This is a genomic window from Klebsiella sp. M041 (assembly GCF_059759695.1).
Genome location: NZ_JCAXWU010000001.1, coordinates 56348 through 286482, shown reverse-complemented (window position 1 = coordinate 286482; position 230135 = coordinate 56348). Strand labels below are relative to the sequence as shown.

206 protein-coding genes, 7 tRNA genes and 5 pseudogenes (2 of these 218 running past the window's edge) are annotated in these 230135 nt (G+C 58.6%); 83 read left to right on the top strand and 135 right to left on the bottom strand.

All coding sequences use genetic code 11. The features are described from left to right. Positions 1–1625 carry the 3' portion of a phosphotransferase RcsD gene (rcsD, locus tag AC6CWS_RS01370; protein WP_023290483.1) on the top strand. It extends 1033 nt beyond the left edge of the window, so 1625 of the gene's 2658 nt are visible here — the last part of the coding sequence; the start codon falls outside the window, past its left edge; the stop codon is at positions 1623–1625. A 15-nt stretch (positions 1626–1640) separates the two neighbouring features. Beyond that, positions 1641–2291 (top strand): response regulator transcription factor RcsB, encoded by a 651-nt coding sequence (gene rcsB / locus AC6CWS_RS01365; RefSeq protein ID WP_498256377.1) that lies wholly within the window; start codon positions 1641–1643, stop codon positions 2289–2291. A 44-nt stretch (positions 2292–2335) separates the two neighbouring features. Here rcsB and rcsC read toward each other — a convergent pair whose 3' ends face one another. Both rcsC and gyrA read right to left on the bottom strand, forming a co-directional pair. Then, positions 2336–5176: a two-component system sensor histidine kinase RcsC gene (gene rcsC, locus AC6CWS_RS01360; protein WP_048336227.1), complete on the bottom strand. Its 2841-nt coding sequence runs from the start codon at positions 5174–5176 to the stop codon at positions 2336–2338. A gap of 131 nt (positions 5177–5307) precedes the next feature. After that, positions 5308–7941: a DNA topoisomerase (ATP-hydrolyzing) subunit A gene (gyrA, locus tag AC6CWS_RS01355; protein WP_004201688.1), complete on the bottom strand. Its 2634-nt coding sequence runs from the start codon at positions 7939–7941 to the stop codon at positions 5308–5310. Between the two features lie 146 nt (positions 7942–8087). On the opposite strand from gyrA, the gene ubiG reads away from it, so the two are divergent. From ubiG to yfaE, 4 genes are all read left to right on the top strand, one after another. Further along, complete coding sequence (ubiG, locus tag AC6CWS_RS01350; protein ID WP_023290485.1) at positions 8088–8816, top strand: bifunctional 2-polyprenyl-6-hydroxyphenol methylase/3-demethylubiquinol 3-O-methyltransferase UbiG; 729 nt, start codon at positions 8088–8090, stop codon at positions 8814–8816. A gap of 344 nt (positions 8817–9160) precedes the next feature. Beyond that, a complete protein-coding gene (nrdA, locus tag AC6CWS_RS01345) occupies positions 9161–11446 on the top strand; it encodes a class 1a ribonucleoside-diphosphate reductase subunit alpha (RefSeq protein WP_048297918.1) in 2286 nt (761 codons plus the stop codon). A 101-nt stretch (positions 11447–11547) separates the two neighbouring features. Beyond that, positions 11548–12678, top strand: a complete 1131-nt coding sequence (gene nrdB / locus AC6CWS_RS01340) for a class Ia ribonucleoside-diphosphate reductase subunit beta (RefSeq protein ID WP_004140835.1) — start codon at positions 11548–11550, stop codon at positions 12676–12678. Then, positions 12678–12932, top strand: coding sequence for a class I ribonucleotide reductase maintenance protein YfaE (gene yfaE / locus AC6CWS_RS01335; protein ID WP_004201692.1), 255 nt, complete (start codon positions 12678–12680; stop codon positions 12930–12932). The genes nrdB and yfaE overlap by 1 nt, the downstream gene beginning before the upstream one ends. A 210-nt stretch (positions 12933–13142) precedes the next feature. Here yfaE and glpQ read toward each other — a convergent pair whose 3' ends face one another. After that, positions 13143–14213 (bottom strand): glycerophosphodiester phosphodiesterase, encoded by a 1071-nt coding sequence (gene glpQ / locus AC6CWS_RS01330; RefSeq protein ID WP_080901571.1) that lies wholly within the window; start codon positions 14211–14213, stop codon positions 13143–13145. A gap of 9 nt (positions 14214–14222) precedes the next feature. Continuing rightward, on the bottom strand, positions 14223–15569 hold the full coding sequence (gene glpT, locus AC6CWS_RS01325) for a glycerol-3-phosphate transporter (protein WP_023290488.1): 1347 nt from the start codon (positions 15567–15569) through the stop codon (positions 14223–14225). Positions 15570–15841: 272 nt separating this feature from the next. On the opposite strand from glpT, the gene glpA reads away from it, so the two are divergent. Genes glpA through glpC form a run of 3 tightly spaced genes read left to right on the top strand, consistent with a single transcriptional unit; the run spans position 15842 to position 19888 of the window. Beyond that, a complete protein-coding gene (glpA, locus tag AC6CWS_RS01320; RefSeq protein WP_080901570.1) occupies positions 15842–17464 on the top strand; it encodes an anaerobic glycerol-3-phosphate dehydrogenase subunit A in 1623 nt (540 codons plus the stop codon). Next, entirely contained in the window at positions 17454–18713 is a 1260-nt protein-coding gene (gene glpB, locus AC6CWS_RS01315; protein WP_064155531.1) for a glycerol-3-phosphate dehydrogenase subunit GlpB, read from the top strand. Before glpA ends, glpB begins: the two co-directional genes overlap by 11 nt. Then, complete coding sequence (gene glpC, locus AC6CWS_RS01310; RefSeq protein WP_080901569.1) at positions 18710–19888, top strand: anaerobic glycerol-3-phosphate dehydrogenase subunit GlpC; 1179 nt, start codon at positions 18710–18712, stop codon at positions 19886–19888. Before glpB ends, glpC begins: the two co-directional genes overlap by 4 nt. 21 nt (positions 19889–19909) lie before the next feature. On the opposite strand, the gene yfaU is transcribed toward glpC, so the two are convergent. The 7 genes and pseudogenes from yfaU to AC6CWS_RS01275 form a co-directional block, all read right to left on the bottom strand. Continuing rightward, positions 19910–20713, bottom strand: a complete 804-nt coding sequence (gene yfaU, locus AC6CWS_RS01305; RefSeq protein WP_023290492.1) for a 2-keto-3-deoxy-L-rhamnonate aldolase — start codon at positions 20711–20713, stop codon at positions 19910–19912. Between the two features lie 14 nt (positions 20714–20727). Further along, positions 20728–22017 (bottom strand): MFS transporter, encoded by a 1290-nt coding sequence (locus tag AC6CWS_RS01300; RefSeq protein ID WP_032428943.1) that lies wholly within the window; start codon positions 22015–22017, stop codon positions 20728–20730. Between the two features lie 41 nt (positions 22018–22058). Then, the gene (rhmD, locus tag AC6CWS_RS01295) at positions 22059–23264 is read right to left on the bottom strand and encodes an L-rhamnonate dehydratase (RefSeq protein ID WP_017899291.1); all 1206 of its coding nucleotides are present in this window, start codon (positions 23262–23264) and stop codon (positions 22059–22061) included. A 10-nt stretch (positions 23265–23274) separates the two neighbouring features. Further along, on the bottom strand, positions 23275–24060 hold the full coding sequence (locus tag AC6CWS_RS01290; protein WP_023290494.1) for an IclR family transcriptional regulator: 786 nt from the start codon (positions 24058–24060) through the stop codon (positions 23275–23277). A 203-nt stretch (positions 24061–24263) separates the two neighbouring features. Then, a complete protein-coding gene (locus AC6CWS_RS01285) occupies positions 24264–25460 on the bottom strand; it encodes a nicotinamide mononucleotide deamidase-related protein YfaY (protein WP_049013195.1) in 1197 nt (398 codons plus the stop codon). A gap of 102 nt (positions 25461–25562) precedes the next feature. Next, positions 25563–26105: a YfaZ family outer membrane protein gene (locus AC6CWS_RS01280; protein WP_004201712.1), complete on the bottom strand. Its 543-nt coding sequence runs from the start codon at positions 26103–26105 to the stop codon at positions 25563–25565. A 283-nt stretch (positions 26106–26388) separates the two neighbouring features. After that, positions 26389–27102 (bottom strand): annotated as a pseudogene (locus AC6CWS_RS01275) (Rpn family recombination-promoting nuclease/putative transposase); the annotation flags it as partial. Here AC6CWS_RS01275 and AC6CWS_RS01270 point away from each other — a divergent pair. Beyond that, a pseudogene (locus AC6CWS_RS01270) lies at positions 27095–27178 on the top strand (nucleoside triphosphatase NudI); the annotation flags it as partial. The pseudogenes AC6CWS_RS01275 and AC6CWS_RS01270 overlap by 8 nt on opposite strands. Here the strand turns inward: AC6CWS_RS01270 and AC6CWS_RS01265 are convergent. Beyond that, a complete protein-coding gene (locus AC6CWS_RS01265; protein WP_072413752.1) occupies positions 27170–28576 on the bottom strand; it encodes a sensor histidine kinase in 1407 nt (468 codons plus the stop codon). The pseudogene AC6CWS_RS01270 and the gene AC6CWS_RS01265 sit on opposite strands and share 9 nt — an antisense overlap. Further along, positions 28563–29240, bottom strand: a complete 678-nt coding sequence (tctD, locus tag AC6CWS_RS01260) for a transcriptional regulator TctD (RefSeq protein ID WP_032453566.1) — start codon at positions 29238–29240, stop codon at positions 28563–28565. The genes AC6CWS_RS01265 and tctD overlap by 14 nt, the downstream gene beginning before the upstream one ends. A gap of 133 nt (positions 29241–29373) precedes the next feature. Here tctD and AC6CWS_RS01255 point away from each other — a divergent pair, with 133 nt between their 5' ends. The 3 genes from AC6CWS_RS01255 to AC6CWS_RS01245 are packed head-to-tail and all read left to right on the top strand — an operon-like array spanning position 29374 to position 32330. Beyond that, on the top strand, positions 29374–30354 hold the full coding sequence (locus tag AC6CWS_RS01255) for a Bug family tripartite tricarboxylate transporter substrate binding protein (protein ID WP_048297924.1): 981 nt from the start codon (positions 29374–29376) through the stop codon (positions 30352–30354). A gap of 15 nt (positions 30355–30369) precedes the next feature. Further along, positions 30370–30801 carry a tripartite tricarboxylate transporter TctB family protein gene (locus AC6CWS_RS01250; protein ID WP_023290501.1) on the top strand — a complete coding sequence of 144 codons (432 nt, stop codon included), beginning with the start codon at positions 30370–30372 and terminating at the stop codon, positions 30799–30801. An 11-nt stretch (positions 30802–30812) separates the two neighbouring features. Further along, positions 30813–32330: a tripartite tricarboxylate transporter permease gene (locus tag AC6CWS_RS01245; protein WP_023290502.1), complete on the top strand. Its 1518-nt coding sequence runs from the start codon at positions 30813–30815 to the stop codon at positions 32328–32330. Here the strand turns inward: AC6CWS_RS01245 and menE are convergent. The 7 genes from menE to AC6CWS_RS01210 all read right to left on the bottom strand — a co-directional run bounded on the left by menE (position 32327) and on the right by AC6CWS_RS01210 (position 39916). After that, entirely contained in the window at positions 32327–33688 is a 1362-nt protein-coding gene (menE, locus tag AC6CWS_RS01240) for an o-succinylbenzoate--CoA ligase (RefSeq protein ID WP_080901568.1), read from the bottom strand. The genes AC6CWS_RS01245 and menE overlap by 4 nt on opposite strands. Next, positions 33685–34650, bottom strand: a complete 966-nt coding sequence (gene menC / locus AC6CWS_RS01235) for an o-succinylbenzoate synthase (protein ID WP_080901567.1) — start codon at positions 34648–34650, stop codon at positions 33685–33687. Before menC ends, menE begins: the two co-directional genes overlap by 4 nt. Beyond that, positions 34650–35507, bottom strand: coding sequence for a 1,4-dihydroxy-2-naphthoyl-CoA synthase (gene menB, locus AC6CWS_RS01230; RefSeq protein WP_004201730.1), 858 nt, complete (start codon positions 35505–35507; stop codon positions 34650–34652). Before menB ends, menC begins: the two co-directional genes overlap by 1 nt. A 14-nt stretch (positions 35508–35521) precedes the next feature. Next, positions 35522–36280 (bottom strand): 2-succinyl-6-hydroxy-2,4-cyclohexadiene-1-carboxylate synthase, encoded by a 759-nt coding sequence (gene menH, locus AC6CWS_RS01225; RefSeq protein WP_044524260.1) that lies wholly within the window; start codon positions 36278–36280, stop codon positions 35522–35524. Further along, the gene (gene menD, locus AC6CWS_RS01220; RefSeq protein WP_048297927.1) at positions 36277–37947 is read right to left on the bottom strand and encodes a 2-succinyl-5-enolpyruvyl-6-hydroxy-3-cyclohexene-1-carboxylic-acid synthase; all 1671 of its coding nucleotides are present in this window, start codon (positions 37945–37947) and stop codon (positions 36277–36279) included. Before menD ends, menH begins: the two co-directional genes overlap by 4 nt. A gap of 82 nt (positions 37948–38029) precedes the next feature. Next, entirely contained in the window at positions 38030–39319 is a 1290-nt protein-coding gene (gene menF, locus AC6CWS_RS01215) for an isochorismate synthase MenF (protein WP_080901566.1), read from the bottom strand. Positions 39320–39454: 135 nt separating this feature from the next. Next, positions 39455–39916 carry a GNAT family N-acetyltransferase gene (locus tag AC6CWS_RS01210; protein ID WP_080901565.1) on the bottom strand — a complete coding sequence of 154 codons (462 nt, stop codon included), beginning with the start codon at positions 39914–39916 and terminating at the stop codon, positions 39455–39457. Between the two features lie 57 nt (positions 39917–39973). On the opposite strand from AC6CWS_RS01210, the gene rnz reads away from it, so the two are divergent. Beyond that, positions 39974–40894, top strand: a complete 921-nt coding sequence (rnz, locus tag AC6CWS_RS01205) for a ribonuclease Z (RefSeq protein WP_080901564.1) — start codon at positions 39974–39976, stop codon at positions 40892–40894. Positions 40895–40950: 56 nt separating this feature from the next. Here the strand turns inward: rnz and nuoN are convergent, their stop codons facing one another. The 14 genes from nuoN to AC6CWS_RS01135 form a co-directional block, all read right to left on the bottom strand. Continuing rightward, the gene (gene nuoN / locus AC6CWS_RS01200; RefSeq protein WP_004201737.1) at positions 40951–42408 is read right to left on the bottom strand and encodes an NADH-quinone oxidoreductase subunit NuoN; all 1458 of its coding nucleotides are present in this window, start codon (positions 42406–42408) and stop codon (positions 40951–40953) included. 6 nt (positions 42409–42414) lie between these two features. After that, positions 42415–43944 (bottom strand): NADH-quinone oxidoreductase subunit M, encoded by a 1530-nt coding sequence (gene nuoM, locus AC6CWS_RS01195; protein ID WP_048297929.1) that lies wholly within the window; start codon positions 43942–43944, stop codon positions 42415–42417. 298 nt (positions 43945–44242) lie between these two features. Next, complete coding sequence (gene nuoL, locus AC6CWS_RS01190; RefSeq protein ID WP_032453592.1) at positions 44243–46084, bottom strand: NADH-quinone oxidoreductase subunit L; 1842 nt, start codon at positions 46082–46084, stop codon at positions 44243–44245. Further along, complete coding sequence (gene nuoK / locus AC6CWS_RS01185) at positions 46081–46383, bottom strand: NADH-quinone oxidoreductase subunit NuoK (protein WP_004865088.1); 303 nt, start codon at positions 46381–46383, stop codon at positions 46081–46083. The genes nuoL and nuoK overlap by 4 nt, the downstream gene beginning before the upstream one ends. Next, positions 46380–46934: an NADH-quinone oxidoreductase subunit J gene (nuoJ, locus tag AC6CWS_RS01180; RefSeq protein WP_004201743.1), complete on the bottom strand. Its 555-nt coding sequence runs from the start codon at positions 46932–46934 to the stop codon at positions 46380–46382. The genes nuoK and nuoJ overlap by 4 nt, the downstream gene beginning before the upstream one ends. A gap of 10 nt (positions 46935–46944) precedes the next feature. Beyond that, a complete protein-coding gene (gene nuoI / locus AC6CWS_RS01175; RefSeq protein WP_002913152.1) occupies positions 46945–47487 on the bottom strand; it encodes an NADH-quinone oxidoreductase subunit NuoI in 543 nt (180 codons plus the stop codon). A gap of 14 nt (positions 47488–47501) precedes the next feature. Next, positions 47502–48479, bottom strand: coding sequence for an NADH-quinone oxidoreductase subunit NuoH (gene nuoH / locus AC6CWS_RS01170; protein WP_023290510.1), 978 nt, complete (start codon positions 48477–48479; stop codon positions 47502–47504). Further along, positions 48476–51202, bottom strand: a complete 2727-nt coding sequence (nuoG, locus tag AC6CWS_RS01165; RefSeq protein ID WP_044524268.1) for an NADH-quinone oxidoreductase subunit NuoG — start codon at positions 51200–51202, stop codon at positions 48476–48478. Before nuoG ends, nuoH begins: the two co-directional genes overlap by 4 nt. A 33-nt stretch (positions 51203–51235) precedes the next feature. Next, entirely contained in the window at positions 51236–52573 is a 1338-nt protein-coding gene (nuoF, locus tag AC6CWS_RS01160; protein ID WP_002913158.1) for an NADH-quinone oxidoreductase subunit NuoF, read from the bottom strand. Further along, positions 52570–53070 carry an NADH-quinone oxidoreductase subunit NuoE gene (nuoE, locus tag AC6CWS_RS01155; RefSeq protein ID WP_002913160.1) on the bottom strand — a complete coding sequence of 167 codons (501 nt, stop codon included), beginning with the start codon at positions 53068–53070 and terminating at the stop codon, positions 52570–52572. The genes nuoF and nuoE overlap by 4 nt, the downstream gene beginning before the upstream one ends. A 2-nt stretch (positions 53071–53072) precedes the next feature. Continuing rightward, a complete protein-coding gene (gene nuoC / locus AC6CWS_RS01150; protein WP_004201746.1) occupies positions 53073–54881 on the bottom strand; it encodes an NADH-quinone oxidoreductase subunit C/D in 1809 nt (602 codons plus the stop codon). Between the two features lie 87 nt (positions 54882–54968). Then, positions 54969–55643, bottom strand: coding sequence for an NADH-quinone oxidoreductase subunit NuoB (gene nuoB / locus AC6CWS_RS01145; RefSeq protein WP_002913178.1), 675 nt, complete (start codon positions 55641–55643; stop codon positions 54969–54971). 15 nt (positions 55644–55658) lie between these two features. Next, positions 55659–56105, bottom strand: a complete 447-nt coding sequence (gene nuoA, locus AC6CWS_RS01140) for an NADH-quinone oxidoreductase subunit NuoA (protein ID WP_002913181.1) — start codon at positions 56103–56105, stop codon at positions 55659–55661. 650 nt (positions 56106–56755) lie between these two features. Further along, positions 56756–57682, bottom strand: coding sequence for a LysR family transcriptional regulator (locus AC6CWS_RS01135; protein WP_032453594.1), 927 nt, complete (start codon positions 57680–57682; stop codon positions 56756–56758). Between the two features lie 875 nt (positions 57683–58557). Between AC6CWS_RS01135 and alaA the strand changes: the two genes are divergently transcribed. Together alaA and yfbR are read left to right on the top strand one after the other, a co-directional pair. Then, positions 58558–59775 carry an alanine transaminase AlaA gene (gene alaA, locus AC6CWS_RS01130; protein WP_004201748.1) on the top strand — a complete coding sequence of 406 codons (1218 nt, stop codon included), beginning with the start codon at positions 58558–58560 and terminating at the stop codon, positions 59773–59775. Positions 59776–59856: 81 nt separating this feature from the next. Beyond that, the gene (gene yfbR, locus AC6CWS_RS01125; RefSeq protein WP_080901562.1) at positions 59857–60456 is read left to right on the top strand and encodes a 5'-deoxynucleotidase; all 600 of its coding nucleotides are present in this window, start codon (positions 59857–59859) and stop codon (positions 60454–60456) included. Positions 60457–60501: 45 nt separating this feature from the next. Here yfbR and AC6CWS_RS01120 read toward each other — a convergent pair whose 3' ends face one another. From AC6CWS_RS01120 to yfbV, 4 genes are all read right to left on the bottom strand, one after another. Next, complete coding sequence (locus tag AC6CWS_RS01120) at positions 60502–62334, bottom strand: SLC13 family permease (RefSeq protein WP_044524269.1); 1833 nt, start codon at positions 62332–62334, stop codon at positions 60502–60504. Positions 62335–62410: 76 nt separating this feature from the next. Further along, positions 62411–63070, bottom strand: a complete 660-nt coding sequence (locus AC6CWS_RS01115) for a sugar phosphatase (RefSeq protein ID WP_023290514.1) — start codon at positions 63068–63070, stop codon at positions 62411–62413. An 11-nt stretch (positions 63071–63081) separates the two neighbouring features. Then, positions 63082–63576, bottom strand: coding sequence for a YfbU family protein (locus AC6CWS_RS01110; RefSeq protein ID WP_023290515.1), 495 nt, complete (start codon positions 63574–63576; stop codon positions 63082–63084). Between the two features lie 87 nt (positions 63577–63663). Beyond that, entirely contained in the window at positions 63664–64119 is a 456-nt protein-coding gene (gene yfbV / locus AC6CWS_RS01105) for a terminus macrodomain insulation protein YfbV (protein ID WP_002913194.1), read from the bottom strand. Between the two features lie 338 nt (positions 64120–64457). Between yfbV and ackA the strand changes: the two genes are divergently transcribed. Both ackA and pta read left to right on the top strand, forming a co-directional pair. Next, complete coding sequence (ackA, locus tag AC6CWS_RS01100) at positions 64458–65660, top strand: acetate kinase (RefSeq protein ID WP_008803940.1); 1203 nt, start codon at positions 64458–64460, stop codon at positions 65658–65660. 199 nt (positions 65661–65859) lie between these two features. Continuing rightward, positions 65860–68007: a phosphate acetyltransferase gene (pta, locus tag AC6CWS_RS01095; RefSeq protein WP_032453599.1), complete on the top strand. Its 2148-nt coding sequence runs from the start codon at positions 65860–65862 to the stop codon at positions 68005–68007. A gap of 90 nt (positions 68008–68097) precedes the next feature. On the opposite strand, the gene yfcD is transcribed toward pta, so the two are convergent. The 3 genes from yfcD to yfcF are packed head-to-tail and all read right to left on the bottom strand — an operon-like array spanning position 68098 to position 69959. Continuing rightward, entirely contained in the window at positions 68098–68649 is a 552-nt protein-coding gene (gene yfcD, locus AC6CWS_RS01090) for an NUDIX hydrolase YfcD (RefSeq protein WP_002913197.1), read from the bottom strand. A gap of 57 nt (positions 68650–68706) precedes the next feature. Beyond that, positions 68707–69258 (bottom strand): phosphodiesterase, encoded by a 552-nt coding sequence (gene yfcE / locus AC6CWS_RS01085; RefSeq protein ID WP_023290517.1) that lies wholly within the window; start codon positions 69256–69258, stop codon positions 68707–68709. A gap of 56 nt (positions 69259–69314) precedes the next feature. Continuing rightward, positions 69315–69959 (bottom strand): glutathione transferase, encoded by a 645-nt coding sequence (yfcF, locus tag AC6CWS_RS01080; protein WP_032453600.1) that lies wholly within the window; start codon positions 69957–69959, stop codon positions 69315–69317. Positions 69960–70139: 180 nt separating this feature from the next. Here yfcF and yfcG point away from each other — a divergent pair, with 180 nt between their 5' ends. The 3 genes from yfcG (at position 70140) to AC6CWS_RS01065 (ending at position 72109) form a co-directional block, all read left to right on the top strand. After that, on the top strand, positions 70140–70769 hold the full coding sequence (gene yfcG / locus AC6CWS_RS01075) for a GSH-dependent disulfide bond oxidoreductase (protein ID WP_023290519.1): 630 nt from the start codon (positions 70140–70142) through the stop codon (positions 70767–70769). 65 nt (positions 70770–70834) lie between these two features. Further along, positions 70835–71197, top strand: a complete 363-nt coding sequence (gene folX, locus AC6CWS_RS01070) for a dihydroneopterin triphosphate 2'-epimerase (RefSeq protein WP_002913200.1) — start codon at positions 70835–70837, stop codon at positions 71195–71197. A gap of 18 nt (positions 71198–71215) precedes the next feature. Beyond that, positions 71216–72109: a TIGR01777 family oxidoreductase gene (locus tag AC6CWS_RS01065; protein WP_109547085.1), complete on the top strand. Its 894-nt coding sequence runs from the start codon at positions 71216–71218 to the stop codon at positions 72107–72109. Here the strand turns inward: AC6CWS_RS01065 and AC6CWS_RS01060 are convergent. Beyond that, positions 72089–72196 carry a hypothetical protein gene (locus AC6CWS_RS01060; RefSeq protein WP_167878903.1) on the bottom strand — a complete coding sequence of 36 codons (108 nt, stop codon included), beginning with the start codon at positions 72194–72196 and terminating at the stop codon, positions 72089–72091. The two genes, AC6CWS_RS01065 and AC6CWS_RS01060, sit on opposite strands and share 21 nt — an antisense overlap. A gap of 128 nt (positions 72197–72324) precedes the next feature. On the opposite strand from AC6CWS_RS01060, the gene AC6CWS_RS01055 reads away from it, so the two are divergent. Further along, complete coding sequence (locus AC6CWS_RS01055; RefSeq protein WP_080901561.1) at positions 72325–72852, top strand: GNAT family N-acetyltransferase; 528 nt, start codon at positions 72325–72327, stop codon at positions 72850–72852. 5 nt (positions 72853–72857) lie between these two features. Here AC6CWS_RS01055 and hisP read toward each other — a convergent pair whose 3' ends face one another. From hisP to argT, 5 genes are all read right to left on the bottom strand, one after another. Next, the gene (hisP, locus tag AC6CWS_RS01050) at positions 72858–73631 is read right to left on the bottom strand and encodes a histidine ABC transporter ATP-binding protein HisP (protein ID WP_002913206.1); all 774 of its coding nucleotides are present in this window, start codon (positions 73629–73631) and stop codon (positions 72858–72860) included. 7 nt (positions 73632–73638) lie between these two features. Continuing rightward, entirely contained in the window at positions 73639–74355 is a 717-nt protein-coding gene (gene hisM / locus AC6CWS_RS01045) for a histidine ABC transporter permease HisM (RefSeq protein WP_002913207.1), read from the bottom strand. Beyond that, positions 74352–75038, bottom strand: a complete 687-nt coding sequence (locus AC6CWS_RS01040) for a histidine ABC transporter permease HisQ (RefSeq protein ID WP_023290521.1) — start codon at positions 75036–75038, stop codon at positions 74352–74354. The genes hisM and AC6CWS_RS01040 overlap by 4 nt, the downstream gene beginning before the upstream one ends. A gap of 66 nt (positions 75039–75104) precedes the next feature. Next, positions 75105–75887 carry a histidine ABC transporter substrate-binding protein HisJ gene (gene hisJ / locus AC6CWS_RS01035; RefSeq protein WP_002913209.1) on the bottom strand — a complete coding sequence of 261 codons (783 nt, stop codon included), beginning with the start codon at positions 75885–75887 and terminating at the stop codon, positions 75105–75107. 267 nt (positions 75888–76154) lie between these two features. Continuing rightward, complete coding sequence (gene argT / locus AC6CWS_RS01030) at positions 76155–76937, bottom strand: lysine/arginine/ornithine ABC transporter substrate-binding protein ArgT (RefSeq protein ID WP_004180753.1); 783 nt, start codon at positions 76935–76937, stop codon at positions 76155–76157. A gap of 40 nt (positions 76938–76977) precedes the next feature. Here argT and AC6CWS_RS01025 point away from each other — a divergent pair, with 40 nt between their 5' ends. Then, positions 76978–77139 carry a hypothetical protein gene (locus AC6CWS_RS01025; protein ID WP_032424512.1) on the top strand — a complete coding sequence of 54 codons (162 nt, stop codon included), beginning with the start codon at positions 76978–76980 and terminating at the stop codon, positions 77137–77139. A 65-nt stretch (positions 77140–77204) separates the two neighbouring features. Here AC6CWS_RS01025 and AC6CWS_RS01020 read toward each other — a convergent pair whose 3' ends face one another. The 10 genes from AC6CWS_RS01020 to pdxB form a co-directional block, all read right to left on the bottom strand. Further along, positions 77205–77789: a UbiX family flavin prenyltransferase gene (locus AC6CWS_RS01020; RefSeq protein WP_080901560.1), complete on the bottom strand. Its 585-nt coding sequence runs from the start codon at positions 77787–77789 to the stop codon at positions 77205–77207. A gap of 137 nt (positions 77790–77926) precedes the next feature. Then, positions 77927–79444, bottom strand: a complete 1518-nt coding sequence (purF, locus tag AC6CWS_RS01015; protein WP_004180758.1) for an amidophosphoribosyltransferase — start codon at positions 79442–79444, stop codon at positions 77927–77929. Positions 79445–79477: 33 nt separating this feature from the next. Further along, the gene (gene cvpA, locus AC6CWS_RS01010; protein ID WP_023290523.1) at positions 79478–79966 is read right to left on the bottom strand and encodes a colicin V production protein; all 489 of its coding nucleotides are present in this window, start codon (positions 79964–79966) and stop codon (positions 79478–79480) included. 218 nt (positions 79967–80184) lie between these two features. Further along, positions 80185–80865 carry a cell division protein DedD gene (dedD, locus tag AC6CWS_RS01005; protein WP_080901558.1) on the bottom strand — a complete coding sequence of 227 codons (681 nt, stop codon included), beginning with the start codon at positions 80863–80865 and terminating at the stop codon, positions 80185–80187. Beyond that, positions 80855–82123 carry a bifunctional tetrahydrofolate synthase/dihydrofolate synthase gene (gene folC, locus AC6CWS_RS01000; protein WP_080901557.1) on the bottom strand — a complete coding sequence of 423 codons (1269 nt, stop codon included), beginning with the start codon at positions 82121–82123 and terminating at the stop codon, positions 80855–80857. The genes dedD and folC overlap by 11 nt, the downstream gene beginning before the upstream one ends. Before the next feature lie 75 nt (positions 82124–82198). Further along, a complete protein-coding gene (gene accD / locus AC6CWS_RS00995; RefSeq protein ID WP_004201773.1) occupies positions 82199–83119 on the bottom strand; it encodes an acetyl-CoA carboxylase, carboxyltransferase subunit beta in 921 nt (306 codons plus the stop codon). Positions 83120–83305: 186 nt separating this feature from the next. Continuing rightward, on the bottom strand, positions 83306–83965 hold the full coding sequence (locus AC6CWS_RS00990) for a DedA family protein (RefSeq protein ID WP_080901556.1): 660 nt from the start codon (positions 83963–83965) through the stop codon (positions 83306–83308). A gap of 26 nt (positions 83966–83991) precedes the next feature. Further along, positions 83992–84804: a tRNA pseudouridine(38-40) synthase TruA gene (gene truA, locus AC6CWS_RS00985; RefSeq protein ID WP_032453605.1), complete on the bottom strand. Its 813-nt coding sequence runs from the start codon at positions 84802–84804 to the stop codon at positions 83992–83994. Continuing rightward, the gene (locus tag AC6CWS_RS00980; protein WP_023290529.1) at positions 84804–85817 is read right to left on the bottom strand and encodes an aspartate-semialdehyde dehydrogenase; all 1014 of its coding nucleotides are present in this window, start codon (positions 85815–85817) and stop codon (positions 84804–84806) included. Before AC6CWS_RS00980 ends, truA begins: the two co-directional genes overlap by 1 nt. Positions 85818–85880: 63 nt before the next feature. Then, positions 85881–87017 carry a 4-phosphoerythronate dehydrogenase PdxB gene (pdxB, locus tag AC6CWS_RS00975; protein ID WP_080901555.1) on the bottom strand — a complete coding sequence of 379 codons (1137 nt, stop codon included), beginning with the start codon at positions 87015–87017 and terminating at the stop codon, positions 85881–85883. Between the two features lie 110 nt (positions 87018–87127). Here pdxB and flk point away from each other — a divergent pair, with 110 nt between their 5' ends. Further along, on the top strand, positions 87128–88105 hold the full coding sequence (gene flk, locus AC6CWS_RS00970) for a flagella biosynthesis regulator Flk (protein WP_080901554.1): 978 nt from the start codon (positions 87128–87130) through the stop codon (positions 88103–88105). Between the two features lie 86 nt (positions 88106–88191). Here flk and AC6CWS_RS00965 read toward each other — a convergent pair whose 3' ends face one another. Together AC6CWS_RS00965 and fabB are read right to left on the bottom strand one after the other, a co-directional pair. Then, complete coding sequence (locus AC6CWS_RS00965) at positions 88192–89367, bottom strand: MFS transporter (RefSeq protein ID WP_080901553.1); 1176 nt, start codon at positions 89365–89367, stop codon at positions 88192–88194. A 209-nt stretch (positions 89368–89576) separates the two neighbouring features. Next, the gene (gene fabB / locus AC6CWS_RS00960; RefSeq protein WP_002913291.1) at positions 89577–90797 is read right to left on the bottom strand and encodes a beta-ketoacyl-ACP synthase I; all 1221 of its coding nucleotides are present in this window, start codon (positions 90795–90797) and stop codon (positions 89577–89579) included. 158 nt (positions 90798–90955) lie between these two features. Between fabB and mnmC the strand changes: the two genes are divergently transcribed. After that, positions 90956–92944 carry a bifunctional tRNA (5-methylaminomethyl-2-thiouridine)(34)-methyltransferase MnmC2/FAD-dependent 5-carboxymethylaminomethyl-2-thiouridine(34) oxidoreductase MnmC1 gene (mnmC, locus tag AC6CWS_RS00955; RefSeq protein ID WP_080901575.1) on the top strand — a complete coding sequence of 663 codons (1989 nt, stop codon included), beginning with the start codon at positions 90956–90958 and terminating at the stop codon, positions 92942–92944. Positions 92945–93103: 159 nt separating this feature from the next. Here mnmC and AC6CWS_RS00950 read toward each other — a convergent pair whose 3' ends face one another. The 6 genes from AC6CWS_RS00950 to prmB are packed head-to-tail and all read right to left on the bottom strand — an operon-like array spanning position 93104 to position 97661. Beyond that, entirely contained in the window at positions 93104–93385 is a 282-nt protein-coding gene (locus AC6CWS_RS00950) for a YfcL family protein (RefSeq protein WP_023290534.1), read from the bottom strand. A gap of 31 nt (positions 93386–93416) precedes the next feature. Beyond that, positions 93417–93965 carry an elongation factor P hydroxylase gene (locus AC6CWS_RS00945; RefSeq protein WP_032453614.1) on the bottom strand — a complete coding sequence of 183 codons (549 nt, stop codon included), beginning with the start codon at positions 93963–93965 and terminating at the stop codon, positions 93417–93419. Continuing rightward, the gene (locus AC6CWS_RS00940) at positions 93965–94774 is read right to left on the bottom strand and encodes a sulfite exporter TauE/SafE family protein (RefSeq protein ID WP_004201787.1); all 810 of its coding nucleotides are present in this window, start codon (positions 94772–94774) and stop codon (positions 93965–93967) included. The genes AC6CWS_RS00945 and AC6CWS_RS00940 overlap by 1 nt, the downstream gene beginning before the upstream one ends. After that, on the bottom strand, positions 94774–95598 hold the full coding sequence (gene mepA, locus AC6CWS_RS00935; protein WP_023290536.1) for a penicillin-insensitive murein endopeptidase: 825 nt from the start codon (positions 95596–95598) through the stop codon (positions 94774–94776). Before mepA ends, AC6CWS_RS00940 begins: the two co-directional genes overlap by 1 nt. Positions 95599–95600: 2 nt before the next feature. Further along, a complete protein-coding gene (gene aroC / locus AC6CWS_RS00930; RefSeq protein ID WP_044524280.1) occupies positions 95601–96686 on the bottom strand; it encodes a chorismate synthase in 1086 nt (361 codons plus the stop codon). 42 nt (positions 96687–96728) lie between these two features. Beyond that, complete coding sequence (prmB, locus tag AC6CWS_RS00925; RefSeq protein WP_023290538.1) at positions 96729–97661, bottom strand: 50S ribosomal protein L3 N(5)-glutamine methyltransferase; 933 nt, start codon at positions 97659–97661, stop codon at positions 96729–96731. Between the two features lie 167 nt (positions 97662–97828). Here prmB and smrB point away from each other — a divergent pair, with 167 nt between their 5' ends. Next, positions 97829–98380 (top strand): endonuclease SmrB, encoded by a 552-nt coding sequence (gene smrB / locus AC6CWS_RS00920; protein ID WP_004201792.1) that lies wholly within the window; start codon positions 97829–97831, stop codon positions 98378–98380. 18 nt (positions 98381–98398) lie between these two features. Here smrB and sixA read toward each other — a convergent pair whose 3' ends face one another. The 4 genes from sixA to AC6CWS_RS00900 form a co-directional block, all read right to left on the bottom strand. Further along, on the bottom strand, positions 98399–98884 hold the full coding sequence (sixA, locus tag AC6CWS_RS00915; protein WP_498256376.1) for a phosphohistidine phosphatase SixA: 486 nt from the start codon (positions 98882–98884) through the stop codon (positions 98399–98401). 209 nt (positions 98885–99093) lie between these two features. Beyond that, on the bottom strand, positions 99094–101238 hold the full coding sequence (gene fadJ / locus AC6CWS_RS00910; protein ID WP_498256375.1) for a fatty acid oxidation complex subunit alpha FadJ: 2145 nt from the start codon (positions 101236–101238) through the stop codon (positions 99094–99096). After that, entirely contained in the window at positions 101238–102548 is a 1311-nt protein-coding gene (fadI, locus tag AC6CWS_RS00905) for an acetyl-CoA C-acyltransferase FadI (protein ID WP_044524283.1), read from the bottom strand. Before fadI ends, fadJ begins: the two co-directional genes overlap by 1 nt. 158 nt (positions 102549–102706) lie before the next feature. Then, complete coding sequence (locus AC6CWS_RS00900) at positions 102707–102991, bottom strand: YfcZ/YiiS family protein (RefSeq protein WP_023290542.1); 285 nt, start codon at positions 102989–102991, stop codon at positions 102707–102709. Positions 102992–103358: 367 nt separating this feature from the next. On the opposite strand from AC6CWS_RS00900, the gene fadL reads away from it, so the two are divergent. Continuing rightward, positions 103359–104687, top strand: a complete 1329-nt coding sequence (gene fadL, locus AC6CWS_RS00895) for a long-chain fatty acid transporter FadL (protein WP_085551268.1) — start codon at positions 103359–103361, stop codon at positions 104685–104687. Positions 104688–104745: 58 nt separating this feature from the next. Here fadL and mlaA read toward each other — a convergent pair whose 3' ends face one another. Continuing rightward, complete coding sequence (gene mlaA / locus AC6CWS_RS00890) at positions 104746–105507, bottom strand: phospholipid-binding lipoprotein MlaA (RefSeq protein WP_032453618.1); 762 nt, start codon at positions 105505–105507, stop codon at positions 104746–104748. 289 nt (positions 105508–105796) lie between these two features. Between mlaA and AC6CWS_RS00885 the strand changes: the two genes are divergently transcribed. The 6 genes and pseudogenes from AC6CWS_RS00885 (at position 105797) to AC6CWS_RS00860 (ending at position 110087) form a co-directional block, all read left to right on the top strand. Continuing rightward, a complete protein-coding gene (locus tag AC6CWS_RS00885) occupies positions 105797–106726 on the top strand; it encodes a formate/nitrite transporter family protein (protein WP_023290545.1) in 930 nt (309 codons plus the stop codon). Positions 106727–106814: 88 nt separating this feature from the next. Further along, positions 106815–106889, top strand: a tRNA-Arg gene (locus AC6CWS_RS00880). Between the two features lie 602 nt (positions 106890–107491). Further along, positions 107492–107698, top strand: a pseudogene (locus AC6CWS_RS00875) (MASE4 domain-containing protein); the annotation flags it as partial. A 143-nt stretch (positions 107699–107841) separates the two neighbouring features. Then, positions 107842–108162 (top strand): GGDEF domain-containing protein, encoded by a 321-nt coding sequence (locus tag AC6CWS_RS00870; RefSeq protein WP_498256374.1) that lies wholly within the window; start codon positions 107842–107844, stop codon positions 108160–108162. A gap of 217 nt (positions 108163–108379) precedes the next feature. Further along, positions 108380–108862, top strand: a complete 483-nt coding sequence (locus AC6CWS_RS00865) for a WbuC family cupin fold metalloprotein (protein WP_023290574.1) — start codon at positions 108380–108382, stop codon at positions 108860–108862. Between the two features lie 364 nt (positions 108863–109226). Further along, complete coding sequence (locus tag AC6CWS_RS00860; protein WP_080901551.1) at positions 109227–110087, top strand: hypothetical protein; 861 nt, start codon at positions 109227–109229, stop codon at positions 110085–110087. Between the two features lie 30 nt (positions 110088–110117). Here the strand turns inward: AC6CWS_RS00860 and cynR are convergent, their stop codons facing one another. Then, on the bottom strand, positions 110118–111026 hold the full coding sequence (gene cynR / locus AC6CWS_RS00855) for a transcriptional regulator CynR (protein WP_080901550.1): 909 nt from the start codon (positions 111024–111026) through the stop codon (positions 110118–110120). A 132-nt stretch (positions 111027–111158) separates the two neighbouring features. On the opposite strand from cynR, the gene AC6CWS_RS00850 reads away from it, so the two are divergent. The 3 genes from AC6CWS_RS00850 to ypdK all read left to right on the top strand — a co-directional run bounded on the left by AC6CWS_RS00850 (position 111159) and on the right by ypdK (position 113219). Further along, the gene (locus tag AC6CWS_RS00850) at positions 111159–111617 is read left to right on the top strand and encodes a nucleoside deaminase (RefSeq protein ID WP_065812252.1); all 459 of its coding nucleotides are present in this window, start codon (positions 111159–111161) and stop codon (positions 111615–111617) included. Next, positions 111614–112810 carry a CynX/NimT family MFS transporter gene (locus tag AC6CWS_RS00845; RefSeq protein WP_323109500.1) on the top strand — a complete coding sequence of 399 codons (1197 nt, stop codon included), beginning with the start codon at positions 111614–111616 and terminating at the stop codon, positions 112808–112810. The genes AC6CWS_RS00850 and AC6CWS_RS00845 overlap by 4 nt, the downstream gene beginning before the upstream one ends. A gap of 337 nt (positions 112811–113147) precedes the next feature. Next, entirely contained in the window at positions 113148–113219 is a 72-nt protein-coding gene (gene ypdK / locus AC6CWS_RS00840) for a membrane protein YpdK (RefSeq protein ID WP_099119320.1), read from the top strand. Between the two features lie 70 nt (positions 113220–113289). Here the strand turns inward: ypdK and alaC are convergent, their stop codons facing one another. After that, a complete protein-coding gene (gene alaC / locus AC6CWS_RS00835) occupies positions 113290–114504 on the bottom strand; it encodes an alanine transaminase (RefSeq protein ID WP_004202031.1) in 1215 nt (404 codons plus the stop codon). A gap of 286 nt (positions 114505–114790) precedes the next feature. Beyond that, positions 114791–114889 (bottom strand): hypothetical protein, encoded by a 99-nt coding sequence (locus AC6CWS_RS00830; RefSeq protein WP_032428955.1) that lies wholly within the window; start codon positions 114887–114889, stop codon positions 114791–114793. Between AC6CWS_RS00830 and AC6CWS_RS00825 the strand changes: the two genes are divergently transcribed. Both AC6CWS_RS00825 and AC6CWS_RS00820 read left to right on the top strand, forming a co-directional pair. After that, positions 114888–116585: a sensor histidine kinase gene (locus tag AC6CWS_RS00825; protein WP_080901548.1), complete on the top strand. Its 1698-nt coding sequence runs from the start codon at positions 114888–114890 to the stop codon at positions 116583–116585. The genes AC6CWS_RS00830 and AC6CWS_RS00825 overlap by 2 nt on opposite strands. An 11-nt stretch (positions 116586–116596) precedes the next feature. Beyond that, positions 116597–117334 (top strand): LytR/AlgR family response regulator transcription factor, encoded by a 738-nt coding sequence (locus AC6CWS_RS00820; protein ID WP_023290580.1) that lies wholly within the window; start codon positions 116597–116599, stop codon positions 117332–117334. A 54-nt stretch (positions 117335–117388) separates the two neighbouring features. On the opposite strand, the gene glk is transcribed toward AC6CWS_RS00820, so the two are convergent. Further along, on the bottom strand, positions 117389–118354 hold the full coding sequence (gene glk / locus AC6CWS_RS00815; protein ID WP_080901547.1) for a glucokinase: 966 nt from the start codon (positions 118352–118354) through the stop codon (positions 117389–117391). 263 nt (positions 118355–118617) lie between these two features. On the opposite strand from glk, the gene AC6CWS_RS00810 reads away from it, so the two are divergent. After that, the gene (locus AC6CWS_RS00810) at positions 118618–119853 is read left to right on the top strand and encodes an ion channel protein (RefSeq protein WP_049013229.1); all 1236 of its coding nucleotides are present in this window, start codon (positions 118618–118620) and stop codon (positions 119851–119853) included. Here AC6CWS_RS00810 and AC6CWS_RS00805 read toward each other — a convergent pair. Continuing rightward, positions 119850–121511 carry an alpha-keto acid decarboxylase family protein gene (locus tag AC6CWS_RS00805; RefSeq protein WP_032453679.1) on the bottom strand — a complete coding sequence of 554 codons (1662 nt, stop codon included), beginning with the start codon at positions 121509–121511 and terminating at the stop codon, positions 119850–119852. The two genes, AC6CWS_RS00810 and AC6CWS_RS00805, sit on opposite strands and share 4 nt — an antisense overlap. 180 nt (positions 121512–121691) lie before the next feature. Here AC6CWS_RS00805 and mgrA point away from each other — a divergent pair, with 180 nt between their 5' ends. Both mgrA and AC6CWS_RS00795 read left to right on the top strand, forming a co-directional pair. Next, positions 121692–122684, top strand: a complete 993-nt coding sequence (gene mgrA, locus AC6CWS_RS00800) for an L-glyceraldehyde 3-phosphate reductase (protein ID WP_023290583.1) — start codon at positions 121692–121694, stop codon at positions 122682–122684. A gap of 130 nt (positions 122685–122814) precedes the next feature. Beyond that, on the top strand, positions 122815–123174 hold the full coding sequence (locus AC6CWS_RS00795; RefSeq protein ID WP_023290584.1) for a DUF2502 domain-containing protein: 360 nt from the start codon (positions 122815–122817) through the stop codon (positions 123172–123174). Between the two features lie 57 nt (positions 123175–123231). On the opposite strand, the gene AC6CWS_RS00790 is transcribed toward AC6CWS_RS00795, so the two are convergent. After that, entirely contained in the window at positions 123232–124473 is a 1242-nt protein-coding gene (locus AC6CWS_RS00790) for an Nramp family divalent metal transporter (RefSeq protein ID WP_080901545.1), read from the bottom strand. A 346-nt stretch (positions 124474–124819) separates the two neighbouring features. Here AC6CWS_RS00790 and nupC point away from each other — a divergent pair, with 346 nt between their 5' ends. Continuing rightward, entirely contained in the window at positions 124820–126022 is a 1203-nt protein-coding gene (gene nupC, locus AC6CWS_RS00785) for a nucleoside permease NupC (RefSeq protein WP_012540950.1), read from the top strand. Between the two features lie 48 nt (positions 126023–126070). Here the strand turns inward: nupC and AC6CWS_RS00780 are convergent, their stop codons facing one another. The 3 genes from AC6CWS_RS00780 to AC6CWS_RS00770 form a co-directional block, all read right to left on the bottom strand. After that, the gene (locus tag AC6CWS_RS00780) at positions 126071–128242 is read right to left on the bottom strand and encodes an EAL domain-containing protein (protein ID WP_080901544.1); all 2172 of its coding nucleotides are present in this window, start codon (positions 128240–128242) and stop codon (positions 126071–126073) included. A gap of 206 nt (positions 128243–128448) precedes the next feature. Continuing rightward, positions 128449–128524, bottom strand: a tRNA-Ala gene (locus tag AC6CWS_RS00775). 41 nt (positions 128525–128565) lie between these two features. Continuing rightward, a tRNA-Ala gene (locus AC6CWS_RS00770) sits at positions 128566–128641 on the bottom strand. Between the two features lie 219 nt (positions 128642–128860). Here AC6CWS_RS00770 and AC6CWS_RS00765 point away from each other — a divergent pair. Continuing rightward, entirely contained in the window at positions 128861–129214 is a 354-nt protein-coding gene (locus AC6CWS_RS00765; protein ID WP_004202017.1) for a YfeC-like transcriptional regulator, read from the top strand. Positions 129215–129217: 3 nt separating this feature from the next. Beyond that, the gene (locus tag AC6CWS_RS00760; RefSeq protein WP_023290586.1) at positions 129218–129610 is read left to right on the top strand and encodes a MerR family transcriptional regulator; all 393 of its coding nucleotides are present in this window, start codon (positions 129218–129220) and stop codon (positions 129608–129610) included. Between the two features lie 52 nt (positions 129611–129662). On the opposite strand, the gene gltX is transcribed toward AC6CWS_RS00760, so the two are convergent. After that, on the bottom strand, positions 129663–131081 hold the full coding sequence (gene gltX / locus AC6CWS_RS00755; protein WP_004202014.1) for a glutamate--tRNA ligase: 1419 nt from the start codon (positions 131079–131081) through the stop codon (positions 129663–129665). A gap of 259 nt (positions 131082–131340) precedes the next feature. Here gltX and AC6CWS_RS00750 point away from each other — a divergent pair. From AC6CWS_RS00750 to AC6CWS_RS00735, 4 genes are all read left to right on the top strand, one after another. Then, positions 131341–131416 (top strand) — tRNA-Val (locus AC6CWS_RS00750). A gap of 45 nt (positions 131417–131461) precedes the next feature. After that, positions 131462–131537 (top strand) — tRNA-Val (locus AC6CWS_RS00745). A gap of 46 nt (positions 131538–131583) precedes the next feature. Next, positions 131584–131659: transfer RNA gene (locus AC6CWS_RS00740), tRNA-Val, on the top strand. A gap of 4 nt (positions 131660–131663) precedes the next feature. Further along, positions 131664–131739: transfer RNA gene (locus AC6CWS_RS00735), tRNA-Lys, on the top strand. 87 nt (positions 131740–131826) lie between these two features. Here AC6CWS_RS00735 and AC6CWS_RS00730 read toward each other — a convergent pair. Further along, complete coding sequence (locus AC6CWS_RS00730; protein WP_032453682.1) at positions 131827–132753, bottom strand: LysR family transcriptional regulator; 927 nt, start codon at positions 132751–132753, stop codon at positions 131827–131829. A gap of 88 nt (positions 132754–132841) precedes the next feature. On the opposite strand from AC6CWS_RS00730, the gene AC6CWS_RS00725 reads away from it, so the two are divergent. Next, positions 132842–133840: a bile acid:sodium symporter family protein gene (locus AC6CWS_RS00725; RefSeq protein ID WP_023290588.1), complete on the top strand. Its 999-nt coding sequence runs from the start codon at positions 132842–132844 to the stop codon at positions 133838–133840. Here AC6CWS_RS00725 and AC6CWS_RS00720 read toward each other — a convergent pair. From AC6CWS_RS00720 to zipA, 3 genes are all read right to left on the bottom strand, one after another. After that, positions 133837–134055: a DUF3820 family protein gene (locus AC6CWS_RS00720; RefSeq protein ID WP_004202007.1), complete on the bottom strand. Its 219-nt coding sequence runs from the start codon at positions 134053–134055 to the stop codon at positions 133837–133839. The two genes, AC6CWS_RS00725 and AC6CWS_RS00720, sit on opposite strands and share 4 nt — an antisense overlap. A 1-nt stretch (position 134056) precedes the next feature. After that, a complete protein-coding gene (ligA, locus tag AC6CWS_RS00715; RefSeq protein ID WP_032453683.1) occupies positions 134057–136072 on the bottom strand; it encodes an NAD-dependent DNA ligase LigA in 2016 nt (671 codons plus the stop codon). A gap of 69 nt (positions 136073–136141) precedes the next feature. Continuing rightward, positions 136142–137188, bottom strand: a complete 1047-nt coding sequence (gene zipA / locus AC6CWS_RS00710; RefSeq protein ID WP_165476273.1) for a cell division protein ZipA — start codon at positions 137186–137188, stop codon at positions 136142–136144. A 230-nt stretch (positions 137189–137418) separates the two neighbouring features. Between zipA and cysZ the strand changes: the two genes are divergently transcribed. The 5 genes from cysZ to crr all read left to right on the top strand — a co-directional run bounded on the left by cysZ (position 137419) and on the right by crr (position 142287). After that, positions 137419–138180: a sulfate transporter CysZ gene (gene cysZ / locus AC6CWS_RS00705; RefSeq protein ID WP_023290591.1), complete on the top strand. Its 762-nt coding sequence runs from the start codon at positions 137419–137421 to the stop codon at positions 138178–138180. 173 nt (positions 138181–138353) lie between these two features. Continuing rightward, positions 138354–139325, top strand: coding sequence for a cysteine synthase A (gene cysK / locus AC6CWS_RS00700; protein ID WP_023290592.1), 972 nt, complete (start codon positions 138354–138356; stop codon positions 139323–139325). A gap of 380 nt (positions 139326–139705) precedes the next feature. Beyond that, positions 139706–139963, top strand: a complete 258-nt coding sequence (gene ptsH / locus AC6CWS_RS00695; RefSeq protein ID WP_002913505.1) for a phosphocarrier protein Hpr — start codon at positions 139706–139708, stop codon at positions 139961–139963. Between the two features lie 44 nt (positions 139964–140007). Continuing rightward, complete coding sequence (gene ptsI, locus AC6CWS_RS00690) at positions 140008–141735, top strand: phosphoenolpyruvate-protein phosphotransferase PtsI (RefSeq protein WP_080901541.1); 1728 nt, start codon at positions 140008–140010, stop codon at positions 141733–141735. A 42-nt stretch (positions 141736–141777) separates the two neighbouring features. After that, on the top strand, positions 141778–142287 hold the full coding sequence (gene crr, locus AC6CWS_RS00685) for a PTS glucose transporter subunit IIA (protein WP_000522253.1): 510 nt from the start codon (positions 141778–141780) through the stop codon (positions 142285–142287). A gap of 40 nt (positions 142288–142327) precedes the next feature. Here the strand turns inward: crr and AC6CWS_RS00680 are convergent, their stop codons facing one another. Next, the gene (locus AC6CWS_RS00680; protein WP_080901540.1) at positions 142328–142567 is read right to left on the bottom strand and encodes a cytoplasmic protein; all 240 of its coding nucleotides are present in this window, start codon (positions 142565–142567) and stop codon (positions 142328–142330) included. Next, positions 142564–143430, bottom strand: coding sequence for a pyridoxine/pyridoxal/pyridoxamine kinase (gene pdxK / locus AC6CWS_RS00675; protein ID WP_080820347.1), 867 nt, complete (start codon positions 143428–143430; stop codon positions 142564–142566). Before pdxK ends, AC6CWS_RS00680 begins: the two co-directional genes overlap by 4 nt. An 82-nt stretch (positions 143431–143512) precedes the next feature. Between pdxK and ptsJ the strand changes: the two genes are divergently transcribed. Beyond that, positions 143513–144811 (top strand): MocR-like B6 salvage transcription factor PtsJ, encoded by a 1299-nt coding sequence (gene ptsJ, locus AC6CWS_RS00670; RefSeq protein ID WP_080901539.1) that lies wholly within the window; start codon positions 143513–143515, stop codon positions 144809–144811. A 163-nt stretch (positions 144812–144974) separates the two neighbouring features. After that, a complete protein-coding gene (locus AC6CWS_RS00665; protein WP_023290596.1) occupies positions 144975–145370 on the top strand; it encodes a YybH family protein in 396 nt (131 codons plus the stop codon). Here the strand turns inward: AC6CWS_RS00665 and cysM are convergent. From cysM to cysP, 5 genes are all read right to left on the bottom strand, one after another. Further along, positions 145367–146278 carry a cysteine synthase CysM gene (gene cysM / locus AC6CWS_RS00660; protein WP_044524311.1) on the bottom strand — a complete coding sequence of 304 codons (912 nt, stop codon included), beginning with the start codon at positions 146276–146278 and terminating at the stop codon, positions 145367–145369. The two genes, AC6CWS_RS00665 and cysM, sit on opposite strands and share 4 nt — an antisense overlap. A gap of 118 nt (positions 146279–146396) precedes the next feature. Further along, positions 146397–147491, bottom strand: coding sequence for a sulfate/thiosulfate ABC transporter ATP-binding protein CysA (gene cysA, locus AC6CWS_RS00655; RefSeq protein ID WP_004201991.1), 1095 nt, complete (start codon positions 147489–147491; stop codon positions 146397–146399). After that, entirely contained in the window at positions 147481–148356 is an 876-nt protein-coding gene (gene cysW / locus AC6CWS_RS00650) for a sulfate/thiosulfate ABC transporter permease CysW (protein ID WP_004201990.1), read from the bottom strand. The genes cysA and cysW overlap by 11 nt, the downstream gene beginning before the upstream one ends. After that, entirely contained in the window at positions 148356–149189 is an 834-nt protein-coding gene (gene cysT / locus AC6CWS_RS00645) for a sulfate/thiosulfate ABC transporter permease CysT (RefSeq protein ID WP_002913626.1), read from the bottom strand. Before cysT ends, cysW begins: the two co-directional genes overlap by 1 nt. Beyond that, positions 149189–150205, bottom strand: a complete 1017-nt coding sequence (gene cysP / locus AC6CWS_RS00640; protein WP_032444750.1) for a thiosulfate/sulfate ABC transporter substrate-binding protein CysP — start codon at positions 150203–150205, stop codon at positions 149189–149191. Before cysP ends, cysT begins: the two co-directional genes overlap by 1 nt. A gap of 200 nt (positions 150206–150405) precedes the next feature. Here cysP and AC6CWS_RS00635 point away from each other — a divergent pair. Further along, positions 150406–150770 (top strand): annotated as a pseudogene (locus AC6CWS_RS00635) (DUF559 domain-containing protein). A 10-nt stretch (positions 150771–150780) separates the two neighbouring features. Here the strand turns inward: AC6CWS_RS00635 and AC6CWS_RS00630 are convergent. From AC6CWS_RS00630 to AC6CWS_RS00615, 4 genes are all read right to left on the bottom strand, one after another. Beyond that, a complete protein-coding gene (locus AC6CWS_RS00630; RefSeq protein ID WP_080901538.1) occupies positions 150781–151680 on the bottom strand; it encodes a Dyp-type peroxidase in 900 nt (299 codons plus the stop codon). Between the two features lie 94 nt (positions 151681–151774). Next, the gene (locus AC6CWS_RS00625) at positions 151775–152350 is read right to left on the bottom strand and encodes an RpoE-regulated lipoprotein (protein WP_023290601.1); all 576 of its coding nucleotides are present in this window, start codon (positions 152348–152350) and stop codon (positions 151775–151777) included. A 61-nt stretch (positions 152351–152411) separates the two neighbouring features. Next, entirely contained in the window at positions 152412–152861 is a 450-nt protein-coding gene (locus AC6CWS_RS00620) for a DUF2919 domain-containing protein (protein WP_032453690.1), read from the bottom strand. Continuing rightward, entirely contained in the window at positions 152848–153273 is a 426-nt protein-coding gene (locus AC6CWS_RS00615) for a GNAT family acetyltransferase (protein WP_002913637.1), read from the bottom strand. Before AC6CWS_RS00615 ends, AC6CWS_RS00620 begins: the two co-directional genes overlap by 14 nt. A 211-nt stretch (positions 153274–153484) precedes the next feature. On the opposite strand from AC6CWS_RS00615, the gene amiA reads away from it, so the two are divergent. Beyond that, positions 153485–154357 (top strand): N-acetylmuramoyl-L-alanine amidase AmiA, encoded by an 873-nt coding sequence (gene amiA / locus AC6CWS_RS00610; RefSeq protein ID WP_004201984.1) that lies wholly within the window; start codon positions 153485–153487, stop codon positions 154355–154357. After that, positions 154357–155256 carry an oxygen-dependent coproporphyrinogen oxidase gene (hemF, locus tag AC6CWS_RS00605; RefSeq protein ID WP_032453691.1) on the top strand — a complete coding sequence of 300 codons (900 nt, stop codon included), beginning with the start codon at positions 154357–154359 and terminating at the stop codon, positions 155254–155256. Before amiA ends, hemF begins: the two co-directional genes overlap by 1 nt. 54 nt (positions 155257–155310) lie before the next feature. On the opposite strand, the gene maeB is transcribed toward hemF, so the two are convergent. Next, positions 155311–157590, bottom strand: a complete 2280-nt coding sequence (gene maeB / locus AC6CWS_RS00600) for an NADP-dependent oxaloacetate-decarboxylating malate dehydrogenase (RefSeq protein WP_023290604.1) — start codon at positions 157588–157590, stop codon at positions 155311–155313. 294 nt (positions 157591–157884) lie between these two features. Between maeB and tal the strand changes: the two genes are divergently transcribed. Continuing rightward, positions 157885–158841 carry a transaldolase gene (gene tal / locus AC6CWS_RS00595; protein ID WP_023290605.1) on the top strand — a complete coding sequence of 319 codons (957 nt, stop codon included), beginning with the start codon at positions 157885–157887 and terminating at the stop codon, positions 158839–158841. Positions 158842–158857: 16 nt separating this feature from the next. Further along, a complete protein-coding gene (tkt, locus tag AC6CWS_RS00590) occupies positions 158858–160852 on the top strand; it encodes a transketolase (RefSeq protein ID WP_080901537.1) in 1995 nt (664 codons plus the stop codon). On the opposite strand, the gene AC6CWS_RS00585 is transcribed toward tkt, so the two are convergent. From AC6CWS_RS00585 to aegA, 3 genes are all read right to left on the bottom strand, one after another. Beyond that, the gene (locus AC6CWS_RS00585; RefSeq protein WP_023290607.1) at positions 160842–161888 is read right to left on the bottom strand and encodes a DUF1176 domain-containing protein; all 1047 of its coding nucleotides are present in this window, start codon (positions 161886–161888) and stop codon (positions 160842–160844) included. The two genes, tkt and AC6CWS_RS00585, sit on opposite strands and share 11 nt — an antisense overlap. A gap of 63 nt (positions 161889–161951) precedes the next feature. After that, complete coding sequence (gene nudK, locus AC6CWS_RS00580) at positions 161952–162548, bottom strand: GDP-mannose pyrophosphatase NudK (protein ID WP_002913754.1); 597 nt, start codon at positions 162546–162548, stop codon at positions 161952–161954. Positions 162549–162606: 58 nt separating this feature from the next. Next, positions 162607–164589: a formate-dependent uric acid utilization protein AegA gene (aegA, locus tag AC6CWS_RS00575; RefSeq protein ID WP_080901535.1), complete on the bottom strand. Its 1983-nt coding sequence runs from the start codon at positions 164587–164589 to the stop codon at positions 162607–162609. Positions 164590–164965: 376 nt separating this feature from the next. On the opposite strand from aegA, the gene acrD reads away from it, so the two are divergent. Continuing rightward, positions 164966–168079: a multidrug efflux RND transporter permease AcrD gene (acrD, locus tag AC6CWS_RS00570; protein ID WP_032453700.1), complete on the top strand. Its 3114-nt coding sequence runs from the start codon at positions 164966–164968 to the stop codon at positions 168077–168079. A gap of 127 nt (positions 168080–168206) precedes the next feature. Here the strand turns inward: acrD and ypfM are convergent, their stop codons facing one another. Beyond that, positions 168207–168266, bottom strand: a complete 60-nt coding sequence (gene ypfM / locus AC6CWS_RS00565) for a protein YpfM (RefSeq protein WP_100181659.1) — start codon at positions 168264–168266, stop codon at positions 168207–168209. A gap of 366 nt (positions 168267–168632) precedes the next feature. Between ypfM and AC6CWS_RS00560 the strand changes: the two genes are divergently transcribed. From AC6CWS_RS00560 to AC6CWS_RS00550, 3 genes are read left to right on the top strand one after another with little or no spacing between them, the layout of a single operon-like run. Beyond that, entirely contained in the window at positions 168633–168986 is a 354-nt protein-coding gene (locus tag AC6CWS_RS00560) for an ArsC family reductase (RefSeq protein WP_023290610.1), read from the top strand. A gap of 3 nt (positions 168987–168989) precedes the next feature. After that, a complete protein-coding gene (dapE, locus tag AC6CWS_RS00555; RefSeq protein ID WP_023290611.1) occupies positions 168990–170117 on the top strand; it encodes a succinyl-diaminopimelate desuccinylase in 1128 nt (375 codons plus the stop codon). A gap of 26 nt (positions 170118–170143) precedes the next feature. Beyond that, positions 170144–170347 carry a YpfN family protein gene (locus AC6CWS_RS00550; RefSeq protein ID WP_002913768.1) on the top strand — a complete coding sequence of 68 codons (204 nt, stop codon included), beginning with the start codon at positions 170144–170146 and terminating at the stop codon, positions 170345–170347. 48 nt (positions 170348–170395) lie between these two features. Here the strand turns inward: AC6CWS_RS00550 and ypfH are convergent, their stop codons facing one another. From ypfH to dapA, 6 genes are all read right to left on the bottom strand, one after another. Further along, positions 170396–171091 (bottom strand): esterase, encoded by a 696-nt coding sequence (gene ypfH, locus AC6CWS_RS00545; protein WP_023290612.1) that lies wholly within the window; start codon positions 171089–171091, stop codon positions 170396–170398. 76 nt (positions 171092–171167) lie between these two features. Continuing rightward, positions 171168–173171 (bottom strand): tRNA(Met) cytidine acetyltransferase TmcA, encoded by a 2004-nt coding sequence (locus AC6CWS_RS00540; protein ID WP_080901534.1) that lies wholly within the window; start codon positions 173169–173171, stop codon positions 171168–171170. Between the two features lie 9 nt (positions 173172–173180). Continuing rightward, positions 173181–174053, bottom strand: a complete 873-nt coding sequence (ypfJ, locus tag AC6CWS_RS00535; protein WP_023290614.1) for a KPN_02809 family neutral zinc metallopeptidase — start codon at positions 174051–174053, stop codon at positions 173181–173183. A gap of 119 nt (positions 174054–174172) precedes the next feature. Beyond that, positions 174173–174886 carry a phosphoribosylaminoimidazolesuccinocarboxamide synthase gene (gene purC / locus AC6CWS_RS00530; protein WP_002913801.1) on the bottom strand — a complete coding sequence of 238 codons (714 nt, stop codon included), beginning with the start codon at positions 174884–174886 and terminating at the stop codon, positions 174173–174175. A gap of 228 nt (positions 174887–175114) precedes the next feature. Next, complete coding sequence (gene bamC, locus AC6CWS_RS00525) at positions 175115–176149, bottom strand: outer membrane protein assembly factor BamC (RefSeq protein WP_023290615.1); 1035 nt, start codon at positions 176147–176149, stop codon at positions 175115–175117. A 16-nt stretch (positions 176150–176165) separates the two neighbouring features. Next, positions 176166–177044 (bottom strand): 4-hydroxy-tetrahydrodipicolinate synthase, encoded by an 879-nt coding sequence (dapA, locus tag AC6CWS_RS00520; protein WP_023290616.1) that lies wholly within the window; start codon positions 177042–177044, stop codon positions 176166–176168. Between the two features lie 153 nt (positions 177045–177197). Here dapA and AC6CWS_RS00515 point away from each other — a divergent pair, with 153 nt between their 5' ends. Together AC6CWS_RS00515 and bcp are read left to right on the top strand one after the other, a co-directional pair. Then, positions 177198–177764, top strand: coding sequence for a glycine cleavage system transcriptional repressor (locus tag AC6CWS_RS00515; RefSeq protein WP_002913804.1), 567 nt, complete (start codon positions 177198–177200; stop codon positions 177762–177764). 3 nt (positions 177765–177767) lie between these two features. After that, entirely contained in the window at positions 177768–178238 is a 471-nt protein-coding gene (gene bcp / locus AC6CWS_RS00510; RefSeq protein WP_004201935.1) for a thioredoxin-dependent thiol peroxidase, read from the top strand. A 60-nt stretch (positions 178239–178298) separates the two neighbouring features. Here bcp and AC6CWS_RS00505 read toward each other — a convergent pair whose 3' ends face one another. Continuing rightward, positions 178299–179363: an AI-2E family transporter gene (locus AC6CWS_RS00505; RefSeq protein WP_004201933.1), complete on the bottom strand. Its 1065-nt coding sequence runs from the start codon at positions 179361–179363 to the stop codon at positions 178299–178301. Between the two features lie 54 nt (positions 179364–179417). Then, positions 179418–179534 carry a hypothetical protein gene (locus AC6CWS_RS00500; protein WP_032429201.1) on the bottom strand — a complete coding sequence of 39 codons (117 nt, stop codon included), beginning with the start codon at positions 179532–179534 and terminating at the stop codon, positions 179418–179420. Positions 179535–179585: 51 nt separating this feature from the next. Here AC6CWS_RS00500 and bepA point away from each other — a divergent pair, with 51 nt between their 5' ends. The 3 genes from bepA (at position 179586) to AC6CWS_RS00485 (ending at position 182469) form a co-directional block, all read left to right on the top strand. Then, entirely contained in the window at positions 179586–181049 is a 1464-nt protein-coding gene (gene bepA / locus AC6CWS_RS00495; protein ID WP_065883051.1) for a beta-barrel assembly-enhancing protease, read from the top strand. A gap of 9 nt (positions 181050–181058) precedes the next feature. Further along, on the top strand, positions 181059–181418 hold the full coding sequence (arsC, locus tag AC6CWS_RS00490; RefSeq protein WP_048297992.1) for an arsenate reductase (glutaredoxin): 360 nt from the start codon (positions 181059–181061) through the stop codon (positions 181416–181418). Positions 181419–181545: 127 nt separating this feature from the next. Then, the gene (locus AC6CWS_RS00485) at positions 181546–182469 is read left to right on the top strand and encodes an Rpn family recombination-promoting nuclease/putative transposase (RefSeq protein ID WP_023290620.1); all 924 of its coding nucleotides are present in this window, start codon (positions 181546–181548) and stop codon (positions 182467–182469) included. Here the strand turns inward: AC6CWS_RS00485 and AC6CWS_RS00480 are convergent. The 5 genes from AC6CWS_RS00480 to bglK form a co-directional block, all read right to left on the bottom strand. After that, entirely contained in the window at positions 182466–183167 is a 702-nt protein-coding gene (locus tag AC6CWS_RS00480) for a DnaA inactivator Hda (protein ID WP_020947395.1), read from the bottom strand. The genes AC6CWS_RS00485 and AC6CWS_RS00480 overlap by 4 nt on opposite strands. Positions 183168–183265: 98 nt before the next feature. Further along, positions 183266–184552 (bottom strand): uracil permease, encoded by a 1287-nt coding sequence (gene uraA, locus AC6CWS_RS00475; protein ID WP_023290621.1) that lies wholly within the window; start codon positions 184550–184552, stop codon positions 183266–183268. 86 nt (positions 184553–184638) lie between these two features. Continuing rightward, on the bottom strand, positions 184639–185265 hold the full coding sequence (upp, locus tag AC6CWS_RS00470) for a uracil phosphoribosyltransferase (RefSeq protein ID WP_004201927.1): 627 nt from the start codon (positions 185263–185265) through the stop codon (positions 184639–184641). 226 nt (positions 185266–185491) lie between these two features. Next, positions 185492–186922: a 6-phospho-beta-glucosidase gene (locus AC6CWS_RS00465; RefSeq protein WP_080901533.1), complete on the bottom strand. Its 1431-nt coding sequence runs from the start codon at positions 186920–186922 to the stop codon at positions 185492–185494. A 9-nt stretch (positions 186923–186931) separates the two neighbouring features. Continuing rightward, complete coding sequence (bglK, locus tag AC6CWS_RS00460; RefSeq protein ID WP_080901532.1) at positions 186932–187825, bottom strand: beta-glucoside kinase BglK; 894 nt, start codon at positions 187823–187825, stop codon at positions 186932–186934. Between the two features lie 263 nt (positions 187826–188088). Here bglK and purM point away from each other — a divergent pair, with 263 nt between their 5' ends. The 4 genes from purM (at position 188089) to ppx (ending at position 193540) form a co-directional block, all read left to right on the top strand. Then, positions 188089–189126: a phosphoribosylformylglycinamidine cyclo-ligase gene (gene purM / locus AC6CWS_RS00455; protein WP_004201922.1), complete on the top strand. Its 1038-nt coding sequence runs from the start codon at positions 188089–188091 to the stop codon at positions 189124–189126. After that, on the top strand, positions 189123–189764 hold the full coding sequence (gene purN / locus AC6CWS_RS00450) for a phosphoribosylglycinamide formyltransferase (RefSeq protein WP_023290625.1): 642 nt from the start codon (positions 189123–189125) through the stop codon (positions 189762–189764). Before purM ends, purN begins: the two co-directional genes overlap by 4 nt. A gap of 179 nt (positions 189765–189943) precedes the next feature. After that, positions 189944–192004 carry a polyphosphate kinase 1 gene (gene ppk1 / locus AC6CWS_RS00445; protein ID WP_002913838.1) on the top strand — a complete coding sequence of 687 codons (2061 nt, stop codon included), beginning with the start codon at positions 189944–189946 and terminating at the stop codon, positions 192002–192004. A 3-nt stretch (positions 192005–192007) separates the two neighbouring features. Then, complete coding sequence (gene ppx, locus AC6CWS_RS00440; protein ID WP_004201914.1) at positions 192008–193540, top strand: exopolyphosphatase; 1533 nt, start codon at positions 192008–192010, stop codon at positions 193538–193540. Between the two features lie 54 nt (positions 193541–193594). On the opposite strand, the gene AC6CWS_RS00435 is transcribed toward ppx, so the two are convergent. After that, on the bottom strand, positions 193595–195823 hold the full coding sequence (locus AC6CWS_RS00435) for a sensor domain-containing phosphodiesterase (protein ID WP_080901531.1): 2229 nt from the start codon (positions 195821–195823) through the stop codon (positions 193595–193597). 370 nt (positions 195824–196193) lie between these two features. Here AC6CWS_RS00435 and AC6CWS_RS00430 point away from each other — a divergent pair, with 370 nt between their 5' ends. Next, positions 196194–196367 (top strand): YfgG family protein, encoded by a 174-nt coding sequence (locus AC6CWS_RS00430; protein WP_017900441.1) that lies wholly within the window; start codon positions 196194–196196, stop codon positions 196365–196367. Between the two features lie 96 nt (positions 196368–196463). Here the strand turns inward: AC6CWS_RS00430 and AC6CWS_RS00425 are convergent. Continuing rightward, a pseudogene (locus AC6CWS_RS00425) lies at positions 196464–197376 on the bottom strand (LysR family transcriptional regulator). 73 nt (positions 197377–197449) lie between these two features. Here AC6CWS_RS00425 and AC6CWS_RS00420 point away from each other — a divergent pair. Next, complete coding sequence (locus tag AC6CWS_RS00420; protein ID WP_044524332.1) at positions 197450–198631, top strand: MFS transporter; 1182 nt, start codon at positions 197450–197452, stop codon at positions 198629–198631. Here the strand turns inward: AC6CWS_RS00420 and AC6CWS_RS00415 are convergent. Then, positions 198628–199353: an SDR family oxidoreductase gene (locus AC6CWS_RS00415; RefSeq protein WP_080901573.1), complete on the bottom strand. Its 726-nt coding sequence runs from the start codon at positions 199351–199353 to the stop codon at positions 198628–198630. The genes AC6CWS_RS00420 and AC6CWS_RS00415 overlap by 4 nt on opposite strands. Positions 199354–199573: 220 nt before the next feature. On the opposite strand from AC6CWS_RS00415, the gene AC6CWS_RS00410 reads away from it, so the two are divergent. The 3 genes from AC6CWS_RS00410 to AC6CWS_RS00400 are packed head-to-tail and all read left to right on the top strand — an operon-like array spanning position 199574 to position 201084. Next, a complete protein-coding gene (locus AC6CWS_RS00410; RefSeq protein ID WP_032453709.1) occupies positions 199574–200035 on the top strand; it encodes a DUF6130 family protein in 462 nt (153 codons plus the stop codon). A 35-nt stretch (positions 200036–200070) separates the two neighbouring features. Beyond that, positions 200071–200325, top strand: a complete 255-nt coding sequence (locus tag AC6CWS_RS00405; protein ID WP_044524334.1) for a YdgH/BhsA/McbA-like domain containing protein — start codon at positions 200071–200073, stop codon at positions 200323–200325. 9 nt (positions 200326–200334) lie between these two features. Further along, positions 200335–201084: an alpha/beta fold hydrolase gene (locus AC6CWS_RS00400; RefSeq protein ID WP_032453711.1), complete on the top strand. Its 750-nt coding sequence runs from the start codon at positions 200335–200337 to the stop codon at positions 201082–201084. A gap of 61 nt (positions 201085–201145) precedes the next feature. Here the strand turns inward: AC6CWS_RS00400 and guaA are convergent, their stop codons facing one another. Then, a complete protein-coding gene (guaA, locus tag AC6CWS_RS00395) occupies positions 201146–202723 on the bottom strand; it encodes a glutamine-hydrolyzing GMP synthase (RefSeq protein WP_023290629.1) in 1578 nt (525 codons plus the stop codon). Between the two features lie 67 nt (positions 202724–202790). Further along, on the bottom strand, positions 202791–204257 hold the full coding sequence (guaB, locus tag AC6CWS_RS00390; protein ID WP_004151980.1) for an IMP dehydrogenase: 1467 nt from the start codon (positions 204255–204257) through the stop codon (positions 202791–202793). Positions 204258–204415: 158 nt separating this feature from the next. Here guaB and xseA point away from each other — a divergent pair, with 158 nt between their 5' ends. Continuing rightward, entirely contained in the window at positions 204416–205807 is a 1392-nt protein-coding gene (gene xseA, locus AC6CWS_RS00385) for an exodeoxyribonuclease VII large subunit (protein ID WP_080901529.1), read from the top strand. Here xseA and AC6CWS_RS00380 read toward each other — a convergent pair. The 12 genes from AC6CWS_RS00380 to AC6CWS_RS00325 all read right to left on the bottom strand — a co-directional run bounded on the left by AC6CWS_RS00380 (position 205791) and on the right by AC6CWS_RS00325 (position 223939). Beyond that, positions 205791–206009 (bottom strand): zinc ribbon domain-containing protein, encoded by a 219-nt coding sequence (locus AC6CWS_RS00380; RefSeq protein ID WP_004201901.1) that lies wholly within the window; start codon positions 206007–206009, stop codon positions 205791–205793. The genes xseA and AC6CWS_RS00380 overlap by 17 nt on opposite strands. Positions 206010–206058: 49 nt before the next feature. Further along, positions 206059–207138: a Gfo/Idh/MocA family oxidoreductase gene (locus AC6CWS_RS00375; RefSeq protein WP_080901528.1), complete on the bottom strand. Its 1080-nt coding sequence runs from the start codon at positions 207136–207138 to the stop codon at positions 206059–206061. A gap of 118 nt (positions 207139–207256) precedes the next feature. Continuing rightward, a complete protein-coding gene (der, locus tag AC6CWS_RS00370; RefSeq protein ID WP_004144309.1) occupies positions 207257–208735 on the bottom strand; it encodes a ribosome biogenesis GTPase Der in 1479 nt (492 codons plus the stop codon). 113 nt (positions 208736–208848) lie between these two features. Beyond that, positions 208849–210027 carry an outer membrane protein assembly factor BamB gene (gene bamB / locus AC6CWS_RS00365; protein WP_023290632.1) on the bottom strand — a complete coding sequence of 393 codons (1179 nt, stop codon included), beginning with the start codon at positions 210025–210027 and terminating at the stop codon, positions 208849–208851. Positions 210028–210037: 10 nt separating this feature from the next. Further along, on the bottom strand, positions 210038–210658 hold the full coding sequence (locus AC6CWS_RS00360) for a YfgM family protein (protein ID WP_023290633.1): 621 nt from the start codon (positions 210656–210658) through the stop codon (positions 210038–210040). A 34-nt stretch (positions 210659–210692) separates the two neighbouring features. Then, positions 210693–211967, bottom strand: a complete 1275-nt coding sequence (gene hisS / locus AC6CWS_RS00355) for a histidine--tRNA ligase (RefSeq protein WP_012540880.1) — start codon at positions 211965–211967, stop codon at positions 210693–210695. Between the two features lie 91 nt (positions 211968–212058). Then, on the bottom strand, positions 212059–213180 hold the full coding sequence (ispG, locus tag AC6CWS_RS00350) for a flavodoxin-dependent (E)-4-hydroxy-3-methylbut-2-enyl-diphosphate synthase (protein ID WP_004201890.1): 1122 nt from the start codon (positions 213178–213180) through the stop codon (positions 212059–212061). 26 nt (positions 213181–213206) lie between these two features. Then, positions 213207–214214 (bottom strand): cytoskeleton protein RodZ, encoded by a 1008-nt coding sequence (gene rodZ, locus AC6CWS_RS00345; protein ID WP_080901527.1) that lies wholly within the window; start codon positions 214212–214214, stop codon positions 213207–213209. 276 nt (positions 214215–214490) lie between these two features. Beyond that, positions 214491–215657 (bottom strand): dual-specificity RNA methyltransferase RlmN, encoded by a 1167-nt coding sequence (gene rlmN / locus AC6CWS_RS00340; protein ID WP_002913894.1) that lies wholly within the window; start codon positions 215655–215657, stop codon positions 214491–214493. A gap of 415 nt (positions 215658–216072) precedes the next feature. Further along, on the bottom strand, positions 216073–216504 hold the full coding sequence (ndk, locus tag AC6CWS_RS00335) for a nucleoside-diphosphate kinase (RefSeq protein ID WP_004144312.1): 432 nt from the start codon (positions 216502–216504) through the stop codon (positions 216073–216075). A gap of 160 nt (positions 216505–216664) precedes the next feature. After that, on the bottom strand, positions 216665–218989 hold the full coding sequence (pbpC, locus tag AC6CWS_RS00330; protein WP_080901526.1) for a peptidoglycan glycosyltransferase PbpC: 2325 nt from the start codon (positions 218987–218989) through the stop codon (positions 216665–216667). Continuing rightward, positions 218990–223939 carry an alpha-2-macroglobulin family protein gene (locus AC6CWS_RS00325; RefSeq protein ID WP_131096259.1) on the bottom strand — a complete coding sequence of 1650 codons (4950 nt, stop codon included), beginning with the start codon at positions 223937–223939 and terminating at the stop codon, positions 218990–218992. Positions 223940–224145: 206 nt separating this feature from the next. Here AC6CWS_RS00325 and sseA point away from each other — a divergent pair, with 206 nt between their 5' ends. The 3 genes from sseA to AC6CWS_RS00310 all read left to right on the top strand — a co-directional run bounded on the left by sseA (position 224146) and on the right by AC6CWS_RS00310 (position 226327). After that, on the top strand, positions 224146–225003 hold the full coding sequence (gene sseA / locus AC6CWS_RS00320) for a 3-mercaptopyruvate sulfurtransferase (protein ID WP_023290638.1): 858 nt from the start codon (positions 224146–224148) through the stop codon (positions 225001–225003). Positions 225004–225167: 164 nt separating this feature from the next. Next, complete coding sequence (locus AC6CWS_RS00315) at positions 225168–225818, top strand: DUF5066 family protein (protein ID WP_080901572.1); 651 nt, start codon at positions 225168–225170, stop codon at positions 225816–225818. A gap of 101 nt (positions 225819–225919) precedes the next feature. After that, positions 225920–226327, top strand: a complete 408-nt coding sequence (locus tag AC6CWS_RS00310) for a hypothetical protein (RefSeq protein ID WP_080901524.1) — start codon at positions 225920–225922, stop codon at positions 226325–226327. Positions 226328–226393: 66 nt separating this feature from the next. Here the strand turns inward: AC6CWS_RS00310 and sseB are convergent, their stop codons facing one another. From sseB to hscA, 5 genes are all read right to left on the bottom strand, one after another. Further along, positions 226394–227170, bottom strand: a complete 777-nt coding sequence (gene sseB, locus AC6CWS_RS00305) for an enhanced serine sensitivity protein SseB (protein ID WP_023290641.1) — start codon at positions 227168–227170, stop codon at positions 226394–226396. A gap of 96 nt (positions 227171–227266) precedes the next feature. Beyond that, entirely contained in the window at positions 227267–228553 is a 1287-nt protein-coding gene (gene pepB / locus AC6CWS_RS00300) for an aminopeptidase PepB (RefSeq protein WP_023290642.1), read from the bottom strand. Positions 228554–228660: 107 nt separating this feature from the next. Then, positions 228661–228861, bottom strand: a complete 201-nt coding sequence (iscX, locus tag AC6CWS_RS00295) for a Fe-S cluster assembly protein IscX (protein WP_002913954.1) — start codon at positions 228859–228861, stop codon at positions 228661–228663. A gap of 1 nt (position 228862) precedes the next feature. Next, on the bottom strand, positions 228863–229198 hold the full coding sequence (fdx, locus tag AC6CWS_RS00290; RefSeq protein ID WP_004201872.1) for an ISC system 2Fe-2S type ferredoxin: 336 nt from the start codon (positions 229196–229198) through the stop codon (positions 228863–228865). Between the two features lies 1 nt (position 229199). After that, positions 229200–230135 carry the 3' portion of a Fe-S protein assembly chaperone HscA gene (hscA, locus tag AC6CWS_RS00285; protein ID WP_023290643.1) on the bottom strand. 915 nt of this gene lie beyond the right edge of the window, so 936 of the gene's 1851 nt are visible here — the last part of the coding sequence; its start codon lies off the right edge, out of view; it ends in the stop codon at positions 229200–229202.

Below are 230135 nucleotides of genomic sequence, written 5' to 3'. Positions count from 1 at the left end.
AACTGCGTTTACTGCGCGCCATTAATGAAGAAATTGTGTCTTTGCTGCCGCTGGGGCTGCTCGTCCACGATCAGGAAGCCAACCGAACGGTGATCAGTAACCCGATTGCCGACCATCTGCTTCCGCACCTGAACCTGCAGAACATCACCAACATGGCGGACCAGCATCAGGGGGTGATCCAGGCCACCGTCAACAACGAACAGTATGAGATCCGCCAGTATCGCAGCCAGGTAGCGCCGCGCACGCAGATCCTGATTATCCGAGACCAGGACCGCGAAGTGCTGGTCAATAAAAAGCTTAAACAGGCCCAGCGCTTGTATGAGAAAAACCAGCAGGGCCGGGCGGCCTTTATGCAGCATATCGGCAGCGCCCTGAAGCAGCCCGCCCTGAACCTGGCGGCCGAGGCAGCGGCGCTCGACGGCGCGGAGAACCGCACGCTGGCGCAGCATGCCGATGAGCTGGTCACACTGATCGATGACATTCAGCTGGCTAACCTGCTGGAAAGCGATGCCTGGAAAACCAGCCAGTCGCTGTTCTCGGTGCAGGAGCTGATCGACGACGTCGTACCGGAGGTGCTGCCGGCGATGAAGCGCAAGGGGCTGCAGTTGCTTATCAATAACGCGCTGCCTGCCGGCGAGCAACGCTATGGCGACCGTGAAGCGCTGCGGCGCACGCTGGTGCTGCTGATCCAGTATTCCGTCACCACCACGCCGATCGGCAAGATCACCCTCGACGTCTGCCAGGAAGAGTCGGCCAGCGATCGCCTGACCTTCCGCATTCTCGATACCGGCAACGGGGTCTCGGCTAACGAGATCGACAATATGCACTTCCCGTATCTCAATGAGACCCAGAGCGATCTGTACGGCAAAGCGAACGCCCTCACCTTCTGGTTATGTGACCGCATGACGCGCAAGCTGGGCGGGCAGTTGACCATCAAAGCGCGGGAGTCGCTGGGGACTCGCTATAGCCTGCATCTGAAAATGCCGGCCAGCGAAGAGGCGCCAGAGGCGGGAGAACATCTGCTGGATGACGTTATCGTCCTGCTGGATGTGACCTCCAGCGAAGTGCGGCGGATTGTCACCCGCCAGCTGGAGAGCTGGGGGGCGTCCTGCATCACGCCGGACGATCGGGCGACAAGTCAAGCGTTCGATCTGTATTTAACGGATAATCCGTCTAATCTTACTGCTTCGGGCTTGCTTTTAAGCGATGATGAGGTTGGGATACGCAAAATCGGCCCGGGCCAACTGCGGGTCAACTTTAATATTAGCACGGCGATGCAGGAGGCTATCCTGCAGCTTATTGAGCAGCAGCTGGCGGAGGAGGCGGTTCAGCCCGCCACCTCAGGAAACGAGAGTAACGCCGAACTCCATGCCAGCGGCTATTACGCACTGTTTGCCGATACGGTACCGGATGATGTTCAGAGATTGTATACTGAAATCGAAGCGGGCGATTTTGCTGCTCTGGCACAAACCGCCCACCGCCTCAAAGGGGCATTTGCTATGCTTAATCTGATACCCGGCAAACAGTTATGTGAAACGCTTGAGCATCTGATTCGCGAAAAGGATGCGCAAGGCATAGAAAAATATATCAGCGACATTGACGCTTACGTCAAGAGCTTGCTGTAGAAGGTAGCCTTATACATGAACACTATGAACGTAATTATTGCCGATGACCATCCGATCGTACTGTTCGGTATTCGTAAGTCACTTGAGCAAATTGAGTGGGTGAACGTCGTTGGCGAGTTTGAAGACTCCACGGCCCTTATCAACAATCTTCCGAAGCTGGACGCCCATGTGCTGATCACCGATCTGTCCATGCCCGGTGATAAATACGGCGACGGGATCACGCTGATTAAATACATCAAGCGCCACTTCCCGGATCTGTCGATCATTGTTCTGACCATGAACAACAACCCGGCGATCCTCAGCGCGGTGCTGGATCTGGATATCGAAGGGATCGTCCTCAAGCAGGGGGCGCCGACCGATCTGCCAAAAGCGCTGGCCGCTCTGCAGAAAGGGAAGAAATTCACCCCGGAAAGCGTCTCTCGTCTGCTGGAAAAAATCAGCGCCAGCGGCTATGGCGATAAACGCCTGTCGCCGAAAGAGAGCGAAGTGCTGCGTCTGTTCGCCGAAGGCTTCCTGGCGACCGAGATCGCCAAAAAGCTTAACCGCAGCATCAAAACCATCAGTAGCCAGAAAAAGTCGGCGATGATGAAGCTGGGCGTCGAAAACGACATCGCCCTGCTGAACTACCTCTCCTCCGTCTCGCTGAGCGCGACGGACAAAGAGTAATCTTATGCTCTCTCCGTCTCGCCCCGGCGAGACGGAGTTCCCCGTTATTCCCGCCCTTTACGTACCCGCGCCGCATATACCGTCAGCGTTTGCTTCAGCACGTCAAGCGTCACCGGCTTGGACAGACAGCTGTCCATCCCCGATTCCAGACAGCGCTGCTTCTCTTCCGCCAGGGCATTGGCCGTGACGCCAATCACCGGTAGCGTCAGGCCAAGCTGACGAATGCGCTGCGTCAGGCGATAACCATCCATATTAGGCATGTTGACGTCGCTGAGCACGATATCGATGTGCTGCTTGCTGAGGACGTTGAGCGCGTCGACCCCGTCGTTCGCGGTCACGCACTGGTAGCCGAGCGATCCCAGCTGATCCGCCAGCAGGCGCCGGTTGATCGGATGATCGTCGACCACGAGGATCATCATGTCGTCGTTATTGCCGGCCTGCGCCTCCGGCGCCATCAGCGCCCGGCTATTGTCCGCACTGGCCAGCGCGACGTGGAAAATACGCCCCAACAGCGGCAGCAGTTCATGCGGCGTCGTCACGCTATGCAACCACTCGCCGGCGGCCCGTTCCTGCGGAATACCGATATGACGACGGCAGAAGATGACCATCGCCCTTCCCTGCCAGCCGCTCAGCGCTTCATCGTCAGTGAGTAAGACATCCTCGGCCTCCGGGGTTTCTCCGGCATGACGACGTACCGTGAGGCCGTGATAGCTGAGCAGCGAGGTAACGAACATCGCCAGCGAGGTGTTGTGGATGGCCAGCCAGCAGGTCTTGCCAGCGAAACCGTTCGCCGTCATCTGCGGCGTGTTCTGCACGCCATACAGCGGGATGCGGATGGTAAAGCGGCTGCCCATTCCCGGCTCCGTTTCCACGGCGATATCGCCATCCATCATGCTGATCAGTTTTTCACAGATCGCCAGGCCAAGGCCGGTGCCCTGGAAGTTGCGCTGCACGCCGGTCCCCACCTGGAAGAAAGGGTCGAAGAGGCGCAATACCTCTTTCGCCGGGATCCCCTCCCCGGTGTCGCGGACGCTAATCTGCAGATAATCCCCCGCGCACTGGACGTGCAGGATAATGCAGCCGGTGTCGGTGAACTTGATCGCATTGCTCAGCAGGTTGGAGATCACCTGCTGCAGGCGCATCGGGTCGCCGGACATCTGTTCCGGAACGTCCGGTTCGATAAAGCAGTACAGACCCAGCTGCTTGCGCACCACCAGCGGCAGATAGTTGGCGGAGATATGGTTCATGACCTCGCGCGGGGAAAATTCCCGCGGCTCGATCTTCAACTGCTCGGACTCGATTTTGGAGAAATCGAGAATATCGCTGATGATTTTCAACAGCAGGCTTGAGGAGTTGTTCATCGCCGTCACCAGGCGATCGACGCCCTTCGGCAACGCTTTGGTCTGCAGCAGATCGAGGTTGCCGATGATGCCATACAGCGGAGTACGCAGCTCATGGCTGACGGTGGCAAGGAACATCGATTTCGACTGGCTGGCCTGCTCCGCCGCCTGGGCCATCTCCTGCAGCGACTCTTCCATCTTCACGCGGGCGGAAACATCCACCAGCACGCAAATCGCCACGTTTTCGTTGCGATAGCGCGAGTGGACAAAGCTAATCTGCAGATTGGTATGGTTGCTGGTCAGCACATCGACAAAGTTGACCTGCTGGCCGCAGATGATCTGCGTCAGCCGCTGGCGGTCCTCATGGGTCAGCATGTTCAGATAGTTGTGCGCCAGCTCGTTACTGAGAATGTTGGTCCCGTCGAGGGTGCGCAGAATACAGATCCCCACCGGGGCGGAGGCCACGATTTTGCGGTTGAACTGCTCATGCTCTTCCAGCCGCTGAGCGTCATTTTCCGCAGGGATAAAAATGCGCCGCTCATACATCCGCGCCAGCGCAAACAGCATCGCGCCGCTGAGGATATTGAGAACGATGGCGTTGATGATCAGCATACGGATCCGCTCCAGCACCTGGTCTACCGAGACGGAATAGACGATGCTCAGGGAGGACGGCGCGAGGCTTTTCTTCAGCACCAGCTCGCGGAAACCCGCGCTGTAGCCAAACCACATCCGCTCCTGCATCCATTTCGCTTCGCTCTGGATTTTGCTTTCCGCGCCGGCCAGGGAGATCAGCGGCTGGCCGTTATCGTCGAAGATAGTCACGCTCATCGGCAGGCTGCCCGGCGTAAAGAAGCTTTCCATGCGGATGGTCTGCTCAACGCCGAGCATCGCCTGCAGGCGATTGGCCATATAGATCGGCGTCAGGGCGTAAAAATAGCCCACCCCGGGGCGCATGCCCTGGCTTATCCAGAACAGGTTGTTGCCGCGCTCGTTTTGCGGCGCATTGCGGTATTGCTCAATGCGTTGATGCAGGACTTTCAGCGCCTGATCGCGCTCAATCGGCACGTCACGCAGGCCAAAGTTGGCCATACAGAGATTATCGCTGCCGATGAGAAAGATGCGGTTAAGGTCGTAGGCGGCGGTGAAATTATCCCGCCAGTAGCGCATAAACCACGCCAGCGATTGGAGCGAATTACGCCAGGCGCTACTCATCGCGCTGCAGTCGGAGTCAGGATACAGGGGTTCAAAGCTGGGGATCGCAATATCGCCGCTTTGCCCTTGCGCTACCGCATCCCCTGCCGACAGCCGGTTACCGGCGACGTACTTCAGCTCTTTAATCACATCCGCCGTACGCTGAATGTAGCGCTGGGCCTGATCGGCGTTGAGATTGAGCTCCTGATGGATCTCGGCTTCCCGCTCGTGCAGCGCGTTGACGATATAAAACACAGAGACAAACGCAATCAGCAGCCACAGCAATACCGCCAGCGCTCTGAACAGATAACGTGAAACCTTCAGGGTTGTGTGAAAAGAGGCAAGATATTTCAATGTGGCGATGCTCGGCCGTCAGGGACTCAACAGAATGGGGTTAAAGTAGCGGTAAACCGGCTTTGCCGCAATGTTAATGCAAAAAGGGCCGGGAGAATACCCGGCCCTTTCAGAACATTTACCTGGGACGATTACTCTTCGTCTTCGGCGATGTCGTCATCGGTATCCGCTTCCGGGGCGATATCGTCATCGCCTTCCGCCGCGCTACCGTCGATGGCGTCCAGTTCTTCGTCGTCTACCGGCTCAGCGACGCGCTGCAGCCCCACCACGTTTTCATCTTCCGCGGTGCGGATGAGGATCACGCCCTGGGTGTTACGGCCCACGATGCTCACTTCGGAAACGCGGGTACGCACCAGCGTCCCGGCGTCGGTGATCATCATGATCTGATCGCAATCATCCACCTGTACGGCGCCGACCACGGAACCGTTACGCTCGGTGACTTTGATCGAGATAACGCCCTGGGTGGCACGCGACTTGGTCGGATACTCAGCCGCGGCGGTACGTTTACCGTAACCGTTTTGCGTCACCGTCAGGATCGCGCCTTCACCGCGCGGAATAATCAGCGAGACGACGCTGTCGTTTTCCGCCAGCTTAATGCCGCGTACGCCGGTGGCGGTACGGCCCATGGCGCGAACGGCATCTTCTTTGAAGCGCACGACCTTGCCGGCCGCGGAGAACAGCATCACTTCGTCCTGACCAGAGGTCAGATCGACGCCGATCAGCTCATCGCCTTCGTTCAGGTTCACCGCGATAATACCGGCGGAACGCGGACGACTGAACTCGGTCAGCGCGGTTTTCTTCACGGTACCGCTGGCGGTGGCCATAAAGACGTTGACGCCCTCTTCATACTCGCGGACCGGCAGGATAGCGGTGATACGCTCATCGGCTTCCAGCGGCAGCAGGTTGACGATCGGACGACCGCGCGCGCCGCGGCTGGCCTCCGGCAGCTGATAGACCTTCATCCAGTACAGACGACCGCGGCTTGAGAAGCAGAGGATGGTGTCATGGGTGTTGGCCACCAGCAGGCGGTCAATAAAGTCTTCTTCTTTAATGCGCGCTGCCGATTTGCCTTTACCGCCACGACGCTGTGCTTCGTAGTCGGTCAGCGGCTGATACTTCACATAGCCCTGATGCGACAGGGTGACCACCACGTCTTCCTGGTTGATCAGATCTTCGATGTTGATATCAGCGCTGTTGGCGGTGATTTCGGTACGACGTTCGTCGCCGAACTGGTCGCGGATCAGCTCCAGCTCTTCGCGAATCACTTCCATCAGACGGTCGGCGCTGCCGAGGATGTGCAGCAGTTCCGCGATCTGCTCCAGCAGCTCTTTATATTCGTCGAGCAGTTTTTCATGCTCAAGGCCGGTCAGTTTCTGCAGACGCAGATCCAGAATCGCCTGGGCCTGCTGCTCGGTCAGGTAGTATTTACCCTCGCGCACGCCGAACTCTGGCTCCAGCCATTCCGGACGCGCGGCGTCATCACCGGCACGCTCCAGCATCGCCGCGACGTTACCGAGATCCCACGCCTGGGCAACCAGCGCTGCTTTCGCTTCAGCCGGGGTCGGCGCGCGACGGATCAGTTCGATAATCGGGTCGATATTGGCCAGCGCCACGGCCAGCGCTTCGAGGATATGCGCGCGGTCACGGGCTTTACGCAGCTCGAAAATGGTGCGACGGGTCACCACTTCGCGGCGGTGGCGCACGAAGGCGGCGATGATGTCTTTCAGGTTCATGATCTTCGGCTGGCCATGGTGCAGCGCAACCATGTTGATGCCGAAGGAGACCTGCAGCTGGGTCTGGGAATAGAGGTTGTTGAGCACCACTTCCCCTACCGCGTCGCGCTTCACTTCAATCACGATGCGCATCCCGTCTTTATCAGACTCGTCACGCAGCGCGCTGATGCCTTCCACGCGTTTTTCTTTTACCAGCTCGGCGATTTTCTCAATCAGGCGCGCTTTGTTCACCTGATAGGGAATTTCATGCACGATGATGGTTTCGCGGCCGGATTTCGCGTCCACTTCCACTTCCGCGCGCGCGCGGATGTAGACTTTACCGCGACCGGTGCGGTAGGCCTCTTCAATACCGCGACGGCCGTTAATAATGGCGGCGGTCGGGAAATCAGGGCCAGGAATATGCGCCATCAGCCCTTCAATGCTGATGTCTTCATCGTCGACATAGGCCAGACAGCCGTTGATCACTTCCGTCAGGTTATGCGGCGGTATGTTGGTAGCCATCCCGACGGCGATCCCGGAGGCGCCGTTTACCAGCAGGTTAGGAATTTTGGTCGGCATGACGTCCGGAATACGCTCCGTGCCGTCATAGTTGTCAACGAAATCGACCGTCTCTTTTTCAAGATCGGCCATCAGCTCATGAGCGATTTTCGCCAGACGAATTTCGGTATAACGCATCGCCGCGGCGGAGTCGCCGTCGATGGAACCAAAGTTACCCTGGCCGTCCACCAGCATGTAACGCAGCGAGAACGGCTGCGCCATACGCACGATGGTGTCGTATACCGCGGAGTCGCCGTGCGGGTGGTATTTACCGATTACGTCACCAACGACACGGGCTGATTTTTTATAGGCTTTGTTCCAGTCATTGCCCAATACGTTCATGGCGTAAAGTACGCGACGGTGTACCGGCTTCAGGCCATCTCGGACATCCGGCAGCGCACGGCCAACAATGACCGACATCGCATAATCCAGATAAGAGTTCTTAAGCTCTTCCTCAATGTTGACCGGTGTAATTTCTCTCGCAAGGTCGCTCATCTAACCGCTATCCCTCTACTGTATCCCGGATTCAAAGGTCGCAAATTATAACACAGCCGCGCTAAGAGAGGTAAAGCAATACGGTTTATTCATGGCGCGCTGCTGATATACTCGCAGGTCTGAACAGAAAAGGAGTAAAAGCGCCCATGAATGCCGAAAAAACGTCGGTAGCCCCTAACGTCGATCATGCTGAAATCGCCAAATTCGAAGCCGTCGCCTCGCGCTGGTGGGATCTGGAGGGCGAGTTCAAACCGCTCCACCGCATTAACCCCCTGCGGCTGGGCTATATCGCCGAACGCTCAGGCGGCCTGTTCGGTAAAAAAGTCCTCGATGTCGGCTGCGGCGGCGGCATCCTCGCCGAGAGCATGGCGCGCGAAGGCGCGACGGTCACCGGGCTGGACATGGGCGCCGAGCCGCTGCAGGTGGCGAAACTGCACGCCCTGGAGAGCGGAATTCAGGTGGAGTATGTTCAGGAAACGGTTGAAGAACATGCCGCGAAGCATCCGCAGCAGTATGACGTCGTCACCTGCATGGAGATGCTGGAGCACGTCCCTGACCCACAGTCGGTCGTCCACGCCTGCGCGCGGCTGGTGAAGCCTGGCGGCCAGGTCTTCTTCTCCACCATCAACCGTAACGGTAAAGCGTGGCTGATGGCGGTGGTCGGCGCGGAATATGTCATGAAGATGGTGCCCAAAGGCACTCATGATGTGAAAAAGTTTATCAAGCCGGCCGAACTGCTGGGCTGGGTAGATCAGACTTCTCTGAAAGAGCAGCATATCATCGGCCTGCATTACAATCCGTTGACCAACACCTTCAAGTTGGCGCCGGGGGTTGATGTTAACTATATGTTGCATACCAGCGCCAAAAAAGCGTGACGTCAGCACCTGCGCTTATGATGATTGCGCGGCATCAAGCCGCGTGATTATTTCTTCCGATGAAGAAATCAGCACTCGATCAAATTTTCATTTTTTTTTCTGTTTTATTGACTTCTTCTCCAGGCCTTATGCGACGTGGACTTGCGGATTATTACCCTTCCGCAACCTCAATTTAACGTCAAAATCAACCCTTGTACTCAAAAGATTCCTTACTAAAATACTCACCATATAGCGTTCCTTTTATCGACAACCCCCTACATATAGTATTTATCCACAGAGTTAGTCACAACGGCCTTCTGTGGATAAACGGGGGATATTTTCTTTCACGGACAGGTAAAATCCACATGAATCAGAGTCTGCTGGTGACAAAGCGCGACGGAACCACCGAGCGCATCAATCTCGACAAAATCCATCGCGTACTGGATTGGGCGGCAGAAGGACTGAATAACGTTTCGATTTCCCAGGTAGAGCTGCGCTCGCATATCCAGTTCTATGACGGCATTAAAACCGCGGACATCCACGAAACCATTATCAAAGCCGCTGCGGATCTGATCTCCCGCGAGGCGCCGGATTACCAGTACCTCGCCGCGCGTCTGGCGATTTTCCATTTGCGTAAAAAAGCCTTCGGCCAGTTTGAGCCGCCGGCGCTTTACGATCACGTGGTGAAGATGGTCGAGAAGGGTAAATACGATCATCATCTGCTGGAAGACTACACGGAAGAAGAGTTCCAGCAGATGGACGGTTTCCTCGACCACTGGCGCGACATGAACTTCTCCTACGCTGCCGTTAAGCAGCTGGAAGGCAAGTATCTGGTACAAAACCGCGTCACCGGCGAAATTTATGAGAGCGCGCAGTTCCTCTATATTCTGGTGGCTGCCTGCCTGTTCTCTAACTACCCGCGCGAAACGCGTCTGGACTACATCAAGCGTTTCTACGACGCGGTGTCGACCTTTAAAATCTCGCTGCCGACGCCGATCATGTCCGGCGTGCGTACCCCAACCCGTCAGTTCAGCTCCTGCGTGCTGATCGAGTGCGGCGACAGCCTGGACTCCATCAACGCTACCTCCAGCGCGATTGTGAAATACGTTTCCCAGCGCGCCGGCATCGGCATCAACGCCGGCCGCATTCGCGCGCTGGGCAGCCCGATCCGCGGCGGCGAAGCCTTCCACACCGGCTGCATTCCGTTCTACAAACATTTCCAGACCGCGGTGAAGTCCTGCTCGCAGGGCGGCGTACGCGGCGGCGCGGCGACCCTCTTCTACCCAATGTGGCATCTGGAAGTGGAAAGCCTGCTGGTGCTGAAAAACAACCGCGGGACCGACGCCAACCGCGTTCGTCACATGGACTACGGGGTGCAGATCAACAAGCTGATGTACACCCGTCTGCTGAAGGGCGGCGACATTACCCTGTTCAGCCCTTCCGACGTCCCGGGCCTGTATGACGCTTTCTTCGCCGATCAGGACGAATTTGAGCGCCTGTACACCCAGTACGAGCAGGACGACAGCATTCGCAAGCAGCGCATTAAAGCGGTTGAGCTGTTCTCGCTGATGATGCAGGAGCGCGCCTCCACCGGCCGCATCTACATCCAGAACGTCGACCACTGCAACACCCACAGCCCGTTCGATCCGGTGGTCGCCCCGGTGCGCCAGTCTAACCTGTGCCTGGAGATCGCCCTGCCGACTAAACCGCTGGAAGACGTCAACGACGAAAACGGCGAAATCGCGCTGTGCACCCTGTCGGCCTTCAACCTCGGGGCTATCGACAGCCTCGACGAGCTGGAAGAGCTGGCGGTGCTGGCGGTGCGTGCCCTGGACGCGCTGCTCGACTATCAGGATTACCCCATCCCGGCCGCCAAACGCGGCGCAATGGGCCGCCGTACGCTGGGCATCGGCGTGATCAACTTCGCTTACTATCTGGCGAAGCATGGCAAACGCTACTCCGACGGCAGCGCCAACAACCTGACCCACAAAACGTTCGAAGCGATTCAGTACTACCTGCTGAAGGCCTCCAACGAACTGGCTATCGAACAGGGCGCTTGCCCGTGGTTCAACGAAACCACTTATGCGCAGGGTATCCTGCCGATCGATACCTATAAAAAAGACCTGGACGGCATCGTCAGCGAAGCCCTGCACTACGACTGGGAAGCGCTTCGCGCGTCCATCAAAACCCACGGCCTGCGTAACTCCACGCTCTCCGCGCTGATGCCGTCCGAGACCTCGTCGCAGATCTCCAACGCCACCAACGGCATCGAGCCGCCGCGCGGCCACGTGAGTATCAAAGCGTCGAAGGATGGGATCCTGCGCCAGGTGGTGCCGGACTACGAAAACTTGCAGAACGCCTACGAACTGCTGTGGGAAATGCCGAACAACGACGGCTACCTGCAGCTGGTGGGTATCATGCAGAAGTTTATCGACCAGTCGATCTCTGCGAATACCAACTACGATCCGACGCGCTTCCCTTCCGGAAAAGTGCCGATGCAGCAGTTGCTGAAAGACCTGCTCAACGCCTATAAATTCGGCGTCAAAACGCTGTACTATCACAACACCCGTGATGGCGCTGAAGACGCTCAGGATGACCTGGCCCCGTCCATCCAGGACGACGGCTGCGAAAGCGGCGCTTGTAAGATCTAAGGTATTTTTGCCGGGTGGCGCTACGCTTACCCGGCCTACGATTTTGTAGGCCCGGCCAACGCATCGCCGCCGGGCAATACAGTTCAACAGGACTCACTTCAATGGCATACACCACTTTTTCACAGACGAAAAACGATCAGCTGCTTGAGCCAATGTTTTTTGGCCAGCCGGTTAACGTGGCCCGCTACGATCAGCAAAAATACGATATCTTTGAAAAGCTGATTGAAAAACAGCTCTCCTTCTTCTGGCGCCCGGAAGAGGTTGACGTCTCCCGCGATCGCATTGACTACCAGGCGCTGCCGGAACATGAAAAACACATTTTCATCAGCAACCTGAAGTACCAGACGCTGCTCGACTCCATCCAGGGCCGTAGCCCGAACGTGGCACTGCTGCCGCTGATCTCCATCCCGGAGCTGGAGACCTGGGTGGAAACCTGGGCCTTCTCCGAGACCATTCACTCGCGCTCGTACACCCATATCATCCGCAACATCGTCAACGACCCGGCGACCGTGTTCGACGATATCGTCACCAACGAGCAGATCCAGAAGCGTGCCGAGGGGATCTCCCACTATTACGATTCGCTGATCGAGATGACCAGCTACTGGCACCTGCTGGGCGAAGGCACCCACACCGTCAACGGCAAGACCGTGACCGTCAATCTGCGCGAGCTGAAAAAGAAACTCTATCTGTGCCTGATGAGCGTCAACGCCCTGGAAGCGATCCGCTTCTACGTCAGCTTCGCCTGCTCCTTCGCCTTTGCCGAGCGCAAACTGATGGAAGGCAACGCCAAAATTATCCGCCTGATCGCCCGCGATGAAGCGCTGCACCTGACCGGCACTCAGCATATGCTGAACCTGCTGCGCTCCGGCAGCGACGATCCGGAAATGGCGGAAATCGCCGAAGAGTGCAAGCAGGAGTGCTATGACCTGTTCGTGCTGGCGGCGCAGCAGGAGAAAGAGTGGGCGGACTACCTGTTCCGCGACGGCTCGATGATTGGCCTGAACAAAGATATTCTCTGCCAGTACGTCGAGTACATCACCAATATCCGCATGCAGGCGGTGGGCCTCGATCTGCCGTTCCAGACCCGCTCCAACCCGATCCCGTGGATCAACACCTGGCTGGTCTCCGACAACGTCCAGGTGGCGCCGCAGGAAGTAGAGGTCAGCTCTTACCTGGTCGGCCAGATCGACTCTGAAGTCGATGCCGACGACCTGAGCAACTTCCAGCTGTAATGAAGCGGATCTTCTTGAAAATCTCTGACACTCGCCTTGAGTGTCAGGATGAACACCCTTCCCTGTTGGCTGCTCTTGAATCGCATAATATCGACGTCGAGTATCAGTGCCGCGCAGGCTATTGCGGCTCCTGCCGCACTCGTCTGGTCTCCGGCCAGGTTGACTGGCTGACCGAGCCGCTGGCCTTTATCCAGCCGGGAGAAATTTTGCCCTGCTGCTGCCGGGCGAAGGGCGATATTGAGATCGAGATGTAGTCTTGTCAGGTGGCGCTACGCTTACCTGACCTACTGTTCCAGGACCGGCCGTTTACGCACTGCCGCCCTGGGCTGCTGAAACTGCCGGTGTTGCGGCCTCAAAATCGCTGAGACGTTCCCGGAAGGCCAGGGCAGCCCGCATGGATGCGGGCTGAGGGCCGTGTTTTGCACGGACGCTGCCTCGGCCCGACCCGAAGCCTGCAGGGATATTTAGCGTTTAGCGTCCAGGAATTGCACCGCTTTATCCGGAAAATCGGTAAACAAGCCATCGACGTCCGCCTGGCGATACAGCAGGTCATAGAGCTGATTGACGTTGCTGGCGTACTCCGGCAGTTGATCCGCGCGCACGGTATACGGATGCACCTGCAGATGGCTGGCGTGCGCCTCCTTCACCATCGCCGTCAGCTTCACCGCCCCCGGCTTTGAGCCTTCCGCCACCAGCATATGATAATCCGGACCAATGCCGTCGGCGTACTGCGCAATCTGCGCCATGGCCCCCGGCTTGAACATCCAGTCATAGCTGTAGTTCACCCACTTGCCGTCAGCCTGCCGCTGCTGGGTTTCATTCCAGTCGGTATAGGCGATAAGCTGCACCAGCTTGAGATCCATGCCCATCTTCGGCTCCAGCTCATGCTTAATACGCTTGAGCTCGTTGGCGTCAAAGCACTGCAGATAGACCTTATCCTGCTTGCTGGTGTAGCCATATTCTTTCAGCACTTTCAGCGTGCTGGCGGCAATATCTTTGCCTTCCTGATGGTGGAACCACGGCGCTTTGATTTCCGGGTAAATACCGATGTTTTTGCCGGTGGAATGATTCAGCCCCTGGACAAACTCAATCTCTTCTTCAAAGGTATGAATGCGGAAATCGGATTTGCCCATCGGGAAACGCCCGGGATAGGTTTGCACATTCTTGCCATCTTTCGGCTCAAAGCCTTCGGTAAACGTCAGCGACTTGATCTCGGCCAGGGTAAAGTCGATGGCGTAAAAACGGCCATCTTGACGCGCCCGCTGCGGGAAGCGCTGAGCGACGTCGGTCACCCGATCCAGATAGTGGTCGTGCAACACCACCAGTCGGTCGTCTTTGGTCATCACCAGGTCTTGCTCAAGGTAATCCGCCCCCTGCGAGTAGGCCATCGCTTTCGCCGGCAGGGTATGTTCCGGCAGATAGCCGCTGGCGCCGCGGTGGGCGATAACCATTTTATCCGCCGCTGCCGCGCTGAAGCACAGCGCAGAACTGGCCAACATCATGCCGCTCATTAGCGCGGTGAGTTTCATGTTCATCGCCGCTCCTTAGGCTTGCTTCAGCTGTTGATGATGGCGGCGTTCACCGAGCATCACGATAACCAGCAGGACAACCGCCAGCACGCTGCCGCCGATCATCACCATAAAGCCGCCGTCCCAACCGAAGAAATCGACGGTGTAGCCGACGATGGCGCTCGCGGCCACGGAACCGCCGAGGTAACCGAACAGGCCGGTGAAGCCTGCGGCGGTGCCGGCGGCTTTCTTCGGCGCCAGCTCCAGCGCATGCAGACCAATCAGCATCACCGGGCCGTAGATCAGGAAGCCGATAATAATCATACAGGCCATATCGACGCCCGGGTTACCCGGCGGGTTCAGCCAGTACACGACGGTGGCGATGGTCACCAGGGTCATAAAGAACACGCCGGTGGCGCCGCGGTTGCCTTTAAACACTTTATCCGACATCCAGCCGCACAGCAGGGTGCCCGGGATCCCCGCGTACTCGTACAGGAAGTAGGCCCAGGAGGATTTATCCAGCGCGAAGTGCTTCACCTCTTTCAGGTAGGTCGGCGACCAGTCGAGAATGCCGTAGCGCAGCAGATAAACGAAGACGTTGGCGACCGCGATGTACCACAGCAGCTTGTTCGGCAGAATGTACTGCATAAAGATCTGCTTCGCCGTCAGCTCTTGTTCATGCTCTTCGCTGTAATCGTCCGGGTAGTCGTTTTTATACTCTTCGATCGGCGGCAGGCCGCAGGATTGCGGCGTATCGCGCATCATCGCGAAGGCGAAAATCGCCAGCAGAATAGCGCCGAAAGCCGGCATATAGAGCGCCGCATGCCAGTCGTTAAACCAGGCCATACCCAACAGGAACAGCAGCGGCGGAATCCCCCCGCCGACGTTATGCGCGCAGTTCCACACTGAAACAATTCCGCCGCGCTCTTTCTGCGACCACCAGTGGACCATGGTACGGCCGCACGGCGGCCAGCCCATCCCCTGGAACCAGCCGCAGAGGAACAGCAGCACGAACATGATCATGATGCTCGAGGTGGCCCACGGTACGAAGCCCATCACCAGCATCACCAGCGCGGCGAGGATCAGCCCCGCCGGCAGGAAAATGCGCGGATTCGAACGGTCAGAGACCGATCCCATGATGAATTTCGAAAATCCGTAGGCAATGGAGATGCCGGAAAGGGCGAAACCGAGATCGCCGCGGGAGAAACCTTGCTCGATAAGATAGGGCATCGCCAGGGCAAAGTTCTTACGAACCAGATAGTAAGCGGCATAACCAAAGAAGATGCCGATAAAAATCTGCCAGCGTAACCGACGATAGAGCGGGTCGATCTCCGCGGCTGGCAAACGCGCTTTATGCGCGGCGGGTTTAAAAATACTTAACATATCAGCCTCCGTGGCCCTTGCTGTTTTTTACTGACGTCACGACAACAATCCCAGATTAATCACCAACTTCGAATCTGGCCGCGATGGTAGGCAATACGTAGAGCTGATACTGTGAAACATCGCACAATTTGTTACAGAAATATGACAAAAGGTTCCAATGTGAGCACAAAATCACATAATGCGCTCAAATAACGCGCGAATATGCTCGAAATCAAACAATAACCTTATTGATTGTGGCTAAATGGCGGTAAACGAAAGCAGAGGAGCTGAAGATGACGGGACGTCTTGATAGCGAGGTCATCATCATCGGCGGCGGAGCAACCGGCGCCGGCATCGCCCGCGACTGCGCCCGACGCGGATTACGCACAGTGCTCATTGAGCGCCATGATATCGCCACCGGGGCCACCGGCCGTAATCATGGGCTGTTGCACAGCGGCGCCCGCTATGCGGTGACCGACAACGAATCCGCCCGCGAATGCATCAATGAGAACCGCATCCTGCGCCGCATCGCCCGTCACTGTATCGAACCGGCCGGCGGTCTGTTCATTACCCTGCCTGAAGACGATCTGGCCTGGCAGCAGACCTTTATCGCCGCCTGCCAGCAGGCTGGCATAGAGGCCACGCCGCTTTCTGCGCAGGAGGCGCTGCGCCGCGAGCCCGCCGTCAACCCGACGCTGCTGGGGGCGGTGCAGGTCCCGGATGGCACCATTGACCCGTTTCGCCTCACCGCGGCCAATATGCTCGACGCCCGCGAACACGGCGCGCAGATCCTCACCGGCTGCGAAGTGACAGGCCTGCTGCGCCAGGGCGACCGCGTCTGTGGCGTCCAGGTATACGATCGTCAGCTTCACCAGACCCGCGCTCTGTACGCCGGGGTAGTGGTCAATGCCGCCGGGATCTGGGGGCAGCGCATTGCGGAATATGCCGACCTGCGCATCACCATGTTCCCGGCGAAGGGATCGCTGTTGATCCTTGACCACCGGATTAACAACCTGGTGATCAACCGCTGCCGTAAGCCGGCCGATGCCGATATTCTGGTGCCCGGGGATACCATCTCGCTGATCGGCACCACCTCGATGCATATTCCTTATGACGAAATTGACGACAACCGGGTAACGACCACGGAAGTCGAAACCCTGCTGCGCGAAGGTGAAAAGCTGGCGCCGGTCATGGGCCGCACCCGGATCCTCCGCGCCTACTCCGGCGTGCGCCCGCTGGTGGCCAGCGACAACGATCCCAGCGGACGCAGCGTCAGCCGCGGCATCGTCCTGCTCGACCATGCTCAGCGCGACGGCATGGAAGGCTTCATTACCATCACCGGCGGCAAGCTGATGACCTATCGCCTGATGGCCGAGTGGGCCACCGACGCCGTCTGTCGTAAGCTGGGCAACACCACCCCCTGTTCCACGGCCGAGAGCCCGCTCCCCGGGTCGCAGGAGCCGACGGAAAGCACCCTGCGAAAAATTATCTCCCTGCCGGGCCCGCTGCGCGGCTCTGCTGTCTACCGCCATGGCGATCGCACGCCGGCCTGGCTTGGCGACAGCCGCCAGCACCGTAGTCTGGTCTGCGAATGCGAAGCCGTCACCGCTGGTGAAGTGAAATACGCGGTGGAAAATCTGGCGGTCCACACCCTGCTCGACCTGCGCCGCCGTACCCGGATTGGCATGGGGACCTGCCAGGGGGAACTCTGCGCCTGCCGCGCCGCCGGTCTGCTGCAGCGCTTTAACGTCACAACCCCCGCGCAGTCGTTGACCCAGCTGTCGGCGTTTCTCAATGAGCGCTGGAAGGGCGTGCAGCCCATCGCCTGGGGCGACGCGCTGCGCGAAAGCGAATTCACCCGCTGGGTCTACCTCGGCCTGTGCGGACTACCACAGGAGCATCAGGATGAAATTTGACTGCGCGATTATCGGCGGCGGACTGGCCGGCCTGCTGTGCGGCCTGACGCTGAATCAGTCCGGCCTGCGCAGCGTTATCATCAGCCGCGGGCAAAGCGCGTTGCATTTTTCCTCCGCGTCGTTAGATCTGCTCTCGGCGCTGCCGAACGGCGATAACGTCACTGACCTCGCGCAAGGTCTGCAGCAGCTCGCTGAACTGCTTCCTGAGCACCCTTATTCCCGGCTCGGCGCCGGGGCGGTGCTCGAATACGCAAAACAAACTGAAGCCCTGCTGGCCGCCTGCGGCGCGGTGATGCAGGGCGACGCGCACCGCCCGCACCGGCGGGTAACGCCGCTGGGGACGCTGCGCGCGGCGTGGCTATCGCCGCAGGAGGTTCCTGTCGCGCCACTCCCCCGACAGGGGGTCTGTCTGGTGGGGATCAGCGGCTTTGCCGATTTTCAGCCGCATCTCGCCGCCGCCGCGCTCGGGCAAACCGGCGTCACCGCCGTAGCGGCGGAAATCGAGTTACCGCTGCTGGATGTTTTACGTGACAACCCCACCGAGTTTCGCGCCGCCAATATCGCCCGCCTCCTCGACGATGAAAACCACTGGCCTGCCCTGCATGCGGCGCTGCTGCCGCTGGCGCAGCAGCATGAGCTGCTAATCATGCCCGCCTGCTTTGGCCTCGCCGACGATCGCCTGTACCACTGGCTGCAGGCGCGCCTGCCCTGCCCGCTGCGTCTGCTGCCGACGCTGCCGCCTTCGGTTCCCGGGATGCGCCTGCACAGTTTGCTGCAGCGGCAGTTTATTCGCGGCGGCGGCACCTGGCTTGCCGGCGATGAAGTGGTGAACATCAGCCATCGACAGGGCGCCGTCGAGGCCGTCTGGACGCGAAATCACGGCGATATTGCGCTGCGTCCGCGTTTTACCGTGCTGGCCAGCGGCAGCTTTTTCAGTAACGGTCTTGTCGCCACGCGGGATAGCGTGCGCGAACCCATTCTCGGTCTCGATCTACAGCAGACCCTGCCGCGCGACGACTGGTACCAGCGCGACTTCTTTGCCTCCCAGCCGTGGCAGCGCTTCGGGGTGAAAACCGATGCCCTGCTGCGCCCCATGCTGGGCGGGCAGCCGTTCAGCAATCTTTTCGCCATCGGTTCACTGCTCGGCGGGTTCGATGCCATTCAGCTCGGCTGCGGCGGCGGGGTCTGCGCCGTCACCGCACTGCACGCCGCCAGACAGATCCACGCCCTCGCCGGAGGCCGACCATGAACGATACCCGTTTTGAAAGCTGCATTAAGTGCACGGTCTGTACCACCACCTGTCCGGTCAGCCGGGTCAATCCGCGCTATCCCGGGCCGAAACAGGCGGGGCCGGACGGCGAACGCCTGCGCCTGAAGGATGGCGCGCTGTACGATGAGGCGCTCAAGTACTGCATTAACTGCAAGCGCTGTGAGGTCGCCTGCCCGTCGGATGTGAAAATTGGCGATATCATTCAGCGCGCCCGGGCACAGTATGGCCAGCAAAAACCGACCCTGCGCGACGCTATTCTCAGCCATACCGATCTGATGGGCACCCTTTCCACCCCCTTTGCCCCACTGGTAAACGCCACCACCGGCTTAAAACCGGTACGCCGCCTGCTCGACGCGGCGCTCAATATCGATCATCGCCGCACGCTGCCAAAATATGGCTTCGGCACCTTCCGCCGCGCTTACCGCCAGCTCGCGGCCAGACAGGCGCAGTACCCTGAGCAGGTGGCCTTCTTTCATGGTTGCTACGTCAACTATAACCACCCGCAGCTGGGCAAGGATCTGATTCGCGTCGTCAATGCGCTGGGCACCGGCGTGCAGTTGTTATCACGGGAAAAATGCTGCGGCGTGCCGCTGATCGCCAACGGCTTTTTTGACAAAGCGCGTAAGCAGGCGCAGAGCAACGTCGCCGCGATGCGGGAAAACGCGCTGCCGATCATCGCCACCTCCTCGACCTGCACCTTTACGCTGCGCGATGAATACCCGCACCTCCTTGATGTCGACAACAGCGATCTCCGCGACCGGGTGGAGCTGGCCACTCGCTGGATCTGGAAACAACTGGATAGTGGCAAAACGCTGCCGCTGCGCCCGCTGCCGCTGAAGGTGGTCTATCACACGCCGTGCCATATGGAGAAAATGGGCTGGTCGCAGTATACCCTCGAACTGCTGCGGCTGATCCCTGGCCTGCAGCTGGAAGTGCTGGATTCGCAGTGCTGCGGCATCGCCGGCACCTACGGGTTTAAGACTGAGAATTACGCGCTATCCCAGGCTATCGGCGCCCCGCTGTTCCGTCAGATTGAGGAGAGCGGCGCCGACATCGTCGTCACCGACTGCGAGACCTGTAAATGGCAGATAGAAATGTCCACCAGCAAACGCTGCGAACATCCGCTGACGGTGCTGGCGCAGGCGCTCGCCTGAGTCCGGCGCCAGCCTGCGCCGTCAATAGCTCGCTTTCTCCTGCGGCTGAGCGCTGGCGGATTTAAACATTGCCAGCCGGCGGTCCAGCGCCTGGGTGTACAGCATGGTATCGACCCCGACGGCGACGAAATTGGCCCCCCAGGCGAGACATTTTTCCGCCATCGCCGGGTCGACCGCCAGAAATCCGGCCGCTTTTCCCGCCGCGCGAATGCGCCGGATGCTCTGCTCAATCACCCGCTGCACGTCAGGATGGCCAGCATCGTCCGGGTGTCCCAGCGAAGCGGAGAGATCCGCCGGTCCGATAAACACCCCGTCAATGCCCTCCACCTCGAGGATAGCGTCCAGATTTTCCAGCGCGGTTCGGCTCTCCACCTGAATCAGCAGACAGAGTTCGTCATTCGCCTCCGCCATATAATTCTCCACTCTGCCCCAGCGCGCCGCCCGGGCCACGCCGGCGCCAACGCCGCGGCTACCGACGGGAGGATAACGGGTTGCCGAGACGACTTCCCGCGCCTGCTCGGCGGTATCGACCATCGGCACCAGCAACGTTCTGGCGCCAATATCCAGCACCTGTTTTATCAGGCTGCGGCTGCCCTCCACCGGACGGATCACCGGCTGACTGGCATAAGGGGCGATGGCCTGGAGCTGATGATAAAGGTCCTGAATAGTGTTCGGGGCATGCTCGCCGTCGATCAGCAGCCAGTCATATCCTGAAGTGGCGGCAATCTCCGCCAGATAGGAGGAGGTCGAGCTCAACCACAGGCCTATTTGCGTCTCACCGCGTAATAATCCACGTTTGAAGGGGTTAGATAACAGTGCGTTCATAGCGATTCCTTTAATCAATGCTGTACGCCGCCGCGCTGAGGAACCGCGCGGGTGAGGCTTAATGAGAAGATGGTGATCACCCCGATGATGGCCACGCCGGCCAGGGTTAACAGTCCAGCGGCGCTGCTGGCGAACAGCGTTTCGGCCTGCACGCGAACGATCGGCGCCAGAAAGCCGCCGATGGCGCCAAACAGGTTAACGAAGCCAATCCCGGCGGCCAGCGCCGTGCCGGAGAGCAGCTGCGTCGGCATCGTCCAGAAGACCGGCTGCACGGCAATCACGCCAACCGCCGCCACGCACAGCGCAATGATAGCCAGCACCGGCGCCACCAACCCGGAAACCGCAATCCCGACCGCTGCCGCCAGCAGCGTCAGCGCGGCAATATTGCGCCGCTCGCCGGTGCGATCGGAGTAGCGAGGGATAAGCCAGGTACCGAACAGCGCCGCCACCCACGGAATAGCCGTCACCACCGAGGCAATGAAGCCGACTTTGGTGCCCAACAGCGCGGCGACCTGAGTGGGCAGGAAGAAAATCAGGCCATAGACCGCCACCTGAATGGTCATGTAGATCAGCGCCAGCTGCCAGACCCGCCCGTTACGCAGCGCATCGGACAGACGCGAGGTGACCTTTTTCTCCTCCTCTCGCGCCAGCTCGCTTATCAGCGCCTGTTTCTCCGCCGCGCTCAGGAAGCGGGCATGCTGCGGCGAATCGTCCAGCCAGAAGAAGGTGAACGCTCCCGCGGCGACGGCGAGCAGGCCTTCAATCACAAACATCCAGAACCAGCCGGGATGGCCCATAAACCCATGCATCTCCAGCAGCGCGCCGGATAAAGGCGAACCGAGGGTCAGCGCCAGCGGCGCCCCCATATAAAAAAGCCCCATAATGCTGGCGCGGTTTTGCTGGGGAAACCACTGAGACGTGAGGTAGATCATGCCGGGGAAGAAGCCCGCCTCCGCCGCGCCCAGCAGGGTACGTACCAGCAGGAATTTCGCTTCCGTATCCGCCCACGCCATCGCCGCCGACAGCACGCCCCACAGCAGCGTGGTGCAGCCGATCCATTTTCTGGCGCCAAATTTGCGCATCAGCAGGTTGGCCGGCACCCCAAGAAAGGCATAGACCACAAAGAAAATCCCCGCCCCCAGCGCATAGGCTTCGTTGCTGAGGCCAGTGTCCAGCTGGTAGGTCTCTTTGGCGAAACCGATATTCGAACGGTCAAGAAACGCCAGCACGTACAGCGCCAGCATAAAGGGGATTAAGCGGGCGCGGTTTTTCTTCACCACGCTCTCCAGCAGAGTGTTGCTCATCATAATATCCTCAGGCGTGGGCCGCCAGGCGGCCCGGGGGATCAGTGTTGATAAGGACGTTTCAGGTTGCAGTCGCGATTGAGCTCGACGCCAAAGCCGGGTTTATCCAGTACCGATTTATGAATCCGCCCCCTCTCCGGTACCGGCTCGCCGAGCAGGATCGGGTCGAACTGCGGACGCAGCGTGGCGCAGTCAGGACTGGTCATCAGAAACTCGCTGAACGGCGTGTTGGTGAAAGTGATCACCGCATGATGTGAGTAAACCGACGAGCCGTGCGGCACCACCAGCTGCCCGCGCGCTTTAGCAATAGCCGCTATCTCCACCAGCGTGGTTAAGCCGCCGCACCAGCCGACGTCGGGCTGCATAATATCGATTCCGGTCTCCGACAGGGTGCGGAAGGACTGCAGGGTGCCGTGGTGCTCGCCGCTGGTCACCATCATCCCGGCCGGCGCCTGGCGCTTCAGCTCGCGATAACCTTCATACTGCTGCGGCGGCAGGCACTCCTCGATCCACTTGAGGTTGTAAGGGGCGCAGGCATGGGCAAGTTTGGTGGCATAGTTAACGTCCTGGCTCATCCAGCAGTCCAGCATTAACCAGAAATCCGGGCCGCATTTTTCGCGCATGTCCGCCACCATGGCGACGTCTTTGCGGATCCCGGCGTCGCCATCGTGCGGCCCCCAGTGGGTGGGCATTTTGCCACCGATAAAGCCCATCTCCTGCGCCAGATCCGGACGGGCGCCGGTGGCATAGAACTGGATTTCGTCACGCACCGCTCCGCCCAGCAGTTTGTAGACCGGCAGGCCAACCACTTTCCCGAACAGATCCCACAGCGCAAGGTCGACACAGGAGATGGTGTTCATCACCAGACCGCCGGATCCTGCGTAGTAAAGGGTGGCGTTGAGCATCTGGTCGTGGATCAGTTTGATATCGCTGACGCATTTGCCTTCGATAAAGCGGTTGAGATGTTTTTCCACGATAAAGCAACCCATCTCTCCGGCCGTCGACACGGCAAAGCCGGTCTGCCCGTTGTCGGCTTCCACTTCCACAATCAGCGTGCCCAGCACGTTGATGCCAAACGACTGGCGGGACTGCTCATACTGTTTGTATTTGCTCATCGGCGTGGCGATATGGTCGTCAATCCAGTGGTTAGCCCCCTGATCGTGGTAATCGCCGCCGCCGGCGCCCTGCTCTGCGGTGGCGCCGCCGGTAAACCAGGCGCGGACGTGTTTAATTTTCGGTAGGGTCATGGTGTTCTCCTTATGATGAGGCGAGTTGTTCAAAGGGGCTTTTCCACCCCAGCAGTCGTGAAATATCTTTCGCGCAGGCAATCGCCTTACCGGCAAGGTAATCGCGATTGTCTTCATTGATTTGCAGACGGGTACCCACCACCGAGATGGCGGCGGTCAGGTCGTTATTGGCGTTAAAAACCGGGGCGGCCACGCAGCGCACGTCCGGATAGTCCTCGCCATTATCAAAGCTCCAGCCCCGGGCGCGGATCCGCCCCAGCTCCTCCCGCAGCTGTTGAGCATTGCTGATGGTCGTTGGCGTAGCCCGCTCCCACTGCAGTTCATCGATAATCGATGCCTGAACCCCGGCGGGCTGCCAGGCCAGCAGACATTTGCCGATCCCGGAGCGGTAAAGCGACAGGCTCTTTCCTTCGTGCGAACGCACGCTAATGGTGGCGGGTGATTCAATTTTCAGAATGTAGTAGGCGTTACCGTGATCGATAATGCCCAGATGGCAGAGCAGGCCGCACTCATCCATCAGCCGGGTCAGGCGCGGCCGCGCCAGCTCGCGCAGGTCCATTTTGCTTAGCGCCTGCCCGGCCAGCTCCACCAGTTTGGTCCACAGGCAGTAGTTATCCTGATTATCCATACTGATGAAGCGCTGCTTTTTCAGCTCGCCCAGCAGCAGATAAACCGTGCTTTTCGGGATCCCCAGCTCCGCTATTATCGTCGCCGCGCTGCAGGGTCCGATGCGGCCAATTAAATTGAGGATCTCAATCGCGCGGGTCAGCGCCGGGACTTTCGTTGATTCCAACATACTGGACTCCAATCCTGAATACTGGAATCAGTGTTGCGGTTGTCCGGGCGGTAAAGTGTGAGCGACATCGCGGGGCAATCGCTTTCCCGTATGCTGGACCGTTCGCAGCGGAAAATTGCGACTTAACGCACAGAATTTTTTCAGGAGAGTACAACAGGCTGGACAACCGGCGCCCGGGAGAAGCCCGCGCGCCGGGAAACGACTTACAGCGAGAGGGAATCCACCACGTTAATCCAGCCATGTTCACTGGCCAGCGGTTGGCCATTCAGCCAGCGACGCAGCAGGTTTAATGCCATCATGGCGCAGACTTCCTGGCGTACCGCCAGGCTGTGGCGAGTGACGCTAAACTTCACCCGCAGCGCGAAGGTGCCGTCGGGGGTGGCCAGGGCCACGTTAAGATGATCGTTTTCCTGGCCGCTCACCGCCAGGGCCAGGCCGGCAAAATGGTTAATGCGCCGCTCGGCCGCCCAGCGGGCCGCCTGCGCCAGCGTCTCCTCCTGCGCCGGGACCACTTCGCTGGCCAGCAGCGGCGCGCCGGCGCGGGACAGCTGGAGCGCCAGCAGACCGCCGGTAAACTGCTCGCTGAGCGTCAGGCTCAGCTGCCGCTCCTGCAGACAGCGTGCAATCTGCGCCGGTAACCCTTCAGTGCCTTCGAAAATCAGGCTGTCGCCAGCCACTTTACGCACTTCCGGCCACAGGGCCAGCATGGCGTCACGCTGCTCAGCCGGTCCGGTCAGCTTCAGCTCAATGATCGGCATCGACGAGCGGTAGCCCATCACCACGCCAGGCGGTAACGTCAGCGGATTGAGGTTTTGCGCCAGCTCGCTTTCCGAGCGGCCAAAAGTGGTCAGCCGCAGGCATACCGGCGGTTCCGGCAGCGTAAAGCGCTGGCGCAGGCGCGGTAAAATCTCCTGCTCGACCATCACTTTGAATTCAGAGGGAACGCCGGGGGTGAAAAACATCAGGCAGCGATTGAGCTGGATGGCAAAGCCGCAGGCCGTGCCCACCGGGTTATTGATCATCTCGGCGCTGGCGGGGATTTCCGCCTGCTTACGGTTGCTTTCCGCCATCGGCCGCCCGCGTTCAGCAAAGAAGCGGGTCATGGTTTCCAGCCACTCCGGATGCAAAATAAGTCCTTCGCCTTTCGCGGTGGCCGCGGCCAGCGCGCTCAGGTCGTCGCTGGTTGGGCCGAGGCCGCCATTGACGATCAGCACATCCGCCTGTTCGCTGCGTTCGCGAAGAATCGCCACCAGCGCATCGAGATCGTCGCCGACGGTATTACGGCGCGTTAATGGTAAACCCTGATTAAAAAAGAAATCCGCCAGCCATGCTGCATTGGTGTCAACGATTTGACCATGCAACACTTCATCGCCAGTGGACAGCATTTCCACATTCAACATTGCTCACTCCTTGCCTGCCAGGTGGCAAATACTATAACGCAAAGCGGGAGGCTGACGAGGAGGAAAATCTGGCGCGGCAAGAAGAGACCGCGCCGGAGGAGATTAGAAGCTGGCGCTGGCGCCGATGTACGGGCCGTCGGCGATGGTGTTATCGCGGTTGCCATCTTTGCCCGCCAGGTTCAGATAGCGATAGCCTGCCTGGATGCTGAGCGGACGCATAATGGTCCAGCTGGCGCCGACGTTGGCTTCCTGATAGCTGTCAATGCCGCTGGAGAGGGAATCTGGAGAGTAGTAGTAGTCGCCATACAGACGGAAGCTGTCGCCGATTTTCCACTGCAGGCCGCCGCCGACCGCGGCCGCATAACCTTCATCACCCTGTTTCGGGTTGGTGTATACCCCTTTACCGCCCACGGTCGCCAGGAACGGCCCCAGTGGAATATTCAGGCCCAGGCCTAAACCCGCGGCGTCGCCGTCGTTATCGCTGTGCAGCCAGTTACCCGAAACAGCCAGACCGGTGGACTCGGTGCCGAAGCCGACCCCAAGGTTGGTGTAATGCTCGCCTGCTTCGCCGGTAACGCTGATCGCATGGGCCGCCGAAGAGACCAGCATGACGCCAGCCAGCGCCATAAAAATGCTTTTTTTCATTATTTACTCTATCCAGAAAATTAAAATCAAAGAAGTCCCGAAAAAACCTGAAAATTCTACTGCGCACTCGTCAGGAATCAATGACCTGGCGAAATGATTTTTCACAAGAGTGTAACCAGTTGCGTCTTTTTACAGCAATACCGCCGCGCATTTGCGAAAGAATGTAAATTTCACCGCATTCATATTCAGTAGAATTATATTTAATTAGGTTGTATTGATTGAATAAATCTATATTTACCTGCGCAATCGCCATTGCGCAGGCTGTTTGAAGGAAGCAGAAAAATTAATGGGCGAGCAGGGCCAGGCGCTCCGGCGCAAGCCCCGTCAGCTTCGCCACCAGCGCCAGATCAAGCCTGTTTTCCAGCATCGCCTTGGCAATACGTTGCGCAGCCAATTGTTCTCCCTGTTCAAGACCTTGCTGCAGGCCCTGCTGATGGCCGCGTTGTTCCAGAAACTGGGCAATGTTCATTAGCGTCTCCTTATGCAGCCGTCTGGGGACATTTTGCGCAAGATTACGTAAAAAGGCGACCGGATCGGCGGCATTTCCTGCCTGTAATAAATAGTGAAGCAGCGTCCTGAGCTGTCTGCGGCTAGTGTATCCCAGCGCCAACAGGCTGGCTAGTTGCTCCTGCAGTTCCATCATATCGCGTTGCCGGATATGCTTTTGCAGCAACTCAAGCATCGCGACCCGTCGGTGCTGCATTATTATATCGTCAGGAAGCACCGTGATATCGATTAAGTGAAAATCCTGATTGTATACTTGCCGCGCGGTTTGCGGATGAGCAAATCCTTCCAGCCAGCACATGGGATACGGCCAGGGCGAGACTTGCCCATGATAAAAAAGCTGCGGGATCACCAATGGCAGTTGCGTATGTCCTTTATCCAGATGGCGCTGCATCGCTGCTATCGCATAACGCATCAGGCGAAATGCCATATGACGGTCCGCAGAGCTTTGATGTTCGATAAGCAGATAGATATATCCGTCCCCCGCCTGGGTGAAAGCGGATGAGCTTAAAAACTACGATCTCAATGCCGCCACCCGCCTCACCCTGAGCATGAAGGGGCTACTCTGACGCCACGGTCAGCAGGCGCAGCGTCGCCTTCAGTCCGCCCAGGCTTTCGCTGCGCGAAAGCTGCAGGTGGCTACGATGCAAACGTGCAATATCGTTAACCAGCGCCAGGCCCAGCCCGGCGCCGGGAATCGCGCCCGCGTTATCGAGGCGGCGAAACGGCATCAGCGCCTGGTGTACCTGGTGGTCGTCAATTCCCGGACCGCTGTCTTCCACGCTGAGCAACACTGCGTCGCCATCGCGATGCAGGCTAAGCGTGACCGTTCCATATTCCGGGGTATAGCGAATGGCATTGTCGAGCAGGTTAGCGCACAGCTCCCCCAGCAGAACGCTATCGCCTGCCACATATACCGCCGACTGCTCGCCCTCGTAGCCAAGATCGATATGTTTGCTCCGCGCTTGCGCGATACGTGAAAAGCAGCTGTTGCGCACAATCTCCGGCAAGTTAATCACCGCAAACGCCTGCTCCCGCTGTTTTACCGTCGCCAGCTGCAGCAACCGCTCCGTTAACAAGACCGTATCGTCCAGCGTGGCGCGCATCGCCTGCAGACTTTCGCGCCACAGTTGCGGATCGTCGCTGGCCAGGGCTACCGAAGCCTGCGTTTTCAGCACCGCCAGCGGTGTTTTCAGCTGATGGGACGCATCGGCGCTGAAGCGCTCCTGGCGGGAGATCATCACCCGCAGGCGGTCGATGTAGCGGTTGAACGCGACAATCAGCAGCCGCGTTTCCGACCAGGGCAGCAGCTCCGGCAGCGGCGTCAGCAGACCGGGTTCACGGCGCACCATCAGCGCGGAGAGCTGACGCATGGGCCGCAGCACGCGGCGCAGCAGCCAGGCTGCCAGCACCAGCGTCAACAGGACCAGTAACCCCTGCGACACCCAGGATGAGAAGAGTAATTGTCCGGCCAGCCAGCGGCGGGACTGCAGCGTTTCGGCAATATATATCTCCGCCATGCCAACGATGCCGCCTTCGTTGATGGGCTGCAGCAGGCGCGCCACGCGGATTGCCTGACCGCGATATTCGGTATGATAAAACCACGCCAGCGCCGGATAGAGCTGAGTTCGCGAGGTGGAGGGCGGCATCGCGGGCAGATCGTCATAGCCGGAAATGACCTTCCCCTGCGGGTCGAGCACCTTGTAATAGAGACGATCGTTCATATTGAGCTCGAAGCTGTCCAGCACCACCCAGGGCACATTCACCTCCAGTTGCCCTCCGCGAACCACCAGCTGCTCGGCCACCGTCCGCGCCGACGACAGCAGGGTACGATCGTAGGCTTGCGTCGCCGCCTGCAGCGCGCTGACGTAGCTGTTAAACGCGGAGAGTCCCCACAGCAGGACCAGCGGCAGGCCGAGAAACAGCAACAGTTGGGCATAGAGCGATTGCGGCTTACTCCATCTCATGGCGCTCGCACTCAAGCAGATAGCCTAAACCGCGCAGGGTGGTTATACGCACATTGCTCGCCTGAAGTTTCTTGCGCAGACGGTGAATGTAGAGTTCGATGCTTTCCGGACTGACGTCATCGCTGAGGCTGAACACCTGTTCGAACAGCTGCTGACGGGAAACCGGGCGAGTGCGGCGAAACATCAGCACCTTCAATAGCGCCAGCTCGCGCGGCGTCAGAGACAACATCTGGCCGCGGAGTAAAAAATAGCCTTCGTCACAATACGCCAGCTCGCCAAGCTGCTGCACCTCATGCACCTGCCCTTCGCTGCGCCGGAGCAGCGCCCGCAGGCGGGCGTCGAGCTCTTCCAGCTCAAAGGGCTTAGGTAAATAGTCATCCGCGCCGGCATTTAAGCCCTTCACCCGGTCCGCTACCGCGCTGCGGGCGGTCAGCAACAGCACCGGCAGGGTCTGCCCGCGCTTGCGCAGCCGCTGCACCACTTCAAGGCCATCGAACCCCGGCATACCGATATCCAGCACCGCCAGCGCATATTGCTCGCTTTGCAGCAGATGGTCGGCCGCACGCCCGTCAGCGACGCAATCTACGGCAAAACCGCCCTGCACCAGCGCTTTTTCCAGCCAGTGAGCCAGCTCACGATTATCCTCGGCTAATAAGAGACGCATATCACATCCTGTAACGTTGCTGCTGCATTGAAAGGGAAATGAAAGGTAACTGTTTTAACAATCATGCAACCGAATCGCCATATGTCGGTTCACATAATCAAAAAAACCTGCCCTGTACCTGCTGAGGAAGCCTATGAAAACGCCATTTTTCCGCCATCTGAGCGCCATCGCGCTGTGCCTTTGCACCACATCCGCCTTCGCCGCGGAGGCCCCGTCCCGCACCGAATGTATCGCGCCCGCTAAACCCGGCGGCGGCTTTGACCTGACCTGTAAGCTGATTCAGGTGAGCCTGATGGAAACCGGCGCTATCGAGAAACCGATGCGCGTCACCTATATGCCCGGCGGCGTGGGCGCGGTAGCCTACAACGCCATTGTCGCCCAGCGCCCGGCAGAGCCGGGGACCGTCGTCGCCTTCTCCGGCGGCTCGCTGCTGAACCTGTCGCAGGGTAAATTCGGCCGTTACAGCGTCGATGACGTGCGCTGGCTGGCGAGCGTCGGCACCGACTACGGCATGATCGCCGTGCGCGCCGATTCGCCATGGAAAGATCTGAAGTCGTTTATGACCGCGATGGAGAAAAATCCCTCCAGTATCGTGATTGGCGCCGGGGCCTCCATCGGCAGCCAGGACTGGATGAAAGCGGCGCTGCTGGCGCAAAAAGCCAACGTCGACCCGCATAAAATGCGCTATGTCGCCTTTGAAGGCGGCGGCGAGCCGGTGACCGCGCTGCTCGGTAACCATGTGCAAGCGGTCTCCGGCGATCTCAGCGAGATGGTGCCCTATCTGCAGGGCAATAAAATCCGCGTGCTGGCGGTCTTCTCCAGTGAACGATTGCCGGGCGCGCTCGCCGATGTCCCTACCGCTAAAGAGCAGGGCTACGACCTGGTCTGGCCGATTATTCGCGGCTTCTTTATGGGCCCGAAAGTCAGCGACGCCGAGTACCAGTGGTGGGTCGATGAATTCACTAAACTGCAGCAAACCGAAGCGTTCAAAAAGCAACGTGAACTGCGCGGCCTGTTTGAATTCAACATGAACGGCAAGGAGCTCGATACCTACGTTAAGCAGCAGGTCAGCGACTATCGCGAACAGGCGAAAGCCTTTGGCCTGGCAAAATAATCCGCGGAGGCGCTAATGAGCGATCGTATTTTTGCCGGAGTGTGGCTGTTGTTATGTATTGGCGGTCTGTTTATCGCCTGGCAGATCCACAGCGAATACGCCTATGAACCCGTCGGCCCGCGTCCCTTCCCGCTCGGGATCATCGGCCTGATGCTGCTGTGCTCGGCGTTAATGTTGCTGCGTCGCCCGGACGCCGTCGAGTGGCCGGGACGGCATGTGCTGCAGCGTCTGCTGACCATGGTCGTGGTGCTGGTGGTCTACGCCTGGGGGTTTGAATGGCTCGGTTTTCCGCTGGCCACCGCGCTGCTGACGGCGATCATTGGTCTGCTGTTCGGCGCGACGCTGCCGGCGGCGGGCATTGCCGGCGTCGCGATGGGCGTGTCGTTATGGTACGCCTTCGACACCCTGCTCGATGTCACCCTGCCCCTTGGCATCTGGTTTAATTAACGGAGGCGTTTATGGATACCTGGATCTATCTCTCGCAGGGCTTCGCCGTCGCCATGACGCCGGAGAACCTGCTCATCGCCCTGATCGGCTGCTTTGTCGGGACTATCGTCGGCCTCCTGCCGGGGCTGGGGCCTATCAACGGCGTGGCGATTCTGCTGCCGCTGGCTTTCGCCCTGCATTTACCCGCGGAGTCGGCGCTGATCCTGCTGGCGACGGTTTATATCGGTTGCGAATACGGCGGGCGTATTTCATCAATTCTGTTGAACGTGCCCGGCGATGCCGCCGCCATTATGACCGCCCTCGACGGCTATCCGATGGCCCAGCAGGGTCGCGGCGGCGTTGCGCTGTCGATTTCCGCCGTCAGTTCCTTCTTTGGCTCAATGATCGCCATCGGCGGTATTATTTTGTTCGCGCCGCTGCTCGCCCAGTGGTCGCTGGCGTTCGGTCCGGCGGAGTACTTCGCGCTGATGGTCTTCGCCATCGCCTGTCTTGGCAGCATGATGGCGCAGAACCCGCTGAAGTCGTTCCTCGCGGCGTTAATCGGCCTGGGTCTGGCGACGGTAGGGGTGGACGCCAATACCGGGGTTTACCGCTTCACCTTCGACAGCGTCCATCTCTCCGACGGCGTACAGTTTATTGTGGTGGTGATCGGCCTGTTCTCGGTTTCAGAGATCCTGCTGATGCTGGAGAGCACCAGCGGCGGGCAAACGCTGGTGCGGAAAACCGGACGGATGCTGTTTAACACCAAAGAGGCCGCGCAGTGCGTCGGCGCGACCCTGCGCTCTTCGGTGGTGGGTTTCTTCGTCGGCATTCTGCCCGGCGCCGGGGCGACCATCGCCAGCGCCATTACCTACATGACGGAGAAAAAACTCAGCGGTAACAGCGATAACTTCGGCAAGGGCGATATTCGCGGCGTGGCGGCGCCGGAAGCGGCCAATAACGCCTCCGCCTGCGGTTCCTTTATTCCCATGCTGACGCTCGGCGTGCCGGGGTCCGGCACCACCGCGGTGATGATGGGCGCGCTGACGCTGTATAACATCACCCCCGGCCCGGCAATGTTCACCGAGCAGCCGGATATCGTCTGGGGGCTGATTGCCGCCCTGCTGATCGCCAACGTGATGCTGCTTATCATGAACATTCCGCTGATCGGCCTGTTCACCCGTATGCTGACCATTCCACTGTGGTTTCTGGTCCCGGCCATCGCCGCGGTCTCCGCCGTCGGCGTCTACGCGGTACACAGCACTACTTTTGACCTGCTGCTGATGGTGGGGCTTGGGGTGCTCGGCTACATCATGCGCAAAATGCACTTCCCGATGTCGCCGCTGATCCTTGGCTTCGTGCTGGGGGAGATGCTGGAGCAGAACCTGCGTCGCGCGCTGTCGATCAGCAACGGCAATCTGGCGATCCTGTGGCAAAGCGGGGTGACCAAAACGCTGCTGGTGCTGGCTATCGCCGTGCTGGTGGTGCCGCCGCTGCTGCGTCTGCGGCGTAAACAGCGCCAGCGTCGCGCCGAAGCCAATATCGGCTAAGCCGGCGAATTGACCCATTCGCGCAGCGCCCGGCGCGAGATCTTAATCCCACCGTTCTTTAACGTTTCCGGCAGCCGCAGCCAACGCACCGGCTGCTGGAAACGCGCCAGCCGTTCCGCGCTCCATGCCGCCAGCACGCTCATTTCGCAGCCGTCATCGCATTCCACCACCGCTACCGGGCGCTGGCCATATTCCGCATCGTCCAGCGGCACGACAAACGCCTGCTGTATCTGCGGATGCGCCCCGATGATCCGTTCCACCTCCTCCGGCTGGATCCCTTCCCCACCGCTGAAAAAGAGATTATCCAGGCGCCCAAGGAGAGTAAGCCGTCCATCGATGATCTCGCCGCGATCGCGGGTGGCAAACCACCCTTCGTCGTTGGTCAATGGCAACAATTGACCGTCGCGCCAGTAGCCCGCGGCCATGCTCGCCGCTCGCAGCCAGACCTCGCCGGCAACGATTTTCATCTCCCGCCCCGGCAACGCCGCGCCCACATCCGCCGCGCCGTCGGCCTCTTTAGCGCAGACGGTGGAAGCGAATTCGGTCAGGCCATAGCCGCAGTAGGTGCGTACCCCCTGCCCCCGCGCCCGCTCGGTCAATTCGACCGGGATCGCCGCGCCGCCGAGCAGCACCGCCTTGAGGGAAAGCGCAGCATCGTCATTCAGCAGGCGCCACAGCTGAGTCGGCACCAGCGAAGCATGGGTACAGCCCTGCAGCATCTGCGCCAGCGGCTGTTTATCGCGCACCGTCAGCCGCGCGCCGGCCAGCAGCCAGCGCCACATAATCCCCTGGCCGGAGACATGAAACAGCGGCAGCGACAGCAGCCAGTCATCTTCTGCGGCAAACGGCATCAGCGCCAGCACGCCGGCGGCGCTGGCCAGATGGGCGCTGGCATGATGCACCGCCGCCTTCGGCAAACCGGTCGACCCCGAGGTCAGCGTCATTGAGGCGAAACGATCCTCACGCCACGGCACAGCATGGGTTCCCGCTGTCGCCTGCAGGGTTAACGCCGGTAAATCCCCCGGCAGCGCATCGCCGTTAAGCACCAGCTGATGCTGGACGGTCAACGCTGGCAGCAGTTCCTGCAGCAACGCCGTCGGCAGCTGCGGATTGAGCGGCAGCACCCGCGCGCCGCACTGCAGCAGCGCCAGCCAGGCCAGCAGCGTCGACGGCTGGTTAAAAGCCTGCAGCGCCACCCCGTGACCTTCGGTTACGCCCTGCGCGGCAAACCCGGCCGCCAGCGCGTCAACGCGGGCGCACAGGTCGCGCCAGGTCAGCGGCTGGTCATTCAGGCGCAGCGCCTGCGCCTCTCCGCGCCGCTGGCGCCAGTGCCGCCAGGGCCAGTCGCGAAAGGTCACAGCAGCGGCTCCAGCGTATCGATGCTGAGCATCGGCAGGGTGCTTTCCGGCCACGCCCGCACCAGCTGGGCGCCCATCAGCGACAGGGTGTCCAGTCCGGGGATGGTCTGCGGCGTCAGCCAGGCGGCAACCCGCGCCAGCTGGGTTAACCCGAGGCTGGACTCGATCGACGAGCTGATCACCGCGCTCAGCCCCAGCGCATGGGCCGCGGCGACCTGCTGCTGAACCCGGTGTAAACTGCCGGTTAGCGTCGGCTTGATCACCACCGCGCGCACGCCCGGCTCGGCGACGAAGCGAAAATCCGCCTCGCGCAGGCTTTCATCCCAGGCGATAGCGATCCCGGTTTCGCGACTAAAGGCCCGCGAGTCCTCCCGCGTTTTACAAGGTTCCTCAAGAAAGGCAATGCGCTGGCGATACGCCGGATCGACATATTTCGCAAACTGCTGCGCTTTCAGCGGCGTCCAGGCCCGGTTGGCATCCAGACGCAGCTGCAGGTCGGGGATGGCTTCCAGCAGCAGATTAACCACCATGCCGTCGCGGACCGCCTCCCAGAGCCCCACTTTCACCTTAGCGACTTTCTCGCCGGGCATCGCCGCCAGTCTGGCGAACAGCTCATCCGGATCGCCGGAGCAGAGCGGCGCCGCGCGATAATCCGCGGCCTGCGGCAGCTCGCCGCTGAGCTCCGCCTGCGCGCAGCTGATGCCAAACGCGACAGAGGGCAGCGCAGGAAGCGCCGGCTCCGCGCCGTCGCGCCAGGCCTGAGCCCAGGGCAGCAGCGCCGCCTCCGCCTCCGCCAGAGTCTCTGCGCTGAATCCCGGCAGGGGAGAAATTTCCCCCCAGCCCTCCCGCTCACCCTCCCGCAGGTGGATGAACAGCCCGTCGCGGGTTTTTAACCGCCGTTCTCGCAGCACCACGCCCGCGTCCATCGGTATCTGCCAGCGGTAAACCTGCGAAACGCGCATTAGGGATTCCGTTTAAATTTGCTGAAGTCCGGCTGACGTTTCTGGTTGAAGGCATTGCGGCCTTCCTGTCCCTCTTCCGTCATGTAGAACAGCATGGTGGCGTTGCCCGCCAGCTCCTGCAGACCGGCCTGGCCGTCGCAGTCGGCGTTCAGCGCCGCTTTCAGGCAGCGCAGCGCCATTGGGCTGTTCTGCAGCATTTCACGACACCAGCGCACCGTCTCTTTTTCCAGATCCGCCAGCGGCACCACGGTGTTCACCAGCCCCATGTCCAGCGCCTGCTGCGCGTCATACTGACGGCAGAGGAACCAGATTTCGCGCGCTTTTTTCTGCCCGACGATGCGCGCCATATAGGAGGCGCCCCAGCCGCCGTCGAAGGAGCCGACTTTCGGCCCGGTCTGACCGAAGATGGCGTTTTCCGCCGCGATGGTCAGATCGCACATCATGTGCAGCACGTGGCCGCCGCCGATAGAGTAGCCGGCCACCATCGCTACCACCGGTTTCGGGCAAGTGCGGATCTGGCGCTGAAAGTCGAGTACGTTGAGATGATGCACGCCGGAGTCGTCCTGATAGCCGCCGTAATCGCCGCGGACTTTCTGATCGCCGCCGGCGCAAAAGGCTTTCTCACCTTCGCCGGTCAGGACAATCACCCCGATATTGTCGTCATAACGGGCATCCGCCAGCGCCTGGATCATCTCTTTGACGGTCAGCGGGCGGAAGGCGTTGCGCACCTGCGGGCGATTGATTGTGATTTTGGCAATGCCGTCGGCCGATTTGTGATAGCGAATATCGGTATAGCCTTCGGAACAATCGTGCCATTCAACAGGGGCATAGAGCATTGCTTCATCAAGAGAGATCATAGAATGTCCTTCAGTTAACTTGCCAGAATCTGCGCCAGACAGGCAATCACCGCCGCCGGGTTGTCCCGGTGCGCGTTGTGTCCGGCATGGTGAATAAGATGGAGATCCGCCGCGAGCGCCTGCGCGATGGCGCGAAACTTCGCGTCGCGCTCGCCGCACAGGTAATGAAAGGGGAAATCGCGCGCCTGCAGGGACGCGCGCAGATCGGCCTGCCCGGCAAGGGAGGTCGCCTGCAGCATCTCGGCCAGCGTCGCGCCGTTGTTCCGGCTGCGTAAGGCGACCAGCGCCGCGCGCTGCCCGGCATCCAGTGAAGCGAAGACCGGCTGCTGATACCAGTCGGCAAAGACCTGCGCCAACGGCTCATGGCGAAAACGTTCCGCCCAGGCGCTGTCGTTGCTGCGCCGCGCCTGCCGCGCTTCGGCATCCTGCAGCCCCGGATGGCCGCCCTCAACGACGAGGCCGCGCAGGCCCGCGCGCGGCTGGCAGGCGAAGTTCATCGCCACCCGGCCCCCCAGCGAGTAACCGATCAGCCAGTAGTTAAGTATGTTGTAACTATTAAGCGTAGCCTGCAGCAAAATATTGACCCCGGCAAAGTCCTGCACCGCGATATCCGCCGAGCCGCCGTGGCCCGGCAGATCGAGATACAGCCGCGGCCAGGCGCGAAACGCGTCGCCTACTTCCCGCCACTCATGGCGGTCGCCGGAAAAACCGTGCAGAAAGACCAGCCAGGGATAACCCGGCTGGCCATGTTCGACTGCAGCGCTGAGGGTCACAGGCGACTTACCTGCGCCAGCAGCTGCTGGAGGGTCTGCGTGCCGTCGGTCTCATTGACCGCCAGCTCAATCACCGTCGCCCCTGCCCTGCGCCAGGCACCGGCCAGCGCCTCATCCAGCGCCTGCCAGTCAGCCGGGCGATGATAGACCAGGCCGAACATCGCCGCCGCGTGGCTGAAATCAACGTCCTGCGGCATTAAGTAGAACTGGCGCCGCTCGTCCTGCGGCGTCGGCAGCATGGAGAAAATCTGCCCGCCGTTGTTGTTCACCACGATCAGCACCAACGGCGCCGACGCCTGGCGCAGCAGGGCCAGCGAGTTGAGATCGTACAGCGCCGAAAGATCGCCGACGATAGCCAGGGTTGGCCGGGCGCTGGCGCGCTGGACGCCGGCGGCGGTGGCGATCAAGCCATCAATGCCGCTGGCGCCGCGGTTGCTATAAACCGGGTAGCCAGCCGGCAGCTGCGCCAGGGCGTCGATCAGGCGCACCACCAGGCTGTTGCCGACAAACAGTTGCCCCTGTTCCGGCAGGTAGCGCCGAATTCGCTGCGCCAGCTGCGCTTCGCCAAAGGGTTCGTTGCTGGCGACCGCCGCCTCCCACGCCTGTCGGGCCAGTTCAGGAATAGCCGTCGCCCACGGCTGGCGTTTCTCCGCCGGGTGAAGCTCAAGCCAGCGGTCAATGCTGGCGAGCAGACGACGGCCGCGGTGCTGCGCCGGATCGAGACGGCCGGGCAGATTATCCACCAGCCAGTATTCATCAGGCTCGCAGGTGGCCTGCCACTGCAGGACCCGCTTGCCGGTCAGGCTGCTGCCGAGCTGAACCACGATCTGCGCCTGCGCCAGCTCGCTCACCGCTTTGCCGTTGCCCAGCCACAGGTCAGCGCACGGCAGCGGCTGCCCGGTCTGCGACAGGACATCGCCGATCAGCGGCCAGCCGAGGGTTTGCGCCCACTCGGCCACTTTTTTCCCTTCGGCGGCGCTCATTCTGCCCGCCACGACCACGCCGCGCTTTTGCCGCCAGAAGAACCAGTCGCGCTGTTTCTCACTTTCCATCTGCAGCGCCTGACGTAACCAGGGTTTATCGCTCTGCCACCAGTTGCCGAGCTGCTGCTGCCACTCCACGCCGGTATCATCCATATCGCCATACAGCGGTTCGGCGAACGGGCAGTTGATATGCACCCCGCCGGCGTGCAGCTCGCCCAAGGCCTGGTCGAGGGTCGAGACCAGCCAGCGGGCGGAAATATCCTGCGAGGGACGCGGCAGAGAAATCGTCTGCGACGGATGGGAGGCGAACATCCCCGGCTGACGAATCGCCTGATTGGCGCCGCAGTCGATCAGCTCCGGCGGACGGTCAGCGGTCAGGAGAATCAGCTTTTCCCCGGTAAGCCCCGCCTCAATCAGCGCCGGATATAGGTTCGCGGTGGCAGTCCCGGAGGTCACAATAACCGCCACCGGCTGACGACTGGCTTTCGCCAGACCGAGCGCCAGGTGGCCAAGGCCGCGTTCGTCAAAATGGGTATGATGGATAAAGGCGCGGTTTTCCGCCGCCGCCAGGGTTAAGGGTGTCGAGCGCGAGCCCGGCGCAATGCAGATATGCTGCACGCCGTGGCGCGTTAAAGCTTCCAGGATCACCGCCGCCCAGCGTCGGTTAAATGCGCTTACTGACATGAAATTGTCCGGTATCAAATATTGATGCTAAGTATAGATAAGGCAAAGTGACGGCGTTTTGATATGCATCGTCATTCCCGTCTTATGGACACAGCAGCGAGCGCAGCCCGGCCGCTTTGTTGTCAATCTCCTGCCACTCCTGCTGCGCATCGGAGCCGCTGACGATCCCCGCCCCGGCATACAGTCGCAGAGTGTCGTTGTCCACTTTCGCCGAACGCAGCGCCACGCAAAACTCGCTTTGCGCCAGCGACAGATACCCGGCGGAACCGGCGTACCATTCACGGGAAAAAGGTTCATGGCGCTGAATGAATGCCAGCGCCGCCCGCCGCGGCAGGCCGGCCACCGCGGCGGTGGGCTGGAGCTGCAGCAGGCAGCGGCTGTCGTCAGGCTCCGCCAGCTCGGTCCAGATGCAGCGTCGGAGATGCTGCACCTTGCGCAGCCTCACCACCTGCGGCGGCAGAACGTCCAGCGTCGAGGCCTCACTCTGCAGGCGCTGGCAGATATCCTCCACCACCAGCATGTTTTCCCGCTGATTTTTGTCGTCTTTCATCAACCAGTCGGCCAGCTGCTGCGCCTTCGCGTCATCCTGATGATTAGCGACGGTGCCCGCCAGCGCTTCGGTGCGCAGCAGCGCGCCGCGCCGGCGCCACAGCCGCTCCGGCGTGGAGCCGAAAAACGCCTGCCGGGCATTGAACGCCATCAGGAAATGAAAACAGTTAAGATTGCGGCTGCGGCTGGCGGCCATGATGCTCACGGCATCCAGCGGGGCGGCAAACTGCAGGTCGGTTGCCCGCGCCAGCACCACTTTATCCATGTCGCCGGCGGCGATGGCCTGCGTCGCCTGGTCTATCATTGCCTGCCACTGGGGATAATCGGAGGAGTGGCGCTCGCTCAGCAGCGGCGGCACGCCGCCAGGGGTCGCCTGGGCGGTGGTCAGACTGGCGAGAAAATCACCCGCCGTCACGGCATCGTCGCGCAGGGAGAGGTCGCTGTGCAGCACCAGCCGCATCACGGCCCTGCCGCCGCACCGACGCCACTCCAGACGCGGCAGCACCAGCCGGCCCTGCTGCGGGGCAAACGCATTCAGGCCGCAGATGCGCAGATCCTGCCGCCCGGCCTGGTGTAAAAAGCGGTTTGCGGCGTCGAGCGAGGGAAAGCTTTTTACCGCCCCCAGCGCCGCCAGCTCCTCGTCGCCATTGCGCTGCTGCCAGTAGAACTGCGGCCACTGCGGCTGCTGGCCGCACCATAGCAGCGGATCGAAGGCATCATTCAGCGGAAAGGCAATATCGATAATTCGCGTGCCGGGTGAGTCAGGAAAGGGCTCACTCAGGCCGTCACATAAACGGGCCAGCGCAGTGGAAACAGACAGCACGCAAACCTCCACGGTAGTAAAACCCCACATTATAAGGGGTTCAACGGCGGAATAGCAGTACCCATGACGAGGGAGCGGGTTTTAACTCACCCGCTCGCCGGCCCGGAACAAGGTTGGAACGCGAATGTTCAGGGGTCAGCCAGCGCGGCTTTCCCGCGCCATGCCGATGTGCGGAATGCCATCCTCATCATAGACCTCAGTCACCGGCGTAAAACCGAAGTGGGCGTAAAAGGCTTGCAGATGCGCCTGCGCCCCGAGGTAAATCGCCTTTTGCGGCCAGTGCCGCTGACAGCTGGCCAGCGCCTGCGCCATCAGTTGATGGCCGAGCTTTTCGCCGCGCGCGGCGGGGCTGACGATAACCCGGCCAATCACCACCGGATCGTACATCTCTTCGCTTTTAAGGATCCGCGCATAGGCCACCAGTTCGCCATCGCGCCAGCCGAGCAGATGGCGATTTTCCCCGGCCAAATCATCGCCGTCGACATCCTGATAGGCGCACTGCTGCTCCACGACAAAGACTTCGCTGCGCAGCTTCAGCAGCGCATACAGCTGGGGAACGGTAAGTTCACTATGATGGAGATCCTGCCAGGTCATCATCTGCTGCTCCTTATTGATATACTGATACTTTGCGACTCGCCCTGAGGACACTGGACGATGGAATTAACTTTTTTGGGGACATCCGCCGGGGTGCCGACCCGCACGCGTAATATGACGTCGATAATACTCAATTTGCAACAGCCAACCCGCGCCGAAATGTGGTTGTTTGACTGCGGCGAAGGGACCCAGCATCAATTTCTGCATACGCCCCATCATCCAGGCAAACTGAATAAGATCTTTATTACCCATCTGCACGGCGACCATCTGTTCGGCCTGCCCGGCCTGCTGTGCAGCCGCTCGATGCAGGGGAATTCGCTGCCGCTGACGGTCTACGGACCAAAAGGAATAAAGGAATTCATTGACACCGCGCTGCGCCTCAGCGGTTCGTGGACCGATTATCCCCTGACCATCATCGAAGTCGACCCCGGTCTGGTGTTCGACGAAGAGGGCTATCGGGTCACCGCGTTCCCGCTCAGCCATCCGGTGGAGTGCTACGGGTATCGCATTGAGCAGCATGACAAGCCCGGCGCCCTCGACGCCGCCCAGCTGATTGCCGACGGCGTGCCCCCCGGACCGCTGTTTCACCGGCTTAAGCGCGGTGAACAGGTCACGCTGGCGGATGGCCGGACGATCGACGGCAGCCGCTACCTGGGGCCCGCTACGCCGGGTAAAACGCTGGCCATCTTCGGCGATACCGCCCCCTGCCCGCAGGCGCTGGAAATGGCGCGCGGGGCGGATGTGATGGTGCACGAAACCACGCTGGAGCAGGCGATGGCGGAGAAAGCCAATAGCCGCGGCCACTCTTCCAGTCAGCAGACCGCAGCGCTTGCCAAAGAAGCGGGGGTCGGCACGCTAATCGCCACCCACTTTAGCTCACGCTACGATGCCGAAGGCTGCCTGCGGATGCTGGCGGAATGCCGGGAGATTTTCCCGGACACCCTGCTGGCGGAAGACTTTATGGTCTACAGGGTGGCGTAACATTCCGGGCATAAAAAAACCGCCATTCCGGCGGTTTTTTTATTGAGGCAATCAACTTACATCAGCGGCGTCGCCAGCTGCACGATGCTAATCAACGGCTGCGGCCAGATACCGAGCACCAGCACCAGCAGGGCAGAGATCAGCACCACGATACCGCCCGCGCTGTACTGCCAGTTCGACGGCGCATCACGGTTCAGCTGCTCCGGCGCGCTCAGGTACAAACTCACCGCCACGCGCAGGTAGTAGTAGAGACCGATCGCCGAGCCGACAACCACCGCGGCAACCAGCCACCACAGATGGGCGTGAACACCGACGGCCAGCACGTAGAACTTACCGATAAAGCCGAGCGTCATTGGGATACCGGCCAGGGAGAGCATCATCACCGTCATCACCGCCGACAGGATCGGACGGTGCCAGAACAGACCGCGGTAGGAGAACAGCGAGTCCGCGTCCGGGCCACGGTATGGGCTGGACATCAGGCTGACCACGCCGAACGCGCCGAGGCTGCTGAACAGGTAGCCGGCCAGGTAGACGCCAACGGCTTCCATCGACATTTCGCCGCTTTGCAGGGCGATCAGCGCCACCAGCAGATAGCCGAGGTGGGAGATAGAAGAGTAACCGAGCAGACGTTTGATATTGGTCTGGCTCAGCGCCATCAGGTTACCGAAGATGATAGAGGCGAAGGCGATCAGCCCCAACACCACGCGCACCGCTTCGCTGTTGCCCACCGGCATGTACAGGAACAGACGCATCACCACGCCGAAGATAGCAATCTTGCTGGCGGTCGCCAGGAAGGTGGAGACCGGCGCAGGCGCCCCCTGGTAAACGTCCGGCGTCCACAGGTGGAACGGCACCAGCGACAGCTTAAAGCCAAGACCGACGATCATCAGGCCGAGCCCCGCCAGCAGCAGCGGCTCGTGCAGGGTGTTGTCCGCCAGGCTCTTGCCCAGCGCAAGGAAGGACAGGTTGCCGGAGTTCGCATACACCAGCGCCATACCGAACAGCAGGAAAGAGGAGGCTGCCGCGGAGAGGATGGTGTATTTGATGCTCGCTTCCAGCGAACGCTTCTGGCGGAAGGCGTAGCCGACCAGGCCGAACAGCGGCAAGGAGATTAACTCGATGCCGAGGAACAGCGCCGCCAGATGATTCGCACCGGCCAGCAGAATGCCGCCCAGGGCGGCAATCAACACCAGCAGGTAGAACTCTTCTTTGTTGTCCTTGTAACCCTCAAGCCACGGGTAGGCGAAAGTACAGGTCGCGAGGCTCGCCAGCAGCACCAGCCCGGTATAGAGCATGGCGTAGCCGTCAACGCGGATCAGCGGCGTGACGTCCATCGCCCCGTTCTGGCCGACGAACCAGAGCGAGACCAGCGCGGCGTTAAGTCCGAGAACCGACAGCGTGGCATTGAGAAAATGATTGCGTCGCCACGCAATGGAGAGCATCACAACCACCACCGTCAAGCCGACGATCAGCAGCGGTAGCAGTGCGATCAGTTGTTGTGGAGTTATTGTCATGGCGAATTACGGCCTTGTAGTAGAAACAGAATTAACAAACCACTGCTGAATGTTGCTCATCGCAGCATGCGAGGTGTCGAGGATCGGCTGCGGGAAGAAGCCCAACAGCACCAGCAGCACCACCAGCAGCAGGATGATAGACAGTTCACGCAGGGACATCCCCGGCAGCGCTTTCGCCGCGATTTCGCTTTTCGCTTTACCGAAATAAGCGCGATGCAGCATCGACAGCGAGTAAACGGACGCGAATACCAGACCAAAGGTCGAGATCACGGTGATCACCGGCACCACTTTATAGCTGCCGAACAGGATCATAAATTCGCCGACGAAGTTACCCGTGCCCGGCATCCCCAGGGTGGCGACGGCGAAGAACATCGACATCGCCGGCAGCCATTTGATTTTGCTCCACAGACCGCCCATCTGACGCATGTCACGGGTATGCAGACGTTCGTACAGCTGGCCGCAGAGAATAAACAGACCCGCCGCGGAGAGACCGTGAGCAATCATCTGGATCACCGCCCCCTGATACGCCAGCTGGCTGCCGGTGTAGATAGCAATCAGCACGAAGCCCATGTGGGACACGGAGGTGTAGGCGATAAGACGTTTGATATCCGTCTGCGCAAAGGCCATCCACGCGCCGTAGAAGATCCCGATCACGCCCAACCACATCGCGATGGGCGCAAACTCGGCGGAGGCGTTCGGGAACAGCGGCAGCGCAAAGCGCAGCAGACCGTAGGCCGCGGTTTTCAGCAGGATCCCCGCGAGGTCGACGGAACCGGCGGTCGGCGCCTGGGAGTGGGCGTCCGGCAGCCAGCCGTGCAGCGGCACCACCGGCATTTTCACCGCGAAGGCGATGAAGAAGCCGAGCATCAGCAGGTATTCCACGCCGTGGGACATCGGGGTTTTCAACAGCTCTTCATAGTTGAAAGTCCACACACCGGTGGCGTTGAAGTGGACGAATGCCAGCGCCAGAATGGCGATCAGCATCACCAGGCCGCTCGCCTGGGTGTAGATGAAGAACTTGGTGGCCGCCGTGATACGCGTTTTACCGTCAGAGGCTTTGTGGCCCCACAGCGCGATCAGGAAGTACATCGGCACCAACATCATTTCCCAGAAGAAGAAGAACAGGAACATGTCGATGGCGAGGAACACGCCGATGACGCCGCCCAGGATCCACATCAGGTTGAGGTGGAAGAATCCCTGGTATTTTTCGATTTCGCGCCAGGAACAGAGCACCGCCAGCACGCCGAGCAGGCCGGTCAGCACCACCATCAGCAGCGACAGGCCGTCGATCGCCAGATGAATGCTAATGCCGAAGCGTGGGATCCACGGCAGCACGAACTCAGACTGCCACTGCGGAATACCCGCGGATTGCGTCAGAGAATAGCCGCCCTGCATCCACAGCTGCAGGCCAAGCGCCAGCGTCAGTCCCATAGTAATCAGCGCGATCCAGCGCGGCACTTTCACGCCAAAGCGTTCGGTCTGCCAGCACAGGAAGCCGCCGATAAAGGGGATTAATATCAACCAAGGCAATAACATGGTGATTTTTATTCCTTATTTAAGTCCGGTTCAGGCTATCTTACTCGTCATAGCGAACTCCGGCTGTGCTCACAATCCTCACGTACTTTAATACGCTCCGGTTGCTCCGCGCAGGCGGCGTCCACGTTGACTTCGCCGATAATGCCTGTCCTTTACGACCTGATTTTCAACGAATTCTCACAGAAAATTCACTTCGGTTTGAGGCTTGTTTTGTCGGGTGGCGCTAACGCTTACCCGACCTACGGTCCCGTAGGCCCGGCAAGCAGCGCGCCGCCGGGCAACACAATGGTTCTCAAACTCAACGCAATACCATCAGCAGCGCCAGCACCACCACCGCGCCGATGCTCATTGACGCCACATACCAGCGCAGATAGCCGTTCTCGCTCACCAGCAGGCCTTTACCTGCGAAGCGGGAGAGGATCGCCGGGATGTTCATCAATGCGTTCAGCGGATCGCTCTTCAGCAGCCAGGCAATGCCGAGGAATGGCTTAACGAAGACTTTGTCGTATAACCAGTCGAAGCCCCAGGCATGGAACCACCAGGTACCGAAGAAGCGGCCAGGCGCGCTGTTGGCGATAGAGGTCACCAGGGTGCGTTTGCCCAGCCACAGCCATGCGGCGATCAGGATGCCGGCAATGGCGATGATCCCGGAGGCAATCTCCAGCGTCATCACGTTGCCGTGCGCCAGTTCAGTGGTCTGCGGCAGGACGCCTTCCAGCGGCGGCACGATCAGCGCGCCAACGAAGGTGGACAGCACCAGCAGCACAATCAGCGGCAGATGATGGGTGATCCCCTTCCCTGCGTGCGCGTGAATTTGCTCTTTACCGTGGAACACGATGAAAATCATGCGGAAGGTGTACAGCGAGGTCATAAAGGCGCCGACCAGGCCCGCCACCATTAGGTTGATATGGCCGTTGGCCATCGCCCCCGCCAGAATCTCATCCTTACTGAAGAAGCCTGCGGTAATGAGCGGCAGAGCGGACAGCGCCGCGCCCCCCACCAGGAAGCAGACGTACACCAGCGGAATAGATTTGCGCAGGCCGCCCATCTTAAAGATGTTCTGTTCGTGATGGCAGGCGAGGATCACCGAACCCGACGACAGGAACAGCAGCGCTTTAAAGAACGCGTGAGTCATCAGATGGAAAATCGCCGCATCCCATGCCTGCACGCCCAGCGCGAGGAACATGTAGCCAATCTGGCTCATGGTGGAGTAAGCGAGAACGCGTTTGATGTCGGTCTGCACCAGCGCGGCGAAGCCCGCCAGCACCAGCGTTACCGCCCCGACGATCCCGACCAGATGCAGCACTTCCGGCGTCATCAGGAACAGACCGTGGGTACGGGCGATCAGGTAGACGCCCGCGGTAACCATGGTGGCGGCGTGGATCAGCGCGGAGACTGGCGTCGGACCCGCCATCGCATCGGCAAGCCACGTTTGCAGCGGCAGCTGGGCGGATTTACCGACCGCGCCGCCGAGCAGCATCAGCGTCGCCCACTGCAGCGTGGTGCTGCCGTTAGCGAAGTGCTGCGGCGCCAGCTCAACCATTTCGCGGAAGTTGAGGGTACCCAGTTCGTTATAAAGAATGAACAGCGCGAAGGCGAGGAACACGTCGCCGACGCGGGTCACCACAAACGCTTTCATCGCTGCGGCGCCGTTCTTCGGATCGGTGTAGTAGAAACCGATCAGCAGGTAAGAGCAGAGACCCACCCCTTCCCAACCCAGGTACATCAGCAGCAGGTTATCGGCCAGTACCAGAACCACCATGCTGGCGATAAACAGGTTGGTGTAGGCGAAGAAGCGGGAATAGCCCTCTTCACCGCGCATATACCAGGAGGCGAACATATGGATCAGGAAGCCGACGCCGGTCACCACGGAGAGCATGGTCAGCGACAGGCCATCCAGCACCAGGTTGAAGCCGATGTTGAAATCCCCAACCGACATCCAGGTCCACAGCGGCACGCTGACCGCCTGTTTGCCGTTAGCGAAAAAGTCAACGCCGACGTAGGCGGTGACCAGCGCCGCCAGGCCTACCGAGCCCATGCCAACGGTGGCGGAAAGGTTTTCCGACCAGCGCCCGCGGGAAAAGGCCAGCAGCACAAAGCCAATCAATGGCAAAAGAATGGTTAAGGCAAGCATGTTCATCCACGCAACTCACTTACTGAATCGATGTTCAGGTTCTGGCGGCGACGATGGAGCTGCAGCAGCAGCGCCAGACCGATACTCGCTTCCGCAGCCGCGAGGCTGATAGCGAGGATATACATAATCTGACCATCAGTCTGGCCCCAGTAGCTGCCCGCCACCACAAAGGCCAGCGCGGCGGCGTTAATCATGATTTCCAGGCTGATCAACATAAACAGCAGATTGCGGCGGATCACCAGCCCCGTCAGACCAAGCACAAACAGGATGGCCGCGAGGATCAGTCCATGTGTTAAGGGGATCATGCGTGTTCCTCCGTTTTTCTTTTGTCGCTGTCGTTCACGCGGTTGCTCAGCACCTCGCCGGCGCGCTCTTCGCGGCCGATATGGAAGGCGACCACCAGGCCCGCCAGCAGCAGCATGGAGGCCAGCTCCACCGCCAGGACGTACGGCCCAAACAGCGCAATACCCACTTCTTTGGCGTTGATCGCCGCGCCGTCGATACCCTGGTCGTTAATCCCCAGGATGGCGTAAACGATAACCACCAGCAGCACTGCGGAAAGGATGGCCGGGCCAATCCAGATCCCCGGCTGCAGCCATTTGCGTTCCTGTTCGATTTCGCTGCCGCCCAGGTTGAGCATCATCACCACGAAGACGAACAGCACCATAATGGCCCCGGCGTAGACGATAATCTCCAGCGCCCCGGCGAAGTAAGCGCCCAGCGAGAAGAACACCCCGGCAATCGCTAACAGCGAAATGATCAGGTACAGCAGCGCATGCACCGGATTGGTGTGGGTGACGACCCGCAAGGTTGCGAGGATGGCGATCAGGCCACAGATATAAAAAGCGAATTCCATTGCCCTCTCCTTACGGTAACAGGCTCTTGACGTCGATCGGCTTAGCTTCGTTTTCCGCTTCGCCCTTATCTTTGCCGTCGATTGCCATACCCGCCATCCGGTAGAAGTTATATTCCGGGTATTTGCCCGGACCGGAAATCAGCAGATCCTCTTTTTCGTACACCAGATCCTGACGCTTGTATTCACCCAGCTCAAAGTCCGGGGTCAACTGGATCGCCGTGGTCGGGCACGCTTCTTCACACAGACCGCAGAAGATGCAGCGTGAGAAGTTGATGCGGAAGAACTCAGGGTACCAGCGGCCGTCTACCGTCTCTGCTTTCTGCAGCGAAATACAGCCCACCGGGCAGGCTACCGCACACAGGTTACAGGCGACGCAGCGCTCTGCACCGTCCGGATCGCGCGTCAGCACGATCCGGCCGCGATAGCGCGGCGGCAGATAGACCGGTTCTTCCGGGTACATCCGGGTTTCACGTTTGGCGAAGGCATGCAGGCCGATCATCCAGATACTCCGGACCTGGGTGCCGAACCCCACCAATAATTCTTTTAAGGTCATGTTCAATTCACCCCTTATTGCGCCTGCCAGAGAATGACAGCCGCCGTTACCAACAAGTTGACCAGCGTTAACGGCAGGCATACCTTCCAGCCAAAGGACATTACCTGGTCATAGCGCGGACGCGGTAATGATGCGCGGATCAAAATGAACATCATCATGAAGAACGCGGTTTTCAGCGCGAACCAGATGAAAGGAGGTAACCACGGGCCATTCCAGCCGCCGAAGAACAGCGTGACGATCAGCGCTGAAACGGTGACGATACCGATGTATTCACCGACGAAGAACAGACCGAACTTCATGCCGGAATATTCAATGTGGTAACCATCGGCCAGCTCCTGCTCCGCTTCCGGCTGGTCGAACGGGTGACGGTGACACACCGCCACGCCGGCGATGGCGAACGTCACGAAGCCGAAGAACTGCGGAATAACGTTCCACAGATGCGCCTGGTTGTTGACGATATCGGTCATGTTGAATGACCCCGCCTGCGCCACCACGCCCATCAGGGAGAGGCCGAGGAACACTTCGTAGCTCAGGGTCTGCGCGGAAGCACGCATCGCCCCCAGCAGGGAGTATTTGTTGTTGCTCGACCAACCGGCGAACAGTACCGCGTACACCGCCAGGCCTGCCATCATCAGGAAGAACAGGATCCCGATGTTCAGATCGGCCACCACCCACGTCGGGCTGACCGGCACAATGGCGAAGGCCAGCAGCAGCGAAGTAAAGGCGATCACCGGCGCCAGAGTAAAGATCACGCGATCCGAGAAGCGCGGAACCCAGTCCTCTTTAAAGAACATTTTGATCATGTCGGCGACCAGCTGCAGCGAACCGCCCCAGCCCACCCGGTTTGGCCCGTAGCGGTTCTGGAACAGACCGAGCAGACGACGCTCGCCGAAGCTCATGAACGCGCCGCAGGTGACCACCACCAGCAGAATGACCACGGCCTTCAGGATGCTTAACAGAATGTCGATAAGATCCGGCGTTAACCAGCTCATGCTTTCGCCTCCTGCAGTGAATCAATACGCGATCCGGTCAGTACCGGCGCAATGCCCGGCATGCCCATCGGTAAGCCAACCTGTCCTGCGGTCAGACCTTCAGAGATAACCAGCGGCAGACGCAGGGTCTGGCCTTCCACGCTAAAGGAGAGCATCGCCCCGGCGTTGACGCCAAGCTTCGCGGCATCCGCCGGGTTCAGCTTGATGTACGGCTCAGGCATCCGGCTCTGGAACACCGGCGCGCGCTGTGACAGCTCATCGCTGCCAAACAGGTGGTAGTACGGCGCGATACGCCATTTCCCGTCTTCCGCCTGGAAGCTGGCCGGCACCGCCGTGAAGTATTCCAGCCCGCTGGCGGACGCTTCAAACAGACGGACGCCCGGATCGCCGTGGCGCAGTTTCCCGCCCACTTCATCCTGGAACTTGTTCCATGCCTGCGGGGAGTTCCAGCCCGGCGCCCAGGCGAACGGGATCTGCGAACGCGGGGCGGACGGCTGGTTGTTCCCTTCCATGGAGAAGGCGAACATGGTGTCTTTATCCTGCGGCTGACGCGGTTCGTGGACGCTGATGTTGGCGCGCATCGCTGTGCGGCCGCTGTAGCGGTGCGGTTCACGCGCCAGCTTCTGACCGCGAATGCGGAAGGTCGCATCCGGCGCGGCGTCTTTAATGCCCGCCAGCTGCGGCAGTGCGGCAATCGCGGCATCGATGACGTGGTCCAGCTGCGTCCAGTCAACCTGACGGTTGTTAACGGTGCTGTGCAGGGAATGCAGCCAGCGCCAGCTTTCCAGCATGACGGTTTTCGCGTCGTAGTAGGCCGGGTCGTAGACCTGGAAGAAGCGCTGAGCGCGGCCTTCGTTGTTGACCACGGTACCGTCGCTTTCCGCAAAGCTTGCCGCGGAGAGCACCAGGTGCGCTTTGTCCATAATCGCCGTGCGCTGATGGTCAACCACCATCACCAGCGGCGCTTTGGAGAGCGCTGCGTCGACGCGGGCGGCGGAAGCATGACGGTGAAGGTCGTTTTCCAGCACGATAACCGCGTCTGCGGCGCCGCTTTCCAGTTCGTCCAGCGCCTCTTCAAGCGAGCCGCCGCCGATCATACCCAGACCGACGCTGTTCACCGCGCGGGCAACCATCGTCACGCCGACGTCGGCGCCGCGGCCTTTCAGGGCTTTCGCCACGTTAGCGGCGGCCTGGATGATCTCCATGCTGCCGGCGTTGGTTCCGGAAATAATCAGTGGTTTTTTCGCCCCGGCCAGCGCCTGGACGATGACATCGACTTTCCCCTGCAGTTCGCGGCTCAGGCCGTCAACCGCCGGCGCGCTGTCGTCCAGCGCATGGGCGATGGCGAAGCCGAGACGCGCCTGATCTTCCACCGGCGCGCGGTAGGTCCACGCGGCGATGTCATCCAGGCGGGTGTCATCGATGTTGGTGACGAATAGCGGGTGTTTGGCGCGCTGGCCGATGTTGAGGATCGCGGCGATCTGCCAGTCGGCCACTTTCTGCGCCGCCGCCATTTCGCGTGCTTTCCCTTTCACCGCCTGACGCACCGCCAGCGCGACGCGCGCGCCGGTCTGGGTAATGTCTTCCCCCAGCACCAGTACCGCGTCGTAGGATTCGATATCGCGCAGGCTTGGGGTGTGGATCCCACCTTCGCGCAGCACTTTCAGCATCATCTGCAGGCGCGCTTGTTCGCCTTTGGCGATGCCGGTATAGAAGTTGTCGGCGCCCACCAGCTCGCGCAGCGCGAAGTTGCTTTCAATGCTGGCGCGCGGGGAGCCGATGCCGATCACTTTCTTCGACTGGCGCAGAATATCCGCCGCGCCCTGCATCGCCTGCTCGGCGTTGAGGGTAATCAGATCGTCGCCGCGGCGCTGAACCGGCTGACGCGGACGGTCTTTCAGGTTCACGTAGCCATAGCCGAAACGACCGCGGTCGCAGAGGAAGTAGCGGTTAACGGTCCCGTTATAACGGTTTTCGATACGACGCAGTTCGCCATAGCGTTCGCCCGGACTGATGTTACAGCCGATGGAACACTGCTGGCAGATGCTCGGCGCAAACTGCATGTCCCATTTACGGTTATAGCGCTCGGAGTGGGTTTTATCGGTGAAGACGCCGGTCGGGCAGACTTCCACCAGGTTGCCGGAGAATTCACTCTCCAGGGTGCCATCTTCCGGGCGGCCGAAGTAGACGTTGTCGTGGGCGCCATAGACGCCCAGATCGGTGCCGTCGGCATAATCTTTGTAGTAGCGCACGCAGCGGTAGCAGGCGATGCAGCGGTTCATTTCGTGAGAAATAAACGGCCCCAGATCCTGATTGCGGTGGGTACGCTTGGTAAAACGATAGCGGCGGAAGCTATGGCCGGTCATCACCGTCATATCCTGCAGGTGGCAGTTGCCGCCCTCTTCGCAGACCGGGCAGTCGTGCGGGTGGTTGGTCATCAGCCACTCCACCACGCTTTCGCGGAACTGCTTCGCTTCGCCATCGTCGATAGAAATAAAGGTGCCGTCGGATGCCGGAGTCATACAGGACATCACCAGGCGACCACGCGTGTCTTCCGCGTTCTGATATTGCTTCACCGCACACTGGCGGCAAGCACCGACGCTCCCTAGCGCCGGGTGCCAGCAAAAGTAGGGAATATCAAGCCCAAGAGAGAGACAAGCCTCCAGCAGGTTGTCCGCTCCGTTGACCTCGTATTCTTTGCCGTCTACATGAATCGTAGCCATTAGCGTGCTTCCAAAAATAAAAAAACCTTTAGATTACCAGCGCGTCTTAAGCAGGTTCGGCTGAATCCCGTTGATTGCATGGGTATTGCTGAACTGCTGCTTAATGCCAGCCTCGAATTCTTCGCGGAAATATTTAATCGCGCTCTGCAGCGGCTCAACCGCGCCCGGCGCGTGCGCGCAGAAGGTTTTACCCGGGCCCAGGAATCGACACAGTTGCTCAAGGGTTTCGATATCGCCAGGCTGGCCTTCGCCGCGCTCCAGGGCGCGCAGGATCTTCACGCTCCACGGCAGCCCATCGCGGCACGGCGTACACCAGCCGCAGGACTCGCGGGCGAAGAACTCTTCGAGGTTGCGCACCAGCGAGACCATGTTGATCTCGTGGTCAACGGCCATCGCCAGCGAGGTGCCCAGACGGCTGCCCGCTTTACCAATGCTTTCGAACTCCATCGGCAGATCGAGGTGCGCTTCGGTGAGGAAGTCGGTCCCTGCCCCACCCGGCTGCCAGGCTTTAAACTTCAGGCCATCGCGCATGCCGCCGGCGTAATCTTCCAGGATCTCGCGGGCAGTGGTGCCGAACGGCAGCTCCCAGACGCCCGGGTTCTTCACGCGGCCGGAGAAGCCCATCAGCTTGGTGCCGGCATCTTTACTGGTGGAGATGTTCTGGTACCACTCAACGCCGTTGGCCAAAATCGCCGGCACGTTGCACAGGGTTTCCACGTTGTTGACGCAGGTCGGCTTACCCCACACGCCGGAGCTCGCCGGGAACGGCGGCTTGGAGCGCGGGTTAGCGCGGCGACCTTCCAGGGAGTTAATCAGCGCCGTCTCTTCGCCGCAGATATAGCGCCCTGCCCCGGTGTGGACAAACAGCTCGAAGTCAAAACCGGTGCCGAGGATGTTTTTCCCCAGCAGGCCCGCCTCGGTGGCTTCGGCAATCGCGCGGCGCAGATGCTGGGCCGCTTCGATATACTCTCCGCGCAGGAAGATGTAGCCGCGGTAGGCCTTCAGCGCAAACGCGGAGATCAGCATGCCTTCCACCAGCAGGTGCGGCAGTTGCTCCATCAGCAGGCGGTCTTTATAGGTGCCCGGCTCCATTTCATCGGCGTTACACAGCAGGTAACGGATGTTCATGGACTCGTCTTTCGGCATCAGGCTCCACTTCAGACCGGTGGAGAAGCCCGCGCCGCCGCGCCCTTTCAGGCCAGCGTCTTTTACCGCCGTGACGATCTCGTCCGGCGCCATGCCGGTCAGCGCTTTTCGCGCCCCTTCATAGCCATTTTTGCTGCGATACTCGTCCAGCCAGACCGGCTGCTTGTCGTCGCGCAGGCGCCAGGTAAGCGGATGCGTTTCCGCAGTACGAATTACGGTTTTCATTTGTACTGCTCCAGCAGGTCAGGAATTGCCTCCGGCGTCAGATGGCTGTGAGTGTCCTCATCAATCATCATGGTCGGTCCCTTGTCGCAGTTGCCCAGGCAGCAGGTCGGCAGCAGGGTAAAGCGGCCATCAAAGGTGGTCTGCCCTGGCTTGATGTTCAGCTTCTTCTCGATGGCGGCCTGAATTCCCTGATAGCCGGTAATGTGGCACACCACGCTGTCGCAGTAGCGGATCACGTGACGGCCAACCGGCTGGCGGAAAATCTGGCTGTAGAACGTCGCCACGCCTTCGACGTCGCTGGCCGGGATGCCCAGCACATCGGCAATGGCGTAGATCGCGCCATCCGGCACCCAGCCGCGCTGTTTCTGAACGATTTTCAGCGCTTCGATGGACGCCGCACGCGGGTCTTCGTAGTGGTGCTTCTCGTGCTCAATAGCCTCACGCTCTGCCGCACTCAGCTCAAAAGCCTCGGTTTGTGGTTGTTGATTCTCGTGCATAATTAGCGGTCCACGTCTGACATAACAAAATCGATACTACCCAGATAGACGATCAGGTCGGATACCAGGCTGCCGCGGATCGCCGACGGGATCTGCTGCAGGTGCGCAAAGCTCGGCGTGCGGACGCGGGTACGGTAGCTCATGGTGCTGCCGTCGCTGGTCAGGTAGTAACTGTTAATCCCCTTGGTCGCCTCAATCATCTGGAAGGATTCGTTGGCCGGCATGACCGGGCCCCACGATACCTGCAGGAAGTGGGTGATCAGGGTTTCGATATGCTGCAGCGTGCGCTCTTTCGGCGGCGGCGTTGTCAGCGGGTGATCCGCTTTGAACGGCCCTTCCGGCATATTGTCGAGGCACTGCTGAAGAATGCGCAGGCTCTGGCGCAGCTCTTCGACTTTCAGCATCACGCGGGTGTAGCAGTCAGAGACGCCGCCCCCGGTCGGGACTTCGAAGTCGAAGTTTTCATAGCCAGAATAAGGACGCCATTTACGCACGTCGAAGCCGATACCGGTGGCGCGCAGGCCTGCGCCGGTGGTGCCCCACTCCAGCGCCTCTTTAGCGGTATAGGCTGCCACGCCGACGGAACGGCCCTTCAGAATGGTGTTGCGCAGGGCGGCTTTTTCATAGGAGTCCAGACGCTTCGGCATCCACTCGAGGAACTCACGCAGCAGACGATCCCAGCCGCGCGGCAGATCGTGCGCGACGCCGCCGATGCGGAACCACGCCGGGTGCATACGGAAACCGGTGATCGCTTCCACCAGATCGTAGATTTTCTGCCGATCGGTAAAGGCGAAGAAGACCGGGGTCATCGCGCCGACGTCCTGAATAAAGGTAGAGATATACAGCAGGTGGCTGTTGATGCGGAACAGTTCGGAGAGCATTACGCGGATCACGTTGACGCGATCCGGCACGGTGATCCCGGCCAGTTTTTCCACGGCCAGCACGTACGGCATCTCGTTGACGCAGCCGCCAAGGTATTCGATACGGTCGGTGTACGGGATGTAGCTGTGCCAGGACTGGCGCTCGCCCATCTTCTCGGCGCCGCGGTGGTGGTAACCGATGTCCGGCACGCAGTCGACGATCTCTTCGCCATCCAGCTGCAGAATAATGCGGAACGCACCGTGCGCGGAGGGGTGGTTCGGACCGAGGTTGAGGAACATGAAGTCCTCGTTGTCGGTGCCGCGCTTCATGCCCCACTCTTCCGGTTTGAAAGTCAGCGCTTCCATCTCCAGATCCTGCTTGGCTTTGGTCAGCTCAAACGGATCGAATTCGGTGGCGCGCGCCGGGTAGTCTTTACGCAGCGGGTGACCTTCCCAGGTCGGCGGCATCATGATGCGACGCAGATTCGGGTGGCCATCGAAGGTAATACCAAACATTTCCCAGGTTTCACGCTCATACCAGTTGGCGTTGGGGAACAGTTTGGTGAAGGTCGGCAGATGCAGATCGTTTTCAGACAGCGCCACCTTGAGCATGATGTCGCGGTTGCGGTCGATGGAAATCAGGTGATAGAAAACGGAAAAATCCGCGGCGGGCAGGCCATCGCGGTGCGTGCGCAGACGTTCGTCCATGCCGTGCAGGTCAAACAGCATCACGTAAGGCTTCGGCAATTTCTTCAGGAAATCACCCACCTCAAGCAGCTGCTCGCGCTTGACCCATACCACCGGTACGCCGGTACGGGTTGGCTGAACGGTAAAGGCATCCGGCCCAAAGCGGTTGCGCAGTTCGCCGATCACCGGGTCGTCAAGGTGATCGCGGGTTTGCCAGGCTGGTGCGGCGTCATGCGCGGTTAAATCGGTCATATTGTTCACCATTGCAAAAGGTCCGTGGTGACTGCCGGGCGAGACTTCGCGCTGTTGTAGATTGATTTGCGAAGTGGTTCTCCCGCCCGCAGGCGCAAATTAAATCTCGTCCGGCGTCCGCAGATTGGTCACTGCAATACGTTCGCCGCGTTTACGCTCGCGTTCCGACTGCATATTGGCGCGATAGACGCCCTGATCGCCAACCACCCATGAGAGCGGACGACGTTCTTTACCAATGGACTCCTGCAGCAGCATCAGCGCCTGCATATAGGCCTCCGGACGCGGCGGGCAGCCCGGGATGTACACATCGACCGGAATAAACTTATCCACGCCCTGGACGACGGAATAGATGTCGTACATGCCGCCGGAGTTCGCGCAGGCGCCCATGGAGATCACCCACTTCGGCTCCAGCATCTGATCATAGAGACGCTGAATAACCGGCGCCATTTTGGTGAAGCAGGTTCCGGCGACCACCATCAGGTCCGCCTGACGCGGAGAGGCGCGCAGAACTTCGGCCCCAAAGCGCGCAACGTCATGCACCGCAGTGAATGACGTCACCATTTCCACATAACAGCAAGAAAGGCCGAAGTTATACGGCCAAATTGAGTTCTTACGGCCCCAGTTCACCATGTCATGCAGCGCGTGTTCGAGTTTCCCCATATACACGCTTTTGTTGACTTCCTGCTCCAGGGGGTCGGTAACGATCTCCTGTTTCTGCAGGGGGTAACGGTCGTTCTCACCGTTAGGATCTATGCGGGTGAGCGTATAATCCATCTTATTGCCTCGCTTTTACTGCATATGACGGTTAGTGGGACTGTCTGTTTCCGGGTTAACCAGCGTGCGACGGGAACGCGCAGGCGTCCAGTCCAGTGCGCCGATGCGAACGAGATAAACCAGACCAGCCAGTAGCACTAAAATGAAAATTGCGGCTTCCACAAAGCCGACCCAGCCGCTCTCGCGGATGGAGGTCGACCATGCGTAGAGATACAGGGCTTCCACGTCGAAGATCACGAAGAACATGGCAACCAGATAAAACTTCGCAGAAAGACGTAAGCGGGCCGAACCAACGGAGTCGATCCCCGATTCAAACGGCGTGTTTTTGCTACGCGCGCGCGCGCGACCGCCAAGGTACCAGCCGCCGACGAGCATCAGGCAGCACAGACCGATAGCGATGATGAGAAATATAGCGAATGCCCAGTGATGAGCGATGACTTCAGTGGATGTTGACATACGCATTGCTTAACCAAAAAAGTGTAGCGCCAAAACCCTCTGCTCTTACTGGCAGATGAACGCCACAGCGTTTCACGGGAGGAATAAAAAATAACCGTGCAAAAAAGCGTCCCTGGAAGATGTGAGAAGCCCAGATGCCGTGGCTTTTTACCCCTTTCTTTAACCTTTTGTCAACTTTAACAAAAGTTTTCATAACATTAATTTACATTGGAATCTTTTCATTAACATTAAATGCCCTTTTATGCGAAATAACCTTGCATACTGTTCGGTTTTAGTGTTGTTGAATCGTGTCCGTTTCCGTCGTAAATCAAAAATCCCTGCTATTTTGACAGGATTTAGCCTCGATTCCTCCCCCCAAAGAGGGGTATTTTCTTGATCTGCGACACGGTTTTGTTAATTACCCCAGGAAATCGGCAACAATCCATCCGGTTTTTTAACATTAGCAGGAAGTGTTGAAAGTGCAGGAAAAAGTCGACAAGGTGAGCGCCCGGTCACGCCAATATGCTGATTTTTCTGCAAAGAAATAAAAAAAAGATTCAAAACATCAATAAGAGTGCAAAAAAAAGAGCCACCAGACGAGAAACCCACCCCTGAGGCTCTTTTTGGACACTTACATTCTGTTACCAGTTTTTGTGATCTTTGTTAGCAAAATAACCTCACAAAATGAAGGTGCTTCCTCCCTCTTCCGGAGTAAGGGCCGGCCCCGCGCGCCAGGGATCGCTCTCCTGGCTCAGGGACTGAAAAATCGCCTGCGGTAGTTCGCTCACCGTCTGCGGATTGCAGCTGACGACGTACCGGGTATCCGGCAGGACCGGCAGGCCATCGCTAATGCCGGCCACGCGCAAATCCGGGCTCATCATTTCGACCGGACGCGCGGTGACCCCCAGCCCGGCTTTCACTGCCGCTTTCACCCCGGAGAGCGACGAGGCGCCGTGGGCCAGATGCCAGGAGACGCGGGCAGCCTCCAGCGCGGCGATGATGTCCTCACGGAACGGGCCAGGCTCTTCGAGCAGGATCAGGGGGATCGATTCCCCTTTCGCCAGCACGTAGTCCGCCGCACAGTACCAGAGGGTAGGCGACGTTCTCAGCGTGAAAGCGGTAAAACCGGGAAGCTGATGGGTGGTTAATGCCAGATCGACCTCTCCCCCGCTCAGCATCGCCATGATGACGGCGTGGGGATGGACTTTAATCTCCAGCGTCATTCTGGGATAGAAGCAGCCGATGCGGTTTAACAGAAACGGCAGGATAGTATCAGCGGTTTCTTCCGACGCGCCGATGGTCAGTCCCCCCTGCAGACTGCCATACATCAGCGACATGCAGGCTTCATCGTTAAAGCGCAGGATTTTGCGGGCATAGCCCAGCAGCTGGATGCCCTGCTCGGTCAGCAGTTTATTGCGTCCGTGACGAGCGAAAAGCTCCTTGCCAACCAGCTGCTCCAGGCGTTGCATTTGCTGGCTGACCGCGGACTGGGTACGGCACACTGCGGCGGCGGCGGCGGCGAAGGTGTTCAAATCAGCGACGGCTACAAAGGTGCGCAGCAGATCGAGATCGAGGTTGAGTATCGGACGTGTTGTATTAATCATCTTTCTTCACTTACAGGTGGCTAACGCTGACCTGCCTTGTTGATGCTTTACGCCAGGTTTCCGGCTATTCCCTGAGCCTTGTGCTCACCGTCAGATGGCGGATAAACAACTGGACGAACGTTATTACATGCCAAAGTACTCATCTGAGCAAATGCGCAGAACACCGGAGTAATATATTGTTCGTATTCCTCATTATTATTAATTACCACGGCCAGCAAGGCGTCATACGTCGCCCCGGGAAATCGCACAGTGGTGGTGAGAAAGCCTCTCTTTCGCCGGACTTCTTTTTGGCGAAAAACGAACAATAAAATTCTGTAATAACAATATATTAGATACCAATTCAGCCGTAAATCATACCGACTACCACTGATATTAACGGCGATATTCTAACCGATTCCCATCCTTTTTATAAGCCTTAATAAGGATTAACTGAGTTAATTTTAAATTTTTTTCAACATTTTATATAAATTAACAAACCTCAGATTATTACCTGTCAAAAATAATAATAATGCGCTTGCGCACAGTTTTTTATTAAAATTACTTAACATCAAGATTACAAATCAACCGCTATTACATTAAGGATAGCGTTTTTTTGCGGCCATCCATTCTTCAGCCCCCCGTTTACCCGACAAACAAACCAGATAAATGATGGTAAAAAAGGCACTACCTCAACATAGACGACCGAAAAAATGCCATGAAAAGGCATAAACCACAGGAAAAATCAGCAAGCAGCAGATAAATCAATTACGCTTAAAATCCTGCGTTAGCAAAATCTTCTCCTGCAAAGCCTTCAAAACAGCGGGGAGGCGGAGTACATTGTTCCGTGCTGACTTCCACGGCAGGGAGTGGCGATAACAGCTAAAAGGTCAAGATTCATGTCCCCCATCGAAAAATCCAGCAAGTTAGAGAACGTCTGTTATGACATCCGCGGCCCGGTTCTGAAAGAAGCGAAACGTCTTGAAGAAGAAGGCAATAAGGTTCTGAAACTGAACATCGGCAACCCGGCGCCCTTCGGCTTCGAAGCCCCTGACGAGATCCTCGTCGACGTCATCCGCAATCTGCCTACCGCCCAGGGTTACTGCGATTCGAAAGGATTGTACTCGGCGCGTAAAGCCATCATGCAGCATTACCAGGCGCGGGGAATGCGCGATGTCACCGTGGAAGATATTTACATCGGCAACGGCGTGTCCGAACTGATTGTCCAGGCGATGCAGGCGCTGTTAAACAGCGGCGATGAGATGCTGGTACCCGCCCCGGACTACCCGCTGTGGACGGCGGCGGTGTCCCTTTCCAGCGGTAAAGCGGTGCACTATCTGTGTGACGAATCCTCTGACTGGTTCCCGGATCTTGACGATATCCGCGCTAAAATTACGCCTCGCACCCGCGGGATCGTGATCATCAACCCCAACAACCCCACCGGCGCGGTCTATTCCAAAGAGCTGCTGCAGGAGATCGTGGAGATCGCCCGCCAGCACAACCTGATTATTTTCGCCGATGAGATCTACGACAAGATCCTCTACGACGAAGCCCAGCATCACTCGATCGCCGCTCTGGCGCCCGATCTGCTGACGGTGACCTTCAACGGACTGTCGAAAACTTACCGCGTCGCCGGCTTCCGTCAGGGCTGGATGGTGCTGAATGGCCCGAAAAAACATGCGAAAGGCTATATCGAAGGACTGGAAATGCTGGCGTCGATGCGTCTGTGCGCCAACGTGCCGGCCCAGCATGCTATCCAGACGGCGCTGGGCGGCTACCAGAGTATCAGCGAATTCATCATTCCCGGCGGGCGTCTGTATGAACAACGCAACCGCGCCTGGGAGTTGATCAACGATATTCCGGGCGTCTCCTGCATGAAGCCAAAAGGCGCGCTGTACATGTTCCCGAAAATCGACGCCAAACGCTTCAATATTCACGATGACCAGAAAATGGTGCTCGATTTCCTGCTGCAGGAGAAAGTGCTGCTGGTGCAGGGTACTGCCTTTAACTGGCCGTGGCCGGATCACGTACGCATTGTGACCCTGCCTCGCGAAGACGACCTGGAGATGGCGATCTCCCGCTTTGGCCGCTTCCTCTCCGGCTACCATCAGCTGTAATCGTGCCGCCGCCGGCATTTGCATCCGGCGGCGATCCCTGCGCACAATGGAACCCGATGTTGTCACTGATTAAGGGTTCCTATGAGTCAGAGTCATTTCTTTGCCCACCTCTCCCGTCTGAAACTGATTAACCGCTGGCCGCTAATGCGCAACGTGCGCACTGAAAATGTCTCCGAGCACAGCCTGCAGGTGGCGATGGTCGCCCACGCGCTGGCGGCGATCAAAAACCGCAAATTCGGCGGCCAGGTCAACGCCGAGCGTATCGCCTTGTTAGCGATGTACCATGACGCCTCGGAGGTCTTAACTGGCGATCTCCCTACTCCGGTGAAATATTTCAATTCGCAGATTGCCCAGGAATATAAGGCGATTGAGAAAATCGCCCAGCAGAAGCTGGTGGATATGGTGCCTGACGAGCTGCGCGATATTTTCGAACCGCTGATTGACGAGCATCGCTACAGTGAGGAAGAGCAGTCGATCGTCAAACAGGCTGACGCCCTCTGCGCCTACCTGAAATGCCTCGAAGAGCTGTCGGCGGGCAACAACGAATTTCTGCTGGCCAAAGGCCGTCTGGAAAAAACGCTGGCGTCGCGGCGCAGCGCGGAGATGGATTACTTTATGCAGGTGTTTGTCCCGAGCTTCCAGCTGTCGCTGGATGAAATCAGCCAGGATTCGCCGCTGTAATTTTTCAGGCCGGGCAGCGGTCGCCCCCTACCCGGCCTGCATACCTTAAAACGGGAAGAGCACCGGGATCAGCAGGACGCAGACCACCATTACCAGCACGGTAAAGGGCACGCCAATCTTTACAAAGTCGCTGAAGGAATACTTACCCGGGCCAAGCACCAGGGTGTTGACCGGCGAGGAGACCGGGGTCATAAACGCCGCCGAAGCCGCCATCGCCACCACCATGGCAAAGGGATAGGGCGACACGCCCATCGACTTCGCCGCCGCTAAGGCAATAGGCGCCATCAGCACTGCGGTGGCCGTGTTAGAGATAAACAGGCCTATCGCCGCGCACATCACAAACAGGCAGCCGAGCATCAGATAAGGCCCCTCGCCTCCGGCAACGTCCATCAGTCCCTTGACCACCAGATCCACCCCACCGGTTTTCTGCAAGGCCAGGGCAAACGGCATCATCCCGACAATCAGAATAATGCTCGGCCAGTGGATCGCCTTGTAGGCGCTTTCGGCGTTGATGCAGCGGAATTTGCCCATCAGCAGACAGGCGATGATCGCGGCGATGGGGTTGGGGATTTCATCCGTCAGCATCAGGGCCACCATCAGCACCAGACAGAAAATCGCGTGCGGAGCCTGGCTGTGGGCCGGCGAAGCGTCATCGACCTCAACCGGCATATTGAGCACCACGAAATCCCGACCGCGCTTCGCCAGCAGGGCAATTTGCCGCCAGTTGCCGACCACCAGCAGGATATCGCCGAGCTGCAGCGGCTCATCGACCACGGAACCATCCATCGCTTTGCCATCGCGCTTCATGCCGACGATATTGAGACCAAACCGGGTGCGGAAGGCTATCTCACGCACCGTTTTGCCTATCATCTCTGAATCCGGGATCAGCGCCACCTCCGCCATCCCCACATCCAGCGCCTGATCGGCAAAATACTCGCCGCGCAGCACCATCGGCTCGAGCATTTGCTCGCCGCAGAACTGGCGCAGGTCGACATCGGAGGCGGACATATCGATCAGCAGGACGTCGCGGGCGCGAAATTCAGATACCCCGTTGACGTTAACAATCACCCGACGGAACCGCCGCCAGCGCTCAACGCCGATAACGTTGGCACAGTAGCGCTCACGCAGCTTTAAATCATCCAGCCGCTGACCGATCATCGGCGAACCGGGTCGGATCGCCAGTCGGCGGGCGCGGCCGGTGAGGTGATATTCGCGAATCAAATCGCGGAAGGTGCTTCTTTTTCGTCCATCGCGCGCGGATTCGCCATTATCCGTCTTCAGCATAAAGCGCACCGCCAGCATATAGACGATGCCCAGGATCAGCACCACCAGGCCAATCGGCGTGACGCTGAAAAAACTGAAGCCGTGCAGCCCTTCGCGCAGCAGTTCGCTGTTGACCACCAGGTTGGGCGGCGTCGCCACCAGGGTCATCATCCCGCTGATAAGCCCGGCGAAGCTCAGCGGCATCATCAGCCGCGAGGGGGAGGTATTCATCCGCGCCGAGACGCTAAGGACCACCGGAATGAAAATGGCGACCACGCCGGTGGAGCTCATAAACGCGCCCAGCCCGGCGACAGTGAGCATCAGGTAGATCAGCATTTTGGTTTCGCTGTTGCCTGCTACGCTCACCAGCCAGGCGCCCATCTTGGTGGCTACCCCGGTACGCACGAGGCCGTCGCCGATAATAAACAGGGCGGCAATCAGGATCACGTTAGGATCGCTGAACCCGGAAAAAGCTTCGGTCAGCGTCAGCGTGCCGCTGAGGACAAAGGCGACAATGACCATCAGGGCGATAGCATCCATGCGCACCTTGCCGGTAGCAAACAGCACAACCGCGATGGCCAGGAGGGATAAAACCCAAATCAATTCACCGTTCACAACGTTTCCTTGTCACAAGTGGGAGTCGACATAGTGGCATAAAAAAGCCCCGACGACGCGGGGCGAAATCATGGGTTTACGCTTTAAGACGCACATTCACCACGCCGTCGGCCTGGCGTTCAACCAGCAGATCTTCCAGGCTGCTCAGCACAAGGTCGGCTTCATCCAGACGGGGGGCATCGGCAGGCACCTTGACCGCGATGGTGCGACAGCCTGCCGTCAGCCCGGAGAGCAGCCCCGCCGGCGCATCTTCCACCACCGCGCACTCCCCGGCAGGCAGCCCCAACCGCTCGGCGCCCAGCAGATAGGCGTCCGGCGCCGGCTTGCCGTGCTTCACTTGCTCTGCGGTGACAAACACCTCCGGCATCGGCAGGCCCGCCGCGCGGTGACGCGCGTGCGCAACCGGAATCGAGCCGGAGGTGACAATCGCCCACGGGATCCCAGCCTCATTGAGCGAATTCAGCAGGGCTAACGCCCCCGGCAGGGCGACGATGCCTTCGATATCAGTGGCTTCCATCTGCTCGAGATAACGGAATTCGGCCTGGATATCCTCCTCGCTGCGACCCGGCATAAAATGGCGAATGGAGGTAATGGCCTGCTTGCCGTGAATAAAACTGAGAATTTCATCATGGTCGATGGCGAAACGATCCCCCCACTTGCACCATGAACGCTCCACCACCGGCAAGGAATCCACCAGCGTCCCGTCTAAATCGAACAGGAAACCTTTACACTGCACGGGCACCTCCCTCAGGCATTGATGATTTGGTTAATTTCGTTACTGCTCAGATGATACTGGCGCGGGCAGGCGTGCCAGACGCTCAGCATCCGCTGATATTTCTCCCACATCGGGGTCTGCGAGTTAAAGCCATGGGTGCCGGCGTCAAAGTGGCTGTAACGGCCTTCAACATTGACCATAAAGCGCACGTAGCCGAGAAAACGCGCTTCGGTGGCGGCATCAAAGCCGAGGAAGGTGACCCGACGCTCGTCGATACCCTCCGCGTCTTTCAGGTTGGTCCAGGAGACGTGTAGCGCGTGGTACATCTCCATGATGTCGATAACGGTACGGCAGGTTTCTTCCGTCAACTGGCCGAACTCGCGGTCCAGTTCACGCATCTGCAGCCCATACCCACGCTCAATGATGGTTTGCAGACGACGGTAGCGCTCCGCATTGTCCGGGTCTAGCATCGTCATCATTTTGTACTGATTGGATAAAATCAGACGCTGCGCATTGGTCATTTCCATGTTGTGACTCCTGTAGCACGGTAGGGCGTGAAATAAAGAAGGCGCATAAATCATGCGCCTTCTTTTATATGCGTTTTCCGTAGTGAATTACAAATCATCAAGGAAAGTTTTATCGAGTTGTTTGAAGGCGCGCTTAAGCGTGTCAGCCAGCGCCTGATAATCGGGCTTGCCTTCGACAGGCGCCAGCGCCTGCCCCGCCTCCTGCAGTTTGCCGCGTACTTCGTAGAACCAGTTAAGAATGGAAGGCGGCAGCGGCGTCACTGAACGTTTACCCAACCACCATAACCCCTGCATCGGCAGGCTCAATGCAAACAGCGCGGTGGCCACGGCGGGACCCAGCTGGCCGCCCAGCGCTATCTGCCAGCAAAGGGTGAAAATGGCGATCGGCGGCATGATGCGGATGGCGTAGCGGGTGGCACGAATGATGCGGTTTTCAATAAATACCGGCGCGAGGCGCTTGTCGAGAGGCCAGGTCTTGGCGTAGTGCTGCCCGCGGTTGAACAAGCTAAAGAAGCTAACGGGGCGTTTCTCAGGGGTCGACATGGCTTTACCTCAACTTTACATATAAAACTTAAAAAATTCGTGCAAAACACCAACTATGCATGACATCGTTCAAAAGATTTTGGCAAAGGATGCCGCAATCAGGTATCCTGTGCCCGCCTGAAAGGGCGGATAGACTCTTTTGCCAGGCTAGTCAAATTATCGCATATTCTGCCATTGGCTGAAAATTATGCAAAATGGCATAAAATCAAATGTACTTATCTCATCGTGCCTGAAAACAGAACAAGGCATGATGTTAATCATAAATGTCGAGGTCATCCTGCGCTACGCTAATGACACACTGACGTTTTTTTAGCCACGTATCATAAAAAGGTACTTCCATGTCGAGTAAGTTAGTACTGGTTCTGAACTGCGGTAGCTCCTCTCTGAAATTTGCTATCCTTGACGCCGTGAACGGCGACGAATACCTGTCCGGTTTAGCGGAATGCTTCCACCTGCCGGAAGCCCGTATCAAATGGAAAATTGACGGCGGCAAACAAGAAGCCGAATTAGGCGCGGGCGCCGCGCACAGCGAAGCACTGAACTTTATCGTTAACACTATTCTGGCACAAAAACCAGAACTGTCTGCTCAGCTGACCGCAATCGGCCACCGTATCGTCCACGGCGGCGAAAAATACACCAGCTCCGTAGTCATCGACGAGTCCGTGATTCAGGGCATTAAAGACGCCGCGTCCTTCGCCCCGCTGCACAACCCGGCACACCTGATCGGCATCGCTGAAGCGCTGAAATCCTTCCCGCACCTGAAAGACAAAAACGTGGCAGTATTCGATACGGCGTTCCACCAGACCATGCCGGAAGAATCCTATCTCTACGCCCTGCCGTACAGCCTGTACAAAGAGCACGGCGTTCGTCGTTACGGCGCGCACGGCACCAGCCACTTCTACGTGACTCAGGAAGCCGCTAAGATCCTGAACAAGCCGGTTGAAGAGCTGAACATCATCACCTGCCACCTCGGCAACGGTGGTTCGGTTTCCGCTATTCGTAACGGCAAATGCGTTGACACCTCCATGGGTCTGACCCCGCTGGAAGGCCTGGTGATGGGTACCCGCTCCGGCGATATCGATCCGGCCATCATCTTCCATCTGCACGACACCCTGGGCATGAGCGTTGACGCCATCAACAAAATGCTGACCAAAGAGTCCGGCCTGCTGGGCCTGACCGAAGTCACCAGCGACTGCCGCTACGTGGAAGACAACTACCAGGAAAAAGCCGACGCTAAACGCGCGATGGACGTCTACTGCCACCGCCTGGCGAAATACATCGGCTCCTACACTGCGCTGATGGACGGCCGTCTCGACGCCGTGATCTTCACCGGTGGCATCGGTGAAAACGCCGCGATGGTGCGTGAGCTGTCGCTGGGCAAACTGGGCGTACTGGGCTTTGAAGTTGACCATGAGCGTAACCTGGCTGCCCGCTTCGGCAAGTCTGGCTTCATCAACAAAGAAGGCACCCGTCCTGCAGTGGTTATCCCGACCAACGAAGAGCTGGTCATCGCGCAAGACGCCAGCCGTCTGACCGCATAATTCCACACCGCCAGCCCTGACCCGCAATACTTCGAGCTGCAGGAAGGCGGCGACACAGCAGATCCCCGGCGCGTACAGCGCGTACGCGACCGGGGTGAGCAAGTAGAGCCAACGCACGTGCAACGTGGAGTATGACGGGTCGCTGGTGGTGCTGTTTTGTATCCCGCCTGATACTGGCGGTAACGAAAGAGGATATACCGTGTCCCGTACTATCATGTTAATTCCTACCGGTACCAGCGTAGGCCTGACCAGCGTCAGCCTCGGTGTGATCCGCGCTATGGAACGCAAAGGCGTTCGTCTGAGCGTCTTTAAACCTATCGCCCAGCCGCGCTCCGGCGGCGATGCCCCGGACCAGACCACCACCATCGTTCGCGCCAGCTCCTCCACCACCACCGCTGCTGAACCGCTGAAGATGAACCACGTTGAGTCTCTGCTCTCCAGCAATCAGAAAGATGTGCTGATGGAAGAGATCATCGCCAACTACCACGCGAACACTCAGGACGCGGAAGTGGTACTGGTGGAAGGCCTGGTGCCGACCCGTAAGCATCAGTTCGCCCAGGCGCTGAACTTTGAAATCGCCAAAACCCTGAACGCGGAAATCGTCTTCGTGATGTCGCAGGGCACCGATACGCCAGAACAGCTGAACGAGCGTATTGAACTGACCCGCAACAGCTTTGGCGGCGCGAAAAATACCAGCATCACCGGCGTTATCATCAACAAACTGAATGCGCCGGTCGACGAGCAGGGCCGTACCCGTCCTGACCTGTCAGAAATCTTCGACGACTCATCCAAAGCGAAAGTCGTGAAGATCGACCCGGCTCAGCTGCAAAACGGCAGCGCGCTGCCGGTGCTGGGCGCCGTACCGTGGAGCTTCGATCTGATCGCCACCCGCGCGATCGACATGGCCCATCACCTGAATGCGACCATCATCAACGAAGGCGACATCAACACCCGCCGCGTCAAATCCGTGACCTTCTGCGCGCGCAGCATCCCGCACATGCTGGAGCACTTCCGCGCGGGCTCGCTGCTGGTTACCTCTGCAGATCGTCCTGACGTGCTGGTTGCCGCCTGCCTGGCAGCGATGAACGGCGTGGAAATCGGCGCCATCCTGCTGACCGGCGGCTATGAAATGGACGCGCGCATCAGCAAGCTGTGCGAACGCGCCTTCGCCACCGGCCTGCCGGTATTCATGGTCAACACCAACACCTGGCAGACCTCCCTGAGCCTGCAGAGCTTCAACCTCGAAGTACCGGTTGACGATCACGAGCGCATTGAGAAAGTTCAGGAATACGTCGCCAACTACATCAACGCCGACTGGATCGAATCGCTGACCGCGACCTCTGAGCGCAGCCGTCGTCTCTCCCCGCCAGCCTTCCGCTACCAGCTGACCGAGCTGGCGCGCAAAGCCGGCAAACGCGTGGTTCTGCCGGAAGGCGACGAGCCGCGTACCGTGAAAGCCGCCGCTATCTGCGCCGAACGCGGGATCGCCACCTGTGTGCTGCTGGGTAACCCGGATGAGATCAACCGCGTTGCGGCAGCGCAGGGCGTTGAGCTGGGCGCCGGTATCGAAATCGTCGACCCGGAAGTGGTACGCGAAAGCTACGTGGCTCGCCTGGTCGAACTGCGTAAGAGCAAGGGCATGACCGAAGCGGTCGCCCGCGAGCAGCTGGAAGATAACGTGGTTCTCGGCACCCTGATGCTGGAACAAGACGAAGTCGACGGCCTGGTGTCCGGCGCGGTACACACCACCGCCAACACCATTCGTCCGCCGCTGCAGCTGATCAAAACCGCACCGGGCAGCTCGCTGGTCTCTTCGGTGTTCTTCATGCTGCTGCCGGAACAGGTTTACGTTTACGGCGACTGCGCGATCAACCCGGATCCGACCGCAGAGCAGCTGGCGGAAATCGCGATTCAGTCCGCTGACTCCGCGATTGCCTTCGGCATCGAACCGCGCGTGGCGATGCTCTCCTACTCCACCGGTACTTCCGGCGCGGGTAGCGATGTAGAAAAAGTCCGCGAAGCGACCCGCCTGGCGCAGGAAAAACGTCCTGACCTGATGATCGACGGTCCGCTGCAGTATGACGCCGCGGTGATGGCTGACGTCGCGAAATCCAAAGCGCCGAACTCGCCGGTAGCTGGCCGCGCGACCGTGTTCATCTTCCCGGATCTGAACACCGGTAACACCACTTACAAAGCGGTACAGCGCTCTGCCGACCTGATCTCCATCGGGCCGATGCTGCAGGGTATGCGCAAGCCGGTCAACGATCTGTCTCGTGGCGCGCTGGTAGACGATATCGTCTACACCATCGCACTGACCGCGATCCAGTCAGCACAGCAGCAGAAGTAATCGCTCGCTGAGAGAAAAACAAAAGGCAGCCAGATGGCTGCCTTTTTTTGTCAGGAGGCGAACAGCGTTTGCTGCCACGCGTTCGCGCGATTATTCGCGCTCGCTCTCTTCCGCGTCATCATACTCGTTACCGGCGTTGCGGGTCATCCACAGCGCCAGCGCTTTCAGGGAGTCGGGCGTGAACTCATCGCAGCGGGCGGTGATCTCTTCCGGCGTTAACCAGCACACCTCGCTTACCTCTTCTTCCTGCAGGGCAAACGGCCCGTGGGAAACGCAGCTGAACAGGCTTCCCCAGACGCGGCAGAATTTATCTTCGTAGTAGAACTGGCCGTGATCGGCAAACGGCACCCCGGCGATGCCTAACTCCTCTTCCGCCTCGCGGCGGGCCGACTCCAGCAATTGCTCATCAGCCTGCACGACGCCGCCGGCGGTGGCATCCAGCATGCCCGGATGAAAGTCTTTTGTCTCGGTGCGTCGCTGCACCAGAATTTTCCCCATTCCGTCGTGAACGACGATATAGGTCGCCCGGTGGCGCAGGCACTGCGCGCGCATCTGCTCGCGGCTGGACTGTGCTATCACCTCATTGTTTTCATTAACAATATCGACCCATTCTGTGCTTGCCAAATGATTCTGTTCCGCCATCAGGAAACCTTACTTTAAAAGCGCTCTTGCGGCGCGTCTTTATGATTGAGGGCTAAATTACGGGTAAATTGCGACCTCTGCAATAACCTGATTATCATTGAGTGCTAAAACCTGCAGACGCCCCTCATCCAGTAGCCCATAGCTGGCGGAATATCCCCCTTTCGGGATACTCACTGAGCCAGGATTAAACAGAGAGATCGCCCCGCGTTTTTCAGCAACCGGAATATGAGTATGGCCATACGCCAGGACATCGCCAGCGGCAAGTGGCGGCAAATTGTCCGGGCTATACAGATGACCGTGGGTCAGAAACAGGCGATAGCCTTCGCCAAGCACCTGCTGCCAGGGTGCGGTCATGGGAAAACGAAGCAGCATTTGATCCACTTCGCTGTCGCAGTTACCGCGGACGGCAATGATGCGCTCCGCCACGCTGTTCAGCCGCTCGGCCACCTCCGCCGGCGCATAGCCCTCCGGCAACGCGTTGCGCGGTCCGTGATTAAGCACATCGCCGAGGATGATCAGCCACCTGGCGCCACTTTGCGCGAACCGTTCAAGCACGCGTTCCGTGGCGGGCAGCGAACCATGAATATCGGAGGCAAACATCAGCTTCATAGGTTCCATCTCCACTGGTTACGATGCCTCTATGATAGCGGAAGCGCAGCGGGTTATCAGCCTCCGCGTTTGGCGGAAAGCGCCACGTAACGCTGGATTGAGGCCCGCTGCCACTGGAACGCCGCATAATCCGCCAGCGCCTCCGGCACCTCATCGCCATTGAGAACCAGACGATTGAGCATCAGCGCCAGGTCGGCGTCGGCTATAGACCATTCGCCGAATAAATTTTGCCCGCCGTGGGCCAGCAGCGTGGTCGCGGTGGCAAACAGTTTTTCCGCCGACCGCTTGCCTGCCTCGCTGAGCGCCGGCATTTTCACTCCGCCAAACACCACGGCGGTGGATCGCTCTTCACGAATGGGCACCAGATCGCTGCGCAGCCAGGCCTGGATCTGCCGGGCGCGGGCCCGCTTTTGCAGATCGTGTGGATAAAGGCGCTCCCACTCAGGCGGCGCGAAACGTTCATCCAGATATTCGGTAATCGCCGAAGACTCGCTCAGCGCGAAATCGTCAACCTCAAGCAGCGGTACGCGACGGGTGGCGGCATAGCCCGTCCAGCCGGCCTGCAGATGTTCGCCGCGGTTCAGGTCGATGGTTTTAAGGCTAAAAGGCAGGCTCTTTTCCTGCAGCGCGACATAGACAGACATCACGTACGGTGAGAAAAAATCGGCATCGGACCACAGGGTAATCACAGGCTGGCTCATAGCTTCCTCAGGGTTGGTAGACAGGGCAATAAACCAACATAGCCTGTCTTACAGGCGATGTCACTGCTCGCCCGCTGCGTGGCTGGCGACAGACCGACGCGCCGCTCGCGGATTTTCTCCCGGGTCGCGCAGCTTCACCTATACTCGATCAGTTTGCGACCCACGACGGCGGGAAATATTATGATCGATCTCTACTATGCGCCCACCCCAAACGGCCACAAAATCACCCTCTTTCTCGAAGAGGCGCAGCTGGCCTATCGGCTAATCCGGGTCGATATCGGTAAAGGGGAGCAGTTTCATCCGCAGTTTCTGGCGATTTCGCCGAATAACAAAATTCCGGCTATCGTCGACCACATGCCTGCCGACGGCGGCGCGCCGTTGAGCGTCTTTGAGTCTGGCGCCATTCTGCTCTATCTGGCGGAAAAAAGCGGCAAGCTGCTGAGCGGGGAGCTGCGGGCGCGCTATACCACCCTACAGTGGCTGTTCTGGCAGGTCGGCGGCCTGGGACCGATGCTGGGGCAAAATCAGCATTTTTCCCACTCAGCGCCGCAAACCGTGCCCTACGCGATTGAGCGTTTTCAGGTGGAAACCCAGCGACTCTACGGGGTACTGAATCACCGCCTGGGATCCAGCCCGTGGCTGGGCGGGGACCACTACAGCATCGCCGACATCGCCGCCTGGCCCTGGGTGAACTGCCATGTTCGCCAGCGGATCGATCTGGCGAACTATCCGGCGGTGCATAACTGGTATGAGCGCATTAAGCAGCGGCCGGCGACAGTGGAAGCGATGCTAAAAATTCAGTCTTATTAACCCCCTGCTCGCCCGTCGCGCTTTGTTGTATGATTGCAGGACTTACACCACGGAGGAAGCCTGCAATGTCTCAACCAGACGCCATTATTCGTATTAAGAACCTGCGCCTGCGTACTTTTATTGGTATTAAAGAGGAAGAGATCGCCAACCGCCAGGACGTGGTGGTGAATGTGGCCATTCACTACCCTGCCGATAAAGCGCGCGACAGCGAAGACATTAATGATGCGTTGAACTACCGCACCATTACCAAACGCATCATCAGCCATCTTGAGAATGGTCGTTTTTCACTGCTGGAAAAATTAACTCAGGATGTGCTGAATATCGCATGCGAACATCACTGGGTCACATATGCTGAAGTGGAGATCGATAAACTTCACGCGCTGCGCTATGCCGACTCGGTATCCATGACCATGAGCTGGCGGCGCTAACCATGTCAGGGAGGTGGTATGAAGATCCTGCTTACTGGTGGTACCGGCCTGATTGGCCGACATCTGATACCCAGATTGCTGGAGCTCGGGCATAGCGTCACGGTCTCCACCCGACATCCGGATACCGCCCGCGCCCGTCTCGATCCGCGCGTCACGCTGTGGCGCGATTTCGAGGGCCATCACCACCTCAATGACATCGATGCCGTCATCAATCTGGCGGGCGAGCCCATCGCCGATAAACGCTGGACCGCCGAACAGAAACAGCGCTTATGCCATAGTCGCTGGGATCTCACTCAGCGGTTGGTGGGCCTGATCCACGCCAGCGACCCCCCTCCCTCCGTGCTGATCAGCGGGTCAGCTACCGGCTATTACGGCGACCTCGGCGAAGTGGTGGTGACCGAAGAAGAGCCGCCGCACAATGAGTTTACCCATAAGCTCTGCGCCCGCTGGGAGCAAATTGCCTGCGAAGCGCAAAGCGAGCGCACTCGCGTCTGTCTGCTGCGCACCGGCGTGGTACTGGCGCCGCGGGGCGGTATTCTCGGCAAAATGACCCCAGCCTTTAAGCTCGGCCTCGGCGGGCCTATCGGCAGCGGCAGACAGTACCTGGCCTGGATCCATATCGACGATATGGTTAACGGCATTCTGTGGCTGCTGGATAACGATCTGCGCGGCCCGTTCAATATGGTTTCGCCCTATCCCGTGCATAACGAGCAGTTCGCCCACGCGCTGGGTCATGCGCTCAATCGACCGGCGATTTTCCGCGTCCCCGCCGCCGCCATCCGCCTGCTGATGGGCGAATCCGCCGTCCTGGTGCTCGGCGGTCAGCGCGCGCTGCCTAAGCGGCTGGAAGCCGCCGGCTTCGCCTTCCGCTGGTACGATCTCGACGAAGCGCTAAAGGATGTGCTGAGTTAATGGCTGACACGGGGGGGCATTGGCTCCCCTGATTCCATTCTGCTGGCTAATGCCCCACGCCTGGATGTTCTCAGCCTGGCGCTGCAGTGTCGCCCTATCCCGGACAACCCGCGCCCTGAAGCGCCTGAGTTCATCGCCAGCGGGCCGGTTCGCCGGTGTTAACAGGCGGAGTAAAGTGCTAAGGTAGGCCTTTGCTTCTTTGTATTGACTGCTTTATGACGACCATCACCACGCCTCGCCTTTCGCTTACCCGCTTTGTTACCGATGACTGGCCCTTTTTTCTGCGCCTGCGCCAGGATCCGCAGGTGATGCGTTTTATGGGCGAAATGTTAAGCGAGGAGGCGTTGCGCAGCGTGTTCGCCAGTCGCTGCGCCGATCCCGGCGTGTATGTTCTGCGTAATCAGCGCGGCGATGCGCTGGGCGATATTGGGCTTCGCATCAGCCCTAAAAATCCGCACGAGGCCGACGTCGGCTATGCGCTGCTGCCCGAGGCTCAGGGAAAAGGGTATGCCAGCGAAGCGCTGCGGGCGATCTGCGATTATGGTTTCAGCACGCTGGGGGTGCTGGCTATCAATGCCTGGGTTTTGGCAGAGAATCGTGGCTCATCGCGCCTGCTGGAGAAGCAGGGCTTTGTACGCACGCAGGTGCTGGAGAAAGCCTATCATCTGAACGGCGTCGATTACGATGACTGGATCTACCGGCTGGAGCGTGGATCCCACCCGGCGCCCGCGGACGCCGGGTGAGCCGTTTATTTCAGCGAACCTTTCAGAAACTGCTGCAGGCGCGGGCTTTTCGGCGCGCCGAACAGCGCGTCCGGATGCCCTTCTTCTTCAATTTTTCCCTGATGCAGGAAAATGACATGCGAAGAGACGTGGCGGGCAAAGCCCATTTCGTGGGTCACCACCACCATGGTTTTCCCCTCTTCCGCCAGCTGCTGCATAATGCGTAACACTTCGCCCACCAGCTCCGGATCCAGCGCGGAGGTCGGCTCATCAAACAGCAGCACCTCCGGCTCCATCGCCAGCGCGCGGGCAATAGAGACACGCTGCTGCTGGCCGCCGGAAAGATGCACCGGGTATTTCGCCTGCTGACGTTCGTCTATCCCGACCTTGGCCAGGTATTTTACCGCCCGTTCGCGCGCTTCCTGTTTGCTTAAGCCCAGCACCTGAATCGGCGCCTCCATGACGTTCTCCAGCACCGTCATATGGCTCCACAGATTGAAATGCTGAAACACCATGGTCAACCGGGTGCGCAGCAGGCGCAGCTGGTTCTTGTCGGCTACCTTCAGCTGGCCGTCTTTATCCCGTACCAGGCCAATATTCTGGCCGCTGACGACGATCGTGCCTTCGCTCGGTTTTTCAAGGAAGTTAATACAACGCAAAAAGGTACTTTTCCCGGAGCCCGATGAACCGATGATACTGATAACGTCCCCGGCTTTCGCCTGCAGCGAGACGCCCTTCAGCACCTCGTGTTCCCCATAGCGTTTATGCAGATCGATAACGTTTAATTTATTGTCGGACATGGCGTTCTCAATGCGTTGAAGAAGGTTTGATATGCTGCAACCAGCGCTTTTCCGCTTTGCGGAACAAGCTAATCAGCACATACGAGATAATTAAATAGAGCACCGCGGCGATGCCGAAGGCGGTGAACGGTTGATAGGTGGCCGAGTTGATATCGCGGGCGATTTTCAGCAGATCCGGCACCGTGGCGGTAAACGCCAGCGCCGTTGAGTGCAGCATCAGGATCACTTCGTTACTGTAGGCCGGCAGCGCAATCCGCAGCGCGGAAGGCAGGATGATGCAGCGGTACAGTTTGACCGAAGAGAAGCCGTAGGCCCGCGCCGCTTCAATTTCGCCCGCCGGTACCGAGCGGATCGCGCCGGCGAAAATTTCGGTGGTATAGGCGCAGGTGTTCAGGGTCAGCGCCAGCACCGTACAGTTTAACCCGCTGCGGAAAAAGGCGTTCAGCAGTTCAGTGCCTTTGACGATTTCCAGGGTGTACATGCCGGAGTAAAAGACCAATAGCTGCACGTACAGCGGCGTGCCGCGAAATATGTAAGTAAACAGCCAGATGGGAAACTGGATGAACTTATTGCTCGAAACGCGGCCGATTGCCAGAAAGACCGCCAGGATGCCCCCCATGACCACCGAAGAGATCAGCAACCATAAGGTAATCGCCACGCCGGTAAAGCGATACCCGTCGGTCCACAGCAGTGATTTCCAGTACTCCTGAATAATTTCAATCACAGGTCAGCCCTCTTCACGCCAACGGTATAGCGGCGTTCGAGCAGCAGCAGTACGCCATTAGACAGGGTGGTAAACACCAGATAAATCAGACCGCAGACGATGGCGAAGTAGAACGGCTGCCAGGTGCTTTTGCCCGCCAGCTGCGTGGCTTTGACCACATCCTCCAGCCCCAGCAGCGAGACCAGCGCCGTCGCCTTGAGGATAACCTGCCAGTTGTTGCCGATCCCCGGCAGCGCGTAGCGCATCATCGCCGGGAACAGGATGCGCCGGAACGTCTGCCCGCCGCTGAAGCCAAAGGCGGTGGCCGCTTCGATATGCCCCTTCGGCACCGCCAGGTAGGCGCCGCGGAAGGTTTCCGTAAAATAGGCGCCATAGATAAAGCCAAGGGTAATTATCCCGGCGATCATCGGGTCAATATCAAACTGCGACATGCCCAACGCGTCGGTGACGCTGTTGAGCGCAATTTGCAGGCCGTAGAAAATCAACAGCATCAGCACCAGGTCGGGGACGCCGCGGATCAGTGTGGTATAGCCTTCAAACACCAGCGCCAGAGGACGGTTGCTCGATAGCTTTGCGCCCGCGCCCGCCAGCCCGATCAGGACGGCGAGAACGACCGAGCTGAGCGCAAGCTCCAGGGTGACGAGCGCACCCTGCAAAATAACCTGTGAAAACCCATACAGCATGCTGCCTACCCTGTCTGTCATCCACCACTGCGCGTGAATCGGACGCGCAGTGGTGAGGCGTGAGAATTATTCGCCGTATACGTTAAAATCGAAATATTTTTTCGCCAGCTTGTCGTAGGTGCCGTCCTTACGCATCTCTGCAAACGCCTTATTCAGCGCTTCACGCAGTTCGTTGTCTTCCTTACGCAGCCCCATACCGGTGCCGACGCCGAACAGCTTTTCGTCTTTAATCGACGGACCGCCAAACTGGTAATCTTTACCGATAGGCTGTTTCAGGAACCCTTCGCTGGCCGCGACCTCATCCTGGAAAGCGGCATCAATACGGCCGGCGGTCAGGTCGGAATAGATATTGTCCTGTCCCTGATAAGAGACAATCTCGATACCTTTCGGCGCCCAGTGCTCATTACCATAAGTTTCCTGCGTCGTGCCCTGCAGCACGCCCACGCGCTTCCCCTTCAGGGTGGCGAGGTCCGGCGTCACGGGGCTGCCCTTTTTCACCACCAGACGCGAATCAGCCGCATACAGTTTGTCGGTGAAAGCGATTTCCTGTTGACGCTTTTCGGTAATCGACAGCGAAGACATAATCGCGTCGATTTTCTTCGCTTTTAAAGAGGGGATCAGCGCATCCAGCGGGTTTTCCACAAAGGTACATTGGGTATTAATACGCTTACACAGCTCTTTTGCCAGATCGATATCAAAACCCACCAATTCCCCCTGCGCATTCTTCGATTCGAAGGGAGCATAAGTCGGATCGGTACCGATACGAATTTTTTGCGGAATAGCGGCAAAGACCGTGGAAACGCTGGAAAGGGCCAGCGCTAAAGAGAGAGACAACGCCAGTTTTTTCATAACTATCCTCGACAGACTGTCATTCTAACGGGTTTATTAGAACTATTAACACCAGTTATCGTGCCATTATTCGCCCCTTGAGGGCAAAGATTTATGCACCAGAAAGGCCATTTTTTTGCATCACAAACGCTTAACTATGCATTTTTTAGCCACAAAAGCGGCCGCCTTTGCACTAAAATGATCCACAGCGTCTGGCGATGCACCTTTTCGGGGCTTTTACACGAGCATGGCGGCAGGCCCACCCGATAGCGCGGGCCTGCGGCAGTCTTAGTCGCCGTAGACGTTAAAATCGAAGTATTTCTTCGCCATTTTGTCGTAGGTGCCGTCTTTGCGCATCTCGCCCAGCGCTTTATCAAACGCGGCTTTCAGCTCGGCGTCGTCCTTACGCAGGCCGATACCGGTGCCGTCGCCAAAGTACTTTTTGTCTTTAACCGACGGGCCGGCGAAGGCGAAATCTTTCCCGGCGGGCTGTTTGAGAAAGCCTTCGCTGGCGGCGACTTCATCCTGCAGCGCCGCATCCAGACGACCTGCGGAGAGGTCGGAATAGATCAGGTCCTGATTTTGATAGGCCACCACGTCAACGCCCTGGCTGCGCCAGCGATCGTTAGCATAGGCTTCCTGCGTGGAGCCCTGCAGCACGCCGACGTGTTTACCTTTCAGCGCCTCCAGCGTCGGCTGGATCGGCGAGCCTTTGGCCGCGATCAGACGGGAGTCGGCGGCATAAAGCTTGTCAGAGAAGGCGATCTCTTGCTGGCGCTTCTCGGTGATGGAGAGCGAGGAGATGATGGCGTCAATTTTCTTCGCCTTGAGGGAGGGGATCAGGGAGTCAAAATCACTGCCGACCCAGGTACATTTCACCTTAATACGGGAGCACAGTTCATTGCCTAAATCGATATCAAAGCCAACAAAGTCCCCTTTCGCGTCTTTCGACGAAAACGGCGCATAGGTCGCGTCAGTGCCAATGCGAATGCTCTGCGGCAGAGCAGCGAACACGCTGGCCGTGCTGCTCATTCCCACGAGTAAAGAGAGAGCCAGAATCGTCTTCTTCATACAGTACCCTTAAGTGTCGTGATGTGGTGCGTTGCTTGTTATGGTGATTGCCGAGCAATCCTGCAGTTTTTGTGCCATCTTCCCGGTGCGTGCCGGGAACAGGGTTAAATTTGTTAAAATAAAGTTGCAAGATTGTCTTAAAAGGGAAGATACCAGCATTACTGGCGAAACCGCAGCGCCTGAGCGCAAAAAGACGAAATAAATGTCGAGGATTTGATCGGGGCGACAAATTTGCACCACCGCAGCGCAAGCGTACATTTCACGCACCTATTTGGTGCAATCCTGTGCCCCTTGCCAGCGAGTAAACAACTCTTGTTCCAGGCTAATGTCGAACTGATCGAGCACCCGGTTGACGGTCTGGTTGATAACATCATCCAGGCTTTGCGGCCGATGGTAGAAGGCCGGCACCGGCGGCATAATCACCGCCCCCAGCTCCGCGGCCTGCACCAGCAGGCGCAGATGGCCAAGATGGAACGGGGTCTCCCGCACGCAGAGCACAAGCGGACGACGCTCCTTCAGCACCACATCCGCCGCCCGCGTCAGCAGACCATCCGTGTAGCTATGGACAATACCCGAGAGCGTTTTCATTGAGCAGGGTAAAATTACCATCCCGGCGGTTTTAAACGAGCCGGAGGAGATGCTGGCGGCGATGTCGCGGGCATCATGCACCACATCAGCCAGCGCCTGCACTTCACGCACGGTAAAGTCGGTCTCCATCGCCAGCGTCTGGCGCGCCGCCTGGCTGAGGATCAAATGGGTTTCTATATCCGGCACATCCCGAAGCACCTGCAGCATCCGCACGCCATAGATGGCGCCGCTGGCGCCGGAAATGCCAATAATCAGTCGTTTCACGTTCAGTTACCCCTTGCGCGTCGTGCCGCAGACTTTGCCGGATTATAGCCGTTGGCGCAACCATTGACGCACGGTTGCCGGGCGAAAAAAAGGCCCGCCGTCCATCAGGAACGGCGGGCCCGCGACGCGCGAACGGCTTAACCCTCGTTGTGCATCTCGAGGTTTTCGACTTCGTTCTGCAGCTGGACCGCTTTGGCATCATCGTTACGCAGGGAATCGAGGTAGTCGAGGTACTGCTGGTCGACATCCCGGGTGACGTATACGCCGTTGAACACTGAGCATTCAAACTGCTGAATATCCGGATTTTCCGCGCGCACCGCTTCGATCAGATCGTTGAGATCCTGGAAAATCAGGCCATCGGCGCCGATGATCTGGCGGATCTCATCCACTTCGCGGCCATGGGCGATGAGTTCGTTGGCGGTCGGCATATCGATACCGTACACGTTCGGGAAACGAATTTCCGGCGCGGCTGAGGCCAGATACACTTTTTTCGCCCCTGCTTCGCGCGCCATCTCGATGATCTGCTCCGAGGTGGTGCCGCGGACGATGGAATCGTCCACCAGCAGCACGTTCTTATCGCGGAACTCCGCACGGTTGGCGTTGAGCTTGCGGCGCACAGACTTACGACGCAGCTGCTGACCCGGCATGATAAATGTGCGGCCGACATAGCGGTTCTTCACGAAGCCCTGACGATAAGGCTTGTCAAGGATGCGGGCGATCTCCAGCGCGATGTCGCAGGAGGTCTCCGGGATCGGGATAACGACGTCAATATCCAGATCTTCCCACTCGCGGGCAATCTTTTCGCCAAGCTTAGTCCCCATATTGACGCGGGCGCTGTAGACGGAAATTTTGTCGATGAACGAGTCCGGACGGGCAAAATAGACATACTCGAACAGGCACGGGTTGCTGACCGGGTTATCGGCGCACTGACGGGTAAACAGCTGGCCCTTCTCGGTAATATAAACCGCTTCGCCCGGCGCCACATCGCGCAGGAATTCAAAGCCAAGTGTGTCAAGCGCCACGCTTTCCGAGGCCACCATATACTCGGTGCGGCCATCGCCTACGTCACGTTTGCCCAGCACCAGCGGACGAATGCCGTTCGGGTCGCGGAAGGCCACCATGCCATGACCGATGATCATCGCCACGCAAGCGTACGCGCCGCGGATCAGGCGGTTGGTCGCCGCAATCGCGGCAAAGATGTTGTCCGCTTCCAGTGGGTAGTGACGGAAGTTATCCAGCTCACTGGCGAAAATATTGAGGAGGATTTCGGAATCTGAGGTGGTATTGATATGGCGGCGTTTTTCTTCAAACAGCTTTTTACGCAGCTCATGGGCGTTGGTCAGGTTGCCGTTATGCGCCAACGTGATGCCATACGGCGAGTTGACGTAAAACGGCTGCGCTTCGGAGGCGCTGGAGCTGCCCGCCGTGGGGTAACGCACGTGGCCAATCCCCATATTGCCCTGCATACGCTGCATATGGCGGGCTTCGAATACGTCGCTTACCAGCCCGTTAGCCTTACGCAACCGGAAGCAGTTGTTGGCATCAATGGTGATGATGCCAGCGGCATCCTGTCCACGGTGCTGGAGCACCGTTAGCGCATCATAAATCGACTGGTTAACCGGCATAACACCGGCGATACCGACAATACCGCACATACGTCTTTTCCTCGTTCAGCAACGACCCAAAGTCTATACTTTAGGCAAGAAACTTGACGAGCTTTGCAGGTATTCAAAAAACCATCTGATGACGGGGGTAAAATAGGGAATAAACTGCGACTGCTGCCAGTCATCGCTCTTCGCCATCCCGGTAAAGGTGTCAAGGAAGAACAGGATAGCGGCGATGATCAGCACCCCACGTAGCGCGCCGAAGCAGATCCCCAATACCCTGTCGGTACCTGACAAACCGGTCTTCTCCACCAGCTGGCCTATCACATAGTTCACGATAGCGCCAACGATGAGCGTCACGATAAACAGCGCCGCAATAGCAATCCCATTTCGAACCCGTTCATCCTCAAAGCCCGTAAACCAGACAGACAGGTCAGCGTAGTAGTGGCTGGCGACATAAAACGCGCAACCCCACGTGACTAACGATAAAGCTTCGCGAACGAAGCCGCGGATCAGGCTGACCAGGCAAGAAAGACCCAGCACCGCCATAATGGCGTAATCAATCCAGACCATATACGTCCCACGATTTTACGCCCTGTCGTCCAGTTCGGGGCGCATTCTAACAGAAAAAGAAAACGTTTGCGTAGGGATTTCCTTGCCCTACAGAAATAAAAATGGCGCTGAAAAAACATTCAACGCCAGACTGCCTTTCGCCTCTTCAGGGCGGCTGAGACAGGGTTTGCGGGGCGTTTAGCCCCGCCGCGTTCTCTCCGCATGGCGGAAAAAAACCATCAGTTCGGGGTGAAGCCCATCACCACCCCGCTGAGCCCGGAGATCTGTTGCAGATCGCCCAGCTGGCCCTTGAGCTTGTCTTTTGACGCATCCGGGCCGACGAGGATACGGGTAATTTTACCCTGTACCGGCGTCGAAGGCGATGTATAGACTTTGAAGCCCGATGCCCGTAGCTTACCGACGATCTCGTTCACCTTATCGGCGTTCTTCAACGCGCCCAGCTGGACCACATAGGCCTTGCCGGTCGGCGCCGGCAGGGCCGCCTGCTGCTGCGGTGGTTGCTGCTGAGGCTTAGCCGGCGGAGGGGTAGGCGTCGCAGCCTGCTGTTGCGGCTTCGGCTGGGGTTTAGGCTGCGGTTTCGCGGCAACCACCGGCTCCTGAACGTCATCGAAGCTGTTGCTGTTCACCGGGATACGCGACGGATCTAACGATGGCGCAGCGGCATCGCCAGCCCGCACCTCCTCCGCCGCCCCTTCCGGCGGCTGCGAAGGCAGCGCCTGAGTCGCCGCCGGCAGCATATCCGGTTCATCGCGATCGCCGGGTTTCGGCACCAGCGGGATCGCGGCAAACTCATCCTGATAATGCTTTTTCTGCCCGTCCAGCAGCCCTGGCAGGATAATCACCCCCAGCGCCACCAGCACGATTGTCCCGACTAAACGGTTCTGAAACTTACTCGCCACCGATTCTCCCCGCGTCAATCTCTTCCATTACCTGCGCTACCGTATGAAATGAACCACACACCAGCACTGTATCTTCCGCTTTAGCGTCAGCCATGGCCGCGCGCCATGCCTGCGCCACGCTGCTATAGACTGTGCCGCCACGCAAATGTTCCACCAGCTGCTCCGCCGTCGCCCCACGCGGACCCTCCAGCGGCGCGCAGTACCAGACGTCAACTTCCGGCGTCAGATTGGCCAGGGTACCGGCGATGTCCTTATCATGCAGCATACCAATAACCGCCAGCACGCGTCCCGTTTTCGCTAACGTTTTGAGACGCCCGGCGAGATAAGCCGCCGCGTGCGGGTTATGCGCCACATCGAGGATCACCCGCGGGGCGTCGCAGATTATCTGAAAGCGTCCCGGCAGCATCGCGTCGCGGATCCCCGCGCGCAGGATAGCGTCATCGACGGCAAGGCCGCTGGCGCGCAGCGCCGCCACGGCCGTGGCGGCATTCGGCAACGGCACCTGAGGCAGCGGCAGGCGGCTTAACGCTCCGCCCGCGTCGCGGAAGGACCATGTCTCGCCTTCCACCTCATAGCGCCAGTCGACGCCGCGGTGCTGGAGCAGCGCGCCCTTCTCGCGCGCCACTTCAGCAATGGTATGCGGCATATCCGGCTCCCCTACCACCGCCGGTTTACCGGCACGGAAGATACCGGCTTTCTCCCGGCCGATACTGTCGCGATCCGGTCCCAGCCAGTCGGTATGATCGAGGGCGATGCTGGTGACCACGGCGACGTCGGCATCCACGATATTGGTGGCGTCGAGACGGCCGCCGAGGCCCACCTCCAGGATCACCACGTCCAGCTGCGCCTGCTTAAACAACCATAGCGCAGAGAGCGTGCCGTACTCAAAATAGGTCAGCGAGATGTCGCCCCGCGCAGCTTCAATCTCCGCAAACGAGGCCGTATGCGCTGCCTCCGGCAGTTCCGCTCCCTGAATGCGCACGCGTTCGGTGTAGCGCACCAGATGCGGAGAGCTGTAGACCCCCACTTTATAGCCGGCCGCCATCAGGACCGTTTCCAGCGTGCGGCAGGTGGTGCCTTTGCCATTGGTGCCCGCGACCGTAAAGACGAACGGCGCCGGTTTGACGATATCCATCTGCCGCGCGACCTCGCTGACGCGCGCCAGCCCCAGGTCGATGGTTTTACTGTGCAGATGTTCCAGATAAGAAAGCCACGTAGCCAGGGGCGACGTGGCCTGAGGAATAGGATCTTTTTCCATGATGCCCGCAAGAATTGACGGTTAACGCGTTTGAATAAAAAAGGGCAGCGCCGCCAGGCCCTGCCCTCTGCTTTATCAGGCCTCGGGTTCCTGATCCGGTGCCGGCGGCACCACCACGCCTTCATGAGGCGTTTCCGAAGCGGCAACCGGCGCCGGCAGGTTCATCAGCTTCGCCAGAATGCTGGCCAGCTTGAGACGCATTTCCGGACGGCGAACGATCATATCGATCGCCCCTTTTTCAATCAGGAACTCACTGCGCTGGAATCCCGGCGGCAGCTTCTCACGTACGGTCTGCTCAATGACGCGAGGACCGGCAAAGCCGATCAGCGCTTTCGGCTCGGCAATGTTCAGGTCGCCCAGCATCGCAAAGCTCGCCGATACGCCGCCCATGGTCGGGTCGGTCAGCACAGAGATGTACGGTAATCCGCGCTCCTGCATTTTTGCCAGCGCCGCGGAGGTTTTCGCCATCTGCATCAGCGACATCAGCGCTTCCTGCATACGGGCGCCACCGGAGGCGGAGAAGCAGATCAGCGGGCAGTTATCTTCCAGCGCCTGCTCCACCGCGCGCACAAAGCGTGCGCCAACGACGGAACCCATCGATCCCCCCATAAAGGAGAATTCAAAGGCCGCGGCCACCACCGGCATCGCGTAGAGCGTACCTTTCATCACCACCAGCGCGTCTTTTTCGCCCGTCTCTTTTTGAGCGGACGCCAGGCGGTCTTTGTATTTTTTTGAATCGCGGAACTTCAGCACATCTTTTGGCTCAAGTTCGCTACCCAGTTCCACCAGAGAACCTTCATCCAACAGGCTATGCAGGCGATTACGCGCCGACATGCGCATATGGTGATCGCACTTAGGACAAACCTCCAGGTTGCGCTCCAGCTCGGCGCGGTAGAGTACCTGACCGCAGCTGTCGCACTTGGTCCATACACCCTCAGGAATGCTCGCCTTGCGGGTGGGAGTGATGTTGCTTTTAATTCGTTCAATCCAGCTCATTGATAACCTTTCTGCCTGAACCTGGTCGATGCCAGTTTTGTCGTAAGGGGCGCATAATGCCATTTTTGCCTCTTACAGACCATGAATGTTGCACATTAAATCATATCATCCCGGAACATGGGATAAAAAAGTGGTCAAACCGCTGCGCGTGACGCTCGTGCACCGTCACGCGCAACGCAGGCTAAACTACTTCGCCTGCTTCGCCGCCGCCCGCTTATGGCGAATAATCTCAATCACGCCCGGCAGGACGGAAAGCACGATGATCGCCACGATCAGCAGCTTCAGGTTCTCCTGCACCACCGGCAGATCGCCAAACAGATAGCCGGCGTAGGTGAACAGCAGCACCCACAGCAGCGCCCCGACGACGTTATAGGCCGCAAAATGACGATAGGACATATGCCCCATTCCCGCCACAAACGGCGCGAAGGTTCGGACTATCGGCACAAAGCGCGCCAGGATAATGGTTTTTCCGCCGTGACGTTCGTAGAAGCTATGGGTTTTATCCAGATAGCTGCGACGGAAAACCTTCGAGTTCGGGTTGCTGAACAGCTTTTCGCCGAACAGCCGGCCAATGGTGTAGTTGACCGCATCGCCGACGATAGCCGCGATGACCATCAGCAATACCATCAGGTGGACATTCAGATCGTTGGTGGGCAGGGCCGAGAGCGCGCCCGCGACGAACAGCAGGGAATCCCCCGGCAGGAACGGCGTTACCACCAGCCCGGTTTCGCAGAACAGAATCAAAAACAGAATGGCATAAACCCAGACGCCATACTGGGCGACCAGTTCGGCCAGGTGCACATCAATATGCAGGATGAAATCAATTAAAAAGTGAATCAAGTCCATGTTTGTCTTTACCCTTAATGACCCTATTAGTCCGCCAGAAACAGCGGGCCCATTGGCAGCACCGGTAAATCATAATGGGCCGGGTAATCCACCGACACCAGATACAACCCTTCCGCTTTTGCCGTTGCCGCAGCGAGCGTCCTGTCTTTTGCTGCCAGCAGTTCTGCCATCCAGCTCTCCGGCTGGTTTCCGGCCCCGATTTCCATCAGGCTGCCCACAATATTCCTGACCATATGATGTACAAAGGCATTCGCTTTGATATCCACCACCACATAAGCGCCGTAGCGGGTAACGTTAATGTGCATCACGTTGCGCCACGGGGTACGCGACTGGCACTGCACCGCGCGAAACGAGGTAAAGTCATTCTCCCCCAGCAGACACTGTGCGGCACGCTGCATGCGCGCGGCGTCGAGCGGCTGGTGAAAATGCGTGACGCCCTGACTTAATACCGCCGGACGCAGGCGATGATTATAGATGACGTAACGATAGCGGCGCGCCGTGGCGCTGAACCGGGCGTGAAAATCCGCCGGGACATGTTTGACCCAACGCACCGCGATGTCACCAGGTAAATTCGCATTTACCCCCAGCGTCCAGGCGGCATCTTTACGCTGCGCCCGGGTTTCGAAATGCACCACCTGGCCGGTGCCATGGACACCGGCGTCGGTGCGGCCGGCGCAAAAGACGGTAATGGGTTCGTTCGCCACCTGCGAGAGCGCCTTTTCCAGCTTCTCCTGCACGCTGCGTACTTCGTTTTGCCGCTGCCAGCCGTAATATTTGCTACCGTCGTACTCGATGCCCAGCGCGATTTTACAGACCGGCTGTTGCTCCATCTCAGACATCAGTACAGGTACTCCTCAATCAGCTTCTCGGCGATCTTCACCGCCATCAGCGCGCCGCCGAAGCGGACGTTATCCGCCACCGACCAGAACTGGACTTGCTCCGGCATACCGTAATCATTATGCACGCAGCCGATGGAGAGACGGGCGTTGCCGGAGGCGTCGCCAACCTGAGTGGGGAATTCGCCCTCTTCAGAAAGTTCGATCTCCTCGCCGCGGGTAAAGGCGTCACGCGCCTCTTCCGCCGCCAGCGGACGCATCGCTTCAAAGTTCACCATCTGCGCATGGCCGTAGAAGACCGGCGACTGGACGACGCTGGCGGAGATCATCAGCCCGTCATCCTGAAGAATTTTGCGCGCTTCATCGACGATACGGCGCTCTTCGCGCACGCTACCTTCACGATCCGGCAGCAGCGGCAGCATGTTGAAGGCCAGCTGGCGGCCAAAGAAATCGTCTTCATCGATGGGGATGCCGTTCAGCAGCTTGGCGCTCTGCCCTGCCAGCGCATCCACCGCTTTTTTCCCCTGCCCTGAGGCGGAGAGCAGGTTAGTGACGCTAATGCGCGACAGTCCACCCTGATCGATAAGCGGCTTCAGCGCCGTCAGCAGCTGGCTGGTCAGACTATTGGGCACCGCAATCAGATTGCGGTTGCGGTAATCGCCTAACACGAACGGGTTCACGTCCGGCACCACCAGCGGTACGTCCGGCTCCAGCGCAAACAGGCCGCTGAGATCGATAACCAGACATCCGGCGTTTGTCGCATCTTCGACATACGCTGCGCTGGCTTCGACGCCTGCGGCAAAGAAAGCCAGCTGGGCCTGGGTCCAGTCAAACTCGGCGGCGTCCTTGACGATCACCGACTTGCCACCAAAACGCAGATGTTCGCCCGCGCTTTCATTGCGCGCCAGAGCAAAAATCTCCCCCACCGGGAACTGGCGTTCAGCGAGAGTTTCGAGCAGGGCTTCGCCTACGGCGCCCGTTGCGCCCAGTACGGCAATATTCCAGCCTTCAGACATGGTGGTTTACTCCAGAAATAAAGCGGCCCTGCCGGAGTATCCGGCAGGGGCATTAAGAAGACATTAACGAACAGGATGATGCACGGCGTTAAAACCGAGCTGGCGCAACAGCGTCGCCGCCTGCTCATCGCTGCACTGCACGTACAGCGAAGACCATTCGCGACGTTCCTGATAATTTTTACGCAGCTTGTCGAATTCACCGGCGACGCCCGCCACCTTCCGCAGCGGCGCATCATCGCGGCGCACATCATACACCAAATGAACCAGTCTTTTCAGCGTCGGCTGATCGAGCGGGCCATGCAGGGTGATGCGGCCAAACTCCGGGGCCGGCAGCAGGGTATCCAGCGCCACCTGCTGCGGATGACCGATAAAGGCGCTATAGGCTTCGAATACCTGCGTCGTCCCGCGCGCCTTCCCTTCAAGGGTGTAGCCGGCGATATGCGCCGTGCCGATATCCACCCGCTTGAGAAGCGCTATGTTGAGATCCGGCTCCGGCTCCCAAACGTCCAGCACCACGCTCAGGGACTGACCGGCTTCCAGGCGTTTCAGCAACGCGGCGTTATCCACCACCGGCCCGCGGCAAGCGTTGATCAAAATCGTTCCGGGCTTCAGGCGGCTAATCAGCGCCTCATCCGCCAGATGCAACGTTTTATATTGTCCTTCTTTATACAGCGGGGTATGGAAGGTGAGGACATCGGCCTGCTGGACCAGATCGTCAAGGGAGCGGAAGTCGCCTTCGTCGCCGCGGTCAGCGCGCGGCGGATCGCAGAGCAGAGTTTTGATGCCCAGCGCCTCCAGACGCTTTTGCAGCCGCCCGCCGACGTTACCGACGCCGACAATCCCGACGGTGCGATCGCGCAGTGCGAAGCCGTCACGTTCGGCCAGCATCAGCAGCGATGAAAAGACATACTCCACCACCGCAATGGCGTTGCAGCCTGGCGCCGCGGAGAAACCAATCCCCGCCTGCTGCAGCCACGCCTGATCGACATGATCGGTGCCTGCGGTCGCGGTGCCGACGAACCTGATGGCCTTGCCGGCAAGCAATGCTTCATTGACCCGGGTGACCGAGCGCACCATTAAGGCATCCGCATCGGTCAGGGCATCGGCCGGGACCGGGCGGCCCTGGATCGCCTGCACGTCGCCTAAACGGCTAAAAAGCTCACGGGCATAGGGCATATTTTCATCAACGAGGATTTTCACAGTTCAGTACCTGTCTGAGAACGAGAGTTAACCGGGGAAGTGTGCCATAATCTGGCCGCCAGGCATACTCATCACCTGGTTCCAGCACCGCGATATCGAAAGGATGAATCATGACGCACCCCCTTGCAGATATGCCAGACCGTCCTCCAGGGCGAGGCCCATCAGGCACTGCCGCCACCGGCGAACCTTCGCTTTCCATGCAGCAACGCACCGTCCTGGAGCGACTGATCACGCGCCTGGTGGCGCTGACCTCGCAGCAGAATGCGGAAGTGTGGGCCTGCGTCAAACATGACCTCGGACTGAAAGGCGACACGCCCCTGCTGGCCCGCCATTTCAGCGCCGCCGAGGCCAGTCTCAACCAGCGCCTGGCCGCCGCGCAGGACAATCATCATCATCGCCAGACCCTGGCGCAGCTCAGCGATCTGCTCGGCCAGGGCAATAACCGCCAGGCGGTGAGCGATTATATTCGTCAGCATTATGGGCAAACGGCGCTGCATGCCCTCAGCCAGTCGCAACTGGAGAACATTCTGCATCTGCTGCAGCGCGGTCAGCTGTCGATCCCGCAGCCGCAGCAGCGCCCGCCGACCCTTCGTCCACTGCTGCCGGCCGAGCACAACACGCTCAATCAGCTGGTGACTAAGCTGGCGGCCGCCACCGGCGAACCAAGCAAACTGATTTGGCAGTCCATGCTGGAACTTTGCGGCGTCAAGTCCGGGGAGCTGATCCCGGCGACGCACTTCACGCCGCTTTCGTACTGGCTGCAGGCGCGGCAGACGCTCAGCGCGCAAAGCGCGCCCACGCTTACCTCGCTGCAGGGGGCGCTCAAGCAGCCGCTGGAGGCCGCGGAGTGGCAGAAGATTGTCGACTTTGCCCGTCGCAACTGGCAGGTCACGCCGCAGACCACGCTGAGCCCGGCGCAGATCCTGGCGCTGCTGAATAAGGTGTTTGTGCTGCGGGTGGCCCGCGCCCAGGAGACGCTGGCGATCCCGCAGGAGGAGCCCGCGACCCGGCAGACATGGGCCGCTAAGCCTTGGCAGCTGGCGCTGGGCGCGGTTGTCCTGCTCCTGGTGCTGTGGCTCCTGCTGTAGCCCAGCAGGCACAGGCGGCGTTCACGGCACCCTTTGATGCCAAACGCCGCAGTGTTTACTACGGCGGTTTCTGGTCTGACAACAACCTAGTGGCGAAATGAGATGAGGGTGACGAGGATCCCCAGCGCCGCGCAGAGGGCGCCGGCAAGGAAAACCGACGAGTAGCCCAGCGAAGTGGCCAGCAGACCGGTCAGCGGCCCGGTCAGGCCATAAGAGATATCCTGAAAGGCCGCATAGCCGCCGAGCGCAGTGCCGCGCACCTGCGCCGGGACGCGCTTCACCACCTCCACGCCAAGCGACGGGAAAATAAGCGAACAGCCGCATCCGGTCAGCGCCGCGCCGGCCAGCGCCACCCAGACGCCGGGCGCCAGCCCCAGCAGCGTCAGACCGACCGCCTCTATCAGCAGCGAGACCATCGCCACTTTAACGCCGCCAAATCGATCCGGCATCCAGCCAAACAGCACCCGCATCAGCACAAAGGCGCCGCCAAACGCCGTCAGGGTAAATCCGGCCATCGGCCAGTTCTGACTGGCAAAATAGAGAGAAACGAAGGTGCCGATCGCCGCAAAGCCGACGCCCTGCAGGCCCAGGCCAATACCCGGCCGCCAGATCATGCCGATGACGCTCCAAAGTGAAGGCCGCTCGCCGCCGTGCGCCGCCACTTTGCGCACCGTGCCGTTGATGAGCAAGGCGACAAGCGGTAGTCCCATGGTGACGCAGGCCAGGACCGCCACGCCAAAGTGGCTGTAAATTAACAATCCCAGCGGGGCGCCCACCGCCAGCGAGCCGTACATCGCCATGCCGTTCCATGACATCACTTTGCCTGAGCGGGCCGGCCCCACCAGCCCCATCCCCCAGCTCAGGTTGCCGGTCAGCAGCTGGCTTTCGCCAAACCCGAGGATCAGACGGCCCAGCAGCAACAGGCCCAGCTTCGCGAACACCGGCAGCGGCAGCAGCGCAGCGGCCAGCCAGGCCGCGCCGGCCAGGGCGCAGGCCAGCATCCCTTGCAGGACGGAGCGTTTGGCGCCGTACTGGTCTGCCAGGCGCCCGGCGTAGCCGCGGGTAAGAACGGTGGCGAGGAACTGGATCCCCACCGCTACGCCGACCATGGTGTTACCCAATCCCAGCTCCTGATGGACAAACAGCGGGATCACCGGCAGCGGCAAACCGACGGTCATATAGGTCAAAAAGACGGCGAGCGTAATGCGAAAAAGCGAAAAATTCGCGGAAGAATGAGATGTTGTTTCAGTGACTGCGGACATGCATTACTCCAGATTCGCAGAGTAAGGCGAGCAAAGCGACACGCCCCCTCCACCTGACTATCAGGGTTAAGGCGCGTTGGTTGACGTTAAACGCTTACGCATTAGTGGAGAGACTAATGGATCCGCCAGCAGTTTGCCTGCGGGCTCTTACCCTGTCAAGATGACAAAAAAGGGGAGCCGGTGGCTCCCCTCAGTGCATCGCGTGCCGATTAGGCGTTGTATTTACGCATCACCAGCGTGGCGTTGGTGCCGCCAAAGCCGAAGCTGTTGGACATCACGGTGGTCAGCTTAGCGTCAGTCGGTTTGGTGACGATGTTCAGGCCGGCAGCCTGCTCGTCCAGCTCTTCGACGTTGATGCTCGGCGCGATAAAGCCGTGCTCCAGCATCAGCAGGGAGTAGATAGCTTCCTGCACGCCAGCAGCGCCCAGCGAGTGACCGGTCATTGCTTTGGTCGCCGAGATAGCCGGGCTGTTGTCGCCGAACACTTCGCGGATCGCGCCCAGCTCTTTCACGTCGCCGACCGGCGTGGAAGTACCGTGGGAGTTCAGGTAGTCGATCGGGGTATCAACGCCGTGCATCGCCATCTGCATGCAGCGCACTGCGCCTTCACCGGATGGGGCTACCATGTCTGCGCCATCGGAGGTTGCGCCGTAGCCGACGATTTCCGCATAGATGTGCGCGCCGCGCGCCAGGGCGTGTTCCAGCTCTTCCACCACGACCATACCGCCGCCGCCGGCGATAACGAAGCCGTCACGGTTGGCGTCATAGGTGCGGGAGGCTTTTTCCGGCGTGTCGTTGTATTTGGTGGACAGCGCGCCCATGGCGTCGAACTCGCAGGCCATTTCCCAGCACAGCTCTTCGCCGCCGCCGGCAAAGACGATATCCTGTTTGCCCAGCTGGATCTGCTCTACCGCGTTACCGATGCAGTGTGCGGAAGTGGCGCAGGCGGAGCTGATGGAGTAGTTAACGCCGTGGATTTTAAACGGCGTGGCGAGGCAGGCGGAAACGCCGGAAGCCATCGCTTTGGTGACCACATACGGACCCACGGCTTTCAGACCACGCGGGCTGCGCATGGCATCGGCGCCGAAGACCTGGAATTTCGGGGAGCCGCCGCCGGAGCCTGCGATCAGGCCGACACGCGGGTTATTCTGGTATGCTTCCGGCGCCAGACCTGCGTCGGCAACGGCCTGTTCCATGGACAGGTAAGCATAGATGGAGGCGTCGCTCATGAAGCGCACTACTTTGCGGTCAATGAGGCCAGTGGTATCCAGTTTGACGTTGCCCCATACGTGGCTGCGCATCCCTGAATCTTTCAGCTCCTGAGAGAAAGTGATCCCTGAACGTCCTTCACGCAGAGATGCCAGGACTTCCTGCTGGTTATTACCGATGCTGGAAACGATGCCCAAGCCAGTAATCACTGCACGTTTCATTAAATACCTCTGTAAGTCGCACTATTTTAAGTTTCGTGTCGCACGATAGCGTACACTTGTACGCCGAACAAGTCCGATCAGACATTTTGTGTATAAATTTGCGCCCTCAGGCACACATCGCTAAGATCGCGCTACGCCTTGTGATTCGAGTAACTTACGTGAAACAAAACGCTATACAACCCGCCAACCTGGAATTCAATGCTGAGGGTACACCTGTTTCCCGAGATTTTGACGATGTTTACTTTTCCAATGACAACGGTCTGGAAGAGACACGCTACGTCTTTCTCGGCGGAAATCGCCTGCCGGAGCGCTTCTCCAGCCACCCTCGCCCGCTGTTGATCGTCGCGGAGAGCGGCTTCGGCACCGGGCTCAATTTCCTCACCCTCTGGCAGGCGTTTGACGTTTTTGTTCGCGATAACCCGGACGTTACCCTGCAAAGGTTACATTTCATCAGTTTTGAGAAATATCCGCTGAAGGCGGAAGATCTCCGCCTGGCGCACCAGCGCTGGCCAGAGTTGGCGCCATGGGCGGAACAGCTGCAGGCGCAATGGCCTTCGGCCTTCGCCGGATGCCATCGTCTGCTGCTCGACGGCGGACGGGTCACGCTCGATCTGTGGTTTGGCGATATCAACGAGCTGACCAGAGAGCTGGATGATTCGCTGAATCAGCAGGTGGACGCCTGGTTTCTCGACGGCTTTGCCCCGGCGAAAAATCCCGACATGTGGACCCAGGATCTGTTCAATGCCATGGCGCGCCTGGCGCGTCCCGGCGGGACGCTGGCCACTTTTACCTCCGCCGGTTTTGTCCGCCGCGGCCTGCAGGAAGCCGGGTTCACCCTGCGTAAAACCAAAGGCTTCGGCCGCAAACGTGAGATGCTGACCGGCGAGATGGCGCAAACGCTGACCTTTCCGGCGCGCGCGCCCTGGTTCGCCCGCCCCGGGAGCGAGGCCCGCGAGGCGGCCATCGTCGGCGGCGGTATCGCCAGCGCCCTGCTCTCCCTCGCGCTGCTACGTCGCGGCTGGCAGGTGACCCTTTACTGTGCGGACGACGCCCCGGCGCAGGGCGCCTCCGGTAATCGCCAGGGTGCGCTCTATCCGCTGTTAAGCCAGCACGATCCGGCGCTGGCGCGCTTTTTCCCGGCCGCCTTTACCTTCGCCCGCCGCACCTACGACGCGCTGCCGGTTCTGTTCGATCATCAATGGTGCGGGGTCACCCAGCTTGGCTGGGATGAAAAAAGCGCACACAAAATCAATCAGATGCTGGCCCTGGAGCTGCCCCCTGATATCGCCTGCGCGGTGACGGCGGAGCAGGCCGCGGAGCTGACCGGCGTCGAGACCGGCTGCGGCGGCATAACCTATCCGGCCGGCGGTTGGCTGTGCCCGCAGCAGCTCACCGCCGAGCTACTGGCGCTGGCGGCGACTCGCGGACTGCACGTGCATTATGGTTATCAGGTCGAGACGTTGAGCGCGGAGGGCGATGGCTGGCTGCTCAACCGGCAGCGCTATCATCAGGCGGTCGTGCTGGCCAACGGCCACCGCATATCGGATTTTGCGCAAACCGCGCCGTTGCCGGTCTACCCCGTTGGCGGCCAGGTCAGCCATATACCCACTACCCCGCGGCTTTCCGCCCTGCGCCAGGTGCTGTGCTACGACGGCTACCTGACGCCGCAGAATCCGCAAAATCAGCAGCACTGCATTGGCGCCAGCTACCATCGCGGCAAAACCGACACCACCTTCAGCGAAGAAGATCAGCAGCACAACCGGCAACGGCTGATCGACTGCTTCCCGGGCGCGGAGTGGCCGCAGGACGTGGATATCAGCGCCAGTGACGCCCGCTGCGGCGTGCGCTGCGCCACCCGCGATCATCTGCCGATGGTCGGCAACGTGCCGGACTATGCGGCGACATTGACGCAATACGCCAGCCTCCACGAACGGCAGGATAACGCCGGTAGCGCGCCGGTCTTTCATAACCTGTTTATGCTTGGCGCCCTCGGATCGCGAGGCATTTGCACCGCGCCGTTAAGCGCTGAGCTGCTGGCGGCGCAGATGAGCGCAGAACCGCTGCCGCTGGATAGCGGCACCCTGGCGGCGCTGAATCCGAATCGGCTATGGGTGAGAAAACTGCTGAAGGGAAAAGCGGTGAAGTAACAGCGCAAGGGGAGAAAAATCCCTGGGAAGCGCGACATTCCCGGCCTCATCCGGGCGACCAACGCGGTAGCCCGGCGAAGCACAGCGCAAACAGGGTAAGTCCTGGTTGCGCCGTTAGCGTGACGGATGGCGCTACGCTTATCCGACCTACATTATGGATCAGGCCTGATTTTTCGCCTGCTGATACAGGTTTTCCCACATGCCCTGCACCAGAATTTGGTCCGGCGGCGACAGTTCGCCAGCGCCGATGGCTTTCTCCAGGCTATGGCTGACTTTGCTGTGTACCGCTTCCGCTGAATGTTCGCCCTCACCTTCCAGCTCAGCCACCGCCAGCGTCAGGTGGCCGCGCAGATAACCGCCGGCAAACAGTTCATCATCACTGGCGTGGTCTACCATGTTGTCAATCAGCGCCAGAATGCGTGATTCAAACTCCGCGATCATCATCTTACCTCTTGTCATGTAATGTGTGGCCTTAGTGCAGGTCTTCCGGCCACGGAAAGTGTTCTGCCGTCAATGGCGGCGTTTGATAATAGTGTTGTAATGCGCGAATAAGACGCGCCGGACGTTCGGGGATCCCTTGTTCAAGCAGAGTCATCACCCGGGCATGTACCCGGCGCTGAAAGGCGATGCGATCGGGTTCAACGTCACCTTCCAGATTGTCGCAGCTGACGTTAAACGGAAATCCCGCCGCCACGCAGAACAGCCACTCCAGGGCCTGCGGTTTCACCTCCACGTCCTCAAACTGGCTTTGGGTCATCGCATCGCGGCCGTCCGGACAGTACCAGTAGCCAAAATCCACCAGCTCGCGGCGGGCTTTGCCGGCGATGCACCAGTGGGAGATCTCATGCAGAGCGCTGGCAAAAAAACCGTGCGCGAAGACGATACGGTGATATGGCGTGTCATCGTCCGCCGGGAGGTAGATCGGCTCATCGTCGCCTTTCACCAGGCGAGTATTAAAATCTGCGGCAAAGCAGCTGTCGAAGAGGTCAATAAGCTGTTGATAATGGTGTTGCTGTTGCATTAATGAATTCCCAACCACTGCAAAATCTCAGCCCCGTGGCTGTCGTAGAGAAGTTTCGCGCTCATCACCGCCGAAACGATAACGATCATCGGTCGGATCAGCGATTGCCCTTTGCTCAGCACCAGCCGGGAGCCGGCGCGGGCGCCAATAAACTGGCCGGCCATCATCACAAAGCCGGTGGCCCAGATAACCTTTCCGCCGATAATAAACAGCAGCAGGCCGCCGACGTTCGAGGTGGCGTTGAGCAGTTTGGCGTGGGCCGTCGACTTCGCCAGGTTAAACCCGGCCAGGGTGACAAACGCCAGCGCATAAAACGAACCGGCGCCGGGGCCGAAAAAGCCATCGTAAAACCCGACGCTGCCGCCGGCGACCAGCGCAAACGGCAGGCCGTAGAGCCGACGCTGTCGGTCCGCTTCGCCCAGTTTCGGCATCAGCAGAAAATAGAGACCGATGCCGATCACCAGCAACGGCAGGATCTGCTTAAGAATATCGGACTGCACGTGCTGGACCAGCAGCGCGCCGGCGGTTGAACCGATGAAGGTCATCAGAATATTCAGCTTCTGATCGGCGAGATTGACCACCTTGCGGCGGACAAAATAGAGGGTCGCCGACAGCGATCCGCCGCAGGCCTGCAGCTTATTGGTCGCCAGCGCCTGGGCCGGCGGCATACCGGCGGCCATTAGCGCCGGCACGGTCAGTAAGCCCCCGCCCCCGGCCAGTGAGTCAATAAAACCGGCCAGGATGGCGACAAAGAAAAGCACCACCAGCACCAGCGGCGATACGGAAAACAACTCGATAAAACTATCCATTACAGCACATGCTCATCCAGTAGCGCCTGGCAGGAAGGCGGCAACGGCGGCGGCGTCTTCTTAACAGGTGGGGTAGACCCGGGTTTAGGTGGCTCGAACCAGCTCTGCAGCTCCGCACCGCAGCCATCGCCGGCCGGCGGCGGCGCCTGATCTTCGCACTCCAGGCTGCCCGCCGGGCAGCGCAGACGGACGTGCATATGGGCGCGATGCTGGAACCAGGGACGAACTTTGCGCAGCCACTGGCGGTCGTTTCCCGCATCCAGACACAGCTGCTGTTTAATCGCCGGGTTGACGAAGATGCGGGTCACTTCGCTATCTTCCGCCGCCAGCTTGATCAGCTGGCTGATTTGCGGACTCCACAGCGACGGCACCACGCGTTTGCCATCGCTGGCGACCAGATCCAGGGCCTGCGGCTTCAGCAACTGGGACGAAGTCCAGCGCGTCTGCGGCAGCTGGAGGAAGATATCGACATCGAGGCCCGTCTGATGGCTGGCGTGGCCGCCGTTAAAGCGGCCGCCTGCCGGCATCCCCATGTCGCCAATCAGCACGGTCCCCATGCCTTTATTGTGCACCTGATTGCTCAGGCGCTGAATAAACTGAACCAGATCCGGATGACCGAAGTAGCGACGCTGATCGGTACGCATTACCTGATAGCCGGCGGCGTTCAGCGGCAGCGCCTCAGCGCCAACGATACAGCCATTGGAGAACGCGCCAATCGACTGCGCGCTGCCGCCGATTGGCTGAGATATCTTCTGCCATGGCGTGGCGGCCAGGCTGCCGGCGCTGGCCAGCAGCGCCAGCAGGGCGATAACGGTGTTTTTCATGGTTACCAGCGTGGAATTGTCGTCGTCACGTCGCCATTCTGCGCGCGCTGACGCATAAAGTGATCCATTAAGACAATCGCCAGCATCGCCTCAGCGATCGGTACGGCGCGTATGCCGACGCACGGATCGTGACGCCCTTTGGTGATCATCTCCACCTCTTCGCCAAAGCGGTTAATGGTATGACCGGGAACGGTAATACTGGAGGTCGGCTTCAGCGCGATGTTGGCAACGATCTGCTGACCGCTGCTGATGCCGCCAAGAATGCCGCCGGCGTGGTTGCTCTGGAATCCGGCTTTGGTGATCTCATCGCGGTTTTCGCTGCCGCGCAGCTTCACCACGTCGAAACCGTCGCCAATCTCCACGCCTTTCACGGCGTTGATGCTCATCAGCGCGTGGGCGATATCGGCATCAAGGCGGTCAAAGACCGGCTCGCCAAGGCCCGGCGGTACGCCGTCGGCGACGACGGTCACTTTGGCGCCAATGGAGTCGCCCTCTTTTTTCAGACCGCGCATCAGTTCATCGAGAGCGTCGATTTTCTCCGGGTCCGGGCAGAAGAAAGGATTCTGTTCAACCTGATCCCAGTCTTTAATAGCCAGCGGAATGTCGCCCATCTGCGTCAGGCAGCCGCGAATGACGATGCCGAACTTCGCGGCGAGGAATTTTTTGGCAATCGCCCCGGCCGCCACGCGCATCGCGGTTTCGCGGGCGGAGGAGCGACCGCCGCCGCGATAGTCGCGCAGACCATATTTTTGCTCGTACGTGTAATCCGCATGGCCAGGACGGAACAGATCTTTGATCGCGCCGTAATCCTGCGAGCGCTGATCGGTGTTCTCAATCAGCAGCCCGATACTGGTCCCGGTGGTGACACCTTCGAAGACGCCGGAGAGGATTTTGACCTGATCCGGCTCGCGACGCTGCGTGGTGTAACGCGAGGTACCCGGGCGACGACGATCGAGGTCGTGCTGCAGATCGGCTTCGGTCAGCGGAATGCCCGGCGGCACGCCGTCAACGATGCAGCCCAGCGCCAGGCCGTGCGACTCGCCGAAGGTGGTGACGCGAAAGAGTTGTCCAATTGTATTTCCTGCCATCACGGCTCCATTCTTTGTCGTTATGTTGGCGTGTTGTTTTTTTTAGTCTTTATAAATACCGAAGTGCGCGCGAGCGTCAATCAGCTGCTGTTTGGTCAGCATAAAGACGCCGTCGCCGCCGTTATCAAACTCAAGCCAGGTAAACGGCACGTCCGGATACTGCTCCATCAGATGTACCATGCTGTTACCGACTTCACAAATCAGAATCCCGTCGTCGCTGAGATAATCCGGCGCATTGCCGAGGATGCGGCGCGTCAGCTTCAGGCCATCGCTTCCGGAGGCCAGACCCAGAACCGGCTCATGCTCATACTCTTCCGGCAGATCGGCCATGTCCTCTTCATCGACATACGGCGGATTAGTGACGATCAGATCGTACTGTAGCTTCGGCAGGTCGCGGAACAGGTCAGAACGGATCGGCGTCACGTGATGGATCAGGCCATGGGATTCCACATTGTGCTCGGCGACGGCCAGCGCGTCCGGGGAGATATCCACGGCGTCGACTTCGGCTTCCGGGAAGGCATAGGCGCAGGCAATGGCGATGCAGCCGCTGCCGGTGCACATATCAAGGATATGCTGCGGCTTATGGGTAATCAGCCCGGCAAACTGGTTATTGATCAGTTCGCCGATCGGGGAGCGCGGCACCAGCACTCGCTCATCGACGTAAAACTCATGGCCGCAGAACCACGCTTTGTTGGTCAGATAGGCGACGGGAATACGCTCGTTCACGCGGCGAATCACCCGCTCTACAATGCGGTGTTTCTCGCTGGAGGTCAGGCGCGCAGTGCGCATATCTTCCGGAATATCCAGCGGCAGATACAGCGAAGGCAGCACCAGCTGTACCGCCTCGTCCCATGGGTTGTCAGTCCCGTGACCGTACCAGATATTAGCAGCGCTGAAACGGCTTACCGCCCAGCGCAGCATGTCCTGAATGGTATGCAGCTCATTGACTGCCTCATCAACAAAAATTTTATCCACGACATCCTCCAGGGCACACTCTGCTATAAATTCGGCGGCTAGTGTGCCATGAAGACGGCGATAAATCAGCATTCTTGCGTGGGGTGGCGGGGGAAAAAACAGGTTTTCCTTTCCCGAAGGGATATTGAGTCGGGTAAACTAGCGCAAAGTATTAATGAGAGCGGACAATGAAAAAGAAGACATCGCTTAGCGAGGAGGATCAGGCGCTGTTCCGTCAGCTGATGACCGGCACGCGGAAGATCAAACAGGACACCATCGTTCACCGCCCGCAGCGCAAGAAAATCACCGAGGTTGCCCCTAAGCGTCTGCTGCAGGAACAGGCCGACAACAGCCACTATTTTTCCGATGAGTTTCAGCCGTTACTGAATACCGAAGGCTCGACAAAATATGTCCGCGCCGACGTCAGCCATTTTGAGCTGAAAAAGCTGCGCCGTGGGGATTATTCGCCGGAACTGTTTCTCGATCTGCATGGGCTCACCCAGCAGCAGGCCAAACAGGAACTGGGCGCGCTGATTGCCGCCTGCCGCCGCGAGCATGTGTTTTGCGCCTGCGTGATGCACGGGCACGGGAAGCACATTCTCAAACAGCAAACCCCGCTGTGGCTGGCGCAGCATCCGCACATCATGGCTTTTCATCAGGCGCCAAAAGAGTACGGCGGTGACGCCGCACTGCTGATTCTGATTGAGGTCGAGGAGTGGCAACCGCCGGAGCTGCCTTGACGGCGAGCTCCGGGGTCGTCAGATGGCGTTGGCCATCTTGAGATTGCAGGGGCTTTTCTGCCAGAGGTATTCACCCTTGCCGTCGGCGTCCAGATTAACGCAGGCGATAGCCGAGGTGGTGAACATCGGGGGCGTTTCCCCCGGGCACAGCTCTGAGACCAGGTACCCCACCAGCGGCAGGTGGGAGACGACCAGCGCCGTCGCCATGCCTTCATTTGCCAGCGCCTGCAGATAGGCGCTCACCATTCCCACATCGCCGCACGGCGTGAGTTCCGGCATCACGTCGACATGTTTCGGCAGGTTCATGCACTCCCCAACAATATCCAGCGTCTGTTCCGCACGCAGATAGGGACTGACAAGAACGCGCTCAATATCCACTTTTTGACCTTTCAGCCAGGTTGCCATCTGACGAGACTCATCACAACCGCATACGGTTAATGGACGAACCGAGTCGCTGGCTGCATCGAGGGCAGCGTCGCCGTGACGCATAATAAAAACTTGCATATTGCACCGCTTTTGTTAACCAGAAGCACCGTAGTTTGGCCTGCGAAGACAATACGCAGGTGACCCGGTGGCCGGGCATTGTGCCTGATCCATTCAACGAATGAAACGCTGTTTTTTACCTCAATGGCGTAAGTATAGTCAATGATTGTTTACAAAACAGCCAATCAACAGCGTCATCCGCAGCCGGATTTACCTTCTTTGACCATAACTTAGGTCATCCGTTCATCCGCTGGCCAAAAGGTGGTCCCCTGTTCGGCCATGCGTAATAAAGTGTCACAGGGTGTAAAACGTGGGCCGTACTGGGCGGCCAGGCGCTGCAGGATCGCGGCAACTTCACCCGCGCCGATAGTATCCATATACCGGAACGGGCCGCCAAGAAATGGCGGAAACCCTATACCAAATACGGCGCCGATATCACCATCGCGCGCGCTACGGATAATCTGCTCATCAAAGCAGCGCGCCGCCTCGTTAAGCATCATCATCACACAGCGCTCCGCCACCTGCTGCGCGGACAACCGCGACTGGGGGCGGTCGATGCCCAGCAGCGGATAGACTGCCGGGTCGGGCCGTTTTTTGCTTTTACGCCCTTTTGTCTCATAAAGATAGAAACCACGATTATTTTTTCTACCTTTGCGATCGTCCTTCAAAATCGCGTCAATGATGTTTGCAGGTAGGCTGAAACGCTCTCCAAAGGCCTTCTCCAGCACGGGAATAATTTTGGTGCCGGTATCAATACCTACTTCATCCAGCAGTTGAACCGGTCCCACCGGGAAACCGAATTTCACCAGCGCCTTATCAATCACCTCAACCGGTTCTCCCTCCACCAGCAGGCGCATCGCTTCATTTATATACGGCGCGAGGATGCGGTTTACATAGAAGCCCGCTTTGTCCGCCACCACGATCGGCGTTTTCCCCTGACGTTTAGCCAGTTGCACCACCGTGGCGATGGTCTGCGGATCGGTTCCTTTATGCGGGATCACCTCAACCAGCGGCATTTTCTCCACCGGGCTGAAAAAGTGCAGGCCGATCACCCGCTCAGGGTGGCTGGCATGGGCGGCTATATCGCCTATCGGTAACGACGAGGTATTCGAGGCAAAGATAGTCTGCGGACCGCCGTTTTGCTCCACTTCACTGACCATCCGCTGTTTCAGCGCCAGGTCCTCGAATACCGCCTCAATCACCACGTCGCGATGGGTAAAGCCCTGATAGTCGGTAGTGCCTGTGATCAGCGCCAGTTGACGATCGCGCTCGCTGGGGCGCAGTCGACGCTGGCGAACCTGTTTGTTCAGCAGATCCCAGCTGTACTTTAAGGCGTGGTTGATCCCGCCGGGTTGAATATCTTTGATTCGCACCGGCAGTCCGCCTTTACAGGCAGTCACATAGGCGATCCCCCCGCCCATCAGGCCGCCGCCCAGGACGGCAACGCTTCTCAGCGGAGCGGGTTCCGCCTCGGCGCCACGGTCTTTTTTCAGATCGGTACTGGCAAAGAAGCTCGATCGCAGCGCCTGCGACTGCGGGGTCATCACCAGTTCGCCAAACGCGCGGGCCTCTTCGGCGTAACCGCTGCTGCAGCCATGGGCCAGACCATTCTCGACGACTTGCAAAATTCGCTTCACCGCCGGGTAGTTGCCCTGGGTCTTGCGCTGCGTTTGCTTGCCGACGTACTGGAATAACAGATGGCGACCCAGGGGGCCCGCCAGCACGCGTTCGCGAACAGGCACCTCGCGGCTGGCCGGGCGCCCCTTCAGCGCCAGCTCCACCGCCGCCTGCAGTAAAATTGTCTGCGGCACCACCTCGTCCACCAGACCGGCCTTCAGCGCCTGGCGCGGCCGTAACTGCCTGCCGGTGAGCATCATATCCAGCGCCGTGCTGACGCCGATCAGCCGCGGTAAACGCTGCGTCCCGCCGGAACCCGGCAGCAGGCCAAGCTGTACCTCCGGCAACCCGAGTCGGGTTTTTTCGTCATCGCTACAAATGCGGCCATGGCAGGCCAGCGCCAGCTCCAGTCCGCCGCCCAGACAAGCGCCATGGATGGCGGCAATGACCGGAATCGACAAGCCATGGATCTCGGCCATAATCTGCTGCCCCTGGCGGGCCAGCGCTTCCGCCTCCTGCGCGCTGCGGCAGCGGGCAATCATGTTGATATCTGCGCCGGCGATAAAGTTATCGGCTTTGGCGGAGATAAATACCACCCCGCGCACCGACTTATCGTCGCGTATCTGGCGTATCAGTCCCCGCACCTGATTGCCGAACTCGGCCTTCAGGGTATTCATTTTTTCACCCGGGGCATCGATGGTAATCACCGCGATGTTGTCCGCACGGACCTCAAGCTTAAAAGCGGAAACCGTATCCATTATTCAGCCTCCACAATCATCGCCGCGCCCAGACCGCCTGCCGCGCAGGCCGTCACCAGACCAAATCCCCCTCCCCGTCGCCGCAGCTCATGCAGCGTCTGGGTGATCATCCGCGCGCCGGTGGCGGCAAAGGGATGACCGTAGGCGATAGAGCCGCCGAGGACGTTAAATTTACTCTCATCCACCTCACCGGTGGCTTGCGCACGCCCCAGCACCTCGCGGGCAAAGCGGTCGCTTGCCAGACACTGAAGATTGGCCAGCGTCTGCGCGGCGAAAGCTTCATGCATATCGATAAGCGTGAGATCCGCCAGCGTCAGGCCAGCGCGCTCCAGCGCCAGCGGCGTGGACCATGCGGGCCCCAGCAGCATATCCTGCCAGACGTCGATGGCGGTAAAGGCATAGCTGCGCAGATAACCCAGCGGCGTCAGACCCAGCTCTTTGGCCCGCGACTCGGTCATCAGGATCACCGCCGCCGCGCCATCCGTCAGCGGCGTGCTGTTGGCGGCGGTAACGGTGCCATGTTTACGGTCGAAGGCCGGGCGTAACTTTTGGTAATCTGCGAGGGTTGAATTTTTACGGATGTTGTTGTCCTGCTCCAGCGGCTCGCGGAAGGGGGGCGCATAGGCGGTCATCACCTCCGCGGACAACTTTCCCTCTTCCCAGGCTTTAGCCGCCAGCTGGTGTGATCGATGCGCCAGCGCATCCTGTTGTTCCCGGCTGATCCCCCAGCTTTTCGCCATCTGTTCGGCGGTATCGCCCATCCGTAAGCCGGTTGAATATTCCGCCACCGCCGGGGGGACCGGTAGCAGGTCGCGCGGCCGCAGGCGGGAAAACAGTTTCAGTTTCTGGCTCAGCGTGCGGGCTTTGTTCGCATCGACCAGCGCGCGGGCCAGCGTTTTGCTGACGCCGACAGGCAGCACAGAGGAGGAATCGGCACCGCCGGCGATACCGGCGCGGATGGTGCCGGCCATCAGGCTTTCAGCGACATTCGCCACGGCCTGGAAGCTGGTGGCGCAGGCGCGACTGACGCTGTAGGCGTCGGTGTGCACGCTCATTCCGGTACCGAGCACAATTTCCCGGGCGATATTCGGCGCCTCCGGCATCTGCACGACCTGACCGAAGACCAGCTGTTCAATGGCTTCCACAGGAATGTCGCTGCGCGCCAGCATTTCGCCAACCACCATTTTTCCTAAATCAACGGCAGGAACGCCATGAAATGCCGTCGCCTGACGCGCAAACGGCGTGCGTAACCCTGTGACAATGGCAATGCGATCGCCCTGACGGGTGATAAGCGGTAATGCCTGACTCATAACTCTCCCCTGTTAACCAAGACAACCAAGTGGTCTGACCTGATAGCATTGTTAACTAATTTTTTACATTAAGCCAATCGGGGAAGCGAAAAATTGCGAGCCAAAACACATTGAACAGAAAAGATAACGCCCCGTTCACGGGGCGCTAAGCGGAGGGATTAACGCAGACCCAGCTGGAAGATGAGGGATTCGGCTTCACAGCTAAACACAAAATCGATATCCAGCTTTACGCCGCCGTCAACGTCGGCGAAGACGGGATTAATTTTGCACGGTTCAGATTCCACACTGCGGGCTTTTTCGCTCAGCGCGGCGAGCATTTGCTCTGCTTCCGCGCGGTTGGCGAATACGCGGCTGTATGAGGCGGTGCAGTCGGTGTTGTCGACAATGGTCCCAACATCCATACAGCAGCAAACCGGGGTTTCATCAGCGCTACATTTACTCATCGTAGATTTCCTCTGGATATGCACCTGCGGTGCCAGACAATTAATGTGCCTATTTTACGCCCGCCCTCCGGTTTGCCTCCAGCCGAGAATCGCTATCACGGCGTTAAGTGACAGAAATCACACTTAAAAATGATCTAAAACAAAAATCACCTTTTCTCCGTCGCCTTCCCCCCGACAATTTTGCCAGCTGGATCGCGTTTCTGTTATCACAATTGAAAAACTTCATAAACAAACTTGCAACAACTCATCTGGTCAGACCTATACTCAGCGCACTGGTCTGATTTCTCTGTTGTACCGCAGACCCTACACTTCCGCGCTTCTGTTACGGCATGTAACATAGTTTAAAAAAAAATAACTCAATGAGGTTATGGGCATGAGCCAGAAAACCCGCTTTACCCAATCTGCCCTTGCAGTGGCTGTCGCACTTGTTTCCACCCAGGCCTGGTCAGCAGGCTTCCAGCTCAACGAATTCTCTTCATCAGGGCTGGGTCGGGCCTATTCCGGTGAAGGGGCTATCGCAGACGATGCAGGCAATGCCAGTCGTAACCCGGCATTAATTATGATGTTTGACCGTCCGACTATGTCGGCGGGCGCCGTTTTTGTCGACCCGGGCGTCAATGTCTCCGGGACTTCCCCCACCGGCAAAAGCCTGAATGCGGACAATATCGCCCCGACGGCGTGGGTACCCAACTTCCACTTTGTCGCGCCGATTAACGATCAGTTCGGTTGGGGGGCGTCCATCACCTCCAACTACGGCCTGGCAACAGAGTATAACGATGATTATGCGGCCGGCAGCATGGGCGGTAAAACCGACCTGACTACGGCTAACTTCAACCTGAGCGGCGCCTATCGCCTCGACAGCAACTGGAGCTTTGGCTTAGGTTTCGATGCGGTCTACGCTAAGGCGAAGATCGAGCGCTATGCAGGCGATCTGGGCCAAATTGTCGCTGGCTCTGGCGCGTTGCCGCCGGCGCTGGCAGGCCAGGTGGCGAAGATCCCAGCCGACACGCAGATCGCCCATCTTAACGGCAATGCGTGGGGCTTTGGCTGGAACGCCGGTATCCTCTATGAGCTGGATAAGAACAACCGCTACGGTTTAACCTACCGTTCCGAGGTCAAGATCGATTTCGACGGTAACTATCGCAGCAGTCTGCCAGCGGCCTATAACCAGATCCTTGGCAACTTCGGTCTGCCGGCGGGTACTAACGGCCAGACCACCGGCGGTTCACTGACCCTTAACCTGCCGGAAATGTGGGAACTGTCGGGCTATAACCGCGTGGCGCCGCAGTGGGCGGTCCACTATAGTCTGACCTACACCAGCTGGAGCCAGTTCCAGGAGCTGAAAGCCACCGGCAGCAACGGCCAGACGCTGTTCTATAAAGAGGAAGGCTTTAAGGACGCCTACCGCGTAGCGCTGGGGACGACCTATTATTACGACGATAACTGGACCTTCCGCACCGGTATCGCCTTCGACGACAGCCCGGTACCGGCCAACAATCGCTCCATTTCCATTCCGGACCAGGATCGCCTGTGGCTGAGCGCGGGTACCACCTACGCGTTCAACAAGGATGCGTCGGTTGACGTCGGGATTTCCTATATGCACGGGCAGCATGTGGAAATCAAGGAAGGCCCGTATACCTTCCGCTCCGAAGGGACCGCCTGGCTGTACGGCGCCAACTTCAACTACCGCTTCTGATAAGCAGCGCGCAACAAAAAAGGGTGAACATCATGTTCACCCTTTTTTTATTCGCAGATTACTGTGAATCGATATCTTTCAGTTCATCCTGAATGGCCTGGGCGTTCGGATTGTCCGCCGGGGTCAGCTTACCGCCGTTGGCGATAAAGTCATGACGCTGGAAGTAAGCCTCACGCACCAGAATGTAAGGATCGGAAGACTGACGCAGCAGGCCGTCGGAATCCAGCAGCTGAGCGCGTGTCTCAATCCCTTCTACCGCCCATTTGCCGATCGACATCGGCCAGGTCAGCCAGGAGAGCACCGGATAGAGGCCATCGGCCATATCGCCACCTTCGTCACGCAGGGTAAAGCTGCCGTAGAATGGCAGTTGCACATACGGGCCATAGCCGACGCCATAGTGGCCGAGCGTGCTGCCGAAACGATGCGGTTCAACGCGCTGCAGCTGCGGATTAGCCATCCCGGCGACATCGATCAGACCACCCATCCCGAGGATGGTGTTCAGGAAGAAGCGGGTAAAGTGGACCATCCCTTTATACGGGTCGCCCTGCAGGAAGGAGTTCACCATCACCGCCGGCTCTTCCAGGTTGCTGGTGAAGTTGCTTAAGCCATTGCGCGCCGGCTGCGGAACATAGTCACGCCATGCCACCGCGACGGGACGAAGCACGTAAGGATCAACCACGTTAAAGTTGAAGTCAAACATCGTGCGGTTAAACCCTTCTAACGGGTCTGAGCGCCCCTGCGGCCGATCGCCAGAGCTGGAACTGGCACATCCCACCAGCAATGTGGCGCCAAGCGCAAGCGCCGACAGGCGATAATTCATAGATGTCTCCCTGGTTTTTATGGCTATCGCGAGTTGCCATCCATGACGGAAAGACAACGTTTCCGCCCGTACAGATGTGAGCGATTGTAACAGCACGTTGAACGATGTCTATATCACCCAAGTTGTTGATTTGATCATAGCCTGGGAATAACGAGATCGCGGGGCTCCTATTCTAGCGGAGCGACAAAAATCTGACGTTACCATTTTTGCGATTTCAGAGTATGCCCAGCCAGACGCCAGGTAAAGCCGCTACGCTATTACTATACAGAGTGATAGCGAGGGCCACGAAATGGATGAACTTGATGATAACAAATTAAAGCCAGCGGACGACGAACGTGAGGTCGAAAGTGAAGAAAAGCAGCGCGGGGAGGAGATAGAAGTGGATGAAGACCGTCTTCCCTCGCGGGCGATGGCGATCCATGAACATATTCGTCAGGAAGGGGAAAAAGAGATGGAGCGCGATGCGCTGGCCCTGCTGTGGTCTGCGATTGCGGCCGGTCTGTCGATGGGCGCCTCGTTGCTGGCGAAAGGGATTTTTCACGTCAAGCTGGAGGGGATCCCGGGAGGGTTTTTACTCGAGAACCTCGGGTATACCTTCGGCTTTATTATCGTGATTATGGCCCGCCAGCAGCTGTTCACGGAAAATACGGTCACCGCCGTACTGCCGGTGATGCACAATCCCACCCCCGGAAACGTCGGTTTACTCATGCGGCTATGGTCGGTGGTGCTGGCGGGCAATCTCATCGGCACCGCGGTGGCCGCATGGGCCTTCAATTATATGCCTGTTTTTGATGAGCCGACCCGCCAGGCCTTCGTCAGCATCGCCGAAGATGTGATGAAAAACAGCCCGACGGAGATGTTCGCCAATGCGATTATTTCCGGCTGGCTGGTCGCCACCATGGTCTGGATGTTTCCCCTCGCCGGCGCCGCCAAGATCGTGGTGATCATTCTGATGACCTGGCTTATCGCCCTGGCGGATACCACCCATATCGTGGTGGGCTCGGTGGAGATCCTCTATCTGGTGTTTAATGGAAGCCTGCCCTGGAGCGACTTCATCTGGCCTTTCGCCCTGCCGACGCTGGCGGGTAATATCTGCGGCGGGACCTTCATCTTCGCACTGCTTAGCCATGCGCAGATCCGTAACGACATGAGCAACAAGCGAAAAGCGGAAGCCCGCGCGCAGGCCGCTGCAAAAGCCAAAAATGCCGACCGGGCATAAAAAAGCGCTCAGAATGGCGAGGGTTTAAGCAGTCAGACGGTATAGCTCTTACTCAGGCGGGCGAAAAACGCTATACTCGTGCCGCCTTGTCCCCTTAGTTAAATGGATATAACGAGCCCCTCCTAAGGGCTAGTTGCAGGTTCGATTCCTGCAGGGGACACCATAACCCTCCTGCTTTATGTCGGATCCACGCCGACTTTTGATGGTTTTTCTGCAGCTCCTGTAGACAGTCTACTCAAGGTGGTACCGACCTGATCATCAATGCCCCCTTCCTGTTAACGCACAAAGTGATTTATTTATAGATATAAAACCCGTGGCGCCATTCCTCTTTTTAAAAAGAGGAAAACACCAGTTATAATTTTGCGACTAAAATGAACAACCCACAGGAAAAGACGAGTTGTAAAACGTAATGACATCGTCCGCAGCGACCGCACGAAAAGCATACTGCTCACTCCCGACAGACATTCAAAATATTGATATTCACGATCATAAAAACATAGTTTTCTTGCCCTGACAGGTATGACCTAATGAACAGGCCATCAGACTCATCTATTTTTACCGCAACGCGTTAACACTCACCTAAATCATCACCGCGGCATTAGTATTCAAGTTTCGTTCGCATCGCCTGCTGGCCTCCCATAATCACATTATTATTACCTTTGCCTGTGTAAGCCTGACCTTAGCTATCGTCCTGATTGTTGGATTTTCCTCAATCCACCTGTATGAACCAACGATTCGCTTAGCCAGTAATATAATGGTTTACATATGGACGTTCTTTTTTTAACGACGATGGCATTAACCCGCTTCAGAAATATATTCTGGACAGGAATCTATTTTTACTACTTCGTTTATATCTTAACCTTCTCTTTCTTAACAACCGCAGATGTCGCTAGCGAGAACACAGGGTATAAAACGAGGCTTTTCGAAACGCTGGGCACTCTGAACTTTATTATCATTATTTTCCTTAATGCGTTTAATCTTTATCAATTATCCAACAATAAATATGAGAATGCCTATCAGAACTCGATTCGTGATTATCTGACGCAGCTGTATAACCGCCGTTATTTTTACCTTGTGCTGATAAAAAAAATGCAACGGGTCTCTGTGCAAAACCATTGTCTAAATTGTTATGCGACATCGATCATTCCAAGCGCATCAATGACAAATATGGTCACTTTCAGGGAGATCTTGTTATTCAGTATGTGGCCGGGGTACTTCAGGATCAGGTTCGCAGAGATGATATTGTGGCCAGAACAGGCGGCGAGGAATTTGCGCTATTACTGTCTGACGTGGGCCAACAGCAGGCGCAACTCATCGCCGAGCGGACCCGCCAGACCATTATCAATCCAGGCGACGTCAGCAGCAGGGTTAAACTGCCCGAAAGCGTCACGATCAGTATCGGTCTTGCCACAACGGAGGATCCTAAAACGGTATAGAATGAATGACTTAACTGTGCCGACGGCGCCCTGTACCAGACAAAAAAAGCAGGTAGGAATTGCGTGGTTGCCTGGCAGAAGCCCTCCTGCACTCTATAGCCTCGACAATTAACCGACAGCAACACGCTTTATGCGTACAATATCGCGTGGCCTGGTCGTCAACCTGCCGCCCAGCCGATGCAACACTCTCTGGACAACAAAGGAGCCAGGCGTTGATATGAAACAGATCACCCTTAGCGATATGCAGCAGCAGAGCGAAGCGGCGGCCAGTTCACCGCGCTTACGTGCCCATCGCAATTTTCACCCTGAGCTGAGCGACCCGGTGCAGCGTCTGGCTATCGCTATGGAACCCGGCACCTATATCCGCCCGCACCGGCACCGACATACCTTTGAACTTTTGCTGCCGCTGAAAGGTCGCTTTGTGGTGCTAAATTTTGATGATCATGGCGCGATCACTAACCGGGTGGTGCTGGGTGAAACCTGCACGGCGCTGGAAATGGAGCCTGGCACCTGGCATACGGTGCTCTCACTCGACGCTGGTGGGATGGTATTTGAAGTCAAACAAGGCGCTTATCAACCGCTTGCTGAAATCGACACTATGGACTGGGCGCCAGCAGAAGGTCAGCCGGGTACCGCGGAGATGATGGCCTGGTATGCCATCGCGCAGCCAGGAGATCGCTATCCCTCTGTAACCCGGTAAGCTTGGCCGCCGCAAACGGATGCCGCGAGTATCCGTTTGCGTTATCCCTGTCGTCCAGGCATTGATCTCAAGATCCACATTCTCTTCATGATGCGTTCCCTCTCGTCGAGGTCGTTAATAAAAAAACAAAAAAGTGTTGTATTCAGGCGCTAAGCAAACTATTTTTCTCGAGCGAAATAAATGATAGGATTACACCATCAAGTGAATGGCTGACGTAACAATAAGAATAATCATCTTATTGATATAATATTCTCAACATGAATGAATTTCATCAATCAGACCAGCGACGTTAACAAAAAAAGCACATGACCATCAGATTTTCATTGCTAATACTGACCGCTATTTTCTGCAATAAACAATCCTTATGAATATAACAGAACGGAATATCTGGAAATTAAATAATTTACCGCCAATGGAGTATTGTTCCCTTTCCCGGGCGCAAAAATTATTAAACTGTGAAATTGAAGACATTCTTCACTGGCATGATATCGGTGCGATCAATCTATGCCTGAAGCTTAACCCGACGCGGGGAACACTAAAACTCGCCGTCCTTTCTCATCAGGAAAAAGAGGTAACCGACACATTTAATCCACTCAATTCATCTGAGACGCTGGAAACCTACTGGTCGCCACACTCCCATATCCATAGCATTTTGCGGATTGATGGCGATATTCCCGTCATGGAAACCCAGAGCGGGAATACCGTCACGCAGTTCAACGTCAAGGTCACAGCTTCAGGACTCTGGCATCCGCACGGCCGGAATTTAATGGCGTTGCTGGAGGCGCCTAACGATATTCATCGTGAAAACAGGTTCAGCATGATGCTGCCTGAGAAACCGTTTGTTTATTGTCACTTCATTCCGCAGGAAGCCGAAAACCCCATCCTGTCATTGAATCGGCTCTATATTACCAGTCAGGCAATTGAGAAAATATTTGCCCATAGCATTAGCGCCCGACCGATGGATGTCACAAAAAATCCGCTACGGCAACAAACCGGTTATATCCATCAGGAATTAACCTCACTTCCGCAAAGTGAGGTACTGCTGGAATTTATCCACGATCTTATTCTGTCCCATACTTTATTTAATGTGAAATTGCAGACAATGGCTGAGCCAGACAAGACCCAGCTCTTTCATCACGTGCTGGAAAGGCTGAAGGAGGAAGTCATGCTTAGAGAGAATGCCCTGCCCGACGAGGCCGACACCAGCAACGCAGCCCACCGTTAATCCTGGCTCGCCGTCGAGCGACGCACGCCTTCAGGCAGGAGGCAGGCGGTTTTCCTGCTCAAGCGTTAGCGCAATCTCCCGCGCCAGGGCGATAAATTCGCGTGCCGCGGCGCTCTGCCACGCATCCCTGCGCTGGAGCAAACAGGCCGTTCGCTGCAGCAGCGCGGGTTCCAGCTCAATCGCCACCACATCATCATACTGCCCGGCGATCGCCGCCGGCAGCAGTGTCGCAAGGGGCGTTCGCCGAATGACCGACAGAACGGCGCCGATAGAGTTGGCCTCCATCTGCACGTCAGGTTCGAGCCGATGACGACGACAATAACGATCGATCTGCTCCCGGGTGGCAAACTCGCTGCTCAGTAAAATCAGCGGCTGCGCGTCGAGCGCCTGCAGCCTGAGCGCGTTCTCTCTGGCCAGAGGATGCGTGCGGCTCACCACTAGCGCGAGGGTTTCCGTCAGCAGCGGCTGCACGACAATATCCGGGGAACGACTGTCGTCAAAGGCGATGCCGACATCCAGGTCATCCTGCAGCAACATCATTTCCATGCGCTCCTGGTTCATCTCCTGGATCAGCAATTTCACGCCGGGGTAGCGTCGATAGTAGTTTTCCACCAGCGGTCCCAGCATATAGGTGGTGAAGGTCGGCGTCATGGCAATGCGGAGTTTGCCGCGCTGCAGATCTTCAGCGTCATGCAGAGCGCGCCGCCCCTCCTCAAGATCGCGTAACGCCCGGCGGGCATACTCCAGCCAGATCTCTCCGGCATCGGTTAACCGGATATAACGGCCAGAGCGGTCGAAAAGCTGAACCTCCAGCATGGCTTCCAGCTGGCGGATCTGCTGTGACAGCGCCGGCTGGGAGACGTGCAGCGCCGCGGCGGCTCGGGTAAAGCCACGGTGTTCTGCCACAGCGATAAAGTAGGAAAGATGGCGCAGGAGCATCCGCTTACCTATAAGTAATTCAACTAGGGTTCATCATAAATAAGTCTTTTAACTTATGAAACAAGTTACGTACCCTCTACGCACGACCCGTTGCCTCTTTTACCTTGAACATTATCTTGTGCAGGAGTGACTATGTCCGCTCACGATCGCTATCTCCAGCGCGCCTTAGCGCTGGCAAAACAAAACACAACCCACGGCGGTCGCCCCTTTGGCGCCGTGATGGTGCGCCATAACGAGGTTGTCGCCGAAGCCGTCAACACCTTTCATCTGAGCGGCGACCCAACGGCGCATGCCGAACTGAATGCCGTTCGCGATATTGCCGCCAGGCTGGGAAGCGAAGTTCTGCGCGAATGCGTTATTTACGCCAGCGGACAGCCTTGTCCGATGTGTCTTAGCGCACTCTATTTAACCGGCGTTCGGGAAGTATTTTTCGCCAACAGCAATCAGGACGGAGAGCCTTTCCAGCTATCTACCGCCGCGATTTATCAGCAGTTGCAGCAGCCGCTGGCGCAGCAGACATTGCCGATCCATCATCGCCCGCAGCCGGAGGGGCTGGCAGTTTATCAGCGGTGGGCGGAACAGCAGCCATGAAAGCCGTGTTGCGACAGAATCTGACGCTGGGGATCCTGGTGCTGATCGGCATAAATATGCGGCCGCTGCTCACCTCCATCGGCCCTTTGCTTCCGGAGATCCGCGCCGCCAGCGGGATGAGCTATACCCTGGCAGCGCTACTGACCGCCCTGCCGGTGGTAGCGATGGGCGTGCTGGCGCTGGCCGGCGGCTGGGTCGATCGTTATGTCGGTCAAAACCGTAGCATTGCGCTAAGCCTGCTGATTATCGCGGCGGGCGCCCTGTTGCGGGAAATCGCCCCGAATAGCGGCCTACTGCTCACCAGCGCCCTGGCCGGAGGCGTTGGCATCGGCATCATCCAGGCTGCCATCCCGGCGGTGATTAAGCGCTTATTCGCCCGACGGACGCCGCTGGTGATGGGGCTATGGTCAGCCGCGCTAATGGGCGGTGGCGGGTTAGGCGCCGCGTTAACGCCGTGGCTGGCGTCGCACAGCACAGCCTGGCGGGATGCGCTGGCCTGGTGGGCGCTCCCCGCCCTCCTCGCCCTGCTCAGCTGGCTGGCGATTTGCCGGCACCTGCCCCGTGCTCCGCATCAGACCAGCGCCGCCCCCCGGGTAGCGATTATTGGCCAGCGCCGCGCCTGGACGCTGGGGCTCTATTTCGGACTGATCAATGCCGGCTACGCCAGTCTGATCGCCTGGCTGCCGCCCTATTATATGCAGCTTGGCGACAGCGCCCAGTACAGCGGCTCGCTGCTGGCGTTGCTGACGGTTGGGCAAACCGCGGGCGCTCTGCTGCTGCCGGCGCTGGCTCGCCAGGATGACCGGCGCCAGCTTCTGCTGTGTGCTCTGGCGCTCCAGCTGATTGGCTTCTGCGGCTTCATCTGGCTGCCGCAGCACTTCTCCGCGCTCTGGGCTCTCGCCTGCGGCGTCGGTCTGGGCGGCGCGTTTCCTCTGTGCCTGGTGCTGGCCCTCGATCACGCCGGACAACCGACGGTGGCCGGCCGGCTGGTAGCCTTTATGCAGGGTATCGGATTTATTATCGCCGGCCTGTCGCCCTGGCTTTCCGGCCTGCTGCGTAGCCTGAGCGGGAACTACACCCTTGACTGGTCCTGGCATGCGCTCTGTGTCCTGTTACTCATGGCGATCACGCTGCGCTTTATCCCGGCACACTACCCTACCGAGTGGCGACAGCGCGCCTCTGATCTGCATTAAACCGGTGGCGCGTGGCAACGTGAATGCCGCGCGCCAAGCCTGACTAGCCCCGCTAATCGCCCTGATGAGAAACCCGTTTTCGCAGCGTCGCTGGCGCTAAATTTATTACCGGGCGAAATTAATGTGTCGCCGAATCACGACACTCGTAAGTAACTAAAAATTAATAAAAAAATGCCTCTTGTTTCCCTGATTTTTTAGGCGTACATTAGCGCCATCTGGAGCACTTAACGCACAGAATTGCGAGCTGCCGCAGGGTGAGATTTCACCAGCGACAGCCCTTGAAAAACAGAACAATTAATTCATTTGAACGTCGCATAAGCGCGTGGAGTGATGAGTCGTGAAATACTTCTTTATGGGCCTCTCTTTTATGGTCATCGTTTGGGCCGGTACTTTTGCCCTGATGATCTAGACTGCAGCGGTGTCAAAAAAAACGGGAGCCCAGAGGCTCCCGTTTTTGTTATAGCGTATTCGCCGAAGCGCTAGCTCGCGGCGGGCAGCAAGCCATCCGCGCGGAACATCGCCTTAATGCCGCGGATCGCCTGACGCGTCCGGTCCCGGTTCTCGATCAGCGCGAAGCGGACATGGGTATCGCCATAATCGCCAAAGCCAATCCCCGGAGAAACGCAAACCTTCGCTTCGTTAAGCAGCTTTTTCGCGAACTCCAGCGAGCCCATGTCGGCATAAGGTTCCGGAATTTTCGCCCAGACGTACATGGACGCTTTCGGACACTCCACCATCCAGCCGGCCTCATGGAGCCCTTTCACCAGCACATCGCGGCGGCGCTTATACTGTTCAGCGATATCCCGCACGCATTGCTGATCGCCCTCCAGGGCAGCGATCGCCGCCACCTGCAGCGGCGTAAACGTGCCGTAGTCATGGTAGCTTTTGATGCGGGCAAGGGCGTTCACCAGGGTCTTATTACCGACCATAAAGCCAATGCGCCAACCGGCCATGTTATAGCTTTTCGACAGGGTAAAGAACTCGACGGCGACATCGCGTGCGCCGGGCACCTGCATGATGGAGGGCGCTTTCCAGCCGTCATACACGATATCGGCATAGGCCAGATCGTGGACGACCAGGATGTCATACTGCTTCGCCAGAGCGACAACCTTTTCAAAGAAATCCAGCTCGACGCACTGCGCGGTCGGATTCGAGGGAAAGCCAAGGATCATCATCTTCGGCTTCGGATAGCTCTCGCGGATGGCGCGTTCCAGTTCGTTAAAGAAATCCACCCCTTCCACCAGCGGCACCGAGCGCACCTGCGCCCCGGCAATCACCGCGCCGTAGATATGGATCGGGTAGCTGGGGTTCGGCACCAGCACGGTGTCGCCATGATCCAGCGTCGCCAGCATCAGGTGCGCCAGCCCCTCTTTCGAACCAATGGTGACGATCGCTTCCGATTCCGGATCGATATCGACGTTATAGCGTTCTTCGTACCAGCGCGAAATAGCGCGACGCAGGCGTGGGATCCCCCGCGAGGTAGAGTAACCATGGGTGTCAGGCCGCTGGGCGACGGTGCAGAGTTTTTCCACGATATGCGGCGGCGTCGCGCCATCGGGATTGCCCATACTGAAATCAATAATATCTTCGCCGCGCCGGCGCGCAGCCATTTTCAGTTCGGCAGTAATATTAAAAACGTACGGGGGGAGACGATCGATACGCGTAAAACGGCGTTCAGGACTGGATTCAGCCATAGGTTCCTCTGATTAACGTTAGCGCCCGGACCGTCCGAGCGACGCTGCCGCTGTTGCGGCTCGTTTAGAAAATAACCTGAAAAAAATCACGTTGTCGAGTGCCCTGACGAAAAATAATCACTGGCGTTAAAAACGGGTATCGTCTGCGCTAAATACGGCAGTACACTGCGGGATGAATACCGTTTTGTCTGCAAGTGGTAACATATTGATATCTTTTCTATCACGGGTATTTATCGTTTCTTCTGGCGTCTGGCGGTACATCGCCTTCCCACCCCTCAATCCCCTTTTAAAAGTGCGCCTTTTCCTCATTATTTTTCTGCGGCTGGTCTTCTGTCGTCAGGTTTTTTATCATGTCCTTTTCTGGCCACTGACGCGGCGCACCCATGCACGAAATCTTTACTATGATGCTGGCGGTCTATGATCGTGCGGCCCTGATGCTTATTTGCCTGTTTTTTCTCATTCGCCTGCGCCTGTTCCGCGAACTGTTGCATAAGTCGGCGCATACGCCGAAAGAGCTGCTGGCTGTCACCGCCATTTTCTCGCTGTTCGCGCTCTTCAGTACCTGGTCCGGTGTGCCGGTGGAAGGATCGCTGGTAAACGTGCGCATCATCGCCGTGATGTCCGGCGGGATCCTGTTTGGTCCCTGGGTGGGGGCCATTGTCGGGGTGATTGCCGGTGTGCACCGCTATCTGATTGATATTGACGGCGTGACCGCCGTGCCCTGCTTTATCACCAGCATCATCGCCGGCCTGCTGTCGGGGTTGATTAACCGCAAAGTGGCCCGCGAACAACGCTGGAAAATCGGCATTCTGGCCGGAATGGTCTGCGAGACTCTGACCATGATCCTGGTGGTGGTCTGGGCCCCTTCCCTCAGCCTCGGCGTGGATATTGTCTCGAAAATTGGTATCCCGATGATCCTCGGCAGCGTCTGCATCGGTTTTATCGTGCTGCTGGTGCAGAGCGTGGAAGGGGAAAAGGAGGCCAGCGCCGCGCGGCAGGCGAAACTGGCGCTCGACATTGCCAACAAAACCCTGCCGCTGTTCCGTCAGGTCAACAGCGATTCTCTGCGCCAGGTTTGCGACATTATCCGCCGCGACATTACCGCCGACGCGGTGGCGATCACCAATACGGAACACGTGCTGGCCTACGTGGGCGTCGGTGAAGCCAACTATCAACATCATAACGATGTCATCAGTCCCACCACCCGACAGGCCATCCGTTATGGAAAAATCATTATTAAAAACAATGATGAAGCCCACCGCACGCCGGAGATCCACTCCTTGATGGTCATTCCGCTGTGGGAAAAAGGGGTGGTCACCGGTACGCTAAAAATCTATTACTGCCACGCCCATCGCATCACCTCGACGCTGCAGGAGATGGCGATAGGCCTGTCACAAATCATCTCCACCCAGCTGGAGGTTTCCCGCGCCGAACAGCTACGGGAGATGGCCAACAAAGCGGAGCTGCGCGCTCTGCAAAGCAAGATTAACCCGCACTTTTTATTCAATGCCCTGAACGCGATCTCCTCCTCGATTCGCCTTAATCCGGACACCGCGCGCCAGCTCATTTTTAATCTGTCGCGCTATCTGCGCTATAACATCGAATTAAAAGACGATGAGCAGATTGATATCAAACGAGAGCTGTATCAGATCAAAGATTACATCGCCATTGAACAGGCGCGATTCGGCGACAAACTGACGGTTATCTATGATATTGACGACGACGTCAGCTGCGTGATCCCAAGCCTGCTTATCCAGCCTCTGGTGGAAAATGCCATTGTGCACGGCATTCAGCCGTGTAAAGGGAAAGGCGTGGTGACGATCGGCATCAATGAGTGCGGAAATCGGGTTCGCATCAGCGTTCGCGACACCGGCAACGGCATCGATCCCGCCGTGGTCGCCCGCGTGGAAGCCGATGAAATGCCGGGTAACAAAATCGGCCTGCTCAACGTTCATCATCGGGTGAAACTTCTCTATGGCGAGGGGCTGCATATCCGCACCCTGACGCCAGGAACGGAGATCGCTTTTTATGTCCCCAATCACTCTACGCCGCAGGCGCTGACGGAGTCTCTGTTGTCATGAGCGGAGAAAAGATGAAAGTTATCATTGTGGAGGATGAGTTTCTGGCCCAACAGGAACTCTCCTGGCTTATCAACACCCACAGCCAGATGGAGATCGTCGGCAGCTTTGACGACGGACTGGACGTGCTGAAATTTCTCCAGCACAACAAGGTCGACGCCATCTTTCTCGATATCAATATTCCGTCGCTGGACGGCGTTCTGCTGGCGCAGAACATCAGCCAGTTCGCCCATAAGCCTTTTATCGTCTTTATCACCGCGTGGAAAGAACACGCCGTGGAAGCCTTTGAGCTGGAGGCGTTTGACTACATTCTGAAGCCCTACCAGGAGTCGCGCATCATCAATATGCTGCAGAAGCTGACCGCCGCCTGGCAGCAGCAAAATAACGCCGCTTCCGGGTTGACCAGCGTGGCGCCTCGGGAAAACGACACCATCAATCTGATAAAAGATGAGCGGATCATCGTCACCAGCATTCATGATATCTATTATGCCGAGGCGCACGAGAAGATGACCTTCGTCTACACTCGCCGGGAGTCATTCGTCATGCCGATGAACATTACCGAATTCTGCAGCAAACTGCCCACCGCACATTTCTTTCGCTGTCACCGCTCGTACTGTGTGAATCTCAGCAAAATTCGGGAAATTGAGCCGTGGTTTAACAATACCTATGTGCTACGCCTGCGCGACCTGGAGTTTCAGGTTCCGGTCAGTCGCAGTAAAGTGAAAGAGTTTCGCCAGCTGATGAATCTGTAGACGGCGGGGAGCCCCGCCTGGCCGGGCTACGACAGTAGCCCGGGAGGAATGCGCTTACAGCACCTGACCCAGCGTCTGACGCAGATGCGCGCCGGAGCCCAGCAGGCCTGGGTTGTCATGCACGATCAGGTAAACCGGGATATCCTGGACATAGGCTTTAAAACGGCCTTTGTCCTCAAAACCGCCGCGGAAGCCGGAGGCTTTAAAGAACTCCAGGAAGCGCGGCACGATGCCGCCAGCGATATAGACGCCGCCAAACGTCCCCAGGGTCAGCGCCAGGTTTCCACCGAAGCGCCCCATAATGACGCAGAACAGCGACAGCGCCCGGCGACAGTCGGTGCAGCTATCCGCCAGCGCCCGCTCGGTGACCTCACGCGGCTGCAGGTTCTCCGGCAGTCGACCATCCGACTTGACTATCGCGCGATAAAGGTTGACCAGACCAGGACCGGAGAGGACGCGTTCTGCGGAGACATGCCCCAGCTCAGCGCGCAGCTCTTCCAGAATAATGCCCTCTTCTTCGCTGTTCGGCGCAAAATCGACATGGCCGCCTTCGCCCGGCAGGCTGACCCAGCGCTTATCAACGTGTACCAGATGGGCTACGCCCAGCCCGGTTCCGGCGCCATAAACGGCGATCGGTTTGCCGGCTACCGGCGCGCTGCCGCCGAACTGAATCAGGTGCTCGGCTTTCAGCATCGGGATGGCCATTGAAACGGCGGTGAAATCGTTAATAATCTCAAGGTGCGCAAAGCCAAGGCTGCGCTTCATCTCGGCGATGGAGAAGGCCCAGGTATGGTTGGTCATCGCCACCCAGTCGCCGGTGATCGGGCAGGCGATAGCGATACAGCCTTCGCTGACCGTCACCTGATGCTCCTCGAGATAGACGCGCACCACCGCCTCCAGACTGGGGTAATCGAGCCCGGAATAGGTCTTTGCACGAGAGATCTCTCCGCTCGCCAGATCACACAGCGCCAGGCGGGCGTTGGTCCCCCCGACATCTCCTACTAAAGCAAATTTTGTCATTCCGTTACGGCTCCGCTAAAGTCAAAATAAATCTTTTGGCACACTGTAAATTCATGGCGGCTTAACAACAACGTCCAACTCGCGGACGCCCCTTGTTTAGCGACACAGGTCACATTTAGTTTGTAATCAATGCAAAGTAGCCTATTAACGAGGCCACGGGTATCAGACGCCGCCTTAACTTTATCGTTTCAGCACCATTTGCATCGACGGTCCCCGCCGACAAAGGCAAAGTAGTGCTCCTGAACTTTAACAAGGACATTTTCATGCTCCATCCTCGCGCCAGAACAATGCTGATCCTGTCGGTGCCGGCTATCCTGATTGGCATCGCCTCCAGTCTGATCCTGATCGGCGCGATGAAGATTGCCGCGTTGCTGCAGCGCATCCTGTGGAGCAATCTGCCTGTGCAGTTTGGAGTAAGCGCCGAGAACCCGCTGTGGATCATCGCCATTCTCACGGCGACGGGGATCGCGGTGGGCCTGGTCGTCCGTTACAGCCCGGGGCATGCCGGGCCGGACCCGGCGACCGAGTCGTTAATCGGCGCGCCTATTGCCACCGGCGCGCTGCCCGGGCTGCTGGCGGCGCTGATCCTTGGCCTCGCCGGCGGCGTCAGCCTCGGCCCGGAGCATCCGATTATGGTGGTGAATATTGCGCTGGCCGTCGCCGTCGGCTCCCGACTGTTCCCGCGGGTCAGCTCTCTGGACTGGACCATTCTCGCGGCCTCAGGCACCATCGGCGCCCTCTTCGGCACCCCGGTGGCCGCCGCGCTGATTTTTTCGCAAACCCTCAACAGCAGCAACGAGTCGCCGCTATGGGATCGTCTGTTTGCCCCGATGCTTGCCGCCGCTGCGGGCGCGCTGACGACCGGGTTGTTTTTCCACCCCCACTTCACGCTGCCGCTCCCACACTATAGCCAGATGCACTTCGTCGATATCGTCAGCGGCATGATCGTCGCCCTGATCGCTATCGCCGTCGGTATGGTCGCCGTCTGGTGTCTGCCGCGCCTGCACACGCTAATGCATCGCCTGAAAAACCCGATCCTGACGCTGGGCCTCGGCGGCTTGCTGTTAGGGATCCTCGGGACAATTGGCGGACATTTAACGTTGTTTAAGGGGCTGGATGAGATGCAGCAGCTGGCCTTCAGCCAGACGCTGACCGCCTCGGATTATCTGCTCATCGCGCTGGTTAAACTGGCTGCGCTGGTTCTCGCCTCGGCCTGCGGCTTTCGCGGCGGGCGGATTTTCCCCGCGGTCTTCGTCGGCGTGGCGCTGGGGCTGATGCTGCATGCCCACGTGGACGCCGTGCCGGCGGCGATCACCGTCTCCTGCGCGATCCTCGGCATGGTGCTGGTCGTCACCCGCGACGGCTGGCTGAGCCTGTTTATGGCCGCCGTGGTGGTGCCGGACACCACGCTGCTGCCGCTGCTGTGCATTGTGATGCTCCCGGCCTGGCTGCTGCTGGCCGGGAGGCCCTTGATGATTGCCAGACACCATACCGACTAAACGCGGCTGTTTCGTTCCTCCAGCGCCTGCGTCACCGCGCGCAGGAAATCGGGGATATCCATTTTCGGCAGCATCACTTCCACCAGGGTGAGCGTATCGGAGGTGATGCTCTCCGCCATCGCCTCCCGTAGCTCATCGGTGTGCGTAACCCGCCAGCAGCGCGAGGCAACGTCCGGGGCGAAGGCTTCCGGCAGACGTCGCCAGTCCCACAGGGCAATATCATTGTAGCGCTGCTCCGGGCCGTGAATCGCCCGTTCCACGGTATACCCTTCGTTATTCAGCAGTAGAATAAGCGGCTTTTGCTTATCGCGCAGCATAGAGCCCATCTCCTGAATCGTCAGCTGGGCGGCGCCATCGCCGACGATCAGCACCACCCGCCGCTCTGCCGCCGCGGTTTGCGCGCCATAGGCGGCCGGGAGGGTAAAACCAATCGAGCCCCACAGCGGCTGGACGATCAGCGACGCCTCTGACGGCAGCTTCAGCGCGGCAATGCCGAAGGCGGCCGTACCCTGGTCGGCGAGAATAATATCGCCGGGACGCAGCGCCCCCTGCACCGTCGCCCAGAAATTTTTCTGAGTGAGTTCGCCGTCGGCCCCCTCCTCCACTTCCGGCGCCACGACCTGAGGCGCAGCCCACTCCGCCGCCAGCGGTGCGGAAAGGGTCATCAGCGCAGCCAGTGCCTGATCCATCGGCACGCCGCTGAACCAGTGATCGCCCACCCTGACCGCGAAGGGCTGGATCTCTATCGTCTTATCCCGCGCCAGATGCTGGGTGAATCCTGCGGTGATGGTGTCGGTGAAGCGCGTGCCGATGCAGATGATGGTGTCAGCGTTTTCGATGGCCTCCCGGGTCTGCGGCGCGCTGGCGATACCGCTGTAGGTGCCGACAAAACCTCTCTGCTGCTCATCGAACAGCCCCTTGCCCATTAGCATGGTGGCGTGGGCGACGGGGGTTTTCGCCACCCACTCCCGGAGCGTGTTTTGCAGGCCATAGCGTTGCGCGAGGAAGTCCGCCAGCAGGGAGATGCGTCGACTGCCCCGCAGCAGGCGGCTGGCATGCTCGCAGAATCCGGCGAGCTGGTTTTCATCCGCCGGAGCGGCCTCCACCAGCAAGCGCTGCGCTGGGGCAATCGCTGCCGCTCTGGCGACATCGGCCGGCAGCATCAGATAGCCAGGCCGATGATGCGTCAGCATATCGCGCAGAACACGGTCGATCTCATGGCAGGCGTTGCCGGCGGTCAGCAGCGCCTGGCTACAGGTGATCTGCTCGCTCATCCGCGCAAAATGGCGGAAATCGCCGTCGCCCAGGGTGTGATGCAGCAGTTCGCCGCGCTGCTGAGCGCCAGTGGAGGGCGCGCCGACGATATGTAATACCGGAATATGCTCCGCATAGCTGCCCGCCACGCCGTTCAGGGCGCTCAGTTCGCCGACGCCGTAGGTTGTTAGTAACGCACCGGCTCCCTTAATGCGTGCATAACCGTCAGCAGCATAGGCCGCATTGAGCTCGTTGGCGCAGCCGACCCACCCCAACGCATTGTGCGCAATGACCCGGTCGAGAAACTGTAAGTTGTAATCTCCCGGCACGCCGAACAAGCGGTCAATACCGCAGTCGACGAGGCGATCCAGCAGATAATCCCCAATAGTGTAAGTCGGTTGCATATCCATTTTCCTCATTTTGGCGCAGGTGTAATTTGAGTATTGAATAAGCGATCCGCCTGTCCAGAAAGGGGGCGTTAAAGGCAGTGTAAAGCAATAATTACGCCGAAAAAGCGATGTACTCCACGCAGAACATTGATTAGTGTAAACGTATACATACCCTGTTTTATCTGCGGAGGAAGAATGGTTTACCAGGCAAGTACCACGCGATATCAAACGATGGCCTATCGTCGCTGCGGCCGCAGCGGCCTTCAACTGCCGGCAATTTCTCTCGGTCTGTGGCATAACTTTGGCGATGAAACGCGGGTGGAAACCAGCCGGCAGATGCTCCAGCACGCGTTTGACCTCGGCATTACCCATTTCGACCTGGCCAACAACTATGGGCCGCCGCCGGGCTCGGCGGAGAGCAATTTTGGCCGCATCCTTAAAGAGGCCCTCCTGCCCTATCGCGATGAGTTGATCATCTCCACCAAAGCGGGTTACACCATGTGGGACGGCCCTTACGGCGACTGGGGTTCACGCAAATACCTGGTGGCCAGCCTTAACCAGAGCCTGCAGCGCATGGGGCTGGAATATGTCGATATTTTTTATCATCACCGCCCGGACCCGGAGACACCGCTGACGGAAACGATGCGCGCGCTTGATCACCTTGTCCGCCAGGGTAAAGCGCTGTACGTCGGCATCTCCAACTATCCGCTGGCCCAGGCGCGGGAGGCGGTGAAGATCCTTAACGATCTCGGCACCCCCTGCGTCATTCACCAGCCCCGCTACTCCATGTTTGAACGCGGCGTGGAAGAGGGGCTGCTGGATTTTTTGCAGACGGAAGGGGTGGGAAGTATAGCGTTTTCACCGCTGGCCGGCGGACAGCTCACCGACCGCTATCTCAACGGTATTCCGGCAGACTCACGTGCCGCCAGCAGCAGTCGTTTTCTGCAGCCGGAGCAGCTGACCAGCGCCAGATTAGAAAAAATTCGTCAGCTGAATACGCTGGCGGAAGCACGGGGGCAGAAGCTGTCGCAGATGGCGCTGGCCTGGGTGCTGCGCGAGGAGAAAGTCACCTCCGTGCTGATCGGCGCCAGCAAAACCGCCCAGCTGGATGACGCTGTCGGAATGCTGAAACATCGTCATTTTAGCGCCGAAGAGTGCGCCGCGATTGATGCCATCCTGGCGCTGTAAAGCAAATGTTACTTTAGCAAAAAGTGCTCTTTTCTGTGCTTTCGGAGTTCATCCGATGCGATAGGTCTTTACCGGCCCGTAATATCACGTTAACAGGCCGCTTAGGGCCCCGATCGTGAAGGAGAAGAGTATGTTCAGGTCACTGATTCTGGCAGCAGTACTGCTGGCCGCAGCGCCATTAGTCGCTAACGCTGGTGAAATCACCCTGTTGCCATCGATAAAATTACAAATTGGCGATCGTGACAATTACGGTAACTACTGGGACGGTGGCAGCTGGCGCGACCGTGATTACTGGCGTCGTCACTATGAATGGCGTGATAACCGTTGGCATCGTCATGACAACGGCTGGCACAAAGGCTGGTACAAAGGCAGAGATAAAGCCTGGGAGCGCGGCTATCGCGCGGGCTGGAGCGACCGCGACGATCGCCGCGGCGGCTGGGGACGTGGTCCCGGCGGGCGTGGTCACGGTCATGGACATGGCCATCACTAACAGACGAAAAGGGGAGCCCATCGGCTCCCCTTCGCTTTATTCCGCATCAGGAGGTCATTAATCCACCCCGAGCAGCGATCCCACAATTAACCAGCCGTTCAGGCTCACCACAATCGCGACTATCGCCCAGCCGATGCCTCTCACCCAGCGGGTATTCACCAGGTCTCCCATTAGCCTTGCATTGCTGGTAAATATCAGCAGCGGTACCAGGGCAAGCGCAATACCAAAGCTCAGCAACACCTGACTCATCACCAGGATGCGCGTTGGATCCAGCCCCAGCAGAATGACGACAAACGACGGCAGCATGGTGACCGCCCGGCGAAACCACAGCGGAATATGAAAGCGAATGAAGCCCTGCATGACCACCTGACCTGCGAGAGTCCCCACCACCGTCGATGATAAACCTGCAGCGACCAGGCTGAGGCCAAAGATGGTCGCCGCCGCATGGCTCAGCAGCGGCTCCAGCGTTCTGTAAGCCTGATCAAGATCGGCGACGCCGGTATGGCCATTGAAATGGAATGCCGCCGCGGCGGTCGCCATCATCGCCAGGTTGACGAACCCGGCAATGGTCATGGCGATCGCCACATCCCAGCGGGTCGCGTTATAGCGCTCTTTTCGCGTCCCGCCGTGCAGGTGCTGGGTAAGCGAGGAGTGTAAGTAGATCACGTGCGGCATAATGGTGGCCCCCAGCACCCCGGCGGCTAAGAATACCGCCTCACCGTTGGGCAGCGTAGGGATCACCAGCCCTTTGGTCAGGGGAGCCAGCGCGGGCTGGGAAAAGATCAATTCAACGACATAGGCGACGGCAACAAACAGCAGCAAGCCGCCAATCACCTTCTCCAGCGGTTTTTGTCCGCGCCGCTGCAGCATCAGGATCAGGAAGGTCGCCACCCCGGTCAGCACCGCCCCTTGCAGAAGCGATACGCCCAGCACCAGCTTAAAGCCAATCGCAGCGCCGATAAATTCGGCCAGGTCGGTGGCCATGGCGATGATTTCCGCCTGCACCCAGTAAAACCACACTACCGGGCGCGGGTAATGGTCGCGGATCTGCTCGGCCAGGTTTTTACCGGTGGCAATGCCGAGTTTGGCAGAGAGCACCTGGATCAGCATTGCCATCAGGTTGGCCCATACCACCACCCACAGCAGCTGATAGCCAAAGCTGGCGCCAGCCTGAATATTCGTGGCGAAATTACCCGGATCGATATAGCCAATGGCAGCGACGAAAGCTGGCCCCATTAAGGCGAGCTTCACCTTGCGCGCGGCGCGACTACTGCTATTCTCAACGCGACTGCTAGTCATCTTCTGCCTCTGGAAATATAGCCTTTGCTATGTTTCATGCTATCAAAATGCGAATGATTATCAAGTTCATTTAGAATGGAGATAATGATTGCTGTGATAGGAGGGAACAATTGCTGGCCGGAAATGAAAAACGGGCGTCAGTAAACCCGATCGCGCCCGCTATTAAGAGTAGTACAAGAATGCAACTTTTAAAACCTTTACGTAACATAACAAAAGTGGATGTTTGATCACTATTTTTGCCATTGGTCACAGTTCCTTGCAATAGTGTGCAATTGATCTCGTTTTCTTTAAAGCCGTTGCATAGAATGTGCACGGAAATTTAACCTGCCTCATATTTGGAGCAACTATGGACCGCGTCTTGCATTTTGTCCTCGCGATCGTTGTGGTGGCTATACTGGCCCTGTTGGTCAGTCATGACCGTAAAAAGATCCGTATTCGTTATGTTGTTCAACTGCTTGTCATTGAAGTCCTGCTGGCCTGGTTCTTCCTGAACTCCGATATTGGTCTGGGTTTTGTGAAAGGCTTCTCCGAGATGTTTGAAAAACTTCTCGGCTTTGCCAACGAAGGGACAAACTTCGTGTTCGGCAGCATGAACGACAAAGGTCTGGCCTTCTTCTTCCTTAAGGTTCTGTGCCCTATCGTCTTCATTTCCGCGTTGATCGGTATTTTGCAGCATATTCGCATCCTGCCGATTGTTATTCGCGCCATCGGTACCGTGCTGTCGAAAATCAACGGCATGGGCAAGCTGGAGTCCTTCAACGCCGTCAGCTCGCTGATCCTCGGCCAGTCGGAAAACTTTATTGCCTATAAAGATATTCTCGGCAAAATGTCGCGCAACCGTATGTACACCATGGCGGCGACCGCGATGTCCACCGTATCGATGTCCATCGTTGGCGCATACATGACCATGCTGCAGCCGAAGTACGTCGTCGCGGCGCTGGTGCTCAACATGTTCAGCACCTTTATCGTTCTGTCGTTGATTAACCCGTACCGTGTGGAAGAGAGTGAAGAAAATCTGCAGATGTCGAATCTGCACGAAGGTCAAAGCTTCTTCGAGATGCTGGGCGAGTACATTCTGGCGGGCTTTAAAGTCGCGATTATCGTGGCGGCGATGCTGATCGGCTTCATCGCGCTGATCTCCGCGCTGAACGCCCTGTTCGCCACTGTGACCGGCTGGTTCGGCTACAGCATCTCCTTCCAGGGGATCCTTGGCTATATCTTCTACCCGGTCGCCTGGGTGATGGGCGTGCCGGCAAGCGAAGCGCTGCAGGTGGGCAGTATTATGGCTACCAAGCTGGTCTCCAATGAATTCGTCGCCATGATGGATCTGCAGAAAATCGCCTCGACGCTCTCCCCGCGCGCGGAAGGCATTATCTCTATCTTCCTGGTCTCCTTCGCCAACTTCTCGTCTATCGGCATCATCGCCGGGGCGATCAAAGGTCTGAACGAAGAACAGGGCAACGTGGTTTCTCGCTTCGGTCTGAAGCTGGTTTACGGCTCCACGCTGGTCAGCGTCCTGTCTGCTTCTATTGCGGCTCTGGTTCTGTAACAGGCGCCTGTCATCTGAGCCGGGCGATGCCCGGCTTTTTTTTACCCTTCATTCGCCCAGCGGCTGAGGCTTGCCCACCAGGTAGCCCTGCAGATAATTCACCCCCAGCTCCAGCAAGCGCGCTTTTTGCGGTTCGCTTTCGACATATTCCGCCACCACGCTCATCTGTTTCGCCCGCGCCATCTCGACAATCGATTTCACCATAATGGCGTCCAGCGGGTCAGTGAGGATGTCGCGGACGAAGCAGCCGTCAATCTTGATGATATCGGCCTGGAGATGCTTCAGTCGTTCATAGTTCGCATATCCGGTGCCAAAGTCATCAATGGCGATGGCGCAGCCAAACGCGCGCAGCGCTTCAAGATTTTGCCGGCTGATGTCGGCATTGGAAAAGGCCTGCTCTTCAGTGACTTCAATAGTGATAAGGTCTGGTGAGACCGCATAGCGTTGAAACAGCGCGATAATCTGCGCGGCGCTATCCTTTTGCATCAGGGTTGCAGGCAGCAGATTGACCGAGAATCGCTGGCCAGCGTGCTGATGAAGCACGCTGAACAAGGTCTCCAGCACCAGCATGTCGAAACGTTGGCTGAGGTTAAACTGCACAATCAACGGGATAAACTGATCGGGCATAATGACGCTATCGCCACAGCGCATCCGGGTGAGGATCTCATGATATCCCTCCCCTTCCCTGTTCTGAATCGGTTGCGCATAGAGCATGAGCGCCCGCTCTTTGAGCACCTGCTTGACGCGCATGAGGAGGCGCACCTGCTCGGTGGTTTGATCCACCACCAGCTCCTGCTCCTCATCCAGCGCCAGCACCCGACGTTCGCTGCCCGCCTGTTCGGAAAGCCAGCTTAGCTGACCCAGCATCTGGTGAAGGCCCTCGCGCTGACCGTCGTCGCGGCCCCAGGCCGCGCCAAACTCCAGATCCAGCGGCTGATTGTGCCAGCTGAATTTTTTGTGGTTGAGAACCGCGACCATATGGTGCAAACGGGATGAAGGCTCCGGTCCGTCAAGCACGAGGATCAGTTCGCTGCCCGGCACCTGGAAAACTTTATCCGCCGCCCCCAGCAGCGGTTGCAGCGCCCGAATAATCTGCCGTTTACAGTCCACCCCCATCATCAGGCCATAATGCCTGCTGAGAAAGTCGAGATTATGAATACGCAGGCTGCAGATAACCTGCTGCGGACAGCTCTGTAAATGGCTCTCCAGCGCGCGCAGGTTAGGCAAGCCAGTCAGCGGATCTTCTTCCGCCTGACTACGCCAGCGGCGTTTATTGCGATCGCTGCGGGCATAGGTGTCTGCCATATAAAACAAACAGATAGTAAAGGAGATCAACACTGACAGCACAAAGGATAATGAATACTCGCTTTGGACGCCCTGGAGAAAGTTTTTGTTATACACCACCAGTAAAAAAGCCGAGACCGACCATGAAATACGCAGCAGCGCATGACCAATCCGGCTAATCCCGATAAAGTAGACGATAAAAATCACCGGAACTAAATAACCGGCAATAAATTCAGACTGATACGGCGCACACAATAGCGTTAATATCACCGCCAGCGCAATAAACCAATATAGCGTAAAGGAACGATATTTTGCTGCCAGCCACGGTAAACATTCCTGCCGCCAGAATCGTCGAGCGTAGCGTGGATTGATAATCATCCGCATTGGATAATATAAAAAGGTGGTAAAAATTAATGCGGCGCTGATTAAACTTTGAATATCTATTACGGTGTAAATCAACGGCATACTACCAAAATAGCTGGTAATAGATAGGGGAAACGCAAAATATTGTCCGGCGAGGTACATGGTGATTTTCAGCAGCACCGGCGCGAAGAACCCGCCCCAGAAGATCCGCGCCCCCATATGTTTCGCCGTTGGACCACAGCGCCAGCGCTTACCCACCATCAGTCTTAGAATAGCGCAGGAGACGAACACCGCAAACAGCTGACAAAAGAGTAAGATAAACGCCTGCGGTAGCGTTAATTTAATTATCAGGCTATTGGTAATGGCAAAGGCGAAAATTAATGGCGCAATCGCATAGCGACCAAAAATAAAAATAACAGAAAACATTACGCTGATTGGCAGCCAGGCAATATAAATAAGATTGCCATCAATAACCGTTTGCGGTGAAATAAAACGAGCCAGCGGAATAACGACTAAACAGACGATAAAGGCCAACAGAGTTTTTTTGATATTAATGTTAATTTTATCAACCATTATTGTTAATTAAAACTCCGGCAACCTCATTACGTTTAATGGGGGAAATGTTATGTTGCTTATTTAGGGCAAGCAAGGTTAATTATCAGGAAAAAGTCTGAAATTACTTTCGATTTTAATAGCTGGAGATTAACTGACGTAACCAGAAAGTGCTTTACATGAAAATAGATAAAAAAAACCCCCGCCGAAGCGAGGGTTCTGAATTTTGGTGGAGCTAAGCGGGATCGAACCGCTGACCTCTTGCATGCCATGCAAGCGCTCTCCCAGCTGAGCTATAGCCCCACAGGACCTCTTTACGAACCAAATCCGCTGGGTGCAGAATTTGGTGGAGCTAAGCGGGATCGAACCGCTGACCTCTTGCATGCCATGCAAGCGCTCTCCCAGCTGAGCTATAGCCCCGTAACGTAAAGCGTGTCGTGTTGACGGGCGGCATAATATGAATTCCTCGCTCAGGTGTCAACGGCAAAATTATCCTTCTCGATTCAATCGCTGAAAAAGCAGGCAACCTGCTGAGATTGCGAGCCTTATCGCAGCCAGAAGTTAAACAGGTCACCTTTTCCAGTAAAAGGATGCTATAACATGGACAGCTAATTCCCATACATTTACTCAGGAAATAGTATGCTCAAGGAACGAATGACACCTGAAGAAATCGCCCATCTGACCGGCTACAGCCGGCAAACTATCAATAAGTGGGTGCGGAAAGAAGGCTGGCAGACCTCTCCGCGGCCAGGCGTCCAGGGCGGTAAGGCGCGCCTGGTCCATGTCAATGAGCAAGTCAGGGAGTTTATCCGCAGCGCCCAGCGCGTGGCGGAGACGCCCGGCACCTATTCTCCCCACGACAGCGATCTGGAATCGCTGCTGCTGACCCTCTGTAAAGAACTCACTCCCAGCGAGCAGAAGCAGCTTATGTCGCTGCTGTTACGCGAGGGGATCACCGGGTTACTGCTTCGGTTAGGGATCCGCGATCGGTAAACCATGATGAAACTAAAAGATAAAATGACGCCCGCAGAGCTTGCCGACTGCCTGGGGCTGGCGAGACAAACGATCAATCGCTGGGTTCGTGAGAAGAAATGGCGCACGGAAACAATACCCGGCGTCAAAGGAGGCCGAGCGCGGCTGGTGGTCATCGACCAACCGGTGCGCGAGTTTCTGACGAACATTCCCGCCAGACGCCATCTATTTAGCGACAATCATCTCGCGGAATCGCCAGGCGCTTACCTGGTCAATGAAGCGGACGCGATCTGGCGGCAAATCACAGAAACCCTGCAACTGATGACTCCGGCAGAACAGCTGCAGCTCCGCGACCTGCTGGCCCGGGAAGGGATTAGCGGTTTTCTTGCCCGCCTCGGCATCGCCAGCCCGGCGTAACAGACAAAAAAAACGGCAGGGGTATCCTGCCGTTATATCATCTACGTCCCCGTCAGGACGCCTGGCCTTCGCGCTCAGCGATAAAAGCCAGCGCTTTATTGATACGCTCTACGCTACGGGACTTGCCGATTGCATGGACGGTAACGTCAAGCGCAGGAGACTGCCCTGCACCGGTAACGGCCACGCGCAGCGGCATACCGACTTTACCCATGCCCACTTCCAGCTCATCAGCGGTCGCCTGAATCGCGTGGTGGACGTTTTCCGCCGTCCAGTCGCTAATCGCCGCCAGCTTGTCGCGGACGACTTCCAGCGGCTGACGCGCTACCGGACGCAGATGTTTCTTCGCCGCGTCGGCGTCGAATTCAGCGAACTCTTCATAGAAGTAGCGGCAGCTCTGGGCAATCTCTTTCAGCGTTTTGCAACGCTCGCCCAGCAGCTTCACCAACTCGGCCAGCTGCGGACCGTTGCGGGTATCGATATTTTCCTGCTCAATATGCCACTGCAGATGCGTCGCCACATACTCCGCCGGCAGCGTATTGATGTAATGATGGTTCAGCCACAGCAGCTTGTCGGTGTTGAACGCACTCGCGGATTTGCTGACCGCCCCCAGCGAGAAGAACTCGATCATCTCTTCGCGGGTGAAGATCTCCTGATCGCCATGGGACCAGCCCAGACGCACCAGATAGTTCAGCAGCGCTTCCGGCAGGTAGCCATCGTCGCGATACTGCATCACGCTGACCGCCCCGTGGCGTTTGGAGAGTTTCTTGCCATCGTCGCCGTTGATCATCGATACGTGCGCGTATACCGGCACCGGCGCATTCAGCGCTTTAAGGATGTTGATCTGGCGCGGCGTGTTGTTGATATGATCTTCACCACGGATCACGTGGGTGATCGCCATGTCCCAGTCATCCACTACGACGCAGAAGTTGTAGGTCGGGGAACCATCGGTACGGCGAATGATCAGATCGTCCAGCTCCTGGTTGCTGAACTCGATAGGTCCGCGGATCTGATCGTCAAAAATAACCGACCCTTCCTGCGGGTTGGCGAAACGTACCACGCACGGCTCATCGTCAGCATGATGCTCGTGGCTATGGCGGCAGCGTCCATCGTAACGCGGCTTCTCACCGTTCGCCATTTGCTCTTCGCGCAACGCTTCCAGACGCTCTTTCGAGCAATAGCATTTATAAGCGGTACCGGCTTCCAGCATCTCATCGATCACGTTGTTATAACGATCGAAACGTTTGGTCTGGTAATAGGGACCTTCGTCCCATTGCAGATTCAGCCAGTTCATGCCATCCATGATGGCTTCAATTGCTTCCGGGGTGGAGCGTTCGAGATCGGTGTCTTCAATACGCAGTACAAACTCACCGCCGTGGTTACGGGCAAAAAGCCAGGAATAGAGAGCAGTACGCGCACCGCCAACGTGCAGATAGCCGGTTGGGCTTGGCGCGAAGCGAGTTTTGATTTTCATGAATTGGCCTTACGTTTAATAAAGATGCCGATAGCCGGCAATGTCCGGTGGAAATTATGGGTCAATATTCTAACACCGTGGGCTGATTCCTCAATGTTGTTCCCGTCGGAACGTCGCGGTTTGCCGTTTTTGTTTATAAATCATGCTATGACGCCGGTTTTGCGATCGCTTTGTTTAATTTTACGACGAACGAACGAATTCTTTAGAAAAGGCGTTGACTCATTTTCAACTCTCCCTATAATGCGACTCCACACAGCGGGGGTGATTAGCTCAGCTGGGAGAGCACCTCCCTTACAAGGAGGGGGTCGGCGGTTCGATCCCGTCATCACCCACCACTACTTAACGTAGTCTCCGCCGTGTAGAACAGAAAATTGAGAAGTGGGTGATTAGCTCAGCTGGGAGAGCACCTCCCTTACAAGGAGGGGGTCGGCGGTTCGATCCCGTCATCACCCACCACTTTCTCGCCAGCTGGATTTTCTGTCAAAATGTGAAGTACCGAAGTGGGTGATTAGCTCAGCTGGGAGAGCACCTCCCTTACAAGGAGGGGGTCGGCGGTTCGATCCCGTCATCACCCACCACTTCGGGTCGTTAGCTCAGTTGGTAGAGCAGTTGACTTTTAATCAATTGGTCGCAGGTTCGAATCCTGCACGACCCACCAATGTAAAAAGGCGCCCTAAAGGCGCCTTTTTGCTATCCGCGGAACGCACGCTCTGGCCACGAGCCTCCCCGTGGCGATAAACCGCTATCAACGCTGATACAACGGATCTTCAACCCTGGCGGCGGTGAGATTCTCCCCTTCTTCTCGCACGATTTCCCATAACGCCTGGGCGGCGGTCGACAGCGAGCGATTTTTCCGGCATGCCAGCATCAGCTGCCGCTCCATTATCGGAGTGAGTCGCTTCACCGCCAGATGGCTTCCCTGCGGTAACGGCAGCGCCAGCGCCGGCAATACGCTGATGCCAATTCCCGACTCCACCATCGGAAACAGCGTTGCCGGATGGCCAATCTCCTGCACAATGTTCGCCCGGACAGCCAGCCTGCTGAGAGCCGCATCAATCAGCGGACGGCTGCCGGAGGCATAGTCCTGCAGGATCAGTCTCTCATCCTGTAGCGCCTGCCATGGCACTTCAGTCAGGCTGGCAAAAGGATGATCCTCCCGGCAGAGCAGCAAAAAAGGTTCCGCCAGGACCACTTCACATTGCAGGTCCGCCGCCGGGCCAGGATCAATCACAATGCCGAAATCCACTTCCCCCTGGCGAATACTCTCCAGCACCCACTGCTGAGGCCGGTCGTGCAGCACGAAATCGATATCAGGATAGCGACGATTGCTGTGAGCAATACACTGGGGAATAAGGTGGGCGGAAATCGTCTGACTGGCGGCAACCTTGACGGTGCCGCTCAGCTGCTGGCCTACCCGACCGGCATCGCGCAGCGTCACCGCCAGCTCATCGAGCAAACGCTCCAGCCTGCCTGCCAGCTGTTGACCCGCCTCGGTGAGGACCACCTCCCGGGTGGTACGGTCTAGGAGACGGACCCCGGTCTGATGCTCCAGCTCCTTGACGCTGTGGCTGACGGCCGACTGGCTTAAGCCAATCATCTCCCCCGCCCGGCTAAAGCTCCTGGCGCGGGCGACGGTAACAAATACTTTTAACTGACGCAGAGAGTAATTCATCTTTTTTATTCATGAATAGATGCAATAAATCAATTTTATTTCTCAAATCAAAAAAAGCACAATAACGCATCTCTTTTCAGGAGCGTTTATGAAACTTTTCCGCATTCTCGATCCGTTTACGGCAACCCTGGTCACCGTTGTCCTGTTGGCCTCATTCTTCCCGGCCCGGGGCGCTTTCGTCCCCTTCTTTGAACATCTGACCACCGCCGCCATCGCCCTGCTGTTCTTTATGCACGGCGCCAAACTCTCCCGGGAGGCAATTATCGCCGGCGGCAGCCACTGGCGTTTGCATCTGTGGGTGATGTGCAGCACCTTTATTCTCTTCCCGGTGCTGGGGGTTCTGTTTGCCTGGTGGGCGCCGGTGAAGGTCGATCCGATGCTCTACAGCGGCTTTATTTATTTGTGCATTCTGCCGGCCACCGTGCAATCCGCCATCGCCTTCACCTCGCTGGCCGGAGGCAACGTCGCGGCGGCGGTCTGCTCAGCCTCGGCCTCCAGCCTGCTGGGCATCTTTGTTTCACCGCTGCTGGTGGGTGCCCTGATGAACCTTCATGGCGCAGGCGGTAGCCTCGAGCAGGTCGGAAAGATCATGCTGCAGCTGCTGTTGCCTTTCGTGCTCGGCCATTTATCGCGGCCGTGGATCGGCAACTGGGTGGCGAAGCATAAGAAGTGGATTGGTAAGACCGACCAGACCTCGATTCTGCTGGTGGTTTACTCCGCCTTTAGCGAGGCGGTGGTGAACGGCATCTGGCATAAAGTGGGTCTGGGATCGCTGCTGTTTATCGTGGTGGTCAGCCTGGTGCTGCTGGCCATCGTCATCGCGGTCAATGTGTTCGTCGCCCGCCGCTGCGGCTTTAACAAAGCCGATGAAATTACCATCGTCTTCTGCGGTTCGAAAAAGAGCCTGGCCAACGGCATCCCGATGGCCAATATTCTCTTTCCGACCTCCATCCTCGGCATCATGGTGCTGCCGCTGATGATCTTCCATCAAATCCAGCTGATGGTCTGCGCGGTGCTGGCGCGGCGCTATAAACAGCAAACCGATGCGCGTCTCGCTCAGGAAAAGGCCAACGCCGCCAAAGCTTAACGCGCTTTCTTCAGGGGCTGGACCAGATCGCTCAGCCCCTCGCTTTTAATCAGAAGGGTCAGCGCCATCAGTTCGCCGAGATGGCCGGCAGGGAATTGATCCTTGCGCGCGAACCACAATAAATACTCCTCCGGGACATCGATTAAACGACGCCCCTTGTATTTACCGAACGGCATCTCAGTATTGGCGATCTCCACCAGCTGCGCTTTATCCACGTTATTCTCCCAGCAGACGCATCATTTCGGCTTCGTCAATCACCTCGATGCCGAGCTCCTGCGCTTTCGCCAGCTTAGAACCCGCCGCTTCGCCAGCAATCACCAGATCGGTCTTCTTCGATACGCTGCCCGCCACCTTCGCCCCCAGCGCCACCAAACGCGCTTTGGCGTCATCCCGCGACAGCTGACTGAGGCTGCCGGTCAGGACGACGGTTTTGCCTGCAAACGGGCTGTCAATCTCTTCCGCCTTCACCACCACCGGCGCCGGCCAGTGAACCCCTTCCGCCAGCAGCTGCGCGATGACATCGCGGTTGCTCTCTTCGGCAAAGAAGTTGAAGGTATGGGTGGCGACCACAATGCCGACATCAGGGACCTTCTGCAGCTCCTCAATGGAAGCCTGCTCCAGGGCCTCGAGGGTGCCGAAATGCGCCGCCAGGCCCGCCGCCGTCGCTTCTCCTACCTCGCGAATGCCTAAGGCGTAGAGGAAACGCGCAAAGGTTGTCTCTTTGGCTTTCTCGAGAGCGTTGACCACGTTTTGCGCGGACTTCGGCCCCATCCGATCCAGCCCGGTCAGTTTCCCTGCGGTCAGCCGGAACAGATCCGCCGGGGTATGGACGTACTCTTTCTCCACCAGCTGGTCGATGATCTTGTCGCCCATGCCGTCAACGTCCAGCGCGCGACGGGAGACAAAGTGCTTGAGCGACTCTTTACGCTGCGCGCCGCAGATAAGGCCGCCGGTACAGCGGGCTACCGCCTCGCCTTCCACTCGCTCAACGTCGGACTGACAGACCGGGCAGTGGGTCGGGAATTCAACATCCCGGGCATCTGCCGGGCGTTCGGAAAGCACCACGTTGACCACCTGAGGGATCACGTCGCCTGCCCGGCGAATCACCACCTTGTCGCCGATTTTCAAGCCTAAGCGTTCGATCTCATCGGCATTATGCAACGTGGCATTACTCACCAGCACGCCGGCGACATGGACCGGCTCCAGGCGCGCCACCGGCGTAATCGCCCCGGTGCGGCCCACCTGGAACTCCACGTCCCGGACGAAAGTCATCTGCTCCTGGGCGGGGAACTTAAAGGCCACGGCCCAGCGCGGCGCGCGGGCCACGAAACCTAACTGCTCCTGCAGCGCCAGCGAATCGACTTTGATCACCACGCCATCAATGTCAAAGCCCAGATGGGGACGATCTTCCTCGACTTTACGATAGTAAGTGAGCACTTCCTCGGGGGTATGACAAAGGGTGACGCGATCGCTCACCGGTAATCCCCATGCTTTAAACTGCTGTAAACGGGCCGAGTGGCTGGCCGGCAGCTCACCGCCCTCCAGCACCCCAACGCCGTAGCAGAAGAAAGTAAGCGGTCGCTTCGCGGTGATGCGCGGATCCAGCTGGCGCAACGAGCCCGCCGCCGCATTGCGCGGGTTAGCAAACACTTTTCCGCCGGTGCGTCGAGCTTCTTCATTGATTTTTTCGAACCCGGCCTGCGGGAGGAACACTTCCCCGCGCACTTCCAGGCGTGCGGGAATATTATCGCCATGCAGCCTGAGCGGGATGGTGCGGATGGTTCGCACGTTAGAGGTAATATCCTCGCCGGTGGTGCCGTCGCCGCGGGTCGCCGCCTGCACCAGCACGCCGTTTTCGTAGAGAATGCTCACCGCGAGGCCGTCGAGCTTCAGCTCGCAGCAGTAGATGAGAGGGTCAGTGCTTTTCAGGCGATCCTGCACCCGCTTGTTGAAGGCCAGAAAGCTCTCTTCGTCAAACACGTTGTCCAGCGACAGCATCGGCACTTCATGGCGGATCTGGCTGAAGGCGGTCAGCGGCGCCGCCCCCACGCGCTGAGTCGGTGAATCCGGGGTAATCAGCTCCGGATGCTGGCTCTCCAGCTCGCGCAGCTCGCGCATCAGCCGGTCATACTCCGCATCGGGCACTTCCGGTGCGTCCATAACGTGGTACAGGTATTCATGATGGCGAAGCGTGGTTCGCAGTTCAGTCAGTTGTTGTTCGATCGGTTCCATATCACACCATCAATGATAAAAAACCCCCGACAGGCGGGGGTTGAGAAGGAGTTGAGATAACGCGGAACGTCAGGCGTTCGCGTCTTTCACTTCGCGAATACGATCCTGGTATTCACGCAGTTTTTGCGGCGTCATCATGCGACGCTGATCGTCAAGCACCACGCCGCCCACTTCATCGGCGATATACTGCGCAGACTGCAGCATCAGCTTGAAGTTCTGCAGTTCATCACCGTAGGAAGGGACCTGCATAAAGATAGTCACCCCAGGGGTCATCATATCCGCCATGCTGTCCGGATTGAAGGTCCCCGGCTTCACCATGTTGGCCAGGCTGAACAGTACCGGGCCGCTGCCGTCCGGGCTCAGATGGCGGTGGAAAATATTCATTTCACCAAACTTGAACCCGGCCTGCTGGATGCTATTGATAAGCACCTCGCCGTTAAGCTGCGCGCCATGGTGCGCGGCAACGTTCATCACGATGACCGTCTCTTTACGCTCTTTCGGTTGGGGCGCTGCAGGCTGCTGCGGCTCTGTCGGCTGCGGTTCAGCAACCGCGGGCTGCGGCGCGGCAACAGGCTGGGGCGCAGGCTGCTGCGGAGCGGCCGGCTGCGGCTGGGCGACGGTCGGGGTCACCGGCTGCGGCGCGACAGGCTGTTGCACAGCAGGTTGCGGCTGGTGTTGCGGCTGCGCGGGTTGCGGCTGTTGCCAGCCAGGATGTGGAGCCGGATGCGGCGCAGACGGTTGCCCCTGCGGTTGTGCCGGGGCCTGGCGCGGCGGCGCCTGACGAACCGGTTCCTCAGGACGCACAGGCTGCTGCATCTGGCGCTCGTAAGGCGGCTGGTACTGGTGCTGCGGCGCCTGACGAGGGGCTTCATGCTCCCCATGCGCGCCGTGCGGAGCGTGAGTCACCGGATGAACGCGGACTTCACCTACGCCTTCAACATTATCATCAAAGTCGTCGTTTTCCGACTCATCGTCGCGCGACTTCATACGTTTCAGTGGGCGATCGCGAAACATCGAAGAACGTTCTTTACGGCTGGTCCAGAAACCATGTACCAGTAAAGCGATTATGGCGATCGCGCCAACAATGATTAATATCAGACGCAAATCCTGCATCATTATATTCTCTGTTGTTCTAACACCTTGCCACCACGGCAAACATTTACTCACTAAGAGTATTTGCCGATTACCTCAAGTGCAAGTGCGTCGGTCGCTTTCACCACATAAAGATGAACTAAATCGTGCTTTTTGCTGTTTTTTCGAACATTTCCTAACTGGTTATTGTCTGACGACCCGATAAAATAAGCGAGCATTCACACTGGATGTTCAAAAAGGAGCAATGCCTGGCTATGGTTTCATCATCCGCACCGACCCCGCGTAGCGGCGTATACTACTTTTCGCAGGGCTGGAAACTCATCAGGCTGCCGGGCATACGTCGTTATGTCTTCCTGCCTTTACTGGTTAACGTGCTGCTGATGGGCGGTGCTTTCTGGTGGCTGTTTACCCGTCTCGACAGCTGGATCCCTTCGCTGATGAGCCATGTGCCTGACTGGCTGCAGTGGCTAAACTACCTGCTGTGGCCGGTGGTGGTGCTGTCGATCCTGCTGGTGTTTGGCTATTTCTTTTCTACTATTGCCAACTGGATTGCCGCCCCGTTCAGCGGCCTGCTGGCGGAACAGCTGGAAGCGCGTCTGACTGGCGCCACCCCGCCTGACGTCGGCGTCTTTGGCATCATGAAGGATATTCCGCGCATCATGAAGCGTGAGTGGCAGAAGCTGGCCTGGTACCTGCCCCGCGCCATCGTGCTGTTGCTGCTCTACTTTATACCCGGCGTTGGCCAGACGGTGGCCCCGGTACTCTGGTTCCTGTTCAGCGCATGGATGCTGGCGATTCAATACTGCGATTACCCCTTCGATAACCACAAGGTCCCCTTCAGGACCATGCGCGAAGCGCTGCGCAGCCGCAAGGTGATGAATATGCAGTTTGGCGCGCTCACCAGCCTGTTCACCATGATCCCGGTGTTAAACCTGGTGATCCTCCCGGTGGCTATCTGCGGCGCCACCGCCATGTGGGTCGATTGCTATCGCGACAGACACGCCAGCTGGAAGTAACAGCAGCACCTCCCCTGGAGCGGCGAGAGCCGCTCCTTATATCTCACTTATTCCTTCTTGATCATCATTATTTCCCTTCCGCATATAGATATGCTAAATCCTTACTTCCGCATATTCTTTAAGCGGGTATGCTGATGCCGTACCCCCAAATTTCATACAGTTAAGGACGGGCCATGAGTAAGATTTTTGAAGACAACTCCCTGACTATCGGTCATACGCCGCTGGTACGACTGAACCGCATTGGTAACGGCCGTATCCTGGCAAAGGTAGAATCTCGTAACCCGAGCTTTAGCGTAAAATGCCGTATCGGCGCCAATATGATCTGGGATGCTGAAAAGCGCGGCGTGCTGAAACCGGGCGTGGAACTGGTCGAACCGACCAGCGGCAACACCGGTATCGCCCTCGCCTACGTGGCGGCGGCTCGCGGCTACAAGCTAACGCTAACCATGCCGGAAACCATGAGCATCGAGCGTCGTAAGCTTCTGAAAGCGCTGGGCGCCAACCTGGTGCTGACCGAAGGTGCCAAAGGCATGAAAGGCGCCATTCAGAAAGCGGAAGAGATTGTCGCCAGCAACCCGGAAAAATTCCTGTTGCTGCAGCAGTTCAGCAACCCGGCTAACCCGGAAATCCATGAAAAGACCACCGGCCCGGAAATCTGGGAAGACACCGACGGTCAGGTGGATGTCTTCATCTCCGGCGTAGGTACCGGCGGTACGCTGACCGGCGTCAGCCGCTACATTAAAAACACCAAGGGCAAAAAAGATCTATTCACCGTCGCGGTTGAACCGACCGATTCGCCGGTTATCTCCCAGGCGCTGGCGGGTGAAGAGCTCAAGCCGGGCCCGCACAAAATTCAGGGCATCGGCGCCGGCTTCATTCCTGGTAACCTGGATCTGAAGCTGGTGGACAAAGTGATCGGCATTACCAATGATGAAGCGATCTCCACGGCACGCCGCCTGATGGAAGAAGAAGGCATCCTCGCGGGTATCTCTTCCGGGGCCGCCGTTGCCGCGGCGCTGAAGCTGCAAGAAGATGAAGCCTTTACCAATAAGAATATTGTGGTTATCCTGCCTTCCTCGGGTGAGCGTTATTTAAGCACCGCGCTGTTTGCCGATCTCTTCACCGAGAAAGAACTGCAACAGTAGTGCCAGCTTGTAAATAATGTGTAAAAAAGCACCTTTTCAGGTGCTTTTTTGTGGCATACGTCAAAGTTTTACCCCTCCTGGCATTGATTCACCTCGTAGGGTCTGGTATTTAACCAGCACATTTATTTTGATGCGCGAAATTATTCAGAAGAGGATTTCCGCCAGCTGAATCGATTTTATGATTTGGTTCAAGTCTTCCTTTCGCGGCATAATGTTTAATGACGTGCTAGTCGTCAATGGCCCGCAGGTCTTCGCAGCGCCAGGCGCTGCCGACGCCAAGGCCGGAAACGTAACGCCGGCGCTAACAATACAGGCTAAAGTCGAGTCGTTAGACTAGACTTTAGGTCCACAACACTAAACCTATAAGTTGGGGAAATATAATGTTCCAGCAAGAAGTTACCATTACCGCTCCGAACGGTCTGCACACCCGCCCTGCTGCTCAGTTTGTTAAAGAAGCTAAAGGCTTCACTTCTGAGATCACTGTAACCTCCAACGGCAAAAGCGCCAGCGCCAAAAGCCTGTTCAAACTGCAGACTCTGGGCCTGACCCAGGGCACCGTAGTAACCCTCTCCGCGGAAGGCGAAGATGAACAGAAAGCGGTTGAGCATCTGGTTAAACTGATGGCTGAACTCGAGTAAGTTCACGGGTTCTTTTTCATATCAGTCACAAGTAAGGTAGGGTTATGATTTCAGGCATTTTAGCATCCCCGGGTATCGCCTTCGGCAAAGCACTGCTGCTGAAGGAAGATGAAATTGTCATCGACCGGAAGAAAATTTCTGCCGATAAGGTTGATCAGGAAGTCGAACGTTTCCTGAACGGCCGCGCCAAGGCCTCCGCCCAGCTGGAGGTCATCAAAACCAAAGCTGGTGAAACTTTCGGTGAAGAAAAAGAAGCCATCTTCGAAGGGCATATTATGCTGCTGGAAGATGAGGAGCTTGAGCAGGAAATCATAGCCCTGATTAAAGATAAGCATATGACTGCCGACGCGGCAGCCAATGAAGTTATCGACGGTCAGGCCACTGCCCTGGAAGAGCTGGACGATGAATACCTGAAAGAACGTGCGGCTGACGTACGTGATATCGGTAAGCGCCTGCTGCGCAACATCCTTGGTCTGGCCATCATCGATCTGAGCGCGATTCAGGATGAAGTCATCCTCGTCGCCGCCGATCTGACCCCGTCAGAAACCGCACAGCTGAACCTGAAAAAAGTGCTGGGTTTCATCACCGACGCGGGCGGCCGTACCTCCCACACCTCCATCATGGCGCGTTCCCTCGAACTGCCGGCCATCGTGGGCACCGGCAGCATCACGGCGCAGGTGAAAAACGGCGACTATCTGATTCTCGACGCGGTGAACAACCAGGTTCTGATCAACCCGTCCAACGAGCAAATTGAAGCGCTGCGTAATCTGCAGGCTCAGGTTGCGGAAGAAAAAGCCGAACTGGCGAAACTGAAAGATCTGCCGGCGATTACTCTCGACGGCCATCAGGTTGAAGTGTGCGCCAACATCGGTACCGTTCGCGACGTCGAAGGTGCTGAGCGCAACGGCGCCGAAGGCGTAGGCCTGTATCGTACTGAATTCCTGTTCATGGATCGCGACGCGCTGCCAACCGAAGAAGAGCAGTTTGCGGCTTATAAAGCGGTGGCTGAAGCCTGTGGCTCTCAGGCCGTTATCGTGCGTACCATGGACATCGGCGGCGACAAAGAGCTGCCGTACATGAACTTCCCGAAAGAAGAGAACCCGTTCCTCGGCTGGCGTGCTGTGCGTATCGCGATGGATCGTAAAGAGATCCTCCGCGATCAGGTTCGCGCCATCCTGCGTGCCTCCGCTTTCGGTAAGCTGCGCATTATGTTCCCGATGATCATCTCTGTTGAAGAAGTGCGTGCGCTGAAGAAAGAGATCGAAATCTACAAACAGGAACTGCGTGACGAAGGTAAAGCATTTGACGAATCCATTGAGATCGGCGTGATGGTGGAAACACCGGCTGCGGCAACCATTGCTCGTCATCTGGCCAAAGAAGTTGATTTCTTTAGTATCGGCACCAATGATTTAACGCAATATACTCTGGCAGTTGACCGTGGTAATGATATGATTTCACATCTTTACCAGCCGATGTCACCGTCTGTACTGAATCTGATTAAGCAAGTTATTGATGCTTCTCACGCTGAAGGTAAATGGACTGGCATGTGCGGTGAGCTTGCGGGCGATGAACGTGCTACACTTCTGTTGCTGGGTATGGGGCTGGACGAATTCTCTATGAGCGCCATTTCCATCCCGCGCATCAAGAAGATTATTCGTAACACGAACTTCGAAGATGCGAAAGTATTAGCAGAGCAGGCTCTTGCTCAACCGACAACGGACGAGTTAATGACGCTGGTTAACAAGTTCATTGAAGAAAAAACAATCTGCTAATCCACGAGATGCGCGGCCCAAATTACTGCTTAGGAGAAGATCATGGGTTTGTTTGATAAATTGAAATCTCTGGTTTCTGATGACAAGAAAGACACCGGAACTATTGAGATTGTTGCTCCCCTCTCCGGTGAGATCGTCAACATTGAAGACGTGCCGGATGTGGTTTTTGCGGAAAAAATTGTGGGCGATGGGATTGCCATCAAACCGACCGGCAACAAAATGGTCGCGCCGGTAGACGGTACCATTGGTAAAATTTTCGAAACCAACCATGCGTTCTCTATTGAATCTGATAGCGGCATCGAGCTGTTCGTTCACTTCGGTATTGATACCGTTGAACTGAAAGGCGAAGGCTTCAAGCGTATCGCTGAAGAAGGCCAGCGCGTGAAAGTCGGCGACCCGGTTATCGAATTCGATCTGCCGCTGCTGGAAGAGAAAGCCAAGTCGACCCTGACTCCGGTGGTTATCTCCAATATGGACGAGATCAAAGAGCTGATCAAACTGTCCGGTAGCGTGACCGTGGGTGAAACCCCGGTAATCCGCATCAAGAAGTAATATCTGCTGCATAAAAATGGCGCCGAAAGGCGCCATTTTTTTATATCGTATGGGTCACCGGCTGATAGCATTTTTCGCGGGATAAGATACGCAATCCTTCCGGAGTGCTCTCCAGAATTCGCCGCTCGCTGTCAGAGACCAGCAGTTCACACTGATATCCACCGGCCAGGCCGAACAGCGACCGCGCCACGCAGGCATCCTCCAGCGCCGCCTCCCCTGAAGTATCAAAATGACCAACAATGCGTCCCTGCTGACGGATCACTAACCGATAGCTTTTCATCTCTGTTTCTCCAGCGGCGGCAGGATCAGTTCGTCACATCCCTGCGCGGCAGTCCAGTTCATCACCTCCAGCACGCGCTGGGCGGCTGCCTCCGTCGCAGCACCCAGCGCCAGGCCGGAAAGCAACCCGCTCACCAGCTCGGCGCAGAACAGATCGCCGGTACCCTTTAAATCCGTCTCCACCCGCGGGTGAACCACCACCTCCACCGCATCGGCCGTCACCACCAGCACATTGATCGTCGAATCAGCTTCTCCCGGCGCGCTGGTGATCACCACCCATTTGAGGCTGTCCGACAGCAGGCTACGCGCCGCGGCGACCGCCTCCGGCTGATTGCGACAGCGCCGGCCGCTCAGCGTCTCCAGCTCAAACAGATTAGGGGTGATCCCTTGCGCCAGCGGCAGCAGGTGCTGACGATAGGCGTCCGGGATCTCGGCCTTGACGTAGATGCCGCTGTCGACATCGCCAATCACCGGATCCACCAGAATACAGAGATCGGGATGGCGGTCGCGGACCCGCGTCAGCCACTGCGCCAGACGTTCAATTTGCACGGCGTTGCCCATATAACCGGTCGTCACCGCACGCAGTTCGCGCAACGCGTCGCGCTCCTCCAGCGCCTGCAGGTACCCGACAAACCACTCCTCCGGGATAATGCCGCCATAGAACGTCTCATAATGGGGCGTATTGCTGAACAGCACCGTCGGCACCGCCAGCACGCGCAGACCGTGCTGTTTAATCGCCGGTACCGCGATGCTGTTGCCGACGCTGCCGTAGACTACCTGCGACTGCACGGCGACGATATCGACTTCCGAAGCCCGGCTTTTGTCGTGAAAGAGCACTGATTGTATGTCATCTTGCTGGCCCATCTTTTCTCCCCCCGCTGGACAGCGGGTCACGCTCTGATTATGATTCGTCCTATGCTAAATTTCATTTTGTCATAGGTCAATAATGTTTGCCGGAAAAACCGCCAGCGATATCTTCGATCATATCCGCCATCTGGTGCAGAGCGGTGGCTTGCAGCCCGGAGAGGTTCTGCCGCCGGTACGCGAGCTCGCCAGCCAGCTTGCGGTGAATCGCAATACCGTCGCCGCCGCCTATAAACGGCTGGTCACCTCCGGGCTGGCCGTCAGCCAGGGACGAAACGGCACAGCTATCAAAGCACGGGATCCGCTGCCGGCGCTGGAAGGCGGTGACCCCACGACGCCGCTGAACGATCTTTCCAGCGGCAATCCGGATCCCGCCAGACTGCCTGATTTACCACGCTATCTGGGCCAAATTGCCCGCACGCCCCGCCTGTATGGCGATGCCCCCATCGAGCCGCGGCTAGGAGAATGGGCTGAGGCATGGTTTGCCAGGGAGATAACCGTTCCCTTTGCCCTGAATCTCGCCAGCGGAGCGATTGACGCGCTGGAGCGTCTGCTGTGCGCCTTGCTGCTCCCCGGCGACGGCGTGGTGGTTGAAGATCCCTGTTTTCTCAGCAGCATCAATATGGTGCGTTACGCTGGCTTTACCCCCTGCCCGGTGGCGGTGGATGCCGAGGGGATGGATCCAGACGGGCTGGAGGAGGCGTTACGCAACGGCGCGCGGGCGGTGATCTTGACCCCGCGCGCGCACAATCCTACCGGCTGTAGCCTGACGGAAACCCGGGCGCATGCCCTGCGGGAGGTGCTGGCCCGCTATCCGCAGGTGCTGGCGATCGTCGATGACCATTTTGCCCTGCTGTCGGCCACGCCCTGGTTTTCTCCTCTGCCAGCGAGCACCCAACGCTGGGCGGTGGTGCGTTCGATGTCAAAAACCCTCGGGCCAGACCTGCGGCTGGCTTTTATCGCCAGCGATGTCGACACCTCCTCCGCGCTGCGTCTGCGGCTTAACGCCGGCAGCCAGTGGGTCAGCCATCTGCTGCAGGATCTAACGCTGGCCTGTCTCACCGATAAGGCGTTTATCGCCTCGATGACGGAGACCCGCCGTCACTATCGGCAACAGAATGAGAAACTGGCGGCAGCGCTGGCCCGGCACGGCGTCAGTCATGCTGCGCCTGGCGATGGCCTCAATTTCTGGCTGCCGCTGCCAACGGCGAGCCAACCCTACGCCTTACGCCTGGCCCGCGCCGGCTGGCTGGTCCGCGAGGGGGAGGTGTTTGGTATCCGTACGCCCTCCCACGGGCTACGCCTGTCGCTGGGCCGCCTGAGCGACGCTGAGATTGCCCGCCTGGCGGCCGATATTGCCCAGGTGTTAGACGCCCCCTGACGCAGGCAGTGCGCCGAACGCATCGGGGAGGGATGGCAGCTGTCGACAAGTTACTGAAAAATTAAACGAAAACAGGCGTAGTCTTACCTGCATGACCGGAACGTCGAGACGGATACAACGCTCTCGGTGGCTGACAAATCGCTCACAATAAGGAGCACCAGAGATGCATCACATTGACCTGACGCTAAAAACAGTCATTGAGGCCTGCGACCGCGCTATCTCGCAGGAAGATTACGATACCCTGATGGGCTATTACGCGGAAGACGCCGCGCTGGTCGTCAAACCGGGCATGGTGGTCAGAGGGAAAGAGAATATCCGCAAAGCGTTTATCGCCATTGCCGACTATTTCCAGCACCGGCTGATAGTGACTCAGGGGAAAATGGAGGTCATCGAGGGCGGCGGCAATGCGCTGGTGATTATGGAGACCCGGCTGGATATCCCGACGGCACAGGGGATAACACAGGTTACGCGACGCGCAACCTATGTCTTTCAGAAGCAGGGCGAGCGCTGGCTGTGCACCGTCGATAACTCCTACGGCACCGACCTGCTCGATGATTAAATACCCGCCCCCTGGCTAAAGTGTTCCTCGCCGAACACGCCGGTGGAGAGGTAGCGATCGCCGCGATCGCAGACGATCGCCACCACCACCGCGCCTGGGTTTTCGCGAGCGATACGTAACGCCCCGGCTACCGCGCCGCCAGAGCTGACGCCGCAGAAAATGCCTTCCTGTACCGCCAGCTGACGCATGGTGTTCTCGGCATCCTGCTGATGAATATCCAGCACCGCATCCACCAGCGAAGCGTTAAAGATCCCCGGCATATACTCTGCCGGCCAGCGGCGTATCCCGGGAATACTGCTGCCCTCCTCCGGCTGCAGGCCGACAATGGTCACCGGTTTACTCTGTTCGCGCAGAAAACGTGACACGCCGGTAATGGTGCCGGTGGTCCCCATACTGGAGACAAAGTGGGTGATACGCCCCGCGGTCTGCTGCCAGATTTCCGGCCCGGTGGTAGTGTAGTGGGCGTAGGGGTTGTCCGGGTTGTTGAACTGATCGAGCAGTTTGCCCTCCCCGCGCTGAGCCATCTCCAGGGCCAGGTCGCGGGCCCCCTCCATCCCCTGCTCTTTGGTGACCAGGATCAGCTCGGCGCCATAGGCGCGCATCGCGGCCCGGCGCTCCTGGCTCATGTTGTCGGGCATCAGCAGCTTCATCCGGTAGCCTTTCAGCGCGGCGATCATCGCCAGCGCGATACCGGTGTTGCCGCTGGTCGCTTCAATTAGCACGTCGCCGGGCTGAATTTCGCCCCGCTTTTCCGCTTCAACGATCATCGACAGCGCAGCGCGATCTTTCACCGAACCGGCTGGATTATTGCCTTCAAGTTTGACCCAGATTTCGCTGCCATTGTCCGGCCCCAGACGCTGAAGCCTGACCAGAGGGGTATTGCCGATGGTGTGTTCGAGTGTATTCACGATTTTTACTCAATAAAAAAGCCGGGCGGCGCTTCGCTTACCCGGCCTACCAGACACGTGATAATTCCAGACCGGGTAAACACAGCGTCACCCGGCAAAAGCACATGGATTTAAGCTATCAGGCCGACTGCGCCAGAGCAAGCTCGCCGCGCGGCTCGATACGCTCGGTACCGTTGTACAGGCGCGCGTTTTGCAACCCGACGAACAGCCGTTCGCCGCGGGACGGCGCCTCATCGCCCGTTAACACCACGCTCAGCGGTTCGTCATACCACCCCAGAGGCTGGACGACTAATTGGGTGTAGTGACCTTTCGGGCTGGCCTCCAGGACCTGCACCGGCAGCGGCGAATCCAGGCTGGTTCGGCGGCTGATGTCCACTTCCCACGGACGCAGGAACAGATCCACCGGCCCCTGGTAAGCCGGGGTATAGCCTAACGGCCAGCGGTGAGCGCCAACGTGGAACTGTCCGCCGCGGATAACCCCCTGCAGGCGATTCACTTCCCCCATGAACTCCAGCACGAAGCGGGTCGACGGCTCACGCCACACGCGTTCAGGCGCATCGGCCTGTTCGATGTTGCCCTGGCTCATCACCACCACCCGGTCGGCAACTTCCATCGCCTCTTCCTGATCGTGGGTGACGAACACGCTGGTAAATTTCAGCTCTTCATGCAGCTGACGCAGCCAGCGGCGCAGCTCTTTACGCACCTGCGCATCCAGCGCGCCGAAAGGTTCATCCAGCAGCAGAATTTGCGGCTCTACCGCCAGGGCGCGCGCCAGCGCCACGCGCTGTTTCTGACCACCGGACAGCTGCGCCGGATAGCGATCCGCCAGGTGAGCCAGTTGCACCATCTCCAGCAGTTTGGTCACTTTGGCTTTAATCGCCGCGGCGTTGGGTCGTTCGCGGCGCGGCAGCACGGTCAGGCCAAAGGCGATGTTATCGAACACGGTCATATGGCGGAACAGCGCATAGTGCTGGAAGACGAAGCCCACTTTACGGTCGCGGGCGTGCATCCGGCTGACGTCGGTACCGTGGAAGCGGATATGACCGCTGGTCTGATGTTCCAGCCCGGCGATAATCCGCAGCAGGGTCGTTTTCCCGGAGCCGGAAGGCCCCAGCAGCGCAACCATTTGTCCGGAAGGGATATCCAGCGAGATATCATTCAGCACCTGGGTGCGACCAAACGATTTCTTAATATTGGCAATCTCAATGCTCATGATTTCCCTCCTGTTGCGCGCGTTTTTCCTGATTGGCCAGACGCCATTGCAACATACTCTTTAAAAACAGGGTCAGAATAGCCATTAACGTCAGCAGGGCCGCGGCGGTAAACGAGCCGACGGTGTTGTAATCCTGCTCCAGTAATTCAATTTGCAGCGGCAGCGACAGCGTTTCTCCGCGGATCGAACCGGAGACCACCGACACCGCGCCGAATTCGCCGATGGCGCGGGCGTTGGTCAACACCACGCCGTACAGCAGCGCCCAGCGAATATTGGGCAGCGTCACCCGGCGGAACATCTGCCAGCCGGAAGCGCCCAGCAAGACCGCCGCCTCATCTTCATGACTGCCCTGACTCATCATCACCGGCACCAGCTCACGCACCACAAACGGACAGGTGACAAAGATCGTCGCCAGCACCATGCCGGGCCAGGCGAACATGATTTGCAGGTTATGCGCATCAAGCCAGCCGCCCAGCGGACCGTTAGAGCCGTAGAACAGCAGATAAACCAGACCGGCTACCACCGGCGAGACAGCGAACGGGATATCCAGCATCGTCAATAACAGCTGGCGTCCCGGGAACGTAAAACGCGTGACCAGCCAGGCCAGCAAGGTCCCGAACACCAGGTTCACCGGCACGGTAATCAAGGCGATCATCACTGTCAGCCAGATGGCGTGGAGCATGTCCGGATTGGCCAGGTTTTCCAGCACCGGCATTAACCCTTTGCTGAAGGCCTGGATAAAGATGTAAAGCATCGGCACCACGAGGATGAAGGCGGAGACCAGCATCCCGACGCCAATCAGAAACCATTTTCCCCAGTTGATGCGGGGCGCGTCGTAGCGTTTCAATTGAGTAACTTCCGCCATTAGTGACCTACCACGCGTCGACCAAAGCGACTCTGCAGGGTATTGATGGAAAACAGCAGCAGCAGTGAGGCGGCCAGGATCACCGAGGCGATGGCGCTCGCCGCCGGATAGTCAAACTCCTGCAGTCGAATAAAGATCATCAGCGACGTCACTTCCGTCTTCCACGCGATGTTGCCGGCGATAAAAATCACCGCGCCAAATTCGCCGAGGCTGCGGGTAAACGACAGGGCAATGCCCGCCAGCAGCGCTGGCGACAGCTCCGGCAGCACCACCTTGCGGAAGCTCTGCCAGCGCGTAGCGCCCAGCGTTTCCGCTGCTTCTTCATATTCCGGTCCCAGCTCTTCCAGCACCGGCTGCACGGTACGTACCACGAAGGGGATGCTGGTGAACGCCATCGCCACGGCGATACCGAGCCAGGTATAGGTCACTTTAATATCGAACTTCGCCAGCCATTCCCCGTAAATGCCGTTAACCGAAAACAGCGAAGCCAGGGTCAGGCCGGCCACCGCCGTCGGCAGCGCAAACGGCAGATCCATTAAGGCATCCAGCAGCGTGCGGCCCGGAAAACGATAGCGGGTAAGGATCCACGCCATCAGCAGGCCGAAGACGCCGTTAAAAATCGAGGCCACGAACGCCGACAGCAGCGTCACCTTATAGGCCGCCACCACCTGCGGGTTGGTGATCACATCCCAGTACTGCGCCCAGCTCATCTGCGCCAGCTGCATCACCAGCGCGCTGAGCGGTAATAACAAAATCAGACAGACAAACAGCAGGCTGGTGCCGAGGCTCAGGGTAAAGCCCGGCAGCACGCGCTTGGACGACACAGCAAACATTACTTACGCCCCGCCGCCAGCAGTTTGTCCAGTTCGCCGCCGCTGGCGAAGTGGGTTTTCATCACCTCAGGCCAGGAGCCAAACTTGTCCTCCACGCGGAACAGTTCGGTCTGCGGGAATTTATCCTTCAGCGAATCCATCACTTTCGGGTTGTTTACCCGATAGTAGTAGTCGGTAATGATGGTCTGCGCCTGCGGACTGTAGAGCCAGTTCAGGTAGGCCTTCGCCGCCTTTTCCGTGCCGTTGGCTTTGACGTTTTTATCCACCCAGGCCACCGGGAACTCCGCCAGAATGTTGGTTTTCGGGATCACCACTTCAAATCCCTGCGCCTCATACTGCTTGCGAATATTGTTCACTTCCGACTCGAAGCTGATCAGCACATCGCCCAGGCCGCGCTCGGCGAAGGTGGTGGTCGCCCCGCGTCCGCCGGTGTCGAAGACTTCGACGTTCTTCAGGAACTGGGTCATAAACTGTTCGGTTTTGGCTTTATCGCCGCCGTCGGCTTTATCCGCCGCGCCCCAGGCCGCCAGGTAGGTGTACCGCGCGTTGCCCGAGGTTTTCGGGTTCGGGAAGATCAGCTTAACGTCAGAGCGGACCAGGTCATTCCAGTCATGAATGTTTTTCGGGTTGCCTTTGCGCACCAGGAAGCCCATCGTCGAATAGAACGGCGAGCTGTTGTTCGGCAGGCGGCTTTGCCAGTCGGCCGGGATCAGGTTGCCTTTGTCATGCAGGATCTGCACGTCCGTCACCTGGTTGTAGGTCACCACGTCCGCCTTCAGGCCCTGCAGGATCGCCAGCGCCTGCTTGGACGAGCCAGCGTGCGACTGCTTGATGGTCAGCTTGTCCCCGCCATTGTCCTTCGCCCATTGCTGCTCAAAAGGCGGGTTAAGGGCGGCAAACAGCTCGCGGGAGACATCATAGGAGCTGTTCAGCAGCTCCGTCGCCTGCGCCTGCGCCACCAGCAGCATGGAAGCCGCCAGCGCCAGATATCCTTTTTTCAGTGATTTAACGGCCATTGCGCACCCTTATCAAAAATGATCATTTACTGATGATCATCATATTTATAACGGGTACGAAAGGAGTAACGGTTTTATATACCGTTTGGCGATTTGGAAGTCGAAAAGGGAATAAGCACCTGGCAAAGCTTAGCTGAAAGCGGCTGGCAAATAAGGTGATGAAATCGGACGAGGAGCGAACAGCGCGGCACACTTTGTTAATGGAAAACAGCACAAATGACGCCCGGCAGTTGCGCCGCCACCTGACGCCGCAGGAGCGCCGCCTGTGGCACCAGTTGCGCGATCGCCGTTTTGCTAGCTACAAGTTTCACCGCCAGCATCCCGCTGGACCCTATATTCAAGATTTCGCCTGGTGATTGAGTTCGCCGGCGGCCAGCATGACAGCCGGACTGAATACGATGCCCGGCGCACAACATGGCTTAAGCAGCAAGGCTGGACCGTTTTACGCTTCTGGAATAACAAGTATGACCGGAACGAAACCAGCGTGCTGCAGGTGATCCTGCGCACGCTCGAGGAACTCTCCCCCTCACCCCGGCCCTCTCCCTCAGGGAGAGGGTTAGGATGAGGGGAAAGCATTACAGCGCCTGAATACGCTCCAGGGACGGCGCGAAGTAATAGCCGCCGGTCACCGGTTTGGTGAAGCGCAGCATCGCGTCGCGTTTGCCGTCGGTATCGCCGAACATGCTCAGCAGCTGCTGCTCGATGTTGTACAGACGCGCGCAGTAGGCGCAAAAATAGAGGCCATGGGTACCGCTGGCGGTGCCATACGGCAGGCTCTGGCGGACGATTTTCAGCCCTTTGCCATCTTCTTTTAAGTCAACGCGGCTCAGGTGAGACGTGACCGGACGTTCGTCGCCATCGATCTCTTCATTGGCTTCCTTGGTGCGGCCGATCATCATCTCCTGATCCGGCACGCTCATGCGGTTCAGCTGTTTGAGATTATGCTCCCAGCGCTGGACGAACACGTAGCTGCCGCCCGCGTCCACGCCGTCTTTGATCACCGCCACTTCACGCCGGGTTTCTTCCCCCGCCGGGTTTTCGGTGCCGTCGACGAAGCCGCTGAGGTCACGCTCTTCCACCCAGCGGAAGCCGTGGATCTCTTCTTTCACCTCGATAGCGTCGCCAAAGGCGGCCAGCGCGGCCTGCGCCACCGAGAAGTTCACTTCATGGCGGGCGGATAAAATATGAATCAGCAGGTCATACTGGGTGGATGGCGCCAGCCCTTTGCCGTAGACCGGAAAATCTTTTAACTCCTCCGCCCCTTCGCCGCCGCTCAGCTGACGCCAGACGGTATTGCCGAACGCCACCACCGCACCGAGTTTAGCGTCGGGGAATTTAGCCTGGAAGGTGGCCACGTTATCGACAAAATTTTTGCTCGCTTCGCGCAGGGCGTTAACGTCCCCTTTGATATTGGCTTCAATCCAAATCGCCGCGCGGCAATGTTCCGGCAAAATGCCGCTCTGAACCTGAGACATCGCTCCTCCTGAAATGATGCAACTACAACGCTGTCGCGTTGCTAACGCGCCATTGTAACCGTTTTTCAGGGCCGTCGTGTCTCTTCAGATCAATTTAGCGACGCCAGATAATTTTGCTGACCTTCCAGTTTTTCAGCGTATCGTCGGAGGGCATCAGCTCGTCCGGGCCGCTCCAGTGACCGGTGAAGGCGTAACTGATATGCTGGCTCCCCTCGGCCTGACACTCGACGACCGCGCCATTGTCATTGCTGCCTTTCTGGCAGTTGCCGAAGGCTTTGCTGTACAGGTCGCTGAACGGTGTGCCGATTTTCACGCCGCTGGCGGTTTTGATTTCGGCATCGCGGACGTCAATCCGGCTGATGGCGCCGTTGTCGCCATTGATGGTCAGCGCCACGCTGTTGTCTTTCAGCGCTTCAAAGTAGTGGACGATATTCCCCTTATCGGTCTTCATTCCGCTGCGCAAACGGTAGTCGCTCCCCAGCGCATCGCTAATGGCCTGTTCGTTGAGCGGCGTGGACGCCGTCAGTTTCCCCACCCCCTGCTCGGTCACCTCGGTGGAAGAACCAAACCAGTTCCACGGATAGGCCGCCGACCAGTTGACCGCGCTCATCGTTGAGCAGCCGGTCAGCGCCAGCGGAAGCGCGCAGAGCATTACACGTAGCGATTTCATATCACAATCCTTTCTGAGTCATTCAACGCATGTTGGAGTTCACGATCGGCAAAAAGTGCCATTAAAAGGTGGTCTGGCGAAAACAGGCGCCGAGGCGACGGCTGGTTGCCAGCCACCATAGGGCATAACCATCCGCCGCCAGCAGTCCGATGGTCAGCGAGGAGGGAGATTCGCCGCTCAGCCATAGCATCGGCTGCCACAGCAAGAGCAGCACTTGCGATAACACCAGCAGCCAGCGCATCGCCCGCCACAGGCGCGGCAGGCGCTGACGATAGCCGCTAAGCAGAAAGGCCAGCACCGCCGGCACGCCGGGGAGTAGACCGAGCCAGAAGCGGTCGTGATCGGGATAGAACAGATTTAGAATCGCGTCGCCCTGCTGACGCGACGCGCCGGCCATCAAGAACAGCACCCAGGTGCGGGCCTGTAACAACAGCACGCACCAGAAAAGGAAAGGCAGACGCAGACGGCCATGGGCATCAAAATCGGCGGGGATAAACTCAGTATTCTTCATCTTCAATCAGGCGTTTGCCCAGGGTCAGGACATCGGCGTACTCATAGCCCAGCCGCTCGTACATCCCCTGCACCACGTCGTTGTCCTCGCGGACCATAATATTGATTTTCGGGCAGCCGCGAGCAATCAGCTTTTTCTCCAGACGGTTGAGCAGCGCGTTCGCGATCCCCCGACCGCGATATTCCGGATGGACGCCCAGATAGTAGGCCGACCCGCGATGGCCGTCATATCCGCCCATCACCGTACCGACGACTTCGCCGTTCACTTCCGCCACCAGGAACAGGCTGACATCGTGATTCAGCTTGCGCTCAATATCCATCTCCGGATCGTTCCAGGGACGCAGCAGATCGCAACGCTCCCACAGCGTCACAACCTCTTCGAAATCCTGCTGGCGAAAAACGCGAATCTCCATGGTATTCCCCACCATTGACGGTTAAAAACAGTGATTATGGCGCGAATATGACTGATAGCCAATATCAGGCGAAATCAGCGACAAAAAATGGCATAATATGACTTTGTCATGTATTGAAATGAAAAGTAAAACAATTCTTATTTTGAATGGTCGTAACGGCAAACGCGATACGATATAACATTGGACATCACTTGTTTACAATTCAGGCCGAATGAGCACTTTTAAACCCTTAAAAATACTTGCTTCGCGCCGTCAGGTGCTGAAAGCCGGGCTGGCTGCCATGACGCTGAGCGGCGTCACTGCACAGGTCAGCGCAAAAGAGCAGCCACTGAAAACATCAAATGGACACAGCAAACCCGCCGCCAAAAAGGCCGGCGCACGCCGCATTGTGATGCTCGACCCGGGCCACGGCGGCATCGACACCGGGGCTATCGGCCATAATGGCTCGAAAGAGAAGCATGTGGTGCTGGCGATCGCTAAGAACGTGCGCAGCATCTTGCGCAGCAACGGCATTGACGCCCGCCTGACCCGCACCGGCGATACCTTTATCCCGCTGTATGACCGCGTGGAGATTGCCCATCAGCACGGCGCCGATCTGTTTATGTCGATCCACGCCGATGGCTTCACCAACCCGAGCGCTGCCGGCGCCTCGGTGTTCGCTCTGTCAAACCGCGGCGCCAGTAGCGCCATGGCGAAATACCTCTCCGATCGCGAAAACCGCGCCGACGAGGTCGCCGGTAAGAAAGCGACGGATAAAGACCATCTGCTGCAGCAGGTGCTGTTCGATCTGGTACAGACCGACACCATTAAAAACAGCCTGACGCTGGGCTCGCATATCCTGAAAAAGATCAAGCCGGTGCATAAGCTGCACAGCCGCAATACCGAACAGGCGGCGTTCGTGGTGCTGAAGTCGCCGTCCATACCGTCCGTGCTGGTGGAAACCTCGTTCATTACGAACCCGAACGAGGAAAAACTGCTCGGCACCACCGCCTTCCGGCAGAAAATCGCCACCGCGATTGCCAACGGCATTATCAGCTATTTCCACTGGTTCGATAACCAGAAAGCCCATTCGAAGAGACGTTAATGAAACCCGATGCCGCGCAGGTTAAAACTTTTCTGCTCCAGCTGCAGGACAGCCTCTGTCAGCAGCTAAGCGCCGTGGATGGCGCGCCGTTTATTGAAGACGCCTGGCAGCGGGAAGGCGGCGGCGGCGGACGCAGCCGGGTGCTGCGCGACGGCAATGTGTTCGAGCAGGCGGGGGTCAACTTTTCCCATGTCCATGGCGACGCCATGCCAGCCTCCGCCACCGCCCACCGCCCGGAGCTGGCCGGACGCAGCTTTGAAGCCATGGGCGTCTCGCTGGTGGTCCATCCGCTGAACCCCTATGTGCCCACCAGCCACGCCAACGTGCGGTTCTTTATTGCCGAAAAGCCTGGCGCCGAGCCGGTGTGGTGGTTCGGCGGCGGCTTTGATTTAACCCCTTACTACGGCTTTGAAGAGGATGCCGTCCACTGGCATCGTACCGCCCGCGATCTGTGTCTGCCTTTCGGCGAAGCCGTCTATCCGCGCTATAAAAAATGGTGCGATGATTATTTCTATCTGAAGCACCGCCAGGAACAGCGCGGGATTGGCGGTCTGTTCTTTGACGACCTGAACACCCCGGATTTTGACCACTGCTTCGCCTTTATGCAGGCAGTGGGTAACGGTTACGCTGACGCCTATTTACCCATCGTCGAACGCCGAAAAGCCACGCCGTACGGCGAGCGTGAGCGCCATTTTCAGCTCTATCGCCGCGGCCGCTACGTCGAATTCAATCTGGTCTGGGACCGTGGCACCCTGTTCGGTCTGCAGACCGGCGGTAGGACGGAATCTATTCTGATGTCGATGCCGCCGCTGGTGCGCTGGGAATATGATTACCAGCCGGAGGCCGGCAGCCCTGAGGCGGCGCTGAACGAGTTTATTAAAGTGAAAGCCTGGATCTGAGCGACGCCAAATCAGACCAAAAAGCCCCGGAGTACCGGGGCTTTTTTATGACGTTTACAGCGGTTCGGTTTGCGCTTCGACAACCGCCAGCGCCACCATATTCACGATGCGACGCACAGAGGCGATCGGCGTCAGGATATGCACCGGCTTCGCTACCCCCATCAGCACCGGCCCGACGGTGACCCCTTCCGAACTGGAGACGCGCAGCAGGTTATAGCTGATCCGGGCGGCTTCCATATTCGGCATCACCAGAATATTGGCCGACCCCTTCAGCGGGCTGTCCGGCATGCGATCGTTGCGAATGCTTTCCACCAGCGCGGCGTCGCCATGCATTTCGCCATCGATCATCAGCTCCGGCGCGCGCGCCTTCACCAGCTCAAGGGTTCTGCGCATCTTGCTGGCGGACGGGCAGTCGGCAGAGCCAAAGTTGGAATGCGACAGCAACGCCACCCGCGGTTCGATACCAAAGCGACGCACGCTTTCCGCCGCCATCAGGGTGATCTCCGCCAGCTCTTCCGGCGATGGATCGTGATTGACATAGGTGTCGGCGATAAAGGTGTTGCCGCTCGGCAGCAACAGCGCGTTCATCGCCCCGGCGGTGCTGACGCCATCGCGATAGCCGAACAGCGGCTGCACCACGCGGTAGTGGTCGTGGTACTCGCCAATGGTGCCGCAGATCATCGCATCCGCTTCGCCACGGTGAACCATGATGGCGCCAATCACCGTGGTGTTGCTAATCACCGCCCGCTGCGCCTGCTCCTGGGTAATGCCGCGGCGTTTCATCAGCTGGTAGTACTCGCTCCAGTACTCTTTAAACCGCGGGTCGGATTCATTATTGACGATCTCGAAGTCAACGCCGGCCTTGATCTGCAGGCCCAGCTTCTGGATGCGCATTTCAATCACGCTCGGGCGCCCCACCAGAATCGGTTTGGCCAGCCCCAGCGACACCAGCTCCTGGGTGGCGTGCAGCACCCGGGTCTCCTCCCCTTCCGCCAGCACCACGCGCTTCGGCTCTTTGCGCGCCTGAGAGAAGATAGGCTTCATAAACAGGTTGGTCTTATAGACGAACTCGCTCAGCTTCTCGATATAGGCGTCAAAATCGGCGATCGGGCGCGTCGCCACGCCGGAGTCCATCGCCGCCTTCGCCACCGCGGGGGCGATCTTGACGATCAGCCGCGGATCGAACGGTTTCGGAATAATGTAGTCCGGGCCAAAGCTTAAATCCTGATCGCCGTAGGCGGAGGCGACCACTTCGCTCTGCTCGGCGTGGGCCAGCTCGGCAATGGCATGCACCGCCGCCAGCTTCATCTCTTCGTTGATCGCCGTCGCGCCGACGTCCAGCGCGCCGCGGAAGATGAACGGGAAGCAGAGGACGTTGTTGACCTGGTTAGGGTAGTCGGAGCGGCCGGTGCAGATGATGGCGTCATCGCGGACCTGCTTCGCCAGCGGCGGCAGAATTTCCGGCTCCGGGTTGGCCAGGGCGAGGATCAGCGGCGCGCGCGCCATCTTCTTCACCATCTCCGGGGTCAGCACTTTCGGACCGGAGCAGCCGAGGAAAATGTCCGCGCCGTCGATCACGTCATCAAGGGTGCGTTTGCCGTCGTCTTCCACCGCGTAGGCCGCTTTGGTTTCCGCCATGTTCGGCTCACGATCCTTATAGATAACGCCTTTCGAATCGCAGACCACGATGTTGTGCTTTTGCATCCCCAGCGCCACCAGCAGGTTCATGCAGGCGATAGCCGCCGCCCCCGCGCCGGAGACCACCATCCGCACGTCGGACAGATTCTTCTCAACGACGCGCAGGCCGTTGAGGATCGCCGCGGTGCTGATGATCGCCGTGCCGTGCTGATCGTCATGGAACACCGGAATATTCATCCGCTCGCGCAGCTGCTGCTCAATGTAGAAACACTCCGGCGCTTTAATATCTTCGAGGTTGATGCCGCCGAAGGTCGGCTCGAGGGCGGCGACGACGTTAATGAATTTGTCCGGGTCCAGCTCATCGACTTCGATATCAAACACATCGATGCCGGCAAATTTCTTAAACAGGACGCCTTTGCCCTCCATTACCGGTTTGCCGGCCAGGGCGCCGATGTTGCCAAGCCCCAGCACCGCAGTGCCGTTGGAGACGACCGCCACCAGGTTGCCGCGGGCGGTATATTTGTAAGCCGCCAGCGGATCTTTTTCGATTTCCAGACAGGGGGCCGCGACGCCCGGCGAGTAGGCCAGCGCCAGATCGCGCTGGGTGGCGAGAGGTTTGGTCGGCGAGACCTGGATTTTTCCGGGAACCGGAAATTCGTGGAAGTCGAGGGCGCTCTGTTTTAACTGCTCATCCATTTTATATTCCTTTCTTTCACGTATCGTTCGTAGGGAAAAAGCGTGATGACCATCCTGTCGTTCACCTTTCAGTGGCAGACAGTATCCCTCCTGGCGGGGCGATAAACTTTGAACACCGCCAAACTCTGGCCATCGCTATGATCTGGTTGTTATCAATTTATAGCGGTTATGTTACCCGGATTCGCCGCCAATAATAGCCCCGTCTGCTATGCTTTTTGGTTATGTACCTCATCAATATTTATACCGCATACCGGCAAGCACTCATGTAACACCTTGTTCCAGGAGGACTTATCCATGAATCAGCTAGACAGTATTAAGCAGTTCACCACCGTGGTCGCCGACAGCGGCGACATCGAATCCATCCGCCACTACCATCCGGAAGATGCCACCACCAACCCCTCCCTGCTGCTGAAGGCCGCCGGGCTGGCGTCCTATAGCGGACTCATCGACGACGCGATCGCCTGGGCCAAAAAGCAAGGAGGCAGCCGCGAAGCGCAGGTAACTCACGCCTGCGATAAGCTGGCGGTCAATTTTGGCGCGGAGATCCTCAAAAGCATTCCTGGCCGTGTCTCCACCGAGGTGGACGCCCGGCTCTCCTTCAACCGGGAGAAGAGTATCGAGAAGGCGCGCCATCTGGTGGCGCTGTATCAGGAGATGGGCATTGATAAGTCACGGATCCTGATCAAGCTGGCCTCCACCTGGGAGGGGATCCGCGCCGCCGAAACGCTGGAAAAAGAGGGGATCCACTGCAACCTGACGCTGCTGTTTTCCTTCGCCCAGGCCCGGGCCTGCGCCGAAGCCGGGGTCTATCTGATCTCCCCTTTCGTCGGGCGTATTTATGACTGGTATCAGGCGCGCAAACCGCTGGATCCTTACGTGGTTGAGGAAGATCCAGGGGTGAAATCCGTGCGCAATATCTATGACTACTTCAAACAGCATAAATACAACACCATCGTGATGGGCGCCAGCTTCCGCCGCACCGAGCAGATCCTCGCCCTGGTCGGCTGCGACCGCCTGACCATCGCCCCGCCTTTATTAAAAGAACTGCAGGCCAGCGACGCCCCGGTGGTGCGCAAACTGATCCCTGCCAGCCAGATCCTGCCGCGCCCGGTGCCGCTCAGCGAGGCGGAGTTCCGCTGGGAACATAATCAGGATCCTATGGCGGTCGAAAAGCTGGCGGAGGGTATCCGCCTGTTCGCCGTCGATCAACGCAAACTGGAAGATCTGCTTGCCGCCAAACTGTCACTTTAGTCTCACGGAGAAAACTATGTCCCGAAGAGAGCTTGCCAACGCCATCCGCGCCCTGAGTATGGACGCGGTGCAGAAAGCCAATTCCGGCCACCCCGGTGCGCCAATGGGGATGGCAGATATTGCCGAAGTGCTGTGGAACGATTTTCTCAAGCACAATCCGCAAAACCCTGGCTGGGTGGACCGCGACCGCTTTATTCTGTCCAACGGCCACGCGTCGATGCTGCTCTACAGTCTGCTGCACCTGACCGGCTACGATCTGCCGCTGTCAGAGCTGAAGCAGTTCCGCCAGCTGCACTCCAAAACGCCGGGTCACCCGGAGCATGGCTATACTCCCGGGGTGGAGACCACCACCGGCCCGCTGGGCCAGGGGCTGGCGAACGCCGTCGGTATGGCCATTGCCGAACGCACCCTGGCGGCGCAGTTTAACCGCCCCGATCATGAGATTATCGACCATCACACCTGGGTTTTCATGGGCGATGGCTGTCTGATGGAGGGGATCTCCCATGAGGCCTGTTCGCTGGCAGGCACGCTCGGACTGGGCAAGCTGATCGGTTTTTACGATCACAACGGCATCTCCATCGACGGCAAAACCGAAGGCTGGTTTTCCGACGATACAGCGGAACGCTTCCGCGCCTACCACTGGCACGTGATCGGCGATATCGACGGCCACGATCCGCAGGCCATCAAACAGGCCATTACGGAAGCGCAGGCGGTGAAAGATAAGCCGTCGCTGATCATCTGTCGGACCATCATCGGCTTCGGTTCGCCCAACAAAGCCGGCTCAGAGGAGTCGCACGGCGCGGCGCTGGGTGAAAAAGAGGTGGCCCTGGCCCGCCAGCAGCTGGGCTGGAAATATCCGCCCTTTGAGATCCCGAAAGAGATCTATCAGGGTTGGGATGCGCGGCCACGCGGCGAAAAAGCCGAGCACGCCTGGAACGAGAAATTCGCCGCCTACCAGCAGCAGTTCCCGGAACTGGCCGCTGAGCTAACCCGTCGCATGGCAGGCGCCCTGCCGGAAGATTTTGCCGCGACGGCGCGTGACTACGTGGCGAAGCTGCAGGCCGAGCCGGCGAAGATCGCCAGCCGTAAAGCCTCGCAAAATGCGCTGAACGCGTACGGCCCGCACCTCCCGGAGCTGCTGGGCGGTTCGGCGGATCTCGCGCCGAGTAACCTGACCATCTGGTCTGGCTCGACATCGATTAAAGAGGATGCCGCCGGCAACTATATCCACTACGGCGTGCGCGAATTCGGCATGACCGCGGTGGCCAACGGCATCGCCCTGCACGGGGGCTTCATTCCCTATACCTCGACCTTTCTGATGTTTGTGGAATACGCCCGCAACGCCGCGCGCATGGCGGCCCTGATGAAGGCCCGGCAGATCATGGTCTATACCCATGACTCCATCGGTCTTGGGGAAGACGGTCCGACCCACCAGGCGGTGGAACAGCTGGCCAGTCTGCGGCTGACGCCCAACTTCAGCACCTGGCGCCCTTGCGACCAGGTGGAGACCGCCGTCGCCTGGCAGGCGGCCATCGCGCGTCAGGGCGGACCGACGGCGCTGATCCTGTCGCGACAAAACCTGGCGCAGATGCCGCGTACCCCGCAACAGGTTCAGGATATCGCCCGGGGCGGCTACGTGCTGAAGGATGCCGGCGGCAAACCCGACCTGATCCTTATCGCCACCGGCTCGGAAGTGGAAATCACCGTCCTGGCGGCGGAAAAACTGTTGGCCAACGGAGTGAATGTGCGGGTGGTTTCGCTCCCCTCCACCGACGTGTTTGACGCTCAGGACGAGGCCTGGCGCGAGTCGGTGCTGCCGTCGGACGTCAGCGCCCGGGTGGCCGTCGAGGCCGGGATAGCGGACTACTGGTATAAATATGTCGGCTTAAAAGGCAAGATCGTCGGCATGACCGGCTACGGTGAATCCGCCCCGGCGGAGCAGCTGTTCCCGTTCTTTGGCTTTACGGTCGACCATATCGTCGCCACCGCCGAACAGGTGCTTAACGGGTGATCCACAGCGTGGGCCAGGCATCTGGCCCCTGCCAGTTGTCGCACGTCGGCTGCTGTGCGTAACGGGAGAGGCTGAACCGCTGGCCGTCAAAACGCCAGCGGGTCTGGATCCCGCAATCGCCAGACGCGCGCCCCTTGTCCAGGGTCACCAGCTCATGACGACGGTCATCATAGCTGGCGTTAATCAGCTCAATCTCCCGCGGCGCCTCGCCGGGCGGCTGAAATGGCAGCGTCAGCCGCACCTGACGGGCGACATACGGGCGCTGGCGGGAGACCAGCCAGGCCAGCCAGACGGTGTTGTACGCCCCGGATTCGCAGCTGGTCATCAGCAGCACTTTGTCATCCGTCAGCGCAGTGACGCGAATTTCGCGGCGGAACGGATCGAGGGAGCAGTTGCTGTTGCTCATCCGCTCATTGCCGTAGTCCATCAGATCGTTGAGTTCATCACGTCCCAGCGGCGACTGCGCCGTGACCGCGCTCGCCACCGCGCGCAGCGCCGGCGCCGGCGGTACGCTGAGCGGCGGCTCCTCCCCCTTGCCGACCCAGGCCGTTTCGCTGCCCACCCGCTTTTGCCGGGCATCGATAAATAACAGGGCCGCTTTCAGCCCCTGCAGGGAGATGGTCTGCAGGCCGTTGGCCAGCGAGAGGGTTTTTCCCTCCTGGACCCGCTGAAGGAAGGCATCGATCGTCACGCTGTCGTCGGTTTTAATGAGTTTATCTTCAATGCGCCAGCGCTTGTCGGTCAGGGACAGCGGTTTACCATCCAGCAGCAGGCGCGGCGCTATCGGCGCGAGCGTCGCCACCGGATTGCCGGTGCCGCCCAGTTCGATACGCAGGCTGGCGTCAGTAGCCGCCCCGGCGCTGCGGCTGAGGGTCATCACCAGACCATAATGCAGCCCCACGTTGCGGGTGACGCAGAAATTTTGGTTATTACAGGTGACCTGCCAGTCGTTGAAGCGCTGCTGCGCCGGTGCCGACCATGCCTGTGAGCAAGGCAGCACCGCCAGAAAGAGGAAAAAAATGATGCGAAAAAGCATGAACCGCCCGACCCCAGATAAACCCGACCACGGCGCCTATCCTGGACAACGGCAGCCGCTGACTCAATCGGATTTGTCAGAGTTCCCCGACATCAGGCCGGAGGTTTGCAGATACTGCAGCAGAATGACCGCTTTCCCGTCGCGGATCTCCCCATCAGCGACCATCTGTAGCGCCTGGCTAAAGGGCAGCTCCAGCACCTCGATGGCTTCGTCATCCACCCCGCCGCCGCTGGTGGTTCGCTGGGCGTCGCTGTACTCGGCGATAAAGAAATGCACCACTTCGGTGACGCCGCCTGGCGACATAAACAGCTCAAACAGCTTTCGCACCTCGCCCACTTCATAGCCGGTCTCTTCCACCGCCTCTTTCCGAATGCAGGCCTCCGGCTCGTCGTTGTCCAGCAGCCCGGCGCAGGTTTCAATCAGCATGCCGTCATGATTGCCATTGACCCAGGTGGCGACCCGGAACTGACGCACCAGGACCACCGTCTGCTTATGACGGTTATACAGCAACACGGTGGCGCCATTGCCGCGATCGTAGACCTCGCGTTTGTGGCGCACGACGCTGCCGTCCGCCCGCGTCAGCTCATAGGTCATGTTGCGTAGTACGAACCAGTTCTCAGAGAGGATTTTATCTTTAATGACGTGAATATTGAGTGACATACCGACCCCACAGCGTAAAAGGACGCCCTCATACTACGCTGCGGAGCCGGGTTTGTCGTCAGTGAAGCGGCGTCGTTTTCAGCCCCAGATAGTCAAGGATCCCCTGCGCCGCATGACGGCCTTCCGCCATCGCCGTTACCACCAGGTCGGCGCCGCGCACGGCATCGCCGCCGGCGAAGATCTTCTCCTGACTGGTCTGATAACGGTAACGGCTCTCCACTCCGGCTTTAATCCGCCCCTGGCTGTCCAGCGCCACCCCGGCCGCTTCCAGCCAGGGCATGCGGTGCGGGTGGAAGCCAAAGGCCATGATCACCGCCTCTGCCGGCATAACAAACTCGCTGCCGGGGATCGGCGTCGGGCGGCGTCTTCCGCCGGCGTCCGGAGCGCCAAGCTCGGTGCGCAAAAAGCGAACCCCGTTCACCCGTCCGTTCTCGTCCAGCTCAAGCGTCACCGGCTGGACGTTAAACTCAAAGAGCGCCCCCTCTTCGCGGGCGTTTTTGACCTCTTTTTTCGAGCCCGGCATGTTGGCTTCATCCCGCCGATAGGCGCAAGTCACCTGGCGGGCGCCATGGCGCAGCGCGGTGCGCACGCAGTCCATCGCCGTATCGCCGCCCCCCAGCACCACCACGTTCAGCCCGGCGGTGTTGACATAAGGCTCCAGCGCCGATTCCGTCAGCCCCATCACCTGTTTGGTGTTGGCGATAAGAAACGGCAGCGCATCGTAGACCCCGGGCGCCTCTTCATTCGGCAGGCCGGCCTTCATGGAGCGATAGGTTCCGGCGCCGACGAACACCGCGTCATACTCAGCCAGCAGCGTCGCCAGGGGGATATCTTTCCCCACCTCGCAGTTGAGCTCAAAGTGGACGCCCATCTCGCAGAAAATCGCCCGCCGCCGGGCCAGCAGTGACTTATCCAGCTTGAACGCCGGAATGCCGAAGGTCAGCAGGCCGCCGATCTCCGGATGACGGTCAAAGACCACCGGCTGTACGCCGTGGCGCACCAGCGCATCGGCGCAGGCCAGCCCGGCCGGTCCGGCGCCGATAATCGCCACCCGTTTGCCGCTCGGCTTAACCTGCGAGAGGTCCGGACGCCAGCCGCTGGCCAGCGCCTGGTCGGATATAAATCGCTCAATATTGCCGATGGTGACCGCGCCGCTTTCATCGCGCAGGGTGCAGGCGCCCTCACACAGCCGGTCCTGAGGGCAGACGCGGCCGGTGATCTCCGGCAGACAGTTGGTCTGATGGGACAGGGCGACCGCGGCGGCGATATCCCCTGCCTTCACCAGCTCGACCCACTGCGGAATGTGGTTATGCAGTGGACAGGTCCATTCACAGATGCTGTGTTCTCCACATTTCAGGCAGCGGGCGGCCTGCTGCCGTGCCTGCGTCGGGGTGAACGGCTGATAGATCTCCTCAAAGTGGCTCTTACGCGCCTCCGCCGCCAGCTTATCCGGCTCTCCGCGCGGCGGCGTCATCGCCATTTGCCTGGCCTTCTCGCCGGCGTCGGGCTGCCTGGCGGGGGCCGCGCCGCGCTGCCACGGCTGCGCCTCCTGGCAGGCCGACCGCAGACGCCGCTGCCTGGCCAGCGTGGTCAATGTCTCATCGTCGGCGAGGGTCAGCGCCTGCGCCGGACAGTTTTCCACACAGGCCGGTCCCGCCTCGCGGCCCGCGCACAGATCGCATTTTTGCGCGCTGGCTTTCACCTGGCCTGCGGCTTGCGGCGTGACCACGACCTGCATCACCCCGAACGGGCAGGCCACCATGCAGGATTTACAGCCAATGCATTTCTCCTGACAGACCTGAACGCTGTCGCCAGTCTGGGCGATGGCGCCGTTGGGGCAGCTGCGGAGGCAGGGGGCGTCTTCGCAGTGGCGGCAGGTGATGGCGTTACGCTGCCCTTCTGCTTTAATCACGGTGATACGGGGCAAAAAGCGCTGCGGGGTCAGCGCATGTTGCTCCTCGTTATGCGCCATTACGCAGGCCACTTCGCAGGCCTGGCAACCGATACATTTTCGGCTATCGCTCAATATAAAGTGGTTCATGGCTTCCTTTTGTCTTATTGGTGAATAACCCCTTAATGCGCATGCCTATTTATTACCCGACAAGACGAGGCCGGAACAATGTTCATTTGCCCAGGATACCCTTTTTCTGGAAAGAATCCGTTTTGGATCAATTTTTTTGACTTAAATGAAATCAGGTTTCACATCGGCAAGGAATAATGCGTCCCCGGGTGCTGCGGGCGAAGCGGAGTGGCCGACCCGGCGGCAGGAAAGTTCGATGTTTCTTTACGATACGGCAAAAGCAACATGATAAATTACACTATCTCCTTAATTTCTCCACGATTGCCGGAGGCGCTGGGGCTAAAGTGGCACAGGCTGTGCAATAACAAGAACATGTGCATATGAGGTTTTTATTCTGATGGCGAATTTCTTTATCGATCGCCCCATTTTTGCGTGGGTGCTGGCAATCCTGTTATGCCTGACGGGCACCCTTGCCATTTTGTCGCTGCCGGTTGAACAGTATCCCGATCTGGCCCCGCCGAATGTGCGGGTCACGGCCAACTATCCCGGCGCCTCCGCGCAAACCCTGGAGAATACCGTCACCCAGGTTATCGAACAGAATATGACCGGCCTCGATAACCTGATGTATATGTCATCCCAGAGCAGCGCCACCGGCCAGGCGACCATCACCCTCAGTTTTACCGCCGGTACCGACCCGGACGAAGCCGTGCAGCAGGTGCAAAACCAGCTGCAGTCGGCGATGCGTAAGCTGCCGCAGGCGGTGCAAAACCAGGGGGTAACGGTGCGCAAGACTGGCGATACCAATATCCTGACCCTCGCCTTCGTCTCCACCGACGGCAGTATGGATAAACAGGATATCGCCGACTACGTCGCCAGTAACATTCAGGACCCGCTCAGCCGCGTCAACGGCGTAGGGGATATCGACGCCTACGGCTCGCAATACTCAATGCGCATCTGGCTCGATCCGGCAAAGCTCAATAGCTTCCAGCTGACCACCAAGGATGTTACCGACGCCATCAGTTCGCAGAACGCCCAGATTGCCGTCGGCCAGCTCGGCGGCACGCCTTCCGTCGATAAGCAGGCGCTGAACGCCACCATCAACTCGCAATCTCTGCTGCAAACCCCGGAGCAGTTTCGCAATATCACCCTGCGCGTCAATCAGGATGGTTCAGAGGTGACCCTCGGCGATGTCGCTACCGTGGAGATGGGGGCGGAGAAGTACGACTATCTTAGCCGCTATAACCGCCAGGCCGCCTCTGGCCTGGGAATTAAGCTCGCCTCCGGCGCCAACGAAATGGCCACCGCGGAGCGCGTGATCGCTCGCCTCAATGAGCTGTCGCAGTATTTCCCGCACGGGCTGGAATATAAAGTCGCCTACGAGACCACCTCCTTCGTGAAGGCTTCCATTACCGACGTGGTGAAAACCCTGCTGGAGGCGATCCTGCTGGTTTTCCTCGTGATGTATCTGTTCCTGCAGAACTTCCGCGCTACCCTGATCCCGACCATCGCCGTGCCGGTGGTGCTGATGGGCACCTTCGCGGTGCTTTATGCCTGTGGCTACAGCATCAACACCCTGACGATGTTCGCGATGGTGCTGGCTATCGGCCTGCTGGTGGATGACGCCATCGTGGTGGTGGAAAACGTTGAGCGCATCATGAGCGAGGAAGGCCTGTCGCCGCGGGAAGCCACCCGCAAATCGATGGGACAAATTCAGGGCGCGCTGGTGGGGATCGCGATGGTGCTGTCGGCGGTGTTTGTGCCGATGGCCTTCTTCGGCGGCACCACCGGCGCTATCTATCGCCAGTTCTCAATTACTATCGTCGCGGCGATGGTCCTCTCGGTGCTGGTGGCCATGATCCTCACCCCGGCCCTTTGCGCCACCCTGCTCAAACCGGTTAAGCCAGGTGAATCTCATGAGAGAAAAGGCTTCTTCGGCTGGTTCAACCGCACCTTTAACCGCAGCGCCAGCCGCTATGAAACCTTCGTCGGCAAAATTCTTCATCGCTCGCTGCGCTGGATGCTGATCTACGTCGTTCTGCTCGGCGGGATGGTGTTCCTGTTCCTGCATCTGCCCACCTCATTCCTGCCGCTGGAGGATCGGGGGATGTTCACCACCTCGGTACAGTTGCCGAGCGGCAGCACCCAACAGCAGACGCTGAAAGTGGTGCAGAAAGCGGAAGATTACTTCCTCAATAACGAGAAGCAAAACGTGGAGTCGGTGTTCGCTACCGTTGGCTCCGGCCCCGGCGGCAACGGGCAGAACGTAGCCCGTATGTTCGTGCGCCTCAAAGACTGGGACCAGCGCGATCCGCAAACCGGCTCCTCCTTTGCCATTATTGAACGCGCCACCAAAGCGTTTAATCAGATCAACGAAGCCCGGGTCATCGCCAGCAGCCCGCCGGCGATCAGCGGCCTCGGCAGTTCGGCAGGCTTCGATATGGAGCTGGAAGATCACGCCGGTAAGGGGCACGATGCGCTGATGGCGGCACGCGATACGCTGCTTGAGCTGGCGGGTAAAAACCCGCTGTTGACCCGCGTCCGGCATAACGGGCTCGACGACAGCCCGCAGCTGCAGGTCGATATCGATCAGCGTAAAGCTCAGGCGCTGGGCGTCTCCATTGACGACATCAACGATACGCTGCAAACCGCGTGGGGGTCGAGCTACGTCAACGACTTTATGGATCGCGGGAGGGTGAAGAAAGTCTACGTCCAGGCGGCGGCGAAATATCGAATGCTGCCTGACGATATCAATCTCTGGTACGTCCGCAACAGCAGCGGCACGATGGTGCCGTTCTCGGCCTTCGCCACCTCGCGCTGGGAGACCGGCTCGCCGCGTCTGGAGCGCTACAATGGCTATTCGGCGGTGGAGATCGTCGGTGAGGCGGCGCCGGGCATCAGTACGGGTACCGCGATGGACATGATGGAGAAACTGGCCGCGCAGCTGCCAACCGGCTTTGGCCTCGAATGGACCGCCATGTCCTATCAGGAACGCCTCTCCGGCGCTCAGGCGCCGGCCCTGTACGCGATTTCTCTGCTGGTGGTGTTCCTGTGCCTGGCGGCGCTGTACGAGAGCTGGTCGGTGCCGTTCTCGGTGATGCTGGTGGTCCCACTCGGGGTGATTGGCGCCCTGCTGGCGACCTGGATGCGCGGCCTGGAGAATGACGTTTACTTCCAGGTGGGCCTGTTGACGGTGATCGGCCTGTCGGCGAAAAACGCCATTCTGATCGTCGAGTTCGCCAATGAGCTCAACGAGAAAGGCCAGGATCTGCTCAGCGCCACGCTGTCGGCCTGCCGTCAGCGCCTGCGCCCCATTCTGATGACCTCGCTGGCGTTTATCTTCGGCGTCCTGCCGATGGCCACCAGCACCGGAGCCGGCTCCGGCAGCCAGCATGCGGTCGGTACCGGGGTGATGGGCGGGATGATCTCCGCCACCGTGCTGGCCATCTTTTTCGTACCGCTGTTCTTTGTGCTGGTGCGCCGCCGCTTTCCGCTGAAGGAGCGTCCGCAATAAACCGTCGGGCGTCGGCGGCGAGCCGGAATAACAGAAAAAGCGACCTGGATGGTCGCCTTCTTTATGTGTTCAGAACCATGACGCGCTTATTTACGTCGCGTTATTCCCCTGCTCACATTGCGGAAATTTATTTACGAAGCATGCCTTCAATAAAATCTTTCCAGTTCCCCAGTTCATGTTCAATCATAATAGCCTCTCTTATTATTATGGTCGATTCTATATAACTTCATTGCTGATGGGAAGTTGTGCTCCCCTATTGCTCTGATTGTCTTGTGGACCGCTGACAGAGATAAAACCTCTGGTTGCCGCCACTATGCCGTCTCGTATGTAAAAATTATGTGACGCAGAGCACCATCAGGCAACATTTTCATAATATTGTTAGTGCCCTCACATCATGCCCGCGACTGGGCAAATTTTAATCACCCGAATACATGGCACAAGATACCCGGTAAAAAGTTATATTTATTCATCTGAATCACGTATTATTTCAATAAGGCTTATATATTCGGAAATATCTGAGTTAACCGCTTAATTGAATGTTAAAGGTTTATCTATGCTCACCATGTACGGAATTAAAAACTGCGATACCATTAAAAAAGCCCGCCGCTGGCTGGAAGCGCATCAGATTGACTATCGCTTCCATGACTACCGCGCCGATGGCCTCGACCGCGCGCAACTGGATACCTTTATTGCCGAACTGGGCTGGCAGGCGCTGCTGAACACCCGCGGCACCACCTGGCGCAAGCTGGACGAATCGCTGCGCAACAGCATCGATAATGCCGATGCCGCCGCCGCATTGATGCTGGAAATGCCGGCGATTATCAAACGCCCATTGCTCTGCGCGCCCGGTCGTCCTATGCTGCTGGGTTTTAGTGAAGCAAGTTATCAGCAGTTTAACGAGGTATAGTCTATGTCTTGCCCGGTCATTGAGCTGGCTCAGCAGCTTATTCGCCGCCCTTCCCTTAGCCCCGATGATGCGGGATGCCAGGCGTTAATGATTGAACGCCTGCGTGCGATCGGCTTTACCGTTGAACCGATGGATTTCGGCGATACGCAGAACTTCTGGGCCTGGCGCGGCCACGGCGAGACGCTGGCCTTCGCCGGCCACACCGACGTGGTCCCGGCAGGCGACGCCGACCGCTGGATCAATCCGCCGTTCGAACCCACCATCCGCGACGGGATGCTGTTTGGCCGCGGGGCGGCAGATATGAAAGGCTCGCTGGCGGCGATGGTGGTTGCCGCTGAGCGTTTTGTCGCGCAGTACCCGAACCACCGGGGCCGGCTGGCGTTTTTGATTACCTCTGATGAAGAGGCCAGCGCCAAAAACGGCACCGTCAAAGTGGTGGAGACGCTGATGGCGCGTAACGAGCGTCTGGACTACTGTCTGGTCGGCGAACCCTCCAGTACCGAAGTGGTCGGCGATGTGGTGAAAAACGGCCGTCGCGGCTCGCTGACCTGCAATCTGACCATTCACGGCGTACAGGGCCATGTCGCCTATCCGCACCTTGCCGATAACCCCGTCCATCGCGCGGCGCCGATGCTGGCGGAGCTGGTCACTATCGAGTGGGATAAAGGCAATGAATACTTCCCGCCGACCAGCATGCAGATTGCCAACGTGCAGTCCGGCACCGGCAGCAACAACGTCATCCCTGGCGATATGTTCGTCCAGTTCAACTTCCGCTTCAGTACGGAACTGACGGACGAGATGATCAAAGCCCGGGTGGTCGCCCTGCTGGAAAAATACCAGCTGCGTTACAGCGTGGAGTGGTGGCTCTCCGGCCAGCCGTTCCTCACCGGACGGGGCAAGCTGGTGGATGCGGTCGTCAACGCGATTGAGCACTATAATGAGATCAAACCGCAGCTGTTAACCAACGGCGGCACCTCAGACGGACGGTTTATCGCGCGCATGGGGGCGCAGGTGGTAGAGCTGGGCCCCGTGAACGCCACGATTCACAAAATTAATGAATGTGTGAACGCCGCCGACCTGCAGCTGCTGGCGCGGATGTATCAACGCGTAATGGAACAGCTGGTCGCCTGACGTACTGACGTAAAGAGGAAGCGCGCATGGAATGGCTTATTAAACACTGGTGGATTCTGGTGCTGGTCTTTTTGGTGGGGGTAATTATCAACGTGATTAAAGATCTGAACCGCGTTGACCACAAAAAATTCCTTAACAACAAACCCGATCTGCCGCCGCACCGTGATTTTAACGATAAATGGGACGATGACGACGACTGGCCGAAGCACGACCAGTCGAAGAAACCGTAAGTTTGCCTTTATCGCGGTACCGCCCGCCTGTAACCCCGCCCGCCGGGGTTACAGCATTTCGATGATATCGTCCCCTTTCGGCGTACTGCCGCTCAGCGCCTCATCAAAATAGTGCTTCGGCACGGTATAGCGCAGTCGCTCAATCGCAAACTGCATGCTGCGATCGTCAATGGCATGCCCCAGATCGTCAACAATATCTAAGGTCACGTCGCCCCCCGCCTGCAACAACGCCTCCTGAGCCGACACCGCCCATGCCAGATCGATAACCCGATCGTCACCACCGTGGATCAGGTGAATGGTGGTGGCCGTCGTTGCGGTGACCGGCAGCGTCGCGTAGCGGCCATTAAAGGCGATCACCCGCGAAGCCAGATCCGGCGCCGCTTTGATGCTCTCCAGCGACATGATCGCCCCCTGAGAGAAGCCGATCAGCGCGGTGGCCAGCGGGCTGACGCCGCTCTTTTCCTGCCAGTAGCGCACAATGTCAATAAAGGTCGGCATAATGGCGTCGATACGCTGCTGACGATTCTCTTCCGTCACTCCCTGCACCGAAAACCACTGCCGGCCGTTGGGACCGCAAGGCTCCACCCCGCCAATGCTAACGATCAGCGCATCAGGAAACTGCGGCGCGAACCAGCTGCCAATTTGCCCCATGGAGACCGGGTTATCCCCCACGCCATGAAACAGCAGCAACAGCTGTTGCGCAGGCGTCGCAGGGCTTTGAACAATAAAATGATCGTGTTTCATGGCTGTCTCCTTTGTGTATGCGGGCAGTGTACGCCGCTCGCCAGATATGACCATGCCATTTAACTGAATGAGTTAGTTAAAAAAATTGCAGGTGCGCTACCTGCTGACGCAGCGCCTCAGCGCGCGCTGCATCGAGGAAGCGCAAGGCGTCCGCGGCCTCCTGACGCCATCTCGCCAGCAGCGCTTTACGCCCTGTTAGCTGCAGCGCGGCGCAGAGTTCGGCCTCTTCTTCCCCCTGCAGGCGCCCGCGCAGCGCCGGCAACGGCATGTCGACCTGCATCAGCAGACGATTGAGGCAACCCAGCGCCGCAGCCAGCGGGCGATGGGCGAAGGCAAAGCTGGCCGCTTCCAGCCAGTCCTCCTCACTAAGCATAGCCCCTGAAACGGCCGGCAGCGGCGCGGGCGCGTCCCGCCACGGGCGCAGCCAGTATTCATCGCGTTGTAGCCGCTGTGCCTCCCGCTGCGCGAGCTGATGCCCCGCTGCAGTCAGCGGGAACAGAGCCATCGCGGTATAGCATCCGCTGCTGGCCTCGCGATGAGTACCCAGCCGCACGAGGATAAACCCGCATCGTTGCCAGAAGCGCCACAGCTCAGGGGTATAGCCAAAGCTGACGGAGAGATAGTCATAACCTGCGGCATCGGCGGCGATATCCGCGATCATCTGCTGCCCCAGCCCTTCGCGCTGGCGGGCGGGGTGGACGGCGATCCGACTGACCCGCAGCCCGCGCAGCGTCGCCGCCAGGGGACTGCCGCCATGCGCCGCCAGAGACTGGGCGACCAGGTTCCCTCGCGGCCGGCGAAAACCCGCCCACACCGCCCGGCTGAGTTCAGGAGAAAGTCCCCCCTCGGCCACCAGCCACAGGGCGCCCGCCACCGCGCCGCCGGCGCGTGCGCAGCGGAAAGCCTGGCCCGGCGCGTCCATCATGCGCCGCAGATCGAGAGGAGAAGTGCGGTAATGCGCCCCGGACAACAGCTGGTACATCGCCTCCGGCAGCGCCGACCGCGTTTGCCAGCTGGACTGATCGACCTCTTCCACGGCAACCTCCCCCGTCGGCGCATCGCGAAATGCCTCATCGCTGAAGATCAGCAGCTGACTGATGGCTGACTCCAGCGGGCAGCCCACTGCCCAGCGGATCGGCGCGCTCAGGCTGAACGACTGCAGATGGGGCAGGCTGGCGCAAAATTTCAGCAGGAACCCGCGCCCGGTGCCCTCATAACCCTGCACCGTCGTGGTGAGTAGCGTGCGGGGAAAACGGCTTACCAGCTGCCGGAGAAGCGGAGCCGGAATGGCCGCGGCCTCATCGACAATCAGCCAGGACGCCGTTTCTTTCGACGACAGCAGCGCATCAGGCGCCATAAAGCGAAACGCCTCGCCGGCAAAGCTCGCCAGCACATCGACGGCGCTGCGGGTCGGGGCGGTAACGATGGCCTCGCCCGCGAGCTGGCGCAGCAACATGCCCGCGAGGGCGGATTTGCCTCGCCCTCGTTCAGCCGTCACCGCCGCGATACCGGGCGGTAGACGCAACAATTGCGCAAGGATCGCCGCCTGTTCGGCCAGCGGGTGACCCTCGGCGGGATGCCAGTCAGGGCGCGGGACGGCCAGCGGGAGCCGCGGCGAGTCCGACTGCCGCCAGAGCAGCACATCGGGGTCGGCGATAAACTGCCGACAGCAGCGGAGAACAAAGTGGGGGGTAGAGATCGGGTCGGGCGTATCGCTCCAGCGCAGGGAGTCCTCATCCACCCGGGACGGCCAGTCGGCGAAGGGGGGCGTCAGCAGCACCAGCCAGCTTCCCGCCCGCAGGGTACCGCTCAGGGCCGCCAGGGCGGCTACATCAAATCCGCGCCGGGCATCGAAAAAGGCGTGCATGACTTCCCGCCCCAGCAGCGTCTTCAGGGCGCCAGGCGCCACCCCGGGCGCGAAAACCGGCTCGGGGCCCACCCACAGGCCATCGCCGGCGAGCCTCTCCCGCAGCGCCTGCGCCTGCTGCAGCGTCCAGGCCTCGTCGCCGCTGAGTACCAGCAGGCGGCGAATTCCCTCCCGCGCCATCTGCGCGGTGAGGTCAAGCAACGCGTCCATCATCGGTGGCGATTACAGGGCGCTGCCGAAGGTGTTGCACTGCGCCGGGTCGCCGCTGTCGAAACCGCGTTTGAACCAGGTGTAGCGCTGTTTTGACGTGCCGTGGGTAAAGCTGTCCGGTACCACCCGACCCTGGCTCTGCTGCTGCAGACGGTCGTCGCCGATGGCCTCGGCGGCGTTCAGCGCCTCCTGCAGATCGCCGGTTTCCAGAATATCCTGCTGCTGCATATTATGGCCCCAGACGCCGGCGAAGCAGTCTGCCTGCAGCTCCATCTTAACCGACAGCCGGTTGGCTTCGGCCTCGGTGGCATGCTGCTGTTGCTGGCGGACCTTCGGCTCAATGCCCAGCAGTTTTTGTACGTGATGACCCACTTCATGGGCAATGACGTACCCCTGGGCAAAGTCGCCGTCGGCGCCCAGTTTATTTTTCATCTCATCGTAGAATGACAGGTCGATATAGACCGTGCTGTCGGCAGGACAGTAGAACGGCCCCATCACCGACTGGCCGGTACCGCAGCCGGTACGGGTCGCGCCGCGGTAGAGCACCAGCTTTGGCTGGGGGTACTGGCGGCCCATCTTTTCAAAGATCGGTCCCCAGGTATCTTCGGTGGTGGCCAGGATCACCGAAGTAAACTTCGCCGCTTCATCATCTTTCGGACTGATGGAGCGCTGCGTGGAGGTCTGCTGCTGCGGCATCGGTTCGCCGGTCAGCATGCCGGTCAAATCCACGCCGTAATAGCCCGCCACCAGCACAATAATCAGCAGCACAATGCCGCCCTTCCCGCTCGGCAGCCGGAAGCCGCCGCCCCCGCCGCCAAACGGCGAGCCCGATTGACCGCGTCGATCTTCAACATTGTCGCTTTCGCGACGCCCTTGCCAGCGCATAAGCACCTCATTCCCTGTTATGTATCAATAGCAGAGATCGTAGGCGGTTCAGCGCAGGATTACCACAGGAAACAGCAAGAGACGCCAGAAGATGAGACCATCTTCTGGCGGCGGGCGAGTTAGTCGAGCTTAACGCCCAGGCGGTGAGCCACTTCTTCGTAGGCTTCGATCAGGCCGCCAAGGCTCTGGCGGAAGCGGTCTTTGTCCATTTTATCAAGGGTGTTTTTGTCCCACAGGCGGCTGCCGTCCGGCGAAAACTCATCGCCCAGTACCACTTCGCCTTTGAACAGACCAAACTCCAGCTTAAAGTCCACCAGAATCAGACCGGCGTCATCGAACAATTTTTTCAGCACGTCGTTGGCTTTGTAGGTCAGCTCGCGCATCCGCGCCAGATTCTCTTTGCTCACCCAGCCGAAGGTTTCGCAGTAGGAGTCGTTGACCATCGGATCGTGCATGGCATCGTTTTTCAGGAACAGATCGAACAGCGGCGGATTCAGCTCGATACCTTCTTCAATGCCTAAACGTTTTACCAGCGAGCCTGCCGCACGGTTACGCACCACGCACTCCACCGGCACCATATCCAGTTTTTTCACCAGGCATTCGGTATCGGAGAGCAGCGCTTCCATCTGGGTAGGGATGCCCGCTTCTGCCAGTTTGCTCATAATGAAGTGGTTGAACTTGTTATTCACCATGCCTTTACGATCGAACTGCTCGATGCGCGCGCCATCACCTGCTGACGTATCGTTACGGAATTCCAGTACCAGCAGGTCCGGATTATCGGTGCTGTATACTGTCTTCGCCTTACCACGATACAACTCAGCTTGCTTTTTCATCTTTCACTACTCCAGTGATATTGAGCCTAAAAATACGTTTCCACCTATACACAAAATCATTCAAAGTGCATCGAGGCGGCAACTGAGCGAATCCCCAGGAGCTTACAAAAGTAAGTGACTGGGGTGAACGAAGGCGGCCAACAAAGAGGCAATTTGAAGGATGATGTGTATACGCACACGTTTGCGTCACTATATATTAAAAGGGCCGGATTGCTCCAGCCCTTTTGATTACTTGTTAAATGCGGCCTGGAATACGGCTACCAGAGCGTCATTTTGCGACTGCGTCAGGGTGTGGCCTTTCGGGTCGATGAACTGCAGGCTACTGCGGTTATCGAGGTCGCCGACCTGAAGTTTGTAGTCACCGGAGACCAGCTGCGGGTCGCGTGCGCCCAGCTCCTGCCAGCTGCTGTCAGACAGCGGCTTGTAGGTCAGCGCCATGCTGCCCTGAGAGCGCGTGCTGTCGGTCACTTTCATCCCCACTTTCTCGAGGGCGCCCGGCAGACGCTGCCACACCATGTTAAACGGCGCGCGAACGACGAGCATTGGCAGGCCAGTATCGTCGGCAGCGCTCTGCACGTCGAAGGTGGCGCCCGCGCTGCGCTGAGCGGCGTTCTGGGCGCTGGTGGCGTTCATGTCCAGGCCTTCCGAAATGACGTTCAGCATGGCGGTGCTGTAGCGCTGCAGTGACGCCGGATCGGCAACCGGTTTACCCGCCTGCTCCAGATTCACCAGCTTGACCACAACCGCTTGCTGATAGCCCTGCGGTTTGACGGAGATTTGATAACGACCGCGATACTGCTGATCTTCATCAAGACGGTTCCACTCAACCCAGTCGGTGTTCAGCGTCTGGCTCGCATCATCGCGCTTGGCGATAACGTAGTTCTTCGACTGAAGAATGCTGGTAACCTGCGCCCACAGCGAACCGCTGCGGCCGTTTTCGACCATCAGCGTCGCGGTATCGCCGTTGAACTGGGTGCGGGCGCCGCTAACCAATGCCAGCGGCTGCGCCGGCGGGCGAATGTCCAGCGCCTTGCCGACCGCGCCGGTGCTGTTGGCCACCGGAATGTTGTAATCACCCACCTGAATCGGCAGGATCATCCCCGCCGGCGCGTGAAGTTCGCTCAACGGTGACGCCTGTAAATAGGCCTCATCACCGCTCACCTGACGCTTATAGCGCGAGTCGGAACTACAGGCCGCGAGGAGTAGAACCAGCGAAACACCCGCAACCTTCGCCAGGCGCGACTTCTGTACTGAGTAAGCCATCAAATCTCCCTAAACTTTACAGCAAACCGGCATGCTTCAGCGCGGCGGTAACGGCTTCACGACCCTGGTCGGTGATAGGCGTCATCGGCAAGCGCAGCGTATCGGTCGCCACAAGACCCAACGCCTTGCATCCCCATTTCACCGGGATAGGATTGGGTTCGACAAATAATTTTGTATGCAATGGCATCAGACGCTGGTTAATCGCCCGGGCTTCGGCAAATTGACCCGCCAGCGCCAGACGGCACATGTCGGCCATTTCGCGCGCCGCCACGTTGGCGGTAACGGAAATCACGCCCACGCCGCCGAGCTGCATAAAGTCCATACCGGTCGCATCGTCACCGCTCAGCAGAATAAAGTCGTCTGAAACCAGCTCTTTGATCTGGTGAACACGACTTAAGTTCCCTGTTGCTTCCTTAATACCGACAATATTTTTAATTTGCGCCAGACGGCCAACGGTTTCCGGCAGCATATCGCAACCGGTACGGGACGGCACATTATACAGAATTTGCGGCAGGTCAGTATGTTCGGCGATAGCTTTAAAGTGCTGGAACAGGCCTTCCTGGGTCGGACGGTTATAATAAGGAGTGACCGTCAGGCAGCCGACAACGCCGCTGTCGTTAAAACGTTTGGTCAGGCTAATCGCCTCTGCGGTTGCATTGGCTCCCGTTCCCGCGATAACCGGGATACGCCCGTCAGCCAGTTCCAGCGTCATCATCACCACGTCGCCATGCTCTTCATGGCTCAGCGTTGCGGATTCACCGGTAGTCCCTACCGAAACGATCGCCGAGGTTCCGTTGGCGACATGGTAATCAATCAGTTTTTTCAGGCTTGTCCGGCAGACATTACCGTTTTCATCCATCGGCGTGACAAGCGCTACAATACTTCCCGTGAACATGGGCCATCCTCAGAGCAGAAGTGCGACAAGATTCTCAATGTTACGTTTGGAGCTGCAATAAAAGCAAGAGACCCGACGCCATCAGGGATGTTGTATGGCGGTTTTTTTTATGCTTTCCTAATGTTACCTCACCTTTTTAAAGGAAGAACAGGTTTGACAGCCTCATTACAACACTATCTGGTTATTACCGCCCTGGGGGCTGACCGTCCCGGCATCGTGAATACGATCACTCGCCACGTCAGCAGCTGCGGTTGTAATATCGAAGACAGCCGGCTGGCCATGCTCGGTGATGAGTTTACGTTTATCATGCTGCTTTCCGGTTCGTGGAATGCGATTAACCTGATCGAATCAACCCTGCCGCTGAAAGGCGCGGAGCTGGAGCTGTTGATCGTGATGAAACGCACCACCGCGCGCCCGCCGCAGGCCATGCCAAACACCGTCTGGGTCCAGGTTGAGGTGCCGGACTCACCGCATATCATCGAGCGCTTCACTGCCCTGTGCGATACATGGAATATGAATATCGCGGAACTGGTGTCCCGCACGCAGCCGGGAGACGGCGATTCCGCGCAGCTTTTTATCCAGATAACGGCTCACAGCCCTGCGACGCAAAATGCAGCAAATATCGAACAAGCGTTCAAAGCCCTATGTACAGAACTCAACGCACAAGGCAGTATTAACATCGTTAATTATTCACAGCATGATGAACAGGATGGAGTTTAACCCATGACCCCACTGAAAGCCGGTGATCTTGCACCGAAATTTAGCTTACCGGACCAGGACGGCGAGGAAGTAAATTTAACCGACTTCCAGGGACAGCGTGTCCTGGTTTATTTTTACCCGAAAGCCATGACCCCGGGCTGCACCGTCCAGGCGTGCGGCTTGCGCGATAATATGGACGACCTGAAAAAAGCCGGTGTGGAAGTGCTGGGCATCAGCACCGATAAACCGGAAAAGCTCTCCCGTTTCGCCGAAAAAGAGCTGCTGAACTTTACGCTGCTGTCTGATGAAAACCATCAGGTTTGCGAGCAGTTTGGCGTCTGGGGCGAAAAATCTTTTATGGGGAAAACCTACGACGGGATCCACCGTATCAGCTTCCTCGTCGATGCCGATGGCAAAATCGAACACGTCTTTGATGACTTCAAAACCAGTAATCACCACGACGTGGTGTTGAACTGGCTGAAAGAAAACGCCTGATGCAAAGCAAGACGCCGGGGGAGAAAACCTCGCCCGGCGTCTTTTTTTATCCTCAATGCCTTAGTCGTCGTCGACGACCAGGCCATCCGGCCAGGCATGCACCACCGCTTTAATTAACGTGGCCAGCGGAATGGCGAAGAAGACGCCCCAGAATCCCCACAAACCGCCAAAGATCACCACCGACAGGATAATCACCAGCGGGTGCAGATTCACCGCTTCCGAGAACAGCACCGGGACCAGCAGGTTACCATCCAGTCCCTGAATAATCAGATAGACCGCGAACAGACTCCAGAACTCGGTGCCTGCGCCAAACTGAAACAGCGCCACCCCTACCACCGGAATGGTCACCACAAACGCGCCGATATAGGGGATCAGCACCGAGAAGCCCACCAGCACCGCCAACAGCAGCGAGTAGTTGAGGCCGAAAAGGATAAAGCCTATCCAGGTGGCGACGCTGACGACAATCATCTCCAGCACCTTACCGCGAATGTAGTTGGTGATTTGCTGGTTCATCTCCTTCCACACCTGCCCGGCCAGACCGCGGTTTCGCGGCAGCACGCGGCGTACCGCGTTGAGCATCTGCTCTTTATCCTTCAGCAGGAAGAAGACCATCAGCGGCACCAGCACCAGATAGACCGCCAGCGTGAGCAGCCCCACCAGCGAGGCGAGAGAATACTTGACCACCGAGTCGCCCACCGTCAGCATCCGGGTGCGCATATTTTCCGCCATCGCGTCGATGATGCCGGCATCCATCAACGCCGGATAGCGCCGCGGCAGCGTGGCGGCGAAATCAGAGAGCTTGTTAAGCATGCCCGGCATATCGCGGATAAGGTAGATCCCCTGCTGCCAGGCCACCGGCAGCACCACAAAGGCCAGCAAGAGCAGAATACCCACAAAGAGGATTAGCACCAGCGAGGTCGCCCAGGTGCGCGACAGGCCGATGCGCTCCAGGCGAACGGTCGGCCACTCCAGCAGATAGGCCAGCACGATAGCCACCAGTAACGGGGCCAGCAGGCCGCTGAAAAAGAACATGATGCCGAAACCGGCAAGCAAAATAACCAGCAGCGCTATCGCCTCAGGGTCGCTGAATCGACGGCGGTACCACTGCATTAACATCTCGAGCATAAAACCTTCCCTGAAGCGCAACGCGGCGACAAACGGGGGAATTGTATCGAAATGTCACAAAAAAGACTTCGCTTTTTGATGCGCAGCAGACAAACCCGTCTCCGCCGTGAAGAACCTATTTTCAATGCGTCTAACGCCAGCTAAACTCGCTGGGATGCGGCCAGGGAACATTGCGTCGCACAATCGGTCAAACTGGCACACCCACATTACAGGACAGAGGTTATGTTCAGGCAGTTGAAGAAAACGCTGGTGGCGACCATGATCGCGTCGCTGACGCTGGGTTCGTTAGGCCCTGCTTTTGCTGACTCCGCAGATACCCTGCCGGACATGGGGACCTCCGCAGGAAGCACGTTATCGATTGGTCAGGAAATGCAGATGGGGGATTACTACGTCCGCCAGCTGCGCGGCAGCGCGCCGCTGATCAACGACCCTCTGCTGGTGCAATATATCAACGGGCTGGGCATGCGTCTGGTCTCGCATGCGAATTCGGTGCGCACCCCGTTCCACTTCTATTTGATTAATAACGACCAAATTAACGCCTTCGCCTTCTTCGGCGGCAATGTGGTCCTCCACTCCGCCCTGTTCCGCTACTCCGATAACGAGAGCGAACTGGCCTCTGTCATGGCGCACGAAATTTCCCACGTTACGCAGCGGCATCTCGCCCGCGCAATGGAAGATCAGAAACGCAATGCGCCGCTGACCTGGGTCGGCGCGCTGGGTTCAATTCTGCTGGCGATGGCCAGCCCGCAGGCCGGGATGGCGGCGCTGACCGGGACGCTGGCCGGCACCCAACAGGGCATGATCAGCTTCACCCGTCAGAACGAAGAAGAGGCTGACCGGATCGGTATTCAGGTTCTGCAACGCTCAGGATTCGACCCGCAGGCCATGCCGATGTTTATGGGTAAACTGCTTGATGAGTCGCGCTACTCAACGCGGCCGCCGGAAATGCTGCTCACCCACCCCCTGCCGGAAAGCCGGCTTGCCGATGCCCGTAACCGCGCCAACCAGATGCGCCCGGTTGTCGTACAGTCCTCAGCGGACTTCTATCTGGCGAAGGCGCGTACCCTCGGAATGTACACCAACGGCGACAATAAGCTAGGCACCGATCTGCTCAATGCCTGGGATAAAGGCAATATCCGCCAGCAGCATGCCGCGCAGTATGGCCGCGCCCTGCTGGCGATGGAAAGCAACAACTTTGACCAGGCGCGCAAAACGCTGCAGCCGCTGCTCAGCGCCGATCCGCAAAATCCCTGGTATCTCGATCTGGCCACCGATATCGACCTCGGACAGAAGAAAACCGGCGACGCCATCAACCGTCTTAAAAACGCTCGTGAACTGCGCACCAATCCGGTGCTGCAGTTGAACCTGGCCAACGCCCTCCTGCAGGGCGGACAGCCCGGGGAAGCGGCGACCATCCTGAATCGTTATACCTTTACCTATAAAGAGGATGGCAACGGCTGGGACCTGCTGGCGCAGGCGGAAGGCGCCCTGGGCAATCGCGACCAGGAGCTGGCGGCGCGGGCAGAAAGCATGGCGCTGGTCGGCCAGCTGGAACAGGCGATTTCCCTGCTCAGCAGCGCCAGCTCGCAAGTGAAACTCGGTAGTCTGCAGCAGGCCCGCTACGATGCCCGCATCGACCAGCTACGTGAGCTACAGGCCCGCTTCCGCCCCTACCAAAAAATGTAAGGAGACCCCATGACCGACGCGGTAAAAATTTACCATAACCCACGCTGCTCGAAGAGCCGCGAAACGCTGAGCCTGTTGAAGAGCCACGGCATCGATCCTGAGGTGGTGCTTTATCTTGAGACGCCACCGGATGCCGGGACGCTGCGTCAACTGCTGCAGCTGCTGGGTATGGAGAGCCCCCGCGAACTCATGCGCCAGAAAGAGGATCTGTATAAATCGCTCAATCTTGCCGACCCGGCGCTCAGCGACGCCGCGCTGATACAGGCGATGGTCGACAACCCTAAGCTCATCGAACGCCCAATTGTCGTCAGCCGCGGCCAGGCGCGTATTGGCCGACCGCCGGAGCAGGTCCTTGAGATCGTGAGCTAAGCCACCCGCGCCGCGCTTACGCGGCGCTTTTTTTACGTAGCTGATTCCAGATCTTCCACGCCAATCCCTCCCGCCCGTCTTGCAGTGCTACTGTTCATCTAACGCTCAATCCACTGGACGGATGAACATGAAAAAACCAACCTCAACGCCTCACGATGCCGTATTTAAGACCTATCTCTCCCACCCAGATACCGCCCGCGATTTTCTGCGGCTGTACCTGCCCGAGACGCTGCTTAAAGTGTGCGATCTGCGTACGCTGCATCTCGAGTCCGGGCATTTTGTCGAAGACGATCTGCGTCCCTTTTACGCCGACATTCTGTATTCCCTGAAAACCACGGCGGGAGACGGCTATATTTATGCGCTTATCGAACACCAGAGCACGCCCGACCGGCATATGGCCTTTCGTCTGATGCGCTACGCCATCGCCGCCATGCAGCGCCACCTTGATGCCGGCCACGATCGGCTGCCGCTGGTGATCCCTGTTCTCTTCTACCACGGTCTGGTAAGCCCCTACCCGTTCTCACTGCGCTGGCTCGATGAATTCGTCGCTCCGGAGCTGGCCGGCCACCTTTATCACGGGGCGTTTCCGCTGGCGGACATTACCGTCATTCCGGATGACGACATTGCCACCCATCAGCGCATGGCGACGCTGGAGTTACTGCAAAAACATATTCGACAACGCGATCTGGCGCAGCTCCTCGACAAACTGAGCGAATTATTATTGACTGGTCTGGCGACGGAATCGCAGGTACAAGCCCTGATGCACTATCTGGTGCAGGCAGGCAACGCGCGAGAGCCGATCAAGTTCATTCGCGAGCTGGCGTTACGTACGCCGCAGCACAAGGAGACGTTGATGACAATTGCGGAATATCTGGAACAGCAGGGTCTGGAGCGGGGCCTGGCGCAGGGACTGGCGCAGGGCCGTCAGGAAGGCCGGAAAGAAGAGGCGCAGCGTATCGCCGCCGCTATGCTACACAGTGGCTTGGCGCGCGACCTGGTCGCCCGGTTGACCGGGCTGACGGAGGAGGAACTGACTCCGCAGGCGGACTAGAGTTTAAGGATCTCTTTCACGAAGGGGATCGTCAGCTTGCGCTGAGCGGTAATCGAGGCATGATCCAGCTGATCGAGGGTCATAAATAGCGAGCGCATCTCGCGATCCAGCCGCTTCAGCAGGAAGCGGCACACGTCCTCCGGCATCTCAAAGCCGCGCAGTCTGGCGCGCAGCTGCAGGGCCTGCAGTTTGTCTTCATCCGACAGCGGCTGCAGCTTATAGATCTGCCCCCAGTCAAGCCGCGAGGCAAGATCCGGCAGACCAAGATTCAGTTGCCGCGGCGGCCGGTCGCCGGTGATCAGCAGCCGGGTTTTACCTGATTCCAGGATCCGGTTGTAGAGATTAAAGATGGCCATTTCCCAGGGCTCATCCCCGGCGACGCACTCGATGTTATCGATGCAGACCAGGGCCAGCTGTTCCATCCCCTCCAGCACCTCCGGCACAAACCAGGTGCGTTTATCCAGCGGCACGTAGCCCACGGCATCCCCGCGCTGGGAAAGCTCGGCGCAGGCGGCGTGTAACAGGTGGCTGCGACCCGCCCCTTCACGTGACCAGATATAAATATACCCGCTGTGTTCCTGGCGCAGTACGTTCTGGAGGGCAGCAAGTAGAGAAGGATTATCACCCGGCCAGAAACTCGCGAAGGTTTCGTCGTCAGGAAGATACAGTGGCAAAGAGAGCTGTGCCGGTGCGTTCAGATGGACCTCAACATAGGCTTACAGAAAAACGCGAAGAGTTTATCACAGATTTAGGTCAGGAGAGAACCGGGCGGGATCGCCGCCCGGTCAGGCGATCGTTATTTAACCTCTTCGCTATCCACGGCGTCGAGAACCACCTCTTCCGGACGCAGGACGCTGATAAGCTTGAAAATCAGGCTGAGCGCGATACCGACGATGGTGGCCAGCGCCATCCCTTTCAGCTCAGCGGCGCCGATGTGCACTTTGGCACCGCTGACGCCGATGATCAGGATCACGGAGGTGAGGATCAGATTCTGCGCTTTGCTGTAATCCACCTTCGATTCAATCAGTACACGGATCCCCGAGGCGCCGATCACCCCGTACAGCAGCAGCGACACGCCGCCCATCACCGGCACCGGGATGATCTGGATCGCCGCCGCCAGTTTGCCGACGCAGGAGAGCAGAATCGCAATGATCGCCGCGCCGCCGATAACCCAGGTGCTGTAGACGCGGGTAATCGCCATCACGCCGATATTTTCCCCGTAGGTGGTGTTAGGCGTCGAGCCGAAGAACCCGGAAATGATCGTCGACAGGCCATTGGCAAACATCGAACGATGCAGGCCCGGGTCGCGGATCAGATCGCGTTTGACGATATTGGCCGTCACCACCAGGTGACCGACATGCTCGGCAATCACCACCAGCGCAGCGGGCAGAATGGTGAAAATGGCGAACCATTCAAAACGCGGCGTGTAGAAGGTTGGCAGCGCGAACCAGTGCGCTTCGGCGATCGGGGTGGTATCAACCACGCCCATCACAAACGACAGCGCATAGCCCACCAGAACGCCAATCAGGATCGGGATAATCGCCAGGAAGCCGCGGAACAGGACCGAACCAAACACCGTCACCGCCAGGGTTACCATCGAGATAATAATGGTTTTGCTGTCCGGTGACTGGCCGTCGGCTGGCAGCAGCCCGGCCATATTGGCCGCCACGCCTGCCAGCTCCAGACCGATAACCGCCACGATGGCCCCCATCGCCGCCGGGGGGAACATCACATCCAGCCAGCCGGTACCGGCTTTTTTGACAATAAAGGAGACGAGGCAGAACAGCACGCCGCACATAATGAAACCGCCCAGCGCCACTTCATAGCCCAGCGGCAGCAGGAGCAGCACCGGAGAGATAAAGGCGAAACTCGATCCCAGATACGCCGGGATTTTGCCTTTACAGATAAAGAGGTACAGCAGCGTACCAATACCGTTGAACAGCAGCACGGTGGCCGGGTTGATGTGGAACAGGATTGGCACCAGCACCGTTGCGCCGAACATGGCAAACAGGTGCTGCAAACTAAGCGGGATAGTCTGTAAAAGCGGCGGTCTTTCACTCACCCCGATAGCACGGCGCGTCATAGTGTTTTCCTCTGAGATGGTTAGTTATGTGTGTTTTATTCAAAAAAAAGCCGACTCTCAAAGTCGGCTTATTTATCGTTATTCGATTATTTCGTACCAAAGATCTTGTCGCCGGCATCGCCGAGACCGGGAATGATGTACCCGTGCTCGTTCAGTCCCTTATCGACAGAGGCGGTATACAGCTCAACGTCCGGGTGCGCTTTCTCCAGCGCGGCAATCCCTTCCGGCGCCGCCACCAGCACCAGCACCTTGATGCTGGTGCAGCCGGCGTTTTTCAGCAGATCGATAGTGGCGATCATCGACCCACCGGTGGCCAGCATCGGGTCAACCACCAGCGCCATACGCTCATCGATGTTGGACACCAGTTTCTGGAAGTAAGGTACCGGCTCGAGGGTTTCTTCATTGCGATAAATACCCACCACGCTGATACGCGCGCTTGGCACGTGCTCAAGCACCCCTTCCATCATGCCGAGGCCTGCGCGCAGGATAGGCACGACGGTAATTTTCTTGCCCTTGATCTGCTCAACTTCCACCGGGCCGTTCCAGCCTTCGATGGTCACTTTCTCGGTTGCCAGATCGGCGGTGGCTTCATAAGTCAGTAAGCTGCCCACTTCTGAGGCGAGTTCACGGAAGCGTTTGGTGCTGATGTCGTGCTCGCGCATCAGGCCCAGCTTGTGTTTGACGAGTGGGTGTTTGACTTCCACAATCTTCATTCTCTTTCTCCTCTGAGGGGCAGCCACAAAAAAAATCGCGGGATTATACCGCTTTTTTCGGATTAGGCCATACCCATCTTGCTTGACGTATATCAAGCAAAGTGATTTAGAGACAAAAAAACCGGAGACGAGGCTCCGGTTTTAGCGCGGGGTTCTGCCGGGCGGCGCTAACGCTTACCCGGACTGGAAACCACGCAGGCTCGATAAGCGCAGCGCCATCGGGAAATTATAGCTGCTCCCCGTTGCTGGCAATCACCTTCTTATACCAGTCGAACGACTTCTTCTTACTGCGGTCCAGCGTGCCGTTGCCTTCATTATCTTTATCCACGTAGATAAAGCCGTAGCGTTTTTTCATCTCCCCCGTGCCGGCGGAAACCAGATCGATACAGCCCCACGGGGTATAGCCCATCAGGTCAACACCATCTTCGACCACCGCCTTTTTCATCTCCGCGATATGGGCGGAGAGATAATCGATACGGTACTGGTCATCCACGCTGCCGTCCGCTTCACGAACATCGATCGCGCCAAAACCGTTTTCGACAATAAACAGCGGTAGCTGATAGTGATCCCAGAACCAGTTCAGCGAATAGCGCAGGCCGACCGGATCTATCTGCCAGCCCCAGTCCGACTTTTTCACGTACGGGTTGGAGACCAGGCTGGTGGTTTCATCATAATCGAGCAATGGGTTATCTTCGGTGGCTTTGGTGGCGAAGGACATATAGTAGCTAAAGCCGATGTAGTCGACACAGCCTTCGGTTAACGCCTGACGATCGGCTTCGGTGATGTCCAGGCTAAAGCCGCGGCGGGCAAAATAGTTGAGCAGATGCTGCGGATAGCGGCCGCGCACGTGGACGTCGGTGAACCAGTACCGGCGGTGCATGGCGTTCATCGCCATCATCATATCGTCCGGCGCGCAGGTCAGCGGATAGATGGGACACATGGCGATCATGCAGCCTATCTGCAGAGCAGGGTTGATCTCGCGCGCCGCTTTCACCGCCAGGGCGCTGGCAACCAGCTCATAATGTGCGGCCTGGTACATCACCGGTTCCCGATCTTCACCCGGCACATACTTCAGACCGGAGTTGGTGAAGGGGGCAAAGTCCTCATGGTAGTTGGCCTGGTTGTTGATCTCGTTGAAGGTCATCCAGTACTTCACTTTATGCTGGTAGCGGGTGAAGACGACCCTGGCGAAGCGCACGAAAAAGTCGATCAGCTTGCGGTTACGCCAGCCGCCGTACTCGGTGACCAGGTGATAGGGCATTTCAAAATGCGACAGCGTAATGACCGGTTCAATACCGTGTTTCAAACATTCGTCGAACAGATCGTCATAAAACTGCAGGCCAGCCTCGTTCGGCTCCTGTTCATCGCCCTGCGGGAAAATACGCGTCCAGGCAATCGAGGTGCGGAAACATTTAAAGCCCATTTCGGCAAACAGCGCCAGGTCCTGCGGGTAGCGATGATAAAAATCGATCGCCTCATGGTTCGGGTAGTTTTTCCCCGCTACCACGCCGTCGGTGATTTCCCGCGGCACCCCGTGGGCGCCGGCGGTCATGACATCCGCCACGCTGACCCCCTTGCCCCCCTCCTGCCAGCCGCCCTCTAACTGATGCGCCGCCACCGCGCCGCCCCACAGAAAACCTTCTTTAAATCCGGACATAATCTCTCCCTAAGGTCGATCGTCGCCAGGCGAACGATAGTGCTGATTGAAATGGTAAACCGCGCCAATCAGGCCGGCATCATTGCCGTGACTGACGGTATCGAGATAGTCGGCAATGCCGAACCAGGCCAGATGCTGGCGCAGCAGCGTCAGAAATCCAGGGCGTTCCACAATGCCGCCGCCGATAAAAATAGTCTGCGGATCGAAGATATTGACGAGGTTATAAAGGCCATGGCCCAGGCCATTGAAGAACTCGGCGACCAAACGCTGGCAAACCGGGTCGCCGGCGTCGTAGCGGTCAAAAATCATTTCACCAGTGACGCTATCCAGCGGCGCGCCAATATGTTCCGCATAGCGATGGCGAAGCACCCGCAGGGTGCAGTTTTCATTCATCGAGTAGCGACGGGGATCGCGTCCGCCAGGACGATCGGTAAGCATATAGCCGAACTCACCGGCGCGAAAACGCGCCCCGTGGATCAACTGATGTTGGCAAAAAATCGCTCCACCGATGCCAGTGCCGATAGTGAGCACCAGAAAATTGGCCATTTCCTCCGCTTTGCCCTGCCAGCGCTCAGCCAGCAGCACACAGTTGGCGTCGTTTTCCACCGAGACCGGCAGCCCGGTTCGCGTCTCGAGCCACGATTTCATGGCGAAGTTGTCAAATCGACGGATAGCGCCGCCCATGGTGATAAAGCCGCTGTGCGGATCGACATAGCCCGGCGCGCTGATGGCTATACCTTCGCACGACGGGTGGGCCGCCAGCCACGACAGGATGGTCTGTAAGATATGATCGCCATCGCTGTCATTGATTGACTGCTTCGCGGTTTCCAGCAGCCTGCCGTCGCGGGTCATGACGCCCATCTTTAGCGCGGTGCCGCCGATATCAAATGCCGCAATCTTCATTCATCCCTCCCCTGTCGAGCATAATGCACCGGTGATCCACACGGCGGCCAACCACAGAAACCGGTTTCATTCGTATGATGAGGATTCCCTGGCACTGAGGCAAGCACAAGGCTGTACCCGGTTTCATTTTCGTGAGCAGTATCAAATTTGACCATCCGCCAACGGTTTTACGCCGACTGTAAAGCAGGCTCGCAAACGTTTGCTTTCCCTGTTAGAATTGCGCCGATTTTTCTTGCTTACCGCAAACGCGTGGAGACTTCGCAGTGACCGACAAAACCTCTCTCAGCTATAAAGATGCCGGCGTGGATATTGATGCAGGCAACGCTCTCGTCGACCGTATTAAGGGCGTGGTGAAGAAAACCCGTCGCCCGGAAGTGATGGGTGGACTGGGCGGATTCGGCGCGCTGTGCGCACTGCCGCAGAAATACCGCGAGCCGGTACTGGTCTCCGGCACCGACGGCGTCGGTACCAAGCTGCGTCTGGCAATGGATCTGAAGCGTCACGACACCATCGGCATCGACCTGGTCGCCATGTGCGTGAACGACCTGGTGGTTCAGGGCGCTGAGCCGCTGTTTTTCCTTGATTATTACGCCACCGGTAAACTGGACGTCGATACCGCAGCCAGCGTCATCAACGGCATCGCCGAAGGCTGCCTGCAGTCCGGTTGCGCGCTGGTGGGCGGTGAGACCGCAGAGATGCCGGGGATGTACCACGGCGAAGATTACGACGTGGCGGGTTTTTGCGTCGGGGTGGTGGAAAAATCAGAAATCATCGACGGAAGTAAAGTCGCTGACGGCGACGTGCTGGTGGCGCTGGCCTCCAGTGGCCCGCACTCTAACGGCTATTCGCTGGTGCGTAAGATTATTGAAGTTAGCGGCGTTGACCCGCAGACTACCGACCTTGACGGCAAACCGCTGGCCGACCATCTGCTGGCGCCGACCCGCATCTATGTGAAATCGGTTCTCGACCTGATTGCCAGCGTTGACGTTCACGCCATCGCCCATCTGACCGGCGGCGGCTTCTGGGAAAATATCCCGCGCGTGCTGCCGGACAACACCCAGGCGGTGATTGATGAGTCTTCCTGGCAGTGGCCGTCCGTCTTCAACTGGCTGCAAACCGCCGGTAACGTCAGCCAGCATGAGATGTACCGTACCTTTAACTGCGGCGTGGGGATGGTCATCGCCCTGCCGGCTGCAGAAGCAGACAAGGCCATTGCCCTGCTGAACGAGAAAGGTGAAAACGCGTGGAAAATCGGGTATATCAAAGCCTCCGATTCCGAACAGCGTGTGGTCATTGCATGAAAAACATTGTGGTGCTGATTTCCGGTAGCGGCAGTAATTTGCAGGCGATCATCGACGCCTGCGGCCGGAAACAGATAAACGGCACCCTGCGTGCGGTATTCAGTAACAAGGCCGATGCGTTCGGCCTTGAGCGCGCGCGCGCGGCCGGGATCCCGGCCCACGCGCTGGCGCAAAGTCAGTTTGCCGACCGGGAAGCGTTCGATCGTCAGCTGATGCATGAAATTGACGCCTACGCCCCGGATCTGGTGGTGCTGGCGGGCTATATGCGTATCCTGAGCCCCGCCTTCGTCAGCCACTATCAGGGACGTCTGCTGAACATCCACCCTTCGTTACTGCCGAAGTATCCTGGCCTGCATACCCATCGCCAGGTGCTGGAAAACGGTGACGAGGAGCATGGGACCTCGGTGCACTTCGTCACCGACGAGCTGGACGGCGGTCCGGTTATCCTGCAGGCCAAAGTGCCGGTCTTTGCTGGCGACAGCGAAGAAGAGGTCACGGCGCGGGTTCAGACCCAGGAACATGCCATTTATCCGCTGGTGATAAGCTGGTTCGTCGAGGGACGTCTGCGCATGGAGGGCAACCACGCCTGGCTGGATGAACGACAGCTTCCCCCCCAGGGCTATGCCGCTGAAGAATGAACAACAGCCCCGCCTTTCGCCATCGCGGGGCTTTTTTTTAATTAAAATTGTTTATTAATCAAACATCTCACAGAAATAATTCTTCTTACTGTCATATAGTTGTGACACAGTAAATCGCTATGCAGAAAAATTCGTCATAATAGTCTACGTCCTGTGAGTAAAACGGAGTGTGAGCGGTAATGGGCCAGGAAAAGCTATACATCGAAAAAGAACTCAGCTGGTTGTCTTTTAACGAGCGCGTGCTGCAGGAAGCGGCGGACAAGAGTAACCCACTGATTGAGCGCATGCGCTTCTTAGGGATCTACTCCAACAACCTTGATGAGTTTTACAAAGTGCGCTTCGCTGAGCTTAAGCGCCGGATTATTATCAGTGAAGAACAAGGCAGTACCGCCCATTCTCGCCACCTGTTAGGCAAAATCCAGGCCCGCGTGCTGAAGGCCGATCAGGAATTCGATAGTCTGTATAACGAACTGCTGCTGGAGATGGCGCGCAACCAGATCTTCCTGATCAATGAGCGTCAGCTGTCCGTCAATCAGCAGGCCTGGCTGCGCAACTACTTTAAACAGTATTTGCGCCAGCATATCTCGCCGATCCTGATTAACCGCGAAACGGACCTCGTGCAGTTTCTGAAAGATGATTACACCTATCTGGCGGTGGAGATTATCCGCGGGGAAAACATCAATTATGCCCTGCTGGAAATTCCCTCGGATAAGGTCCCGCGCTTCGTAAACCTGCCGCCGGAAGCGCCTCGTCGCCGTAAGCCAATGATCCTGTTGGATAACATTCTGCGCTATTGCCTGGACGACATCTTTAAAGGCTTCTTTGATTACGATGCGCTGAACGCCTACTCGATGAAAATGACCCGTGACGCCGAGTACGATCTGGTGCATGAGATGGAGTCGAGCCTGATGGAGCTGATGTCCTCCAGCCTGAAACAGCGCCTGACCGCCGAGCCGGTTCGCTTCGTCTACCAGCGCGATATGCCGGACGCGATGGTCGAAATGCTGCGCGATAAGCTCTCCATCTCCAACTATGACTCAATGCTGCCGGGCGGCCGCTATCACAACTTTAAAGACTTTATCGGCTTCCCGAACGTGGGTAAGGCCAATCTGGTCAATAAACCTATGCCGCGCCTGCGTCATCTGTGGTTTGATAAATTCCGCAACGGCTTCGACGCCATTCGCGAACGCGATGTGCTGCTCTACTACCCCTATCATACTTTTGAGCATGTGCTGGAGCTGCTTCGCCAGGCCTCGTTCGACCCCAGCGTACTGGCGATCAAAATCAACATCTACCGCGTGGCCAAGGATTCGCGCATCATCGACGCGATGATCCACGCCGCCCACAACGGTAAAAAAGTCACCGTGGTGGTGGAGCTGCAGGCGCGTTTTGACGAAGAGGCCAACATTCACTGGGCGAAGCGCCTGACGGAAGCGGGCGTTCACGTGATCTTCTCCGCGCCGGGCCTGAAGATCCACGCCAAGCTGTTCCTTATCTCGCGTAAAGAAGGCGATGAGGTGGTGCGCTACGCCCACATCGGCACCGGTAACTTCAACGAGAAGACCGCGCGGATCTATACCGACTATTCGCTGTTAACCGCCGATGCGCGCATTACCAATGAAGTCCGCCGGGTGTTTAACTTTATTGAAAACCCCTACCGCCCGGTCAGCTTCGATTACCTGCTGGTGTCGCCGCAGAACTCGCGTCGTCTGCTGTATGAGATGATCGACCGCGAGATCGCTAATGCGCAGAACGGGCAACCGTCCGGTATTACCCTGAAGCTGAACAACCTGGTGGACAAAGGGCTGGTGGACAGACTGTATGCCGCCTCCAGCTCCGGCGTGCCGGTCAACCTGTTGATCCGCGGCATGTGCTCGCTGATCCCCGGTCTGGAAGGCATCAGCGAAAATATTCGCGTCATCAGCATTGTGGACCGTTTCCTCGAGCACGACCGGGTCTACTGTTTTGAAAACGGTGGCGATAAGCAGGTCTGGCTCTCCTCTGCCGACTGGATGACGCGTAATATCGATTATCGTATCGAAGTTGCCGCCCCGCTGCTCGACCCGCGCCTGAAACAGCGGGTGCTGGATATTTTTGATATCCTGTTCAACGATACGGTAAAAGCGCGCTATCTTGATAAAGAACTGAGTAATCGCTATGTGCCGCGCGGCAATCGCCGTAAAGTGCGCGCTCAGATGGCGATTTACGATTATCTCAAATCACTCGAACAACCCGACTAACCTATGCCAATAAACGAAAAAACCCCTCGACCGCAGGAGTTCGCTGCGGTTGACCTTGGTTCGAACAGTTTTCATATGGTGATCGCCCGTGTCGTCGACGGCGCCATGCAGATCATCGGACGCCTGAAACAGCGCGTACATCTGGCCGATGGCCTCGATGAAAACTCGGTGTTGAGCGAAGAAGCCATGACCCGCGGGCTGAACTGCCTGTCGCTGTTTGCCGAACGCCTGCAGGGATTTTCTCCCTCCAGCGTCTGCATCGTCGGGACGCATACGCTGCGTCAGGCGACCAATGCGGCGGAGTTTCTTAAACGCGCGGAAAAAGTGATCCCCTACCCGATCGAGATCATCTCCGGTAATGAAGAAGCGCGCCTGATATTTATGGGCGTGGAGCACACGCAGCCGGAGCGCGGCCGTAAGCTGGTGATTGATATCGGCGGCGGTTCGACTGAGCTGGTCATCGGTGAAGATTTTGAGCCCCGCCTGGTGGAAAGCCGCCGCATGGGGTGCGTGAGTTTCTCCCAGGCCTACTTCCCGGGCGGGACGATCAATAAGGAAAATTTTCAGCGCGCTCGCCTGGCGGCGGTGCAAAAGCTGGAAACCCTGGCCTGGCAGTTCCGTATTCAGGGCTGGACCGTGGCGCTGGGCGCCTCCGGCACCATTAAAGCCGCCCAGGAAGTGCTGGTGGCTATGGGCGAGAAGGACGGGTTTATTACGCCGGAACGCCTCGAAATGCTGGTCAGTGAGCTGCTGAAACATAAAAACTTCGACGCGCTCAGCCTGCCCGGCCTCTCGGAAGACCGTAAAGCGGTCTTTGCCCCGGGGCTGGCGATCCTGTGCGGCGTGTTTGACGCGTTAGCCATTAAAGAGCTTCGTCTGTCTGATGGCGCGCTGCGTGAAGGCGTGCTGTACGAAATGGAAGGCCGTTTCCGCCACCAGGATATTCGTAGCCGCACGGCGCAGAGTCTGGCGAATCAGTACAACATCGATCGCGAACAGGCGCGCCGGGTACTGGAAACCACCACCCTTATGCTGGAGCAGTGGCAGGAGCAGAATCCGAAGCTGGCCAATCCACACCTCGCGGCGCTGTTGAAGTGGGCGGTGATGCTCCATGAGGTGGGCCTGAATATTAACCACAGCGGTATGCACCGCCACTCGGCCTACATTCTGCAGAACAGCGACCTGCCGGGCTTCAACCAGGAGCAGCAGATGCTGATGGCCACGCTGGTGCGCTATCATCGCAAAGCGATAAAACTCGACGACCTGCCGCGCTTTACGCTATTCAGGAAAAAGCAGTTTCTGCCGCTGATCCAGCTGCTGCGCCTCGGCGTGCTGCTGAATAACCAGCGTCAGGCCACCACCACGCCGCCGACGCTACGGCTGCAGACGGAAGCTCACCACTGGACGCTGACCTTCCCGCACAACTGGTTTAGCCAGAATGCGCTGGTGCTGCTGGATCTGGAAAAAGAGCAGCAGTACTGGGAAGGTGTGCCGGAGTGGCTGCTGAAGATTGCGGAAGAAGAGCCAGACGCCTGATCGCCTCTGTGGATAGCATTCGAGCCGGGCCATCGCGCCCGGCTTTTTACCGCTTCAGGCGCTCATCCCCTCCGCCAGCTGCGCCAGAGGTACCGGAACGCCAATATCATAGCCCTGCATATAATCTATCCCCAGCGCGATGACCGCCTGGCGTATCTCCGGCGACTCGACATATTCGGCCACCACCTGCATGTTCTTCATCCTCGCCAGACGACAGATAGAGTCCACCACCTGGTAATCAAGACTGCTGGCGAGCAGATTGCGAATAAAGCTGCCGTCGATTTTAAGAATATCGACGTTCATCGTTTTTAACCGCGCATAGCTGGCGTAGCCGGTACCAAAATCATCGATCGCCACCCGGCAGCCCAGCGCCCGCAGACGCTCTAATGTCTGGCAGACCAGCTCGGGGTTGCTGAGCGCATAGTTTTCGGTCAACTCGAAGATAATCTGCCATGGCTCAATGTTATAGGCCTGCAGCAGGTTTTCCACCTCCTCGGGAAACTGACTGCGGCTCAGCGAGACCGGAGAGAGGTTGATCGCCAGCCGCAGACCGGGCAGCGCCCGCCGGTTGGCATCCATAAAGGCCAGGGTGTGATCAATGACCCACTGATCCACGCGCGTGGACAGCCCAAACTCGTGCGCCACCGGCAGGAACTCGTTTGGCCCCGTCAGCTCCCCCGACTCCCCTTTCATCCTTAACAACACTTCATGGTAGTTGTCGCCGCGAATGCCCTGGATAGGTTGCGCCATCAGGACAAAATGGTCTTGCTCCAGCGCCTTGAGGATGCGGTTCATCATCACCACTTTGTCTTTCAGATCCTGCTGGACATGCCCGGCGCCGCGGCGCTGCAAATTCTCCGGATGGCCGCTGGCCAGCGACATGTCGGCAATCGTGTTCAGCTCGCCAAGCAGCAAATACAGATGCTTCACCGGCGAGCGGACGTTGCAATAGCTCATGCCGATCCGCGGCTGCAGGGGGACCCCGTCCCAGTGAAAACGGAACTGTCGCAGGGAGCGCTCAATTAAATGAATGCGCGCCTGGTGCCCTTCGCTGTTGAGACGAAACACTAAATCGTGACCGGCAAGATGATATACCGCTTCGTTCGGCTGCAGCAGCGCACGCAGGTGATTCGCCAGCATTTGCTTATACTGAATGCGCAACAGCACCCCATAGTGGCGGCCCAGCAGCTCAAGCTCAGGAATACGCAAAAAACAGAGCGTCGACCAGCTCCCGCCGTTCAGCGCCCGGCTCAGCGCCCGCAGATTCGGCATATGTACCACCGGGTCGAGAAAGGCCATCTGTCGGACGCGGGCGTAGATCAGCCGCTGCTGTGTCGCCAGCATCGCCGTATAGGCGACAATAAACGAGAACACCAGATAGCTTGACGAGGTGATCGCCAGCTGAGTGTTATAACTTGGATAAATGGGTAAATAACGGTAATGAAAATGGATCACGGCGATCAGTACCGGCGTCCAGATCAGCGAGATAAAGCGATAGCCAAAACGCATCGCCCCCCACAGCATCACCGGCATCAGTAAGGATAATGTATAATTTGTACTAAATATAGTGCTGCTATCATTAAGCGGCATCAATAATAGCCCCAGCAGCAGGATTAATATCGCCACCCAGCTGATGATTTCAATTTTTTTTATTTTTGGATCAATTTGTAAGCGAACCTGAGAAATAAATCCGCGTAAATAAAAAGGGTTACGAATTACCCGCAGCAGTAAATAACATAAGGGCACGCCGGTCAGGCACCCTACCATCAGCGCCTGAAAGGTGATTAACGACCGTAAACTAAACGGCGAGACGCCGGTCATCTCCGTTGTGCGCGGATGCAGCCCCAGAAACTCGGCGATCTGCGACAGAATCAGAAAAATGACCGAAGGGAGCAGCATTTGCCAGAACAAACGATGCGGCATCAGTCTGACGTTACCGTGCGATACCTGCTGCCGTTGAGGAACAAAGATGCGGTATCCGCCCCAGCAGAGTACGCAGGGGATCAGAAAATGGAACAGTACGCCAAAGGCCTGTTCCGGCGTCATGCCCCGGGCCAGCGTAAGCAGCAGGCCAACGATAATACCGGGGATCGCCGCCCAGCCGAAAAACATCATCAGGCTGAGCACCAGCGCCAGGGGAAGATAATAAAGATAAACCATGTGACCATTCAGCACGGTATATGTATTCATCCCTCTGGCAAGGGGTAATAACAGCACAGGCAGGAGAAGCGGTAAGGCCCACCATTTGTCGCGATATTGTTGATAGTATTTTAATAAATTCATAGGTGCTCTACAGAGAGCCTCTGCTCCTGCGAGGCATATTCAGGCAGGCATCCAACCACCCCATGCTGACCGCATAAGTAATTACGATACGGTAACGTCCGCTGATTTTAGTGGCCAAGAGAATGAGGCTGTTGATATAAATCAACAAATGCTGACACCAACATTAATAAAACTTATTTTTTCACCTTTCCCTGGCTAATAAAGTGAGCATGTAAATACGCCGATTATCTTATATAACATTAATTAATGTTTTCACTGCCGCACTTTTACATCTGCATCAATTGACCCCACCTCGTTCCTGTGCCTTAATACCCCCATCGCCCATCTTCGGGTATACTTCAAGGAACCTTTTGTGAGTCAGGCACCCAGTATGCGTAAACGACATCGATTTAACCGTCGCATGACCCGTATCGTACTGCTTATCAGCTTTCTCTTCTTCTTTGGACGCTTTGTCTACTCCTCCATTGGCGCCTGGTACCATCACCAGGATAAAAAAGCGTCGCAGGAGTCAACGCTCACCGTCGAGCCTTCCGCCCGCGAGTAACCCGTTGAGCCCGTGCCGGGTGCGCCCCCAGCCGCAGTCAGAGACGCCCGTTTTCGAGACACTATTCCTGACGAGGCATGTGTTGACGCTGGCGATTTATAAGCGCACGGCCTGTAGCAGACGCAGCATTTCCGCCACTCCTTTGGTAATCACTTTATCCTGACGCATGACAACCGCCAGTTGACGGTACAGCGACGGGGCCAGAGAATGTACCGTTAAGCCACAGCGATCCTCCGCCTGCTCCACCGCCATGCGGGGCACAATACTGTAGCCCAGCCCGGCCCGCACCATGCGTTTGATCGCCTCGATGCTTCCCAGCTGCATCACCGGCGTAACCGCCAGGCCCGCCGAACGGAACCAGCGGTCAATCAGATCCCGCGTGCCGCTGCCCGCCTCGAAGGCAATGAGCGGCAGCGCCTGCAGCGCTTCAGGGGTGCACACCGCCGGGATCCCCGCCTCGTGGCTGGGATGAATGACCACGAACTCCTCGTCAACCACTGCGGTCACTGCCAGACTGCGCCCCTGCACGGGCAGGGTAACCAGTCCAAGATCGAGCCGGTTTTCCTCCACCGCCCGGACGATATCCAGCGTGTTGCCGGTGGTCACCCCCACCGTCAGCAGCGGGTGCTGCTGACGAAGATGCTGCAGCAGCGGCGGAAGAAGATGAATGCAGGCCGTCGCGCCGGTCCCCAGCGTCAACGAGCCATTAACTTCCTGGCTAAATGCGCTGACCGACTGCACCGCGCTATTCACCGCCCGATCGATCTGCTCGCTGTGGGACAGCAGCGCCATTCCCGCCGCCGTCGCCTTGATCCCACGCCCGGTGCGCTCCAGCAGCCGAGTCTGTAAAAATTGCTCCAGCTGACGCACCTGCAGGCTAACGGCAGGCTGGGAGATCCCCAGCGCGTCGGCGGCGGCGGAGAAGCTGCCGCGCTGTACGACCAGCCGGAAGGTCGCCAGGTTTCCCAGGTTCAGTGTTGTCATGCAAAGTTTCTCTTATACCGCGCATAAGGTGGCCGCTCTGCCAGAACAATAGCCTGCCGGGTATGCTCAGGACAACTGTCTTAACGGAATGAAAAACCATGGAAACACCGGCTATTCCCCGACGCCTCGCCTTCACGGCGGGCGCTCAGCAACTGATCAACTGGGGTATCTCTTTTTATATGCCCGGCACCTTTGCCGGGGCGATGTCGGCAGATACCGGCTGGTCATCCCCACAAATCTACTCAGGCCTGACGCTCGCCATGCTGGTGATGGCCACCCTCTCGCCGTTTGTCGCCCGGCTGCTGTCGCGTGCTGGCGGGCAACGCGTGGTGATGGCAGGCTCCCTGCTGCTCGCCGTCGGTTGTCTGCTTATGGCTGACGCACACTCGCTTGTCGCCTGGTACAGCGCCTGGCTGTTGACCGGCATCGGCATGCGTTTGTCGCTGTATGACGCGCTGTTTGCCGCGCTGGTTAATCTCTACGGCAAGCAGGCGCGACGGACGATCTCCCGCATAACCCTGACGGGTGGGCTGGCCTCGGTGGTGTTCTGGCCGCTGGGGGAGGCTCTGCTCGCGGCCATGAGCTGGCGGGAAGCACTGCTGATCTATGCCCTGTTCGGCTTGCTAAGCGCCGCGTTAACCCTGTCGCTACCCAATAAAACAGGCTTTATCGTCAATAAACCCGCCGCCCCTGCCGCGGTACGGGATCGGCGAAACGGCTGGCTGTACGCCGCGTTTATCGCGCTGATCACCTTTGTCTCTAATGGCACTTCCACCCATCTGCCGGAATTTATCATAAGCGTCGGTCTGCCGGTTGCCGTCGGCATGTTATGGGGCGTTGGACAGACTGGTGCACGGTTTCTGGAGGTGGTGGCCGGGGCGGGGCTCACCCCGCTTCGCCTGACGCTGCTTACCGCGCTGGCTATGCCGGTGTGCTTTATGCTCGGCCTGAGTAGCTCGCTTTTTCTCTGGTCAGCCGCCGGTTTTGTGCTGGGCTACGGGGCGATTAACGGGCTGGTGACCATCGTCAAAGCCACGCTGCCGCTGCAGTTGTTTGCCCCTGAAGCGTACGCCAGACGCACCGGGGTGCTGCTGATCCCGGCCCAGCTGATGGCGGCGGCCTCCCCGCTGGCCTATGCGTGGCTGAACCGGGCTTTAGGGACGATCGGGGCGATGTGGCTGTCGTGGGGGTTAACGCTGCTGATTGCCGTACTGGCGGTGGCTATCGTCAAGGGACAGGCATCGCACCAGGCTGAGGGTATCCCTGCCCTTAGCGACTAGAGCACAAAGCCGCCGTCGATGGTCAGGCTTGTACCCGTCATGTAGCCGGACGATTCACCGGCAAGCCAGGCCGCCAGCGAGGCGATTTCGTCCGGTTCGCCCATACGCTGCAAGGGAATGCGCCCGACGATCTGCTCCGCCATTCCGGCAGTCATATCGGTGGCGATGGGCCCCGGCTGGATGTTGTTAATCGTGATGCGCCGTGGCGCCAGATCCAGCGCAAGGTTCTGCACCATTGAGGCGACAGCCGCTTTACTCATGGCATACACGCTACTGCCCACATGGCCGGTACGCACCGCGGTATTACTGCCGATGGTGATCACACGCCCCCCTTCCGCCATCGGCTTAACCGCCGCCTGAATGGCAAGGAAGACACCACGCACGTTGACGGCCAGGGTGGTATCCAGATCGTCCAGCGAATAGGCCTCAAGGGTACCGAGACGCAGCACGCCCGCATTTACCACCGCGACATCCAGCCTGCCGTAGTGCCGTAATGTCTTATCCACCGCGGCCTGGATAGCCCTGGGGTCTGCGCTGTCGGCTTCAATGGCTATCGCCTGACCGCCCCGTTGCTCAATCGTTGAGACCAGCGCCTGCGCCCGATCCGGGCGTGATACCCAGGTGATGGCAACCCGATAGCCCTCCTGCGCCAGTCGCGCCGCAATGGCCGCCCCGATACCGCGCGCGCCGCCGAAAATCAACGCTACCTTTTCGTGATTCATGATGGTCATTCTCCTGTTTGCTGTAGCACCCACCCGGGTGCCTCTGCAGACACCATGCCAGCAGATACAGCCCTTCGCATGCGCGGAATGTATCGCACTGTATCCACGCCGCCCTGCTTACGCAGCCATACAAAAAAGCCGCCCACAGCAAACAGACCCGATACATAAAAATGGTTTTATGAGGCTGTCGCCATTGATGACCCGATGAGGAGATACCCCGATGATACGTCCACATTTACTCTTCACGCTGTTCGCGCTGACATCAGGCTGCGCCTGGGCTGCACCGCTTAGCGGACTCAGCGCCGCGGATGTTAACGGCCCCGCCGCCGTTGCACCGCCCGAACAGCCCCAGCCACCGGCAACACTGATTGTGGATCCGCCGCTGGCGGGCCCGCTGAGTAAAGGTGCGGTCTTTATTCAATACCGCGCCGAGAACATGCGTATTGAACCGGTGTTCGGGCCCGAGGCGCTGAAAGTGGCGCCGCGCATCGGCCATATCCACGTCATCGTGGATGACAACCCCTGGCACTGGGCCGACGCCAGCGGCGAGCCGGTTATTCTGGTGGGCCTGCCTGCCGGTCATCACAAGGTGACCCTTATTCTCGCCGATCCAACCCATAAACCTGTTGATCGCAAGACCGTCGAATTCATCGTACCGCCGCATGCTGCGGTTATGCACTGAACGCCACCAGTCACTTATTTTTGAGGATCTTAACCATGAAAGCATTACTGATTGCTGTTCTGACCTTCTCCGCCGCAATGGCGTCTTCCGCTTTCGCTGCCCGGGAAATTAACCAGCCTCAGGGGCTGCAAAAAATTGGCACCGTTTCCGACAGCAGCGGCGCAACGTCGCTGGCGGATCTGGAGGCGAAACTGCAGGCCAAAGCCGTTAAAGCGGGCGCCGGTGCGTTTCGCATTACCTCCGCCGGGGGGAACAACACCCTGTCGGGCACCGCAGATATTTACCGTTGAGGCGTCACCATGAAAAAACAGTCTCTTCATACCTTCGCGGTGGGCCTGCTGCTGGCCGCCGCCAGCGGTACCGCACTGGCGAGTAGCAATAAAACCGTGGTGCTGGTGCACGGCGCTTTTGCCGACGGCAGCAGCTGGAACCAGGTGATCGACAGACTGCAACGCCAGCATACCGAGGTCATTGCCGTTCAGCTGCCGCTCAACTCGCTGAAAGAGGATGTCGCCGCAACCCAGCGCGCCATCGCCCGGGCCCACGGGGATGTGGTGCTGGTAGGCCACTCCTGGGGCGGGACGGTGATCAGCGAGGCGGGTAACGCTGCGCGGGTCAAATCGCTGGTTTACGTGGCGGCGTTTGCCCCGGACTCGGGCCAGTCGACGGCGGATCTGGCGGGGAGCTACCCTGCCCCACCGGGCAGCGCAGGTATTGCTAAAACCGCAGAGGGTTTTCTCTGGTTACCTGAAAAATCGGTACGCCAGGACTTTGCGCCAGATATTAAGGCTGCTGAGCAAAACAGGCTGATCGCCACCCAGGGCCCGATCCGCGCGGAGGCCTTTACCGAAAAGGTCACGCATGCGGCCTGGCATGATAAGCCGAGCTGGTATGTGGTCAGCAAGAATGACCGGATGATCAATCCGGATCTGGAGCGTTCGATGGCGAAGGCGATTGATGCGAAAACCACTGAGGTGGCGGCAAGCCATGTGTCGATGGTGAGCCAACCGGAGGAGATTGCCCGGGTGATTGAGCAAGCGGTGAAATGAGACAGGCAATAAAAAGCCCGCAGGATGCGGGCTTAAATCAAAAACGATTAACGGGCGGGCGTTATTCCCACTCGATCGTCGCCGGTGGCTTACCGCTGATGTCATACACCACGCGGGAAATACCGTTCACTTCATTGATGATGCGGTTGGAGACGCGGCCGAGGAAATCATACGGCAGGTGCGCCCAGTGCGCGGTCATGAAGTCGATGGTTTCCACCGCACGCAGGGAAACCACCCAGTCGTATTTACGGCCATCGCCCATCACGCCGACGGAGCGAACCGGCAGGAACACGGTGAACGCCTGGCTCACTTTGTTGTACAGGTCAGCTTTGTGCAGCTCTTCGATGAAGATAGCGTCGGCGCGACGCAGCAGGTCGCAGTACTCTTTCTTCACTTCGCCCAGCACGCGCACGCCGAGGCCCGGACCCGGGAACGGATGACGGTAGAGCATATCGTACGGCAGACCCAGCTCCAGACCGATCTTACGCACTTCGTCTTTGAACAGCTCGCGCAGCGGCTCAACCAGCCCCATCTTCATCTCTTTCGGCAGGCCGCCCACGTTGTGGTGAGATTTGATGACGTGCGCTTTACCGGTAGTGGAAGCGGCAGATTCGATAACGTCAGGGTAGATGGTGCCCTGCGCCAGCCATTTGACGTCGTCCAGCTTCAGCGCTTCTTCGTCGAACACTTCCACGAAGACGCGGCCGATAATCTTACGTTTCGCTTCCGGATCGTTCTCGCCTTTCAGCGCGTCGAGGAAGCGCTGCTCGCCTTCGACGTGAACAATGTTCAGGCCAAAGTGGTCGCCGAACATGTCCATCACCTGCTGGGCTTCGTTCAGACGCAGGAGACCGTTATCCACGAATACGCAGGTCAGGTTTTTGCCGATGGCGCGGTGCAGCAGCATCGCAGTCACCGAAGAGTCCACGCCGCCGGAGAGGCCGAGGATCACTTTGTCATCGCCAACCTGCTGGCGGATACGCTCAACGGCGTCGTCGATGATTTTCGCCGGGGTCCACAGGGCTTCGCACTGGCAGATGTCGCGCACGAAGCGCTCCAGCATACGCATCCCCTGACGGGTATGGGTCACTTCCGGGTGGAACTGCACGCCGTAGAAGCGTTTTTCTTCGTTGGCCATAATGGCGAACGGGCAGTTGTCGGTGCTGGCGACGGTGACGAAGTCAGACGGGATGGCGGTGACTTTGTCGCCGTGGCTCATCCACACGTCCAGCAACGGTTTGCCGTCCGCGGTCAGAGAGTCTTCGATACCGCGCACCAGCGCGCTGTCGTTAACCACTTCAACCTGCGCGTAGCCAAACTCACGCTCGTTAGAGCCTTCTACATGGCCGCCCAACTGCATCGCCATGGTCTGCATACCGTAGCAGACGCCAAATACCGGCACGCCGGCTTCGAACACATACTGCGGCGCGCGCGGGCTGTTCTCTTCGGTGGTGCTTTCCGGGCCGCCGGAAAGAATGATGCCGCTTGGATTAAATTCGCGGATCTGTGCTTCCGTGACATCCCATGCCCACAGCTCACAGTAGACGCCCAGCTCACGCACGCGACGCGCCACCAGCTGAGTATACTGTGACCCGAAGTCGAGAATGAGAATGCGATGTTTATGAATGTTTTCCGTCATTGACGCTAATTCCGAGGCAAGTGAAACAGAGTAAATAAATCGCCCGACGCAAGGTCGGGCGAAGAAATCAGGAGCCCAGACGGTAGTTCGGGGACTCTTTGGTGATGGTCACGTCGTGAACGTGGCTTTCCTGAATGCCCGCACCGCTGATGCGTACGAATTCAGCTTTGGTACGCAGCAGGTCAATGGTACCACAGCCGGTCAGACCCATACAGGAGCGCAGGCCGCCCATCTGCTGGTGAATGATCTCTTTCAGGCGGCCTTTATAGGCCACGCGGCCTTCGATACCTTCCGGCACCAGTTTGTCAGCGGCGTTATCGCTCTGGAAGTAGCGGTCAGAAGAGCCTTTTGACATCGCGCCGAGGGAGCCCATCCCGCGATAGGATTTGTAAGAGCGCCCCTGGTAGAGTTCGATTTCGCCCGGGGATTCTTCGGTACCGGCCAGCATGGAGCCGACCATTACTGCCGCCGCACCGGCCGCGATCGCTTTAGCGATGTCGCCGGAGAAACGGATACCGCCGTCGGCGATAACCGGAATACCGGTGCCTTCCAGCGCTTCCACCGCGTCGGAAACGGCGGTGATCTGCGGCACACCTACGCCGGTCACGATACGGGTCGTACAGATGGAGCCCGGGCCGATGCCCACTTTCACCGCGCTGCAGCCAGCTTCCGCCAGCGCGCGCGCGCCTGCGCCAGTGGCGACGTTGCCGCCGATGATCTGCAGGTCCGGGTATTTCGCGCGCGTTTCACGAATACGTTGCAGAACGCCTTCGGAGTGGCCGTGAGAGGAGTCGATCAGCAGGACGTCAACGCCCGCAGCCACTAGCGCGTCAACGCGCTCTTCGTTGCCCGCGCCGGCGCCGACCGCAGCGCCTACGCGCAGACGGCCCTGCTCATCTTTACAGGCATTCGGTTTACGTTCCGCTTTCTGGAAGTCTTTTACGGTGATCATCCCGCGCAGGTGGAAGCTCTCATCCACAACCAGCGCCTTCTCAACGCGTTTTTCGTGCATCTTCGCAAAGACCACTTCACGGCTTTCGCCTTCACGAACGGTAACCAGACGCTCTTTCGGGGTCATGTAGACACTGACCGGCTGGTTCAGATCGGTGACGAAACGCACGTCGCGGCCAGTGATGATGCCGACCAGCTCGTTCTCTTCGGTAACCACCGGGTAGCCGGCGAAGCCGTTACGCTCGGTCAGCTCTTTCACTTCACGCAGGGTGGTGGTCGGCAGAACGGTCTGCGGGTCGGTGACCACGCCGGACTCATGTTTCTTCACGCGGCGAACTTCTTCCGCCTGGCGCTCGATGGACATGTTTTTGTGAATAAAGCCGATGCCGCCTTCCTGTGCCAGGGCAATAGCCAGACGCGCTTCCGTTACGGTATCCATGGCTGCGGAGAGCATAGGAATATTCAGACGAATGGTTTTCGTCAGCTGAGTGCTGAGATCGGCTGTATTCGGCAGAACGGTAGAATGAGCGGGAACGAGGAGGACGTCGTCAAACGTCAGGGCTTCTTTAGCGATACGTAGCATGGGCAATATCTCGACCAGGGTGGATAAATATTGCCGTGGCATTATACAGAGCGTAACCGATTGCATCTACCCTTTTTTGCAAATAATACTTGCCATCCCCTCTGAGCGCGTTACTATCGACTGAATAACCTGCTGATTTAAAGTTTGATCTTGCTCACATGTTACCCTCTCAATCCCCCGCAATTTTTACCGTTAGCCGCCTCAATCAGACGGTGCGTCTGCTGCTTGAGCGCGAAATGGGCCAGGTCTGGATCAGCGGCGAGATCTCTAACTTCAGCCAGCCTTCTTCCGGCCACTGGTACTTCACCTTAAAAGACGATAACGCCCAGGTGCGCTGCGCGATGTTCCGCAACAGCAACCGTCGGGTCACGTTTCGCCCGCAGCATGGGCAGCAGGTGCTGGTTCGCGCCAACATCACCCTGTATGAGCCGCGCGGCGACTACCAGATTATCGTCGAAAGCATGCAGCCCGCCGGCGAAGGGTTGCTGCAGCAGAAGTATGAGCAGCTGAAAGCGCAGTTAACCGCGGAAGGGCTGTTCGATCAAAAACATAAGCAGGCGCTCCCCTCCCCCGCCCGCTGCGTCGGGGTCATCACCTCGAAAACCGGCGCCGCGCTGCACGATATTCTTCATGTCCTCAGACGCCGCGACCCCGGGCTGCCGGTGATCGTCTACCCGACCGCGGTCCAGGGTGACGATGCCCCCGGGCAGATTGTGCGCGCCATCGCGCTGGCGAACGCGCGTCAGGAGTGTGACGTGCTGATTGTCGGACGCGGCGGCGGTTCGCTGGAGGATCTGTGGAGTTTTAACGATGAGCGGGTGGCGCGCGCTATCTTCGCCAGCCAGATCCCTATCGTCAGCGCCGTCGGCCATGAAACCGACGTCACTATCGCTGATTTTGTTGCCGACCTGCGAGCGCCGACCCCTTCTGCCGCCGCGGAGATCGTCAGCCGTAATCAGCAGGAGCTGCTGCGCCAGCTGCAGGCCGGGCAGCAGCGGCTGGAGATGGCGATGGACTATTTCCTCGCCAGTCGCCAGCGCCGTTTTACCCAGTTGTTCCATCGTCTGCAGCAGCAGCACCCGCAGCTGCGGCTGGCCCGCCAGCAGACCGCACTGGAACGCCTGCGCCAGCGGATGCGCATCGCCATGGAATCGCAGCTTAAACGCGCCGAGCAGCGGCAAAAGCGCACTGTTCAGCGCCTGAATCACTATAACCCGCAGCCGCGTATCCACCGGACGCAATCGCGCGTCCAGCAGCTGGAATACCGGCTGGCGGAAACGATGCGTAGCCGCCTCAGCGAGCGGCGTGAACGGTTTGGTCACGCGGTGACCCATCTGGAGGCGGTGAGTCCCTTAGCCACCCTGGCGCGCGGCTATAGCGTCACTTCGGTGAGCGACGGCACGGTGTTGAAGCAGACAAAACAGGTCAAAACCGGCGATCTGCTCACCACCCGCCTGAAAGACGGCTGGGTCGAAAGCGAAGTGAGGCAGATTGCGCCGGTGAAAAAAACGCGGGCCAGAAAGCCATCGCCGCCTAAACCAGCGGAATAAACTCCACCCGTTTTTTCGAGATCAGGCCGTGCCCGTGCTGGCAAAAGTAATCCACCGCGCCGCACGCCTTCAGCACCTCCAGCGGCTGGTGGCATTCCGGGCAGCGCGCCTCAAGGGCAAATACCCTTTCGCACTGAGCGCAATGCGCGCTGCTGCCTTTGACATCTAACGGCGCGTGGCACAGAGGGCAATCAAGTTCCATAACCATTCCTTTCAACGTTTATCTGCACCTATTTTATCATGTTCCGGGTTTAATGAGGGCCGCGTAATTGCTGCTGCAACCTGAGCAGCCATTCCACTTCCTCAAGCCGACGCCGCGTCAGCCCGGCCACGCTTTCGGGCGCCCGGGTAAACACATTCTCCGCGCCAAGGATCTGCTCATCGAGACAGTGCGCATAGATCGCTCCGGGTCGGGTCCAGCGCTGGATCCGCTCGCCGTCCTGTAGCGTCGCCACCTCGCCATCAGGGGCGCGATCGAGGGCAAGCAGTCGCCCGTCCCGCAGCCCTATCCGCATTCCCTTTTGCCCGCCCGCGGGACCGGCATATTTGTTAAGCCAGATATTCAGCGGGATATCGCCCAGGCGTCCCTGCAGATGCGCCTCTCCCTCGGCAGTGACCGTATCCCCATGAGCAATATCTCGGCCGAGACGGTCTTTCGCCGCCCGAACGGCGAGGTCCAGCGTCACATCGCCTCCGCAGCCGAGCAGCGTTTCCCGCAGCATCGCCAGGACATGGGTACCGATATCGAGGATCACGCCGTCAGGATGACGCAGCCGCCGGGTATCCAGTTCGCCGGTGGCAAAGTTAAGCGCGACCGGTTCTCCGACAGCGTTAAAGCCGCTTGGCTCCTGCAAATAGCCTTCTATCCAGGCGATATCCTGCGCTGAAAGGTGCGGTGGCGGTAGACCGCTGGCCTCCTCTTCCGCCTGCCACGGCGGAGCAAGAGCGTTCAGGGCTAACCCACGCGCCATCCAGTGGTCGAGGGCCAGCACCCGACCGGCCTCCCCCGCCGGCGCCAGCAGCGCCCGCAGCCGCGCGGCCTGCTCAAGGTTGGCGACAATCGGTTTCTCCACCACGATGCGGGGAATGGCGCTGGCTAACGCCCCCTCCAGCACGGGCAGGTGCTGGAGGGATGACGTGGTGATGAAGAGCGTATCCAGGGGTTTGGCCAGCAGCGCCGACAGCGAACTGCAGCGCTGGATCCCCGGCAGCGCTCTGCTGCTGTCCAGGTCATAGCCCTGGCAGCTGTCAATACGGTATCCCAGGCGACGCAGCGCGGGTAAATAGGCGGTTTCCACCACCGCGCCGAGACCGATAAATCCAATTTGCATGTTTAGTCCACCCCTGAGCCGATCTGTTCCCGGCGAAGTATCGCGGGATTATGGCGGATGGTTTTGACATTTACCGGCATGGCGGCCACAAAAAAACCCGCCGAAGCGGGTTTAATGATTATTTGCTTTTCTTGATGTGCTTGATCAGGCGTTTACGTTTCCGCATCTGGTTCGGCGTCAGGGTGTTGCGCTTGTTGGCGAACGGGTTTTCCCCTTCCTTGAACTGGATACGGATTGGCGTACCCATCACGTCCAGGGATTTACGGAAATAGTTCATCAGATAGCGCTTGTAGGAATCCGGCAGATCCTTCACCTGGTTACCGTGGATCACCACGATAGGCGGGTTGTAGCCCCCGGCGTGGGCATATTTCAGCTTCACGCGACGGCCGCGAACCAGCGGTGGCTGATGATCTTCCGCCGCCATGTTCATGATCCGGGTGAGCATCGCGGTGCTTACGCGGCGGGTTGCGCTATCGTAGGCTTCACGTACCGATTCAAACAGGTTGCCGACGCCGCTGCCGTGCAGGGCGGAGATGAAGTGCACCCGGGCAAAGTCGATAAAGCCCAGACGATAGTCGAGGGTCTCTTTCACCTGCTCCTTCACTTCCTGGCTCAGGCCGTCCCATTTGTTGACGACGATCACCAGGGAGCGGCCGCTGTTGAGGATAAAGCCCAGCAGCGACAGATCCTGATCGGAGATGCCTTCGCGGGCATCAATCACCAGCAGCACGACGTTGGCGTCTTCAATCGCCTGCAGCGTCTTGATGACCGAGAATTTCTCCACCACGTCAGTAATTTTGCCGCGCTTGCGCACCCCGGCGGTATCGATGAGCACGTATTCGCGCTCGTCACGCTGCATCGGGATGTAAATGCTGTCGCGGGTGGTGCCCGGCATATCGTAGACCACCACGCGATCTTCGCCGAGGATGCGGTTGGTGAGCGTCGATTTACCGACGTTAGGACGTCCGACAATCGCCAGCTTGATCGGCAGATCCTGCGGATTGAAATCGTCTTCCGGTTCTTCTTCCGCTTCACCATTCTGCTCAGCTTCGAATTTTGCCCAGTATTCGGCGTCTTCATCCACTTCTTCCTGAGGATTAACCTCATCGACCCATGGCAGCAGGGCCTGCTCAAGCAGGCTGGTCACGCCGCGGCCGTGCGAAGCGGCAATAGGATAGATATCGCCCAGGCCGAGCGACCAGAAGTCCGCCATCGCCTGGTCGACGTCGATGCCGTCGGTTTTGTTAGCCACCAGGAAGGTGGGCTTTTCACGAGAGCGCAGGTGTTTAGCGATCGCGATGTCCGCCGGCATCAGGCCCGCGCGCGCATCGACCATAAACAGCACCACATCGGCCTCTTCGATTGCCAGCAGCGACTGCTCCGCCATCCGGGTTTCCACGCCCTCTTCCGTACCATCAATACCACCGGTATCGATACAGATGAATTCGCGGCCTTCGACTTCGGCCCGACCGTACTTACGGTCACGAGTCAGCCCCGGGAAATCCGCAACCAGCGCATCACGAGTGCGCGTCAGGCGGTTAAAGAGCGTGGATTTTCCAACGTTAGGGCGCCCGACAAGCGCGACCACAGGTATCATGTTAAATGCCTCATACAATCACTAAGCAACATCGTCATAACGACGTTTTTAAAAAAGTCAAAACGGCCCCTGTCTGCCAGGGGCCGTTTCTTAATCACTCACGACAGCGGTAATTAACGCGTAATCGCGTACAGCGTACCGTCTTTCGCCTGGATCAGCAGTCGACCATCGGCCACAACCGGGTCGGTCAGGAAACCGGAGCTGTCCACTTTCTGCTGCGCCACAAAATGGCCATCTTCCGGGTTCACCCAGTGCATATAGCCTTCGCTATCGCCGACCACCAGATTGCCATTATACAACACCGGCGCGGTCAGCAAACGGTGCAGCAGATCGCTTTGTGTCCACAGGGTCACGCCGCCATCGGTAGTCAGCGCCAGCAGGCGGTCATTCTGGTCAACCAGATAGATACGGTTGCCATCGACGATAAAATCATTCACCGAACCCAGCTCGCGTTTCCACATAATCTGGCCGCTGCGCAGATCCAGCGCGGTCAGGTTACCGTTGTAAGCCAGCGCATAGACAACGCCGTTGACGATAATCGGCGTGGTGTCGACGTCGCTCAGACGGTCGATTTCCGTCGGCCCGGTGGCCGTGGAAATACGCTGCTGCCAAATCATCTGCCCCTGCTGCATCAATACCGCGCTGACGCGGCCATTGTCGCCGCCCACGATCGCCGCGCCGTAGGCGGTGGCCGGAGCGGATTCGCCGCGCAGGGAGAGCGCAGGCATATCCAGGTTAACCGTCCACTTCACGGCGCCATCGGTCTCATTCAGCGCCTGAAGCTGGCCGTTACTGGTGTGGACCAGCACCATGCCATCGCTCACCACCGGGCGCGACAGCGCTTCGCCGGCGACGCGGGTTTGCCAGGCAACGGTACCATCGCTGGTATTCAGCGCATACAGCTGCGCTTTCTCACTGCCGATATAAACATGGCCGCCCGAGACGGTCACACCGCCGGAAAGCAGCGCCGGGGTGCGCGAGAACCAGCCATCTTTCTCCGCCAGATTCACCGACCACACCTCTTTGCCGTCGTCAGCGCTCAGCGCTTTGACGGTGCCTTTACGGTCAGCGGCATAGACCACGCCGTCGGCGAAGGCCGGATGAAGGTTAGAGTAAAATTCGCCGATACCATCGCCAACCGAGGTGCTCCAGGACGTGGACGGCGTAAACTGGTTTTCTACCGTCGGCAGCGGTGACATTTTCACCACATCTTCTTCGCTATTAAACAGCGAACACCCGCTCAGCAAGGTAACGGAAAGCAGCCCTGGCAAAAGTAATTTACGCAATTGCATCGAGTCCCTCTCAGATGGACAAATTATTCATTTTCATACGCATCATTTCGCTGAGCGCAGGAGAAGCATCGCTTTTCACGCCAGCTTCCCACGCCGCACGGGCCCCTTGCTTATCGCCTTTGCTCAACAGAATTTCGCCGCGCAAATCAGCCACAATCGCGGTCCAACCTTCGCCTTTAATGCTGTCGAGGGTTTTCAGCGCCGCATCAGCCTGCTTCATCTGCAGCTGAACGCGGGCAAGACGCATACTGATAACCGATTTCAGGTTATCATCAGACGCGGCCGCCAGCCCCTGCTGAAGCTGCTTTTCGGCGTTCGGCAGATCGTTCTGTTCAACAAAATGCTGTGCCAGCTCGAGAGAGGCGAAGGCGCCGTAGGTATTTTTATTGTCAGCCGCGAACTTCTCCGCCCCTGACAGCACGTCTGGCGTATTTGATTTCAGCGCGGAAGTCGCCTTTTCGTAAGCCAGCGACGCGTCTCTTGCGGTATCCTGCTGATGGGAGGTCCAGTAACGCCAGCCAACCAGCGCGCCAATCCCTAAAATCACCCCGACCGCCAGCGCTTTGCCGTTTTCGGCAAAGAAGCGCTTCAGCGCATCGACCTGATCGTTCTCGTTGTTAAAAGTTTCCACGCAGTCCTTCTCCTGACTAATAATTCCCGGGAGATTAACCCAGAAGTGTGCGCAAATGCGCGGCAACGCTCTCCTGCGTTACGGTAGTTTGCTCACCTGAGCGTAAATCCTTCACTACCACGTTTCCGTCAGCGATCTCTGACTCCCCCACCACCAGGGCGATACGTGCGCCCCATTTATCGGCACGGGCGAACTGCTTCTTAAAGTTGCCGCCGCCGTGGTTGGTCATCAGTTTCACGCCGGGCAGCGCATCGCGAACCTGCTCAGCCAGACGCATGGCGGCGGACTGAGTATCGGTCCCGGAGGCTACCAGGTATATATCGACAACAGGATCGGCTTTAAATTCCGGATTCACTGCCTGGACCAGTAAAACAAGACGTTCCAGACCCATGGCGAAGCCCACGCCCGGGGTGGCACGACCGCCAAGCTGCTCAACCAGGCCGTCGTAACGGCCGCCGGCGCAGACGGTGCCTTGAGAACCGAGACTGGTGGTCACCCACTCAAACACGGTGCGGTTATAGTAGTCGAGGCCGCGCACCAGGCGCTGGTTGACGGTATAGCGGATCCCGGCATCGTCAAGCAACGCGCACAGGCCGGCAAAGTGGGCTTTCGACTCTTCGTCGAGATAATCGCCGAGCGCCGGCGCGTCGTTCAGCAGCGCCTGCACGTCCGGGTTTTTGGAGTCCAGCACCCGCAGCGGATTGGTATACATCCGGCGTTTGCTGTCTTCATCAAGCTTATCGGTAAACTGCTCGAGATAAGCCACCAGCGCGTCGCGGTAGTTGGCGCGGGCTTCAAGAGAACCGATGGAGTTCAGCTCAAGGCTGACATGATCGGAGATGCCCAGCTCACGCCACCAGCGCGCGGTCAGCATGATCAGCTCCGCATCGATGTCCGGCCCCTGCAGGCCGAAAACTTCGGCGCCGATCTGATGGAACTGGCGGTAACGGCCTTTCTGCGGACGCTCGTGGCGGAACATCGGCCCGACGTACCACAGGCGCTGTTCTTGATTGTACAGCAGACCATGTTCGATGCCGGCTCGTACGCAGCCCGCCGTCCCTTCCGGACGCAGCGTCAGGCTGTCGCCGTTGCGGTCCTCAAAGGTGTACATCTCTTTTTCAACCACGTCGGTCACTTCGCCGATCGCGCGTTTGAATAACGGGGTCTGCTCTACAATCGGCAAACGGATTTCGCTGTAACCGTAGCTACCGAGCACCTGCTTCAGTGAGCCTTCAATGCGCTGCCAGAGAGCGGTTTCGCCCGGCAGATAATCGTTCATGCCACGGATGGCTTGAATGTTCTTTGCCACGTTTATTCTCTTTATATATACAAAAATGAACCCCGGCGCCTCGCGCCCGCAGGTTCAATCATACACGGGAAGCGTATCGCTTCCCAACACGTTATTTTGCTTCAAGCTGTTGAACGTCAATCCGACGGGCTTCATCGAGCATCGAGGCTTTGGCGCGGATCCGCGCTTCCAGCTGGTCGATCATGTCGTTGTTGTCCAGGCGATCTTTACGCACGCCGTCTTCATACAGGCCGCTTTTCTTGTTGCCGCCGGTCACGCCGAGGGTGGAAACCAGCGCTTCGCCCGGGCCGTTCACCACGCAGCCGATGATCGAAACATCCATCGGAGTGATGATATCTTCCAGACGTTGCTCCAGGGCGTTCACCGTCCCGATAACGTCAAACTCCTGACGCGAACAGGTCGGGCAGGCGATGAAATTAATACCGCGGGAACGAATACGCAGCGATTTGAGGATATCGAAGCCGACCTTGATCTCCTCCACCGGATCCGCCGCCAGCGAGACGCGCAGCGTATCGCCGATCCCTTCGGACAACAGCAGCCCAAGACCGATCGCCGATTTCACCGCGCCGCTGCGCGCGCCGCCCGCTTCGGTGATCCCGAGGTGCAGCGGTTGATCGATCTGTTTCGCCAGCAGGCGATAAGACTCTACCGCCAGGAAGACGTCGGAGGCTTTAACGCTGACTTTAAACTGATCGAAATTGAGGCGATCGAGATGATCGACGTGGCGCATGGCGGATTCGAGCAGCGCCTGCGGCGTCGGCTCGCCATATTTTTCCTGCAGATCTTTTTCCAGCGAGCCGGCGTTAACGCCGATGCGGATCGGGATATTTTTATCGCGCGCGCAATCTACGACCATGCGGATGCGCTCTTCGTTGCCGATGTTGCCCGGGTTGATACGCAGGCAGTCGACGCCGTATTCCGCGACTTTCAGCGCAATACGGTAGTCAAAGTGGATATCGGCGACCAGCGGGACGTTGACCTGCTGTTTGATCAGTTTGAACGCCTCGGCGGCGTCCATCGTCGGAACAGAGACGCGGACAATATCCGCGCCCACGCGCTCTAACGCTTTGATTTGATTTACGGTTGCCGCCACATCAGTGGTGCGCGTATTAGTCATTGACTGAACGGCGATGGGAGCCCCATCGCCAATTGGCACATTACCAACGTAAATACGTTTAGATTTTCTACGTTGAATCGGAGCCTGGTTATGCATGAAAAATCTCCCGCGTTACCCGTCTGTTACTGCGCCGGTGATGATTCGGCATTAAGGGTCAGACGCGCAACCTGGTTAGTTCTGATAAAACGACTTAAATCGACAGGCTTGCCCAGATACTGGATCTCTACCGCAGCCGGGGCGCCAATTTTCAGCTTATACGGCGCCTGACCGCTCAGGTTCAGGTTGCCGCCTTTACGCTGCAGGCCGCTGAACAGTTTTTTGCCGGTGGCATCGCTCACTTCCAGCCAGCAATCGGCGGAAAAGTTCATCACCAGATCCTGCGCCGCCGCCGCCGGGTTCGTCACGTTCGCCTGATCGGTCGGCAATGGCGAGACCGGGGTAGCCGACGCCGTCGGCGCCGCGCCTGCGGTATCGACATTGGCCTGGGAAGGCGCGACAACGGCGTTATTGTCCGCCGGCGTCTGGGCCGGGGCGCTGGTGGTCGGGGCGCTGGTGGTCGGGGCGCTGGCGGTATCGGTTGGCGCGCTGTTCGCAGCGCTATCGGCGGTCGGGACTGCCGGGGCGCTGGTATCCAGCGGCACGCTCTGGCTGCTGGTGTCGCCGCTGTTCAGCTCAGCGGAAGACTGATCGGCCATGGTGGAGATCTCTTCCTGCTGCGCCTTATGGTCTTGCCACCACCAGGCGCCGCTCAGGCCGATAACCACAAACAGCACCAGCCAGGTGAAGCTCATCAGCCAGCCGTCGCGTTTTTTGCGACGTTTACCTAAAGAGAAGCTCTGCATTGGCGCGACTTTCGCCGCGCGGATGGGCGCTTGCTTGGCCATCATCGGCAGCAGCTCGTCTTCCGGGATATGTACGAGGCGAGCATAGGAGCGGATGTACCCGCGCAGGAAGGTGGAAGCGAGGTCGGCAGGCGCCTTATCGTCTTCAATATCACGAACCGTGGACACCTTCAGGCATAAGCGTTCTGCCACCGCTTGCTGGCTAAGTCCGAGTTGTTCGCGGGCGTGACGCAGACGCGCGCCCGTGGTGTTTGCTTCTTGATGATCTTGAGTGGCTTCAGTATTCATTCGCTACAACTACTGGTACGTGAAATTTAAAGTTCAGCGCGGGAAAAAGCCGGCGCCGCGAGACATCTGTGGTACGTCAGCCTCACAGTATAGGACTGTCAGCCGCGCGATCACAGAGACGAATCAAAATTGAATGCTAAGCGGTTGTTGTGCCGCTACATACTGCCTCAAAGTCGACAAAAACGCACCGTAATTATTAACCGAATCAGCGTATTTCGCCTGGCTATTGGTCATAAATATGACCCGTGCCGCCTGCGCTGCACGGGCCATCATTTGTCAGACCGCTTTTACGTCAATCGCTTCGCCCTGCATCCGTTTACGCAGCGTGCGCTTGGTACGGTCGATGACGTCGCCCGCCAGCTGACCGCAGGCGGCATCGATATCGTCGCCGCGCGTTTTACGCACGATGGTCGTAAAGCCGTACTCCATCAGGACTTTGGAGAAACGGTCGATGCGGCTGTTGGAGCTGCGGCCATACGGCGCGCCCGGGAACGGGTTCCATGGGATCAGGTTGATCTTGCACGGCGTATCTTTCAGCAGCGCCGCCAGTTCGTGGGCGTGCTCGGTGCCGTCGTTGACATGATCCAGCATCACGTACTCGATGGTCACCCGGCCCTGGTTGGCGTTGGACTTCGAAATATAGCCGCGCACCGAGTTGAGGAAGGTCTCGATGTTGTACTTTTTGTTGATCGGGACGATTTCGTCACGAATGGTGTCGTTCGGCGCGTGCAGGGAGATGGCCAGCGCGACGTCGATCATATCGCCGAGTTTATCCAGCGCCGGCACCACGCCGGACGTCGACAGGGTGACGCGACGTTTGGAGAGGCCAAAGCCGAAATCGTCGAGCATGATTTCCATTGCCGGAACGACATTGTTGAGGTTCAGCAGCGGCTCGCCCATGCCCATCATCACCACGTTGGTGATCGGACGTACGCCGGTGGTCTTCACCGCGCCGACGATTTTCGCCGCGCGCCAGACCTGGCCGATAATTTCGGAAACCCGCAGGTTGCGGTTAAAGCCCTGCTGGGCGGTGGAGCAGAATTTACACTCCAGCGCGCAGCCTACCTGGGAGGAGACGCACAGGGTGGCGCGGTCTTCTTCCGGGATATAGACGGTCTCGACGCGCTGATCGCCAACGGCAATCGCCCATTTAATGGTCCCGTCGGTTGAGCGTTGCTCTTCAACCACTTCCGGGGCGCGGATCTCCGCCACTTCTTTCAGTTTACTGCGCAGGACTTTGTTGATGTCAGTCATCTCATCAAAGTCGTCGCAGCAGTAGTGATACATCCATTTCATCACCTGATCGGCGCGGAAAGGCTTCTCGCCCATGTTTTTGAAAAACTCGCGCATCTGCTGACGGTTTAAATCCAGCAGGTTGATTTTGGCATCTTTGTTCGGCACCGTCAGAGCGGCGGTATCAGGCGTGACAATTTGTTCAGACATAATGTTTTCCGGCCTCGTTATTACACGTTATGGCCCCAGGTGGGTTGAAAAAGAAACGCCCCGGAGAGCGACAGCTCGTCCAGGGGCGCTATATTCTACAAATTCTGGCGCATGGAAGCCATGCCTGCACGTAGTCAATGATAAAAAAATCGTAACCGTGTGCTTAATCCTCTATGGCTTTTCGATTGTCGCAAGGTGGCAAGCAAGTGAATCCCCGGAAGCATAGATAACTATGTGACCGGGGTGAACGCGCGTGGCCAACGCCGCGACGGTCGAAAAGACGAGGTTCGTATCTCCAAAGTATTTCAGGTCACAGCGAGGCGGCGAGTTCGCTAATCCCCGGGAGCATAGATAACTATGTGACCGGGGTGCGCGAAGGAAGCCAACAATGCTGTGGCGTGAAAGACGCAGGAGATTAGCGAGTGCGCGGGCAAACCTCGCCTTCAGCAAAGAAGAACGCGATTTCGCGTGCAGCGGATTCTACAGAGTCGGAACCGTGGGTGCCGTTCTCGGTGAAGCTGTCAGCGTAGTCAGCGCGCAGGGTACCCGCCAGGGCGTTTGCCGGGTTGGTGGCGCCCAGCAGGTCACGGTGACGCTGAACGGCGTTTTCGCCTTCCAGGACGGAAACCACGATCGGGCCGGAGGTCATGAACTCAACCAGACCGTCGAAGAACGGGCGACCTTCGTGCTCAGCATAGAAACCACGAGCCTGCTCTACGGTCAGGTGCAGCATTTTGGTGCCGACGATTTTGAACCCTGCAGCTTCAAAGCGGGAAAAGATGCTGCCAATAACGTTTTTTGCCACCGCGTTTGGTTTGATGATGGAAAAAGTACGTTCAATAGCCATGATTACCTCTAATTAAATGTTCTGTTGTTGCGCATACGATCGTATGGCCTGGCGCGCATTATAATGAGCATCCCCGCCCCTGCCTACGGCTGAAGGTAACATTTTGTTAAAATAAGATGAGTATTGAAAACACAAACCGCCAACAACAAATTTACCCTGGTTATTGCAGGGTAAAACGCGCGGCCGCCGTTTGTCCTGCCTCATCCATCACCACCAGCTGCCACTCGCCGGGCTTATCCAGAGTTAGCGTGGTTCTCGCGCCGGCGGCATCTATCGGCTGGCCGTTGATAAACCACCAGCGCCGCCCTTCACCACCGCTGGTTTGCAGGGGCAACATCACCCGCGCCTCCCCCGGCAGACGTTTAATCACCGCCCCCTCGCGGACCCCGGAGAGCACCAGCGGCGCGGCATCCTGAGTTTGCAACGGTGGGCATGCCTTCGATACCGGCCCCAGACGCGCGGAGCGACGTTCCCCCGGCGGTAGCCAGGGATCCAGCGGCAGCGGCCAGACCTCCACCACACTTTCGCGCGCCCCGGGACAATCCGCCGCCACCCGTTCGCCGTGTTCATTGCGCCACACCGGGAAGCGGATCCCGCGCACGCCCTCCTGCCCCGGCAGCAGCAGGGTCGGCGGCTGGCTATCTTCCAGCAGCCAGCTGGCCAGGCGACGACGGCAGTTGCTGTCGCCCGCCGGCAGCGCCTGGCCGCCGGGCCAGCAGAGCGTCCCGCGGCTAACCGTTGCCGGTCGCGGATCGATCGGCAGGCCGCCGCGGCTCATCGCCGGGCGGGCGAGCAGCAGATTATTGACCTGATTGAGCAACGGCACCGCGCTGGCGAAGCCAAACTGCCCCACCACCGGCGTACCGTCCGGACGCCCGGTCCAGATGCCAATCAGATAACGCGCATTGAGGCCCACCGCCCACGCATCGCGGTACCCGTAGCTGGTGCCGGTCTTCCAGGCCAGCGGCACCGCTTGCGGGAGTGAGGCATCGGGAACCGGCTGCGCTTCGCCGGCCAGGATGCGCCGGACGATCCACGCCGCCCCCGGGGATATCAGCGCCCTTTCCACCAGCGGGTCTCCGGGCGTCATGCGCAGCCGCGCCGCCTTCCCGTGGCGGGCAAAGGCGCTGTACGCCGCGACGATATCTTCCAGTCTCGCTCCGGCGCCGCCGAGGATCAACGACAGATTCGGCTCGGCGCCGGCGGGCAGCATCAGGGGCAACCCGGCATTGCGCAAATTCGCCGCGAAACGTTTGGGCCCGTAGGCTTCGAGCACCTGGACCGCCGGCAGATTCAGGGAGCGCACCAGCGCGTCGCTGGCGCTCACCGGGCCGTGAAAGCCGCTGTCAAAGTTACCGGGGCGATAATCGCTAAAGCGCCGCGGCACATCCTGCAATAACGACGCCGGATGGATCAGCCCTTCATCCATCGCCAGCGCATAAATAAAGGGTTTCAGCACCGACCCAGGCGAACGGACCGCCGACGCCATATCAATGTGGCCAAAGCGACTGTCGTCCGTAATATCCGCCGACCCCACCCAGCCGCGGACTTTCATATCCGTGTGGTCGACGACAACCATCGCCAGCGAACTGCGCGGCGGCAGGCGCGACTTCCAGTTCAGCGCCAGATCCTCGAGCTGCCGCTGCAGTCCGGCATCGAGGGTCGTCACCACTTTTTCCTCACGACTGGTCGCCAGCGCCCGGCGGGCGAAGAGCGGCGCCAGCTGCGGCATCTGCCGCGGAAACAGCCACACCGGCTCCTCCATCGCCTCCTTTACCGCCAGTCTCGGCCAGACGCCCTGGCTGACCATGCGCGCAAGGACTTTATCCCGCGCCGCCTGGGCCCGCTGCGGCCAGCGGTCCGGACGTAAACGGCTGGGCGCCTGGGGCAGCACCGCCAGCAGCGCCGCCTCGCCGTAGCTGAGCTGCGCGGGCGGCTTGCCGAGATAAGCCCAACTGGCCGCGCCGATCCCCTGCAGGGTGCCGCCAAAGGGCGCACGGTTCAGATACAGGGTCAGGATTTCGCTCTTTGACAGATGCCACTCCAGCTGCAGCGCCCGCCACAGCTGGCGCAGCTTGCCGCCGAAAGTGCGGGGGTGGGGATCGAGCAGGCGCGCCACCTGCATGGTGAGGGTACTGCCGCCGGAAATGACCCGCCCGGAGGTGAGATCCTGCCAGGCGGCGCGCACTACAGCGAAGGGATTGACCCCCGGATGGCGCCAGAACCAGCGGTCCTCATACTGAATAAGCGCCTGCAGATAGCGCGGCGACACGTCGGCGAGAGTCACCGGATAACGCCAGACGCCCTGCGCGTCGGCAAACCGCCACAGGGGGGTCCCGTCCTCCGCCACGACCACCCGGGCAGGCGTGACGTCATGCAGCGGCAGCGGCCACAGGCGATCGGCGGTCAGAACCGCCAGCCACAGCAGAAAAATAAACGCCGCCAGCCAGCGCCAGCGGCGTTTTACCCGATGCACTACGCGCATTTACGGCGTCACGGTGAGCGGACCGCTGGCGGTCCCGGTCGCCCGCCACTGCGGCACATACATCGATTCCACCTGCGGCTGCGGGACCTGGTAGGTGCCCGGCGTGACCGCCCGCGCCAGGTAGACCAGCGTCACCGGCTGACCTTCATTGACCGCGACAGCGGCGACGAAGCGGTCGTCGCGGAACTCGATATGCTGAATATCGGCCTGCTGCATCTGGTTAAGAAGGTTTTGCACCGCTTCGCCATTCTCCTGCAGGCTGGCGCTGCTGTTGGCCAGATTCTGGTTTTCCAGCTCGAGTCCCGCCGGCAGCAGGTCAACCACCAGCGCGTCAGGCACGTTGCGTCTGGCGGTCACCTCCAGCTTGACCAGCACCAGTTCGCCGCTGCGCAGCGACGACAGCGACTTCTGCCGCCCCTGGGTATCGAAAACGGCGCGTTCAATCCCCAGGACGTTGCCGCCCGGCTGCGGCGCGCTTTGCGGATAGCCGCTGCTGTCCAGACGCAGCCACAGCGGTTGACTGCCGGTATTGCTCACCTGCAACGTCGCCAGCCGATCGCCGTCGAGGTTACGGGTTTGCGCTTTATCGCCAGCGAGCGGCTCGGCCTGCAGCGAGGTTTGCGCCTGCCAGTCGCCCGGCAGGTCGGCCAGCGTGCGCCCGGCAAGGAACAGAGCGTTGGTTTCCTGGGTCGACAGCCAGCGCTGGCCATAGGCCTCTTCCGACAGTGTGCTCAACAGCGTGTTTTGCGCCTCCGGCAGCAGCTTGTTCTCTTCCAGCAGCGCCAGCTTCAGCGCGTCATCGCGAAGCGGGCTGCCGTAATCGCCCAGCCAGCGGTTCTCATCATGGCGCGGCGTGGCAACCGCCAGCTTCAGCGCGGCGTCGCCGCGCGGCGCATCGCCCATGGTTTTCAGCGCAATGCCGAGCTGCAGCAGCGGCAGGCCGGATCGCGCCTGGTCGTGACGGCTCCAGATTTCACGCAATGCGCCGAGCGGGGCTTTTTGCTGACGCGCCAGCACCAGCGCGGCATAGGCCTGAGCGGCAAAGCGGCTGGCCTGGGCGTCGTCGCTGTAGCGCACGGTCATCAGCCCCGGCTCCTGCAGGTAGCGCAGCAGGCGTTCGTTACCTTTATTAATGGCGTTGACCGGTACGCTATAGCCCTGCTCGCCCGCGCGAACAAGGAAATCCATGGCGTAAGCGGTCAGCCAGTACTCTTCCGGCCCCTCTTTATCCCATAGCGCAAAGCCGCCGTTTTCCAGTTGCATCTGCAGCAGGCGCGAGATCCCGACATCGATTGCCGCGCGACGTTTTTCGTCGCTGTCCCCGCTGATGCCCAGCGCTTTTAGCTGCGCCGCGCTGGTATACAGGGACGGGAACAGGCCGCTGGCGGTCTGCTCAAGGCAGCCGTAAGGATAGGCTTTCAGGTCGCGGATATAGCGCGCGAGATTCAGCGGCGGCTTGCCGCTGAGCAGCAGCTGGCCCTGCAGCGTCTGCGGGGCGAAACCTGCCGATTGCGCCGCCGGCGCCTGCCAGCTTTCGCCGGGCTGCAACACGGCGCCGCTGTTGACGGTCTGCGCCGGGAACGCCGGACGAACGCCGATTTTCCACTGCTTCTGCAGCGGGGCGAAGGTTTCCCCCGGCAGGCTCAGGCCGCTGATAGTGGCGCTCACCTGGCCATCGCCAAAGCCCGGCAGCGCGCTCACCGGCACAAACAGCGTGCTGCGCGCCCCCGGCGCCAGCTGCACCGACGGCAGTTGACCCTCGGTCAAGGTCACCAGTCCGCTGGCGGCAAGATGTACCTGCAGAGTTTGCGGTTTATCGGTCAGGTTGCTGAGATCCAGCGCCAGACGGGTGGTGTCGCCGCTGGCGAGGAAGCGCGGGGTATTCAGTTCGGCGATGACCGGGGCGGCCACCACCACTTTGTCTTCGCTGCTGCCGAAGTCATCCGCCGTCCAGGCCTGAGCCATCACCCGCAGCTCGCCGTTAAAATCACCGATCGGCAGCGTCACCGTCCCTTCGCCCTGATCGTTCAGCACCACCGGCTGCGCCTGCTGGGCGATGATGGTCACATGGTTAACCGGCGGTTTACCGCCACGTTTTAACTCGTCGCCATCGCCGCCGAAGCGCAGACTGGCCACACGCCCCTGCCCTTCAATCACCTGGCCGTAAATATCATAAATATCCGCCCCATAACGTTTCTGGCCGAAGAAGGCGTTCCACGGATCCGGGGTGGCGTAATCGGTAATATTCAGCACCCCGCTATCGACAGCAGAGAGCAGAACGTTAACCTGCTTCGGCGCCTCTCCCTCTTTGACGCTGGCTTTCACTTTCACCGTCAGCGGCTGGTTGGGGCGCATTTTATCCGGGGCCTCCAGCGCCAGCGTCAGGCGACGGTTTTCATCGCCCAGCGGCAGATGCAGCAGGCCCACCGCGCGTTTCGGCGTCGCCGAGCGGGATTTATCGCCGGGGCGAACCACCAGCGTGCTGAGGTAGAGGTCGTGGCGATTCCAGGCGTTATCCACCGGGATCGACAGGTCCATCCCCTCGGCGGGTACGTCAATCTCCTGCCACCACAGCGGCCCTTCGCTGGATTCCACCATCGCGTAGCCTTTACCCGCCGCCGGGGCGGCGATGTGCAGCCTGATGGTGTCGCCCGGCTTATAGCTCGGTTTATCCAGCTTCATGGTGACCCGGTCCGGGCGCGCTGCGCCGGTGCCTTCGCTGTTATCCTGCCAGCTGTAGCCCGCCCAGAAGCGCACGCTGCTGACGACATCGTCCGGTCCTTTCACCTCCAGGCGATAGGAGCCCCACTCTACCGGAAAGCTCACTTTACCGATCTGGCCGGCCTGCAGATCCAGCGACTCCTCGCCCTCCTGCAGATCTTTTTGATCGAACTGCGACTGCCAGCCTTCGCTATCGGACCAGTTCCAGTAATAATCCCGGCGCTCGCGGATCAGCCGTACCTGCAGGCCGGAAACGGCTTTTTTCTCGCCTTTGGCGTCGGCATAGACGATATCGAACGCGGCGTTGCTGTTTTCATCCACCACCGGCTGCTTCACCGTGGTGTCGGTGCGGTAGTCGTAAACGTCCTTCAGGGTAAATTGCGGGCGGATCCCCGGCAGCGCCTCGGCAGGCCAGATCGGCTGCTTAACCGTACGGGTGACCGGACGCCCACCGGACTCCAGCAGGCTCGCCTGCAACACCACCTGCAGCGGCGAATGGCTATCCTGCCACTGGCTGGAGGTGGTCACTTCGCCATGGCCTTTTTCATCCAGCGTCAGCTGGACTTCATCAAGGCTGCGGGAGAGATTTTCTTCTGCGATATCGCCGAACTCAAAGCCCGGCAGCGCGGCGACGGCGTCGCGAAGCGGGCGCAGGAACAGTTTGCCCTGCAGCGTGTTGCCGCTGGCCGGCGCGCCGTAGAGATAAGCGCCGCTGACGTCAAAGGCGACATCGGCATTCGGCGCGACAGGCGCCGCCTGCGGCGTCAGCTTCAGGGCCATGCGTTCCGGCATAAAGTCTTCGACGTGGAAATCCCACTCGCGGGGCTGGTTGTCGCCGGTGCTGGCGCGAATGTGCCACATGCCGGTGGCCGCGCCGCTGTCGAGCGGATAAGTAAACTGGTACAGGCCGTTAACCGGTTTGCTCATCACCGAGCGGATCACCTGGCCGTCCGGCTGGACCACCTCCAGCTTCACCGGCTGTTCCGCCAGCGGCTTGCCATCGCTATCGCGCAGCAGCGCATTGAGGATCACCGTTTCGCCCGGACGATAGAGATCCCGTGGGCCAAACATAAAGAACTGTTTGCTGAAGCCTGGCGCGCCGGCAATGGAGAACTCCGCCAGATCCAGCGCCGGCAGTTTGAGGTCGAGCAGCGTGGTCTGTCCCTCTTTGCGCGCCAGCAGCAGCGCGGCTTCTTTATCGGTTTGCAGGGTGACGTGGCCCTGGCTATCGCTTTTCGCCTGCGCCAGGGTCTGCCCTTTGGCGTTGAGCAGCTGGACATCAATACCAGACTGGGCGGCGCCGTTTTCCAGGCTCTGGGTAAAGACGTCCAGCCGGTTGTGGTAGCGATGCGCCGACACGCCGATGTCGCTAAGGGTAAACAGCGTCGCCGCGTTGCTGTAGCTATAATGACCCGCCGGGTTCATGACCGCCACGTAGACGCCTGGCTGCTGGAGCGGCTTGATGTCGCTCAGCGGCAGCAGCAGCTTTTCGCGGGTATTGCGCGCCGGATTGAGGTCAAAGCGGCCGCTGTATACCAGATCGGCCATCTTCAGCAGCTCGTCGGATTCCCAGTTGCTTAATGAATTGCGGTATTCCCACTGGCTGACGAAGGCCGAGAGCGATTCCGGCTTAATGCGGAAGAAGTTCACGTCGACGTTATCGACGTTCAGCGCCATCACCGGCAGCCCGGCGATCACGTTGCCCGGCAGCAGCGAGCCGCGGCTGGCAAATCCGACGCTTGGCGCGATATCGCGGGTAGTCAGGGTCTTCTCGAACGGTTTATCGAGCGTCGCCTTGTTCAGGGCGGTCAGCGTCGGGTCGACCGAGACAATCAGCTCGCGCTTTGGCTCAAGGTGACGCAGACGCAGCTCTTTCAGGTTCGGCGCCAGCTCCCACGCGCCATCTACCTTACCGCTCTTCTTATCCACCAGGTGCACGCTGCGGGAGAAATCCTGGTCCGGCTGCAGCGGTACGGAAAAGGTCAGCACCAGGGTCGCGGCGCCATCCAGCTGCACCTCCGAAGCGTCGAGCAGCGTCAGCGCTTTGCCCTGGCTTTTTTCCGCCAGCGCCGCCAGCTGGGCGCTGTCCGGTTTTGCCGCCGCGCCAGGGCCGCTATCGGCGGCCGGCGTCGGGGCCGTAGCCTGCGGTGTACCGCTGTCATCACACCCGGTTAATGAAAATGCGGTAAGGAGCGCCAGTGACAGCGCCGCTAAACGAAATGGTTTCATCCTTCTAACCCCTCGGCCGGTGGGCCTGATGCAAATTATCACTTTTTATTATGCGTTAAGGCGGCGCTTCTCAACAGTGATGACGCGGGTTTCTGCCGATTAATCAGAAAAGTGCCGTGACGTCGTCCCCACTCTGGCGTCCTTAACTTGTCAGCACCCGATAAAACGCCGACAATTCAGTCATGAATAGTAAAACGGAGGCACCTATGTCCACCTCGTTTTTTGTCGCCGCCGACTGGCTGGCGGAACATATTGATGACCCGGAGATCCAGATTATCGACGCCCGCATGGCGCCCGCCGGGCAGGAGGCCCTGCGCGATATGGCCGCGGAGTACCGCGCCGGCCACGTGCCGAACGCGCTGTTTTTCGATATCGAGGCGCTGTCCGATCACACCAGCCCGCTGCCGCATATGATGCCGCGCGCCGAGGCGTTTGCCGTGGCCATGCGCGAACTGGGCGTCTGCAGCGATAAGCACCTGGTCGTCTATGACGAAGGCAATCTGTTTTCCGCCCCGCGCGCCTGGTGGATGCTGCGCGCCTTTGGCGTGGAGAAAGTGTCGATTCTGGCCGGTGGGCTGGAGGGCTGGCGTCGCGACGAGCTGCCGCTGGAACAAGGGGTGCCGGAGGTGGCCGAAGGAGAATTCGACGTGCGGTTCGATCCTCAGCAAATTAAGCGCCTGACCGACGTGCTGCTGGTCAGCCATGAAGGATCGGCGCAGATTGTCGATGCGCGTCCGGCGGCCCGGTTTAACGGCCAGGCTGACGAACCGCGCCCCGGCCTGCGGCGCGGGCATATCCCCGGCGCGCTGAACGTCCCGTGGACGGAGCTGGTGATTAACGGCGAGCTGAAGACCGTCGACGAGCTGAACGACATCTTTTTGCGTCAGGGCGTCGATTTTGATCGGCCCATTATCGCCAGCTGTGGGTCCGGCGTGACGGCGGCGGTGGTCGTGCTGGCGCTCACCACGCTTGGCGTGAACGGCGTCTGCCTGTACGACGGCTCATGGAGCGAATGGGGGGCGCGCAGCGATCTGCCGATTGAACCGGCTCCTGCCGCTCAATAAACGCGGCATGGCCGCGGACGTCCCGTCCCGCGGCCACTAAATAATTTCTGATTTTCTCCGCCTCATTCTCCTGCCAGTCGCTAAACCATCTACTCTGTGCGGCCGCAGGGCTTGCGCCTGCCGTGTTGGCTTTACTGCCGCCCACTCTATAAGGAAATTGAATGATGGCTTTTTCATTAGCGGATCTCATGGATGTCGTACACAAGCACAACCGCAATCCCACCCCGAAACCGATGCCCGTAGACGAAGTGGATCGCCTGCGCGTCCGGAAATACCGTGATCCGCAAAATAGCGAAACCGTGGCGCTTCCGGAGAGTCTGAAAGCGCTGCTGGCCTACGATTGCCAGCTGACAAGCCCCTACGGTCAACGGGTGCTGGAATCGGTTCTGAACGCCATTGATGAACATGGCGTCCTGCTTTCCGACTCGCTGGATGAAGAGGCTTATTATATGAATGGCCTTGATATGATCGGGCTGGATTTTGAAGAGCTAATGCCCGTCTGGAACGACGATCCGCGTCTTCCTGCCCTGATTCGCCTCTGCCATCCCGGGGATCAGCAGGTATTTATCTACGTCACCGAGCGTGATGAACAGGGTGAATATCCTGTCGTCCGCTTCGAGGGTAAAGAGAATGAGCTTTGGCTGGCAGAATCGTCGCTGATTGAATATTTGCAGGGGATTTTTACCGGTGGAAAGGAGAGCCACGACGAATGGCAGCATCAACAAGCCCTCAACGAGTCACGCGATTGCGCCTTGCTGGAGCTGGAATATATTCATGAGGATCTTTACGCCAGGCTCGAAGGTTGTCCTGACTAATTCACCATCTCCCACCGATAGCGCGATTAACGCGCGCCGTCGGGGCCAGCGCCTGGATTGAGCGTTTAATCCATAACCTGATGGCACCACAAGGAGTGAAAATGGCATTAGTCTCCAACCCACATTCTGCGTATTCCCCGCGCCTTCCCTGGCTGGGAGGCATCGCTGGCCTGCTGGTCGGCGGCGCACTCCTCTATTTTTGGCCGCAATGGAACCGGACATGGTTAAGCCTGGTTCCTGCGCCCGTTTCCGTTTATACCCGCTTTCTCGGCGTCACTTTGGAAGACGTCCCGCTGATCACCTATGGTCATCAGGCGCTGCTGGGTTTTCTGATGGTGCTGCTCGCCGGGCTGGTAGCAGCGCTACGCTATCTGCTGGGAGAGGAAAGGTGCCGGGCCTGGCGCGGGGATATGGCGCTCTTCAACGGCGTCGTCACGCTGTGCGTGACGGGATTTCTGCTCTATAACATGGCGTCAGCCTATCCACGGATCGTTGCCGCCCTGCATTAACTTTTGCAACCCCGCTTTTGCATCGAGCTGAAAGCATACCGAAACCGGGGGCAACCGCCCCCGCTGTCAGATAATGCGGTTTTGTTTGAAATCGCGCAGGAAGCTGCCCCAGCGCTTTTCATAGAACGGCGTGATATGGGCAATCATAAAGTGGCTGATGCCCTTCTCGCCTTCCACCACCTGGCAAATATCGATCGGCTCATCGCCGGGCAGGGTATCGGTGGCCACGCTGCCGGTGGTCTGAATGATGGACTCGATATCCCCTTCCGCTTCAATGCCGATCAGCAGATTAGCGGGCGCGTCGGCGTGCTCTTTGATCGAGCACAGGAACGCCCGCTTGACGGTTTTCAGCGTTTTGAACAGCGTGGTCAGCGAATCCACCATCTGCGCCGGCGGCTCGGCGACTTCAGACAGCAGCAGCGCTTCCCCCCCTTCCAGCACCGTCTGGGTGCTGAGCGGGCTGCCCTCTTCCCCGAGCAGATGGCTGATTTCGCGCGGGGTGAACGCTTTACCGTTCGGCAGCTTCGGGTTGAGGAACAGCGATTCACCGAGAGTCATCGCCATCAGCGTGCGGGCCGGCATCATCACGAAAGCCTGTTCGTCTTCCACCGCCTGCTGCAGGGCCTCAAGCGAAGTGAAGAACGGAATGACCGACGTGCCGTCATCTTTTTCCCAGTGCTGCAGATCCAGCGCGCTATCTTCGACAATCTGCTCGCCATCGGCTGCGCGGCCTGGTACCCAGACGGTGGCCTCAAGCAGCGCGCTGAAAAATGCCGGACGATGAGCGGGCTCGGTAGCCGCTTTTTCCAGCAGGGTTTCTAATTCGTTTTTGGTTTCGGACATAGTTTGGCTACTTCAAAAATCGCCCGGCGGCGCTACGTCCGCACGGGCCTGCGGATTTTCCAGGCCGGGTAAGCGTCGCGCCACCCGGCAAGGCCATTACTCAGCCGTCAGCAGATTGGCGATAGTACGTACGCCAAGCCCCGTCGCGCCCGCCGACCACTGCTCAACGGCAGATTTGCGGTAGGTTGCCGAACAGTCGATATGCAGCCAGCCCTGGTGGTAGTTTTCCACGAAGTGGGACAGGAAGCCCGCCGCGGTGCTGGCGCCGGCCGGATAGGCGGCGCTGCCGGTATTGTTCAGTTCCGCGAAATTAGACGGCAGCTGATGACGGTGGAATTCGGCCAGCGGCAGACGCCAGAACGCTTCATTTTCCGCCTGAGCGCTCGCCAGCAGGCGATTCGCCAGCGCATCGTCAAAGCTGAACAGCGCGTGGTAGTCGTTGCCGAGCGCGGTTTTCGCCGCGCCGGTCAGGGTGGCGGCATCGATGATCAGCTCCGGCTTCTGCGCCGAAGCGTCAATCAGGCCATCCGCCAGCACCAGACGACCTTCGGCGTCGGTGTTCATGACTTCGACGGTTTTGCCGTTGCGATAATGAATAATATCGCCCAGTTTGAAAGCGTTGCCGCTGATCAGGTTGTCGGCGCAGCACAGATAGAGCTTCACGCGCTTGTTCAGCCCGCGGGTAATAGCGAAGGCCAGGGCGCCGGTGATAGTCGCCGCGCCGCCCATATCGGATTTCATTGAATCCATAAAGGCGCTCTGTTTGATGCTGTAGCCGCCGGAATCAAAGGTGATGCCTTTACCTACCAGACAGGCGTATACCGGGGCTTCTTTATCGCCGGTCGGGTTATAGTCCAGCGCCAGCAAAACCGGCGGGCGCTCGGAGCCGCGGCCCACCGTGTGCAGGCCGAGATAGCCCTGCTCACGCAGATCTTCGCCTTTGGTGATGCGATAGCTCATCTTCTCGCCCGCCACGCTGCACAGCAGGTCGACGGCGCGCTGCGCCAGCTGTTCCGGGCCAAGCTCTTCCGCCGGCGCATTGATGGTGTCGCGCACCCAGTCAATAATGGTCAGACGGTTATCCAGCTCGCTTTTCTGCGCATCGTCCAGCGTCGGCCATTCAACTTTACGGGTGCCTTTCGGGCCTTTATAACCCGCCCAGAACGCCCACGCGCGGTCGGTGTTCCAGCCTTCGCCGCTTAACGCGACATGTTTGATCCCCATGCCGTCAATTTTACGCGCCGCGCGCTGAATCAAGCCCAGGTCGTCTTTGCCGTTGAGATGCAGGGCGATGCCGTCATGATTAATGCTGTAAGACGCCTTTTCTCCCCAGCGCGCATCGGCTGGCTGAGTGGAAAGCGTAATCTTCATGGCTTCGGTCATTATCATTATCCTTCTTAGCAAACGGGCCACCGTATGGCAGCCCGTAACGTTCTCTCGCTCAATGATTCATCCGACTTTATACCGCCGCATAAATCATGATGCGAAAATTATTCGGCTTCGTCTAACCAGACTAACAGAATCGCCTCGAGAATTTTTTCATTGGATGCGTTCGGGTCATCATCAAACTCTTCCAGATCGCAAATCCACTGATGCATGTCGGTAAAGCGAACGGTTTTTGGGTCGAGGTCAGGGTAAGCGTCATACAGCGCTTCGCCGATTTCACGACTGTCGGTCCATTTCAGTGCCATATTAGTGCTCGCGTGCGTGGTTGATGGTGTAACGCGGGATCTCAACGACCAGATCTTCGTCGGTGACGCGCGCCTGGCAGCTCAGGCGGCTGTCAGGCTCCAGTCCCCAGGCTTTATCCAGCATATCGTCTTCATCTTCGGTACTTTCCGCCAGCGAGTCAAAGCCTTCACGCACGATGCAGTGGCAGGTGGTGCAGGCACAGGATTTTTCGCAGGCGTGTTCAATCTCGATGCCGCTACGCAGCGCCGCATCCAGAATAGTTTCACCGGTCTCAGCTTCCACAACGATGCCATCCGGACACAGGTCCTGGTGGGGCAGAAATACAATTTTTGGCATTTTAAACCTCGTCCACGGATTGGCCTTTCAGCGCGATACGGACCGACTGATCCATACGGCGGGCGGCGAATTCCTGGGTTTGTGTGTCGATATTTTTAATCGCTTCTTTAATGGCGTCGGCGTCGTCGCCTGCCGCGGCGGCGCGTACCTGCTCCGCAGCGGCATCGATAGCCTGACGCTCCGCGGCGCTTAACAGCGCGGCGTCGGCGGCCAGCGCGCTTGTCAGGCTCTCCAGGACGCGTGCGGCTTCCACTTTCTGTTCAGCCAGCATGCGCGCCTGAATATCCTGTTCGGCGTAGCTCATCGAATCTTTAATCATGGTGGCGATTTCGCCATCGGTCAGACCGTAAGACGGTTTCACCTGAATAGAGGCTTCCACGCCGGTCGACTTTTCCATCGCCGTGACGCTCAGCAGGCCATCGGCGTCCACCTGGAAGGTGACGCGAATATGCGCCCCGCCCGCCGGCAGCGCCGGGATACCGCGCAGCGCAAAGCGCGCCAGGGAGCGGCAATCCTGCACCAGCTCACGCTCGCCCTGCATCACATGAATGGACATCGCCGTTTGGCCATCTTTGAAGGTGGTGAACTCCTGGGCGCGGGCCACCGGAATGGTGGTATTACGCGGGATCACTTTCTCCACCAGGCCGCCCATGGTTTCCAGCCCTAACGACAGCGGGATAACGTCGAGCAGCAACAGTTCGCTGTCCGGCTTGTTGCCGACCAGAATATCGGCCTGGATCGCCGCGCCAATGGCGACGACTTTGTCAGGGTCGATGGAGGTCAGCGGGGTGCGACCGAAGAAGTCGCCGACGCGCTCGCGCACCAGCGGCACGCGGGTGGAACCGCCGACCATCACCACTTCCAGCACCTCTTGCGCCTCAACGCCAGCGTCTTTCAGCGCCCGGCGGCAGGCCATTAACGTGCGTTTTACCAGCGG

Coding starts and splice junctions, on each gene's coding strand:
- AC6CWS_RS00885 (WP_023290545.1), top strand. CDS start 105,797: ATGGATGAACTTGATGATAACAAATTAAAGCCAGCGGACGACGAACGT.
- AC6CWS_RS00550 (WP_002913768.1), top strand. CDS start 170,144: ATGGAATGGCTTATTAAACACTGGTGGATTCTGGTGCTGGTCTTTTTG.
- crr (WP_000522253.1), top strand. CDS start 141,778: ATGGGTTTGTTTGATAAATTGAAATCTCTGGTTTCTGATGACAAGAAA.
- glpC (WP_080901569.1), top strand. CDS start 18,710: ATGAACGATACCCGTTTTGAAAGCTGCATTAAGTGCACGGTCTGTACC.
- AC6CWS_RS00485 (WP_023290620.1), top strand. CDS start 181,546: ATGAAAAAACCAACCTCAACGCCTCACGATGCCGTATTTAAGACCTAT.
- amiA (WP_004201984.1), top strand. CDS start 153,485: ATGAGCACTTTTAAACCCTTAAAAATACTTGCTTCGCGCCGTCAGGTG.
- AC6CWS_RS00940 (WP_004201787.1), bottom strand. CDS start 94,774: ATGGATAGTTTTATCGAGTTGTTTTCCGTATCGCCGCTGGTGCTGGTG.
- acrD (WP_032453700.1), top strand. CDS start 164,966: ATGGCGAATTTCTTTATCGATCGCCCCATTTTTGCGTGGGTGCTGGCA.
- cysZ (WP_023290591.1), top strand. CDS start 137,419: ATGGTTTCATCATCCGCACCGACCCCGCGTAGCGGCGTATACTACTTT.
- menB (WP_004201730.1), bottom strand. CDS start 35,507: ATGATCTCTCTTGATGAAGCAATGCTCTATGCCCCTGTTGAATGGCAC.
- AC6CWS_RS01110 (WP_023290515.1), bottom strand. CDS start 63,576: ATGGAAATGACCAATGCGCAGCGTCTGATTTTATCCAATCAGTACAAA.
- gyrA (WP_004201688.1), bottom strand. CDS start 7,941: ATGAGCGACCTTGCGAGAGAAATTACACCGGTCAACATTGAGGAAGAG.
- fabB (WP_002913291.1), bottom strand. CDS start 90,797: ATGAAACGTGCAGTGATTACTGGCTTGGGCATCGTTTCCAGCATCGGT.
- nuoE (WP_002913160.1), bottom strand. CDS start 53,070: ATGCACGAGAATCAACAACCACAAACCGAGGCTTTTGAGCTGAGTGCG.
- AC6CWS_RS00850 (WP_065812252.1), top strand. CDS start 111,159: ATGTCCGCTCACGATCGCTATCTCCAGCGCGCCTTAGCGCTGGCAAAA.
- nudK (WP_002913754.1), bottom strand. CDS start 162,548: ATGTCACTCAATATTCACGTCATTAAAGATAAAATCCTCTCTGAGAAC.
- glpT (WP_023290488.1), bottom strand. CDS start 15,569: ATGTTAAGTATTTTTAAACCCGCCGCGCATAAAGCGCGTTTGCCAGCC.
- uraA (WP_023290621.1), bottom strand. CDS start 184,552: ATGACGCGCCGTGCTATCGGGGTGAGTGAAAGACCGCCGCTTTTACAG.
- AC6CWS_RS00625 (WP_023290601.1), bottom strand. CDS start 152,350: ATGAAATCGCTACGTGTAATGCTCTGCGCGCTTCCGCTGGCGCTGACC.
- mlaA (WP_032453618.1), bottom strand. CDS start 105,507: ATGAATTATCGCCTGTCGGCGCTTGCGCTTGGCGCCACATTGCTGGTG.
- bepA (WP_065883051.1), top strand. CDS start 179,586: ATGTTCAGGCAGTTGAAGAAAACGCTGGTGGCGACCATGATCGCGTCG.
- AC6CWS_RS00990 (WP_080901556.1), bottom strand. CDS start 83,965: ATGGACTTGATTCACTTTTTAATTGATTTCATCCTGCATATTGATGTG.
- tctD (WP_032453566.1), bottom strand. CDS start 29,240: ATGCGTCTCTTATTAGCCGAGGATAATCGTGAGCTGGCTCACTGGCTG.
- ptsI (WP_080901541.1), top strand. CDS start 140,008: ATGATTTCAGGCATTTTAGCATCCCCGGGTATCGCCTTCGGCAAAGCA.
- fadI (WP_044524283.1), bottom strand. CDS start 102,548: ATGAGTCAGGCATTACCGCTTATCACCCGTCAGGGCGATCGCATTGCC.
- arsC (WP_048297992.1), top strand. CDS start 181,059: ATGACCGACGCGGTAAAAATTTACCATAACCCACGCTGCTCGAAGAGC.
- glpA (WP_080901570.1), top strand. CDS start 15,842: ATGACGGGACGTCTTGATAGCGAGGTCATCATCATCGGCGGCGGAGCA.
- nuoH (WP_023290510.1), bottom strand. CDS start 48,479: ATGAGCTGGTTAACGCCGGATCTTATCGACATTCTGTTAAGCATCCTG.
- yfcF (WP_032453600.1), bottom strand. CDS start 69,959: ATGAGCCAGCCTGTGATTACCCTGTGGTCCGATGCCGATTTTTTCTCA.
- AC6CWS_RS00825 (WP_080901548.1), top strand. CDS start 114,888: ATGCACGAAATCTTTACTATGATGCTGGCGGTCTATGATCGTGCGGCC.
- AC6CWS_RS00380 (WP_004201901.1), bottom strand. CDS start 206,009: ATGGAACTTGATTGCCCTCTGTGCCACGCGCCGTTAGATGTCAAAGGC.
- AC6CWS_RS01245 (WP_023290502.1), top strand. CDS start 30,813: ATGGATACCTGGATCTATCTCTCGCAGGGCTTCGCCGTCGCCATGACG.
- AC6CWS_RS00310 (WP_080901524.1), top strand. CDS start 225,920: ATGGCATTAGTCTCCAACCCACATTCTGCGTATTCCCCGCGCCTTCCC.
- pbpC (WP_080901526.1), bottom strand. CDS start 218,989: ATGCGCGTAGTGCATCGGGTAAAACGCCGCTGGCGCTGGCTGGCGGCG.
- tkt (WP_080901537.1), top strand. CDS start 158,858: ATGTCCCGAAGAGAGCTTGCCAACGCCATCCGCGCCCTGAGTATGGAC.
- AC6CWS_RS00820 (WP_023290580.1), top strand. CDS start 116,597: ATGAAAGTTATCATTGTGGAGGATGAGTTTCTGGCCCAACAGGAACTC.
- cynR (WP_080901550.1), bottom strand. CDS start 111,026: ATGCTCCTGCGCCATCTTTCCTACTTTATCGCTGTGGCAGAACACCGT.
- purN (WP_023290625.1), top strand. CDS start 189,123: ATGAAAAACATTGTGGTGCTGATTTCCGGTAGCGGCAGTAATTTGCAG.
- maeB (WP_023290604.1), bottom strand. CDS start 157,590: ATGGATGAGCAGTTAAAACAGAGCGCCCTCGACTTCCACGAATTTCCG.
- cysT (WP_002913626.1), bottom strand. CDS start 149,189: ATGTTTGCTGTGTCGTCCAAGCGCGTGCTGCCGGGCTTTACCCTGAGC.
- pepB (WP_023290642.1), bottom strand. CDS start 228,553: ATGACCGAAGCCATGAAGATTACGCTTTCCACTCAGCCAGCCGATGCG.
- yfaU (WP_023290492.1), bottom strand. CDS start 20,713: ATGAACGCACTGTTATCTAACCCCTTCAAACGTGGATTATTACGCGGT.
- AC6CWS_RS00780 (WP_080901544.1), bottom strand. CDS start 128,242: ATGGTTGATAAAATTAACATTAATATCAAAAAAACTCTGTTGGCCTTT.
- AC6CWS_RS00830 (WP_032428955.1), bottom strand. CDS start 114,889: ATGGGTGCGCCGCGTCAGTGGCCAGAAAAGGACATGATAAAAAACCTG.
- pdxK (WP_080820347.1), bottom strand. CDS start 143,430: ATGGGCCAGCAAGATGACATACAATCAGTGCTCTTTCACGACAAAAGC.
- AC6CWS_RS00585 (WP_023290607.1), bottom strand. CDS start 161,888: ATGCTTTTTCGCATCATTTTTTTCCTCTTTCTGGCGGTGCTGCCTTGC.
- ndk (WP_004144312.1), bottom strand. CDS start 216,504: ATGGCTATTGAACGTACTTTTTCCATCATCAAACCAAACGCGGTGGCA.
- AC6CWS_RS00430 (WP_017900441.1), top strand. CDS start 196,194: ATGCGTAAACGACATCGATTTAACCGTCGCATGACCCGTATCGTACTG.
- argT (WP_004180753.1), bottom strand. CDS start 76,937: ATGAAGAAGACGATTCTGGCTCTCTCTTTACTCGTGGGAATGAGCAGC.
- nuoI (WP_002913152.1), bottom strand. CDS start 47,487: ATGACCTTAAAAGAATTATTGGTGGGGTTCGGCACCCAGGTCCGGAGT.
- AC6CWS_RS00420 (WP_044524332.1), top strand. CDS start 197,450: ATGGAAACACCGGCTATTCCCCGACGCCTCGCCTTCACGGCGGGCGCT.
- nuoB (WP_002913178.1), bottom strand. CDS start 55,643: ATGGATTATACGCTCACCCGCATAGATCCTAACGGTGAGAACGACCGT.
- folC (WP_080901557.1), bottom strand. CDS start 82,123: ATGGAAAAAGATCCTATTCCTCAGGCCACGTCGCCCCTGGCTACGTGG.
- glk (WP_080901547.1), bottom strand. CDS start 118,354: ATGACAAAATTTGCTTTAGTAGGAGATGTCGGGGGGACCAACGCCCGC.
- AC6CWS_RS00665 (WP_023290596.1), top strand. CDS start 144,975: ATGCATCACATTGACCTGACGCTAAAAACAGTCATTGAGGCCTGCGAC.
- AC6CWS_RS00900 (WP_023290542.1), bottom strand. CDS start 102,991: ATGAGTAAATGTAGCGCTGATGAAACCCCGGTTTGCTGCTGTATGGAT.
- upp (WP_004201927.1), bottom strand. CDS start 185,265: ATGAAGATTGTGGAAGTCAAACACCCACTCGTCAAACACAAGCTGGGC.
- cysW (WP_004201990.1), bottom strand. CDS start 148,356: ATGGCGGAAGTTACTCAATTGAAACGCTACGACGCGCCCCGCATCAAC.
- cysK (WP_023290592.1), top strand. CDS start 138,354: ATGAGTAAGATTTTTGAAGACAACTCCCTGACTATCGGTCATACGCCG.
- AC6CWS_RS00465 (WP_080901533.1), bottom strand. CDS start 186,922: ATGTCCGGATTTAAAGAAGGTTTTCTGTGGGGCGGCGCGGTGGCGGCG.
- yfcD (WP_002913197.1), bottom strand. CDS start 68,649: ATGGCGGAACAGAATCATTTGGCAAGCACAGAATGGGTCGATATTGTT.
- truA (WP_032453605.1), bottom strand. CDS start 84,804: ATGTCTGAGATGGAGCAACAGCCGGTCTGTAAAATCGCGCTGGGCATC.
- bcp (WP_004201935.1), top strand. CDS start 177,768: ATGACCCCACTGAAAGCCGGTGATCTTGCACCGAAATTTAGCTTACCG.
- nuoG (WP_044524268.1), bottom strand. CDS start 51,202: ATGGCTACGATTCATGTAGACGGCAAAGAATACGAGGTCAACGGAGCG.
- nrdB (WP_004140835.1), top strand. CDS start 11,548: ATGGCATACACCACTTTTTCACAGACGAAAAACGATCAGCTGCTTGAG.
- rcsB (WP_498256377.1), top strand. CDS start 1,641: ATGAACACTATGAACGTAATTATTGCCGATGACCATCCGATCGTACTG.
- flk (WP_080901554.1), top strand. CDS start 87,128: ATGACGCACCCCCTTGCAGATATGCCAGACCGTCCTCCAGGGCGAGGC.
- AC6CWS_RS00540 (WP_080901534.1), bottom strand. CDS start 173,171: ATGATGGACGCGTTGCTTGACCTCACCGCGCAGATGGCGCGGGAGGGA.
- tal (WP_023290605.1), top strand. CDS start 157,885: ATGAATCAGCTAGACAGTATTAAGCAGTTCACCACCGTGGTCGCCGAC.
- glpQ (WP_080901571.1), bottom strand. CDS start 14,213: ATGAACATGAAACTCACCGCGCTAATGAGCGGCATGATGTTGGCCAGT.
- AC6CWS_RS00760 (WP_023290586.1), top strand. CDS start 129,218: ATGATGAAACTAAAAGATAAAATGACGCCCGCAGAGCTTGCCGACTGC.
- cysA (WP_004201991.1), bottom strand. CDS start 147,491: ATGAGCATTGAGATTGCCAATATTAAGAAATCGTTTGGTCGCACCCAG.
- hisJ (WP_002913209.1), bottom strand. CDS start 75,887: ATGAAAAAACTGGCGTTGTCTCTCTCTTTAGCGCTGGCCCTTTCCAGC.
- AC6CWS_RS00680 (WP_080901540.1), bottom strand. CDS start 142,567: ATGAAAAGCTATCGGTTAGTGATCCGTCAGCAGGGACGCATTGTTGGT.
- fadL (WP_085551268.1), top strand. CDS start 103,359: ATGGGCATGAGCCAGAAAACCCGCTTTACCCAATCTGCCCTTGCAGTG.
- cysP (WP_032444750.1), bottom strand. CDS start 150,205: ATGGCCGTTAAATCACTGAAAAAAGGATATCTGGCGCTGGCGGCTTCC.
- sseB (WP_023290641.1), bottom strand. CDS start 227,170: ATGTCCGAAACCAAAAACGAATTAGAAACCCTGCTGGAAAAAGCGGCT.
- AC6CWS_RS01055 (WP_080901561.1), top strand. CDS start 72,325: ATGACGACCATCACCACGCCTCGCCTTTCGCTTACCCGCTTTGTTACC.
- AC6CWS_RS01280 (WP_004201712.1), bottom strand. CDS start 26,105: ATGAAAAAAAGCATTTTTATGGCGCTGGCTGGCGTCATGCTGGTCTCT.
- AC6CWS_RS00405 (WP_044524334.1), top strand. CDS start 200,071: ATGAAAGCATTACTGATTGCTGTTCTGACCTTCTCCGCCGCAATGGCG.
- AC6CWS_RS00845 (WP_323109500.1), top strand. CDS start 111,614: ATGAAAGCCGTGTTGCGACAGAATCTGACGCTGGGGATCCTGGTGCTG.
- AC6CWS_RS00730 (WP_032453682.1), bottom strand. CDS start 132,753: ATGAATTACTCTCTGCGTCAGTTAAAAGTATTTGTTACCGTCGCCCGC.
- bamB (WP_023290632.1), bottom strand. CDS start 210,027: ATGCAATTGCGTAAATTACTTTTGCCAGGGCTGCTTTCCGTTACCTTG.
- folX (WP_002913200.1), top strand. CDS start 70,835: ATGTCTCAACCAGACGCCATTATTCGTATTAAGAACCTGCGCCTGCGT.
- dapA (WP_023290616.1), bottom strand. CDS start 177,044: ATGTTCACGGGAAGTATTGTAGCGCTTGTCACGCCGATGGATGAAAAC.
- nrdA (WP_048297918.1), top strand. CDS start 9,161: ATGAATCAGAGTCTGCTGGTGACAAAGCGCGACGGAACCACCGAGCGC.
- AC6CWS_RS00620 (WP_032453690.1), bottom strand. CDS start 152,861: ATGAAGAATACTGAGTTTATCCCCGCCGATTTTGATGCCCATGGCCGT.
- yfcE (WP_023290517.1), bottom strand. CDS start 69,258: ATGAAGCTGATGTTTGCCTCCGATATTCATGGTTCGCTGCCCGCCACG.
- AC6CWS_RS01040 (WP_023290521.1), bottom strand. CDS start 75,038: ATGCTGTATGGGTTTTCACAGGTTATTTTGCAGGGTGCGCTCGTCACC.
- ispG (WP_004201890.1), bottom strand. CDS start 213,180: ATGCATAACCAGGCTCCGATTCAACGTAGAAAATCTAAACGTATTTAC.
- ligA (WP_032453683.1), bottom strand. CDS start 136,072: ATGGAACCGATCGAACAACAACTGACTGAACTGCGAACCACGCTTCGC.
- hemF (WP_032453691.1), top strand. CDS start 154,357: ATGAAACCCGATGCCGCGCAGGTTAAAACTTTTCTGCTCCAGCTGCAG.
- AC6CWS_RS01290 (WP_023290494.1), bottom strand. CDS start 24,060: ATGTTGGAATCAACGAAAGTCCCGGCGCTGACCCGCGCGATTGAGATC.
- nuoJ (WP_004201743.1), bottom strand. CDS start 46,934: ATGGAATTCGCTTTTTATATCTGTGGCCTGATCGCCATCCTCGCAACC.
- guaB (WP_004151980.1), bottom strand. CDS start 204,257: ATGCTACGTATCGCTAAAGAAGCCCTGACGTTTGACGACGTCCTCCTC.
- AC6CWS_RS00325 (WP_131096259.1), bottom strand. CDS start 223,939: ATGAAACCATTTCGTTTAGCGGCGCTGTCACTGGCGCTCCTTACCGCA.
- AC6CWS_RS01065 (WP_109547085.1), top strand. CDS start 71,216: ATGAAGATCCTGCTTACTGGTGGTACCGGCCTGATTGGCCGACATCTG.
- gltX (WP_004202014.1), bottom strand. CDS start 131,081: ATGAAAATCAAAACTCGCTTCGCGCCAAGCCCAACCGGCTATCTGCAC.
- yfbV (WP_002913194.1), bottom strand. CDS start 64,119: ATGTCGACCCCTGAGAAACGCCCCGTTAGCTTCTTTAGCTTGTTCAAC.
- AC6CWS_RS01285 (WP_049013195.1), bottom strand. CDS start 25,460: ATGTTGAATGTGGAAATGCTGTCCACTGGCGATGAAGTGTTGCATGGT.
- fdx (WP_004201872.1), bottom strand. CDS start 229,198: ATGCCAAAAATTGTATTTCTGCCCCACCAGGACCTGTGTCCGGATGGC.
- nuoN (WP_004201737.1), bottom strand. CDS start 42,408: ATGACAATAACTCCACAACAACTGATCGCACTGCTACCGCTGCTGATC.
- ackA (WP_008803940.1), top strand. CDS start 64,458: ATGTCGAGTAAGTTAGTACTGGTTCTGAACTGCGGTAGCTCCTCTCTG.
- menD (WP_048297927.1), bottom strand. CDS start 37,947: ATGTCAGTAAGCGCATTTAACCGACGCTGGGCGGCGGTGATCCTGGAA.
- AC6CWS_RS00415 (WP_080901573.1), bottom strand. CDS start 199,353: ATGAATCACGAAAAGGTAGCGTTGATTTTCGGCGGCGCGCGCGGTATC.
- glpB (WP_064155531.1), top strand. CDS start 17,454: ATGAAATTTGACTGCGCGATTATCGGCGGCGGACTGGCCGGCCTGCTG.
- fadJ (WP_498256375.1), bottom strand. CDS start 101,238: ATGGATACGGTTTCCGCTTTTAAGCTTGAGGTCCGTGCGGACAACATC.
- AC6CWS_RS00790 (WP_080901545.1), bottom strand. CDS start 124,473: ATGACTAGCAGTCGCGTTGAGAATAGCAGTAGTCGCGCCGCGCGCAAG.
- purC (WP_002913801.1), bottom strand. CDS start 174,886: ATGAAAAAGCAAGCTGAGTTGTATCGTGGTAAGGCGAAGACAGTATAC.
- AC6CWS_RS01255 (WP_048297924.1), top strand. CDS start 29,374: ATGAAAACGCCATTTTTCCGCCATCTGAGCGCCATCGCGCTGTGCCTT.
- nuoC (WP_004201746.1), bottom strand. CDS start 54,881: ATGGTGAACAATATGACCGATTTAACCGCGCATGACGCCGCACCAGCC.
- AC6CWS_RS01025 (WP_032424512.1), top strand. CDS start 76,978: ATGGTGATTGCCGAGCAATCCTGCAGTTTTTGTGCCATCTTCCCGGTG.
- AC6CWS_RS00950 (WP_023290534.1), bottom strand. CDS start 93,385: ATGATCGCGGAGTTTGAATCACGCATTCTGGCGCTGATTGACAACATG.
- AC6CWS_RS00725 (WP_023290588.1), top strand. CDS start 132,842: ATGAAACTTTTCCGCATTCTCGATCCGTTTACGGCAACCCTGGTCACC.
- menC (WP_080901567.1), bottom strand. CDS start 34,650: ATGCGCGTTTCGCAGGTTTACCGCTGGCAGATACCGATGGACGCGGGC.
- alaA (WP_004201748.1), top strand. CDS start 58,558: ATGTCCCCCATCGAAAAATCCAGCAAGTTAGAGAACGTCTGTTATGAC.
- nuoM (WP_048297929.1), bottom strand. CDS start 43,944: ATGTTATTGCCTTGGTTGATATTAATCCCCTTTATCGGCGGCTTCCTG.
- yfaE (WP_004201692.1), top strand. CDS start 12,678: ATGAAGCGGATCTTCTTGAAAATCTCTGACACTCGCCTTGAGTGTCAG.
- AC6CWS_RS00965 (WP_080901553.1), bottom strand. CDS start 89,367: ATGTCCGCAGTCACTGAAACAACATCTCATTCTTCCGCGAATTTTTCG.
- AC6CWS_RS01135 (WP_032453594.1), bottom strand. CDS start 57,682: ATGATTAATACAACACGTCCGATACTCAACCTCGATCTCGATCTGCTG.
- AC6CWS_RS00805 (WP_032453679.1), bottom strand. CDS start 121,511: ATGCAACCGACTTACACTATTGGGGATTATCTGCTGGATCGCCTCGTC.
- der (WP_004144309.1), bottom strand. CDS start 208,735: ATGATACCTGTGGTCGCGCTTGTCGGGCGCCCTAACGTTGGAAAATCC.
- nuoF (WP_002913158.1), bottom strand. CDS start 52,573: ATGAAAACCGTAATTCGTACTGCGGAAACGCATCCGCTTACCTGGCGC.
- xseA (WP_080901529.1), top strand. CDS start 204,416: ATGTTACCCTCTCAATCCCCCGCAATTTTTACCGTTAGCCGCCTCAAT.
- AC6CWS_RS00860 (WP_080901551.1), top strand. CDS start 109,227: ATGAATATAACAGAACGGAATATCTGGAAATTAAATAATTTACCGCCA.
- AC6CWS_RS00980 (WP_023290529.1), bottom strand. CDS start 85,817: ATGTCTGAAGGCTGGAATATTGCCGTACTGGGCGCAACGGGCGCCGTA.
- AC6CWS_RS01265 (WP_072413752.1), bottom strand. CDS start 28,576: ATGAGATGGAGTAAGCCGCAATCGCTCTATGCCCAACTGTTGCTGTTT.
- purF (WP_004180758.1), bottom strand. CDS start 79,444: ATGTGCGGTATTGTCGGTATCGCCGGTGTTATGCCGGTTAACCAGTCG.
- yfbR (WP_080901562.1), top strand. CDS start 59,857: ATGAGTCAGAGTCATTTCTTTGCCCACCTCTCCCGTCTGAAACTGATT.
- nuoA (WP_002913181.1), bottom strand. CDS start 56,105: ATGCGTATGTCAACATCCACTGAAGTCATCGCTCATCACTGGGCATTC.
- bamC (WP_023290615.1), bottom strand. CDS start 176,149: ATGGCTTACTCAGTACAGAAGTCGCGCCTGGCGAAGGTTGCGGGTGTT.
- accD (WP_004201773.1), bottom strand. CDS start 83,119: ATGAGCTGGATTGAACGAATTAAAAGCAACATCACTCCCACCCGCAAG.
- ptsJ (WP_080901539.1), top strand. CDS start 143,513: ATGTTTGCCGGAAAAACCGCCAGCGATATCTTCGATCATATCCGCCAT.
- sseA (WP_023290638.1), top strand. CDS start 224,146: ATGTCCACCTCGTTTTTTGTCGCCGCCGACTGGCTGGCGGAACATATT.
- yfcG (WP_023290519.1), top strand. CDS start 70,140: ATGATCGATCTCTACTATGCGCCCACCCCAAACGGCCACAAAATCACC.
- AC6CWS_RS01210 (WP_080901565.1), bottom strand. CDS start 39,916: ATGATGACCTGGCAGGATCTCCATCATAGTGAACTTACCGTTCCCCAG.
- nupC (WP_012540950.1), top strand. CDS start 124,820: ATGGACCGCGTCTTGCATTTTGTCCTCGCGATCGTTGTGGTGGCTATA.
- dapE (WP_023290611.1), top strand. CDS start 168,990: ATGTCTTGCCCGGTCATTGAGCTGGCTCAGCAGCTTATTCGCCGCCCT.
- sixA (WP_498256376.1), bottom strand. CDS start 98,884: ATGCAAGTTTTTATTATGCGTCACGGCGACGCTGCCCTCGATGCAGCC.
- iscX (WP_002913954.1), bottom strand. CDS start 228,861: ATGGCACTGAAATGGACCGACAGTCGTGAAATCGGCGAAGCGCTGTAT.
- AC6CWS_RS00945 (WP_032453614.1), bottom strand. CDS start 93,965: ATGCAACAGCAACACCATTATCAACAGCTTATTGACCTCTTCGACAGC.
- aroC (WP_044524280.1), bottom strand. CDS start 96,686: ATGGCAGGAAATACAATTGGACAACTCTTTCGCGTCACCACCTTCGGC.
- rodZ (WP_080901527.1), bottom strand. CDS start 214,214: ATGAATACTGAAGCCACTCAAGATCATCAAGAAGCAAACACCACGGGC.
- AC6CWS_RS00765 (WP_004202017.1), top strand. CDS start 128,861: ATGCTCAAGGAACGAATGACACCTGAAGAAATCGCCCATCTGACCGGC.
- AC6CWS_RS00505 (WP_004201933.1), bottom strand. CDS start 179,363: ATGCTCGAGATGTTAATGCAGTGGTACCGCCGTCGATTCAGCGACCCT.
- rnz (WP_080901564.1), top strand. CDS start 39,974: ATGGAATTAACTTTTTTGGGGACATCCGCCGGGGTGCCGACCCGCACG.
- zipA (WP_165476273.1), bottom strand. CDS start 137,188: ATGATGCAGGATTTGCGTCTGATATTAATCATTGTTGGCGCGATCGCC.
- ubiG (WP_023290485.1), top strand. CDS start 8,088: ATGAATGCCGAAAAAACGTCGGTAGCCCCTAACGTCGATCATGCTGAA.
- smrB (WP_004201792.1), top strand. CDS start 97,829: ATGAAAAAGAAGACATCGCTTAGCGAGGAGGATCAGGCGCTGTTCCGT.
- AC6CWS_RS00435 (WP_080901531.1), bottom strand. CDS start 195,823: ATGAATTTATTAAAATACTATCAACAATATCGCGACAAATGGTGGGCC.
- ypfH (WP_023290612.1), bottom strand. CDS start 171,091: ATGAAACACGATCATTTTATTGTTCAAAGCCCTGCGACGCCTGCGCAA.
- nuoK (WP_004865088.1), bottom strand. CDS start 46,383: ATGATCCCCTTAACACATGGACTGATCCTCGCGGCCATCCTGTTTGTG.
- AC6CWS_RS00795 (WP_023290584.1), top strand. CDS start 122,815: ATGTTCAGGTCACTGATTCTGGCAGCAGTACTGCTGGCCGCAGCGCCA.
- ppx (WP_004201914.1), top strand. CDS start 192,008: ATGCCAATAAACGAAAAAACCCCTCGACCGCAGGAGTTCGCTGCGGTT.
- rhmD (WP_017899291.1), bottom strand. CDS start 23,264: ATGACCCTACCGAAAATTAAACACGTCCGCGCCTGGTTTACCGGCGGC.
- cvpA (WP_023290523.1), bottom strand. CDS start 79,966: ATGGTCTGGATTGATTACGCCATTATGGCGGTGCTGGGTCTTTCTTGC.
- ptsH (WP_002913505.1), top strand. CDS start 139,706: ATGTTCCAGCAAGAAGTTACCATTACCGCTCCGAACGGTCTGCACACC.
- AC6CWS_RS00560 (WP_023290610.1), top strand. CDS start 168,633: ATGCTCACCATGTACGGAATTAAAAACTGCGATACCATTAAAAAAGCC.
- ppk1 (WP_002913838.1), top strand. CDS start 189,944: ATGGGCCAGGAAAAGCTATACATCGAAAAAGAACTCAGCTGGTTGTCT.
- AC6CWS_RS00410 (WP_032453709.1), top strand. CDS start 199,574: ATGATACGTCCACATTTACTCTTCACGCTGTTCGCGCTGACATCAGGC.
- aegA (WP_080901535.1), bottom strand. CDS start 164,589: ATGAACCACTTTATATTGAGCGATAGCCGAAAATGTATCGGTTGCCAG.
- AC6CWS_RS01250 (WP_023290501.1), top strand. CDS start 30,370: ATGAGCGATCGTATTTTTGCCGGAGTGTGGCTGTTGTTATGTATTGGC.
- mgrA (WP_023290583.1), top strand. CDS start 121,692: ATGGTTTACCAGGCAAGTACCACGCGATATCAAACGATGGCCTATCGT.
- AC6CWS_RS00375 (WP_080901528.1), bottom strand. CDS start 207,138: ATGCAAATTGGATTTATCGGTCTCGGCGCGGTGGTGGAAACCGCCTAT.
- AC6CWS_RS00500 (WP_032429201.1), bottom strand. CDS start 179,534: ATGTTCCCTGGCCGCATCCCAGCGAGTTTAGCTGGCGTTAGACGCATT.
- AC6CWS_RS00615 (WP_002913637.1), bottom strand. CDS start 153,273: ATGGAGATTCGCGTTTTTCGCCAGCAGGATTTCGAAGAGGTTGTGACG.
- nuoL (WP_032453592.1), bottom strand. CDS start 46,084: ATGAACATGCTTGCCTTAACCATTCTTTTGCCATTGATTGGCTTTGTG.
- guaA (WP_023290629.1), bottom strand. CDS start 202,723: ATGACGGAAAACATTCATAAACATCGCATTCTCATTCTCGACTTCGGG.
- hisP (WP_002913206.1), bottom strand. CDS start 73,631: ATGTCCGACAATAAATTAAACGTTATCGATCTGCATAAACGCTATGGG.
- AC6CWS_RS00810 (WP_049013229.1), top strand. CDS start 118,618: ATGCTCCATCCTCGCGCCAGAACAATGCTGATCCTGTCGGTGCCGGCT.
- AC6CWS_RS00630 (WP_080901538.1), bottom strand. CDS start 151,680: ATGTCTCAGGTTCAGAGCGGCATTTTGCCGGAACATTGCCGCGCGGCG.
- AC6CWS_RS00315 (WP_080901572.1), top strand. CDS start 225,168: ATGGCTTTTTCATTAGCGGATCTCATGGATGTCGTACACAAGCACAAC.
- bglK (WP_080901532.1), bottom strand. CDS start 187,825: ATGAAGATTGCGGCATTTGATATCGGCGGCACCGCGCTAAAGATGGGC.
- mepA (WP_023290536.1), bottom strand. CDS start 95,598: ATGAAAAACACCGTTATCGCCCTGCTGGCGCTGCTGGCCAGCGCCGGC.
- rlmN (WP_002913894.1), bottom strand. CDS start 215,657: ATGTCTGAACAAATTGTCACGCCTGATACCGCCGCTCTGACGGTGCCG.
- alaC (WP_004202031.1), bottom strand. CDS start 114,504: ATGGCTGAATCCAGTCCTGAACGCCGTTTTACGCGTATCGATCGTCTC.
- ypfJ (WP_023290614.1), bottom strand. CDS start 174,053: ATGCGCTGGCAAGGGCGTCGCGAAAGCGACAATGTTGAAGATCGACGC.
- AC6CWS_RS01300 (WP_032428943.1), bottom strand. CDS start 22,017: ATGAGCAACACTCTGCTGGAGAGCGTGGTGAAGAAAAACCGCGCCCGC.
- AC6CWS_RS00400 (WP_032453711.1), top strand. CDS start 200,335: ATGAAAAAACAGTCTCTTCATACCTTCGCGGTGGGCCTGCTGCTGGCC.
- AC6CWS_RS00865 (WP_023290574.1), top strand. CDS start 108,380: ATGAAACAGATCACCCTTAGCGATATGCAGCAGCAGAGCGAAGCGGCG.